The following is a 213,057-nucleotide window of genomic DNA, read 5'->3' as shown; positions in this document are numbered from 1 at the left end:
ACCTGCGATGGCGCATTGGTGGACCAGCCATTGGCGACACCTGGCGGTTTGTTCACGTTCAATCCTGCACCAACGGATGGTGCTACCATAGATCCTGTGACCGGAACGGTGACGGGTGGTACCTCTGGCAGTACCTACACTATAGAATATACGACCACGGGAGCCTGTCCTTCAACAGGAGTCCAGACCTTCACCTCATTGGCTATTGACGACCCGTCTTTTGCTATGGATGCTACCTGCGATGGCGGAACGGCAATAAACGTTGCGGAGCCCGGTGGGACCTTTGGCTTCAGCCCGTCACCGACGGACACTGCAATCATAGATCCGAATACGGGCGAGGTCAGCCTGGCCACACCGGGTGCGAGCTATACGGTTGTGTATACGACAAGTGGCATATGCCCGTCGAGCAGCACTGAGGTCCTTACGGTACTTATGCTTGACGACCCTTCGTTTACCCTTGGCCCGACTTGTGACGGCGCGGTTGCGACGGTCACGGGAGATACGGGAGGAACGTTTTCGTTCAGTCCGGACCCGGGTGACGGAGCGCTACTGGACACGTCAACGGGAGCGATAACCAACGGAACTTCTGGAAGCACCTATACATTGGAATATACCACGAGCGGAGATTGTCCGCAGTCATCGACGCAGACGGTAACGGTTACCGAGGAAGACGATGCGAGCTTTACGGTTGTACCGACCTGTGACGGTGGTACGGCGTTACCGGGAGCTACAACCACTGCAGGCGGGACATATACGTTCGATGTGCCTCCGACGGACGGCGCGTCGATCGACCCGATTACGGGAGAAGTAACCGGCGGTACGCCGAGTACGACCTATACGGTCACATATGGCACTATAGGCGTATGTGCAACATCTGAAACGGTTACCTTTACCTCATTGGCCATAGACGACGCTTCTTTCACGGTGGACCCGACCTGTGACGGGGGTACGGCAACGATAACCGGGGCAACGGGAGGTACTTTTGCATTTGACTTGCTACCTACGGACGGTGCGTCGATAGACCCGGCTACGGGAGAAGTAACCGGCGGTACGCCCGGAGAAACCTATAGCATAGAATACACGACAAGCGGCATTTGCCCGAGCAGCAGTATCGTAACGTTTACGGCCAACCCGTTGCCGACTGTAGTGACCCCAACGGCACTGGAGGTTTGCGATGACGGCACTCCGGACGGTCAGACGTCCATTGACCTTGGCCTCAAAGACGGGGAGATCACGGGCAACGATCCGGGCTACGCGGTGAGCTATCACTTTGACCTTGCGGATGCCCAGACGGGAGCCAACGCACTTCCGGTCCCTTACGACAACATATCCAACCCCCAGACGGTCCACGTCCGGGTTGAGGACACTTCTACGGGCTGTTACGACACGACGACCCTCGAGCTTGTGGTGGAGCAGGCGCCCGTAACCTTTGACCCTGAGCCTTTGCGCTACTGCGACCCCGACAACGACGGCTTCGGCTTCTTTACGCTTACGGATGCCGATGTCGAGATCACGGGAGGTGCACTGGGTCTAACGGTAACCTACCACGAGACACCTGAGAATGCTGAAAGCGGTTCGGATGCCATAGATACCTTGTTAGACTATGGCAATATCACGGCCGACATGCAGACGCTCTACGCGAGGGTTGAGAGCGCTACGATAGCAACGGACTGCTATACCATAGAGGAGCTCGAGCTAATAGTGGAGCCTACGCCACAGCTTTTAGAGCCCGAAGCCTTGGAGGAGTGCGACGATATTTCGGCGGATGGCCTTGCGCAGTTCGACCTGACGTCTGTTGAGGCAGAGGTACTGGTAGCTGGCCAGGACCCGATGGACTACGTATTCAGTTATTACGATGACGAAACGGATGCCAACGGCGCTGTCAATGCGATAGCGGTACCTACGGCCTATACGAACACTTTGGCTTTCAGCCAGACCATATGGGTACGCGTGGACGACCCCAATACGGTGGCGGGCTGTTACAAGCTCACGGAGCTGGAGCTCATGGTAAATCCGTTGCCGTTGCTTACCGCGCCATCGCCGTTGGAGCTTTGCGACGACAACGACCCGGGTGACGAGCAGGAGGCCTTCAACTTGGAGGGAGCCAGTGCGGAGATACTGAACGGCCAGGGCGGCATTACGCTGACCTACCACCAGACGCAGATGGATGCCGATAGTGGCAGTAGCCCTATAACAGGCCCTTATGCGAACATGTCGAATCCTCAGACGATCTTTGTTAGGGGCGAGAACGTATTTGGCTGTGTTGCGTTTACGACCGTTACGATCCGCGTGCTTCCTATCCCGACGCCTACGCCGAGCGATCAGATTCCGTCGATTGAGCTTTGCGACGAGACGGTGATCAACGACGGTCTTGAGGTCTTCGACCTTACGGAGAACGAGATATTGATATTGAACGGGGAGGCCGGCGTTACGCCGACCTACCATACGACGCTGGAGGATGCTGGCGCAGGCACCAATGCTATAGCGGACCCTGCCAACTATACGAATGAGGGTACGGGAGTCACGGAGACGATCTACGTGAGGGTAACGAACGACGTTACGGGCTGTTTCACGGTAGTGAACTTTGGCATAAGGGTAAATCCGTTGCCGGAAGTGGTAGTGGTGACCGACTTTATACTTTGCGAGCTCAATACCGACGGTTTTGGAGCGTTCGACCTTGAGAGCAAGGACGGAGAGGTGCTTGGCGGTCAGGACCCGTTGCAGTTTGCGGTGAGCTACCATACGAGCCTTGCGGATGCTGAGGCAAGTGCAAATGCGATTTTGAGCCCTTATACGAATACGAGCAACCCCCAGGAGATATTTGTTACGATAACCGATACGTCGACGGGTTGCACGATCTCTAGCCAGCGCTTCGATATCGAGGTACAGGAGTCTGCACAGGCGAACCCGGATATGGATGCGATCCTTTACGAGGAGTGCGACGACAACATGGAGGTAGACGGGAACCCGGCCAACGACAGTTTGCAGTTTGACCTTTCGACCCAGGACGCGCAGGTTCTGGACGGCCAGGACCCTACGGGCTATACGGTTACGTACTTTGCCACCGAGGCGGATGCGAACCTTAACGTCAGCCCGCTTCCTGTGCTCTACCAGAACATAGCGAACCCCCAGACGATCTATGCGAGAGTTGACAATACAAGTACGATCTGTTTTGCGGTGGCGCCACTGACTTTACAGGTTAACCCGTTGCCGGCCTTTGATCTTGACCCGAGCTATATCCTTTGCGTGAACACTAACGGTTCTGAGGCCTTTGACCCATTGGTTCTTGATACCGGCCTGTCTGCTTCGAACTACGGATTTGAGTGGAGCCTTAACGGTACGGTCATAGCGGGCGCTACTGGGCCTAGCCTAATGCCGCAACAGGGAGGCAGCTACAGCGTAACGGTCACGGACACGAGCACTTCTACGGTAACCAGTTGTAGTACTACAGACACTACGGATGTGGTGGAGAGCGAGCCTCCGGTACTGGTAGTCGATGTTGTAACACAAGCTTTTGCGGAAAACCACGTTATAGAGGCAACGGCCGGCGGTCCCGGCGATTACGAGTATAGCCTTGACGGTGGCCCTTGGCAGGACAGCGGCACGTTCGTGAACGTATCGCCTGGCGGGCACGAGGTGACGGCCAGGGACAAGAACGGTTGCGGTAGCGTTACCGAGCCTGTGTTTGTTATCGATTACCCGCTGTACTTTACGCCCAACGGCGACGGCAACCACGATACGTGGAACATCGTCGGGATTGGCAGTACGGCAAAAATTTATATATTTGACCGCTACGGCAAGCTTCTGAAGCAGATCAGCCCTACGGGATCCGGATGGGACGGGACCTACAACGGGAACAGCATGCCGAGTAGCGATTACTGGTTCACCGTAGAGTACGACGAGCCGATAACAAACCAAAGGAAGGAACTGAAAGCCCATTTTACATTAAAGAGGTAAGAACTTTATTTATTAAAATCATATTCCCTTTCAACTCTACATATCCTAACATTATACCAACTGTACCACTTCTCCTTTCCAAATTTTTGGGCAAATTGATGTTCTGAATTTAACTTCCAATTTTTAATATCCTCTAAACTCTCCCAATAACTTACTGTAATACCTACTTCGTTTCTTGCACTATCAATTCCAAGAAATCCCTTTTGTGATTTTGCTAAGGATTCTATTTTTTTGGCCATTTCATAATAACCTTCGATGCTGTCGTTGTGCGTAGAAGTAAATATTACAGCAAAATATGGTTTAAATTTGTTCATTGTTAACAACCCATTGGGATTCTAAATTCAATGACTTTTTCTATTATATTATCTTCAGAATCCGTAATTAATATCTTTAAAAATATTCTACTTGTAGAAACAGAAATTGGATAATCTTTAATTGATTTAGCATCTTTTAAATGTTTAACCCAGTCTGAACCACAATAGTCCAAAATTTCTTGTTTTAACTCTTCCATAGAAACATTAATAAACTTTGTCCAGTCTTCTTCATTGTATTTCAAGGTCTTATATGTGCCTCGATTAATTTGTTCAATTGGTTCCCAGTTAGAATAATAATGTTTCCATTCGGTAAGATCGCAATGTGGTCCTTCATTGGTAATTGAAATACTGTTTTCAAATTGCTGAAAGATACTTACTCTTTTGTAATTTTTATTCTTAAGCAACAGAGTTTTACCTTCAGGAGAATCTCCAAGTTCTACATCTACTGACACCGTATCTGCGTCAAAAAAAGACTTCACTTTAAACTCATCCGTGCTTTTCAAGTCTTTTATTTTAATACTTAATCCTTTAAAATCTGCTTCAATGCTTTTAGTCAATTCTTTAGCTAAATAACCATCAAAGACATAACCATATTTAGTCCTAGTTTTAATTTTCACCCAATTTCCTGATACAGTTTTGCCGTTGTCTAGAATAACTAGTTTTTCACCTGTATTTTCGGAAATTTCAATGGATTCTCCGTACTTAAGTTGACCAATTTTTTCTGAGTTCACATCTGGTTTTTCTCTAATTGATAATCCATTGTCCGCAATAACATAAGCTTGCTCTTGTGCATTTAAAAGTGAAACATTAACAAGTAATACAAGTGCTAAAATTTGTTTAAAAAAGTTCATAATTTCTAATTTTTATGTTGAACATTATTAGCGGTTTTGTTCTGGATTTATTTAGTTTATGAAATTTGTTTATTTATCAATTGTAACCCATTGACCTTTATTTCTAACGAGATAATCATTATCATACATGGCTTCAGCTTGCGTCCCTGGTAAGTAGTAGCGACCGAGATAAGAGGCGTTTAACATTATACTAAATGTCATGGTGCCATATTTACCTTTTCGATCCATGTCAAAGTAAAAATTCACTCTATCATCTTTTATGTCTGTGTATCTTGCCTGGCTAACCGTTGTATTGCCAAAGTCTGTAAATCTTGTATTAACGATATCCCAACCAGAAGGAAATATTTGTGTTAATGCAACATCCTTTACTTTGCTACTTGTTTGATTTGTTATGCTAATTGTAGCAACAAAATCTTGACCTTGCTGAAGTTTTCTAACATCAATTTTATTTCCGTTTAAATCTTTATAAACCGTTGAAATTGAAAAACCACGTTGTTCAGCAATTTCTTCTCCAAGTTTTAATTTGCCAGAGTTAATAATCCTTGCATATATAACATTTTCCTTAGTGTTATTTATGCTAATACGGTTTTCGCCATCTACAATTGGTATATTTCGTTGTGCAACACCACTTTTGGCAGATATAGTTTCTGATTTACCATTGATTGTATAGGAAAGATTAAATTCTTTACCACCATTTTCCTTTATCATTTTACCCATGGCTAATAAACTATATGACGTTGTTTGGGTACTCATCCAATCTTTACTAGAAAGTGATTTTGCAATTTGTTTGGCTATATCATTTTTTTTAGAATTGTCTGTCAATAACATAGCTTCTAATGCCATTGCTCTATTTCTGTGTACAGAACCATAAGTGTAATAATTGTCTTTACTACTTTCAAAGTCTATGTTTGCTTCATTAGAAATACTTTCACTAGCTTCCTTTTGACCAGCCAATGCATATGCAGCAGCCAAACGCCATTTAGCATCATTAGATAGGTCTTCAAATTCTCTCAGTCGATTCATCGACGCCAAGTCTGGACTACCTGCTAATGCTAAGGTATATAGTCGGTATGCTTGAGCTAAATCATTATTATACCTGTAACTTGGCCTCCAATTTCTAGATGCTTGTTTTTGATAGGCGATCCAATTACTTTTAAAAGTTAAGGGCAAAATGAATCCTTTGTTCTCTGCCTCAATCATAAAATGACCAGCATAACTTGTGCCCCAATCATTAGCAGAATTTTCGCCAATCCAGTAGCTCATTCCACCACTTGGTTGTTGAAATTGACCTAATCTTTTTATACCGTTTTCTATATTATTTTGAACTAGTCTTCTCTTTTGGTCTGTTAAGTCAAATATATCTGTTAGGTATAATTGAGGAAAAACACTAGATGTGGTCTGTTCTACACAGCCATGAGGATACCTAATGAGATAATTAAGACGCTTAGTAAAATCCATTGGTGGTAGTGTAGAGAATTCTACTGTAGCTGAATTTGTTCCGGGAACACCAAAAGTTTCAAATTTAATTTCAGTTGTGCCAATACCTTTTAATTCTCTATCTACTAAACGGGATGTATATGGATTAGGGTTTACTACATCAATTTCTACTTTATAAGTTGATTTTTCACCATTACCCGAAGCAATAACTTCTATAGTATTAATCCCTTTGGCTTTAGTAACATCTAGCTCAAAATAGGTCATCTTTTCATCAGGCTTAGCGAAATTCAATGTTTGGGTTTTATTACCTATTATAGTTAAGCCATCACTTAATTTTAGCTGAAGGTTTACAGTTTTAACTTTACTTTCCATTGCAAAAACAGTAACTGGAAGGGTAACTTTTTCGCCAGGACTTAATTTACGAGGAAGGTTTGCCAATACCATTAATGGCTTTTTAACTTTCACAGATTTTTCTGCACTACCATAAGCTTCTGAATTATTATTACCGGCAATTACCATTGCACGTACAGAACCTACATAATTTGGCATTTTGAGTTTATGTATTTTGGTTTTTCCTGCATCCAATAAAAAAGGACCTAAATAAGTAACTACAGGCTTAAAACGATTTGCTTTTTTGTTTTTGCCTTTTGTAGCGCTACCATCACCTCCTATGGCAAACACTTGATCAATACTCCCAGAATATGCTCCAATAACATCATCAAAAATATCCCAAGTTTTAACCCCTAATGCCTCTCTAGAATAAAAACTATTCCAAGCATTAGGTGTTTTAAATCTAGTTAAATCAAGTAAGCCATCTTCTACCACAGCAATAGTATATGTCATGGCCTTGTTGTTTTTTTCAGAAACCTTTATCTCATAATTTTGTTCAGGTTTAATAACATTTGGCATGTTGATTTGAGGCTCTAATCTTGTTTCTGGATTTTCAACTATCATCGGGATTACGCCATATAGCCTAATAGGTAAGTCGTTAGAAGTAATAGCATGTGGTTGTAATAAAGAAATATTCACAAAAATATTAGGTGCCATTTCAGATGTTACCGGAATATCAATTGTGGTTTCACCTGGTTTTGTTTCTACCCATTGATGACTAATAACTTTTGTTCCATTTTCAATACTTATAAGTGCTCTACCCTCTGAACCAGAAGGAAAAGTAAGCTTTGCAATTTCACCAACATTGTAGTTCTTTTTGTCTGTTGAGAAGACCAACATTTTGGCAGCTTCTTTATCTGTTGAAGGAGAATTAGACCACCAGTTTTTATAAAAATATGCTGTTCTACCAGTTGCATGACCACTTGCAGGATCTAATATCCTTATAAGATATCTCCCTCTTTCATTTTCAGGGATTTTAAGTTTGAAACTGCCCTTACCTTTATCATCAGTACTAATTTTAAACTCTTGAACAGGTCTATGGTAACTACTTGAAACATAACTTGATAAATTATCATAAGAAGAATTCCACCACCATCTCCATTCTATTTTATAAACCTTAACTTCAAGATTGTTTCTAGATATTCCCATTCCGTCAGCACTTACTGTTGCAACGTCAAAGGTGTGGTTTTCATCAGTAAAATAGGAGCCGTAATAATTACCTTTTGGAGATTTTAAACCAACAAAAGTTTCATAAGGCGCATATGGAATAGTAAATGCATCAAGAGAAAAATCACCACCATTTTCAAATGCTCTAACCAAAAATTGTGCATTTAACATGCCGGGCGCATTATTGCCAAGATTCAATTCTGTATCAATAGAAGCATTTCCTTCACTATCCAAATTACCTTCAAAAATATTAGACTCTTCAGTATTGAAATTTCGTGTTGGGTCATTGAATATAAAATTATTGAATCCTTTAAAAGCTGTGTTGGCACTGGTGAACTTGCCTTTAATTTCAGCTTTTATATTTTTTGCTGGTGCGCCATGTAACCACGTTACATTCAACGTACCGTTTAATGGGTCTTCTTTTGATAAAATGTCATTCTCAAAGTCAACCTTTATTTTTAATCGATTAGGTTTAACAGTTTCAATTTTCAATACTTTGGAAAATGATGCGCCTCCAACTGAAATTTTTGCATTGTAGTTACCGGTTTTATAATCTGATGAGGTTGGCACCTTGAAATCGTAGAAATTATTGAGATTATCTTTTGACACTTTTCTGTAAACGAGTTTACCAACAGGGTCAGTTATCTCCAATTTTATAGGATGCCTTTGAGGTAATTTATTAGCCTTATCATTTAATATAAATGTTAGGAAAAGACTATCTCCTGGCCTCCAAACACCACGTTCTCCATATATGTATCCTTTTAAGCCACGCTGTAATTTATTTCCAGAGACATCAAATTTGCTTAGTGATAGTGAATTACCATCAAAAAGTTTGATATAACTTGTGCTATTTCCTTTTGTTATAACAGCAAATGAGGCACGTTTTTTTGCTTCTATTTTCGTAATACCTTCACTGTTAGTTTGACCCTCAACTAATTTTTGCTGTTGATAGTTATAAAGGGTAATATTTGCATTTAAAACAGGGTTCGTATTTAAAATATTGGTTACAGCAAAGAAGTAATTATTATCATTCCCTTGTTTGGCAATTACACCTAAGTCAGACCCAATAAGGTTTAAGGCAATAGAACGATTTTGATAATTAAAGTAAGAATCCGTACAAGGATTTTCCCTGTCTCGCCATCTATAATTAGAATTTCTGTAATTATAGTTTAGGTTATCCCAGTATTGCTCTTCAAGCAATTCCTCTTCTTCTGGTGTTAACTCTTGTGAGGTATAAACGTCCTCTTCATAATAGTCGTCATAGTAATCGTCCTCATCAATTTCTGTTGTTTCTGAACTTGAAGTACAATCGTATAAAGAATAACTGCGTTTAAAGCTGAGCTCAACTCTATAAATAGCACCAGGGTCTGTTTGAAAATAGTTTGCTAGATCAAGGCTATAAGCCTTCCATTTTCCTGTGTTCTGTGCTTCATCTTGAATAAGTGTGATTGTTTCTTTGGCAATTCTACGACCAACTTGTTTTATAGAGTTTTCATAGTTGCTATTCATATTATTTTCTTGAAGAAATTGCAGTACATTATCTTCAAAAATCTTTATAACCCTTACATCAATTTTACTTAGATTAACAGCTTCAAAATTTATTTTTAAATCTTTGGAGTTCGGTAAAATGGAACCATTACTAATAAGCCTTACTTGCGGTTTGAGTTCTTCAAAAGTTAATTGCCCTGAAAATGGATTCTTTAATTTAAAATCATCTGTATTTTTTATACCAGTAAATACATCAACTTGAATGTCGCCAACTAATTTTGTATTGGGATATACTTTTAAAACGTTACCATTTACAACATACTTCGGGTTTTGGACACCTTGAATGTTTACTAATCCAGCAAAATTTTGTTGTCGTTTTAAAGGATCAGAAAAGTTAATTGACAAATATTGTTCAGGATTTTGAACAACTTCGGTTTCAACTACCGTAAAATTGTTTTTACCCGGAATGAGAATAGTGTTTTCACCTTTGTTCTCAGCTTTAATTGCTTTACCATTCCATGAAACTGAAAGCTCACTGTCTTCAACGTTACGCTTAATGCTGTCAATCCTAAATTCAAAATATTTTGAGTACTCATCAATTTCATTCCAAATTAGTTTTAACTCATTTTTACTTTGAGAAACCTTTACCAAAGTTTTAGCATCATTTAATGAAATAACATCGGCAGACCTTAATTGACCTAGAATGTATTGCCATTCTTTACTATAAGATTGAAGGTTATTGGTAATTATATTGAAACTTGGTGTTATGGTTTTGAATTGAAAGGTATAGTCTTGAAACTCTTTTGGAATAGTATTATAAATCTTGGCAAGTTTTACCTTGACTGTATACTCTGTTGATTGTTCTAATGGTTCATCTGGTGTAAATATTATTGTATGATTATTTAAAGCTTGAAGTTTTCCTTGTACATAAGGTTGAAGTTCAATTAAATCAGGGTCTATATCTTCATTTGTTTTCCATCCAGCAACAGCTTCGGTTAGGCTTATTTTAACCGGTTCAATAACACTAACTAAACCTGATGTAGTATAACTTATGTAATCCCTAAACTTAAATATATTATCGGTTTCTACGGGCTTTTTTTTGCACGAAATTGCTAGAGTCAAGAGGACTGCAAAAGCGAAATACTTTTTGATCTGCATAGGGTTGATGGATTTAGAATGAAACTTCGACTTAAAAAGAAAGGTAGGTACTTTCTTGTTAATTAAGTACGCCTTGTTTTGAGCTTTTAGATTTTAAGCCGTTGTTAAATTGTTCTTAAAGTTAATTAACCCTTTACCTTAATCAAAGGAGATTTATTGAGTGAAATAATAATAATTGGCTATTCATTTTTATAAATACCAATAGAAAGTTCACCTTTATCATTCATTTGAGCTCGGTACATACCTGCAGTATTAAATTCTGCCACCATATTTCCGTTTTTGTCAAGAGCAACAATTCCTCCATCACCACCAAGATTTTTAACTTTATCTAATACAATTTTCGCCGCCTCTTGGAGACTAAGACCTTTATAATCCATTAATGCAGAAATATCATGTGCGACCTGTGCTCGAATAAAGTATTCTCCCCAACCAGTACTAGATACACCACAGGTTGCATTATTAGCGTAAGTTCCAGAACCTATAATTGGCGCATCTCCAATTCTACCATAGCGTTTGTTTGTCATTCCTCCAGTTGAAGTGCCTGCAGCAATATTTCCATTTTTGTCTAGTGCCACACATCCAACTGTACCAAATTTAGAATTCTTTATGTCCTCATCATAAAAATTAATAAACGCAGATTCCATATCTATATTTTCTTCTTTTTTGGCTTGCTTTTCTTTCACGCTATTAAGCCCATTAAATCGTCTTTCTGTATAGAAATATTCAGGTTCAACAATAGTTAATCCTTGTTCTTTGGCAAATATCTCTGCGCCTTTGCCAGAAAGCATCACATGATCTGATTTTTCCATCACAGCTCTTGCTAGGTTTATAGGATTCCTGACAGATGTAGTACCGGCAGATGCGCCTGCATTTAAGTTGCTACCATCCATAATAGAGGCATCCAATTCGTTGGTTTCGGCATTTGTAAAAACAGCGCCTTTACCTGCATTAAATAAAGGAGAGTCTTCCATAACATTAATTGTTTTTTCTACAGCATCTAAACTACTGCCTCCATTTTTAAGAATGTTGTGGCCAACTCGAATTGCCTTTTCTAGTATGGTCTTATATTCAGCTTCTCGTTCAGGTGTCATGTTCTTTTTCAAAATTGTGCCAGCACCTCCATGAATAATAATGGCAAATTCTGCCTTTTCACTTTTATTTACAAGTGAAAGATTACTAATATTTATTGATTCGTTGTTACAATTAAAAAAAGCAATTAGTGTAAGGAAATAAAGAATATATTTTTTCATGTTTTGAATTGTTTTTTCTAGTGCAATAAAGTTACATTTTTAAGTGGTTTGCTTCAAGTAAAACTGACAATTTATTAGTAACTTCGCGTTAAAATTTAATAATTCACAAAAACTAAGTCAATATGGAAGCAGTTGCTACCAATTTCGGAATAAATGATGCTTTAAAACAATTAGGGGTTAAAGCCATAAATGAAGGAACTTCAACAGGGTCGAACAATTTCTCAAATGGTTCATTAATCGAGTCCTATTCTCCAGTGGATGGTGCATTAATTGCTTCTGTAAAATCAACAACAAAAGAGGATTATGAGAAGGCCATGACTTCAGCCACAAAAGCTTTTAAATCTTGGCGATTAATGCCTGCACCACAGCGTGGTGAAATTGTACGACAGTTTGGTGACAAACTTAGAGAAAAAAAGAAGGCTTTAGGTAAGCTTGTATCTTATGAAATGGGTAAATCTTACCAAGAAGGATTAGGTGAAGTACAGGAGATGATTGACATCTGTGATTTTGCCGTTGGATTGTCTAGACAGTTGCACGGGCTTACAATGCATTCAGAAAGACCTGGTCATAGAATGTATGAGCAATATCATCCATTAGGTATTGTTGGGATAATTTCTGCGTTTAATTTCCCAGTAGCTGTATGGTCATGGAATACAGCACTAGCATGGATCTGTGGCGATGTTTGTATTTGGAAACCAAGTGAAAAAACACCAATTTGTGGTATAGCCTGCCAAAATATAATAGCTGAAGTTTTAAAGGACAATGATTTGCCTGAAGGTATCTCTTGTTTAATCAATGGAGACTATAAGGTAGGTGAAATGATGACTAAAGATATACGCGTACCTTTAGTTTCTGCAACGGGTTCAACTCGAATGGGTAAAATGGTTGCAAAGGAAGTTGCTGGTAGATTAGGGAAATCATTATTAGAATTAGGAGGGAATAATGCTATCATTGTAACTCCAGATGCAGATATTAAGATGACTGTTATTGGTGCTGTTTTTGGTGCTGTTGGTACTTGTGGTCAACGCTGTACAAGTACTCGGCGCTTAATTATTCATAAATCTATTTATGAACAGGTAAAGAATGCAGTTGTAGATGCATATAAACAATTACGAATTGGCAATCCTTTAGATGAAAATAATCATGTTGGACCTTTGATTGACACTGATGCGGTAGAGATGTATAAACACGCTTTAGAAAAGGTGGTTGACGAAGGTGGAAAAGTTGTTGTTGAAGGAGGCGTTTTATCGGGTGAAGGTTATGAATCTGGATGTTATGTAAAACCTGCAATTGCAGAAGCTCAAAATGATTTTGAAATTGTTCAACATGAAACATTTGCACCTGTTTTATATCTATTAAAATATACTGGTGATGTTGAAAACGCTATTGGTATTCAAAATGGTGTTGCTCAGGGATTATCATCGGCAATTATGACCAATAATTTGAGAGAGGCTGAGCGTTTTTTGTCACATTCTGGGTCTGACTGCGGTATAGCTAATGTAAATATTGGTACTTCTGGCGCTGAAATTGGCGGAGCTTTTGGAGGAGAAAAGGAAACTGGTGGTGGGCGAGAGTCTGGCTCTGACGCTTGGAAGATCTACATGAGAAGACAGACTAATACAATAAACTATACCACAGAGCTGCCGCTTGCTCAAGGTATTAAGTTTGATTTATAGTTTTTCCTACAAAAATTAAGTTACGAAGTCACATCCTTGGATGTGACTTTTTTATTGATAATTTCTCTTAAATATAAAGGCAACAGAGTGTTCTGTTAATTTTTGTATTTTAAACTATTGATATATTAATTGGTCATATTAATATGAAACAAAGACACGTACTTCATTTATATTGGCGAGCAGGTTTTGGTTTAAAACCTAAAGAACTGCTTGGACTGTCTGAGCTAAGTAAGAAAAATGTAGTTGATAATTTGTTTAAAGAATCACAATCCGTAGTCCCATTATCAAAAGACCTCTCATATTTAAAATCTTATCCACAAAGTGTATTGAAGAATAACAAGGAAAAGCGGAAGGAACTTTTAAATAAGAATAGAAAAGAAACAAGGATATTAAATACAATTTGGCTGAAGCGATTAGAAACAACACCTAGGGTATTAAGGGAGCGCATGACACTGTTTTGGGCCAATCATTTTGTATGTAAGGACTTAGCAACTAATCACATTGTAAAATATAATACCACATTAAGGACACATGCATTGGGCAATTTTGGGGATTTTGTAAAAGCAATTTCCAAGGAGGCATCAATGATTAAGTTTTTAAACTTAAATCAAAATAAAAAAGATAGTCCAAATGAAAATTTTGCAAGGGAACTTTTAGAGCTATTCACTCTTGGTGAAGGGAATTATACTGAAAAGGATATTAAAGAGTGTGCAAGAGCATTTACAGGATACCATTACAAATATGACGGGGGTTTCAGATATATAAGGGTAAGGCATGACAATGGGATAAAGAAATTTTTTGGAGAAGAAGGTAGATTTAATGGGGATGATATTATTGATATTATATTAACTCAAAAGCAATGTGCAAGACATATATGCGAAAAAATCTATGGTTACTTTGTTAATTCTGACATTAACCAGAATCATGTTAATAAAATGGTTGATGTTTTTTATGGCAACTATAATATCGAAAAACTTATGCGCTACGTTTTTATGTCAGATTGGTTTTATGATGATGTAAATATTGGGACAAAGATAAAGTCACCAATTGACCTCATTATTGGAATTCAGCGCACGGTTCCTGTATATTTTACTAAAACCAACGAACTCTTTAGACTGCAGAATTTATTAGATCAGTTTTTATTATTTCCGCCAAATGTTGCAGGATGGAAAGGTGGTAAGTATTGGATAACAACAAATAGTTTAATGTTGCGTATTAAATTACCTTCTATGATTTTAAAAAAAGAAAGTTATACCTACCAATATAGAGGCAATCTTAAAAACTTGAGAATAGTTTCTGTTAAGAATAAATATCAAGAAAAATTAACTGTATATGTTGATTGGAAGAGCTATAGAGAGAGTGTAAAAAAATTATCATTGAACACTCTTAAAGACACATTAATATTATGCGATATAAATCGAGGTACAGAACGCTATATTTCCAGTTTCGGTAAACGACCAAGCAAAAAGAACTTAGTGAAATTAATGTCACTGCCTGAGTATCAAATGTGCTAGGCATAAACGAGATTAAGATGAAGAGAAGAAAATTTATTAAAAACAGTGCGTTAGCAACGACCATGGCTTTTGTTCCTAGCTTTTTAAAAGCGTTTGAAGGTGCGTTTCCAAATAAGTTTGGTCATAAAAATTTGGTTATAATACATCTTATGGGCGGAAATGATGGTCTAAACACTATTGTTCCAATAAACAATGATATTTACTATAATGCTCGTCCAAAAATCGCAATAAAAAAAAGTGACACCATTAAATTAAATTATGAAATAGGCTTTCATAAGAGTTTAGCCCCTTTAAAAAGATTATATGACGACGGATATTTGAGTATTATTAACAATGTTGGATATCCAAACCCGAGCCGTTCTCATTTTACTTCAACTGATATTTGGCATACTGCAAGTGATCACGAAAATATATTAGAGACAGGTTGGATAGGTAGATATTTAGATAATTATGGAAGAAAGCCTCATAATGCTATTCAAATTGATGATAATTTAGCATTAGCCTTAAGAGGAGAAAGATTAAACGGTATTGCGACAAAGCAAGCCAAGCAACTTTATAGATCATTGCAAGAATCTAACTTCAATTCTATTTTATCTCATTATGATAATAGCCATTTAACAGAACATAATCTTGGATATCTGTATAAAACAATGATAGATGCAAAATCGTCTGCGAGATACTTATATGAAAAGACATTAGATTCAAAACTTTCTGAGAGTTATCCAAAAAAATCAAGTCTGGCTTCTCAGTTAAAAGTAGTTGGACAATTTATAAATTCTGGTATTGATACTAGTGTATATTACACCACATTAAACGGCTTTGATACACATGCTTTTCAGAACAATAAGCATGAGAATTTACTCAAGGTGTACGCAGAAGCTGTCGATGCTTTTGTTAAGGACTTAAAGCGGAACAACACTTTTAAAGATACTCTTATACTTACATTTTCTGAATTTGGAAGACGTGTAGAACAAAATTATAGTGATGGTACAGACCATGGCGCAGCAAACAATATTTTTGTAATTGGTGAAAATCTAAAACGTGCGGGTTTTTATAATCAATTAGCCAATTTAAAGGATTTGGATGATAATGGAGATTTAAAATATGAAATTGACTTTAGAGAAGTTTATGCTACAATTTTGAATAATTGGTTGGAGGTTGATGATAGAAGAATACTTAATAAAGTATTTAGCAAATTAAACTTTATATAGGTAAAAGAAAAAACCTTGCATCAAAAAGATTTTCATCCAATTATCACAAGGTTTATATAAATTGATTAATAGCAAGGCAAAGATGCACTTAAATTTTATGTTTCAATAAAAATTATGATGAATGGCCAAAAAAAATGTATAACGTGTAATTTTATTGTTCAGTCAATCGACAAGATGCGGAAAAGACAGTTAAAACTGAAACTTTCAACGATTAAATCAACTATACCTTACTTTTCTTAAAATTCTAATGGTCTCTTTATAGGATTTATAGAGTGTGTCACTATACTTTTTAATATATGGTTTTGCAAACTCCAACTTAGGTAATGCATCTTCAAAACCGTTTAAGTAGCAAATAAGATAACTTGCCGCTAAGTTTTCAAGATCTATAATCTCATGATTTCCCAAAACCAATCCCTTTTCTAGTTTTTCTAAAATTGTATTGTTGGTATTATATATATGATGAAGAACTTTCCTGTTGAATTGAGGTGGTTCAAAAATGAGATTGGCATTTATAGTGTAATTGGCATGGTTATCAAAACTAATAGTTGTTTCTTCTAGCTGATAATATTTAAACGAATTTTGAAGACCAAGTCTAACATATTCTACGATAGTGAATGAGTGGTTGTCAAAAGTTATTGAGACTTCATCAAGTGCTGAATAAAATAAACGTACTTGTTCATTAATCAATTCAATATCTACTCTAGAAAAAAACACTTCTTCTTTAACTTGTTTTTTATCGCCAGACCAACACAAAACAAAGTACTCTTTAAAAACCTTGTACTGCGGTTCAAAATCTTTTCTTTTGTTCAAAAAATCAAAAACACCATTTAAAGTTAATTCAATATTATTTTGGGCATGATTTTCAATAGCAGAAACAATCTTTGAGTTTACATCCTTTATTTCAATATCAAATACTTTAGGCATGCTCATGCTTCCATCTCTAAAAAATACGGAGCCACCATAATACTTCCAGATATTTTTTCTAAGCGATGTAATTTGGTCAATTGGCCTGATTGTAACTAACCCAACTACCTTATCATCTGGTAGATGTGGAAAAGGAATATTTTCGTATTGAACAATAGGTGGATTATCAAGATAAGCGTTAATTAAATTCTGAATTTTACTGTCATCAAAAAAATCAGTACCAATAATTTTATTGTCCTCATCTTTTACCCCAATTACAATGTAAGAGTTGTTTTTTGGATTGCTGTTGGAAAGTGCACAGATATGTTTTAAAAATTTTGCCTTACCCTCTTTATAACTAATATCAACCTTTCTTTTTTTGTCGTAAAAACTATTCTCATCGTTATGAGCGAGAAGGTTTTTTATTAAAAGGCGTTTATTAATCATAAGGGTTTATTGTATGCCAATTATTGAGTTTTTTTCAACGTTACAGAATTTGCCTGAGCTGTCGGGAAAACTAGTACATCAGCAAGATTTACATGAGCCGGCCTAGTAACAGCAAAATGAATTATTTCTGCAATATCATCTGCTTGTAAAGCTTTGTAACCTTTGTAAACGTTATCAGCTTGAGATCCGCCTTTAAATCTAACTTGTGAAAACTCTGTTTCAACCAAACCTGGATTAATGGCACTTACTTTAATTCCAAATGGATTAAGATCAATTCGCATACCTTCAGTTATTGCTAACACTGCGTGTTTACTGGCACAGTACACATTACCTTTAGGATAGACTTCTTTCCCAGCTGAGGATCCAATATTAATAATGTGGCCAGATTGGCGCTCAGTCATCCTAGGTATTATTGCTTTGCTTACATACAGTAATCCTTTAACATTTATATCCATCATGGCATCCCAATCGTCAAGATTCCCTGTTTGTATTGGATCAAGACCATGTGCATTTCCCGCATTATTTATTAAGATGTCAACGGTTTTAAAATCGTCAGGTAAAGAAGAAATAGCTTCAAGCGTTTTTTCTCTACTTCGTACATCGAAATTTAATGTGTGTACATCAGTTTCTCTTGAAAGCACCTTTTGAACACTATCAAGTCTGTGCTGACGTCTACCACAAAGTATTAAATTTATTCCATGCTTTGCGAAGACATGTGCTGTCGCACGTCCAATTCCACTGGTGGCGCCTGTAATTAATGCTGTCTTTTTCATATTTTTATGGAACTTTATGCCCTTGACAGGCAACTAATATTAAAAACCAATCTTCTAATTCTAAGTTTATTTTCGTTGCTTCCATTGCTTGTTTAAGTCTGTCCTTATTGGTTGTACCAACAACTGGAATAATCCCGGCAGGATGTTTTAAGGTCCATGCCAATAAAAGTTGGTCTTCAGTAGCGTTATATTTATCTAGTAATTGACCAAGTTGTTTATGTATGCGTCTGGTTTGTTCATTATCCTCTCTAAACACCAAACCTAGAGGCGACCAGGCCATAGGTAGAATTCCGCAAGTTTTCATATAATCTAATGTTCCGTCAAGCATTGCAGAATGCTCAGTTAATGAAAACTCTATTTGGTTAACATCAATATCCATTCTTAGGCCAACCATATCCATTTGAGATGCCGAAAAATTTGAAACACCAAAGTCTTTAATTTTCCCATCTTTTTTAAGAATGGTAATTGCTTCTGCAATTTCTTCAGCATCCATTAGTGGGCTTGGTCTATGCAGAAGTAACAAATCCAAATATTCTGTATTTAAATTTTTTAAGGATTCTTCAATAGACCAAATAATATAATCTTTACTGTAGTTGTAATGCTTAACCTTATTGTTGCGGTTTTCACATACGTATTGAATTCCACACTTAGAAATTAACTGAATATCTTCACGGATAATTCCTGAACTTTTTAGTGCATTACCGAAGTCGGTTTCTGTAGTATAGGCACCATAGATATCAGCATGGTCAAATGTTGTAATGCCTTGAGAAATGCAATGTTGCATTAGTGCTTCCATTTCTTTTTTGGACATTTTCTTGCCCCAATTTCCCCAGGTCATTGTACCTGCAATTATTTTAGAATATTTCAATGGATATAAGATGTGTTTGTGAAACAATTTAATGTTGCATAAAAATAACGAAAACTTTACAATCCTTAAATCTGTGTTAAGCCTTTGTTTTACTAATATTTTTAACCAAATGTTAACAGAATCTAACAAATTATTTTAACACTTTGCAACTTCGAAAAACTTATTGTTTAATAGTTTCGATTTTAAACCCTTAAAACATGGAAGAAACGAGTACAATTGATATAAAATCAATTAATGAGAAGATTGAAAAAGAGAGTGCATTTGTAGATCTATTAACCTTTGAAATGAATAAGGTAATTGTAGGTCAAAAACATATGATAGAACGTTTGTTAATTGGGCTACTTGGTCAAGGACATATTTTACTTGAAGGTGTACCTGGATTGGCAAAAACATTGGCAATTAACACTCTATCTAAGGCAATAGACGCAAGCTTTAGTAGAATTCAGTTTACCCCAGACTTGTTACCTGCCGATGTTATTGGAACATTAATTTATAACATTAAGGAAAACGATTTTTCAATTAAGAAAGGACCAATTTTCGCAAATTTTGTTCTAGCAGATGAGATTAATAGAGCACCTGCAAAAGTACAATCGGCCTTATTAGAAGCAATGCAAGAGAAGCAGGTTACCATTGGCGATGAAACTTTTATTTTGGAGAAACCGTTTTTAGTAATGGCAACTCAAAACCCAGTTGAGCAAGAAGGAACATATCCTTTACCAGAAGCACAAGTTGACCGTTTTATGCTTAAAACGGTAATTGACTATCCAAAATTGGATGAAGAACAATTAATTGTTAGAGCTAATTTAAAAGGCACTTATGACAAAGTAAATCCAGTGGTTTCGCCAAAACAAATTTTAAGTGCACAAGAAGCAGTAAGAGGGGTATATATGGATGAGAAGATTGAAAAGTATATACTTGATATAATTTTTGCGACACGTTATCCAGAAAAATATAACCTAGAAGATTTAAAACCTCTAATTTCTTTTGGAGCATCACCGCGTGGTAGTATTAATTTAGCAACCGCATCTAAATGTTACGCATTTATAAAGCGTAGAGGTTATGTAATTCCTGAAGATGTTCGTGCTGTAGTTCATGACGTCTTACGTCATAGAATTGGTATTACGTATGAAGCTGAGGCAGAAAATGTTACTTCAGAAGATATCATCAATAAAATTGTAAACGAAATCGAAGTACCATAAATGAGTTCACAGTATTCAGTAAAAATGCATTGATATTGCAAATTATGAACTGAATTAAACTTACTGAAAACTGAGTCTGTAAACTGTAAACTGAGAAATGGATACTAAAGAACTTCTTAAAAAAGTACGAAAAATAGAGATTAAGACACGTCGTTTGTCTGATCATATATTTGGAGGTGAATATCATTCAACCTTTAAGGGAAGAGGTATGACTTTCTCTGAAGTACGACAGTATCAATTTGGGGATGATGTTAGAAATATTGATTGGAATGTCACAGCACGATATAATGAGCCTTTTGTAAAAGTATTTGAAGAAGAGCGTGAGCTTACTATGATGCTTATGGCAGATGTTTCTGCCAGTAAATTTTTCGGAACTAAAAATCAATTCAAGGACGAAATCGTTACGGAAATAGCAGCTACTCTTGCATTTTCAGCCACTCAAAATAATGACAAGATTGGCCTCATCTTATTTTCGGATGATATAGAATTGTATATACCACCAAAAAAAGGAAGGTCACATGTCTTAAGAATTATTCGTGAGTTAATTGAGTTTCATCCAAAAAGTAAAAACACCAATATTAGTCAGGCATTTAAGTTTTTATCTAATGTGATGAAAAAGAAAGCAATCGTATTTGTTTTGTCTGATTTTATCGCGGACGAATACAAGCACAATCTCAAAATATCAGCAGGTAAACACGATATTACTGGTATAAGAATATACGATAAACATGAGGAGACAATTCCTAATATAGGTATGGTACAGATGGAGGACGAAGAAACCGGAGAATTTCTATTAGTTAATACAGCCTCTAAAAAAGTGAGATCAAATTACGAGAAGTTTTATTTAGAAAAAGTCAATTACTTTAAAGATAGTTTTACAAAATCTGGAGCAGGTACAATTGACTGTAGAGTAGATGAGAGTTATGTAAAGAAACTCTTGGGATATTTTAAAAGAAGAGGATAAGTAAGCAATGAAATACAAGGTTTACATATTGAATTTTTCTAATTACAAGGCAAGACAATTGGTTTTGTCTGGATTAATGATTCTTTTTACTTCGTTTTCATTCGGACAAGTTTCTTCTAAAGTTGATACAACCCAGATTAGAATTGGTGAACAGATTAATTACAAAATTAATGTAGAAGCAGATTCTTCTGCTTTAGTTGTTTTTCCAGAAGGGCAGACATTTTTACCATTGGAGGCTGTTGAAGCATCAAATATTGATACAATAAAAAACAATGCCAAGATTTTGTTATCCAGAATATATAAACTCACTCAGTTTGATTCTGGCGTATACACAATTCCACGTCAAAAAATAATTATAGGAGACAAACCATTCTTCACCGATTCACTGAAAGTAATGGTTAATCCTATTGAAGTTGACACCACCAAACAAGGTTTGTATGATATTAAACCTATAATTGAAGTAGATAAGACTGGAGGTAATTGGTGGAAATATTTGTTAATCACTTTACTCCTAATCGGACTTGTTGCCTTCTTATTATATTGGTTTATTTGGCGTAAAAAGCCATTAACTGAAGAGGAAGAAATAGCACTTTTGCCACCCTACGATCGTGCCAAAATTGCAATAAGAAAGTTGGACCAAAGCCAGTTTTTATTAAAGTCAGAAATCAAAAAATATTATTCTGAGTTAACCCTCATTATACGTAAATATTTAGATGAAAAAGTTTACGATCGTGCGATGGAAAGCACAACTGACGAGCTTATATTGAGGCTTCAATTATTAAAAGATGGTAATCAAATCCCTTTAAAGAAGGATACGATTAATAATCTTCAATCTATTCTTAAACGAGCAGATTTAGTAAAATTTGCGAAGTCTAAACCAGATACTGCATTAGCAGAAATGGATAGAGATATTATCGATAAGGAAATAGACAACGTTAAAGCAAGCTTACCAGAACCATCTGAGGAAGAAAAACTTTTAGACAAACAATACAAAGAAGCTCAGGAGCGTAAGAAGAAACGTAGAAAAGTTATACTTACTGTTGCCATATCCTTGTTTTTAATAATTGCAACGATTGTTGGTTTTGGAATTAAATATGGATTTGGATATGTAAAAGACACGATTATCGGACATGAAAGTAAAGAACTTTTAGAAGGTAATTGGGTAGAAAGTGCTTATGGTTTTCCACCGGTTTGGATTGAAACACCTAGAGTTTTAAAACGTGTTGATTCTCCATTACCCGAGGAAGCCAAGGAACAAATGAGTATGACCACATTTGTCTATGGAACGATGTTAGATATTTTCAGCGTCGCAATTAATACCACAACATTAAACGTTCCAAAGCAAAAACCTCAAACAAAAGAAACAGAAAACCCAACATTTGATTTATTTAAAGTATCGGAAGAAAGTATTAAAGGATTCGAATCAAAAGGGGCAAGAGATATTTTAGTTAAGCGAGATCAGTTTATAACTCCAAACGCCGCAGAAGGACTAAAAACGTTTGGGACATTTAACATTGTTATTCCTAACACTAACAATGTTGTTAATGCAGAATATGCACTTTTTAGTTTTTCAAATGAAAATGTCTTACAACAAATAATTATAACATGGCCTGATAATGATGATTATGCAGATGAAATGGTACAACGAATTATCGATTCTATTGAGCTAAAACCGGATGAACCTGAAGAAGAAGACAACTAATGTTTGAGAATATTGAATTTTTAAATAAAGAACTTTTCTGGATGCTGTTGCTAATCCCAATAGCACTAGTTTGGTATGTCTTTAAGCACAATAAACAGACGGCTGAATTAAAAATATCTAGTACAAGTGGATTTAAAACGGTATCATCTTTTTGGCCAAAATTTAAACATTTACTTTTTGTATTTCGTTTGATAGCACTTGGTTTATTAATTACTGCTTTAGCAAGACCTAGAACTGTTGATGTCTCAACGAGAACTAAAACTACAAGAGGTATTGATATTGTTATGGCAATAGATGTATCTGCAAGTATGTTGGCAAAAGATTTAAGACCTAATAGATTAGAAGCCTTAAAACAAGTAGCATCGGATTTTATTGATGGTAGACCAAATGATAGAATTGGTTTAGTCGAATATGCTGGAGAAGCATATACAAAAACACCTATTACAAGTGACAAGTCTATTGTTCAAAGATCATTGCGAGATATTAAGTATAATACCATTATTGAAGGTGGGACAGCGATCGGTATGGGTTTGGCAACTTCTGTTAACAGACTTAAGGACAGTAGAGCAAAAAGCAAAGTTATTATTTTATTGACAGATGGTGTCAACAACTCTGGTTTTATAGATCCCAAAATAGCAAGTGAATTAGCTGTTGAATATGGTATTAAGGTATACACTATTGGTTTAGGAACTAACGGGATGGCATTATCACCAATATCCATTAACCCTAATGGTTCTTTTAGGTATGGAAGACAACAAGTAGAAATTGATGAAGACTTGCTAAGGGAAATCGCGGATGTTACAGGTGGAAAATATTTTAGGGCAACTAATAATAAAAAACTGGCTGAAATTTATAATGAAATCAATAAGCTAGAAAAAACCGAAATAGAAGAAAAGAAGTATTATAATTACGAGGAAAAATATAGGCCTTTAGTACTTCTTGCCGGATTATTATTGTTATTAGAACTAATTCTTAGAAACACAATATTTAGAAGCTTTGTTTAGACTAGATGAGAAAATATGGTTTTGGACATTACTGGTAATTCCAGTGATCATTTTGTTGTTTGCAATGTTGCAGATCTGGAGACGATCAGCTCAAAAAAGATTTGCAGACAGCCACCTGCTTAAAAGGCTAAGTCCAAATCAATCTTTGTTCAAGGGAATTTTAAAACTATTGGTATTGAGCGGTGCATTTGGGTGTTTGTCATTAGCGTTGGTTAATCCTAAGATTGGTACAAAACTAGAGACAGTAAGAAGCCAAGGTGTTGATATTGTATTTGCAGTTGACGTTTCAAAAAGTATGCTAGCAGAAGATATTGCACCAAACCGTTTAGAGAAATCTAAACAATTAGTAACTCAGATTATTAATAGCTTGGCAAGTGATCGTGTTGGAATTATTGCTTACGCCGGTAAAGCCTTTCCCCAATTGCCAATCACAACGGATTATGCATCGGCAAAAATGTTTCTCCAAAACATGAATACAGATATGCTTTCCTCTCAAGGAACAGCAATTCATGAAGCAATTCAGTTAGCAAAAACGTATTACGATGATGAAGAACAAACCAATAGGATATTAATAATAATATCAGATGGTGAAGATCATGAAGGAGAGGCCGTATATATTGCTGAAGAAGCTAATGATGAAGGGATTAGAATTCTTACAATTGGTGTGGGTGATGCAAAAGGAGGTCCAATCCCAATTAAAAGAAATGGTGTAGTATTAAATTATAAAAAAGATCAAAATGGTGAAACGGTGATTACCAGATTAGATGAAACGACGCTAAGGGAAATTGCCGAAGAAACCAACGGTTTATATATTAATGGAAGTAATACTTCGGAAGTTGTAGATTCTATAAAGGATCTATTGGACAAAATGGATAAGAAGGAATTTGAATCAAAACAAATTGCAGATTTTAAAGATCAGTTTCAATGGTTCTTAGGTCTTAGTATCCTTTTGTTTTTTATTGACATATTCCTTTTAGAAAGGAAAACAGAATGGTTAAAGAAATTAAATCTTTTCAATGAAAATTTTTAATTATTCTTTAACGCACACAATTAAAAGGGTTTGCTAAATTTAAAGTAAGAATCAGTAAAAATGAAGTTTAGTTTAACAATTATAGTATCATTAATAACCTTTATGGGTTTTTGTCAGGAAAAGACAAAAGCGCAAATAGAGGCAGAAAAGAATGCTACTAATTTAGTTTACAAAGGAAACGAGTTGCTTGGTGAGGACAATTATGTTGAAGCAGAAATGGAGTATAGAAAAGCAATATCTGAATCGCCAAACAAGGCGGCTGGTGCATATAATTTGGCACATTCTTATTATAAAAAAGGAAGCTTTAATGAAGCATTATTTAGAAGCCAAGAAGCGGCTAATAATGCAAAGACAAAAGACGAAAAACATAGAGCATTTCATAATATTGGGAATATATTAATGCAAAATGGACAGTGCAAAGATGCTGTTGAAGCTTTTAAAAATGCACTACGTAATAATCCTACAGATGAAGAAACCAGATATAACTTCGCTTTAGCCAAGGAATGCGCAGAGCAGCAAAAAGATGGTGGCGGAGAAGATAATAAAGAGGATAAGGATAAGGAACAAGAAAAGGATAAAGAAGAGGAAGAAAAGAAGCAAGACGAGAATAAAGAAAATCAAGACAATAAGGACGAAGGCGATAAGGATAAAAAGGATGGTGATAAAGAAGAAGATGAAAACGGAAAACCGAAAGATGATAAGCAAGATGATGGAAAAGATGATAAGGACAAAAACCAAAAACCAAAACCAAAGCCTGGACAAATGTCACCTCAGCAGATAAAAAATATTTTAGAGGCGATGCAAAACCAAGAGCAAAAAGTACAACAAAAAATAAATGCAGAAAAGCAAAAAGGAGCAAAAGTAAAAACCGAAAAAGACTGGTAAAAGAAGCGAGTTTAAAGCTTTATGAAAGTTAAACATTACATATCCATATTATTTATTTGCCTTCTCACTGGATTAGTCTCAGCTCAAGTTAAGTTTGAGGCTAAGGTTAGTAAGAAGAAACTTGGTGTAAACGAACGTCTTAGGATTGATTTTGAAATGAATAAAGATGGAGACAATTTTGTCCCACCTAGTTTCAATGATTTTGATGTAGTTGGTGGGCCAAATACCTCAGTGAGTAATTCTTGGTTAAATGGGAAACGTTCTTATACCAAAACATATAGTTATTTTTTGGCACCTAAAAAGCGAGGTAAGTTTACTATAAAACAAGCTACAATTGAAATTGAAGGAGAAATCTATAAAACATTTCCCATAACAATTAATGTAACTGCTGCAGTTGATGCTCCTAATGGAAATTCAGGTGCTTCTGACATTGCTGCGCAAAACATTCACTTAGTAGCGGAAGTTTCAAAAACAGATCCTTACCTAAATGAAGCCATAACAGTAGTTTATAAATTATATGTTTCACCAGAAACAGGCGTTAGTAATTGGAGAGAAAAAGACAATCCAAGATATAATGATTTTTGGAGTCAGAATATTGAAATAAAAGGCTTAAATATTCAAAAAGGGCTATATAAGGGTGAGGATTATAGATTTGTCGTATTACGCAAAACAGTACTTTATCCTCAGAAAACAGGTAAATTAAAATTAGAACCACTTGTTTTAGATATAACAGTAGAAGTACCTACAGGGCGAGCTGATATTTTTGGTAGGCCAATAATGACAAAGGTGCCTAAGACAGTTACTGCGGGTAGTAGAACAGTTAATGTTAAACCTTTGCCAGAAGTAGGTAAGCCTGCTGATTTTAAAGGAGCAGTTGGGGATTTTAATTTTAAAGTAACCACAACTAAAAGTCAACTTAATGCGACTGAATCTTTGCAGGCTAAAATTGAGGTTTCAGGTAAAGGAAACTTAAAGTTATTTGAGTTACCAAAACTTTCTGTTCCAAGCTCATTAGAGGTATATGAGCCTGAGCATAAAGAGAGTGTACGAACCAGATTAAGTGGAATGCAAGGAACAATTTCAGACACCTATACTATCGTTCCGCAATATAAAGGCAAATATCCTATACCTACAATATCATTTTCCTATTTTGATTTACAAACGGAAAGCTATAAAAGGGTTAATTCTGATGAATTGGTTGTAGATGTATTAGAGGGACCTACTGCATCAATTAGTAATACTGAAAGTTCTGAAACTATGGTAACAAAACAACCTGTTAGTCCAAATTCAAATACGTTTGCCTTTATAAAAACAAAGCCTAATTGGGTTGGTAAAACACATACACCATTTTTTCAATCTACAGCCTTTTGGTCCTTGTTACTCACACCGTTTTTTGCCATACCAATTGTAATTTTTATTAGAAGGAATAAGGATAAACGTGATGCTGATATTCACGGTAATAGAATAAGAAAAGCAGATAAATTATCTAGAAAATATTTAGGTGAGTCTAAAAAAGCACTGAATAACAAAGAGGCCTTTTATGTGGCACTAGAGAAAGCACTGCATAATTACTTGAAAGCAAAATTGAATATTGAGACGAGTGATTTTAATAAAGAGAAAATAGAATCTCTTTTATCTCAGCGAAATATTGATTCAACCAATATTTCGGAATTTATTTCAATATTAGAAAATTGTGAGTTGGCCAGATATACACCTATCACTCAAGACACAATGCAAAGTGATTATAATAGATCCGCTAAAACAATATCAACTATAGACAAACAAATAAGATAGGATGAGAGCAATTGCACTATTAATATTTTGTTTTTCATTTTTTGGTTTCAGCCAAAAAAATCAGCTGTTTGAGAAGGCTAATGAACTTTATAATGATGGTAAATATGTTGAGTCTATAGAAAAGTATGAAAGCATACTAGAATCAGAAGTTCATTCTTCAGAGCTTTATTTTAATATTGCCAACGCAAATTATAAGCTCAATAACATTGCATCAAGTGTTTATTATTATGAGAAAGCCCTATTGCTTAGTCCAAATGATGAAGAAATAAAGAATAACTTGGCTTTTGCAAGGAATATGACTGTAGACGCAATTGATACGGTTCCAGATGTTGGTTTTGCCAAAATATTGAAGAATTTTGTTACCACATTAAGTGCAGACACTTGGGCCATAATTGCTGTAATAGGCGTATTTGTGTTTGTGTTACTATTCTTGCTATATCATTTTGCCCAAGCGACTTCAAGAAAACGATTGGCGTTTATTATAAGTGTTGCAAGTTTATTTGTGGCGTGTTTGTCGGTTGCCATGGCGTTTCAGAGAGTACAATTAGATAATAAGGACAATCCTGCTATAGTTTTTGCTCAAGAATCTAGGGTAAAAGCAGATCCAAATAAAATGAGTGAAGAAGTTTTTAGACTTCATGAAGGAACTAAAATCCAAGTCTTAGACACATATGAAGATTGGAAAAAAATTCAACTGTCTGATAACTCAATTGGTTGGATACCATCTGAGGATATAAAGTTATTAAGTAATTTTTAATTTTATTTAACAAATCAATATTTGTGAAGTATTATCTTTGTGAACTTATGATTTTCAAAAAACTAACAGCTCTATTTATCGTTGTTTTATTTCTTTCGATAATTAGTGCACCGACAATTATTACTTCAATAGATAATTCTGTTGACATTTCCATGTTTGATGGTCTCGGTGAAGAAGAGGAAAGTGAAAACTTTAAAATTCTTATCGAAACTATGTCTACTAATATGGAACAAACGGATTATTCTCTTTTAGAAAAAGACAGAATTGACTTTACACATGGTTTATATAGTAAACCCCTCATTAATATTATTTCACCACCTCCCGAAATAATCAATTAAATCTTAGTCTCAACTTTATTTATTTATCAATAATCTCATAACTGTTTTAAACAGAAAACAGTTATAAAACGTATTTTAATATGTTTAAAACTTTAAAAAATGACATACCGGCGAGTATTGTCGTATTCTTTGTCGCTTTACCTCTTTGTTTAGGTATTGCATTAGCTAGTGGCGCACCATTATTTTCTGGTTTAATTGCTGGTATTATAGGTGGAATTGTCGTAGCTAGTATTAGTGGATCTACTATAGGTGTCAGTGGACCAGCAGCGGGACTAGCTGCCATTGTTGCAACTGCCATTATTACATTAGGTGGTTTAGATAACGGTGGATTTGAAAAATTTTTAGTAGCTGTTGTGTTGGGCGGAATAATTCAAATCCTTTTAGGATTTGCTAAGGCAGGTATAATCGCATACTTTTTCCCTTCATCAGTAATTAAAGGAATGTTGACTGGTATAGGAATCATCATTATTTTAAAACAAATACCTTATTTTTTCGGAATGGGGAACAATCCAACTGGTAACTTTTCATTTCTAGATGTAAAGTGGGAAGGATTTAAACTAGTGTCCGATCTTTTAAACAGCCTTAATGCGCTGCTCAGTGGTAACATTAGTATGGGCGCAACAACTATTGGTGTGATAGGACTTGGGATTTTACTATTATGGGCTAATATACTTTCTAAAAAAGCTAAAATATTCCAATTAATTCAAGGACCATTAATTGCGGTCATCATAGGTATATTCTTCTACATTATAACAAAAGGTGATACTTTAGGTCTAATAGAGAGCCAATTGGTATCTGTTCCAGTCCCTGATAGTTTTGACAATTTTAAAGGCCAGTTTAGCTTTCCAAATTTTTCAGCTATTGGAGATAAAGATGTTTGGGTAATAGCATTTACAATAGCAATTGTTGCAAGTTTAGAAACCTTATTGTGTGTTGAAGCTACAGATAAATTAGACCCGAATAAAAATGTAACACCTACCAATAGAGAATTAATCGCCCAAGGAACAGGTAATATAATTTCAGGATTAATTGGTGGGCTTCCTATAACCCAGGTAATTGTGAGAAGTTCAGCAAATATTCAATCTGGTGGTCGTACAAAGGCAAGTGCTATCATTCATGGCTTCTTTCTCTTAATATCAGTTATTTTAATTCCAACATTATTGAATAAAATTCCATTATCGGTGCTTGCGGCTATTTTATTTGTGGTTGGATTTAAATTAGCAAAACCATCAACATTTAAAACAATGTTTAGTTTAGGGTGGAAGCAATGGCTACCATTTATGGCTACTGTTTTACCAATGGCCATTACAGGTGATTTATTATTGGGAGTTGGACTAGGGCTTGTATTTGGTATTTTTGTTATCTTACTTAAAAGCTTTCAAAACTCACACTTTTTGCATAAAGAAGGTGAAAACATAGCTGATGGAATTATTAAAATGACACTTGCCGAAGAGGTAACCTTCTTTAATAAAGCTGCAATTTTAAAAGAATTAGATAATCTTCCAGAAAACTCTATTTTAGAGTTAGATGTTAGTAAAACAAAATATCTTGATAATGACATTATTGAAATCCTGGAGGATTTTGCAGTCAAAGCAAAAGAAAGGTGTATTAATATAAAGGTATTTTCCGAGAGAGGAAAAATTGAAAATCCTGATAGTTTTATAGAATTTTTTAATCTAGCGAAAAAATAGTCAATTAAAATAAAGTTAACATTATATGAAAAATACAGCTATAACAAAAGATTTACAGAGTAAAATGACTCCCGAGTCTGTTTTACAAGATTTATTAGACGGTAATAACCGTTTTGTTGATGGAAGCCCAGAAGGAGCAGACAATGGAGCTTTGGTAAGCCAAACTATCAACGGACAATATCCTAAAGCAGTAGTATTATCTTGCATAGACTCTAGAGTACCAGTTGAAACAGTTTTTGATCAGGCTATTGGAGACATATTTGTAGCTAGAGTAGCTGGAAATTTTGAAAATTCAGATATTTTAGGAAGTTTAGAGTATTCTTGTAAAGTTGCTGGAAGTAAATTAGTACTGGTGTTAGGTCATGAATCTTGTGGTGCTGTAAAGGCAGCATGTGATGGAGTGGAACTTGGTAATATAACACACTTATTGAGTAATATTTTACCTGCAGTTCATCAGTCTGCTGAAGAAGTAGAAGGTGAGGCAAATTCTTCTAACAAAATATTTGTTGCAAAAACAGTAGAAAACAATGTAAAATTAACTATTGATCGCATTCGTATTAAGAGCCCAATACTAAAAGAAATGGAAGACAATGGTGAAATAGCTATTGTTGGAGGCGTGTACAGTTTACATACAGGAAAAGTAGAAATGTTTTAAATTACAGTTTATAAATAAGTTAAAAGCCATTCTTTTAAGAATGGCTTTTTTTATGCTTTATTTTCGGAAGTGTTTTCCTCTTCTATTTCACTTTTTATAATATTTGGAAAAATCATTGGTGCTAAAGATTTTACAGGTTCATAAAGAACACTTTCTTCCAAATCATCTTGTCCCATAAAAGAAAGAGTTTTATTCAGTTTATTAAATACTATTAATAGTACGCTTAAAATTAAACCAATTTTGAGCACACCAAAAATACCACCTAAAAGCTTATTTAAAATACCCAAAGCAGCAAAGTCAGCTAACTTTGTTAATGCTTTTCCAGCCAAACTAATTGCCAGAACAATAATTACAAAAGTTATGGCGAAAGCTACAATATTAATAGTTTTTTCACTCCAATTTAGTTTAGATTCTAGGATTTCAGTGGCAAATCCACTAAAGTGAATGGCTCCATATACACCTAAAACTAAAGCTAATAAAGAAGCTATTTCAACAAATAGACCTTTCATGGCACCACGAATGAGCCCAAATAGTAATAAGGCTCCTAAAACAATATCAATGATATTCATAATTATAGCTGTTTAAGCAAATATAAATTAACTTTACTAATTTTATAACGAGAGAGATGGTGGATAAATTATGGCACGAGACGAACAATTAAAGGAACGCTGGGATATATTGGTAGAAAAACTATCAAAACAATTTGCTGATGGTGATACTTTAGACTTAGATGCAATTATATATTTAATAGGTGTTCAAGAACTTGGTCAACTTCATCGTGTATATAAAAAAGACCACAAGCTAGACTTGATGCATATTGCAATTTGCAAACTTTTGACACCATATGGTTTTTATGAGTTTGATTTTGTTGACGATGATGGCTGGCCACACTATAAGGTTAAAGAACAATTACCTCATCTCAAAGCAGGTGAACAAAGTATACTTATGAAGGAGGCTATTGTGAACTATTTTGTTGAAACAGAGTATATCGACTAATAATTTTTAAATTTGCGGTCTGAAATTAAGACAGAATGATAGATAAGTTAAAAGAACTCATTGCAGAAGCTGAAGCATTTTCTGCTCAGTCAAAAGATGAAGTTGAAGCGTTTAGAATTAAATTCCTTGGTTCTAAAGGTCTTTTAAAACAATATTTTGCTGAGTTTAAAAACGTAGCAAACGAGCAAAAGAAGGAATTTGGCCAAACTATAAATCAGTTAAAGAAAACGGCTGAAGATAAGGTAAATGCTTTAAATGATGCTTTAGAACAACAAGATGAAGATAAAGGTATTTATGGTGATTTATCACGTCCTGGTGACCCTATAGCTTTAGGTGCTCGCCATCCAATTTCAATTGTTAAAAATCAGATTATAGATATATTCTCACGCATAGGATTCAATGTAAGTGAAGGTCCTGAAATTGAAGACGATTGGCATAATTTTACAGCGCTTAATTTACCTGAATATCATCCGGCCAGAGATATGCAGGATACGTTTTTTATTCAGACTGATCCGGATATTTTATTACGTACACATACAAGTTCTGTTCAGGTGCGATATATGGAAAATAACAAACCTCCAATTCGTACAATTTCTCCAGGAAGAGTTTACAGAAATGAAGCTATATCGGCGCGTTCGCACTGTTTTTTCCATCAGGTAGAAGGATTATACATTGATAAAGATGTTAGTTTTGCAGACTTAAAACAAACACTTCAATATTTCACAACCGAAATGTTTGGTAAGTCAAAAATTAGATTGCGTCCTTCATATTTCCCATTTACTGAACCGAGTGCTGAGGTTGATGTTTATTGGGGACTCGAAACAGAGACCGATTATAAAATGACCAAGGGAACAGGTTGGTTAGAAATAATGGGATGTGGTATGGTAGATCCAAATGTATTGGAAAACTGCGGTATAGACTCTAAGGAATATTCTGGTTTTGCATTTGGGATGGGAATAGACCGTATTGCTTTATTGCTTCATCAAATTAGTGATATTCGTCTGTTAAGCGAGAACGATATTCGTTTTCTCGAGCAGTTTAAATCAGCATTGTAATTTGTGAGAAAGGACATTGAAATCCCAGAAGTAAAAAACGTATTTGTTGCTGTTGTTAAAGAGGAGCATTTAGAGTATAAAACTAAGGATTGGAATGTCTATATCATTAATGATAGCGACGATGATTTAGATACAGTTCTCATAGTATCAAAAGGATACTCAGATAAAAATATTACTCCACCAATGCGTCACACTTTGAAGATGCTTCCATCAAGAAGTTACGCAAAGATTGAATATTTACAAGAAGCAGTTTTAGGATTGAATAATGAGTTTAAGGTAACGTTTTTTAAAGGAAATCAGATGTTTGATAAAACGTATTTGTTTAGGAAGAATACCATTAATCAAAATGCCTTGCAAACTATTCCATTAATGCATTTAAAAGGAGTTTTGATAAAGTAGATTCTCTTAATCTAGGTGGTCCGTTAGTTTCTTAAAGACTTTTTTAGGATTTTTGTTTTCGTACAAAATTGCATTAACCGCATTTATAATTGGTAAACGCGTTTTATTGGTGTTTTTGTCATTCAATAATTTTGCACTTTTTGTGGCGTAATAACCCTCTGACACCATATTCATTTCCATCATTGCAGATTTAACCGTATAACCTTTACCAATCATATTGCCAAACATTCTATTTCTAGAGAATGTAGAATACCCAGTCACCAATAAATCTCCTAAATATGCTGAATTATTGATATTCCGTTTCATTTTGTGCATTTTCTTTATAAAACGTTTCATTTCGCGTATTGAATTGCTCATTAAAACACTTTGAAAATTATCTCCATATCCCAATCCATGTGCAATCCCAGCTGCTATTGCATATATATTCTTTAACATTACAGCATATTCTACACCTATGATGTCATCGCTAATTTTTGTTTTGATATAATGGCTTGTTAAACTATTGGCAATGGTCTGAGCCTTGTTAGCATCTACACAAGATATTGTAAGGTAAGATAACCGTTCTAATGCTACCTCTTCCGCATGACATGGTCCCGCAATCACCGCAATATTTTCAAAAGGTATTTTATAGATATTATGGAAATGTTCACCAACTAATAAGCCCGATTCAGGGATTATACCTTTTACCGCAGAAACGATTGTTTTTTGACTTATGTCTACTTTTAATTTTTTGAGTTCAGAATCCATAAAAGCCGACGGGATAGCAAAAATTAAAATATCTGCCCACTCAGTAATTTCGTTAATGTCGTTACTTAGCTTCAATTGATCTGATTGAAACTCCACTGAACTTAAATAACTAGGATTATGTTGTTCTTTATTTAAGTGATCTTTTATATAGGCACTACGCATATACCAACTAACCTCATCTAAATTTTCACATAGCATTTTTACTATAGCGGTAGCCCAACTTCCTGCACCAAAAACAGCATATCTAGTTGTTTCACTCATATAATTATCATCTGTTAATTGCATCAAAAATAAGGAAAGTTTGGTGGATAGTCTAATGTTATTATTAGTGAGACTAAGTCAATAAATATTTATGATTTAAAGGATTTAAACATCAATTTTTCAAATTGTAAAATGAGTAATTTCAGTTTTTGGCACAGGTTTTGAATTTAACAATGTAATAAACTTAAAACAGTTGAATTATGAAGACATTGAAATTACTTTTAGGTTTTGCATTGAGTGCAACTTTATTTACTTCCTGTTATACAGACGAGGTAGTAATATTGGATAACAATCCAGGAGTATCATTAAATCAATTATTGAATTCTTATGAATTGTGGTATGTTGATATTAATCAAACTCAAGGTTATGGTGAAACCCCATTTTTACAAATTGCTTTTACACTTTCGTTTAGAAACGGAAATCTTTTTGCTAATAATAATCTTGTAGATTTTGGTATTCAAGGCAATGGCTTTGGAGTCCCTATCGGAAATTATGTGGCATATGATATGATATTAGATGTAGATCATATAATTGACGGATTTGATAGTTTTGATGTGTATCAAATCAATAACAATACAATTGAACTTTATAATCCATTTAACGATACGTCTTATTTTTTAAGAGGTTATCAGAGAAACAATTTTGACTATGATTTTATATTCTATGATAACATCCATTATTTTTTACAGGAGTATGAGGCATGGGAAAAGGTTTACACTAGCGATTATGGAGCTTTAAATGAGTTTGATAACGAGTACTATCTTCAGTTTTTGTCTGGTGGCAATGATTCTACATTTAGAAGCTCTCAAGATGTAAATATTTACGACCCAAATAATATTTACTGGGATTATATTGGAGTGTATGGCGTTGGAGATGTATCAGGAAATATGTATCTAAAAACTTTAACTCTAGATTATGATTTCTTCGACAATGAATTCTTTGAACTAAGCGTTATCAATGATGGGGCCATTGAGTTACTTCACCCAAGCTCAGGAACAATTTATGAGTTTGAAGGAAAAGGATACATACCTTATTACAGAAGTTCTGATACACAAGGTAGAGTAACAAAGGAGGTAGATAAGCCTAAAAAGAGAAAACAAAAAACATCTAAGGTAGATAACTCTAGAGAAAATACAAGAAGCTAAATTTTGGTTGGTTATTTAGTTTCAAAACGCTCAGATAAAACACTTGGTTTTACTGAGCGTTTTTTGCTGTGTTGTTATATTTTCATAATTTCGTTAATACCTTAATTAAAAAAATGGGCGATAAAATACCAACATTAAAATCCAGATTTAAAGGATTTATTCTTAAAATAGTAATTGGCGTTTTAGTGCTAACATGCTTAGCGATATGGACTTGCTCTTGGACCTATTCTAGCGGTATACGTGCTGGGCAATTAATAAAATTCAGTAAAAAAGGAATTTTTTTTAAAACTTATGAAGGTGAACTGAATTTAGGAGGCTTGAGAATGGGGGAATCTAACAATGGTTTACGAGGTAATTTATGGGAGTTTTCTGTTTTAGATACAGATGTATTAAATAAACTTGAAGACGCTGAAGGAAAAAGAGTAAAACTAAGTTATAAAGAACGTTTTAAAGCTATGCCTTGGCAGGGTGATACAAATTATTTTGTGACAGATGTGGAAATTATAAATTCTCAATAAGTACTTCTAGATCTTCAAATGCATAAGGCTTAGCCATTATAATTTTATCTTCACTTAGTAAAAAATACATTGGTGTAGCCGCTATCCCATAAGTCTTAACAATAGGGTTTTCCCATTTGCCTAAACCAATGGCATGTGTAAAATCTGGGTATTTTTCTATTTCCTTTGTCCAGTCAATAGAATCGTTTTCAAGACCAAAGGCAACCACTTCAATATTAGATTTGTTTGTTACAAGTTCTTTTACTTTTGGTAATTCCTTTAAACAATGACCACAGCCACTGCTCCAAAATACAAGCAGGTAATATTCGGAACCTTCAAGACTATGCAGATCTGATGTACTATCTTTTGATTTAATGTCAAAATTTGGTGCCTTTGTGCCAATTGAGGTGTTTTTATATGAAATTATTGATTCTGCTAAAACTATGTTACCTGTGGCATTTGCCAAATCCAATAAGTACATGTCTGTAATATAATTGGTCAATTCATGATTTTCTAAATTTACAAACCGTTGCCATAATATTTTAAGTAGCGTTGTTTTAATTTCTGAATTATCACTTCCAATAGCTTTGGCAACATCATCTACATGCGATTTAAATGTGTCATTACTTGGGTTTTGCTCCATGTTAAAGACATATGCTGTAATTCTGTCCACTAAAAATGAAGAACTTTGCAATAGGTAATTACTAAAATCTATTTGGTTTAGATAATGCTTTTTTAAATTATTGGAATAGGTACTTACATCCTGGTATTCCGATGGGATGTAAGGTCTGTTCGCAAGAATAAAAGAAGATACAAGTTTATCACGTGCTAAATCTTCATACCCTTTTTGTGTGTCTTTTAAAGTTTTAAAAATTGCATTAAATCCTTCCTCGTCTTTTACATTTTTTGTGTAATAATTACTAATGGTGATATTCACCATTTCCATACTTTTTAAATACGAATTCCAAAGTTTATTTTCTTCAGAATATTTAAATTCTACCCCTTTTTCATAACTAAAGTTGAAATCAACAGACTCCTTACCATCATAGATAAAATCAAAATTGTTTTCTTCTGGTGGAATAGCATATACAATTTTATATATTCCTGGAGTTACGGTTTCATTGAGTGGTATTTCAAAACGACCTAAGCTATCAAGTTTTCCACTATCTACATAATCAGCACCCTCTGGTGAAGCCTTGTATAAAAAAGCATATGTAAAATCTTTTGAAGGGGAAAATGTACCAGAAACACTTTGGGAATAACCCAAGAATGGTAGAACAATAAAAGCAAGGATTAATTTTTTCATGTTGTAAATATGTCTTCTGCGATAAGGTTTCAATAATTACGCCAATTATAATGTTTTCTAAATTTTTTTAGATCGAACACTTTCAATAAAAACCGTTGCAAGTATTAATGAGCCACCAACAAATGTATGTAATGTTGGTATTTCATTCAAGAAAAAGTAAGCTATAATAATTCCAAATACTGGTTGTGCACTCCCAATTATACTTGCTGTACTCGCTTTAAAGTATTTAAGACTATTTATAAAAAGAGTATGACCAATCGCAGTTGTTAATAATGCAAGAAGCAATACATATGGATATTGTGTTTTTATATTTGAACTCTCCAAAAAATAAAGACTAGGCATTAAAACAATAGCAAGAATTCCTACTTGATAAAACATTAACATGGTGCCATTGTAGTTTGTTGCATGTGTTTTTAAGATAAGAATCCTTATTGAGTAACAAACTGCCGAGAGAACTCCCAAGAGAACACCTTGAAGCTGATTACTTTTAAGGTCAAATTCTGGTGCAAGAATAAAGATGCCAATTAACACAATAATACCCAATAAAACATGCATTGGATCGAATTTTATTCTTGTAAAAATTGGTTCTAGTAAGGCTATAATCACAGGGAATGTAAATAATGACAGCATCCCAATTGCTACATTAGATAGTTTTAAAGCATAGAAATAGGTAATCCAATGTGCTCCCATAAATATGGAAGCTAAAAAAAAAGTCCATCGATCTCGACCACTATTAACCTTTAAACTAATCTTTTTGGCTAAACAGAATAGTAATAAAAACACACCTGCTAAGGCAGATCGCCACCAAATAATTATTGGAGTTGGTAATTCAATAAATTTTCCTAGGGCACCTGAGGTACTAATAAATATTGTTGCTACTGTTAGCCACAATAAGTGATTTATGTGGCTTTTATCACTCATTTACATTAGTTAATGTTTCTAAAGCTTGTTTTATGGACTTTACATTTTCAAAAGTGAAAAGTAAACGTAAACCATTTCTGGTTTTTTTCTCTTTCATTTTACACTTTCCGGCATTTAATTGAACAAACTGTAATACCTTGGAAAAAGCGTCGCTTTGATAGAATTGACTTTGCTGATCTTGTATAAAATAGCCTATAAGTCTACCTTGTTTCATTATCAGTTTTTCTATTCCCATCTTTACTGCCACCCACTTTAAACGAACGCTATTAAATAAATCGGATACCTGGACTGGTACTTCTCCAAATCTATCAACAATTTCAGACTCAAATTTTTGCAGTTCTTCTTCTGTCTTTATTTCATTGAGCTTGGTGTAAAGATTAAACCGTTCTGTAATGTTGTTAACGTAGTCATCTGGGAAAAGCAATTCAAAATCAGTATCTATAGTTATATCCTTAACGTATTGTTTTAGTTTACCATCATTTTTATATAAATCTGCAAACTCGGATTCTTTTAATTCCTCAATTGCTTCATTTAAAATCTTTTGATAGGTGTCAAATCCAATATCATTAATAAAACCACTTTGTTCACCTCCTAGCAAATCACCAGCACCTCTGATTTCAAGATCTTTCATGGCAATATTGAATCCACTACCCAGTTCTGTAAACTGCTCCAAAGCGGTAATACGTTTTCTTGCATCTGTTGTCATTGCAGAATATTCTGGTGTAATGAAATAACAAAAGGCTTTTTTATTGCTACGTCCAACACGACCTCTCATCTGATGAAGGTCACTCAACCCAAAATTATTGGCGTTATTGATAAATATTGTATTGGCATTTGGGACATCCAAACCACTTTCTACAATTGTTGTACTAACTAATACGTCAAATTCACCATTCATAAAGGCCAACATTAGTTCCTCTAATTTTTTACCATCTAATTGGCCATGGCCAATACCGATTTTTGCATCAGGGACTAATCGCTGAATCATACCAGCAACCTCTTTTATATTTTCAATTCTATTATGAATAAAAAAGACTTGACCGCCACGTTGTATTTCATAGCTGATAGCATCTCTAATTGTATCCTCATTAAACCTTATAACATGACTTTCTATAGGGTAACGATTTGGTGGAGGTGTTGTAATTACAGACAGATCTCTCGCTGCCATTAAACTAAATTGAAGTGTTCTAGGAATTGGTGTTGCGGTTAGGGTTAATACATCAACATTTTCCTTAATTGTCTTTAGTTTTTCTTTTACTGCGACACCAAATTTTTGTTCTTCATCAACAATAAGCAAACCTAAATCTTTGAATTTTACGGATTTATTTGCGAGTTGATGCGTTCCTATTATAATATCTATACTACCCTTTTCTAACCCTTCTAGGGTCTCTCTTTTTTGCTTTGCTGTTCTAAAGCGGTTAACATAATCTACTGTTACTGGGAAATCTTTTAATCGCTCAGTAAACGTTCTGTAATGTTGATACGCTAATATTGTCGTAGGAACTAACACAGCCACTTGTTTGCCATTATCTACTGCTTTAAAAGCAGCTCTAATAGCAACCTCAGTTTTACCAAACCCAACATCACCACAGACTAAACGGTCCATTGGTCTTTCACTTTCCATATCAGCTTTAATGTCTGCTGTAGAGGAGGTCTGATCTGGTGTGTCTTCATAAACAAAAGATGCTTCAAGTTCATGTTGCATATAACTGTCCTGTGCGTACTGAAACCCTTTTTTTAGTTTTCGTTTTGCGTATAGTTTAATTAGGTTAAATGCAATCTCTTTTACACGAGATTTAGTTTTTTGTTTAAGGTTTTTCCAAGCTTTACTACCTAATTTATAGATTTTAGGTGGCTTTCCGTCCTTACCGTTAAACTTGGTTATTTTATGTAGCGAGTGAATACTCAAATAAAGAATATCACGCTCACCGTAAACCAATTTTATGGCTTCTTGCTTTTTACCTTCAACCATAATTTTTTGCAAACCACCAAACTTACCAATACCATGATCAATATGCGTTACATAATCTCCAACCTCTAAATTGGTTAACTCTTTTAGGGTTATAGCCTGCTTTTTTGCATAACCGTTTTTTAAATGGAATTTGTGATAGCGATCAAAGATTTGATGATCAGTATATACCGCAATTTTTTGTTCCTCATCAATAAAACCCTGGTATAATGAAACCACAATGGTTTTATAATGAACCTGCTCTTCAACATCATCAAAAATGTCATGAAATCGTTTTGCTTGTTGCTCGCTAACACAAGCAATGTAGTTTACTATTCCATTGGAGTGATTTTCGTTTAAATCTTCAATTAATAGATTAAAATGTTTGTTAAAAGCGGGTTGAGGTTTGGTTTTAAAGTCTATTACTTTACCATCCATAATCGATGAAGACCCAAACTCCACTAAATTATATTCCAAGAATTGTCTCTTAAGCAATTCAGAATTGCAGAATAATTCGGAAGGAGAGGCGTGTTTTATTTCACTTGATAATTCCTTAAATGCATCTTCAGCTTTTATGTAGAAATCATCAATTCTAGAGAATAAAAGTGAGCTATTCTTTGAGAAAACTACTGTTTTAGAAGAAATATATTTTAGAAAGCTTTCACGCTTCTCTTCAATAAATTTATTAGCAACATTTGGGATTATACTGACCTTCTTAATACGTTCTGTGGAGAGTTGGGTTTCTACATCAAATGTTCTAATACTGTCAACTTCATCCCCAAAAAACTCAATCCGGTAGGGTTCATCATGAGAAAATGAGAAAACATCGACAATACCACCTCTTACGGAAAATTCTCCAGGTTCTGTCACAAAATCAACACGCTTAAACTTATATTCAAAAAGCACTTCGTTAACAAAATCTATACTCAATTCATTTCCAACGGAAATTTTAAGAGTGTTTTTCTCAAGCTCTTTTTTGGTTACTACTTTTTCAAAAAGTGCATCAGGATAAGTAACTATTACGGCAGGTTTTCTTCTAGAGTTAATACGGTTTAGAACCTCTGCTCTTAATAATACATTGGCGTTATTTGTTTCTTCAATTTGATAAGGTCTTCTGTAACTACCAGGATAAAACAGTACATCTTTATCATTAATAAGTTGTTCTAAATCGTTGAGGAAATATGCAGCTTCTTCTTTATCATCAAAAATCAATAAAAATGGTTTGTCAGTAGATTTAAAGGTTTCGGACAATACATATGAAAATGAAGATCCTACCAACCCTTTGAGGTGCGTATTAGCTTCAGTATGGGCAATAGCATTTCTGAGATTTTGCACTTGCAAAGTCTCTGCATATGTTTTGGAAATTAATGCTTTGCTCAAGTTCCTTTATTTGAAGGTGCAAATATAAAATTTTTGAGCTGTTCTGTAATGATAAATTCTAGGAATAGAATTATATTTGTAGGCACATTAACTAAAGACTATTAAACCTATTTTTATGTCCATTTCAGATTTATACGATAACGAATTTAGAAAGCGAAATAAAGACCATTTTGGAGCTATTGTAAGAGTTGCTATGAGTGATGGTGTAATCTCGGAGGAGGAAAAAGAATTTCTAAATCGATTAGCAGACAGATTAAATATCAGTGAGCATGATTACAAAAGAATAATGAAGGATTATGAATCTCACCCTGTAAATCCACCAGTATCCTATGACCACAGATTAGAACGTTTATTCGATCTTGCTAGAATGGTAGCGGCAGATAAAATACATCAAGAAGAAGAAAAGAAAATATTAAGAAAATTCTGTGTTGCACTTGGTTTTCATGCTATTAACGTAAAGTATATAACGGATAAAGCACTAGAATTAGTTAGCCAAGGTCATGATTTAGACGAATTTATTGATGGTATAAAAAATATGAATCAATAATAATCAATACACTTAATTAAAAAGCGAGCAATTAGCTCGTTTTTTTATGCGTTGCGCATAAATTCCTCAGCCTTTTCTACCATATTTTTACTTCCACAAATAAAAGGGACACGTTCGTGTAATTCTGTCGGTTCAATATCCATTATCCTAGTAAAACCATCGCTGGCTTTACCATTGGCTTGTTCTGCTAAAAAAGCCATTGGGTTACATTCATATAACAGACGTAACTTACCGTTCATGTTTTTTGAACTCTTAGGATACATGTAAATTCCCCCTTTAATCATATTCCTATGAAAGTCTGAAACTAGAGAACCAATATATCTGGAAGTATAAGGTCTGTCCTCTTCTTCTTTCTGACAATATTTTATAAAGTCTTTAATTCCTTTTGGGAAGTGTATATAGTTACCCTCATTTACCGAATAGATTTGACCATCTTCTGGGAATTGCATATTTGGGTGAGATAAATAAAACGAACCTATGGCTGGATTCAGGGTAAACCCATTAACACCATCTCCAGTGGTATATACTAACATTGTTGATGTTCCATAAATAACATACCCAGCTGCAACTTGTTGATTTCCTTTTTGAAGAAAATCTTCAATAGTCACAGGAGTACCAACTGGTGTTACACGCCTGTAAACAGAGAAAATGGTACCTACAGAAACGTTTACATCAATATTAGATGAACCATCTAGAGGGTCAATTAAAACAATATACTTGTTTTGATGGTTTTCATCTTGACTGTTTATAGCTACAAAATCATCCTCTTCTTCACTTGCAATACCACAAACAATGTTTCTTTTTGTCATAGTTTGGATAAACTTCTCATTAGCATATACATCTAATTTTTGCTGATTTTCCCCTTGTATATTGGTGTCACCAACTGCACCTAAAATATCAACAAGACCTGCTTTATTAACCTCGTGGTTAACCACTTTAGCCGCTAGTCTTATAGAATTTATTAATCTAGAGAGTTCTCCAGAGGTATATTTAAATGAGGACTGATTTTCAATAATAAACTCACCGAGAGTTTGATTAGTATGAGACATGAAGCATTAAATTGAATAATTGACACAAATATCGTATTATTTTACAAACTATAACGTTTTCGTAAATTAAATTAATTGTTATGTAACGTTAGTTTTGAATTATATTTGAGTTCTTTTAAGATAAGTATGTACCAACCAAGATTAGCAACAATAAAAGATATGCCAAGAGTTTTAGAACTCATCAATGAATTGGCAATTTTTGAGAAAGAACCTGATGCAGTTGAGGTTACTTTAAAAGATCTGAAGAATGATGGTTTTGGTGCACACCCAAAATTCACATGTTTTGTTGTAGAAATTAATAATGAAGTTGAAGGCATAGCCCTTGTATATCCAAGGTATTCAACATGGAAAGGTGAAGTTATTCATTTAGAAGACCTCATGGTAAGTGAGTCTTGTAGAGGATTAGGGCTTGGGACAATATTGTTAGATGAAGTAGTGAAATATGCAAAAAGCCTAAATGTAAAACGTGTGAGTTGGGAGGTTTTAGACTGGAACGAACCGGCAATTAAATTTTACGAAAGTAAAGGCGCAAAAATAATGCGAGACTGGGATGTTGTTCAATTAGATGAAGAAGCTATTGGTAATTATTTAAAGAATTTATAATGCAAGTTTATAAGTTTGGTGGTGCTTCTGTTAAGGACGCGGAAGGCGTAAGAAACGTTGCAAAAGTATTGAACACAACAGGCTATGAAAACACACTTGTTGTGGTTTCTGCGATGGGCAAAATTACCAATGCCTTAGAATTGGTTGTTAAAAATTATTTTGATAATAAAGCTGAATTACAGAGTACAATTCACGATGTGATTAAATACCACAATGAAATTATTCTAGAATTATTTGAGAATGACAGACATAATATTTTTAATGTAGTTAAATCATTGTTTGATGAGCTTACATTATTCTTTAAAAATAATAAATCACCAGACTACAATTTTGTTTATGATCAAACCATAGGATTTGGTGAACTTGTTTCTACTACAATAATTAGCTATTATTTGAATGAAATTGGGTTAAAAAATAAATGGATCGATGTCAGGGAATATATAAAAACAGATAATTACTACAGAAGAGCCAATGTTAATTGGGAAACGACTCAAGCAAATATTTCGTCGAAGTTTGATGCTAAAAAACTGAATATTACCCAAGGATTTTTAGGTAGTGATACTAATAATTTTACAACTACATTAGGCAGAGAAGGAAGTGATTATACTGCGGCTATTTTTGCATATTGTTTAAACGCAAATAGCGTTACTATTTGGAAAGATGTACCTGGCGTTTTAAATGCAGACCCAAGGTATTTTGAAAATACTCAATTATTGCATCAAATATCTTATAGAGAAGCTATTGAGCTCGCTTTTTATGGAGCCTCCGTAATTCATCCCAAAACATTACAGCCTTTGCAAAGAAAAGAAATTCCATTGTTTGTAAAATCATTTCTAAACCCTAAAAATGATGGAACAAAAGTTTCGAAGGGTAAAGTACTAGATCCAGAAATCCCTTGTTTTATTGTAAAGAAAAATCAAACACTTATTTCGTTATCATCTTTAGATTTCTCATATATAGTCGAGGAAAATATCAGTGATATATTCAATTTATTACACCTATATAAAATGAAAGTTGATGTCATACAAAATTCCGCCATAAGTTTTTCCGTTTGTGTAGATAATATTTATGATAATCTTGAAAAGCTGTTACAACACTTAAAGGCAAAATTTAAAGTAACGAGTTATGACAATGTTAGTCTTTATACAATAAGACATTATAACAATGATGCAATAACTGAATTAGAAAACGGCAAAACAGTTTTATTGAAACAATTAACACAGCAGACAGTTCAAATTGTCACTAAATAAATAGTTATTACATTTGTTTTATGGGTAAATCAACCGAAATTGGATTAGTGACTGCTAAGGAAGTAGCCAAGGCGATTAATGCCGATAAATATGGTTTTTTGGGTACTTTTTTCGGTTGGATTTTAATGAAGGTCCTGAAAATTTCTACACTCAATAGAATTTATAAGCGCAATAAGCACCTGAGTAAACTCGAGTTTCTTGACAGTATATTAGATGAATTTCAGATTAAATTTGAAATCCCTGAAGAAGATATGAAACGACTTCCAAAGGAAGGACCATTTATTACGATATCCAATCATCCCTTGGGTGGAATTGACGGTATTTTACTTTTAAAATTGATGCTGGAGCAACGCAGTGATTTTAAAATTATCGCAAACTTTCTGTTGCATAGAATAGAACCATTAAAGCCCTTTATTATGCCTGTCAATCCATTTGAGGATAGAAAGGACGTAAAAAGTAGTGTTTCAGGATTCAAAAATGCCATTCTTCACTTAAGGGAAGGTAGTCCACTTGGTGTTTTTCCAGCTGGTGAAGTTTCAACTTACAGAGATGGTAAGTTGGTAGTTGACAAACCATGGGAAGAAGCTGCCATGAAGCTTATCCAAAAAGCAGAAGTCCCTGTTGTACCCATATATTTTCATGCTAAAAACAGTAGATTGTTCTACAGGCTTTCAAAAATAAGTGACACATTAAGAACAGCGAAGTTACCTTCAGAATTACTTACTCAAAAACGCAGAGTGATTAAAGTTAGAGTGGGAAGGGCAATTTCTGTTAAAGATCAAAATGAACATGAAAGTTTAAGTGAATTTTCAGAGTTTTTAAGACGAAAGACCTACATGCTTTCAAAAACATTTGAAGACAAGCCAAAGATATTAGATAATATAAAGTCTACAGTTAAAGTGCCGAAGCCTCCTAAACGAATTGTAACACCTATAGATTCAGGAGTTATGATGGATGAATTAAACCTCTTAAGGGAGAAGGATTGCAGATTATTACAAAGTAAAGATTATGAGGTGTATTTAGCCTCCGCAGCAGACATACCTAATATTCTTCGCGAAATTGGGCGACTGAGAGAAATAACCTTTAGAGAAGTTGGTGAGGGGACAAACAATGCCATAGATTTAGACGCTTTTGATACGTATTACCATCATATGTTTTTATGGGATTGTAGTAAGCAATTACTTGTTGGTGCTTATAGAATGGGACTTGGTTCAAAGATATTCGAACGCTTTGGGATAAATGGATTTTATCTTCAGGATTTATTTCGATTTGAACCAGAACTCTATAAAATGATGAGCCAGTCCATAGAAATGGGACGAGCCTTTATCATAAAAGAATACCAACAAAGGCCAATGCCGTTATTTTTGCTGTGGAAGGGTATAGTGCACACAACCCTAAGATTTCCTGAGCATAAATACTTAATAGGAGGCGTCAGTATTAGTAATAAATTTTCGAATTTTTCTAAAAGTTTAATGATTGAATTTATGAAGTCTCATTATTACGACCCGTATGTAGCACAATATGTTCATCCAAAGAAAGAATTTAAGGTGAAACTTAAGGATGCAGACAAGGATTTTGTTTTTGATTCTACAGAAGCGGATTTAAATAAGTTTGATAAAATAATTGATGAGGTAGAGCCTGGAGCATTAAGGCTTCCTGTTCTATTAAAAAAGTACATTAAGCAAAACGCTAAACTAGTTGCATTTAATGTTGATCCATTATTTAATAATGCAGTAGACGGTCTTATGTATATTAAGATTGCAGATTTACCGGAAAGTACAGTGAGACCTGTTATGGAAGAGTTTCAGGCTGAGTTAGAACGTAAATTTATGAAAAGTGAAAAAGAGAATAGGACGCATTAAAAATTTTACCTACATACAAATTGTATAAAACTAAATAGGTCATCAATAATTATAAGGTCTTAAATAAATAATAAGTTAATATGTAGCTTTTTTAAACTCAAAAATTTATTATTTAAAGACTAAATCTACCGGTTCCCAAAGTTCAACTTTGTTACCGTCATTATCCAAAATCCAAGCAAACTTTCCATAATCATATGTCTCCATATCACCTACAATTGTCACACCTTCTTCTCTTAACACCCCTAAAAGCGCCTCTAAATCTTCAACTCTGTAATTAAACATATATGATTTTTCTGAGGGTTTAAAGTAACCTGTATCTGCTTTAAACGGACTCCATTGTGTGGAGCAATCTTTTCCCTCTTTATCTTTCCACCAAAAGGTACATCCATAGTCGTCAGTATTAAAACCTAAATGTTTTTTATACCATTCTTTAGATGCATTTGGATCTTTAGTTTTAAAGAATAATCCTCCGATTCCTGTTACTCTTTTTTTCATATCATTTTTTCTTTATTGCAGATTCATAAATATCAATCCATTCATCACATGTCATTTTCGTTGTTAATTCTCCTATCAATTCAAATGGGATTTCCTCTATCTTTTTAAATCTGATGCAACTTTTACCCATGTCTAATTTTCTAGAGGAATGCTTATGAAATTCATTAACAAACCAGTCGTGAAGTTCTTTCTTGGCATAAATACCACTGTGATATAAGTTAATGGAATTTTTTTGTGAGGCAAAACTCATGAAGGGTAATGGTATTTTTGGGTCACAATGATAACCCTCTGGATAAAGAGAATGAGGCACATAATAGCCTATCATTTTATAAATAATACCTTCTTCAAATCCTACAGGTAAGTTGTCATTTATTGTTTTCCGTAATTTTTTAAGCGTGTTCTGTCTATTTTCAGGAACTTGTGATATATAGTCTTCTGGTGAGTCTGCATTATATTGCATAATTAGATTGATTAAGTAATCTTCTAATTTAGCAAAATTTAGCTTTGATTTTATCTACAATGGTTTGTGCGAGTTTAAATTTGCTCTCAACTGTCCAGCCAGCAACGTGTGGCGTCAATAAAACTTTATCTGAACTTATAAGTTCTTGAAATACATCTGGTACATTATTTGATGAAAATAAATTTTCAAATGAGGCCTTTTCAAATTCTAATACATCCAAGCCTGCGCCTAATATTTTGCCTTTTTTTAAGGCCTCAACTAAATCTTTGGTAACAACACTTTTACCACGTGCAGTATTAATTAACCAAAAGGGCTTTTTAAAACTATTGATAAATTCTCTATCAACCATATTTAAGGATAGAGGAGTCTGTGGAGTATGTAAACTCAAAACATCAACTTTTTCCTTAAGTTCTTTTAAAGTTACTTGCTTACAATTTTCATCAGCAACTTCTTCTTTTATATCATAGCAAAGCACTTCAACATCAAATCCCTTAAGTTTTTTAGCAAAAGCTTTACCCATATTACCATAACCTATTAAACCAACTATCTTACCATCGAGTTCTAACCCGCGATTGTCTTCTCTAAGCCATTTGCCTCGTCTTACTTCATCATCTGCTTTATTTAGTTTGTTAAAAAGTGATAATAGCATACCTAGGGCGTGTTCGCCAACAGCATTTCTGTTTCCCTCTGGTGCTGAAATAAGACAAACACCTTTTTCTTTGGCATAATCACAGTCTATATTTTCTAATCCGGCTCCCACACGACCAATAAATTTTAAGTTTGAAGCAGCATCTAAAAATGATTTATCTATTGTAAATCGACTGCGGATAACAATACCATCATATTCTGAAATTATAGCTTCAACTTCTGTTTTTGAGGATGTGTAATCTTCTATGTTTTCAAAGCCTAAATCATTAAGCTGATTTATTAGAAGATTATGGTTACTATCTATATGAAGTATTTTCAAATCTTTGGATATTCAGATTGTGTACGTTCGTGTACTACGTTCCCTGTATGTGCTGTGTTTATTTTTTCAAATAAAAGTACATGAACTTCTTCATTGTTTTTAGTGCAAGGATTGTGTTCTACACCTTTAGGCACTACAATAAATTCACCTTCATTTATAACCTCTGTTCTATCTCTAAATTGCATATAAAGTGTGCCTTTAATTACTTGGAACAATTCATCTTCATTATCATGGCTATGCCAGACAAATTCACCCTTTAATTTGGCTAAGATAACCTGCATATCATCAACTACTGCTATTTGATGCGGATGCCATTTTTTACTGAATTTTGTGAACTTCTCTTTAATGTTTATCGCTTTCATGCATCAAAGATACAAAGAGCAGATAATTATATACCAAGAATTAATTTTGCGATCCAGAAATATAAAAGAATACCAAGGATATCATTACTTGTGGTAATAAACGGACCAGTTGCAATTGCAGGGTCTATACCTCTTTTGTCCAAAAATAAAGGCACAAAGGTTCCTATTAAACCTGCAATGATTATAACAGCTACAAGTGAAGCAGATATTGCAATTGCTTTATCAATTTCACCAATGTAAATCCAAACAAATAAAAATAAAAATGCGGCCAAAATAATACCATTTAACGTGGCCAACGACATTTCTTTTAAAAGTCTTCTGTTTATACTTCCTTTTATATCATCATTTGCAAGACCCTGTACTATAATTGCACTGGATTGTACACCAACATTTCCAGCCATTGCAGCAATTAGAGGTGTAAAGAAAAACAATATTGCATATTGGTTAAAGGCTTCTTGAAATCCCTCCATAATTACAAAGGCTCCTACACCACCAATAAGTCCTAGAAATAACCAAGGTAATCTTGCTCTAGTTAACTCAATAATGCTATCATCAGAATCTACATCTTGGGTAATACCAGCAGCCAGCTGGTAATCTTTTTCTGCTTCTTCCTTAAGAACATCAACAATATCATCAATTGTAATTCTACCTAAAAGTGTTTGTGAGTCATCAACAACTGGTATTGCCTCAAGATCATATTTGGCCATTACCTTTGCAACGTCCTCAACATCATCAATTACATTGATAAAGTCTACATTATCCTTTGCAATTTCAGAAATTTTCTGATTGTTTTTCGCAACAATTAAATCTTTTAGGGATAATCGCCCAATCAATTTTTCCTCCTTATTAACCACATAAATAGAGTGGACACGAGTTACCTCCTTAGCTTGCCCTCTAATCCGTCTTAAACAACCTGCAACAGTCCATGTTTCATAAACTTTTACAAGTTCTTTAGCCATTAAACTACCTGCAGTATCATCTTCGTATTTTAATAACTCGGTAATTTCTTCTCTATGTTCTTCATCTTCTATTTTAGAGATTACTTCTTCTTGGCGCTCTTCAGGAAGTTCTGCGATGATATCTGCGGCATCATCTGTGTCTAATTCCTCTAATTCTTCTGCAATTTCTTTTGCCGAAAGATTCTTTAGAACTTTTTCTCTTGTATCCTCATCTAACTCAGTAAGAATATCTGAAGTCGTTTCTGAGTCCAGAAGTTTAATTACATAAATGGAATCATCAAGATCTAATTCATCAAGAATTTCTGCAATATCAGCGTAGTGAAACTCATTGAGCAACTTAACAAGTTCCTTGTCGTTATTATTTTCAACAAGGATTTCAACGTTTTTAATAAGCTCATCAGTGAGCTGAAATTGTATGTTATCTTGAATTTCTTCCACTAGAATCTTCAATAAAAAACTAAAATTTCATGTTTTAGTTGTTATCATTTTCAATTAAGGTGGTTAGTTCAATAAATTCTGAAACACCTAATTGTTCTGGTCGTTGCCCAAAGATAGCATTTGCTTTTAAATTATCTGAAAGATTAAAAATTTTTAAACTATTACGCAATGTTTTTCTGCGCTGTTGAAAGCCTGTTTTAACAATTTGGAAAAATAATTTTTCGTTGCAAGGCAAGTGGTAGTCGTCTTTTCTTCTTAATAGTAAGACTCCAGAATCTACTTTTGGTGGTGGACTGAAAACAGTAGGAGGTACAGTGAATAAATATTCTGCATCGTAGAAAGCCTGTGTTAAAACTGAAAGTATACCATATACTTTAGAGCCTTCCTTAGAACAAATACGCTGAGCAACTTCCTTTTGAAACATACCTGAAAATTCAGGTATTTGATCACGCATTTCTAATGTTTTGAAGACAATCTGTGATGAAATATTGTACGGGAAGTTACCAATGATAGCAAAGGGTTTGTTTTTAAATATTTCGTTAAGATCATATTTTAAAAAGTCTCTCTCGTAGATTCTATCAGCTAGATTAAGATAATGATTCTTTAAATATTCAACAGATTCTTTATCAATTTCAATGACACGTGTTGTAATATCTTTTTTAAGTAAGTATTTTGTAAGAACTCCCATACCAGGACCAATCTCTAAAACATCTTTGTAACCTTTTAATGTAAGTGAATCAGCAATTTTTTTGGCAATATTTTCATCCCTTAAAAAATGCTGACCTAAATGTTTTTTTGCCTTAACTTGGTTTTGATTTGCCACAATTTTTAACTTAATTGAAGTTGACTGTATATTCGTCTATTATTTCTAATTCAGTTCTAAAGGCCAGCATTTTATCTGCAAACTTTTGAGATCCGTCTTTTCTTAATCTTTCTGCATCTTCTAGGTAGTATTTTTTTAATGCCTCCCTGTTGTGTGCTTTATATTGTATTGAATAAGTTTGCCCACCCATTTCTTCTTCAACCAGCACTTTTGTGAGTTTAGCTTCAGAGAACTTACCAGTTGCCAGAACTTGTGGAATATGTTCTTTAATCCACTCTAGCCATTCCAAATGCACGGAATCATCAATATTTACAGTGACGTTATAAATTATCATTGAAATTGTTTTCTAGTATAGTATTTGGCAAAAGTAAGTGATATAACCCTAATTTATAGGATCTCCTCTTAACATTCTAAATTTCTTCCTTGCGTCTATGAAGTAAATACTATCCTCGTGTTCGAAGATTATACGTTCGTAATTAGCTTTAGCATCTTCAGTTTTTGAAAGAAATGTGTTGTAAAGTTCTGCTAAATGGTACAAGGCATCATCTATTAAAATCTCTTCTCTAAAATCTTTAATAATTAAAAGATAATTGGCTTCGGCTTTATTAAAAAGCTTCTTTTTTTCATACAATTTTGCTTGTTGATATAAAGCTTGATCAATTATACTCTCTCCTTTATGTTCTGCTAGAATTTTATCTAAAATGGAGATTGCTTTGTCTGTTTTATTTTGAAATGTATACAGGTCTGACTTTGCATATAGTTTCAGAGCTGTTCTGGTGCTATCTTCATATTTGTTGTCAGAAATGAGAAGTTTAAGATCTAAAGCGTCGTTAGCAATTAATTGAGAAGTAGATGATTTGAGTATTTTGAGCTGTGATTCTGCCCAGTCAAAATCACCTTTATAATAACTTGTTTTAGCAACCTTAAATCTTGCCTCTTGAGAGATAATACTGTTTTTTAAATTGGCCTGAATTTGAGAATAAAATATCAGTGCTTCGTTAAACTTTTCTTGTAAAACGAGTACATCAGCAAGCAATAATTTTACAGTAGCTTTCTGATAGTCACTTATATTCAATTTCATACTTTTTCTGAGAAATTTTGTCGCGGCGTCAGTATCTTTTTGATAAAACGCCAGAAATTTACCATAAGCTAATTGAAGTGATAATGTTAACTCAGAAAGTCCAAATGTTTGAAATAATTCCTTGTACTTTTCCTCAATCCGATCTAGAGATTTTTTATCCTCATTTTTAGAATCTATCTGTAGAATGAACTGATGTGCGGTAAGAGCTGTACTTGGGTCTAAAGTAGTTTTTAATATGTAGTTAAAAATATCCTTTGCTGTGTCATTATCACTATCATTAAGTGCAGTGATAGCGAGTTCTAAAATACGATCTAAACTTTCAGGATTTCGTTTATATATAGCTTTTTCCTGTATAAAGGATTTAGCATAAGCTTTCTCTTGTACATATAGCCAACTTAGCATTTCATACCAATACGAACTAGGATTTTGTTGTAATTTTTTTAGGAGTTGACGTCTTAAAAAAACATTATTTTCATTGTCCTTATTTTCAGATATAAAATCACTAACAGACCGTTTTATGTTGTTAAGATAATTTGGTTTATAGTCTATATATTCAATATAGTTTTCAAACATCTTCTCAACGTCCCCTTGATCTCCATATATTCTGGCGAGTTGAATATTATAGTTTTTATCAGGAGTTAATTGCTTTGCCTTGTTGTAGATTTTTATTGCTTCGTCTAGGAGAGAGTGTTCTTCAAATTTTCTTGCAATACTATATATGTAATTCGGTTTTTCGTTTATGTAAGTAATTGCTTCTTTATAAAGTATGTGTGCTTTGTCCAGACTATCTCTGAGTTGATAATTATAACCTAGTTCTACAATAAGAGTTGGATTTCTTCTTTTAGCTAATTTTTGTACAAGGATGTCTTCCGCCATATCAAATTGCTCGAGTTGTTGGTGCGTATCTACAACTTTAAAAATATAATTATAACTATATGGTTTTTCTTTAAGTAGGTTTTGGTAAATGATTAAGGCTTTTTTAAACTCGCCTTTTTTATAATAGCTGTCTGCTAGAATTTCATTGTTTTGAGCATTTCCAAAATGAACTTCTATAAGTAACATTAATGTTAAAAGTACTTTGCGCATGCCAATCTTTTTGTAAATATAACAAACGGCTCAACCAGATATTGTAAATTTTATGATAAAAAAATGCCTAAACTTAACGTTTAGGCATTTTGACCAGCAAAATAAATGTGCTATTAATCATTATTCGTTATTAAATATGATTCAGTTACTTTGTCTTGGTTTCTTAGGTATTATTTTATTAATACTTTAAGTATTACAACAAAACTTTGCTTACCATAACAACTAAAGTCACGAGTAAAACCAGTCGTTTTATATTTTTCATTTCTAGGTCAGTTATTGATTTGGCCTAATCACATTACTAAAATAAATAAAAAAACGAAGAAATACACAAAAATTCGGTAAAAAACACATTTTTTTAACACAACATGTCTTTTAGAAAGTGTTTTTCGTGCTATGAAATAAGGTCAAAACCTGTGTAGGGTACTAGTATTTCTGGGATTTTTATACCATTTTTCGTCTGACAATTTTCTAAGATTCCAGCCAAAACTCTAGGTAGTGCTAATGAACTTCCATTTAACGTATGGCATAATTCGTTTTTACCTTCATTGTTCTTAAAGCGTAATTTTAGTCGATTAGCCTGGAAAGTTTCAAAATTTGAAACAGAAGAAATTTCTAACCAGCGATCTTGTGCAGTAGAGAAAACTTCAAAATCATAAGTAAGGGCTGAGGTAAATCCTAAATCACCACCACAAAGACGTAATATTCTATAAGGTAATTTTAATTCTTTCAAAATGCCCTTAACATGTTCTACCATTCCGTCTAGTGCATGGTAAGAATTATTAGGGTGCTCCACTCTAAGAATCTCTACTTTATCAAATTGATGCAACCGGTTAAGACCTCTAACATGTGCACCATAACTACCAGCTTCTCTCCTAAAGCAGGGGGTATAGCCAGTAACACTTATAGGTAGATCACTCTCAGTTAATATTGTATTTCTGAAGATATTTGTTGCAGGAACTTCGGCCGTAGGGATCAAATATAAATTGTCTGCAGCCACATGATACATTTGCCCCTCTTTGTCTGGTAATTGACCTGTGCCAAATCCTGAAGCTTCATTTACCAAATGTGGCACTTGGTATTCAGTATATCCAGCTTCAGTATTTTTATCTAAGAAATAAGTAATTAGTGCACGCTGTAATTTTGCACCTTTACCTTTATATACAGGGAAACCGGCACCAGTAATTTTATTACCAAGCTCAAAATCAATAATGTCGTATTTCTTTGCGAGTTCCCAGTGTGGTAACGCACCATCAAATAATGTGGGTATATCACCTTCTCTATATACTTCCTCATTATCTTCATCTGTATTACCAGAAGGAACAATAGTGTTAGGAATATTTGGTATAGTATAAAGTAAGTTGTTGAGAGCTTCAACTTTACCATTTAATTCTTGTTCAAGTTCTTTGGTATCTTCCTTTAATTGCGTTGTCTTCTCTTTTAAAACATTTGCTTTCTGTACTTCACCAGATTTAAATAAAATTCCTATTTCTTTTGATATGCTATTAGATTCTGATTTAGCATTATCTAATTTAGTCTGTAAAGCTCGTCGTTCTTCATCAAATAAAATGGCATTATTAACCATCTCTGAAGCATCAATATTTCGTTTTTGCAATCGATTTATTATGTCTTCTTTATGAGCTCTTAAAAATGCAACTTGTAACATATCTGTAACTTTGAAATTATGCCGTTGGGCAGGCTAAAAAATGAAAGACAAATGTAATAAGAATTTAACCAGATAAAAACAAAACCGACCCTATTTTGAGGGCATAATCCAATCATGATGTTTGAACTGACACCATTGTTCTTTCGCCAAATCTACATTTGGATCTATGAGAAGTTTTGAAGGTTGATTATTCACTCTAATATAGGCTCTTACGTATACTTCAACAGTTTTATCTTTTTTGGCAAAATCCTCCTTGAGAATTTGAGCAAACTGCCAGATAATATCAGGTTTTGTGCTAGCACCGTTAATCTGTTTTTTAGTCAAATAGTCTTCTAATTTAATTGGCCATATTTCTGTGGTTTCAGAATCAACAACTTTATAACTGGCTTTACCGCTTTTAGCACGCAACATCATTCGCCATGATAATCTATGACCTTCTTCTGTCCAAAGTACATCATCCTGAAAAAAATGATGTCTTAATGGCAATGCAAGATGGATTAAAAAATAGATTATAAAGACACTAATTATTACTTTACCGTATTTAGGCACAAGGACTTCATTTTCTTTATAAAGAGGTTTTTTCTTTAAAAACAGAGCTCTAATTGTTTCTGGGCTAAAAAAGAATAAACTAAAGGCTAAGGACATGTAAGGAAATATGCCAATTTGAAAAACAATTGAATTGAACAGATGAAAAAATATAGAAGCGAAAAAAGCAATTCGTCTTGTTGATTTAAATAATAATAATGGAATTATTAGACCATCAAACAAAATACCTCCATATGATATGAAATAGTGTATTGATTTTTGTTGAAGAAGTTCTCCAATAACCGGATAATTAGCTTTACCTCGCATGAGTAATTCAATTACAGACGTGTCTAGCCAATCAGGGTAAAGTTTTGCGATAGAAGCATAAGTGTACAATATAAAAAGTTGAATTACAAAAATCCACTTACACCAACTAGGCATAGAAATTTGTTTAATGGATGGTTTCAATTTAGCATCTATTGAAGCATAACGATGTGCTGGTAAAAAAACCATGAGAAAACTCAATATAAATAATAAATAATAGTGATTGTTGTAAGCTGATTTTTGCATTAAATATGTTGCCGTCCACATAATGGCAAACATTAGCATACTAAATCTATATTTATAACCAACCATTATTAACAGGCCAAAAAGACCCATTGTTATATAATAAGCATACATCCAATTACCAGGTAGTGGTTGTAGCCACTCGAAACCAATAAATGAAAATGTAAAATCGGGTTCAATTAAGGTACGTTTTACCCATCCTGTAAAAACAGCACCTACAGATTCTAGGAAACACAATAATCCAAATACAATGCGAAAAACTACAAGTCCAGAATTATCAATATGCTTAAATAAAAACTTACGCATTCATTTTTTCAATGTATTCTAGGGCACTTTTTCTGTCTTCTCTTAATTGAGATTTGAGGGCTTCAAGATTTTTAAATTTCTGTTCGTTTCGCAGTCGTTTTAAAAATTCGATTTTTAATTTATGATTATATAAATCCTCGTTATATTCAAAGAAATGAACTTCTATAGATCTTCCTTTATCATTAATTGTTGGGTTAGTGCCAATATTCATCATTCCAAACACAACCCTACTATTTAATTGACATTGTACTACATATACACCATCTTTTGGTATAAGTTTATACGATTCTTTAATTTGAATATTAGCGGTAGGGAAATCCAATTTGCGTCCTAAGCCTTTACCTTTTACAACTAGACCAGTTATAAAATAATTATAGCCTAAATAACTATTCGATAATGATACATTACCATCATTTAATGCATTTCTAATTTTAGTAGAACTGACAGTAACATCCTTAATGTCTTGGGCCGAAATTTCTTTAATTTCAAAATTGTATGTTTTCGCATATTTTTTTAGATCTTCAATATTGGCACTTCTGTTTTTCCCAAAATGATGATCATACCCTACAACTATATATTTTGTATTTAACTCATCAATTAAAATGTCTTTTACGTATTCTTCAGCAGACAGGTTGGCAAATTCATGGGTAAATTCCTTTACAATGACCTCTGCAATACCATAAGATTTTAAAATATCAATTCGCTCATCAATTGTATTTAGTAATTTAATAGAATTGTCGTTTTGAAGCACCATTCTAGGATGAGGAAACAACGTTAAAACTATAGGTGTAAAGCCTAATTTTTTAGCAAGCTTAACTACTTTGTTTATGATTTTTTGGTGCCCAATATGGACACCATCGAAAGTGCCAATTGTTGTTACTTTTGCTATTTCTTTAACCAATCTCTTTTTTTTATGTAGACTATATAATATTCAAGTGATATTTTTAAGGTTTATTTAAAAAAGTATATTTTCGTAGGAAATTAAATTTTTACACAAACACTTATGAAAACAAAGCTACATTTTGTTTTGTCATTATCCATGTTTTTAACGGTATTTTCAATATTTGCACAGCAAAATTATTGGCAACGAACTTTAAACGTAAATGACAATATAGACCAACTTAATGACAAGCATTATCAAACTTTTAAGCTTAATATCGAAGTATTAAAGGATGAACTCAATGATGCTCCAATGAGAGGTACAACTGCCTCTATTTCTTTTGCTAAAATATATCTTCCAAATTATAAAGGTGAACTTGAACAATTTGCTGTTGTTGAAGCACCAGTTTTATCCGCAGAATTATCAGAACTGTACCCAAATATAAAAACATACTTAGGTTATAGTATTGATAACCAAAATGTAAGGGCAAGATTTAGCCTTACTCCACAAGGGCTGCAGACCATGATATCTTCACCATATCACCCAGTTAGTTTTACCGTTCCTTCATCAAATTCTAACAACACAGAATATATCAATTATTCAAGAGATGCAAGAATAGAAAACATTAAAGATTTTAGCTGTTTTACTGAAGATGAGTTTATACCATTTCAAAATAATAATCTAATTAGCAGAGATGCAAATGATCAAATATTAAGGACATTTAGAATCGCTATTTCAACAACAGCAGAATATACTGACTTTTGGGATGATGGTAATGCTGGTAATGGGAACGCAGCAGAAGACGCCCTTGCTCAGGTAGTTTCTACTTTGAACAGATCAAACGAGGTATTTGAAGTGGATATGGCAGTAACATTTACGCTGGTCACAGGTACAGACATTATTTACACTGATCCTAACACAGATCCATATAGTGGGAATTTTAATGGAGAACTGCAGAATACCTTGACAAATGTTGTAGGTGAAGAAAATTATGATATTGGTCATTTATTCAATTATGGAGGAAACAATGGTAACGCTGGTTGTATAGGATGTGTTTGCGTAGATGGTGCAAAAGGATCAGGATTTTCTTCGCATTCATTTTTAGACAATGACGGCGGACCTTATATGTCTGATTACTTTGATATAGATTATGTACCTCATGAAATAGGGCATCAAATGGGTGCTAATCATACATTTTCATTTAGTAGTGAGGGTACTGGAGTAAATGCTGAGCCTGGCAGTGGAACTACAATTATGGGTTATGCAGGTATTACAGGGCCAAACGATGTTCAAGACCATTCAGATCCGTATTTTCATTATTATAGTATTGTACAAATCCTTGGAAATTTACAAACACGTACTTGTTGGGTAGGTACAGCGATTTCGAACAGCCCTCCTGTGGCAGAGGCTGGTGAAGATCACACAATTCCTGTGGGTACAGCATTTGTTCTGCGAGCAAGTGCAACAGATGCAGATTCAGGAGATGTTTTAACATATACATGGGAGCAAATAGATAACGGTGTAACAACGTCTGGAAATTTTGGGCCAAATCTAACTTCAGGAGCTGTATGGAGGTCCAGACCCCCTAGCGCATCTCCAGACCGTTATATGCCTATTATTGAGCGTGTACTCGAGAGTGAATTAACTGAGCAATTTCCTGTTGAAACATTAGATAATTCGTCATGGGAAACCGTTTCTAACGTCTCAAGAACCTTAAACTTTGCTTTAATTGTTAGAGATAGAAGTGACGCTAATGGGACTGGCCAATCACCACAGAGTGATTTTGATACAATGACAGTAAATGTAGACGATACAGCAGGGCCATTTGTTGTAACCTCTCAAACAACAAATGTAACATGGGATGCAGGTTCAAATCAAACAGTGACTTGGGATGTTGCGGGTACAGATGGTGGTGCAGTGAATACTCCAACAGTAAATATTTTATTATCTACAGACGGTGGGTTCACTTTTCCTTTTGAACTGGCTTTAAATGTTCCAAACGATGGTGAACAAGTAGTGACGGTTCCTGTAACAGGAGGTGACTCTTCTGCGTTACGTGTAAAAGTTGAAGGGAATAATAATATTTTTTACGCAGTTAATCCAATAAATTTTTCATTACAAGAATCAGAATTTGTATTAAATGTTGATGATGCAGATGTTGATGTATGTACACCAGATGATGTAATTTACACTTTTACTTATAATACGTTTTTAGGGTTTTCTGGTGTAACAGATTTTAGTGCTACAGGACTTCCATCAGGTGTCACAGCAACATTTGTTCCAGCAAGTGCTAGTAATGACGGAACTACAGTTACTGCTACTATATCTGGTACAAGTGGATTATCAATAGGCAATTACCCAATTCAATTAAATGGTATCTCAGGGGCTATAACAAAGTCTGCTGATGTTTCTTTTTCGGTTTATGATACCAACTTTAGTGCAGTAAATTTGTTAACTCCAGCAGATGGATCAGATGATACTGAAGCTAGTAATGCACTGTTTACGTGGGATATAGATCCAAATGCGACAGCATATGAAATCGATGTGGCTACGGATGCAGGTTTCTCAAATATTATTGCAAATCAAACAGTTTCTGAAACCTCATTAACTTTGGTTACACTTGATATTGAGACCTTGTATTTTTGGAGAGTTAGAAGCATAAATGACTGTGGTCAAGGAGAATATTCTACTTCCTCATTCACTACTGCAAATATCTTTTGTACTGATTATAATTCAAATGATACTCCAATTAACATTCCCGATAACAATCCCAACGGGGCATTATCAACGATAAATATCCCTACAACATCTTTAATTACAGATATTTCTGTAACTGTTAATATTACCCATACATGGAATTCTGATTTGATTCTATCACTTATATCACCAAACGGTACAGAAGTTATTTTATCAGACCGTAATGGAGGTAATGGTGATAATTATGTGGATACGATCTTTACTTCTGAAGCCTCTACTTCGATTACTGACGGGAATTCTCCTTTTACTGGTGAGTTTCTTCCTGAGGAAGATCTAAGTACATTAATAGGAACGTTTTCTGGTGGAGATTGGCAATTAAAGGTTTCTGACAATGCTGGCCAAGATACGGGAACCATAGATAATTGGACACTTGAAATATGCGGTAGCCCCCAACTTGATCTAGATAATGATGGTGTACCTAACGAATCAGATAATTGTCCCAATGTTGCAAATACTGATCAATCTGATATTGATAATGATGGATTGGGAGATGTATGTGACGATGATATTGATGGTGATGGTATTATCAATGCAAACGATAATTGTCCTGAAACACCAAATCCAGACCAATCAGATTTCAATAATAATGGAATAGGAGATGTATGTGATATTGAGTGTGATAGCCAAACCTCAGCAGACACACCTGTCCCAATAGCAGATAATGGTGATGATGCTACTTATACTGTAACAGTAGAAATTTTTGAAATCCTAATTATAAATGATGTTAATGTAAGTGTGAATATTCCACACACTTGGGTTAACGACTTGGATTTATTTTTAACTAGTCCTACAGGTGTTGAAGTTGAATTATCAACAGGGAATGGGGCACCATTTGCACAAGACTATATCAATACCACGTTTGATATGGACGCTACTATACCGATAACAGGCGGATCGGCACCATTTACAGGTTCCTTCTTACCTGAGGGAGATTTGAATGATTTTAATGGAGACTTTTCTCCTGGTATTTGGACTTTAACAGTTACGGATACCTTCGGGGCTCTAGATGGCGGTAGTATTGAGGAATTTACGCTAGAGGTTTGTGGAACTAGGGACCCAAATGATTTAGATGGAGATACAATTGCTAATGATGATGATAATTGTCCAGAGACACCAAATACGGATCAAGCAGATTTAGATGGTGACGGTATAGGTGATGTTTGTGATCCTGACATAGACGGAGATGGCGTTCTAAATACAGTTGATAATTGTGTGACGACTCCAAATCCAGATCAAGATGATAATGATATGGATGGATTAGGAGATATTTGTGATGAAGATGATGATAACGATGGTGTATTAGATCTTAACGATAACTGTCAATTTGATGCTAATCCAGATCAAAAAGATGTTAATGGTAATGGTGTAGGGGATGCATGTGACGGTTTAATTATAAATGATATTTTAACTCCAAATGGTGATGGTATCAATGATTCATGGTTTATAATTAATGCCAATAGATTTCCAAATGCCGTCATCAAGGTTTATAATCGTTGGGGTAGGGAAGTATTTAGTACAATAGGATATAATAACGACTGGAATGGAACTTATAGTGGTGATACGCTTCCAACAGGTTCCTATTATTATCAGGTAGATCAAAATGGTGATGGTACTGTGGTATTAACAGGATGGATTTATTTAACACTTTAAGCAGAGATAACTTGAATAAAATGAAAACAATGAATTTATATAAAAATATACTGACTATAGTAGTAGCATTTCTTTTATCGGTATCAATTTATGCTCAACAAGAACCTAACTATTCAATGTATAGATATACAATGAATATTATTAACCCGGCCTATGCAGGTGCAGATGGTACAACTAGCCTTACTTCTAATTTCAGAAGCCAGTGGATAAGTATTATAGGAGCACCAGAGACACAAAGCTTTTTTTATTCTAGACCGCTAGGAGAAAACATTGGAATTGGAGTATCTGTTGTGAGCGATCAAGTTTTTATAGAAAGTCAAACAGGCTTTAATATAGATTTTTCTTATAATCTAACAGTTTCTGAGACAACTGATTTATTTTTAGGACTTAAAGCAGGCGGTAGTACTTATAATATAGACCGCAACAATCTTACAAATATTGGTTTACCAGACGACCCTGCTTTAGGAAATATTGATAGTGGATTTAGACCAAATTTTGGTGCTGGGGCTTACTTAAAGCATGATAAGTATTTTATATCATTGTCCGTTCCAAGAATTTTATCTACAGAACGATTAGATGAGGCAGATGGCCGAGTTACGCAAGCTACTCAAGAAGCACATGTATATCTATCAGGGGGCTATAATTTTAGATTAAGTAACACTACAGAGTTTAGGCCTTCTACTATGATAAGGTATGTTGGCGGCTCACCGTTATCCTTGGACCTGACAGGCGCGTTTAGATTTTATAACAGATTTGAAGTAGGTCTTAATTACCGTACAGACAAGGCATTTGGGGGCTTAATGATGATAAATGTCGCAGATTGGATGGATATTGGTTATGCTTACGAAAGTTCTACCAGAGATGAAATTTCAAACAATAGCAATGGCACACATGAAGTTATGTTAAGATTTATTTTTAATCGAAAGGATTAAGTATTATTAAAAAATGGGCTGTCTTTTGACAGCCTATTTATTTTCCGTTAAACGCATTCATTGTATGATTTGTACCAGCTAATACAAAGGACTTTATTAGATCAGCTGATTTGTTTAAACGTTCATCAAGGTTAGACTCTTCTTCCTCATTCCATTCTCCCAACACATAATCAACTTGTCGGCCTTTGCTGAAACTATCACTTATTCCAAATCTAAATCTATTGTATTTAGTGGTCTGTAGTTTGTCTTGCAAATCTTTTAATCCATTATGTCCACCATCGCTTCCTTTGGTTTTTAACCTAAGAGTACCAAAAGGGAGGTTTAAATCATCAGTAACAACAAGTAAATTTTGCATGGGTATTTTTTCCTTTGTTAGCCAATATTTAACAGCCTTACCACTAAGGTTCATATAAGTACTTGGCTTTAAAAAGTAAATTGTACGGCCCTTAAGCTTAAAAGTGGTTATATCACCAAGCTTCACAGTTTCAAAAGATAAACTTTCTTTTTTTGCAAAAAAGTCCAATATTTTAAATCCAATATTGTGTCTTGTATTGGCATATTTATCACCAATGTTACCAAGACCAACGATTAAGTACTTTTTCATTGTTTCAACTTCATTTTTTTCAATAGCTTTACTAAAACCTAACCAAATTTTTATTTTCTCCCACATGTAGTTGTATTTATACAAAAATAAAAAAGCATTCTTATAAAGAATGCTTTTTAAATATCTAGTAAAGTAAAAACTACTCTTGAGCTTCAGTCGCAGGAGCTTCAGTTGCTGTTGCATCTGCGGTTGCTCCTTCTTCAGCAGTTCCTTCTTCTTCCTCTTCCTCATCAACAACGGCTAATCTACTACGTCTAACCTGACAAACAACTGTGTTGTCTGGGTGTAATAATTTATAATCGTCGTTTCTCAGTTCATGGATATATAATTTGCTTCCAATTTTTAATGGCGTTATGTCTATTTCGATAAAATCAGGTAATTTAGAAGGGATTGCCTTAATTCTTAATTTACGGTAAGGCCTTCTTAAGTTACCTCCATTTAAAACACCTTTAGAAGTACCAACTGTTTTCACAGGAATTTCCATAGTGATTTCTTTGTTTTCGAAGATCTGATAGAAGTCTACGTGTAGAATTCTGTCAGTTACTGGGTGAAATTGGATGTCTTGCATAACTGCATTAAACGATTCACCGCCATCTAGAGCAATCACAACAGTATGCGCATCTGGAGTATACACTAACTTTGAGAAAGCCAATTCAGGTGCAAAGAAATGCAATGGCTTGTCTCCTCCGTATAATACGCAAGGAACCTGACCAGCATTACGTAAGGCTTTTGTTGACTTTTTGCCTACGCTTTCTCTTTGAGATCCATTAATTGTAATTGATTTCATTTTTTGAAATTGTTTATTGTTATTAATAATTTCCCTTACAAAAAGGGCTGCAAATTTAATAATATATTGTTGAAATACTAGAGATTACCTCATTTTTTTGAGATAATTGAACTGTGTTTTGTAGGTAAATGAGATTTGGTATTCTTTAAATCTGCTTAGAGTACAAATTTATTACTAATAGATTGATTATTATGAACATTATTCATTACCTCTGCAAACAGATTAGCACAAGTTAATACCTTCAACTTTTTACTTTCATTTCTTAAAGGTATAGAATCGGTAACAATAAGTTCTTCAAGAGCTGAATTTTCTAGCCTTTCATAGGCACTACCAGATAAAATAGGATGTGTACAGATTGCTCTTACACTCAATGCACCTCGTTCCATCATAAGATCTGCCGCCTTGGTTAATGTACCTGCAGTGTCAACCATATCATCTACCAGTACTACATTTTTTCCTGTTACGTCACCTATTAATTCCATATGGGAAATAACGTTTGCCTTAGCACGTTGTTTATAACAAATTACTACATCACTTTGTAATGCTTTTGAATAGGTATAAGCTCGTTTTGAACCTCCCATATCAGGAGATGCGATGGTTAAATTATCTAAATTTAAACCTCTGAGATAAGGCAAGAATATAGTCGATGCAAATAAGTGATCCACTGGTTTTTCAAAAAACCCTTGTATCTGGTCTGCATGCAAATCCATGGTTATTATTCGAGTTGCCCCTGCAGCCTCTAACATTTTAGCAACCAATTTGGCTGCAATAGGTACTCTTGGTTTATCTTTTCTATCTTGTCTTGCCCAACCGAAATATGGCATAACAGCAGTAATATGTCTTGCTGATGCACGTTTCGCTGCATCAATCATCAGCAACATTTCCATTAAATTTTTAGGCCCTGGATGAGTAGAACCAATAATAAATATTCGAGTTCCCCTAATGGATTCCTCATAAGAAGGCTGAAATTCACCATCGCTATAAGTTGAGGTAATTACGTTACCTAATTTCACACCGTAGGCTTTTGCAATTTCTTCTGCAAGATATCTACTTTGTGAGCATGTGAAAATTTTGGCTTCAGTTGCGAATGGCATATCAAAAGAGTAATAAAAGGGTTAATTAATATGGGTTTTTTAGCAAAGCTCAAATTTAGGAAAATAATTTACTGGTTGGAGTATAAAACAAGGGGTTTTTTGTTGACTCCGAAGAAATATTTTCTATTTTTGCTGTCCTGTTTTGCTCAAGTGGCGGAATTGGTAGACGCGCTGGATTCAAAATCCAGTTCCTTTGGGAGTGTGGGTTCGATTCCCACCTTGAGTACATAATAAAACCGTAAATACTTCTTAAATTAAGTGTTACGGTTTTTTGTTTAATCTATTTGTACGGTTATTGTACGGTGGCCTATACTTAACTCCAGAAAACACCAAAAAATCTGAACCATAAATATTAAATAAGACCCCCTATCTAAATAATGTTACTTTTCTTTTAGTGTAAATCTTAGTAAGATGATTTATCAATTATTTATTTTAAAATTCTTTATTTTTAATGTATAAATGTGAAATTATGAGAAAACTGTTTTTACTAGTGTTATTATTAATTGTTGCTTGTCAACAACCAGCAAAAATTTCTGAAAAGGAAGTAATGGATTCATTTGAGACTTTTTTTGAGATTTTAGATAACGATTTAGATAGTTTTGAATCTGTAGTTACAGAAGACTTTTTTATCTATGAAAATAGTAGACGCTACTCTAAAGAAGAATTTATTGATTTTGTAAAAAGTTTTGATATTATTAGCAGTAAACGGAAATTTGAAGACGTAATAATTGATAGTGATTATAATTCGGCTCACATTTCTCTTAAACAGTTTGGAAAGTTTATTGTTAATACATCAGAGGGGAAAGTTATGCTCGAATTTGAGTGGCTTGAAAGTACTTATGCTGTTAAAACAGATGATAAACTTAAGTTTAAATTCTACTTTTCTGAAGCTATTAAAACTGAAACTACAAATCTAGATGTTAATTAAAAGATTCCATCTATAAGTTTACGAGCATCTTTAGTACTTTATGGAAATATACCGTTGCTTTATACTAGAAATTTTTAAAACGAGTTTTAAAATATTACTCATTACCTTATATTAAATCACTGAAATTCATAAAGGACTTGATGGGGTATAAGCACATATGATAGTAGGACGTAAGTGAGAACAGGTCCTTAGAAGATTCAATTGATCTCACTAATCAGCATTGTGTTGTAGGAATTTTAGCCTCACCAATCTCTAGAGCTAAAAGTTAGTTATATGTGCTTTACATATTTAAAGCTTATTAATTTCTTTTACTTTATTAAAAAATTGCTTGATTACAGCTCATTTTTTATACCTTAGAGCTTATAACTAAATTTATATTATGAAAAAATTATTAAAATTATCAGTTTTTTGTTTGTTGATAGTTTCATGCTCAACAGGAAACCATGCCGATTTCGAAAAAAACACAGCCACGGCAAAAAAATATTTTGAACTACACGAATCTGAAGACGCAGACGCTATGTTTGAGCTTTTACACAGTGATATAGAATGGCATATGCCGGTATATGGATCTGAAATGGCTAACGCAAATGATCTTAAAGAAGCTATAGTTAATTATCAAAAAGAATTTGATAATATGAAATTTACCGCAGATTATTGGTTGCCAGGAGTTGACCCTGAAACCGGAAAATTAGATGGTAGTACAAGAACCTACGGTACATGGACAGCAGATCATGTTGCGTCAGGTAAGTCCGTTAAACTAACAGCTTATCACGCATTTTCATTTGTAGATGGTAAAATTTCTGGTGGTGGTGATTGGTTTGATGTTGGTGGAATGATGAATTCTCTTCAGCTAGAACAAGAGGCAGACACTAGTGATATGGAAAATGAAGAATAGTCGTTAAAGGCGCACTAACATCTTAAGAAGAAAACACCTCAAGGAGGTGTTTTTTTGTCTTTTTACATAGTAAGATTAGATCTCTAAGTTTTTTATTATTTAATGGCTCCACTGTGTATGAATCTGCTGGTGTAAGTCTTGATGAAGCATCTAAAAGTTGATAATAAGGTTAAAGTCATCAAAATGAATGATGAGAAAGATAAATATTCACAGATCTATTAATTAAATTTTATTTAAGTTTCATATTATTAACTCATATTAGAATATCTGTTAGGCCTATGACAATGCTTCATAACGCTTATTTCTGTAATTTAATTATGTCTTGGATTAAAGAACACATCAGCAACAATCTTTGATTACTAATTGTTGTGTTCTATGTTAGAAAAATGCCATAATAATGAAGTTGAAAATCATGACTGTAAGCAACGTTACAAGTATATATTTTTTTATTGAAGTTTCTAATCATGCCATAATTTTGTAAAAAAAGAGCGCCAGCCTCTTACTCTGACACTCTTTTAACATTAACCAAAATTTCAATCAAAAATAAGATTGTCCTTGTTCAAAATATAGAACATAACTAATAATGACCATATTGTATTTCGTTAGATAGTCAAATTATGACTATGAATATTCATTAACTGTCGATGTATGGAATATTTGTATTAAAAAAGGTTACCTAGAACTTTCCAATATGACCAAGGTCATTTGATACCATATTTTATTGTTCTAAATTTCATAATTAATAAGGCTATTATTTTACCATGAAAAAAAAGTATAAAGCAATGAATACATAAAAGTTCCAAGTTATACTTGAGGTTTTTTAATTAAAAAACTGCTGATGCTACCGCTTTGATATTGTCACTTTTTCCCATAGTATAATAGTGTAATACTGGGATGCCAGCTCTTTTGAGCTCTTTTGATTGTTCTATGCACCATTCAATTCCGACTTGTCTCACTTCCTTGTTGTCTTTACATTTAACAATGTCTATAATAAGTGCTTCAGGTAAATCAACATGGAAACGATGCGGAATTAAATTTAATTGCTTTTTAGTTGAAATTGGTTTTAACCCAGGTATTATAGGAACCATTATGCCTTCTTTATGGCATTTTTGGACAAAATCAAAATACTTTTTGTTATCAAAAAACATTTGTGTTACAATATAAGAAGCTCCGTTTTTTATCTTCTTTTTTAAGAAATGAATATCACTATCTAAACTTGGTGCTTCCATATGCTTTTCAGGATACGCGCCAACACCAATGCAAAAGTTTGTTGAAGTAGTATTTTGAAGTTCGTGGTCTAAATACTTCCCAGAATTTAAATCTGAAATTTGAGAAACTAATTCACTTGCATAGGCATGACCTTCCTTTTCGGGTTTAAAGTAGGTTTCGCTTTTAACGGCATCGCCACGCAATGCCATGACATTATCGATATCTAAAAAATCTAAATCGACCAAAAAATTTTCCGTGTCCTCTTTTGTGAAACCACCACATAAAATATGAGGAATAGCATCTACACCATATTTATTTTGAATTGCGGCGCAAATACCGACTGTACCAGGACGTTTCTTAACGATTTGCTTTTTAAGTAATCCATTCTCAACTTCTTTATATAAATACTCCTCTCTATGATAAGTGACATCAATAAATGGTGGGTTAAACTCCATTAAAGGATTAATATTGTCAAAGATGGATTGTATATGTTGTCCTTTTAAAGGTGGTAATATTTCAAATGAAAATTGTGTTTTACCATTAGCGTTTTTTATATGTTCTGTTACTTTCATGTTAATTAGCAATGTTTGGGTTCAACCATTTTTTGGCTTCTTCTATTGTTATACCTCTACGCTTACTATAATCTTCAACTTGATCATGCATTATTTTTCCTAACCCAAAATATTTAGCTTCTGGATTAGCAAAGTAATAACCACTGACACTGGCAGCTGGCCACATCGCAAGACTATCTGTAAGTATAACACCAATGTTTTCTTCGATATTTAACAGTTTCCAAATAGTATTTTTTTCTAAATGATCTGGGCAGGCAGGATATCCTGGCGCCGGACGAATTCCCTTATAATTTTCTTTAATTAGTTCTTCGTTTGATAGGTTTTCATTCTCTGCGTAATTCCAATGATTGGTTCTTACTTCTTTATGTAAATATTCTGCAAAGGCTTCAGCTAAACGATCTGCCAATGCTTTAATCATTATAGAATTATAATCATCGTGTTCTGCTTCGAATTTAGTAGCCAGTTCGTCCGTGCCAAATCCTGTACTAACGCAAAAGCAACCTATATAATCTTTAACATTTGAGGCTTTAGGTGCAATAAAATCAGATAGTGCTATGTTAGGTTTTCCCTCTGATTTTTTTGATTGTTGACGTAGGGTTAAAAACGTATCTAAAACATTTCCCGATGCGTCTTTAATTTCTATATCGTCGTCATTAACTGAATTAGCCTCAAACAACCCAAATATGGCTTTTGCTTTTAAAAGTTTTTCATCAAAGATTCGCTTTAGTAATACTTGGGCATCAGCAAACAATTCAGTGGCTTGTTTACCTACGATTTTATCTTCTAAAATATCAGGAAATTTTCCATGTAAATCCCAACCTCTAAAAAATGGTGACCAATCGATAAAATCTTTAAGTTGTGTAATGTCGAAATCTTTAATGACCTGAATTCCCAAGGACTTTGGTTTTACGATTTCAGTAGTTGCCCAATTGACTTTAAACTTATTATTTCGAGCTTCTTCAGTTGATAAATAGGATTTCTTCTTTCCACGTTTTAAGAATTGTTCTCTAAACAAATCATACTCTTCACGAATTTGATTTTTATAGATTTTATTATCCTTTTGAAGCAGATTTCCTACTACAGTAACAGCTCGTGAAGCATCATTAATATGTACAACAGTATTACTATAATTTGGTGCAATTTTTACTGCTGAATGCGCTCTAGAGGTTGTTGCCCCACCTAAAATTAGAGGAATGTCTAATTGTTCTTTTTCCATAGCTTTAGAAACATATACCATCTCATCTAGCGAAGGGGTTATTAATCCACTTAAACCTATAATGTCAACATTCTTTTTTTTTGCTGTTTCTATTATCTTTTCTGGAGGTACCATAACCCCAAGATCAATTATTTCATAATTATTACAACTCAAAACCACACTTACTATATTTTTACCAATATCATGTACATCTCCTTTTACGGTTGCCATTAATATGCGACCAGCAAACTCTTGTTTTCCATCTTTTTCGGCTTCAATAAAAGGTTGTAAATAAGCCACTGCTTTTTTCATTACTCTTGCTGATTTTACTACTTGAGGTAAAAACATTTTACCGCTTCCAAAGAGGTCTCCTACTACATTCATTCCAATCATTAAATGTCCTTCAATAACTTCAATTGGTTTTTTAGATTGTAATCGGGCTTCTTCAACATCTTTAATGATAAATGTATCAATGCCTTTAACCAAAGCATGTGTAATCCTGTTCTGTAAGGGGTAACTTCTCCATTCTTGCACAGTGTTTTCCTGCTCCTTTTTTTGTCCCTTAACTGATTCAGCAAAATCTAATAGGCGTTCAGTGGCATCGTCACGTCTATCAAATAAAACATCTTCAACTCGCTCTAATAAGTCTTTGTCAATTTCGTCATAAACTTCGAGCATTGTTGGGTTAACGATACCTAGATTCATCCCATTTTTTATTCCATGAAATAAAAATGAAGAATGCATAGCTTCTCTAACTGCATTGTTTCCCCTAAACGAAAACGAAATATTACTTACGCCACCTGAAACATTAGCAAAAGGTAAGTTCTCTCTAATCCATTTAGTTGCTTTGAAGAAGTCGAGTGCATTTCTACGATGCTCCTCCATACCTGTTGCTACAGGAAAAATATTTGGATCGAAAATTATGTCTTGTGGAGGGAAATTTACTTCATTGACGAGAATATCATAAGAACGTTTACAAATCTCTATTCGTCTATTATAATTGTCTGCCTGGCCAGTTTCATCGAATGCCATAACAATGACTGCTGCTCCGTAACGTTTAATGAGTTTTGCTTGTCTTTTAAATTCGTCTTTTCCTTCCTTTAGACTTATTGAATTTACAACACATTTTCCTTGTACAACACGTAAACCTGCCTCAAGGATTTCCCACTTAGAGCTATCAATCATAATTGGGATTCGAGAAATATTAGGTTCTGATGCGATCAAATTTAAAAAAGTAGTCATGGCATAGACACCATCTAACATCCCTTCATCCATATTTACATCTAGAATTTGAGCTCCACCCTCTACTTGATGCCTTGCGACTTCTAAAGCTTCATTATACTTCTCTTCTTTAATTAATCGAAGAAATTTTCGAGACCCCGTAACATTGGTTCTTTCTCCGACGTTAATAAAGTTGCTTTCTGGAGTAACAACTAATGGTTCTAATCCAGATAAGGTTAAATATTTCTTACAGTCACTATCTACCATTATACTAATTTTTCAATTAATCTTGGTTTATAGTTATTGGCAACCTCTGCAATTGCTTTAATATGATCAGGACTCGTGCCACAGCATCCTCCAATGATATTAATAAGACTATCTTTAAGATAGTCTTCAATATAGCCTTGCATCTGTTTTGGTGATTCATCGTATTCTCCAAAGGCATTCGGTAAACCAGCGTTGGGATGAGCAGATGTATAAAACTCTGTTTCATTGGACAAGCGCTGTAAATATGGCTTTAATTGTTCGGCACCCAATGCGCAGTTGAAACCAACACTTAATAAAGGAACATGTGATATTGAAGTTAAAAATGCTTCTACGGTTTGACCTGATAAAGTTCTGCCTGAAGCATCAGTTATTGTTCCAGAAACCATAATTGGGATATTGATATTTTGTTCTTCTTTCACTTCTTCGATAGCAAACAAAGCAGCTTTGGCATTTAATGTATCGAAAATGGTTTCTACCAAAAGTAAATCTACACCTCCATCAATCAGAGCTTCCACTTGTTGCTTATAAGCAATTCGTAATTCGTTAAATGTAATTACTCTATATTCTGGTCGGTTAACATCTGGAGAAAGACTTGCTGTTTTGTTTGTTGGCCCAATACTACCTGCTACAAATCGCGGTTTTTCAGGATTTGCTTTGGTAAATTTATCAGCGACTTCTTTTGCAATTTTAGCAGATTCATAATTCAGTTCGTAGACTAGATCTTGCATATCATAGTCAGCCATCGCTATAGTTGTACCTGAAAAAGTATTAGTTTCTACGATATCTGCGCCAGCTTCAAAATACTTTGCATGTACTTCTGCAATAGCTTTGGGCTGCGTAAGTGAGAGTAAATCATTATTACCTTTTAGAGGAGTTGGGTAATCCTTAAATCGCTCTCCTCTGAAGTCTTCCTCAGAGAATTTATATTGCTGAAGCATCGTTCCCATTGCGCCATCAAGGACTAATATTCGCTTTTGGATTTCTGTTTGAATGTTATACATAATCTATATTATAGTTCTAATGCTTGACTTAAATCGTTTATAATATCTTCTGTGTGCTCTAATCCCACAGAAACTCGAACCAAGCCACCTGTTATGCCTGTTTGTAATCGGTTTTCTTCAGATAGTTTAACATGTGTTGTTGATGCAGGATGTGTTACTATACTTCTAGTATCACCTAAATTGGCTGATAGCGATAATAACTTTATTGAATTAAGAAATCGTCTTCCAGCATCCACGCCTCCTTTTACCTCAAAAGCAACGACATTACCTCCAAGTTTCATTTGTTGTTTGGCTAATTCAAATTGTGGATGTGATTTTAAAAAAGGATATTTTACAAAATTGACATTACTGTGGGATTCTAAAAATGTGGCTACTTTTAATGCGTTTTCACAGTGTTTTTCTACTCTCACTGGTAAAGTTTCTAAACTTTTGGACAGAATCCAAGCGTTAAATGGAGATAAAGCTGGACCAGTATTTCTTGCGAAGAGATAAATTTTTTGAATTAATTCTGCTGAGCCTACTGTTACTCCTCCTAAAACCCTGCCTTGACCGTCTATTAATTTTGTTGCTGAATGAATTACTAAATCAGCACCAAATTTTATTGGTTGCTGTAAATAAGGTGTTGCGAAACAATTATCGACAATAAAAAGGAGATTGTGCTTTCTCGCAATCTCAGCCAAACGTTTTAAATCCAAAATATCTATCGTTGGATTTGTTGGACTTTCAGCATATATCACTTTGGTATTTGGTTGAATTAGATGTTCAATTTTATCTACTTCATCTATTTTGAAATAAGTAGTTGAAATATTCCATTTTGGAAGAATATTATTGAAAATTGTTTGTGTTGAACCAAATATACTTTGTAATGAAATTATATGATCATCAGAATTTAATAGTGCTGCGAATGTTGAAAAAACTGCTGACATTCCAGAAGCAAATGCATAACCTTGCTCTGCACCTTCCATTTTACATATTTTTTCAACAAATTCTGAATTATTAGGGTTAGAGTATCTACTGTAAATATTTCGTTCTTTCTCATCAGCAAAAGATGCTCGCATATCTTCTGCATCTTCAAAAACATAACTAGATGTTAGATACAATGGATTAGAGTGTTCTAAAAATTGAGAACGATCTATTTGAGTCCGGATGGCTTCAGTTTCTAAATGCTTAGCGCTCATTTTTCAATCCTATAAATAATTAAATCAAGGTCAAATACCATTTAATAGTGTACTTAATCGAAAAATGTTATAAAGAATATGGTAATTACAGCTGAGTAATTAGGCTTGTGTTATCTATCCGGATTAGCAAAAAATGACTTGCGTTTCCAAGTAGAATTTAGCACCTTCTTAGTAAGTCTAAGGGTTGCTAAGGCTTCAATGGGTCTAATCCCTCCACCTTTCTTGATAACATTTCAGTAAGTTATTTGAACTTTGAAGAGCAATATTCGAAAACAATTAAGGAATTACCAAATTTTATTTACTTTATTTTATAAATGAAGTATTTTATTAATATTGTAACTTTAACCTATCCCAAACGAAATAATTATGTTAGAAAATTTTTGGTTTAATGTTCAGTATGGCATTAATCATGTACTTGACCCAAATGGCTACGACCATGTCCTTTTTTTAATGGTTTTAGCTGTTCCTTATGTTTTTAAAGATTGGAAACGCGTTTTAATTCTCGTTTCTATGTTTACTTTAGGCCATACCTTGTCCTTGGTTTTGGCAGCTTATGGTGTAGTGAGTGTAAACGGAAAGTTGGTTGAATTCTTAATACCAGTTACCATATTAATTACTGCTCTTTATAATGTCTTCACCGCTGGAAAAAAAGAAAAGTCTAGCAAATTAAGTTTGTTATTTTTTGCTACTTTATTTTTTGGTTTAATTCACGGACTGGGCTTTGCAAGGGAATTTAAAATGTTTGCAGGTCAGTCTGAAAACAAATTAAAGCTTTTAATAGAATTTGCCCTTGGTATTGAAATCGCGCAGATAATAATAGTTTTTGTTGTTTTATTTTTAGGTTTCCTGTTTCAGACTATTTTTAGGTTTTCAAAAAGAGACTGGGTTATGGTATTATCTGCTGTTGTGGTTGGTTTGGTAATTCCAATGATTGTTGGCAGTGATCTATTGAACTAGCACTCAAAGTTTGGTAAAACTTTAACTCCTAGCACATTGTTTTTAAAATAGTATACTTTTATCTTCGTTAATAACATTGTACGTTTGTGCAATAAAAATCATTAATGTCAAAAACAAAACAGAGACGATACGACAAAGCTTATTTGCGAATTGCAAAGGAATGGGGAAAGTTATCCCATTGTGAGCGAAAGCAGGTTGGTGCTATTATAGTTAAGGATAGAATGATTATCTCTGATGGGTATAATGGTACACCGACTGGTTTTGAAAATTATTGCGAAGATGATGAAGGATATACCAAGTGGTATGTTTTGCATGCAGAGGCCAACGCGATATTAAAAGTAGCGTCATCAACGCAGTCTTGTAAAGGTGCAACATTATATATAACACTTTCGCCTTGCAAAGAATGTAGCAAGCTTATTCATCAAGCTGGTATTGTTAGAGTGGTTTACCATGAGGGCTATAAAGATGATTCAGGTTTACGATTCTTAAAAAAAGCAGGTGTAGAATTAGAGTTTATAGGTGACTTAGAAGCATAATGTCAACAAAGAATAAATACATACCGTTAATAATTGGTGTTGCTATAGCAACAGGAGTTGTCATTGGAGGAAAATTAAACTTCACGGATACTTCAGACCGACTTTTTACTACCAATAGTAAAAAGGACAAGCTTAATCGATTGATAGATTACATTGACTATGAGTATGTTGATGATATTAATACCGATAGTATAGTTGATGTAACTGTCAATGGAATTTTAGATAATCTAGATCCACATTCCACGTATATACCTGAAAAAGATTTACAAAGAATTACTGAAAATATGAAGGGTGATTTTGTTGGGATAGGAATTAATTTTTATGCCTACAATGATACCATAGCCGTAGTAAAACCAACAGAAGGAGGTCCAAGTGAAAAAGCGGGTATACTTAGTGGAGACAGAATCTTAATGGCAGACGGCGATACAATATATGGGCGTACCATAACCAATGAAATAATTACAAATAAACTTAAAGGTGATAAGGATACAAATGTAAGATTAACAGTTTTTCGCAAGGGCGAAAAAGACTTGTTAGAGTTTGACATTCAAAGAAAGGATATACCAATTAAGAGCGTTGATGCATCTTATATGCTAACCGATGAGTTAGGTTATATCAAAATTAATCGTTTTGCTGAGTCAACCTATAAGGAATTTAAAAAAGGATTGGATGAGCTTCGAGACCAAGGTGCAACCAAGTTAGTTTTAGACCTAAGAGATAATCCTGGTGGGTTTTTGGGTATTGCAGAACAAATTGCTGATGAGTTTTTGGAAGATAAAAAACTCATAGTTTATACTCAAGATAAAAAAGGTAGGGAAGAAAGAACCTATGCTTCAAAACGTGGTGATTTTGAAAACAATGAAATTTATATTTTAATCAATGAGAATTCAGCTTCAGCCAGTGAAGTTATTGCTGGTGCTTTACAAGATAATGATAAAGGCATAATCGTTGGGCGACGTTCTTATGGAAAAGGACTCGTTCAGAGAGAAATGGCCCTTGGAGATGGTAGTGCAGTGAGATTAACAGTTTCTAGATATTATACACCAACCGGTCGTTCTATACAGCGCCCATATGAAAATGGTCAAAACCAAACCTATTTCAGGGATTATTTTAAAAGACTAAGAACTGGTGAGCTTGCAGATTCGGATAATATTAAAGTTGATGATTCATTAAAATTTACAACTCCAAAAGGTAAAGTTGTTTATGGAGGTGGAGGTATAATTCCTGATATTTTTGTCCCTGTTGATACTGCATTTGATAATGAAATGATCAATTATATGCGTCGTAGAGGTTTATTTGGATTTTTTGTTTTTGAAGAATTAGATAAGGATCGAAGTAAATATCAAGATTTAACTAAATATGATTTTATTAATAATTTTGAAGTAAGTGATGAAATGGCCTTACGCTTTAAGGACTATGTTAACTTTAAAGAAGATTCAAACGTTACTTTTGTTGCATATAGAGACGAAATAAAACGACTCATCAAAGCTACTTTGGCACGTCAATTATTTGATGATAACGCTTATGATGAAGTGATTAATAGATATGATAAAACAGTGCAGGAGGTAATTCTATTAAGTACTGAGTATCCTAGTTTTAGACAGTAATCTTATCGTGTACTTTGGTATGTTTCCCTCTATTCCAGAGTGTTAATATATCTGTTGCGACTTGTGCTCCACTGCCAGAAGCAATTGAAAACTGGCTACGCCAACCAGCCAATGTACCAGCTACATATAAGTTATCCTTGACTTTATGATCTGTATTATTAAGCCAAATCCTATCTTTCTCTGCATTCGCCCTCGGATGTGGCTCAATATAATCTTCAAGTCCTTTAATAGTAATTAAACTTGTGTATCCAACAGCAACCACTACAAGTTTTGAATTATATGAAGTTTTATTGGTGTTAATCTTAAAACCCTGATCAGTTTCTTCTATTAAAGACACCTTTTCATTGTCAATTTGTGTAACATGCGGGTAATTAAATTTTAATTGTGCCTTCCCTTGTTTTAATATGTCACTTCCAAGAGTACCTTGCTTTAATCCAAGCACATTATTAAATAAAGCATTTTGTAAATGAGAGGTTTTTTGATGAGCAATAATTCCAATTTTTTTGTCAATTGCAAATGGTTTATTTTTGGCAGATCCTAATACCAGCGCACATGACATCCCTGCAGCACCAGCTCCAACAATCAATACGTCATAACTCATTTTTGCTTTTTTTGAAGTGTTTCAATTTTTTTTGAGATACGTAGAATTTGAAGTAAAATAACAGCACATAAACCAGCAATTATAGTTAATATGGCAGTATAGCTATCACCTTCAAAAGGTGCCTCAAAATTAATTTGAGTTGCGTTGAAGATAATAAGCGCTAATGCGATAACAGTGAGTATTAAGGTAAATACCTTCATATATTATTCAATTAAGTTAAACAAATAAGACCTTAATGTTTGTTGCAAATAACTTTACAGCAATTGCAAGTAAAATTACACCAAAAACTTTTCTAATTATGTTAATTCCGTTAGTACCTATTAATCGTTCTATTTTTGCTGATGTTTTTAAAACTATGTATATAAATATAACATTGCATATTACAGCAATGATAATATTTTGAATTTCAAATTCAGCACGTAAGGAAAGCAAAGTTGTGAGACTACCGGGACCTGCAATAAGGGGAAAAGCTAATGGAAAAACTGAAGCGGTTAGCGCATTGTGTTCTTCATCTTTATAAAGCGTAATACCTAATACCATTTCAAGCGCAATAAAGAAGATTACAAGTGCTCCGGCTACTGCAAAAGAATTTACATCTACACCAATTACACTTAAAAGGCTTTTTCCTAAGAATAAAAATACAATCATTATTATACCTGCAATTAACGAAGCCTTCTCACTTTGTATGTGCCCAACCTTTTTGCGCAAGTCAATTATTATCGGGATATTTCCAATAATATCTATTACCGCAAATAATACCATAAATGCAGTGATTATTTCTTTAAAATTAAGTTGCATGTCTTAGTTTTTAAATTTCGCCGCAAAGGTGCGATTTAATTACAGATTTACAATATTAAATAATAGTAAAGTTTATTTATTTTTGCCCTATGTTTCAATTGGGAAAAGCAATAGTTTCTGAAGAGATAATTGAGAACGATTTTGTATGTAATCTTTCAGCGTGCAAAGGTGCATGTTGTATAGCAGGTGATGCAGGTGCTCCATTGGATAAAAATGAAGTTAAAATCCTTGAAGATATCTTCTCACAGGTCAAACCCTTTTTGAGAAAAGAAGGTATAGACGCCATTGAAAAACACGGAAAATCTATTGTTACAGAGTTTGGTGATTATGAAACACCTTTGATTGATGGCGAAGATTGTGCCTATGTAATCTTTGATGAGAATAAAACTGCTATGTGCGGTATAGAGGAAGCATATAATCAAGGTGCAATTGATTGGAAAAAACCAGTGTCTTGCCATCTATATCCCATAAGAACAAGAGAGTATTCAGAGTTTACCGCAGTGAATTATGACAGATGGGAAATCTGCGACGATGCTTGTTCATTGGGCAAGGAATTGCAGGTTCCTATTTACAGATTTGTTAAGGAGGCATTAATTAGAAAATTTGGTAGGGATTGGTATGAGAAATTGGAAAGAATTGCTTCTCAAAAAAAAGAAAAATGATTTTTGTTTAAGTTTTCACTCTAAACTTTATTCAATCTTTTTTTGTTATTCTAGAATCTTTAAGTGCCTTTAAACATATGCCCTAGCTTACTATTTAACAAGATAATACCTACAATATATAATTCAACAAAAATATTATATATAATTGATAATCAGTAACTTATACAAAAAAATTAAAAATTCCTTTGTTTATGGGTATTCTTAAAGTTTGTTAAAAACTTGTTGACAACGTTTATAATTTTGTCTTTTAATTTTAAAGACAATTCTCAATCTTTGTTTTGGGTTAAGTAGAAAATAGATTTTAATAGCGGTTTTTTGAGCCTAAAATCAAAAGATTTCTGTTTTTGAAAATTTCAAACCTTTTTGTCCCTTGTTAAGGGAAATATTAAACACGTTTTACGTCATTAGCTAATTGATAGGGATAATTGCACATTTATCCTGTAGATTTTTAGCCTCAAAAATTAAGAACAAACTATGGAAACCAAACAATTAGAAATCACAGAAATTATCAAAAGAGATTATGAAACAAGTCCATTTGTTTTAAATAAAATTTCTAATGCGGTAGAAAAAGCGATGATGTCTGTTGGGAATGGTACCAAGGAAGATGCTTATAATATCGCTGAAAATGTTCTTTCAGAATTATTGATTAGAAAAGGTGGTGATTATAATTATGTTCCAACTGTAGAAGAGGTACAAGATATTGTTGAGATCAAATTAATGGAAAACCATTTCTTAGATGTAGCAAAGGCATATATACTGTATAGAGATGAACAGGCAAGGAGTAGAAAAACAAATATTTTTGAAAAACGGGTTAATCTGAAGCCTTATGAGTATCCAGGACTTAATGAGTATGTAGATGCTATAAGACATTCTTACTGGATCCATTCAGAGTTCAACTTCACTAGTGATATTCAAGATTTTAAAACTAGGTTGACCATTGTCGAGCAAAACGCTATAAAGAATACAATGCTTGCTATATCACAAATTGAGGTAGCAGTAAAATCGTTCTGGGGAGATATTTACCACAAAATGCCAAAACCAGAGATAGGATCAGTTGGCGCTACATTTGCAGAAAGTGAAGTTCGCCATCACGATGCTTATTCTCATTTATTAGAAATACTTGGTCTAAATAACGAGTTTAAAAGATTAAAGAAAAATCCTGTGATAATGCGTCGTGTGCATTATTTAGAAACTGCTTTAAAAAATGCTAAGAGCGATGACAACAAAGAATACGCAGAATCAATTTTATTATTCTCACTTTTCATTGAGCATGTATCGTTGTTCTCGCAATTCTTAATCATAATGGCATTTAATAAGCACAAGAATATGCTTAAAGGAATTTCCAATGTAGTTGAGGCGACTTCAAAAGAAGAACAAATACACGGTGATTTTGGTATTGATGTAATTAGAATCATTAAAGATGAAAACCCAACATGGTTTGGTGAAGAATACAATACAATAGTTAAAGTAATGTGCGATGAGGCTTTTGAGTCTGAAAGCAAAATTATTGATTGGATATTTGAAGCAGGAGAATTAGACTTCCTTCCAAAGAATGTAATAAACGAATTTATAAAGAACAGATTCAATAATTCCCTTGAAAGTATAGGTATTGATAAAATATTCGATATCGATGAGAGCTTATTAGAACAAACCGAATGGTTTGACGATGAAATCATTGGTACTAAACATGGAGATTTCTTTGTGAAACGCTCTATCAACTATAGCAAAAGAACTAAAAGTATAACAAGCGACGACTTATTTTAAACCATGAACGACAAAACTAACTTAAAACTGGAGAACAACGTAGCAAACCCTCAAACTACAACCACCTCATCACATAAAGAATTAATTAAAGCGAGAAAAGAAGCCATTAAAGAGGCTAAATCTGAACCCGAAATAAAATGGTTAACAGAACATAGTCGTCAATTTTTGTCATCCGGTTATTTAACAGAAGGTACAACACCTGAGGAAAGAATCAGAGAAATAGCTGATAATGCAGAAAGAATTTTAAAAATCGATGGTTTTGCAGATAAGTTTTACGGCTATATGGCTGAAGGCTTTTACTCTTTAGCATCACCTGTTTGGTCTAATTTTGGTAAAAAACGCGGTTTACCAATCAGTTGTTTCGGTTCTCATATTTCTGATGACATGGGAGATATTCTCTACACGCAATCAGAAGTTGGTATGATGTCTAAGCTTGGAGGAGGTACTTCTGGTTACTTTGGTAAACTTCGTCATAGAGGTGCACCTGTAAAAAATAACGGTGAGTCTTCAGGAGCAGTTCATATTATGCAACTTTTTGAAAAAATGGTTGATGTCGTAAGCCAAGGCTCAGTAAGACGTGGTCGTTTTTCCCCATACCTACCGATTGAACATAATGATATACACGAATTTTTAGAAATCGGTACAGAAGGTAATCCTATACAAGAGTTAACACATGGTGTTACTGTTAGTAATCAATGGATGCAAGAAATGATCGATGGAGATTCTGACAAAAGAGCCATTTGGGCAAAAGTTTTACAAAGAAGAGGTGAAATAGGTTATCCGTACATTTTCTTCAGAGATAATGCTAACAATAATGCACCAGAGGTTTATCAGGAAAACAAGCATGAAATCTATGCTAGTAACTTGTGCTCTGAGATTATGCTACCTACAAACGATAGATGGTCTTTTGTTTGTGTATTGTCTTCTATTAACTTATTACATTACGATAAGTGGAAAAATACGGATGCTGTTGAAACCATGATCTATTTCTTAGATGCTGTTTTAGAAGAGTTTGTAACCAAGCTTGAAGTTTACAGAGATTCACCAGATCGTGATGATCAGCAGACATTCATGTTTATGGAGAAAGCCTATAATTTCGCTAGAGAGAATAGAGCATTAGGAATGGGTGCATTAGGATGGCACTCATTGTTACAATCAAAAATGTTACCATTTGATAGCCAGGAAGCATTTAACCTTAATAGTGAGATTTTTAAAACTATTAAAGAGAAGTCAGTTAAAGCTTCAGAAGAATTAGCGAAATTATTTGGTGAGCCAGAAGTATTAAAAGGTAAAGGGAGACGTAATGCTACTTTAAATGCTGTTGCGCCTACAACATCATCTGCATTTATTTTAGGACAGGTATCTCAAGGTATTGAGCCAATTTGGTCTAACTGTTATGTTAAGGATATTGCCAAAATAAAGACAACAATTAAAAACCCTTATTTAGTTGCGCTGTTAGAAGAAAAAGGAATGAACACTAGTGAGGTATGGAGAAGTATCAGAGATTACGATGGGTCTGTACAACACTTGGAAGGGTTAACAGATCTTGAAAAGGATGTTTTCAAAACCTATTCTGAAATAGACCAAATGACACTTATCTATCAGGCTGCAAACAGACAGAATCATATTGACCAAGGGCAATCATTAAATATAATGGTACACCCAGATATGCCGGTTAAGGATATAAATAAAATATATGTTACTGCTTGGCAATTAGGTGTAAAATCCTTGTATTATCAGCATAGTATGAATGCAGCGCAGAAGTTTAAGCAAAAGAAAGAATGTACTAGCTGTGAAGGGTAACAAAGAATTGATTAAACCTTAATAAAAAAAGCACCTTAGAAAAAGGTGCTTTTTTTATTTATCAACTACAGTATCAGTCCCTAAATACTTATCATCTTTATTATAATACCAAGCTCTGATTCTAGGCATTTTTATACCATTCACTATTGCCTCTTCAGTTAACAAAATATACTCACCAGAATCAGGTTTTTCCTTGCCATTTTCATCAGTTTTAAAGAATTGATAGATTTCCATAGCATAGGTGTTCGGATTAAAATAAAAATACCAAACATCACTGCCAACGTCTTCATCGTAAGTTACTTTAAGTACTAAATAGTCTTTACCCTTAAAGGTTTTTTTATCAACGGTATCTATTAGGTTAGTTCCTGGATCCTTTAATTTCATTGGTAATCCATATAAATAGGTGTAGTAGTTTTTATATAGTTGTGCTCTATCACAACTGAGGTTTTTCTCCTTTGCCTGTATGCTATCTAAGAGTTTACCGTTATACCACATTTCACAAATGCCTTTATTAATGGTATAAGTTGTTGTTACAGAATCACGCTTGGCAGTTACACTGAAATATTCTTTGGGTAGATTAATGGAAATCTTACTAGTACGTTCCGAACTATTTGGTGTTGTCATTACGACCGTGAATTCCCCTTCAAAAGTATTCCAATTATTATTTGGATCGTGGTATTTAATGGCATTATCTAATAATTGATTGGCCGTAATTTCTTGGGAATAAACCAGAGTAGTTAATAAAAATACTAAGGCGAAAACTAAATATTTCATGTTTAAATCATTGATTTTAATTTACAATATATGAAATAAAAAAAGCACCCAATGCCGAACTGTACGGGAGGGTGCTTCTGTTTAATTGCCTTTTCAGGTCAATAGATTAGTTTGCTTCCATTAAAGCAAAAAACTTGTCAATATTTGGCATTAAAATAATGCGTGTTCTTCTGTTTTTAGATCGATTTTCTCTAGAGTCGTTTGCAACTAAAGGCTGGTAACTACTACGACCAGAAGCAATAAGTTGTTCTGGTTTAACATTATATTTGTTCTGTAACCTTCTAACAACAGAGGTCGTAAATGATATGATTGATAAACTAATTGAAGTTGCCAAGGTGTTTTTTAAACTAGGGTGTTTTGCATTTGGTGGTCCTGCAGCACATATAGCAATGATGGAAGATGAGATCATTGAAAAACGAAAGTGGATGACACGAGATTATTTTTTAGACCTCATTGGCACCACTAACCTTATACCAGGTCCAAACTCAACTGAAATGACCATGCACTGTGGTTATGAAAGAGCTGGCAAGCTTGGATTATTTGTTGCAGGTATTGCGTTTATCTTTCCAGCTACCATAATTACTGCTTTACTTGCTTATTTGTATGTAAAATACGGACAACTTCCAGAAGTTGAGCCATTTATTTACGGCATAAAACCTGCAGTATTGGCAATTATAGCTGCCGCGATTTTAAAGCTAGGTAAAAAAGCCATAAAAAGTACTGAACTTATTGTTATTGGAATTTTAGTTTTAAGTGTAAGTCTTTTAGGTGTAAATGAAGTTTTAGTCCTTCTATCTGCTGGCATTTTAGGAATGCTATACTTTTATTTAAAATCGAAAACAAAACCTTCGGTAAATAGTATTTCTCCATTCTTTTTCGTTCTAGGGCTGAATACTACCATTGCGAAGGTCTCAACTTTAAAATTGTTTCTAATATTCTTAAAAGTAGGTGCTATACTATATGGAAGTGGTTATGTACTTTTTGCCTATTTAGATGCCGAATTGGTGACAAGAGGTTTACTCACTAGAGCAGAATTGATTGATGCTATCGCCATTGGACAATTTACTCCAGGACCTGTTCTTTCTACATCTACATTTATTGGATATCAATTATCTGGTTTTACAGGAGCACTGGTTGCTACTACTGGCATTTTTCTGCCTTCTTTTTTATTTGTTCTTATACTTAATCCTTTTATTCCAAGAATGCGTAAATCTAAGATTCTGCGTTATTTTTTAGATTCTGTGAATGTTGCTGCTGTTGCTGTAATGCTGGCAGTATTAATTGTAATGGGTCGCGAAACTTTAATTGAATGGCAAAGTATAGCCATCGCATTAATTGCTGTATTCTTAACCTTTAAGACTAAGGTGAGCACTATTTGGACAATTGTTATTGGTGCAATATTAGGTTTCTTACTATTATCCTTAACAAAATAAAAAAGCCATCACTAAAAAATGATGGCTTTGTACATATTTGGGTAATAGATTTATTCTTCTGCTTCAGGTTTTTCACTACCCTCTACAACTTCATCAACAACGTCAATTGTTGCTGGCTCTACTGAACTATCAAAAGAATTATGATACTCTTCCAATAAGTTCATTGTTGATTTAATTAAATCTTTTGTTTCTAATAAAACACTAAAATAGAGTGTTGTATTTTTTGGACTAGATTCTTCCGTTCTTGTACGCTTAACTTGTTCTTTAATTTTACTCTTTACAAGTTCATAAACTTCAGTCCTTTCATCTAAAATCGCTCCTATTTGTTCAAAAGATTCAGATTTAAAAGCTTTACGCGTGTCTTCAAATAGAATTTCTAGTTTATCATCTATTTCTTTTAGCTCTTTAATCTGACTGAACTTAAGTTTCTTATGATTATTATTAATATGCTTATGGCTCACTTTAGTAATATATTCCAATGACTGTGTCATATCTTGAAGATAGCCTAAGATATTAATATAAAAATCACTTGCACCTAAACTAGACTCATCTAAATTTTTAATAAAATAGAAAACATTATCACGTAAATCATCAACTTCATCTGATAGTTTTACGACCTGTTTTTTACTCTTTTTGAGCAAGTCTAAATCCTGTTTAGCAAGTCCAACGATAGCATTAGAGTAGATTCTATTTGTTCGTTTTACGACATTGGCCATGTTGTTAGCACTTTCAAGGATAACACCTTGTAGCGAACTACTCTCGGCTTTCTTTAAACTATCCTCAGCAATTGTTTTACTAGATTTTTTCTTATGAGATGTATAGTTTCTGTATAATAAAATTACTGTTAACAATAGTAAGATTGGAATTATAACTTTTGGATTCCAGTTTATTAAAAATACTACTGTACCTGCAGCTACAAATGCACCAATTGCAGTACCAAACCATCCTCCAATTACATTTAATACACCTGCAACTCTATAAACAGCACTTTCTCTTCCCCAAGCACGATCTGCAAGCGATGTACCCATTGCTACCATGAAAGTTACATAGGTAGTAGATAGTGGTAATTTCATTGAAGTAGCAATTGCGATTAATACACCTGCAACCATAAGATTAACCGATGCTCTAATCATATCAAATGCTGGTGCATCGATACTTTGGTCTTTTGTTAAGGTGAAGTTAGGTTTGTCAAAACTTTTACCAATTTTATTCTGGATAGAGGAAGATACAATAACACTAAAGTAGTTTGATAATTGTGTTGTTCCTTTTACTATTGATCTAGATAATCTATTAGGTTCAAATTTCTCATGAGTTTCACCCTGACGTGATAAACTAATTTCTGTTTCAGCAACAGTTTTAGCTTTTTTAGAAAACCATAAAGTTAGTACCATTATAGCACCTGCAATAAATAATAGTAATGGCTCTGCAGGGACTTTTTTGTCTAATACATCCATTGACATGGTAACATCCATACCTCCAGCAACCCATGCTTCATAAGAATGATATGCTGCCATAGGAACACCAATGAAGTTAACCAAATCGTTACCAGAAAATGCTAATGCCAATCCAAATGTACCTATTGCGATTACAACAAGTAATACCGTTTTTTTGGTTATACTTTCAAAGACATATGAGAAAATGGTCCAGAAAACAAAACTTCCTAGTATGATGTATATTTCATTACCTTCTAAAATTGATTTTAAATCACCATAATAAGGCGTTCCCTTAAGACCTTTTAAGAAGATAAAATATGTAATAGCAGTTAATGCCACACCACCAAAAATTGCGCCGAAATTCTTTACATTTTTCTCGTAATGAAATGTAAATATCAATCGAGACACCCATTGTACTAGAGCACCAACGGTAAAGGCTATTACTACTGATAACAATATACCAGAGATAATCTCTATGGCCTTAGAAGTGTTTATATAAGTCGCTAAATCTGAAAATGATTGAGAATCAGAATGACTAATTTTAATCAATGACATAACCACTGCCGCACCCAATAAGTTAAAAACAATCGATACAGTAGTTGATGTTGGTAAACCAAGAGTATTAAAGAAATCTAACAATAATATGTCAGTAATCATTACCGCCATAAATATGAGCATAATTTCACCAAACTCAAATTGGGCAGGTACAAAAATACCTTTACGTGCCACTTCCATCATACCGCTAGAAAAGACAGCTCCGATGAAAATACCTAAACTGGCAACTATCATTATAGTTCTTAAAGAAATGGCTTTTGAACCAATAGCTGAGTTTAAGAAATTAATAGCATCATTACTAACACCTACAATGATGTCTGCAACGGCTAAAACCGTGATGGCTATTAACATTAATAAATAAATATTGTCCATAATTTTTAGTTAAAATAAGTTTGCAAATATCATAAAACTTAAACAAAAGGATGTTACCTAATTGTTATTTTTAGAAATGGAAATCAAATCCTAATCTAAAGGTAATATTGTCTTCATTACCATCTAATGTAGTATAACTAAGATCTGACTGAACTTTTAATTTGTGCCCTACAATAAATTTGTTTAAACCAAGAGTATATTGTCTTTCAGGAGCTCTATTAGTTACAGATTCATAATCTGTACTAGTAAATCGTCCTGCAATTTCATAATTGCTCTTAAATAAATAACCGGCTTGTAAGTTTAAAGCATTACCAGTTACAACAATATCTCCTGTAGGTGTACCATCTACATCTGTTGCAATTTCATCATCTGCTGTACGCTTTGCGTACTCACCCATAAATGAAAAACCATTGTATTTAAACATAGCATCTGCAAAAATGGTAGTTTGGTCAGTTTCGTATAATGATCCGTCGCTACGTAACATATAATCACCAGCAAAACCTCTTTCTCTTACTGCATCTTCGTTAAAGTTATAGGTAAAACCAACCATTAATTTTGGCTTTTCTTCACGCTTTAGGTCAGATTGGCTATAATCTCCTTTAGACTTAAAAGTACCAAACGGTAAAAACTCTAATCTTGCTGTATATTGGAGTCCTCCTTCATTACCTTCTGTAACATTACGACCTTCACCTTGAGATAGAGAAAGTTTTTCACGCATTAAAAAATCTCCACCCAAATTAGTTTTATGCCGTAGTTGAATACCTAAATCACGGTCAATATTAAATCTGCTATTTAAAAGAGAACGATCAATTAATTGTAAATTTCCTGAAGAAACAACTCGCTCTACGTTACCAGGTAATTTTGTCTGACCAGCCCAAAGTTCCCAGTTACCAGAAAAATTCCATTTTAAAACAGCATCCAAAATATATCTTGGTGTATTTCTGTTAAATTGGTTAGCACCAGAAATATCTCTATTAGATAAACCTAATTCTATTTTGTATACAAGTTTTTTGCTGTAGGCATATCCATCAAATTTAAGACGTGCTCTTCGTACAATAAAATTGTGCTCTGGACTACCAAATTGGTCTCCTGTATAATCCCATGACGAAACAGATCGAACCTGAAAACGTGGTGCGAATTTAATACTGAAAGAACTGTCTTTGGCAGTAAAATTGATTAAACCTTTACCAAAACTAGTGTCGCTAATTTCTTGTGCTTGAGAAGAATTGAAAAATACAACAGTAATTAATGCAATGAAGCAAATTTTAAATTTCATAATAAATTGTAGTTTTTGTCTGCGGCAAATAACTAAAACAAATGTTAAGTAAATGTTTCCTTAGTATTAATTTTAAAAGATTATTTCAAAAAAAAGGCTGCCTTAATGGCAGCCTCTATTAGAACTCATAATTATTCAGTCGACAAAAACTAACAAATTTATGAAATACTAAAACGTGTTTTTCAACACAATGCAAATATGGTAAGCGTAATTAATTTAATTGTAACTAGAATATTATTTAATTATTAAGAATACATACTGATGTTTCATAAATAATTGTAAAACGCAGAAAATCAAATATATAAATCTCTAATGTTAACTAAATGTTATGAAAATGTTGCTTTAATGTAAATTAAAAGTTACATTTGAATTATAGAAAAACCTAAATCCCAAATAGAAATGAAGAAGATTGTAACATTACTATTAGTTTTTTGTGTTGGGTTTACATATGCTCAAGACAAGAAGAATCCGAAAGTGGAAAAGAAGGGTGACTTAACATTTGTAACGTATTACCATGAAAATGGTAAAATAGAACAGACAGGTCTTTTTAATGAAGAAGGCAAGTTGCATGGTGAGTGGACTAGTTATGATCTAGAAGGCAATAAAGTAACAGTTGGGACTTATGATATTGGGAGAAAGGTTGGTAAATGGTTTTTTTGGGAAGGTGATTCTTTAAAAGAAGTAGATTACATTGACTCTAAAATTGTAAGTGTAAACAAGTGGAATAACAAAACTAAAGTTGCCATAAGAAATAAATAACAGCAATAAACTTATAGAAAAAATGCTCTCCATTGGAGAGCATTTTTTATTTAAACTAACTGCTAATGCCCTTAGAATTTAAAAGTATAGCCTAAAGAAATTTCTGTACCAGGTTCTCTTAAAGTAAAAACTTGGTCTTGCGCTCTATAAGAGACATATTCACTGAGCCTTGTACTATTTAATATGTTATTAACCTTTAAATCAATAGAAGATCTTTTTTGTTCTCCAAAAGATTTGTTTAAAGTAAAGTTTAAACTATTAAATGGCTTGGTGTAAACATCTGGCACTTCTCTAATACCAACAACCTCTAATGTTTCGCCTTGCACATTGTAAAACAAACCAGTTCTAAAACCCTTTTCAGAGTCGTTGTAGTTAAGACCAACATTGATCAAATAAGGTGCCTGCCCTTGCAAATCTCTTTTTCTATCTATAGTTTCACCATCTCTAGCACCAGCTTGTCTACCATCAAATTCTGCTTGAGACATGGTTAACTCCGATTTAATTACAGATACGTTGGCGTTAAATTTAAGATTGTCTAAATCTTCAGAAATAAACCCTAAGCGTTGTCTAATTTCAAATTCGGCACCATATACAATGGCATCACCTAAATTACCGACTGTTAATTGTGTTGGCGCATTTAGGAAGAATACCTGCTCAATTGGGTCTGTAAAATCTTTATAAAATCCGCTAATAGCAAACATTTGTCCGTTGTCACCATAATTTTCATAACGTAAATCAAAATTATTTACATATGTCGGTGCGATATCAATGTTTCCAATAAACAACCTGTTAGTTATTGGATCAAATATCTGCGAAACCGAAGCTTCCTTAAATGATGGTCTTGCAGTAGTACGAGAATAGGACGTTCTTAAGTTAGAAGTGTCGTTAAGCGAATAAATTATGTTAGCAGATGGAAAGAAATCAAACTCATCTAATATTAAATCACGTTCAAAGAAAATGGTATTATTATCTCTTGTACCTGTGTAATACGATTTGAACATCTCAGTTCTTAATCCAACTACGGTTTTCAAGTTTTCATTTACATTAAACTCTGTTGAGAAATATGTAGCTCCGATATTCTGTTCACCTTCATAAGCATCAATAGGGTTAAATGTATCTATTGAAATTAAATATGTGCCAGTATCTGAAGTTGTATTCCAAATATTATCTGAGTCTAAAAGATTATCTACATCACCATTTGCAATAAACGATTGATCACCTTGTATATTAAACGTGTAATCATCAATGCTAAAATCTCTGAACTTATAAGTATAGGCACCACCAAATTTAATTTTTGCTGGTTTACCAAATAAATCAATAGTCTTATCAAAATCTGCTTTCCCTGCCCAGCTTTCTTCTATTAGGTTACGCCATAATTGTATTGGGAATGTAGAAGCTGATGGCGATAAAAATGAATCACCGTTATCACTTTGCTGCAATGGTGTAATTCTATGATCCTTATCCATTACCTTAGAAAAGGTAGGTGAAAACTTCCATTCAAAATTCATGGCATTTTCATCATCACTGAGGCGGTGTTTACCACTCAATAACAAGTTAGTTATTGACCGTTCAGTATATGTAATAGAATTTTTTGTTAATGGCTCTATACCACCACCAGTACCATCTTGTGAAATGGTTTGGTTAAAGAATCCTGCTGTTGATTCACCATTTTGTATATGTAAAAGGTTTACTCTAAACTTAGATTTATCGGTTTTATATGCAACACCAAGCATACCATTCAATATAACATTATTAATACCTTGAGAACCTTGAGAATCTAATGTACCAACAAGTTCATTTTCAGATCTGTCTTGGGGGTTTTTTATATAAGCACCATCCACTCTGTTTTTATAAAAGGTGGTATTGTTCTTGTATGAAAAGGAGGCCAGGTAGCCAAGCTTATTGTCACCCACATCATATTGATTACCAAGGGTGAAACCAAAGTCAAAATTCATGCCGCTAGTCTCTTGCTTAGCCCTTAACTCTTTCTCAAATCTATTAGTTAATGAGGTCAACAACAGTTTGTTTTCAGAAGTACTTGGTATTGGTTGATACCTATTTATTGGTAAGTTTCTCGTACCATCATCATACCCTAATATATCAGTATCACTTCCTGTAGAGCTTAAATAATTGTCATTAAAATGCATGTCTGGATTGTAGCCACTGCCTAAGGATATAGAATACTCAGGTCTTGATGGATAATCTTTAGTTACAATATTTACAATACCACCCGTAAAATCCGCTGGATATTCGGCTGAAGCTGATTTTAGAACGATAACATTATCTAATATACTGGTTGGAAACAAATCCATCTGAATGGTATTTCTGTCTGGATCTAATCCTGGAATATCAACACCGTTTAATATGGATTTTGTATAACGATCACCTAAACCGCGTACATAAACATATTTACCACCTTGTATCGATACGCCAGGTACACTTTTTACAGCTGCGGCTACATTGCCAGCACCTGTGCTTTGAATAGCTTGTGCTGATAATCCATCTAATACCACCACAGATTTTTTTTGCAGATTTAAAACGGCATTTTCAGTATTTCGTTTTGTTGATGTAGTAATGACAACGGTGTCAAGTGAATTGGTTTCTAAAACCACATCAAGTATTATCGAGCTCCCTGAAGTTATTACCACATCTGTAATTTCTTGAGTGTTGTAACCAACAAATGAAAAGACCAATGTGTAGGTACCTTCATCTAATTCAAGCTCATATTTACCATCAAAATCAGAAGTCGTACCAGTTGTAGTACCCTTTACTAAAATATTGGCAAATGCCATTGGCTCATTAAATTCGCCATCAATAACAGTCCCTGAAACTTTTCCTTGAGCAATCCCAGAATAGGAAATCAAGACAAAAAACAGAACCAAGGCAATTTTGAAATTTTTCATATATGTTTTTTATACTAACCCATCATTTACAGTGTAAATGATGGGTTAGTGTGTATTTTAATAGTAAAAATTAAAAACCTAAGCCACCCGCTTCGTTCGAGAAAGTCCAGCTTAAGTTAGAAGTTGTAGCACCTACAGTTTCAGAACCAGCTGTTACAGCTGTTGCAGTAGAACCAAATCCTGTCACCATTACATTTTCTGCCTTGTTTACAAAAATATCGGCTACATCTGTTACACCTTCTGGTAATACAATTTCCCATGTGCCAAATGTTAGTAGACCATCGTTGTAGTTTGTTGCAACACCATCATTGTCTAATTCTACATCAGAAGAATCTTTGAAACCAAATGCAAATATATTTTCAGTAAGTCCTTGCGCATTACTTCTATAGTCAGCGTATTCACCATTAGATGTAACTGTATTACCAATGATCGTAGCATTCCTTAATGTAAATGCCCCATTACCAGTTCCTTCAGGACCATCAATTTCAAAAGCGTGATCAGAAATATCTCCTAAAACCACTACAGCATTATCAACAGTACCAGAGTAAGCTTGGTCGATATCGATAGCATCATCACCTTGAGCCCATACTAATAAGTTAGACGCATCAACAGTACCGCCAAAGAATTCGATACCATCATCAACGTTGGCAACAACTTCGATGTTGTCAATTAAAGTACCAGCTCCAACTCCCCCTAAAGTTAATCCATTGATTTCATTTCCTTCACCGATTAAGGCACCACCATGGCGGATAGAAACGTAGCTTATTGCTCCTGAACTGTCATCAGGATCAGTTCCTCCATAAAGACCAAATGTATCATCCGCAGGAATACCTTCGATTTGTGCTTCTACTATATCACCAGAAAAAGAACATGGCGCATAACCTAAAACGATTAATCCACCCCAAAGTCCTCTATCATCTTGATCTAGGTTGGTACCTGCAGTTTGGCCACAAGTAATATTATCACTAGTCGATGTAAAAATGATCGGTTGATCTGCTGTTCCTTGTGCATTCAAAGTACCTCCTCGTGCAACGATTAAAGCTGATGCTAAAGAACCTGTACCAGCAGAACCTTTAATGATTGTACCTGGGTTAATGGTTAAGGTAACACCATCACCAACAACAACTTTTTGATTAAGTTGGTAAATATTGTCTGCAGTCCAAGTTGTGCTTGTAGCAATTAAGCCTGTTACAGGAACAACTGGGCAATCCTCACCTCCATCAGGATTATTATTATTTATTATTGTAGTTTCCTCTACAATGATTGGTGTGTCATCATCTTTAAAACAACCTGTAAAAACAAGTGTTGAAGCAACTAGAGCAGTTAAAATTAATTTTTTCATGAGTTAAATTTTAAATAACAGTTTTTGTTTAATAATTGTGATGCAAAGAAACGTCGATAATCACAGTCTAGAGTTAATCAAAAATTAAACGTTTGTAATAAAAAGGTTAGATGAGTGTTAGCTTAATATTAAGCCATTTCACATTCAGGAAACATTGACTTAACATTAAAAATCCCCAATACTTGTTTACTAATTGATTACGGATTTAAAAATCAATTTATCTATCTTGCATACTCTAATATTTTACTATGAATTGGGACCAACTACTTTCTCTAAAACGCTATGGAGATACTAATAAAAGACTAAGAAAAGAACAAAATGAAGCCCGTTTGGGTTTCGAGGTAGATTATGATAGAATAATCTTTTCTTCAGAGTTTAGGAGCTTACAGGATAAAACACAAGTTGTACCCTTATCTAAAACAGATTTTGTACACACGAGGCTAACTCATAGTCTTGAGGTGAGTGTAGTGGGTAGATCATTAGGTCGTAAGGTTGGTGAATTGTTGCTTAAGAAGCATCCGCATTTAGAAACTATTCACAGTTACAAGATGAATGATTTTGGCGCCATTGTTGCTGCTGCAGCATTAGCACATGATATTGGTAATCCGCCATTTGGCCATTCAGGTGAAAAAGCGATTGGAGCTTATTTTAGAGAGGGTGAAGGTGCTATGTTTAAATCGTATTTTACAGATAAGGAATACCAAGATCTATGTGATTTTGAAGGCAATGCAAATGGTTTTAAAATTTTAACCGAAAGTAGAACTGGTAGAGAAGGTGGTTTAAGATTAAGTTATGCTACTTTGGGTGCTTTTATGAAATATCCTAAGGAATCACTTCCAAAGAAACCCACATCTCATATAGCTGATAAAAAATATGGATTCTTCCAAAGTGAAAAAGATATGTTTAGTGATGTTGCAAATGAACTTGGTCTTATTAGCAGAAGTACAGAGCATATTAGTTTTAATAGGCATCCCTTAGCTTATTTGGTTGAGGCAGCAGATGATATTTGTTATACAATTATTGATTTTGAAGATGGCATCAATCTAGGCTTAATAGAAGAGGAGTACGCTTTAGAATACTTAATTAACCTTGTAAGAGAAACGATAAATACAGAAAAATATAATCAGTTAAAATCTAAAGAAGATAGAGTAAGTTATCTAAGAGCCCTAGCTATTGGAAATTTAATCGAAGAGGCCGCAGATGTATTTATGAAAAATGAAGATCTTATTCTTTCTGGAAAATTTGAATCAGCACTATTGGATGTTTGTAAATATAAAGCCCAGATTGAGGATATAATTTCAATTAGTATCAAGAATGTATACCAATCAAAAAATGTTATTGATAAAGAAATTGCAGGATATGAAATATTAAATCAGTTACTAATGACTTTTGGTAAACTAGCTATTAACAGCTTTAAAAATAAACTTTCAAATTATGACGAATTATTGCTAAATACATTACCAGAAACTATAAAATTAAGCGATAATTCTTTATACGATAATTTGATTTCAATATGTCTATTTATTTCCAAGCTTTCAGATACAAATGCCATGTTATTGTACAAAAAATTGAAAGGAAGTATTTCATAATAATGCATTTCATCGATTATATTTGTTTTTTAACCTTATATTGTCTTACTTTAGGACATTAATAGCTTCAAATAACCTATTTATGAGACATAATATACTTGGTGGCCTTGTCATCTTCATGGTTGTAGTGACATGCCTTATTATGATAGATGATATATCAAAACCAAAGAGAGAAGAAATTAAACATATTAACGCTGGTGCAGTGAAAGTTGAACAGCAACGTAACCTAGCGGTTATTGACAATTAATAATAAGCGTTCAATTTCATCTTTAATACTCTCTACATCTAAATTCTGCAATTTTCGCAATTGCGCAACGCTTCCATGCTCTATAAATTCATCTTTAATACCCATTAATTCAATGGGGTGCTTATAATTATTGGTGTTGGCAAAACTTAATATTGAGCTACCAAATCCACCTACTACAGTACCGTCTTCTACAGTTATTACTGCCTTATATGATCTAAAAATTCTATGAAGTAGTTCACTATCAAGAGGTTTAACAAATTGCATATCGTAATGTCCTAACTCCTCCGAATTTATAAGTAAAGTAATAGCTTCTTTTACATTTTTGGCCATAGTGCCAATAGAAAGTACGGCAATTGATTTTCCTTTTTTTAAACAAACACCTTTACCAATTTCAACGGATTTAAATGGTTTTTTCCAATCTTTAATATGGGCTCGACCTCTTGGATAACGAATAGCGATAGGAAAAGCAATACCTAATTGCACAGTGTACATAATATTGCGTAATGCAATAGGATCTTTAGGTGCGAAAATCACAAGATTAGGAATACAATTTAGATAGGCTAAATCAAACACACCATGATGTGTTGCTCCATCTTCTCCAACTAATCCTGCTCTGTCCAAACAAAAAATTACAGGAAGGTTTTGAAGTGCTACATCATGAATTATTTGATCATACGCGCGTTGCAAAAAAGTTGAATAGATATTGCAAAACGGAATTAACCCTTGAGTTGCCATTCCAGCTGCCAATGTTACTGCGTGCTGTTCTGCTATACCAACATCAAACGCTCTATCTGGTATTGCATCCATCATATATTTTAAGGAACTTCCAGTAGGCATTGCAGGAGTAATACCAATTATATTTTTGTTTGTTAATGCTAGCTCTAGTATTGTTTCTCCAAATACATCTTGATATTTGGGAGGTTTATTGTTATTAATGTTTTTTACAAGCTCTCCAGTTTCAGCATTAAATTTTCCAGGCGCATGATATTTAACCTGGTCTTGTTCAGCTTGTTTTAATCCCTTTCCTTTAGTAGTAATAATATGCAATAACTTTGGGCCATTCACAGATTTAAGACGTTCTAATTCTGAAATTAGTGAGGGTAAATCATGGCCATCAATTGGTCCAGAATAATCAAAGTTTAGGGCTTCAAATATATTGTCTTGTTTTTGTGAGCCCTTTTTTACGTTTGTAAGATATTGTTTTAGTGCTCCAACACTAGGGTCAATACCAATGGCATTATCGTTAAGAATTACTAGTAAATTTGTATTTGTAACACCTGCATGATTTAACCCTTCAAAGGCCATACCACTTGCAATTGAAGCATCACCAATAATAGCTATATGGTGTCTGTTTTCATTTTTTGATTGAGAAGCAATAGCCATTCCAAGAGCTGCGGAAATGGAAGTTGATGAATGACCTACACCAAAGGTGTCAAATTCACTCTCAGAACGATTAGGAAATCCACTTAGTCCTTTTAATTGTCTGTTAGTATGAAATTCATTTTTTCTACCAGTTAAAATTTTATGACCATATGCTTGGTGACCAACATCCCAAATCAATAAGTCATTTGGTGTGTTATAAACATAATGTAGAGCTATAGTTAACTCTACAACACCCAAACTTGCACCTAAATGACCTTCTTTTGTAGCTACTATATCAATAATAAATTGCCTTAATTCCTGGCTTAAGGCAGTTAAATCATCAATTTTCAAATTCCGTAAATCTGAAGGAGAATTAATTTGATTTAGTAGTCCATCACTCATTCAGCAAAAATACGAGAATTAGTTGGTCAATGAAAAATGAATAGTGCTCGCTTATTTTATATAGAGCCCAGTTATTTCTTTTTGTATTTATCATATTCACATCATCAGACACACTAGTTTTATAATTCCTCAATATTTTGTTATTTTCGTAAAAAAAATTGCGGAGGCTATAATTAGAAGTCTCATATAATCCCTAATTAACAAAAAGATGAAAAAAAACTACATTGTTTTTGCATGGCTTGTTACACTATTATTTTCAAGTAATTTGGTTACAGCACAGAACACCTTAGAAGAGTCACAATTCGGAACTTTAATTTTAGATTACCTAAAAGAGAACAAAGACCAATTCAACTTACAAAATGAGGATTTAGAAAATATTATTGTAAGAAATTCTTATACTGATGATGCTGGTGTAAGCTATATATACTTAAATCAAGCATATCAAGGAATAGAAATTTTTAATGCTATTTCAACTGTTGTAGTTAAGGACAATAAAGTGTTTTACTATGCTAATAGATTTACTGATGATATTGTAAATCGAGTAAATACAACTAATGCAACTTTGTCACCTGAGGAATCTATAAGTGCAATGGCAAATCATTTTCAATTATCTAATCCGGTAGACTTAACACAGCTTGAAAAAAGAGGTAACTCTTATCTTTTCTCAAATGCCGGTATCTCTCAACGAGATATCACTATAGAACTTGTTTATTCACAGCAAGATCGAGAATTAAAGTTAGCTTGGGATATTGTAGTTTATACCAACGATAGTTCGCATTGGTATAGCGTGAGATTGGATGCAACCAACAATGAGGTTTTAGATGTGAACGATTTTCTTTTAACCTGTACATTTGAGAAAGATCATACACATAATACTCCGAGTGAAGAACTTAATTTTTATAATGAAATGATTTCTCCTTCTTCGGTTTTGGTCGATGGTGCGAGTTATAATGTATTTGCACTGCCTGCTGAAAGTCCAAACCATGGCCCAAGACAATTAGTAATAAATCCAGCAGATCCTGTTGCTTCACCATTTGGATGGCACGATGCAGATGGCTTAGTTGGGGCGGAGCACACCACAACTCGAGGGAATAATGTTTTTGCACAAGAAGATAGAGATGGACAAGTATTTACAAATGGATTTATGCCAGACGGAACATCTACCTTAACCTTTGATTTTCCTTTAGATATGAACCAACCTGCAGAAGGTTATGAAGCTGCATCCGTTACGAATTTGTTTTACATGAACAATATGATGCATGATATATGGTATCATCACGGTTTTGATGAGAGTGCTGGTAATTTTCAATCAAACAACTATGGTAATCCTGGTCTTCAAAGAGATGAGGTTATTGCAGATGCACAAGATGGAAGTGGTATTAATAATGCAACATTTGGCACACCACCAGACGGACAAAACCCTACCATGACCATGTTTATGTGGGCTCCAGTTGGACCCTTAAATGATCCATTAGAAATTCAAAATGGTATCGCAACTGGTAACTATTCTGGTGTTGAAGCTGGTTTTGGTGGACCTTTATCAACTACTCCTATAACAACTCAATTAGCATTGGCAATTGATTTGTCACCAGATACATTAGATGCATGTGATGCATTGACTAATTCATCATTTTTAAATGGAAAAATAGCGGTAATTAGGAGAGGAGAATGCGAATTTGGTGTAAAAGTATTGGCGGCACAGAATGCAGGTGCTGTAGCAGTTATTATGGTAAATAATGTGGCTGGTGATGCTATTGTGATGGGACCAGGAGCACAAGGAGCATCTGTTACTATTCCATCTATTATGGTTACACAAGCAGATGGAGAGTTAATTATATCTTCACTAGAAAATAATAACCAAACCATCAATGCTACTTTAGTTAATAACGGACCATTTCAAATAGATGGTGACTTTGATAACGGTATCATAGCACATGAGTATGGTCATGGCATTTCTAATAGAACTACTGGAGGACCATCAACCACTAGTTGTTTGTTTAATGCGGAACAGATGGGTGAAGGTTGGTCTGATTGGTTTGGATTAATGGTTTCAATGTATGATACGGATACTGCTGCAGACGCAAGAGGTATAGGAACATTTGCTGTTAGCCAACCAACTACTGGTCCTGGGATTCGTCCAAGACGATATAGTCCAGATTTTACAATCAATGAGCTTACTTATGCCGCAACTAATAATACAGGTATAAGTCAACCACATGGTATAGGTTCTGTTTGGGCAACTGTATTATGGGATCTTACTTGGGCCTATATTGATAAATACGGTTTTGATTCAGACTTAATTAATGGTGATGGAGGAAACAATAAAGTTATGGATCTTGTAATAGAAGGCCTTAAGATGCAACCTTGTAGCCCTGGATTTGTTGATGGTAGGGATGCACTTTTAGCAGCTGATACATTACTAACTGGCGGATTAGATCAGTGTACCATTTGGGAAGTATTTGCTACAAGAGGATTAGGATTTAACGCAGCGCAAGGAGATTCGGATATAAGATTAGACCAAGTTGAAGATTTTTCAATGCCACCAAGTGATGATCCTTCTTTAGATAATTGTTCTGATTTATTAAGTATTAATGAGTTCTCAAAAGATAGATTTAGAGTTTATCCTAACCCGACGCAAAAAGAATTAACAATAAATACTAACAAAAGTATAGGGAATGTCTCAATTAGCTTAATTGACGTTAATGGAAGAGTGGTGTTGAATTTAGAAAAGGATTTATTAAGTACTGTTACTATAGACACCTCTAACCTCAAAACTGGTTTATATATTCTTAATATAAAAGGAGACTCAATCAATTACAATGAAAAGATAATTAAGAACTAATTATCTTTAGATAATGATTAATCCCTATAATGATACTTACTTTATGAAAAAAGCCCTTCAGGAAGCTGAAGAGGCTTTTGGTAAAGGTGAAGTTCCTGTAGGAGCAATAATTGTTGTTAAGGATAGAATAATTGCACGATCACATAATCTTACAGAATTATTAAATGATGTAACGGCACATGCAGAAATGCAAGCTATTACGTCAGCATCTAATTTTCTAGGAGGAAAATATCTAGTAGGTTGTACGCTTTACGTAACCTTAGAGCCCTGTCAAATGTGTGCTGGTGCATTATATTGGAGCCAAATTTCTAAAGTAGTTTATGCAGCGACTGATGAAAAAAGAGGATTTAAGGCGTTAGGCACGAAACTTCATCCTAAGACCAAAGTGATTGGTGGAATACTTGAAGAAGAGGCGTCAGACTTAATGAAGCGATTTTTTATTGAGAAGAGAAATTTGAACTAAAAAAACGCCCAACCATTGGTTGAGCGTTGAAACTGTAATAAAGTATGTCTTAAAGAATGCTTACGTTTGAAGCAACCATTCCTTTTCTTCCTTCTTCTTCTGTGTACTCTACATTATCGCCTTCACGAATTTCTAAACCATTAAGGTTTGATACGTGTACGAAAATGTCTTTTCCTGTTTCATCGTTTGTAATGAATCCAAATCCTTTTGAATCATTGAAAAATTTAACTGTTCCAGTCATTATAAAATAAATAAAAATTAAAGCACAAAGGTAGTGTATAAACTAATGTTTCTAGTTAAGAAATCGTTTTATTTTAATTTATTGAAAATTAATGAGTTATAAGTAGTATCAAAAAACAAATGTTAATTCAATGATTTTAAACACATTAGACTGATCCTAAAAGTTGAGAAGAGATATATTTAATACTTATTTATTTTTTGATTTTCTCTCATTTTATCAAGATTTTCTTTTGTTAACATGTAATCTTTCATGCTTTTACCCTTCCAACGATAATAAGAGAATAGGGGGAATACAATAAAGAAAATACCAACTACACCAAAACCAATTAACTTTTGTGAATAGTCTAACTCCAAAAGAAAGCCACAAATAATGCTGATTATTGAGGCAATGAGAGTGAGAAACGTAATTATTTTTATCAACTTCATGATGTGAAATTAATTAATTCACGTCGATAAGCAGTTAACAATTTCGATTTAGAAACAAAACCGTAATATTTATTATCCTTTATGACTGGCAGATTCCAGGCGCCAGAATTTTGAAACTTTTTCATTACAACTTCCATGGAGTCATTCTCAAAATGTATGTACTCAGGGGGCCTATGCATGAAGGTTTCAACTCTAGTCGAGCTGTACAAAGCTTGATCAAACATAACCGTTCTTATATCGTCCAATAATATTATACCCATAAAATTATTCTCTTCATCTGTGACAGGAAAGAGATTTCTATTAGATTTAGAAACACCATTTTTCAACATTTCACCTAGACTCATTTCCGGATGTAGTTGAATAAAATCTTTTTCAATCACCGACTCTAATTTCATTAAGGTTAATACGCTTTTATCCTTATCTTGGGTAAGTAGAGCGCCTTTTTCGATTAGTTCCTTAGTATAAATAGTATGATCGAGACCATTCTTGTTTATGGTAAAAGACATCGAAGCAGTAATCATAAGTGGTATAAACAATTCATATCCACCTGTAATCTCAGCAATTAAAAATATAGCTGTAAGAGGCGCATGAAGAACACCAGCAATTAGTCCGGCCATTCCAATCAGGGTAAAGTTGGCTTCAGAAACTGAAAAACCTAGTCCACAATTGTTTATCACTTTCGCTACAACATTTCCTAATGCACTTCCCATTACTAGTGTAGGGATTATAATTCCACCTGTTCCACCTGCAGCAAAAGTAGTTGTCATTGCAATAGCCTTGAATATTGTGATTCCGAAGAGTAATCCAATTACAATCCAAATGTTATCCATATTATCATTAAATGGATTACTACCCAATGCTTTAATATCGTTACCTAATAATAAATCATTTATAAATCCAAAACCTTCACCATATAAAGGAGGAATAAAATATAGCATTACGCCAATTGCTAATCCACCAATTATAAGTTTTCGTTTTGCCGATTTAAGTCTGTTGAATAAAGACGAAATCCCAAAGTACATTTTTGAAAAATATATAGAGGCAATACCCGTCCCTATACCCAATATAATATAGAATAAGGTGTCTTTAATTACAAATTTTTCAGTGACATTAAAGTCAAAAAGAACACTATCTCCGAGAAAAAAATAAGATGTTATTACCGATGAAACAGATGCAATTAACAATGGTAATAAGGAAGCAAATGTTAAGTCTAGACTAAATATTTCTATTGCAAAAATGATGGCTGCAATCGGTGATTTAAAAATTGATGCAATTGCTCCAGCTGAGGCACATCCTATAAGTAAGCTTCTTGTTTTTCTATCAATGTGGAGCAAACGGCTCAGATTAGAACTCATTGCTGATGCAGATGCTATTGCCGGACCAAGTAAACCTACTGAACCTCCGAAACCAACAGTAAGTGGAGCAGTTACTAATGGTAAATAGATATTCCTTTTATCAATAATTCCGTCCCTTTTTGACAATGAAAATAGAATAGATGGAATTGCATGTTCACTTGGTTTTTTCGAAACATACTTTACAAATAGATAAACCAACAATAATCCTATAATTGGTAAAATAAAGTAAATACTATTTTCAGAGAGAAAAATTCCCTTTTGAAAAATTACTTCTATTGCAAAAGTTATATTCTTAATAAAAACAGAAATGATGCCAGCGAGTAAGCCGATAACTAAACTCAATAAGAAAATGAAGTTCTTTTCGGTAATATGTTTGTATCTCCAAATGTGAACCCGTTTAAATATTGTTGACTTTAATGGCATTATTTAATCTAATAAAAAACCCTGCACTTAGCAGGATTTTTAGTTATGATTTTAAATTAAGTTTTAAATTAAGTTCTACTAGTTGATCTTCATCAATTGGAGCAGGAGCATCTATCATTACGTCTCTCCCTGAATTATTTTTTGGGAATGCAATGAAATCTCGGATGGTTTCTTGTCCGCTTAAAATTGCAACTAGTCGGTCAAGACCAAAAGCAATACCACCATGTGGCGGTGCACCATACTCAAAAGCGTCCATTAGGAAACCAAATTGAGCTCTAGCCTCTTCATCAGAGAATCCAAGATGCTTAAGCATTATAGCTTGGGTAGGTTTATCATGAATTCTAATAGAACCTCCTCCAATTTCATTTCCATTAAGTACCAAGTCATACGCATTTGCTTTTACTTCACCCGGTTTAGTATCTAACAATTCTAATTGACCTGGTTTTGGTGATGTAAATGGATGGTGCATTGCATGGTAACGTTCTGTCTCTTCATCCCATTCTAAAAGTGGGAAATCCATAACCCAAAGTGGTGCAAATTCATCTGCCTTACGTAATCCTAATCGTTCAGCTAATTCCATTCTTAGGGCACTTAGTTGTGCTCTAACTTTATTGGTTTCACCAGATAAAACACAAATTAAATCACCTTTCTTAGCACCAGTTTCTTCTGCCCATTTTGCTAAATCATCTTGGTCATAGAATTTGTCAACAGAAGATTTATATGTGCCATCTTCATTACAACGACAATATACCATGCCTAAAGCACCAACTTGTGGACGCTTTACCCAATCTATAAGTTTATCAATTTCTTTTCTTGTATAACTATTTCCGCCTGGTACTGCGATACCTACTACCAATTCTGCTGAATTGAAAACATTGAAATCTTTATGCTGTGCTACTTCATTTAGTTCACCAAACTCCATCCCGAATCTAATATCTGGTTTGTCATTTCCATAAAGACGCATGGCATCATCATAAAGCATTCTTGGGAATTTCTCGACCTCAACTCCATTGATTTCTTTTATGAGATGACGTGTTAACCCTTCAAAAGTATTTAGAATATCTTCTTGTTCTACAAATGCCATTTCACAGTCTATCTGTGTAAACTCTGGTTGTCTATCAGCCCGTAAATCTTCATCTCTAAAACACTTTACAATCTGAAAATATTTATCCATACCTCCAACCATAAGCAATTGCTTAAAGGTTTGTGGTGATTGTGGTAATGCATAAAATTGACCTTCATTCATGCGAGATGGTACAATAAAATCTCTAGCACCTTCTGGTGTAGATTTGATTAAATAGGGTGTTTCAACCTCAATAAATCCTTCACCAGACAGATAATTCCTGACAGCCTGTGACACCTCATGTCTAAAGATTAAACTCTCTTTAACAGGATTACGACGAATATCTAGATATCGGTATTTCATGCGTAAATCATCTCCACCATCAGTGTTGTCCTCAATTGTGAATGGAGGTACTAATGACGTGTTGAGAATATTTAATTCTGAGACTAAAACTTCAATATCTCCAGTAGGAATATTTGGGTTTTTTGAAGCACGTTCTATGACAGTACCTTTTGCTTGAACAACAAATTCACGACCCAGTTTATGAGCCTTTTCCATTATATCTTTTGAAGTACGTTCTTCATCAAAATAAAGCTGTGTAATACCATATCGATCTCTTAGATCAATATAAATCATAAACCCTTTGTCTCTTACACCTTGTACCCAACCAGCTAGAGTAACTTCTGTATTGCTATGTGTAGCTCTTAACTCGCCACATGAATGCGTTCTATACATAATGAAAATTTAGTCTTGCAAATTTAATCAACTTCAGAAGATAAATAAATAAAAGCCTCGACAATTGTAGAGGCTTTTGGCTTTTAATCAATGTACTTATTTACTCCAGTTGGGGAGTTTGTTCAGTATTTGTTTCTAATTCTAAAGTTGAGCTTCCAAATTTACTTCTAAGCCACATTTTAAATCTCATGGATAGATAGAATAAAACTGGCACTACGATTAATGTTAAGAATGTCGCTATGAATAGGCCATATATTACAGTCCACGCTAGTGGTCCCCAAAATATAACATTATCACCACCAAAGTATATATTGGCATCTAACTCACCCATTAAAGTGAAAAAGTTAATATTAAGCCCTATGGCAAGTGGGATAAGCCCTAAAATTGTTGTTATTGCAGTTAGAATTACGGGTCTCAACCTAGCTTTACCAGCTTTAATGATTTGCTTTAATAATTCATCATTAGGTAGATGTTCTGAGATATCTAAATCCAATTCATTCTTTTTTCGATCTATAAGTAATTGAGCATAATCTAGAAGTACAACACCATTATTTACCACAATACCAGCTAGTGAAATAATACCCATCATGGTCATTAAAATGACGAAGGATGCACCTGTAATAACTATTCCACCAAATACACCAATTAAACTCAAGGAAATAGCAATCATTATGATGGTAGGTTTAGATATGGAGTTGAACTGGAAAATTAGAATTAGAAAAATTAAGAAAAGACCAGCGAAAAATGCACTCATTAAGAATGTTTGCTCTTTATTTTGTTCTTCAATTTGTCCGGTAAAATCAATTTTTATATTCGTTGGTAATTCTTCAAAATTTTTCATTTCATTTTGAATTTGATTTACCACAGCGCCAGCATCTACATACCCGGGCGCTAGGGCTGAGTATACCGTTACTACACGTTTAGTATCCCTATGTTTTATTGCACTAAATCCCGAATTGTTATTTTGATTAGCAACTGACGAAACTGGAATTTCTTTAACCTGACCTGAGGCCATGTCTCTAAAAATTATTTTCTGATTAAAAAGTGCACTTTTGTTATACCTTAAATCTTCATTAAAACGAACATAGATATTATAATCTTCCCCATCCTCTTTATAAATACCAGCTTTTGCACCAAACAGAGAATTACGTAACAGCTGACCAACTTGACCGGAGCTCACACCAAGTTCACCTGCTTTTTCTCTATCAACAACAACTTGCATTGCCGGTTTATCTTTATTAACATCAATTTTAAGTTCATCGATAGCGTTGATACTTTTTGAGTTAATGAAATTTCGCATTCGTTCAGCGATAGCAATTAGTTCATCATAGTCATCACCTTCAATTTCAATATTTATTGGAGGCCCAATAGGAGGTCCATTAGCATCTTTTTCAACTGAAATTAAAACACCTGGATAAATTCCAGTAAGTGATTCTTGTACTTTCTGACGAAGGGCCTCACTATCCTTACCTTTTCGGAATTTGTATTCTCTCATTGAGGCAGTAATCTTTCCTTTGTGAGGCATTTCAGCAGAAGAACCACCATCTGTCATTGGATTTCCTGCCCCTTCACCAACTTGAGTAACGGCGCTTTCTACCATGAAATTACTACCGTCTTCAATAAATTCAGAATCATTTAAGATACCATATACCTTAGTTTCTATTTCACTAGTAATCTTATTCGTTTTTTCAATATCAGTACCTTCAGGATATTCTATATAGACAACAATTTGATTCGGTTTGTTGTCAGGGAAAAATTCAATTTTTGTTCTTTGCATCCCAACAGAAATTCCAAAACTTATAAATGCAATAAAGAATAATAAAACACTTCCTATCGCTATCATTTGAGGTTTCCATCCTTTTAGGGAACCAGTTAAAACATTTTCATAAGCATTTTCTAGTCGTGTTAATACTTTAGTCTGAAATGTATTGGCCGCACTTCTTAAAAATAATCTGTAAATCCAAAGTAGAATTGCAGTAACAATCATTAAGGTTCCTAAACCTCTATATGTACCACCAAATATTACTATCAGCGCACCGATACCTATAAGAATTGTAGAAATTTTCACAATTTGTTTTAGAGGCATTTCCTTATCTTCAGTAGTCATAAACTGAGAAACTAAAACGGCATTAAAGAAAATAGCTACTACCAAGGAAGACCCTAGTACAACACCTAGTGTTTTAGGGAAATATACCATGAATTGACCCATTAAACCTGGCCATAGACCTAATGGAATAAATGCGGCCACAGTTGTTGCTGTTGATATTATTATAGGGAATGCTATTTCGCTAATGCCCTTTTTTGCCGCCTCAAGTCGAGACAGGCCTTCTTCGTCCATTAGACGGTATACATTTTCTACTAAAACAATACCATTATCCACCAACATACCAAGACCCATAATGAGCCCAAATAAAATCATTGTGTTCATGGTAAACCCCAATGCACTTAGTATTGTTAGAGACATAAACATTGACATTGGAATTGCAAAACCAACGAACAAAGCATTCTTGAACCCTAAGAAGAACATCAAAACTGTAACTACTAGGATAATACCAAAGATGATATTGTTCACCAAGTCGTCAACTTGTCCTATTGTTTTTGAAGATTGATCATTTGTAGTTGTAATTCTAAGATCTAACGGGAAAACCTCTGCCTTAGCCTTTCTTACAATGTCTTCAATCTTCTCAGCGGCTGCGACCATATTCTGACCTGAACGCTTTTTTACATCTAGCATTACAACTGCTTCACCCTTGTTCGAAATAGGATTAAACTCTCTTGCGTAAGTTGTTTTATCCTTTGGTCTAAATGTAATAGTAGCTATGTCTTTAAGATATATTGGGTTGTTGTTTTCAGACTTAACCACAAAATTTTCAAGTTCTTTAGGAGAGTCAATTTCACCAATAATTCTAATGGTTCTGCGCTGTCCGCTTGTAATAAAATTACCTGCAGACATAGTCATATTTCCATTACTTATAGCACCAGTAACATCATTGAAACTTACCTTAGATGCCATCATTTTATACACATCTACAGCAACTTCAACTTCTTTTTCCTGTGCGCCTCTTATATCAACTTGCTTAATTTCTGGCAAGTCCTCAATCTCATCTTCTAAATATTCTCCAAACTCTTTTAATTGTTCTACGGGATAGTCTCCTGAAATATTTATGTTTAGAATTGGCATTTCTTCAGACATACTCAATTCAAAGACATTAGGTTCTACTTTAGCGCCATTAAAAGTGGGCCAATCTTCACCAGATGTTTCACTATCGATTTCATCCTTAACCTTTTGCTTGGCTTCCTCAACACTTAGATCTTCATCAAATTCTACAATTACCATTGAGTAATCTTCTTGGGAAGTAGAAGTGATTTCTACAACATTGCTTACATTCTTTAGTTTGTCTTCTAACGGATCAGTTATTAGTTTTTCTATATCCTCTGCTGTATTTCCTGGAAAAAGTGAACTTATATAAATTTTAGTCTCTCTAATTTCTGGGAAACTTTCTCTTGGCATTGAAAAATATGCCGAAGCTCCTAGAACTAAGATTAGTATAATAGCCACATACATTGTGGTCTTATTACTAATAGCCCAAGATGATAAGCCAAATTCCTTATCAACAACTTTTTTTATTTTCTTTTTGTTGGCCATTGATGTTAATTTTTAATCTTAACAGTTTGTTCGTTTTTTACACTTCTTGCTCCTTCTACAATGAGTTCGTCATTTTCGTTAAGCCCTGATAATACTTCAATTTTATCGCCTTGAGTTTTACCCGTTGTAATCACTACTTGATTGGCTACTGCTTTATCCTCTACCCTTTCTTTTAATACATATACATATTGTTCGGCAGAAGCATTTTCAGATATGATACTTTGAGGAATTAAAATAGCCTTATCACGAGTGTAATCATTAATTTTCAATCTTGCAGTAAGGTTCGGTTTTATAGTTCTGTTTTTATTAGGTACGGCTATTTCTACCTTAAAAGTCCTGTTTGCAGGATTGATAAAATTACCTGTTTGTCTTATCGAAGATTTTAAAGTTTTTCCTAAAACAGGAAACATAACTTCAACTTCTTTACCATCAACGATACTGGTGATATAACTTTCTGGGACATCAGTTTGGATGTACATGTCATCAAGATTAACAATTCTAATCAATTGTGTCTGACCTGCTGCCACTACATTGCCCTGATCTGTAATAACATCGTCTACAACTCCAGTAAAAGGTGCTCTTATATTAGATTTTGCTAATTGTTGTTTTAATTGATTAACAGATTCAACAGCACTTTCGAATGTAGATTTTGCTTGTAGATATTGTATTTCACTTCCAATTTTCTGATTCCATAATCTACTTTGTCTGTCAAATGTGGTTTTAGCCAAATCTGCTTGAATTTGAAGGGAAGCTATTTGTTGACTTAAGCCACCATCATCAATTTGAGCTAATAATTGCCCTTTAACAACTCTATCACCTTCTTTTACATAAACCTTTGTTAATATTCCTGGCATTTCTGGGGTAATCACAACATTTTTCTTTGTTTCTACACTACCTTGAAGTTCTAAATAGTGCTTAAATTCTTCAGCTTTTGTTGTAATCGTAGTGATTAATGGGATGTTTCTATCTGGGCTTAATTCCTTAATTTGCTCATCTAACTGCTTTATTTTTTGAGCAATAATTAGTTGCTCATTTACCAATTCATCCTTCTTTGTTTGAATGGTTTTAATGTCTTTTGTTGCCACTATATCTTCAATACTCTGTTCTTTGTCTTCGTTAGAACAGGCCAAGACTATTGAGCTGATTATTATAATGTTTAGTATTTTTTTCATGATGAATTTTTAGTATTTACTCGGTGTGTTTGTTATCGTTTCTAATTCTGCTTTAGCATTTATTACATCTAGCATAGTTTGAAGCAACTGTTGTTGCGCACTATAAAGTTGAGTTTGTGCCTGTCTTAATTCAAAACTTGATCCAATGCCCTCAAAGAACTTGGTCTCATTTTTTTGAGCGATACGTTCAGCTAAATCTAAGTTTCTCTTTTTATTAAAATAGTCTTCTGTTGCAAACTGATATTTGCTTTTTGCAGTTGCTATTTGAAGTTTAAGGAGTTGTTCAACCTCCGTAAGGTCATCTTTGGCTTTTTCTAAATTAATTTTTGCCCTTTGTGTAGCGGCACCTCGCATTCCTGAACTAAAAATGGGAATATCTAGATTTAAACCTAATAATGAAAATCCGAACCACTCAGTATTGTTGTCAAGAAAAACAAAGTCATCTGCAAATGTATTGTACCCTCCATTTATAAAACCACTTAACCTTGGCAATGCTTTACTTTGTTCAAGCTTTACAAGTAGCTCTTTAGATCTTTTATCATTGTCTGCAATTTGATAGTCAAGTGTAACAGTGACATCACTTTCTGCATTAATTGTTTCATTAGCTAAATTTTGGAAAGCCAATGATTCTAAGGTATCCGTAAGTTCTAAGGGAGCACTATATTCTATACCTAAAGTAATATTTAGCATTTGAAATGCAATTACTTCTAATCGCTTTAGATTGTCATAATCACTTTGAAGGTTAGAAAGTGTAATTTGAAGTTGTTCAACGCTTTCTAGTTCTTCAAGGCCATTTTCATAAATCTTAGTAGTCTCATCTAAATTATCTTGAATAACAGAGATGTTTTTTTCTATAATTTTAACACCTTCTATGGAAACAAGAACATTTCCATAGGCATTAATGACAGCTTCCCTAACTTCTAAATCTGTTTTGTCTTTTGCATTTTTGGAAATTTCTAAAAAAACCTTTGTAGACTGCAACCCTACAATATAAGACCCATCAAATATGAGTTGATTTAATGTGGCAGTTGCTGTAGCATTTTGTTTTGTGCCAAAGATTACTTCTGCAAATTCTCCTGGATTGCCACCAAAGAATTCAGCAGGTATTACTGAGACCTGTTGTTTTAAGAAGTTTTGATAATTAATACTTGCATCGAGTTGAGGTAATCCTGTAGCAATGGTTTCCCATTTCTGTTTTTTGGCAACTTCAATATCTCTGGCAGCATTTTTTGCAATTCTATTGTTTTCTAAAGCATAATCAATAGCTTCTTGCAAGCTTAGTCTTTCAGGATATGCCTGACTAAAACCTAAACTAAACAGCAATAGAAATATTAATATTGATAAATGTTTCATTCTAATTTTATGATTGATTTTTAGTAATAAACGTATTTAAAATTGTAAATCCTTTTTCTGTAACAATTGCTCTTAGATGGTACTCCAAGAAGTTTTCAATTAAATATTCCATCGAGAATTTGTGTCGAGGAAATATAGCTTCATCCTTAATACCTGTCATACCGTTAAAGTAGAGCCTTGCAATAAAGTCAATATCAATATTCGATCTAAACAATTTTGTTTCAATTCCTTTTGTAAGACTTTCGGAAACAGATTGGTGCATTTTTTCAAATTGTCTTGTTTTTAATGCATCATGAATATTTGGGTAATATTTCTTTAATTGAAATATTGGTGATGCTTGTTCATTTTTTAAATGTTGCATCACAAACATTTTTATATCGTACAGCTCTTCAATTGGGTTGTTTGCATCTGAACAAATACAATCTATCCCGTCGCAAATATTTTCAAATAATGTAAATGTTACTGCCTCTACCAGTTTGGTTTTATTGTTAAAATGCACATAAATTGTTTTTTTGGATATACCCAAAGCATTGGCTATATCGTCCATTGTTACACTTTTAAAACCCAGGGTCAAAAATAATTCTGAAGCCTTATGTATAATTTTTTCTCTCATAATTGAATTGGCAAATTTAGGTCAGGAAACTTTAAAAACAAAAAAAGTTTCCAAAGTTTTAATAATAATTTAACATCGTTAAAATTAGCTTAAAACATGATGAAAGTTTTATTTTTGTGTTATGCAAAAAATTGAAACTTACCAGAAATTATTCATTGATAATTTGAATAAATATGCTGTTGACAAAGAGCCGAACAACCTATATGAGCCAATAAACTATATTCTTAAACTAGGAGGAAAACGTCTTAGGCCAGTCCTAACTCTAATGACAGCAGAAGTATTTGGTTCTGAAGCTAATTTGGCATTAGATGCCGCATTATCTGTTGAGGTATTCCATAATTTTTCATTAATACATGATGATATTATGGACGATGCGCCTTTGAGAAGAGGAAAGCAAACGGTTCATGAAAAATGGGACTTAAATACTGGGATATTATCTGGTGACGCAATGTTGATTCTTGCATATCAACTATTTGAAAATTATGATTCAGAAAAGTTTCAATCTCTAGCAAAGTTATTCAGCAAAACAGCTCTTGAGGTTTGTGAAGGGCAACAGTATGACATCGATTTTGAAATGAGAAACGATGTAACTATTCCTGAGTACTTAAAAATGATTGAGTATAAAACAGCGGTTTTAGTTGGTGCTGCGATGAAAATGGGAGCTATTGTCGCGGGAGCATCACAAACAGATCAAGAAGGGATTTATGATTTTGGGAGATTCTTGGGTATAGCTTTTCAATTACAAGATGATTATTTAGATGCTTTTGGAAATCCGGAAACATTTGGGAAGCAGGTTGGTGGTGATATTCTTGAAAACAAGAAAACGTATTTATATCTAAAAACACTAGAATTAGGTTCTGAATTACAACAAAACTTATTAATAAAAACTATTAATAATGATGAGATATCAGATGACTTAAAAGTAAAATCCATTAAAGATTTATTCACTGATTCAGGCGCTTCTAGTGCTACCCAAGAAGCGGTTATAGAATTTACGGATAAGGCATTCAAAGTACTTGCAACTCTAAATATTTCTGAAGACAAAAAACAAGTGTTACAATTGTTTGGTGAACAACTAATGAATAGACGTGTTTAATGAGTCTGCCTAAAAAATTTAATGATTTAATTGAAGAGGCCGAATCATTAAAACTTTATAAGAAACTAATTGTTCAGCTTAATAAGGACTTACACTTGGCCAATATAGATTTAGAGTTTGATATAGATACTTTATCAACGAGTTTGAAGTTGGTATTGCAAGAAACGGTTTATCATCTCATACAAAACAAGTTTTCTGATTATTTAAATCTGCTATATCAAGTAGACGTTTCTGAGAATAAAATACGTCAACTAGATACTGAAGATGTCATAAATCTATCTGAAAATGTTACGTTTTTAATTCTTCAAAGAGAATGGCAGAAAGTATGGTATAGAGCTAAAAGTTAGAGAGTTCTAAAATATTCTAGAATTGCTCTAGCTTCGTCCCTAGTTACGTTTTGGCTTACCATTGGAGAACCGTTGTATTCTTCTAAAAGGTCTTTAGCCAATGGATCTTCTTTAACCATTTTTTCAGGGTTTAATATCATATTCATTACCCATTCTGGTGATCTGCGCTCTAATATTCCATTTGGAGCTGGGCCAATGAATTTTTTATCAACCATATGACAGGCTACACATAATTTCCCATAAATTTCTTCACCTGATTTGGCTAATTCTTCATCAACAACTAATGGCAAATCTACAGATCTTACGGACCCAACACCTTTGTTTTTTAAATCTACACGTTCTGACGCTGGCACTTTCTCGGCAACAGGTTTACCATAACTAACACCTTCAGTTTTTTTGTTTTCACCACAGCTAATAAGTGCTATAATTATAGCTAGTACTAAAATTTTTGGCAGATATTTCATATTAGGTTGAATTTAAAAAAGTGAATATAAATATTTTAAAAGTAAAATATGTTTAATTTATTTCAATGAAAATAAATAAACAATATTTTGAATAAATTCAAAAGTTAAAACCAAAATCTAACAAAGGGCATCCAAGCTTCAGGCTGTATGCTTTTGTCATCATCGTATAAGATATCATATCTAATACCAAAAGTCATTCTTCCACTTGTGTATCCAACACCTAAGAATAATGCAGGATACCAATAACTGTCATCTGCATTACCAACAAAATTTTGATCAAAATCTCTTTTAACATACAACTGTTCAAATTCTGTAGAAATCTGTACAGTTCTGGCAGGTGAAAATAGACCAATAACACTGCCACCAACTACAGTGGATTTGAATAAATCCTTTTGAGAACTATATTGAAAATTTAGACCAATACCTGTAGACACAAATGGGCTTAATCTATACAAGGCATTAGGAGCTAACGCACCACTAAAATAGCCATCGCCAAAATTAATTCCAATTCCGCCTCCAAACTGAACATTTTCCCAAAAACTACTTTTACTATCTAAAGTGTTTTGGGCAATGGATGAACTGTAGAAAAAACAAGTGACAAATAGACAAGAAATTAAAGATTTGGAATTATATGTAGTTAAAAAAAATAGCTTCATAATTTTATGATTTTCTCAGTGTGATAAATATAGTAAAACCATATTTATATTTGTTAAATGTTGTATTTTTGGAGAAATTTTTTGAAACGACAACGTTTGATAAAAAGTAATGGATAAATATTCCTTTCTCAACGCAGCACATACGGCATATTTTGCTGATATATACGACCAATACCTTAAAAATCCTGATTCTATTGAACCAAGCTGGCGAGCCTTTTTTCAGGGTTATGATTTTGGGACTGAAAATTATGGTATGGAGGGTGAAATAGTAGAAGGTGTTTCTACTCAAATTCCCGAACAATTACAAAAAGAGTTTCAAGTTGTAAAATTAATTGATGGTTACAGAAGCAGAGGACATTTATTTACCAAAACTAATCCTGTGCGAGCTAGACGTAAGTATGCACCGACCTTGGAAATAGAGAATTTTGGTCTTGAGCAAAAGGATTTGCAAACTGTTTTTTCAGCAGGTGAAGTTATTGGAATAGGGCCAAATACATTGCAAGTAATTATTGACCACCTAGAAAGTATTTATTGTGACTCAATAGGTGTAGAGTACATGTATATTAGAAAACCTGAAGAAATTGAATGGATCCAAAAAAAGCTGAACGTTAACGATAACCACGCCAATTTTACAGCAGAAGAAAAGAAATATATTCTTAAAAAATTGAATCAGGCTGTAGCTTTTGAATCTTTTCTTCATACAAAATATGTTGGTCAAAAACGTTTTTCACTAGAAGGGAACGAATCATTAATTCCAGCAGTTGATGCCATTATTGAAAAAGCTGCTGATGAAGGTGTTAAGGAGTTTGTAATGGGAATGGCACATCGTGGACGATTAAGTACATTGACTAATATTTTTGGTAAATCGGCAAAGGATATTTTTAGTGAATTTGACGGTAAGGACTATCAAGAGAAATTATTTGATGGAGATGTAAAATATCATTTGGGCTGGACCAGTAATAGAGAAACCTATAACAATAAAAAAATAAATATAAGTATTGCTCCCAATCCTTCACACTTAGAAACCGTTGGTGCAGTTGTGCAAGGAATTGCTCGAGCAAAACAAGATAAAGAAGAAATTGAGGATGCTTCACAGGTACTCCCTATAGTGGTGCATGGTGATGCAGCAATTGCTGGACAAGGCTTGGTTTATGAGGTAGTTCAAATGGCCAAATTAGATGGTTATAAAACCAATGGTACAATCCATATTGTTGTGAATAATCAAATAGGATTTACTACCAATTATCTAGACGGTCGTTCAAGTACTTATTGTACAGACGTTGGTAAAGTTACCTTATCTCCTGTGATACATGTTAATGCAGACGATGCGGAAGCTGTGGTACATGCTGCACTTTTTGCACTTCATTTTAGAATGCGATTCAAAAGAGACGTTTTTATTGATCTTCTCGGATACAGAAAATATGGTCATAACGAAGGTGATGAACCTAAATTTACACAACCACTTTTATATAAAGCGATTGCTAAACACAGAAATCCAAGAGATATCTATGCGCAACGATTGATAGATGAAGGTGTTATAGATGAGGGTTATGTTAAGTATATTGAATCCAAGTATAAAGAACAGCTTGAAGAAAAATTAGTAGACTCTCGTAAAGAGGATAAAACGGAGATAACTGCATTTATGCAGGAAGAATGGAAAGGATTCACTAGAGTTAGGGAAAATACCATGATAGAAACTATTGATACAGCAGTTCCAAAAACTGTATTAAGTGACATTACTAAAGTAATTTCTAACCTTCCGTCAGATAAAAAGTTTATAAGAAAAATTCAGAGGTTAGTTGAGTCACGTCAAACTATGTTTAATGAAGATCGTTTAGATTGGGCCATGGCAGAACATTTAGCCTATGGTTCGCTTTTAAATGAAGGATTTAACGTAAGAATTTCGGGACAGGATGTTGAGCGAGGTACCTTTTCACATAGACATGCAGTAGTTAAAGTAGAGGATAGTGAAGAAGAAATAATTCTATTAAAAAATGTTTCAAAGAATCAGGGTCAATTCAATATTTTCAATTCATTGTTGTCAGAATATGGTGTTGTTGGTTTTGATTATGGTTATGCCATGGCAAGTCCAAATACACTAACCATTTGGGAAGCACAATTTGGAGATTTTAGTAATGGTGCTCAAATAATGATTGACCAATACATATCCTCAGGTGAAGATAAATGGAAAACTCAAAACGGTTTGGTAATGTTACTACCACACGGTTATGAAGGCCAAGGTGCTGAGCACTCTTCTGGGCGTATGGAACGTTACCTACAATTATGTGCAAGGGACAATATGTTTGTGGCAGATTGTACAACACCTGCAAATATGTTTCATTTGTTGAGAAGACAGATGAAGGCTAACTACAGAAAGCCGTTAATCGTATTTACACCGAAGAGTTTATTACGTCATCCAAAAGCTGTATCAACAGTCGAAGAATTTACAAATGGTAGTTTTCAAATGTTGATTGATGATGATTCGGTAAAGGAAAATGATGTAAAGTCGGTAGTATTTGTTACCGGTAAATTCTATTACGACTTGCTAGAGGAAAGGGATAGTCTGAAAAGAACAGATGTTGCTTTAGTACGGGTGGAGCAATTATTTCCTTTGCCAGTAGAAGCCATGACAATGGTGATAAAAAAATACAAGAATGCAGATGATATGGTTTGGGCACAAGAAGAACCTAGAAATATGGGTGCTTATTCGCATATTTTGATGCATTTTGATGAGGCAAGACAATTTAGAGTAGCAAGCAGGAGAGTCTACAGTGCGCCTGCCGCAGGTAGTTCTGTACGCTCTAAACTGAGACACCAAGAAGTAATAAATTTTGTTTTTGATAAATCTAAAAACAATCAGTAAAGAAAATTAAATACAACTCAAATTAAAGCTTTAATAAAACAAGTCCATGATTTTAGAAATGAAAGTGCCTTCACCAGGCGAATCAATAACTGAAGTAGAAATAGCAGAGTGGTTAGTAGAAGATGGTGATTATGTTGAGAAAGATCAAGCCATTGCAGAGGTAGATAGTGATAAAGCTACATTAGAACTTCCAGCAGAGGTCAGTGGTACAATTTCACTTAAGGCTGAAGAAGGGGATGCAGTAGCAGTTGGTCAGGTTGTTTGTTTAATCGATACGAGTGCTACTAAACCAGAAGGCCAATCTTCCGATACTAAAGTTGAGAAAAAAGTAGAGTCTATACCTATAAATGAAGAGTTAAAATCTACTGAGGCTAAAACTTATGCTACTGGTACACCAAGTCCTGCAGCCAAAAAGATACTTGACGAAAAAGGAATTGAGGCAACTTCAGTAAAAGGAACTGGAAGAGATGGACGTATTACTAAAGATGATGCTGTTAAGGCCGTACCTTCTATGGGTTCTGCTAATGGTGGTGATAGAGTAAGTTCTCGAAGCAAAATGTCAATGTTAAGACGTAAGGTTGCTGAGCGATTGGTCGAAGCTAAAAATACAACAGCCATGTTAACTACTTTCAATGAGGTTGACATGTCCCCAATTTTTGAACTTAGAAAAGAATACAAAGAAGATTTTAAAGCTAAGCATGGCGTTAGTCTAGGCTTTATGAGTTTCTTTACTTTGGCAGTTGTTAGAGCATTGAAAATGTATCCTGCGGTAAATTCAATGATTGATGGCAAGGAAATGATTACCTATGATTTTTGCGATATAAGTATTGCCGTTTCAGGACCAAAAGGATTAATGGTGCCGGTAATTAGAAATGCTGAAGAGTTGACTTTTAAAGGTGTTGAGTCAGAAGTTAAAAGATTGGCAATAAGAGCTAGAGATGGTCAAATAACGGTAGATGAGATGACAGGAGGTACATTTACTATATCAAATGGAGGTGTATTTGGTAGTATGTTGTCTACTCCAATTATTAACCCACCACAAAGTGGTATTTTGGGGATGCACAATATTGTAGAACGACCGGTTGCGGTTAATGGAAAAGTTGAAATTAGACCAATAATGTTTGTGGCTTTATCTTATGATCATAGGATAATTGACGGCAAGGAATCGGTTGGTTTCTTGGTAGCTGTTAAAGAGGCTTTAGAGAACCCTATAGAACTATTAATGGGCAATAATCCTAAGAACGCACTCGAAATGTAGTTTAGATTTAAAATTATTTACAAAGAAAAAAGCGCAACTATAAAGTATGCGCTTTTTTTGTTCTTGTAATTACTAACTTAAAAGAACAACTAACTAAAATTAACTAAAAAAATTAATTGCCACATTGGCTGATACCACAAAGATGGAATATATGATTAATAGTGCAATAATGATCTTGTCCTTTTTTGTAGTATTCTCATTAAAAGTATTCATGATAAAAATATGTTTTAAAGAAAACTCTGAATTAGTAAAAACCAGAGCTTTTCAGAATTTAATCTGAGGCTTACGATTAATAGCAATGTAAAGGTGTAAAATAATGTAATACAACACAATACGTAACCTTACGTATATTTAGTTGTATCATAAAAAAGAGCCTTGAACAAAATGTTCAAGGCTCAAATAATCCCCTAAGAACTAATTAATAGCTCGTTATTAACCCTTTATTAATAACACTGTAAAGATTGTAAATAAATTAATACAAAACTATACGTAACCTTACGTATTTTTAAGATAAATGATTTTGGTTTTCCTTAGCCCAAATTAGAAGACTATTAGGCGATCTATCAATGTTTAATTTCCTTATAATGTGACTTTTATGTTTCTCCACAGTTCTAGGAGAGCAGTGTAATTCCTCCGCAATTTCCTTTGCAGTTTTATTTTTTGCAATAATCTTTAAGATTTTTAACTCAGTATTTGTTAAATTATCTAAGAGAGAAGAAGTATTGTCAATTTCAATATAGGATATTAATTCTGGGCTGAAGTAGGGCTTATCTTTAACAACTGAGGATATACAATTTTCAATTTCTTCTAAGGCAAACTCTTTTAGAACATAACCATAAACACCAAGCTTCTTTGCCTTAAGATAAATACTCTCCTCTTTTTCAAGAGTAATAAGTACAATTTTAGTTTTAATTTTAGCTTCTTTACACTTTTCAGCAATTTCTAGACCTGTTAAAAAGGGCATCTTAATATCTAAAATTGCAATATCTGGAGAATGTGCTTTTATTAAAGACAATGCAATTTTTCCATTTTTGGCAGTGGCCAATAGGTTGTAATTCTTTTCGGTTAAAAAGTCTTTAAGACCTTTTAATACCAAAGGATGATCGTCAGCAATAATGATGGTTGGTTTCATTGCTCTATTTTAGAATACCTGAAATGTGAAGATACTAAGATTCTTTCATTCAAGAAATTTCTTTCATTTTTAAATAAAGATATTTTTTTTCGTAATCAATAATTGCTTTCCCTTTTTTTAAAACATCTGCACCAATAATACCATCCACAGGCTCAGCATTGTGATTTATGAGTCCTTTGTTTACATGAGACAAATTAAACAGGATTAAAGCAACCCTATTTTTTTCCCACTTTCCAATTTTTAGGTTGTTGGATTTAGAAATTTGCGTTACCATATCAGATGCTCCAGCACCAACAGCTTTAATTTCAGAATCTTTGACCTTTAAATTAAAACGATCTATAGCTTCAAAACCAACGCAACTACTTGAGGCACCAGTGTCTAAAATAAAACGTCCTTTAATACCATTTATTGAAGCCTTAATTTCAAAATGGTTTGTTTTGGTGAATTTTAATTTAATTTTTAAATACCCTTTAGCTAAAAGAAAGTCGCGTAACGTTTCCATTTTTTGAATTTGTGTAAATATAATATACTAAACAATTACTTTTGCAACATGATAATAACAGACACGCATACCCATTTGTATAGTGAATCATTTGATAAGGACAGGTCTGAAATGATTAAACGTGCAATTAATAAAAATATTGAGCGATTTTTTATTCCGGCTATAGATTCTACTTACACCAAATCTATGCTACAATTAGAGAAAGATTTTCCAAATCATATATTTCTTATGATGGGATTGCATCCAACACATGTTAAGGAGAATTTTAAAGAAGAGCTTGCACATGTTGAAGAGATGTTATCAAAACGAAAGTTTTATGCTGTCGGTGAAATTGGAATTGATTTATACTGGGATAAATCTACTTTAGATATTCAGATTGAAGCTTTTAGGCATCAAATTAATTTAGCAAAGAAATATAAACTACCTATTGTAATCCATTGCCGTGAGTCATTTGATGAAATATTTAATGTTTTAGAGCAAGAAAAATCAGATGATTTGTTTGGTATTTTTCATTGTTTTACTGGTACAATTGAGCAAGCACATAAAGCCATTTCTTACAATATGAAATTGGGTATAGGTGGTGTAGTAACCTTTAAGAATGGGAAAATAGATCAGTTCATAAATCAGATTGATTTAAAACATATTGTTTTAGAAACGGATGCACCCTATTTAGCACCAAAACCATATAGAGGTAAACGTAATGAAAGTTCATATATAATTAAGGTTTTAGAAAAAATGTCCGAACTTTATAAAATGAGTATCCAAGATATTGCATCCATAACTACTGAGAATTCTAAAACCGTTTTTGGAGTATAATTATGAAAAAGCAAAACATTCTTCTTATTTACACTGGAGGTACAATTGGTATGGTAAAGGATTCTCTCACTGGTACTTTAAAGGCATTTGATTTTGATAGTTTGCTGATAAAAATCCCAGAATTAAGATTGCTAGATTGTAATATTGAAAGTGTTTCATTTGATAATCCCATAGACTCATCTAATATGAGTCCTTTGTATTGGGAAGCAATTGCCAACATAATTGAAACCAATTACACAAGTTTTGATGGTTTTGTGGTTTTGCATGGAAGTGATACCATGAGCTACTCCGCATCGATTTTAAGTTTTATGCTTGAGAATCTAGAAAAGCCAGTTATTTTTAGTGGGTCACAATTACCAATTGGCGATTTGCGCACAGACGCAAAAGAAAATCTAATCACCTCTATACAACTTGCGTCACTTCACGATGAAGGTATGCCAATAATAAGAGAAGTATGTTTATATTTTGAATATAAACTCTACAGAGGAAACAGAACCACTAAAATAAACGCCGAACATTTTGAAGCTTTCGATTCACCAAATTATCCAACATTGGCAGAGTCAGGTGTACATTTAAAGATTAATCATGAGTTCTTGAGAAAGAAAGAATTTAAAGATGATCTTATAGTTAGAACAGAGTTAGATACAAATATTGGAGTATTAAAATTATTTCCAGGGATATCAGAGCCATTTGTTGAAACTGTGTTGAGCGCTAAAAATTTAAGAGGATTAATAATTGAAACCTATGGATCTGGTAATGCTACAACAGAAAAGTGGTTTATTAATCAACTTAAAAATGCTATCAAGAGAGGATTATACATTATTAATGTAACGCAGTGTTCAGGTGGTAGCGTAATAATGGGGCAATACGAAACAAGCTCACAACTAAAATCTATTGGTGTAATATCAGGAAAGGATATTACAACTGAAGCTGCGGTTGCCAAATTAATGTATCTCTTAGGATATAATATTAAAGCAGAAGAATTCCAATATTATTTTGAGAAACCACTGAGAGGTGAACTGACTTAAAATTAACGCCTCAAATTTTAGTGTTTAAAGTTTTTTTCGTTATTTGGCGTTCTGTAATTTTGATTTAAAATTTACAGAGAGGTGGCCGAGTGGTCGAAGGCGCACGCCTGGAAAGTGTGTATACCTCAAAAGGGTATCGAGGGTTCGAATCCCTTCCTCTCTGCTTATGTTTTAAGCCTTGATTACATTATTTTTTTTATCTTTAACACTTTAACTAATTTAATTAAGATTAAGAACAATGAAAAGATTATTTTCTATCCTCGCCATAACATGTTTAATGGCAATCGGAACTGTTAATTTAAATGCAACAACATATGCATCAACAACAGCAACTGTAACAACAATGACTCAAGATGATGCAGATGCGTCCGGTGAAGATTTGAGTTTCCATCAAGAATTAAAAAAGCGTTTTATTGAAGGTGGTCCTGGATTTATGGGTATTGTACTATTATGTTTAATTCTTGGATTAGCAATTGCTATTGAGAGAATTATCTTTTTAAACCTTTCAACAACAAACACAAAGAAATTAACTCAAAACGTAGAAGATGCCTTAGCATCAGGAGGTGTTGAAGCTGCTAAAGAAGTTTGTAGAAATACAAAAGGACCCGTTGCATCTATTTTCTACCAAGGATTAGATAGAGCTGATGAGGATATCGACGCTGCTGAAAAAGCTGTTGTAGCGTATGGTGGAGTTCAGATGGGTCAGTTAGAAAAGAATGTATCTTGGATTTCTTTATTTATAGCATTAGCACCAATGCTTGGTTTCATGGGTACGGTAATTGGTATGATTCAGGCCTTTGATAAAATTGAAGCTGCAGGTGACATGCAACCATCATTGGTAGCAGGTGGTATTAAAGTAGCACTTTTAACAACAGTATTTGGTCTTATTGTTGCGATTATACTTCAAATTTTCTATAACTACATCATTGCAAAAATTGATAGTATTGTTAATGACATGGAGGATGCATCTATCACACTGATGGATTTATTAGTAAGACACAAAAAATAAAAGACCACTTTAATTATGAATTTACATAAAATATTAAAAATAGTAGCTGGCTTACTTGGCGTTGCTGGTATTATTTTCTTAGCGAGAATAATATCTAAGGGTGACGACGAGATAAAAGCAGCGGCACTGAATGGAGATACTGCAATAGTAGATCCTATGGCATTTGTGGCTTACATAATTCTAGGACTTGTGTTGGCTTTTGTTATAATTTTTGTTATCAAAAATTTATTCACTAACACATCTGGTCTTAAAAATACTTTAATTGGTTTTGGAGCTTTTGCCGCAGTATTATTTATATCATATGTGATGTCTGGTGGTGATCCAATGCAATATAAATTGCAAGATGGTTTTGCTACAGAAAGTCAATCGCAAATGGTTGGTGCAGGCCTTACAGCATTTTATATATTAATTGTTGTTGCTGCACTAACAATGATTTTCTCAGGAGTTAAAAAAGTAATTAGCAAATAATAGAATATGGCAAAAAGAGCAGCACCCGAAGTAAACGCAGGATCAATGGCTGACATTGCCTTCTTATTACTTATCTTTTTCTTAGTAACAACAACAATTGAAAAGGACAAAGGTCTATTAAGAAGTTTGCCACCAATTGATGACTCTGAAGTAGAGCCACCAATTATAAAGCAGAAGAACTTATTTACGGTTCTTATTAACCGTAGAAATCAACTTCTTGTTGAGGATGAGCAAATGGAGCTTAAAGATCTTAGACAAGCAACAATAGAGTTTTTGGATAATGGTGGTGGTACAAATGCTGAAGGAGCAAGTTGTGACTATTGTCAGGGTAAAAGATCTCCAAGTTCATCAGATCACCCAGACAAGGCAATTATTTCAATGAAACATGATAGAGAAACTTCTTATGAGAAATACATTGATGTTCAGAATGAACTTGTTGCGGCTTATAATTTCTTAAGAGAAAGAGAGGCAACAAGGTTGTACAAAAGATATTATCCAAATGAGGATAAAGTGTATGCAGCAATGTTAGCAGAGAAGGAAAAAAATCAGTTTAAGAAGGATGAAGAACTTAATGAGCGCATAGAAACCATTAAGAAGCTTTACCCACTTAAGTTGTCTGAAGCAGAACCAGATAAAAACTAAAAGTAACGGATATGTCAAAGTTTAAAAAAGGAGGAAAAAGTGAATTGCCAGCAATTTCAACGGCATCCTTACCTGATATTGTATTTATGTTGCTTTTCTTTTTCATGGTAGCAACAGTAATGAGAGATAGTTCTTTAATGATTGAGAATAGGTTACCAGGTGCAGATCAAGTAGAAAAATTGAAAAAGGATAGAACTACTTTTATCTATGCAGGTAAGCCAAACAGTCAATATAAACAGTTTGGTGAAGAACCAAGAATTCAGTTTAATGATGCCTTTATCAGTGTAGAAGATGTACAAGCATCTGTATTACAGGCACAGGCAGACATGAATGAAGAACTTAAAAGTAAAATTGTAGTAGGGCTTAAAGTAGATAAAGACACACATGCTGGTCTTGTCTCAGATATTAAGCAAGAATTGCGTAAAGCAAATACATTGAAAGTTATGTATATAACTAACACAAAAGCAGAATAATAAAGATTCTTAATCTTAGTTAGAGAAACGTCCTGAGTAATCAGGACGTTTTTTTATGCGGCAATTAAAGTTTTTGTAGATTTAACCTTATGAAGTATTTTCTATTGCTATTTATTTTAGTTTTTAGTCAGATTGGGATTTCTCAAAGCAATGACAAAACCGATTTGTACAAGAATTATCGAGAAGATCAATTTTATGCTTCGGTAACGTATAATTTGCTTAATTCTAAACCAGACGGTTTAGCACAAAGTGGTTTTTCAACTGGATTTCATATAGGTTTTATAAGAGATATGCCGATTAATAAAGACAGAGATTTTGCAATAGGTTTAGGTATTGGTTTTTCTTTAAATTCTTACAATCAAAATTTGTCAATAATTGAAGAGAACAAGGTAATAATCTTCAGCATACTTAATGAAGACGAAATCAATGTTTCTAAGAATAAATTCTCTACGTACCTTGTTGAAGTACCTTTAGAAATAAGATGGAGGACTTCAACAGCTTCAGATTATAATTTTTGGCGAATTTACACTGGTTTTAAGCTTGGTTACATGCTACATAACTCTACAAAACTAAAATCTAGCGCTGGTGACGTTCAGCTTTCTAATATTGATTCGTTTAATAAATTTCAATATGGGTTAACATTAGGCGCTGGTTATGGAACATGGAATTTCCATGCTTATTATGGTCTGAATTCAATTTTCAATGATGACTCAAAATTGAATAGCGAAACCATAGATATGAATGTTATAAGGCTTGGTTTGATATTTTATATTTTATAACCAGAAATTAAATAATATTAATTGAGGTAATAGACCCGCAAAAGCACCTGCAATTAACTCTTCATTTGTATGTGCATTTAAATGAAGTCTCGATGTTGCAATTGCGCCTAAAATTATCATCATTAAAGCAATTGTTCCGTTAATGTTGATTTTAAAATGGATTCCAATTCCTACGGCAAACATAAAGAACCCGGTGGCTGCAATCATATGAATACTTGCCTTAATACTATATAGTGCCAAGAAAAGACATAGTAGATTTGAAATTAAGATTCCTAGAAAGAAGTAAAATAATTCCTCTATTTCATTTGGCGTCATAACGCGTAATAGAATTAACGTAATAATTATTGAGTTGATTAATAAAGGCAAAACCCTTTCCTTCGTTGTCTTAAGGTATATGGTGTCTACTTTATTAATAGTTTTAAGTAAGAAAAAAAGGAGAATCGGAAGTGTAATTGTTAGTATAATAACTGAGAATATTTTCGCCTTCATTACAGGCTCGGGTATAAACCTAGGTGTTTTAGAAAAGTAAAATATAACACCCAATAATGGCATTATTAGTGGATGGAAAATAAATGAGATGCTTTTTAAAATAGAATCTCTCATTTTTAAATCTTTTTTCTAAGTCTTGCTACAGGAATATCTAATTGCTCTCTGTATTTCGCAACTGTACGTCTAGCAATAGGATATCCTTTATCTTTCAATATTTTGGATAGTGCTTCGTCTGTAAGTGGTTTCTTTTTGTTTTCTTCTTCAATTACAGTCTCTAATATCTTTTTGATTTCTCTCGTTGAAACTTCTTCACCTTGGTCGTTAGTCATGGACTCAGAGAAAAATTCCTTAATTAATTTAGTTCCATATGGAGTATCAACATACTTACTATTTGCGACTCTTGATATGGTTGATACATCCATATCAATTTCATCTGCAATATCTTTCAATATCATTGGGCGAAGTTTTCTTTCGTCACCAGTTAAGAAATATTCTTTCTGATAATTCATAATAGCACTCATTGTGACAAAAAGAGTTTGTTGCCTTTGTCTGACAGCTTCAATAAACCACTTGGCAGCATCTAGTTTTTGCTTAATGAACATTACTGCATCCTTTTGTGCTTTTGATTTTTCCTTTGAATCTTTATAACCTTTTAACATGTTATTGTATTCTCTAGATACGTGGAGTTCTGGTGCATTTCGTCCATTTAATTTCAATTCTAATTCACCTTCAACTATTTGAATTGTAAAGTCTGGGACTATATGCTCAATTATCTTATTGTTTCCTGCATATGAACCTCCTGGTTTAGGATTTAATCGCTCAACTTCCTCAATTGCATCTTTTAATTGCTCCTCATTAATGCTAAATTTTTGCATTAATTTCTTGTAATGTTTTTTAATGAATTGTTCAAATGCTTTATCTATAATTTTTGAAGCTAACTCAACATCTGAATTTTGTTCTTTTCTATGTAATTGAATGCTTAAACATTCCTGAAGATCTCTAGCGCCAACACCAGCAGGATCCAACTGTTGTACAATCTTCAGTACTTCTTCAACTTCCTCTTCGTTGGTATAAATATTTTGAGTAAATGCCAAATCATCCGTTATGTCTGAAAGTGATCGTCTTATATAGCCACTTTCATCAATACTACCAACTAAAAATTGTGCTATTTCTTCTTGTTGATCTGAAAGCCTGAATGTATTTAATTGATTAACTAAATGTTGTGTAAATGACGTGCCAGCGGCATAAGGTATGTTCTTTTCATCATCATCAACACTGTAATTATTTGCTTGTGTTCTGTAATCTGGAATTTCGTCATCACTTAAATATTCATCTACATTAATGTCATCTGTGTCAATTGAGTCATTGTCGTTAAATTCTTCGCCACTATTATCAAATTCATCAAAAGAATCTTCAGAATTGTCATTTTCTTTGCCAGTATCAAGTGCTGGATTTTCTTCAAGCTCTTGTTTTAAGCGTTGTTCAAAAGCTTGCGTAGGCAATTGAATCAGCTTCATCAATTGAATTTGCTGAGGTGATAGCTTTTGTGAAAGTTTAAATTGTAAATACTGTTTTAGGGCCATTTAATGATTTCTCTTATATTTTAAAATTAATAAAAAAACCTGTCAGGTGAGTAATTCTTAACAGGTTTCACTTTTCTTTAAAATTCTGCGTTTTGAGGTGTTCTTGGGTATGGTATTACATCTCTAATATTATTCATACCAGTGGCAAACATAACTAATCTTTCAAAGCCGAGTCCGAAACCAGAATGTACAGCAGTTCCATACTTACGTAAATCTAGATACCACCATAATTCTTCCTCAGGTATATCTAATGCTTTCATTTTTTCAACTAAAATATCTAATCTTTCTTCACGTTGAGAGCCTCCAACCATTTCACCAATACCTGGGAAAAGTATATCCATAGCTCTTACAGTTTTCCCATCTTCATTTAAACGCATATAAAAGGCCTTAATATTTGCTGGATAATCAAATAAAATTACTGGACATTTAAAGTGTTTTTCTACTAGGAATCGTTCATGCTCAGACTGCAAATCTGCTCCCCATTCATCAATGATATATTTGAATTTCTTTTTCTTATTAGGCTTAGAGTTCTTCAGAATTTCAATTGCTTCGGTATAGCTAACTCGCATAAAGTTATTGTCTACAACAAACCTCATTTTCTCAATTAAACTCATTTCGCTTCTTTCGGCTTGAGGTTTGGTTTTTTCTTCATCTAAAAGTCTTTTCTCTAGAAACGTTAAGTCTGCTAAATTATGTTCTAAAACATAGTTTAAAACAGATTTTAAGAAGTCTTCTGCCAAATCCATATTGCCAGCTAAATCCATAAAAGCAACTTCTGGTTCTATCATCCAAAACTCAGCCAAATGACGTGAAGTATTAGAGTTTTCTGCTCTGAAAGTTGGGCCAAATGTATAAACTTTACCCAAAGACATGGCATAGGTTTCTGCTTCTAATTGCCCAGAAACAGTGAGATTAGTTTCTTTTCCAAAGAAGTCTTCTGAATAATTTACTTCACCATTTTCATTAAGTGGTGGGTTCTTAGCATCTAAAGTGCTAACTCTAAACATTTCTCCTGCGCCTTCTGCATCACTTCCAGTTACAATTGGAGTATGCATATTGTAAAACCCGTTTTCAGTAAAGTATTTATGGATTGCAAATGATAATGACGAACGCAAACGCATTACAGCACTAAATGTGTTTGTACGTGTACGTAAATGCGCATTTTCTCTTAAAAACTCAAACGAGTGTTTCTTTGGTTGAATAGGGTATGTTTCAGGATCTGAGTCACCTAAAATCTCAAGTTTTTTTACTTGGATTTCAACTTTTTGTCCTTTTCCTTGACTCTCAACCAATTCACCAGATACATGAATTGCAGCACCAGTTGTAACACGCTTTAATGTTGCCTCATCGAAATTTTCGAAATCTACTACACACTGGATATTATTTAAAGTAGAACCATCGTTTAAAGCAATAAATCGATTTGCCCTAAACGTTCTAACCCATCCTTTTACGGTAAAATCTTGCAAGGTCACCTCTTGTGAAAGTAATTCTGCTACAGTTTTAGTCATCATTTCTATTTAAATTTTTAAATGCTAAGATATATTTTCTTCTTTATTTTCAATTTCATCCTCGTCATCATCTTCCTCTGGAATAATATTAATTGCTGGTTCCCTTAGTACCTCTTTGTTTGCAATATTTCGCTCCAGTGACAATAATAATGAAGGTAATAATAACAGATTTGATAGCATCGCAAATAATAAGGTTGCAGACACCAATGCACCTAAGGCCACAGTACCACCAAAACTAGAAATAGTAAATACAGAGAACCCAAAGAAAAGAACGATAGATGTATAGAACATACTTACACCAGTTTCTCTTAAGGCACCATAAACGGATTTTCTTATTTTCCAGTGATTAGCTTGCAATTCCTGTCTGTATTTTGCCAAGAAATGTATGGTATCATCAACAGAAATACCAAAAGCAATACTAAATACGAGAATTGTAGATGGTTTTATCGGTACACCTAGAAAGCCCATTAAACCTGCAGTTATAAGTAACGGTAATAGATTTGGGATTAAGGATACGATGATCATTCTAAATGAACGGAACATATAAGCCATAAATAATGAAATTAAGAATATGGCCAAGCTTAATGAAATAACAAGGTTCCTTACCAGATACTTTGTTCCCTTTTGAAAAACTAATGCCTTTCCTGTTAGTGTCACATCATAGCGCTCCTTTGGAAATACTTTGTCTATTTTATTTTGAAGATTCTCTTGAATGCGCTCCATTTTATCAGTGCCGATATCTTTCATGAAAGTAGTAACACGTGCATATTGGCCTGTACTATCCACAAAGTTTTTCAATAAATCTACCTCCGAATTAGAGTTTTTCGCATAGGATAATATAAAACTATTCTCTTGGCTTGTAGGTAATTGATAGTACTTAGGATTGCCGTTATAATAAGCTTGCTTACTATATTTCACTAAGCTTACAACTGAAATTGGCTTGGATAGCTCTGGAGTTTCAAAAATCAACTCTTCAACCTCATTAATGCGCTTTAAGGTACCTAATTTCATTACACCTTTTTTGCGCTTGGTGTCAACCATTATCTCAAGTGGCATTATACCGTTAAACTCGTTCTCAAAGAACCTAATATCTTTAAAGAATTGTTTATTCTTAGGCATATCTTCAATAAGACTTCCGGAAATGGTGATTTTGTTAATCCCAATCATACTAACAATAATTAGCATTAAACCTGTAACGTAAATTGTGATTTTTTTGTGTTTGACCATACGCTCCATCCAATCAACAAAACCACCAATCCAGCGTTTATTTAAATGCTCCAAATGTCTTGCTTTAGGATATGGTAAAAACGTATATATACTTGGTATAATTAATAAGCACAAAATGAAAATTGCTAGAATACTTAATGAGGCTACAATACCAAACTCTTTCAATAATTTACTTTGGGTAAGTATGAATGTTGCAAAACCAGATGCCGTTGTAACATTGGTCATTAAAGTGGCATTACCAATTTTTGTTATGACGCGCTGAAGCGATTTTACCTTATTACCATGAGATTTTACTTCGTGCTGGTATTTATTAATTAGAAAAATACAATTAGGTATGCCTATTACGATGATTAAAGGAGGTATTAATGCTGTTAGGACAGTGATCTCGTATTTTAATAGGCCAAGTATGCCAAAGGTCCACATTACTCCAATACAGACCACTATTAAAGAAATAAAAGTAGCTCTAAACGATCTAAAAAACAGAAAGAAAATCAAGGAGGTTACTAGTAAAGCTGCACTGATAAAAAGCCCAATCTCATCAACAATATTTTGTGAGTTTAAAGTTCTTATATACGGCATTCCTGAAACCCTAACATCTAAACCTGTTTTTTGTTCGAAGGAATCAACTATGGTTTCTAAGTATTCAATTATGAAATCCTTTCTAACCGAAGTATTTACAATATCTTTTTTAAGATATATGGCAGTTCTTATAGTTTTTGAATCTGCATTGAATAAAAAATTATCATAGAATGGATACTTCTTAAAAAGCTCTTTCTGCAAATCATTTAGTTGGTCAATACTGCTAATAGAATCTTGTATAAAAGGTTCTAATTCAAACTGTTCTTTTTTAGTATTTTTTACAAGTTTTTGTAAGTCATTTATAGAAAGAACTGTTTCAACTTCATCAAATTCTTTAAATGAATCTGCAAGTTTATTCCATGCATTAAATTGTTCTACTGTAAAAAGGCTTGAATCTTTTACGCCAAGAACAATAAGGTTACCCTCTTCACCAAAGATCTCTAAAAAATTATTATATACTAAATTAACCTCATGTTCATCTGGGAGTAAATTCGCTTCAGTGTAAGTAAAGCGCATATGTTTCCACTGTAAACTAAAAAAAACAGTAGCGAGAACAATGACTATTAAAATGAAGATTTTGTTACGAAGAATTAATCTTGCAACAGTCTCCCAAAATCCTGTAGTAAATAGTTTAAACATGCACTTAAGTTCTTAAAGAGTTTATTCTTTAAGATGTTGATTTTTGAAATTCTTTTTTAATTGAATTAAATTAACAACAAAATTCATTTCAAAATGAGCCGCAAAGGTAGAAAAAAGCTAAGGATTTCCCCTTTAATTAACAGGAATATAATAAATGTTAAAGGGAAATATTAAAGGTAAACTTAAAGGCAATATTATCTTCAAAATTAGGAAGGTGATAACCACCATATCGATAAGCAAAGCTCAATCCAAACCCAAAGAACAATTTATTAATTTCAAATCCAGATTCCGAGTATAACTTTTCTAAAGTACTAAATTCAATTCCTTGATGTCTATCAATACTACTCATTGTGCCAACAGCATGTCTAGAAATTAATACTAATTGAGGTTTAAACCATTCAGTAATTTTAAACGGTTTTAAGAAATGTTTGAATTGTAACGTACTGAACTTGTCACTGAAGAACTCATTAAAATACATGGTTTCAAAACTATTCAATCCTGCGACCGAAAAACGCTGTAAAATTGTTTCTTTTCTAATGTTGTTTGGGTAAGAATGGTATAGATGAGTTAGTGGAGTTTCACCTCCAGCAATACCTGCTACCAAACCAAGAGTTGTTAATGACTCATTTTTATGTTGAAGATGATAAATAGTTCTGAAATCTAATTTTGAAAAATTAAAATCACTTCCAAAAATGGATTTAAATCCTTGCGTATATTGTACTGTAAATTTAGGATACCCATTCTTTTCTTCAACTATATAATCTTTTTCGTATCTGTAAATACTAAATGGGCTCCATTGCACGCTAATCCTGGCAGTACTAACATCGAAAGTATTGAAGCTTTCATTACCTAAGACAAAATTATAATTATAAGTTGGGTTAATTTTGCTAGTTGCTAACTGTGTTTCAGACAGTAGGTTGTTGGATATCTTATGCTCAACCGAGATGGATTTTGTTATATGCCTATGAAATAGGTCAATGTTAAGAAGTCTAGGTTCAAAAAAAGTAAAAAAGCGTTTGTCTGTTAAAAATGAAGAACTACCTGTTTCTTGAAGGTCATCGGTGTATGACAAGTTAATCCAAGTATTAGTATTCTCCATTATTCTAAATCCTCCACCAATACTAAATTTGTATCGTTCGTCTTTAAATCCATATACTGCATAACCATTCAGACGATATTTTTTAGAAAATTTATTATTGGTTATTCCGCCAAGACCTGTCCTAAATCCTTCATATTGGTTATATTTAATTAGGTATCTTAAATCTAGATTAAAATATTTAAAAGGGAGATAACCATTACCTAGCTTTCTAATAAATTCGATTTTTTTTATGGAATCTTGTTTGATTTGGGCTGAATCCTTTTCTAATTCATTTGGTTTTTGAGCAAAACATTTTGTTGCAACAATTAAAAAAATAACAACAAAGAAATGCTTGTACATAAAGATGTATTGTGGTTAAAAAAAACATCCCGTTTTGTTGGGATGTTTTTAATGTTTTTCAAGAATTCTAAACCGTCATAATTTCGTTTTCTTTGACATCTAGAATATTATCTACCTTTTTAACGTAAGTATCTGTTAATTCTTGTATATCAATCTCAGCATTTCCTTGAAGGTCTTCAGATGCATCTGTTTTTTTGATATCATGCATTGCATCTTTTCTGGCATTCCTAACACCAATTTTTGCATCTTCTGCCTCTGATTTTGCTTGCTTAGCCAATTCTTTTCTGCGCTCTTCAGTTAATGGTGGAACGTTTATGATTATTGTTTCGCCATTATTCATTGGATTAAAACCTAAATTGGCAACCATAATACCGCGTTCAATTTCTTGAAGCATACTCTTTTCCCATGGTTGTACAGAGATAGTTCTACCGTCTGGTTTATTTACATTTGCCACTTGGTTAAGTGGGGTTTGTGCACCATAGTAATCCACCATTACGCTACCTAACATAGACGGTGTTGCTTTCCCAGCTCTGATATTAACCAACTGTTTTTCTAAATGCTTAATTGCGGCATCCATTGCCTCTTTAGCTGAGTCTATAATAAATTCAATCTCTTCATTCATAGTATTATAATTTTAATTGAGCATTATCAAAATTTAAGCCAAATTTATAAATTTACTACTGTACCAATATTTTCACCAGAAACGACTTTTAATAGATTACCTTTTTTATTCATATCAAAAACGATAATTGGTAAGTTGTTTTCTTGACTTAACGTAAAGGCTGTTGTGTCCATGACCTTTAGTCCTTTGCTAAGTACGTCATCAAATGATATTTCATCAAATTTGATTGCACTTGTATCTTTTTCAGGATCTGCATCGTAAATTCCATCTACACGAGTTCCTTTTAAAATTACATCTGCTTCCATTTCTATGGCTCTTAGTACGGCAGCTGAATCCGTAGTAAAGTATGGGTTACCCGTACCACCACCAAAAATCACAACACGACCTTTTTCTAAATGACGTAAAGCCTTGCGTCTAATAAAAGGTTCTGCAACTTCGTTTATTTTTATTGCAGTTTGCAATCTTGTTGGGATATCAGCATCTTCTAATGCACTTTGTAAAGCTAAACCGTTAATAACAGTAGCAAGCATACCCATATGGTCGCCTTGCACACGATCCATACCATTACTCGCACCAGCAACACCTCTAAAAATGTTACCGCCACCAATAACTATGGCTACTTGAACACCTTTATCTGTTATAGTTTTTATGTCTTTGGCATATTCGGCTAAACGCTCAGGGTCTATACCATACTGACGAGTGCCCATTAAAGCTTCACCAGAAAGTTTTAGTAAAATTCTTTTGTATTTCATTATGAATTTTGAAAGTTGAACAAAGCTACACAATTCTTAGCTTCTTTAAAAGCGAAAAAAAGGCCAAAAAAAACCCTCAAATATTATTTGAGGGTTTTGATTTTTTATATAAAAAAGATTATCCTAAGGCAACACGTTTAAATGAAGTTACCTCAACATCACCAATTGTCTTAACATAATTAGCAACACTAACTTTACTATCTTTAATAAAAGCTTGATTAACTAAAGTGTTGTCTTTAAAGAAACGCTTTAATTTACCCTTAGCGATATTATCTAACATAGCTTCTGGCTTACCTTCTTGACGAAGTTGATCTTTTGCTATTTCAATTTCTTTTTCAATTACAGATGCATCAACACCCTCTTCATTTAATGCAATAGGATTCATTGCAGCAGTTTGCATAGCAACATCTTTAGCAACTACATCTGCGCCATCAACATTAGCTGATAAACCGACTAAAGTAGCGATCTTGTTTCCTGCATGTATGTAAGAACCAACAAATGGAGCTTCAATTTTCTCAAATGCATTAATGCCTAATTTTTCACCAATCACACCTGTTTGCTCAATTAATTTTTCAGCTACAGTCATTCCACCAAAATCAGCGTCTAAAAACTCATCTTTAGAATTGAAGTTTAATGCTAAATCAGCTAACTCATGAGCAAGTGCCACAAAGTTGTCGTTTTTACCAACAAAGTCAGTTTCACAACCTAATACTATTGAAACACCAACAGTATTATCTCCATTTACTTTTGCAATAGCAGCACCTTCAGTAGATTCTCTATCTGCACGTTTTGCTGCTACTTTTTGTCCTTTTTTACGTAATATTTCAATGGCTTTGTCAAAATCTCCATTAGCTTCTACTAATGCTTTCTTACAATCCATCATACCTGCACCAGTAGCCTTTCTCAATTTGTTTACTTCTGCTGCCGTGATTTTTACAGTATTTTCCATAATTATTAAATTTAAAAAGTCGATTAATTTATTTCTAAAAGAAAAGAACTAAACGACTTTTTTCATGTATTCTAAAAATCTATTTATTCTTCTTCTTTACTTGCTTCTACAGTTTCAGCTTTTGCCTCAACTGGAGCTGGTTTAGCATCTTGCTTTTGTGCCTTATCTTCTTTTTCTGCACGTTCAGCTTTTCTCTCGTTTAATCCGTCTTCAATAGCTGAAGCTACAATAGAAAGTACTTTGTTAATCGATTTTGAAGCATCATCATTTGCAGGGATTAGATAATCTACTTGACGAGGGTCAGAGTTTGTATCTACCATTGCAAAGATTGGAATATTTAATTTCTGAGCTTCTTTTATCGCAATATGCTCTCGCTTAATATCCACTACAAATAATGCGCCTGGTAAACGAGTCATATCAGAAATTGAACCTAGATTCTTTTCTAATTTAGCACGTTGACGGTCAACTTGTAAACGCTCTTTTTTAGATAAAGAATTGAAAGTTCCGTCTTTTTTCATTCTATCGATAGAAGCCATTTTCTTAACAGCTTTTCTGATAGTCACAAAATTTGTTAGCATTCCACCTGGCCAACGCTCGGTAATATAAGGTTGGTTTACAGCACCTGCCTTTTCAGCAACGATGTCTTTCGCTTGTTTTTTAGTTGCAACAAACAAAATTTTCTTTCCTGACACCGCAATTTTACGTAATGCTGCACAAGTTTCTTCAATTTTAGCTGCTGTTTTGTAAAGGTTAATAATATGGATACCGTTACGCTCCATATAAATGTAAGGAGCCATGTTTGGGTCCCACTTACGTGTAAGGTGTCCGAAGTGTACACCTGCTTCTAAGAGTTCTTTTACTTCTACTTTTTCCATTTTTGTAATAGTTTACGTTCTGTTGAATTAGCAATGATTAAGTGGTTGCTTTTGCTTGCCTTAACCATTTAGATGCTAAACTAAATCCCAATGTTTCCATTGTGGACAACAATAACTGGTTTAAATTTTGCCGCACTATACGGCGATTTCAATAAAATAAAGTAATTCAGAATCTGACTTGTCAGATTCTGAATTAAATGTTGTTGGATATTAACGTTTCGAGAACTGGAATTTCTTACGCGCTTTCTTCTGACCGAATTTCTTACGCTCTACCATTCTTGGATCTCTAGTTAATAGACCTTCTGGCTTTAATATTGCTCTGTTTTCAGCATCAAGTTCGCACATTGCACGAGATAATGCTAAACGTATAGCTTCCGCCTGGCCGGTGATACCACCTCCGTATACGTTAACAGTAATATCAAAGTTGCCATCATTGTTAGTCATGACTAAAGGTTGGTTTACTTTATACTGCAAAGGTGCAGTTGTAAAATAATCCGCCATGTCTTTTTTGTTCACCGTAATGTTACCTTTTCCTTTGGCAACATATACACGGGCAACAGCCGTCTTTCTACGGCCAATTTTGTGAATTACTTCCATTAGTTAAATTCTTTTAAATTAATTGCTTTTGGCTTTTGAGCTTCATGATCGTGCTCTGTACCAGCAACAACTGATAGGTTACGGAATAATTGCGCTCCTAATTTGTTTTTAGGCAACATTCCTTTTACTGACTTTTCTACCAATCTGGTTGGGTCTTTTTCAAACATCTCAGTAGCTGTCAGGCTTCTTTGACCACCTGGATAACCTGTGTGACGGATATAACTTTTCTCCGTCCATTTATTACCAGTTAAGTTGATTTTCTCTGCGTTTATAACAATTACGTTATCACCGCAATCAACGTGTGGCGTAAAATTAGGTTTGTGCTTACCTCTTAAAAGTATTGCTACTTTTGAAGCTAAGCGACCTAAAGTTTGTCCTTCAGCATCAACCAAGACCCACTCCTTATTAACGGTAGCTTTGTTAGCGGAAACTGTTTTGTAGCTTAATGTATCCACACTAATTTGATTTATAACTGTGCTTTTTGCACAATTGATTATACATTTCTCTCTAAAAAAGAGTTTGCAAATTTACGATAAACTATTGGATTACCAAACCTCCTAGCAGGTTTTTTTTAATTGAAAATTAGGCCTTTATATTTGTTATAATTCCCAATCGGAAGGGTTAATCAATTCTATAAGTTAATGATTAGTGTTAAGATAAAATATGAGATTCGTTAGCATTTAGTTGCTCTAGATAACCTGTCATTAATTGACTTTCCTAATCCATAATTTGGGAGTTTCTCTGCAATTATGATGTCTAACTCTTGCTCATCTAACTGATGCAAGGCATCATATAATTTTGAAGCGGCCTCGTATAGGTTACTCCCTTCAGACAGAACAACCTTAAATTGAATATTATCATCATTAAGAATATCATTAAAGATTAATAATCCAATGCGTTTATCTGAGTGAAATTTAATGCTTTTGGTTAAATCGTCTGTAAGGATAGTTTTGGTCTTAGGTGCATAATGGCGTTCTAACATACCTGGTGCTTTAGGACTAATTTCTTCCTTGTTTTTTATTGAAATTTTACCTATCACACGTTCTATCTCTTCAATAGGAGTAGATCCAAGTCTATAAATGATGGGTTCATCTTTTTCAAAACCTATAATTGTAGATTCTATACCTCTTTTACAAGGACCTCCATCTAATACCATTTTAATGTCATGTTTAAAATAGTTTTCAACATGCTCAGGTTTTGTAGGACTAATATTGCTAAAAGGGTTGGCACTCGGTGCAGCTAATGGAAACTCCAATTGATTAAGAAGTTGAAGCGTTATAGGGTGGTTTGGTACACGCACAGCAACTGTCGGTTTTCCTGAAGTTATTAAATCTGGGATAATTTCTTTTTTTGGTAAAACCAATGTTATTGGTCCTGGCCAGAAAGCATCTGCTAATAATTGTGCCTTGATTGGAATATAACTAACAATATTAGAAAGTCTATTTTTTGATGCAATATGTACAATTAAAGGGTTAAAGCTTGGACGTTTTTTGGTTTTGAAAATTGACTTAACCGCATTCTCTGAAAAGATATTTCCTGCAAGACCATAAACAGTTTCTGTTGGTATTGCCACCAACTCATCATTATTTAATAGTTCAATAGCTTTAGATATGTCCTTAGAAATAATGCTCATTCGTATTATTTGATTACAATATTATTTTAGTTAAGAAAATTAATGGGCCTCAAGCCAATTATCTCCAATATCTAGTTCTACATCAAGTGGAACTTCAAGTTTGTATGCACTTTCCATTTCAGATTTAATCAGAGCTTTCATTTCTTCTAGTTCTGGTTTGTAGATATCAAACACCAATTCATCATGCACTTGAAGTAACATTTTACTTTTAAAATTCCCTGCTTGTAATTTCTCATGAATTCTAATCATGGCAATCTTAATAATATCGGCAGCACTACCCTGAATAGGTGCGTTAACAGCATTTCGTTCTGCAGCACCTCTTACGACTGCATTACGAGAATTAATATCTTTTAAATAACGACGTCTTCCTAGTACAGTTTGTACATAACCATTATCTCTGGCAAAATCAACTTGGTCTTGGATATAATCTCTAAGTTTTGGATAGGTCGCATAGTAAGTATCAATCAATTCCTTGGACTCACTTCTAGTTAGATTAGTTTGGTTACTTAGTCCAAAGGCTGAAACGCCATAAATAATACCAAAGTTTACTGTTTTGGCATTACTACGTTGTTCTCTAGTAACTTCTGTTAAAGGCACATTGAATACTTTTGAGGCTGTAGATGCGTGAATATCTTCGCCATTTTTAAAGGCTTCAATCATAGTTTCTTCTTCACTTAAGGCTGCAATTATTCTTAATTCTATTTGAGAGTAATCGGCAGCTAACAAAGTGTAGTGTTCATTTCTAGGTATAAATGCTTTTCTCACTTGACGACCACGCTCAGTTCGTATTGGTATATTTTGAAGATTTGGATTGTTGCTGCTTAAGCGACCAGTTGCGGCAACAGTTTGCATATAATATGTATGTACGTGACCTGTATGTTCTTCAACTTGTTGAGGTAGGGCATCTATATAGGTGCTTTTGAGTTTTGAAAGCCCTCTATAATCTAGAATATGTTTTACTATTTCATGATCTTTAGCTAGATAACCCAATACATCCTCAGCAGTTGAATATTGACCTGTTTTAGTTTTTTTAGGCTTGTCAACCAATTTCATTTTTTCAAAGAGAATTACACCCAGTTGTTTAGGTGATGCAATATTGAATTCTTCACCAGCAGCATTATATATTTTCTTTTCAAGACTTGCTATATCATTATTTAATTCTTCAGCTAACGAGTTTAAAAAATCAATATCAAGATTTATACCTTCTAATTCCATATTAGCTAAAACTCTTAACAATGGAATCTCAATTTCGTCAAATAGTTTTTGGGTATTGGCCTCACCCAATTCTTTTTGAAAATGCTCTTTCAATTGCAATGTTATATCAGCATCTTCAACAGCATATTCAGTTTGTTTTTCTAGAGGAACATCTCGCATAGATAACTGGTTCTTCCCCTTTTTACCAATTAAATCTGTAATTGAAATAGGTGTATAGTTGAGATAGGTCTCAGCCAACACATCCATATTATGTCGCATATCTGGATTTATTAAATAATGCGCTAACATAGTATCAAACAATTTACCCTTTACTTCAATATTGTATTTGGCTAATACCTTTATATCATACTTTAAATTCTGGCCAATTTTTTCAATAGTTTCATTTTCAAAGAATGGCCTTAGTTCTTCAATTAATGAGTGAGCTTCATTCTTGTCTTCTGGGAATGGAACATAAAAACCTTTACTAGCTTCCCAAGAAAATGCTATGCCTACCAATTCAGCTGTTAAGGGATTTAGACCTGTGGTTTCCGTATCAAAGCATACAGAAGATTGATTCAATAAGTTTTTCACAAACAATTTCGTTGCCATGCCAGGACCCACACTTTGGTAAAAATGAGAAGTGGTTTCAGCAGTATTGCGTGTGAAATCATTCGTTTTAGTTTCATCAGTCGTACTTTCTCCTCCAAATAACGAAAACTGTCCAGCACCAGCAGATTTTTGCTCCTTTGGAGTAGACTTAAGTTCAGTAGTTTTACTAATATGTTGTTTTTGTGTATCTGTTGAGTATTCTGTACTAAAGGTCTTTAAGAAATTATCGGTAAGTCTTCTAAACTCAAGATTTTGGAATATTTCTTTGACCTTGTCAATATCTGGATGATCTAGCTCAAAATCCTTAGCATCGAATACTACAGGGACATCAAGCATTATTCTTGCTAGTTCTTTTGAGAGTTTCCCAAGGTCTGCATTGGCCTCCACCTTTTCCTTCATTTTGCCTTTTAACTTATCAGTATTGGCCAAGAGGCCTTCCATACTTCCGAACTGATTGATAAATTTTTTAGCAGTTTTTTCACCTACACCTGGTAAGCCTGGTATATTATCACTTGCATCACCCATCATACCAAGAAAATCGATGACCTGCTCTGGGGTTTCAACCTCGAATTTTTTTAGCACCTCTGGAATTCCCCAAGTCTCATATCCTCCACCAAAAACTGGTCGATACATAAAAATATTGTCTGTAACGAGCTGAGCAAAATCTTTATCTGGCGTTACCATAAATACCTTATATCCTTCCTTTTCTGCTTGTCTAGAGAGTGTTCCTATAACATCATCGGCTTCAAACCCTTCCTTTACCATAATTGGAATATGCATGGCTTTCAAAATTTCATGAATATGTGGCACAGCTGTTTTAATGCCCTCAGGAGTTTCATCACGATTTGCCTTATATGCTTCGTACATTTCAACGCGGTCGACACTGCCACCTTTATCAAAACAAACAGCTAGATGATCTGGGCGCTCTCTTTTAATTACATCTAATAGGGAATTCATAAAACCCATAATAGCAGAAGTATCTTCTCCTTTGGAATTTATTCTTGGGTTCTTTATAAAGGCGTAGTAACCTCTGAAAATAAGTGCATATGCATCTACTAAAAAAAGTCGTTTTTGATCTGACATCTACTTATATTTTGAAGTCTATAAAACTACAAAAAAGTTAAGGTTTAATTATAGATGTTCAAATAATAAAATTGGCAATTTGATGATGTTTTTAAACCTAGAATTTTGAAATATCATTTAAAATAAAAAAAGCCGAAACAATTTGTTTCAGCTTTTTATCTATCTATAATGAACTCTTAGCAAAGTTTAACTGTTTTAGTTTTAATCTGAAGGCTTTTTCTGTAAGCTTTGATACTTATGATTTCAACATTTTTCTTACGATTGATTTTTAAAAACTTAGCCTTCGCCTTAGCAGAAATAACAGTCTTTTTAGCAACTGCCTGTTCAACAGTTACATTTTCGACAAGTTCAGTCTCGTTATTAACAACATTAGCCTGCTGAGCGAAACTCGCTAAAGACATTGTTAAAAATAATGTTAATACTAAACCTTTTTTCATAAGTGGTTGAAGTTATTTTTACTATTAACTTCGATACAAATTAACGTCATATGATAGGCTTAACTTAAAATTTTGGATGAATCAAGACGATAATTAGATAACCGGTAAGCGATTGTAAAAAACATCGATGAAATACACAAAATCGGTCTGCAACCCATTAAAAACATTGGGTTTGGGGTTAATTAAAACGGATTTCTGGTTGAAATGCAAAAGATTTACAAAAACATCGATGAAATACACTAATTTAGCTTCAATCCCAATAAACATAAGGATAGAAAATGACGCAAATATCTGAAAACCCATACTTTAAGCTCTTTTCAAGGCAAAAGGAAAATCAATACAAGGTTGCACAAACTACTTATAATCAGAGAATTAACAAGTTAAATGCACTTCAACGAGCTATAGAATTCACTTATCGAGAACAAATTAATAATGTATTATTCAAAGATTTGGGGAAACCAAAGGTAGAATCTGAACTATCGGAAGTCTATCAAATTATTGGAGATATTAAATATATCAAGAAGAATTTGCATAAATGGATACGAAAGCAAAAGGTTAAAACACCGCTGTCCATGTTGGGTTCTAGTTCGTATTACATATATGAACCTAAGGGTGTTTGTCTAATAGTCTCTCCTTGGAATTTTCCCTTTAACCTAACCTTTGGACCTTTGATCTCTGCAATTGCAGCTGGTAATACTGCTATAATAAAACCTTCAGAGATGACACCAAACTCCTCTGCTTTAATGGCTACCATCATAAAAGATATATTTGATGAAGAAGAAGTTGCTTTAGTCGAAGGAGAGGTTGAAACATCTACAGAGCTTTTGAAGTTACCATTTAATCACATATACTTTACGGGTTCTCCCAATGTTGGTAAAATTGTGATGACAGCTGCCGCCAAACATCTTGCTTCGGTTACTTTGGAGTTAGGAGGAAAGTCTCCAACAATTATAGATAAATCTGTAAATATTAAACAAGCAGCTAAAAAGGTTATTTGGGGTAAGTTTTTAAATGCAGGACAAATTTGTGTCTCACCAGATTATGTGTTAATCGATGAAAGCGTAAAGGATGAGTTTATAAATTCTTGTATAAGGTGGATTGAGCATTTTTATTCTAAGGAGCCAAAAGCATCAAATTCTTATGCGAGAATTGTAACACCTGAGCATTTTAAGCGATTAGTCTCTCATTTAGAAAATGCCGAATCATTAAATGCAAAAATTATTACTGGTGGTCAACATAATGAAGACAGCAAGTTTATAGCTCCAACAATTATTACTGATCTAGATAAAAATGTTTCTTTGCTTAAGGAAGAAATATTTGGGCCTATTCTGCCCATAGTTTCATACAATACTCTTGATGATGCAATTGATTATATAAATTCCAAAGAGCGTCCACTAGCATTGTATGTATACAGTAAGAATAAATATTTTGTAAATAAGGTAATCAAAAATACTAGGGCAGGAGGAACATGCATAAATAATAATGTGATACATTATGCAAACCATAATTTGCCTTTTGGTGGAACAAATCACAGTGGTATTGGTAAGAGCCATGGTTTTTTTGGTTTTAAGGCTTTTAGTAATGAACGCGCAATTGTAAAACAACATTTCTTTGGTGCTACGGAATTTTTATTTCCACCATATACTAGTTTTAAGGAAAAACTTGCGAGGCTAACTATTAAGTGGTTTTAGCCTTTATTATAAAAATTTGATTGTATTTGTTCATTCATACCATCTTGAAACCTTGTCATGCTGAACCACTGATGGATTGAGTAACTTCCTGTCTCGCCTTTTTTGTTGACGGCAATATAGCCAACCTGAAAGTCTTTGTAATTGCTGTTGGGCTTATTAACAATTCTTCCTATTGCTTCTTCGCATGCCTCTTGAGGAGATTTTCCTTGGCGCATCAATTCCACAACTAAAAAACTCCCCACTGTTTTTACAACTTCTTCACCTAAACCCGTCGCAACACATCCTCCAACTTCATTATCTACAAAAAGACCAGACCCAATTATGGGTGAATCTCCCACACGTCCTGCCATTTTGTAAGCAAGACCACTCGTGGTACAAGCACCAGATATATCTCCATTCTTATCTAATGCTAACATGCCAATGGTATCATGATTTTCAATATTTATAATTGGCTTGTATTCACTTTTTACTTTCCATTCTTCCCAAACCTTTTTAGAGGCTTCAGTTAACAAATCTTCAGCTTCAAAGCCTTTAGAAATGGCAAATTGTTTAGCACCTTCTCCAGCAAGCATTACATGAGGTGTGTCTTCCATTACTTTTCGTGCTACTGAAACCGCATGTGTAATATTTTGAAGATAAACAACAGCGCCACAGTTTCCATTTTTATCCATGATACAAGCATCTAGAGTGACATGTCCATCTCTATCAGGTAATCCACCTTTACCAACTGATTGCCCTTTTTCATTCGCCTCTTCTATCATACAGCCTTGTTCAACGGCATCAAGTGCATTGCCTCCAGCTTCTAAAACTTCCATAGCTTTTGCTGTAGCATTTTCTACATGCCATGTGGCAATAACTAAGGGTAACTTAGCTTTTACATTAGTATTTAATGCCGTTTGTTTGTCCTTCGCGTTGTCTTCAGAACAATTAATCATAGTCGAGCCTATCGCTATACCTGCTCCTGTCAATGAAGCATTTTTTATAAATTTTCTGCGATTCATATTAATGTTTTTTTAGAATTTTTATAACCATACCATAATATATATACATAGCATAAAATGATGAACATCAAGGCTGTTTTAAATCCTACATTATCCACAAAATTTCCATATAGAGGAGGAATTATTGCACCCCCCACTATTGCTGTACATAAAAGACCTGAGCCTTTAGGTTTGAGCTCACCTATACCATCAATGGCAAGTGTAAATATAGTTGGAAACATAATTGAATTAAAAAGTCCGACGGCTAGAATACTCCACATGCTAACTATGCCAGTTGTACTTATTGAGACGATAATGAGAGCAATAGCCATTGTTGCAAAAATACCAAGCACTTTGCCTGGGTTCATAATTTTTGTTAGGTATGAACCAATAAATCTTCCTACCATGGCTCCAGACCAATAAAAAGTGACAAATACACCGACGATAGCTTTATTATCATTTTCCGTTAATCCAGAATTTAGAATGCCTTCAGCAATTGAAGTCATAAATCCATTTTGCTTAATAACTTCAACCAAATTCATATCTAAGAAGTAGTTAACAAGGTAACTGCCAATGGCAACCTCTGCGCCAACATAAAAGAATATACCTAATACACCAAGCATTAAATTTTTTTGTTTGAAAGCTTCTGCGTATGTACCGGTTGAGGTTTCACTAATTAGTTTTGGAAGTTTTGCAAAAAAGAAAATACCTGCTATAAATAATATAAATACGGCCAAACCAAGAAATGGATTTTGCACGGCTGAAGCTTCTGAAGCCAAATAAGTTTCTTTGGCTGAATATGATAAAGTTGCAATCTCTTCTTTAGTTTTTATGGTGTCACTTAAAATAAATAGAGCACCAATAGCAGGTGCTATTGCAGTACCTAAGGAGTTAAAAGCTTGAGATAAATTTAATCGACTTGATGCCCCTTCTTCAGAACCCAAAACAGCAACATAAGGATTAGCCGCAACTTGTAAAATTGTCATTCCACCTGCCAGAATAAAATAGGCTAGCATAAATATACCAAAGACACGATATGAGGCTGCGGGATAAAATAATAAACATCCCAATGCCATGGTGAATAGTCCTAGAATAATACCTCGTTTATAACCAATTTTCGAAAGTATATAACTTGCTGGGATTGACAGTAAGAAATATGCACCAAAAAATGCAAACTGTACCATGCCTGCTTGAAAATAAGTAAGTGTAAATAACTCTCTCAATCTCGGTATAAGAGAATCTACAAGCACTGTAATAAATCCCCATAAAAAGAATAATGTAGTTAATAGGATAAAAGATGATTGATAAGATTTAGTTTGATTCATGGTTAGTTTGTTTTTTACTTAATAGATATTTCATCAATGAAAATCCAGCTTTTACCGTCCATAGGATGACCAATGTGCCACTCTGGTAAACCGCCTAGTTTTTTGGCGATGATTTTTACAAATCTTGTTTCACCTAATTTTGAAAGGTGGACTGTTTCTATATCAATTGTCTCGTTTTTGACTTCTGCATTAAATTTCCAAGTCATCTGTTTTTGAAAATTATTTCCATCAACAGACGTAAAAATATCAACAGCCTTTGGTAAAAATATCCATGCCCCTTGATCTCTTAAAAAATTCACTTTTAAAGTATAAATTGGTTTTACTGAACCTAAATCTACAGTAGCAACGACATCAGTATTCCAATAGCCTTGCCAACTTCCTGTTCTATAGTTCTTGGTGCTTCTTATACCATCTATTAGGGCATCATTGCCACCTGCGGAGTATTGGTTGGTGTACTCACTTTCTAGTTTAATGCTCAAATTAGGATCAATTTTGTAAAAAGGAGTGGTTAACACAGGGCTTTTTAATGCACCCTTTTCAGAATACAATTTCACTTCAGTATCTTCGGAAATAGTGAATGGTGATTTGTAAAGTTTAAAGTCTTCATCATTTAAAGCATAGTATATTTTTGCAATCTCCTCAGACGTATTTAAGACCACTTCCGTAGACCCTCTAAATGTAATATCGCCTTTTTCAATATATGGAGAAGGCAGAATAATATGATCCTTAATTTCAGTTGTTGGACGTTGGCTATCTCTGCTTCCCCAAACGGATGGATTATCATTCATATGGAATTCTAAAGAGCCTCCCTTCATTATTTCATCATGCGTAAGGTAAGTTCTATCCAACTTTTTACCATTTAAATAAACGGACTCAATATAAATATTAGTTTCACTTAGATCGTAGCTTTTAATAGTGAACACATTGCCGTTTTCTAGATTAATTGAAGCTTTGTCAAATAAGGGCGTTCCAATGATATATTGATTATTTCCAGGAGTTACTGGGTAAAATCCCATAGAAGAAAATACATACCATGCACTCATTTGTCCACAGTCTTCGTTACCGGAGATGCCATCTGGAGTATTTGTGTACAGTTCGGTTAATATTTGATGAACTTTCTCCATGGTTTTATGAGGGCGACCTACAAAATTATAGAGATATGCCATATGATGACTTGGTTCGTTACCATGGGCATACTGACCAATTAGTCCTGTAATATCAGATTGATCTCGACCAGAAGTTTCAGTTTTAGCATTGAACAACTCATCTAACTGATTTTGGAGTTTGTCTTTTCCTCCTAGTAGATTCATAAAACCTGAAATATCCTGTGGAACATAAAAACTGTACTGCCATGAATTTGCTTCAGTATAATTAAAGTTAACCTCATAAGGATCAAATGGTGAAAACCAAGTATTTCTGAAACGACCTCTCATAAATTTACTTTCAGGGTCAAATACATTTTTGTAGTACTGCGCACGTTGAATGTATGTCTTGTAATCTTCGTCTTTACCCATTGCTTTTGCCATTTGTGCAATGGTCCAATCATCATAGGCATATTCTAAGGTTTTTGAGACCGATTCACTTTCTTCATCTACAGGAATAAAACCATATTTTTTATAAGCCTCTAACCCAAACTTATCTCTTGTCGCCGAATGTTTCATGGCTTCAAAAGCCTTTTCTGCGTCATAGTCTCTAATACCTTTGAGATAGGCGTCAGCAACCACCGGAACAGCATGATAACCAATCATACAATCGGTATAATTACTTGCCAAATCCCACATTGGTATTATACCACCTTCATCATATTTCGCTAAAAAAGTATTTATAAAGTCATTGGTTTTTTCTTGTTCTATTATGGTATACAGAGGATGAGCTGCCCTGTAGGTGTCCCAAAGGGAGAATACAGTATAGTAATCGAAGTCGGCATGATGAATATCTAAATCCATACCTCTATAACGGCCATCTACATCTTGATAGCGATTAGGCGCTATCATTGTGTGGTATAGCGCTGTATAGAAATTGGATTTTCTATCAAGGTTATCATTTTCAATCACAATTTTTGAAAGTTGAGACTCCCAGTAATCTTGTGCTTCTTTTTTAACGGTCTCAAAAGATTTATCGCCAATTTCTGCATACAAATTCTCGCGAGCTCCCTTTTCATCCACAGCTGAAATCCCGACTTTGGTGTAAATAGGCTCGTTATTGGGATTATCTAAAAGTAATACTGCTTTTTTACTTTTAAATTTATAATTCTTTGAAAGCGCAAGACCTTCACCATCGTCATAAACTATGTCCTTGATTGGATGTGAAAATTTAATATGATAAAATAACCGTTGGTCTTTTGCCCAAGCAGATGAATGCCTGTTACCGCTTATTTCAAAATCATTTAGCTTATTAATTTTGTAATCAAGCAATTTATCTCGATGTTGTAAATCTAGGACGATGTATTGGTTATCCTTTGAGGGATATTGATACTTATGGATGCCGCTACGTAATGATACGGTCAATTCAACATCGATATTTGTAGTGTCTAAATGTACCTTGTAATATCCTGGTTCTGCAGATTCATTATCGTGTGAAAAGTGTGCACGATAGCCATCATTACCATCAGCTCCATTATTAAATTGAATTTTATTTGTTGGCATTAAAAGTACGTCGCCATAATCGCTTATCCCTGTACCGCTCAGATGTGTATGGGAAAAGCCGTAGATATAACTATCCGAGTAATGATAGCCAGAACATCCATCCCAACCTTCTAAACGCGTATCAGGGCTTAACTGCATCATGCCAAAAGGCAATGTTGCACCAGGATATGTATGACCATGACCACCAGTACCAATAAAAGTATTTACATAGTTGATTAGAGGTTGATCTTTTTTTGCTACGGTAATTGTTGTTGAGGTATTACAGCTTATTAGTAAAGCAAAAACGATTAAAACAGAGGGTAGTTTAAAGGTCATCAAAAAGATTGCTAAATTTAATGCATCTAATATACTAAAATGCATTTCAAGACCTTTGTTCGTATTTTCATTTTATCCATTTTAATTATAAGTTGTAAGGATCAATATTTTGAAGAGGAAATTGTATCTATATTACCAAATCCGGATACAATAGAGACTTCTGAAGATTATTTCGTTTTAAATAGCGATACAGGAATTAATTCAAACAATCAATTTTCCATCAGTACAGATTTTTTAAAATCATATATAAAATCTGGTAGTGGGTTCAATTTGAAAAAAGGGGATGAGATTCGATTTTCTAAGAATGATACTTTAGAGGCAGAAGCTTACAACCTTCAAATTTCAAAAAACGAAATAAAGATTGAAGCAAGCACAGATCGAGGTGCTTTCTATGCTATTCAATCTTTTAGACAACTTTTACCAACAAGTTTTGAAGACGGAACTTTTAAGAATAGTGAAGTTAAAATTAAGGCCCTAACTATTAAGGATAAGCCTCAATTTCCATACAGAGGAATGCATTTAGATGTTGGAAGACATATGTTCTCTGTAGATTTTATAAAGAAATATATTGATGCTTTAGCAATGCTTAAAATGAATACCTTCCATTGGCATTTAACTGAAGATCAGGGTTGGCGAATTGAGATAAAAAAATATCCTGAATTACAAGAAGTTGCGGCATACAGAGATCAAACTTTAATCGGCCATTATAGTGATCAACCGCATCAATTTGATGGTGAAAAATATGGAGGATTTTATACCCAAGAAGAAGTAAAAGAAATTGTTGCCTATGCTCAAGAACGATTTGTGACTATTATTCCTGAAATAGAAATGCCAGGCCATAGTCAAGCAGCAATTGCTGCTTATCCAGAATTAGGATGTACAGGTGAACAAGTGGAGGTAGCTCAGAAATGGGGTGTTTTTGAAGAAATTTATTGTACAAAAGATGAAACCTTTGATTTTTTGGAAAATGTATTGGATGAGGTGTTAGAGTTATTTCCTAGTAGATATATTCACATTGGTGGTGATGAAGCTCCTAAAACCAGATGGAAATTATGTAATAAGTGTCAGATTAGAATTAAGAATCAGGGGCTTAAAGATGAGCACGAATTACAAAATTATTTTATCACCAGAGTGGAGGAGTATCTCAATTCAAAAGGAAGGCAAATTATTGGTTGGGATGAAATATTAGAAGGTGGTTTGGCACCAAATGCTACGGTAATGTCATGGCGAGGAACCAATGGTGCAATTGAAGCAGCAAAGGCTGGTCATAATGTTGTAATGACACCAACTTCACATTGTTATTTTGATTATTATCAATCTGAAAATGATGACGAACCACTATCTATTGGTGGGTTTTTACCGTTAGAAAAAGTATATAGTTTTAATCCCATTCCAGATGATTTAACAGTAGAGGAATCAAAATTTGTCCTTGGAGCACAAGGAAATATCTGGACAGAATATATGCCAACCGAAGATCAAGTTGAATATATGGTATTTCCACGGATACTTGCAATGAGCGAAGTACTTTGGTCTAATTCCAAGAGCAAAAATTATGAGAGTTTTGTGGCTAGAGTGGAATATTTTCAAGAAAGACTGGACTTCTTAGATATAAATTATGCCAATCACTTATATGAAATTGAAGGTAACATGATATCAGTAAAAGGCAAGTCTTTTTATGAGTTAAAAACACTGTCCAAAAAAAAGTCAATTAGATATACAATAGATGGTGCTGAACCTAGCTCTAATTCTACAATGTATTCAGAAAAAATTCCAATTTCAGAATCTACAGTTGTAAAAGCCCAAGTTTTTAATGACGATGAAGAATTAGGCGAAACATTTGTACAAAACATCAATCTTCATAAGGCTGTTGGTTCTAATATAAAAATAGATAAACAACCTCATAAGGCGTATTCAGGTAGTGGCTGGGAAGGACTAATTAATGGTATTTCAGGTAGTGATAATCGTTATGGCGATAAAGAATGGCTAGGATTTTGGGGAGAGGATATTGAGATAACCATTCATTTAATTGAAGAAAAAGAAATTAATACGATTAAGACACGGTTCCATAATGGAAATGGGCAATGGATCTATGCGCCGAAGAAAATAATGTTGGAATTCACCTTGGACGATGGTACAAAAGTTACAGACAAAGTAGCAATTAATAACCGCAAGGAAGTAGTCACCAATTTTGACTATAATTTTATCACGCCTGAAGACTTGAATATTAAAGTAAAAATAATTAAGCTTATAGTTCCAAATTATGGTACAATACCAGATGGTAAACAAGGAGCTGGAAACAAAGCATGGACTTTTATTGACGAAATAATAGTGAACTAAAATGCTACTAGAAATTTGTACTAATTCATATCAATCGGCAATAAACGCCCAAGATGCTGGCGCGCATCGTATTGAGTTATGTCAAGAGTTAGCAGTCGGTGGTATAACACCATCCTATGGTGTGATAAAACAAGTAATTACAGAATTAGACATAGCAACTCATGTTTTGATTCGCCCACGATCTGGAAATTTTGTGTATTCAGAAGCTGAATTCGAAATCATGAAACAGGATATAGAAATCTGTAAAAAATTAGGAGTAAATGGTATAGTGTCTGGGATTTTGAACGAGAATGGAACTATTGATGTAGTTAGGACCAATGATTTATTAGAATTGGCAAAACCAATGACATTTACATTTCACCGAGCTTTTGATGAGGTTGTGAATCCTTATGAGTCACTAGAACAATTAATTGATTTAGGCGTAGAACGCGTTTTATCCTCAGGGCAAAAAATGACCGCTACTGAAGGTATAGAACTTTTGAAAAAAACGAAAAATATATCAAATGGCAGAATAATTATTATGCCAGGAAGTGGAATCAATGCTACAAATGCAAAACAATTTAAAATGGAAGGATTTAAAGAAATTCATGCTTCTGCTTCCATAGGTCTTCCTATAAAAACATCTTTGTTTTCAAAAGAGCAAACCGTATCAGATGTAAAAAAAATTAAAGACATTTTAGATGCGTTATAGTCTCTTATTTTTAATAGTTATTGTATATAGTTGTGGTCCAAAACATGATGTTCCCATAACTATTGAGCTAAATAATAATTGGCAATTTAAACAAGTTAAGGACTCGGTTTGGTTGGGCGCTACAGTACCTGGTAATGTCTTTTCTGATTTGTTAGATAATGACCTCATTGAAGATCCTTTTATTGGTGATAATGAGAAGAATGTACAATGGGTTTCTGAAAAAGATTGGGAATATAAAACAACCTTTAGTTTAGATGAAGAATCACTTAAAAGAAAACATTTTACACTTAATTTTGAGGGTCTAGATACTTACGCAAGTGTCTATTTAAATGATAGCTTAATTCTAAAAGCTAACAACTCCTTTAGATTTTGGAATATCGATGTCAAATTGCTTTTAAAACTGCAAAATGAATTACGAATTCTATTTGAATCTACCTCTAAATACGAAAATATTGAGAAGGCTAAATTATCTTACGAGTTGCCTGCAGGTAATCGTATATTTACAAGAAAGGCTCAGTTTCAGTATGGTTGGGATTGGGGGCCAATTCTCAACACTTGTGGTATTTGGAAACCTATTAAACTAGTAAGTTGGAATGATTATAAAATTGATGAACTGTATTCAAAGAATGTTATAATAAATGATTCAGTAGCTGAATTTGATTTGTTTCTGAAATCAAAACAAAAACTAGAGAATAACTATGAAGTATTAATTTATTTAAATGACTCTGTTATTAGAGAGAAAAAAGTTAATAAGAAAGTCAATCGTTTAAAGGAAACTGTAATTATAAAAGACCCTAAACTATGGTGGCCACATAATTTAGGGGATCCTTATTTATACAAAGTCAAAGTTGTCGTTAAAGATGGTAATAAAGTATTAGATAGTTCTTCAACTAAATATGGTATTCGAGATATTAAATTAGTTGCGGAAAAAGATAGTATAGGTCAGTCTTTTTATTTTAAAGTAAACGGCCAACCGGTTTATGCCAAAGGTGCTAATTATATTCCACAACATAGTTTACAGAATAAGGTTACTAAAGCGAATTATGAGAAATTATTGAATGATGTTGTAACCTCAAATATGAATATGCTCCGTGTTTGGGGTGGAGGTATTTACGAAGATAATTTGTTTTATGAAAAATGCGACGAAAAAGGTATTCTGGTATGGCAAGATTTTATGTTCGCTTGTGCCATGTATCCAGGTGATGATGCCTTTTTGGAAAATGTAAAAATTGAAGCTGAACAACAAGTGAAGCGTTTACGAAATTATGCATCAATAGCACTGTGGTGTGGTAATAATGAAAATTCAGAAGCGTGGCATCGTTGGGGCTGGCAAGAAGGTCGAAGTGAAGTCGAAAAAGATGAAATATGGACCAATTATTTAAATGTCTTTGATTCAATTTTACCTAATTCTGTATCAAAATTTTCGGATATAGATTATTGGGAATCTTCCCCAAAATATGGGCGAGGCAACCCTAAATATAAAACAGAAGGAGACGCTCATGATTGGTGGATATGGCACGATGCATATCCATTTGAACATTTAGAAGATAATGTACCACGATTTATGAGTGAGTTTGGGTTTCAGTCATTTCCAAGTTTGGAGGCTATTCATTATATTAATCAAAGCGATTCTATTTCTATTGATTCATATGAATTTTTAAATCATCAAAAACACCCAAGAGGATTTCAACTTATAGAGGAATACATGAAGCGCGATTTTCCTGTACCGGAAAACCCTGAGGATTATGTCTATATGAGTCAGTTGTTACAAGCAAAAGGAATGTCCATGGGAGTAAAAGCGCAACGTAGGGCAAAACCTTACAATATGGGAACTTTGTATTGGCAACTAAATGACTGTTGGCCAGTAGTATCATGGAGCAGTATAGATTACTTTGGAAATTGGAAAGCGATGCAATACAAGATAGCACAAGCGTATGAAGATGTAATTATTTCATCTCATATTGAAAATGATACGCTGAATGTGTATTTGGTTAATGACAATTTAGATTCTATTGAAGATTTGTTATGGGTATCTGTAAAGGATTATAGTAATAACGTATTATGGAAAGATTCCAAACCAATAACTGTTAAAGGTAATTCAAATGATATAAAGTATCAACTCCCTTTATCACAAATTAATTTTCCCAAAGATGAGATTTATTTTGACGCTCGATTCGATACTTTTGGTGAGCACTTTTTCTTTGTAAAGCCAAAAGAATTAAAACTAAGACAGGATGATTTTAATTCCCAATTTGTAAAAATGGATAATGGCATTAAAGTTATTATTTCATCGGACACGTATCAAAAAGATGTCTTTTTGTCTACAAAATATAAGGGTTGGTTCCATGAGAACTTCTTCGACTTGTATCCTGGGCAATGTAAGTGGATATATTTTTTATCTGATGATTTAAGATTAAAAGAAATACAAACCATTGATGATCTTAAAATTAAAAGCTTTAACAATTTCATAAGACAAGAAAAAAAGTAGATGCTTAATTTTGAAAATTAAATTTTTACTATGATTCGTTGGATAATTTTTGTAGCTCTTATTGGGATAGCTGATTACTATGCTTTTCAATCATTAAAAACAGTTACAAAAAGTAATTGGTGGTATGCCATTTATTGGATTTTTACTGTGGTAGTAATCGGAAATTTTATTTTTCAGTTTTACGGTTTTAATCGAAGTAGCGGTTTTTCTCAATCTAATGCATTGGCTGTTGGTTTTTTAATTGCATTGGTGGTCCCAAAGCTTATTTTAATGACATTGATGTTTGCTGAAGATGTGTTTAGAGTACCACAAGGGATCTACAGTTATTTTATGCAAGATGACAGTGCTAGTGGAAACCAAATTAAGCACTTTCCTTCACGAAGAAGTTTCATTAGTCAGATTGGACTTGGATTGGCTGCTATACCATTTGCATCAATTTTATATGGTATGTATAAAGGGAAGTATAATTTCAAAGTTTTAAAATACACATTGTATTTTGAAGATTTACCACAGGCATTTGATGGTTATAGGTTAACCCAAATCAGTGATATACATTCAGGTAGTTTCGACAACATTAAAAAGGTAGAATATGCTATTGATTTAATCAATAAGCAAGAAAGTGACGTCATATTGTTTACTGGAGATATGGTAAATGATAAGGCAGAAGAAATGAAACCATATATAGACATCTTTAAAAATTTAAATGCAAAAGATGGACTATATTCTATTTTAGGAAATCACGATTATGGTGATTATGTGCGATGGGATTCTGGTGAAGAGAAAAAGCAAAATCTAGAGAATTTAAAAGTTATTCAAAAGGAAATTGGATTTGATTTATTGCTAAATGAAAATAGATTTATTGAAAAAGAAGGTGAGCGAATAGCACTTGTTGGTGTTGAAAATTGGGGCAAGGGCGGATTTAAAAAAGCAGGTGACCTTAAAAAAGCATCAAGTAATATAAGCAAAGAAGATTTTAAAATATTACTTACTCACGATCCTAGTCATTGGGAAGAACAAGTAATTAATGATGACTACCATTATCATTTAACCTTAAGTGGTCATACACATGGTATGCAGTTTGGAATTGAGATTCCAGGATGGTTTAAGTGGAGTCCTGTAAAATGGCGGTATAAATATTGGGCAGGTATTTATGAAGAACTAGGTCAATATATAAATGTAAATCGAGGGTTTGGATATTTGGCTTTTCCAGGACGTGTTGGGATATGGCCAGAAATAACTGTAATAGAGCTTAAAAAAGGTCAAAAAGAGGCATAATTGCAAACAATTGTTTATTTTTATTGTAGCTCGTAAAATACATACATAAAAATTCTTTAAGAATTTTATGTAGGTTTGTATAACTCGTTTGACTAAAATTATATCTTATGTCAAAATTTGGAGAATTAATAGATGTGGAAATTCCGGTTCTATTAGACTTCTACACTGAATGGAATGAAGAATCCATAGCCATGCATCCTATCCTAAGAGATGTGGCGGCTGCACTTGGTGATAAAGCTAAAGTGATAAAAATAGATGTAGATAAAAATAAAGAGCTAGCCGAGGCGTTACGTGTAAAAGGTCTACCCACACTTATTATTTATAAAAATGGTGAAATGAAATGGCGTCATAGTGGTGAACAAGACGCTAATTCACTTATTGAAATCATTCAGGAATATATTTAAGGAAGCGCCTTAAAAACAAATCCTTGGTCTGTGTAATGTTTTAATAGTTTGGGTAATACGGCTTTTAAATTTTTTGAAGCTTTAATACTGTCATGCATTACAATTATACTACCCTCTTTAGCCGAAGAGATGATATTGTTTAAACAGTCTTCTTCATTAACTGTTTTATCCCAATCATAAGATAAAACGTCCCACATAATTATTTTATAGCCTAGGGCTTGTAGTTTTTTACTTTGTTTTGATTTGAACTTGCCATAAGGTGGTCTGAATAATTTTTTACCGTCATTTAATTTCAGAGAATTCATTATTTGATTGGTCTGTTGTATATCATCAATGTAATTTTTTGTTTTGTGTTTCCAGCCTTTTAAGTGGTTATAAGTATGATTGCCAACGGCGTGACCATTTGCGATAATTTTTAAAAATAATTGAGGATTTTTTTCAATATTATTACCAATACAAAAAAAAGTCCCTTTTGCATTATATTGAGATAGCAAATCTAACAACCAATCTGTAATTATTGGTGTAGGTCCATCGTCAAAAGTGAGGTAAAGTTCCTTTTTATCAGTAGAAATATTCCAGACCAAATTGGGAAATAGTGATTTAACAAATCCCGGAGTTTTGGCTGGTATAATTTGCATAATTTATTCTTCTTCAGGAGTAATTGTTGTATCGCTATCCTCAAGCAAATCATTAATGTCTAAATCAGTCCTTGGTTCAGTATCTTGGAGTGCTGGTCCTAATAATGCGTCAAACAATCTCAAATAGCCATTGAATTTTTTTGTTTCCTCAAGCGCAAATTCTTGGTCATAGACAACTAAAACATCTACCATTGCTCTATACCGTTGAATGTCCGTATAAATCTCTTCGATGTATTTTTCTTGATTCTCTAATGACAAACCACTTAGGAAAATTAAATTCTCCTGAAATTTTCTGACAACATCATTAAATAAATTTCTACCCTTTTCATCATTTCCAATTTCGTAGTATGCACTCATGTAGGGCTCCAATAATGAGTAGAATCCAAATGTATCTACAGGCATTTTTTCCATTGCCAAATCGGCCATTTCTTCGGCCATTTCTAATTCACCATCATTAATTAATTGTTCTAATAATCTTGCGATATTACCTCTATACGTGATACCATTGCGTCTTGTTTCAATATCATGATAAATATCTTCACCACTTCCGCCCCATTTCCAATTCTTAACTTTTTCATACATTAATTCGGCATCTACCCGTCCCATATCATATGGGTTGGCTTTGTCTACAGGAGTGCGTATAGGTACAAGTTTATAGCACATGCCATCCAATTGCAAATAGTCTTTTAACCAAATATAATCCTCATCACCAAATGCACCTCCCGTAAAATAAATTGGTCGTTCCCAATTATTGTTTGCTATGATATCTAGCATTAACAATCGATTTTTATAAATATATCCACCACCAATTCTAGTATATAAATTGTCTACAATTTTGTCTGCATCTTTCGCTTTAACCACACCATTTTTTAGCACCTCTTCCTTATTAACCGTAATACGGATGTTTCTTGTTGGAAAGTAATTAGAATTAAGAAGATGTTTCGGGTATTGTCTGGGGTCTTCACCCATATTTTCAACCACAAACTTAAGTTTTGTATTTGGTTTTTCGCTAGATACAAACTCCATAAACCTTTTTATATCAAGAGTATCTTTAGCGATTCGCTCACTAATTTCTCTATAAATAATTACGTCTCTGGTTCCTGCTCGATACTGCTCATGTGTAAGTTGTGAAGGTATAGGATCACTTTCATATGCCTTTCGTTTCATTTGGTCAATGTACCAGTCTGTTTGGAATAAACTTGTATTAACTACCCTTACATCGGTACGAACACCTTCAATTTCTTGAAGATACCATAGTGGGAAGGAATCATTATCACCAATGGTGAATAGAATGGAATTAGGCGCGCAAGACTCTAAATACTTTCTAGCCATTGCATTGGCAGTATATTTCCCAGATCTGTCATGATCATCCCAATTTTTTGCCATAAGGATTCCAGGTACAATAATTAGGCAAACTAGAGTAATAGAAGGTGCAAGTAACTTAGTTTTAACATTCTCCTTTAATAAATCATACAATGCGTATACTCCAAACCCTATCCATATAGCAAATACATAAAATGAACCGACGACGGAGTAGTCACGTTCGCGAGGTTCAAAAGGTCTTACATTAGTATAAAATTGTATAGCTATTCCAGTTAGAAGAAAGAACACCAATAATACCCAAAATCTATTTTTATCTATATTAAGAAGGAAAAAGAAACCAATCAGTCCTAACAAAAATGGTAGAAAATAATATGTGTTTCTTGCTTTGTTTTCTAAAACATCAGTTGGTAAGTTATCCTGTGACATACCCAAATGGAATTCGTCGATGAATTTTATACCAGAAATCCAATTTCCGTTGAAGTCATCAAATTTACCTTGAATGTCGTTTTGCCTCCCTGTGAAATTCCACATAAAATATCTCCAGTACATGTATCCAAATTGATATTGAAACATATAAGCTAGGTTGTCAATAAAGGACGGTTTTTCTACAATTAGATAGCGTTGAGCGTAAGACCTTAAGAACTTATCATATCCTTCATAATCTATCTCTCCTTGGGCAACACGCATTCTAAAATCGCTAACAATTTGATCCACTCTTCGTTTTTCTTGTAGAGCATATTGACTTGATTGTTCTTCTGGTATACCAGCATTCATAGCCTCATTATATGCGCGTGTTTGAATTGTAGGGTCGACCTTAAAATCTATTAATCCCGTGAACATCATATAATTCTCTGCATGTTCTGCACTCCACATTCTAGGTAGAATGGAAGCGTGGTCATGATTGTAGTTTTGTTTACTTTTTTCCCAATCATTTATAATTATATATTTACCTTTTTTCTCATCTTTTTCATAATTTTTCTTATCGTCTACAAACGGTTCATCTTCATCTTGACCTGAGTAAATTTCAGTGAATTGAGGCCCATAAAAAAGATGGGTCTCTGGATATTGCTCAAGATTGTAATATGCTAGTAGTTCTCTAGCATCCGATGGATCATTCTCATTTATAATAACATTAGCGTTAGCTCTTATTGGGAGCATCATCCAAGATGAAAATCCGATGAATATAAACATTAAACAGAGTACTAATGTATTGGTATGAATCATACCTTTTTTCCGAGTAAAGTTTAGACCATAATAGAACAACCCAATTACTAAAAGCCCTGTAATAATTGTTCCGGAATTAAATGGCAATCCAATTGAGTTTACAAAGAAAACTTCGAGGTATCCAAAAAGCTTCAAGGTAGATGGTAAAAGGAGTTTAAATATAAAGAGTAGAATTGCGGCAGATATAATATTTGCCAGAATAAAGTTCTTAACAGTAATGGTCTTGTAATTTTTAAAATAATAGATAAGGCCAATGGCTGGAATAGTCAATAATCCCATAAAGTGAACACCGAAGGACAATCCAATTACAAAGGCAATTAAAATTAGCCAGCGATTACCTCTAGGCTTGTGCATATCTTGTTCCCAGCGCAAAGCCAAGTAAAACATTATAGCCATTATTAAGGTTGCCATTGCATATACTTCTGTTTCTACAGCATTAAACCAAAATGAATCTGTAAACGTAAAAGCTAAGCTTCCAACTAATCCACTACCTAAAATTGCCATACCCTTACTTTGGCTCGAGTCTTTTTTATAATTTACGAGTTTAACAAGAAGAATGCTTATGGTCCAAAACATAAAAAGTATTGTAAAGGCACTTGCCACTGCACTCATCATATTTAATAGCATTCCAATCTGAGAAGGTTCTAGGGCAAACGTTGAGAAGAATGCGCCCATCATCTGAAACAGAGGTGCTCCTGGTGGGTGTCCAACTTGTAACTTAGACGATGTTAATATATATTCACCTGCATCCCAAAAACTAACCGTAGGTTCTATAGTTAGTGCATAAACTACAAAGGCAATAGCAAATACAAGCCAACCTAATATTGTGTTCCACTTTTTAAAGCTAAAATCTCCCATGAAAAATCCGTCCTTTATGATGCTGGCGAATTTACTAATAATTACAATACAGCATAAGTTTTTAAGTTAACGTTAAGTAATTTAAATTATTTTTTTAGTTTTTTTTTGCCTAAGAAAATCTTTGTTATAAATTTGCATCCTCAATTTTGGGAGATTGGCCTATGGTGTAACTGGCAACACGTCTGGTTTTGGTCCAGAAGAGTCTAGGTTCGAGCCCTAGTAGGCCAACAAAAAATCCTAATCGTACAGATTAGGATTTTTTGTTTTATAGAATAGTTCCCTGAATTTTGAATGTTATAACAGGCCTTTTGGCATGATTTACTAAATCTTCACTTATACTGCCATTAAAGAAATGTGCAATGCCTTGTCTGCCATGTGTGCTTATACCAATTAAATCTGCATCAATTTCTTTTGAAAAATTTAATATTCCTTGTTCAATACTTATGTCGTTATATACATTTGTGGTGTAATTATTAAAGGTCTGTTCGGATATAAAGTTGTGAATTCTTTTGTTGGCTTCTGAGGTAGTCAAAAAATTACTTGCTGTGTTAACCAATAATAAATGAATTTTGGCATTTATAGACTCGGCAAATTTAACAGCCTGTTTGTAGGTTTCTTTATTGTCATTTTTAAAATCTGATGCGAATACAAAATCAGATATTTTAAAGGACTCATGTTCCTTTTTAATAACAAGAACAGGGACTTCAGACGTTCTCACCACTTTTTCAGCATTAGAACCAACAAACATCTCCTTGATGCCAGTGGCACCATGAGAACCCATTATAATTAAGTCAATGTCAAATTCCTTGCAGGCTTCCTTTATTTCATTGAATGTGATATCGGCCTTTACAGTTTCGTGTACTGTAATACCCTTTAAAAAATCACTTGCTATAAGATCGTCGAATTTTTTATGAGCTAATTTCATAAAAAATAAAACCTCCGGAACATCACTCAGGGCATTTATGGGATCTATTTGTTGCATGGGGATTTCCATCATGTGAAGTAAATAGATTTCAGCATCATGAGATTTGGCTAATATGGCAGCAACTTTTAATGCATTTTCGGCCTGTTCAGAAAAATCTGTTGGGACTAGTATTCTATTCATAGTTATTGATATTATGTTAGCCTAATAAATTTAAGAAAATAATTCCACTTGCATAACCTTTGAAAAATCTATAAATATTGTATATTTGCAGTGTTATTTAAGAAATGAATGAGTGAGAGGACGAAAAGTCCTCTCTTTTTATATCAAGAAATGTTTAAGGAAACTGTAAGAAATTTATTAGAGAATGCTCTAAATGAGCGAAATGATTTGTTTCTAATTGATTTTGAAATACTTCCAGACAACACGATAAGAGTAGTTTTAGATGGTGATAATGGAGTTCTTGTAGAAGACTGCATTTTTGTGAGTAGGGTAATTGAACACAACTTAGACAGAGAAGAGCAAGATTTTGCATTAGAGGTTACGTCTTCAGGTGCAAGTTCGCCATTAGTTTTGCCTAGGCAGTATAAAAGGCATGTCGGTAGAAATTTAGAAGTCAAAACAATCGGTGGTGTAAAAGTAGAGGGAGAATTGACAGAAGTTAGTGAAGAGAGTGTTTTATTAAAATGGAAAACAAGAGAACCAAAGCCTGTCGGTAAGGGTAAAATAACAGTAACAAAAGAAGCTAATATTTCTTTTGAGGATATAAAAGAAGCAAAAGTTAAAATAAAATTTTAATCAATTCAATTATGGAAAATGTAGCGTTGATAGAATCATTTTCGGAATTTAAGGATGATAAGTTAATTGATAGAGTTACGCTCATGGCGATTCTAGAAGATGTGTTGCGCAATGCTTTAAAGAAAAAGTATGGCGATGATGATAACTTTGATATAATTATCAATCCAGATAAAGGGGATTTGGAAATATGGAGAAATCGAATTGTTGTTGCAGATGGAGAAGTAGAAGAACCAAACCAAGAGATTGAACTATCTGAAGCTCAAAAAATTGAACCAGATTTTGAGGTTGGGGAAGATGTTGCTGAAGAAGTAAAACTGGTTGATTTGGGTAGACGTTCAATTTTAGCTTTGAGACAAAACCTTATAGCTAAAATACACGAACACGATAACACAAATATCTACAAGCAATTTAAGGAATTAGAAGGAGAGATTTACACTGCAGAAGTGCACCATATACGTCATAGGGCAATTATACTTTTAGATGATGAGGGTAATGAAATAATATTACCTAAGGATAGACAAATACCATCGGATTTCTTTAGAAAAGGTGAAAATGTTAGAGGTATTATTGAAAGTGTGGAATTAAAAGGAAGCAAACCTGCAATTATTATGTCAAGGACTTCTCCAGTGTTTTTAGAAAAATTATTCGAACAGGAAATACCAGAAGTTTTTGATGGTTTAATTACAGTTAAGAAGGTAGTTCGCATACCTGGTGAAAAAGCTAAAGTTGCAGTTGATTCATATGATGATAGAATTGATCCAGTTGGAGCTTGTGTTGGTATGAAAGGTTCTAGAATTCATGGTATTGTAAGAGAGTTAGGAAATGAGAATATTGATGTTATTAATTACACTAACAATATTCAATTGTTTGTTACGAGAGCTCTTAGTCCGGCAAGAGTAACTTCTTTGAAGTTAGATGAAGAAACCATGAGGGCAGAAGTTCTTCTTAAACCAGAGGAGGTTTCTAAGGCAATTGGTAGAGGCGGACATAATATTAGATTAGCTGGTCAACTTACGGGTTACGAGATCGATGTATTTAGAGAAGGTGCTGAAGAAGATGTTGAACTCTCTGAGTTTAGTGACGAAATTGATGGATGGATAATAGATGAATTTAGCAAGGCTGGTTTGGACACCGCAAAAAGCGTTTTAGAGCAAGATGTTGAAGATTTAGTGAAGCGGACTGATTTAGAAGAAGAAACAATTATAGAAGTTATCAAAATTCTGAAAGAAGAGTTTGAGGATTAATACCAATTCAACCCTAACATTTTTTAGTTGAATTGCTATAAAACAATTTTAAGTTATATTACAGGCAATTTATGGCTCAAATAAGAATAAATAAAGTATTAAGGGAATTAAATATCTCACTAGATCGTGCTGTTGATTTTTTAGAATCTAAAGGTATTGAGATAGAGAAAAGTCCTAATACAAAAATTTCACAAGAGGTTTATGATACGCTTTCAGATGAATTCCAGACGGATGCAACTAAGCGTGAGAAGGCCCAAGAAGTAAGTGAAGCAAAACTTAAGGAAAAGGAGAAACTTCGTGAAGAGCGTGAACGCGAGATTGAGGAGAAGCAAAAGCAAGATGAGACAGTAATAGAAACTGTTGTTAAGGCTAAAGTAGATTTAAGTGGTCCTAAAAAAGTTGGTAAAATAGATTTAGATAAACCAACTGAGAAAAAAGATGAAGAAAAACCTAAGGTTAAAGCAGAGCCTGTTGCTGAAAAACCTAAGACCAAGGCTAAGGCTGAACAATCTAAAGAAACTGATGAGGTTGTAGAGAAAAAACCTGTTAAGAAGGAGGATGCGGAAAAGTCATTAGAAGAACCGTTAGAAGAAAAATTAAAAACAAAATATAAGAAGCTATCAGGCCCGACTTCAACAGGTAAAAAAATAGATTTATCTCAATTTAATAAGCCTAAAAAGAAGAAAGAAGATAAGACACCTGAATCTAAGGAAAGTAGTAGTAAACGAAAAAGACGTAGAATAAGTAAAGGTGGCGCAGATAGTGGTAGGCCAAATTACGATAATAGAAAAGGACAAAAAGGAAGAGGTGCACCCAGGCCAAAACCTCTAAAGGAAGAGCCAAGTGAAGAGGAAGTTCAAAAACAAATCCGAGAAACACTAGAAAAACTTCAAGGAAAGTCTAATAAGGGTAAAGGAGCGAAATACCGCAGAGAAAAAAGAGATCAACATAGAGAGCAGTCTGAAAAAGAATTGCAAGCTGAAGCTGCTGAAAGTAAAATTCTTAAAGTAACAGAATTTGTAACTGTAAGTGAGGTTGCAACAATGATGGATGTTGGTGTAACTGAAGTAATATCTGCATGTATGTCACTTGGTATGATGGTAACGATGAATCAAAGACTTGATGCAGAAACATTATCAATTGTGGCGGAAGAGTTTGGTTATGAGGTTGAGTTTGTAACTGCAGATATTGAAGAAGCAATTGAGGAAGCTCAGGATAATCCAGAGGATTTAGAATCAAGAGCGCCAATTGTAACGGTTATGGGGCATGTTGATCATGGTAAGACTTCATTACTGGATTACATACGTGAAGAAAATGTGATTGCCGGTGAGTCGGGTGGTATTACGCAACATATCGGTGCTTATGGAGTAGAGCTGTCAAATGGTCAAAAAATCGCATTTCTGGATACTCCAGGTCACGAAGCTTTTACGGCCATGCGTGCACGTGGAGCTCAAGTAACGGATATAGCAATTATAGTTGTGGCAGCAGATGATGCGATAATGCCTCAAACAAAAGAGGCAATTTCACATGCGCAAGCAGCAGGTGTACCAATTGTTTTTGCAATCAATAAAATAGATAAGCCAGACGCTAATCCAGATAAGGTGAAGGAAGGTTTAGCAAACATGAATTTATTAGTAGAGGATTGGGGAGGAAAGATTCAATCTCATGATATTTCTGCAAAATTAGGTACAGGCGTAAAAGAATTACTTGAAAAAGTATTACTTGAAGCAGAACTTTTAGAATTAAAAGCAAATCCAAATAAGCCAGCTAACGGTACTGTTGTTGAAGCCTATTTAGATAAAGGTAGAGGTTATGTTTCTACAATTTTGGTTCAAGCAGGTACATTAAAAGTAGGGGATTATGTGTTAGCTGGTAAAAATAGCGGAAAGGTTAAGGCAATGCATGATGAACGTGGTAATCAAGTTACGGAAGCTGGTCCGTCTACTCCAGTATCTATATTGGGATTAGATGGTGCGCCACAAGCAGGTGATAAGTTTAATGTATTTGAAGATGAGCGTGAAGCTAAGCAAATAGCAACAAAACGTACTCAGTTACAAAGAGAACAATCTGTTAGAACGCAACGTCATATTACATTAGATGAGATAGGTAGACGTATTGCTTTAGGAGATTTCCAAGAGTTGAACATAATACTTAAGGGTGATGTTGATGGTTCTGTTGAAGCATTAACAGATTCTTTCCAAAAACTTTCAACTGAAGAAATTCAAGTAAATATTATACATAAAGGAGTAGGTGCAATTACTGAGAGCGATGTGCTTTTGGCTTCAGCATCTGATGCAGTTATTGTAGGATTTAATGTAAGACCAGTTGGTAACGCTAGAATGATTGCAGATAAGGAAGAAATTGATATCAGAACATATTCAATTATTTATGATGCTATCAATGATCTTAAAGATGCCATGGAAGGAATGTTGTCTCCAGAGCTCAAAGAAGAGATTACTGGTACAGCTGAAATTAGAGAAACATTTAAAATTTCTAAAATCGGAACTATTGCAGGTTGTATGGTAACTAATGGTAAAATCTTTAGAAATTCTGGAATCCGATTAATTAGAGACGGTGTTGTTGCACATACCGGTGAATTAACATCGCTAAAAAGATTTAAGGATGACGTTAAAGAAGTATCTAAGGGATACGATTGTGGTATGCAAGTTAAAGGTTATAATGATATCAAGGAAGGAGATGTAATTGAAGCATTCCAAGAAGTCGAGGTTAAAAAGAAACTCAAATAACATGCTTTAACAGAAATAAAAAGGCAATCAAATTGATTGCCTTTTTTATGCTTTTATTTTCCAGATTTGGGTTGAAATATTATGGCATTCATATATTTCTTTTTAATTCTCATTAAGGCTCTATCTGCTTCAAGTCTTGTTGTAAAATTACCAACCCATACTTTATAGTTGGGTGTATTCCAGTGTATTTCTGCAGGCCAATCTCCAAATGCATTTAAAAAATTAGATTTTTCTTTTTGAGCTCTATCAGGATCTACACTCTGAAAAACCTGAATTTTAAAGGTCTTGTTGGTTTTTATATCTTTTTTAAATTCTAGTAATTTTTCAATGTCTTTATCTTGGTCTATTATTACTTCACCTTGTTGCGCATTAGCTGCAAACGAAGCGAAAACTATAATGAAGAATGTGCTTATTGTATTGATTTTTAACTTCATAATTGTCTATTTAAGTGCAAAGGTATAACATTGAATGAATTTGATTTTAAAAACTTATTTAGAATAATTATAAATTATATATTAACACTTCTCTAAGATTTCTAAAATCGACTTTATATCTTACTTTTGCGGGAGTTTTTGCAAACATGATTTTTGTTCTATTTATAGAAAAAATCATACCAAAGTTTAGAAGATAATTCAACTTAAAATATGAAACACGTTATCTGCCGTAATTTAACCTCAAAGATTCTTAGTCTCGGTTTTATAATATTACTTACGGTTTCAACTTCACTAAGCGCCCAAGAAGGGGATGTAGCTCAAGGAAAATCTTTATTCAACGCCAATTGTGCCGCTTGTCATAAATTAAACAAACCAATGACAGGGCCTGCGTTAGCAAACGTTGAGCAGCGATTAATAGAGGAAGAAGGATTAGACAGAGAATGGATTAATAATTGGATTCGTAATAGTTCGGCTTTGATTAAATCTGGTGATACTTATGCGAACAAGATTTATAACGAGTGGAATCAAGTTGCGATGAATGCATTTCCACAATTAAGTGATCAAGATATCACGAATATTTTAGCCTACACGGCTGCTCCACCACCAGCCCCTGTTGTAGTTGATGCAGGTGCAGATGTTATAGTTCAAGAGCCAGGTATTTCAAACAATCTTATTTTAGGTGCGTTAGCTGTGTTATTTGCCCTATTGGCATTGGCCCTTATTTTAGTAAAACGAACGTTAAATCGTTTTGCTGAAGCAAAAGGAATAGAGACCGTTGTTGAAGAGAAGCGCACACCTATATGGAAAGCCTTCATCCAAAATCAATTCTTAGTTTTAGTAACTGCAATATTTTTTTTATTAGCAAGTGGATATTTTGTATATGGTTATTTGATGCAAGTAGGTATAAATCAAGGTTATGAACCAGTTCAGCCAATTCATTATTCACATAGGATACATGCTGGTGATAATGCTATTGATTGTAAATATTGTCATTCTTCTGCAAGAGTTAGTAAGCACTCTGGTATACCTGCTTTAAATATTTGTATGAACTGTCATAAGGCTATCGGTGAGGTTGCGGCAGAAACACAGCAAGAAGGTATTAAAGAATATGGTGTAGACTACAATGCTGAAATCCAAAAATTATATGAGGCAGTTGGATGGGATGGAACTGGATACACTGGTGAAACACAGCCAGTAAAATGGATTCGCATTCATAATTTACCAGATTTTGCATATTTCAATCATTCTCAGCACGTTTCGGTTGCAGGTATAGAGTGTCAAACATGTCATGGACCGGTAGAGGAAATGGAAATTATGTACCAGCATTCTCCATTAACTATGGGTTGGTGTATCAATTGTCATAGAGAAACAAATGTGAAGGTTAAGGATAATGGATATTATACTAAAATACACGAACAACTTTCTAAGAAATATGGTGTTGAGCAACTAACAGCTGCTCAAATGGGAGGTTTAGAATGTGGTAAGTGTCATTATTAATACAAAGAAATTAAGAAGTAATTCAGAATTATATGTCATCAAACAAGAAATACTGGAAAAGTGTTGAAGAGCTAAATGAAAACAGCTCTATTGTTGAGACGCTACAACAAAATGAATTTGTGGAAGAGATTCCAACGGATGAATTTTTAGGAGATAAAGAATCATTAGAATCTTCATCTACATCGCGTCGTGATTTCTTAAAATACGTTGGGTTTAGTACCGCTGCCGCATCTCTTGCTGCATGTGAGGGCCCTGTAATTAAATCAATACCTTATGTAGTTCAGCCAACGGAAATTATTCCCGGTGTTGCAAACTATTACGCTACAACAATAGCAAACGGTTATGATTTTGCAAGTATTTTGGTAAAAACACGAGAAGGTCGCCCAATTAAAATTGAGAATAATACAGATGTTGTCACTAATGGGACGGCAAATGCAAGAGTTAACGCTTCAATTTTAGGACTTTACGACAGTTTGAGAGTTAAGTCGCCAATGAAAAGTGATACCGAGATTTCTTGGAGTTCATTTATGTCTGAAACTTCTAAAAAGTTAAGTTCCCTTGCTGATGGCAAGGAGATTGTTTTGTTAACACAAACTATAGCAAGTCCTTCTACCCATAAACTGATAGGGGAGTTTACTGAGAAGTATGGTAATGTTCGTCATGTTGTTTATGATGCAGTTTCTGAGTCTGCTACTTTGGATGCATATCAGGCAAAATATGGTTCAAGAGGAATGGCCAATTATGATTTCTCTAAAGCTAAAACCATTGTTTCTGTTGGGGCCGATTTCTTGGGAGATTGGCAAGGTGGAGGATTTGATTCTGGCTATGCCAAAGGACGTATTCCAGATCATGGGAAAATGTCTCGTCATATTCAATTTGAATCAAATATGTCTCTTACAGGTGCCAACGCTGACGAAAGAGTACCATTAAAACCAAGTGAGCAAAGATTAGCACTTGCTAAACTATATAGCTATGTAACTGGCAATTCTTCAGGTGGAGCTAATTTACCTGGAGCTATTGATAGTGCAGTTAAGGCTGCTGCAAAAGAATTAAGTGCGGCAGGTAGTAATGGAGTTGTTGTAACTGGAATACAAGATGTTAATGCACAGACAGTAGTTTTAGAATTAAATGAATATTTAAACAGTAAAGCTTTTGATTCAAAAACAACGATAAAAACAAGACAGGGTAATAATAAAGCAGTAATGCAGTTAGTTGCTGATATGAAAGCGGGTAAAGTTGGAGCACTTATAACCTATGGTGTTAATCCAATGTATACATTACCAAATGCTTCAGACTTTGCGGAAGGATTAGCAAAAACAGATGTTTCAGTTGCGTTTTCTATGAAGCAAGACGAAACGTCTAGCAATTGCCAATATATTGCTGCAGCGCCTCATTTCTTAGAATCTTGGGGAGATGTAGAAACGAAATCTGGGCATTATTCAATGATGCAACCAACTATCCGTCCTTTATTTGATACAAAACAATTTCAGGAAGTACTATTAGCATGGAATGGAAATGCTTCTTCATACAGAGATTATATTAAAGAAGTTTGGACGGCTGATATTCTTGGAGGTGAGTCTTTTAATAATGCTGTTCAAAATGGATACTTTATTGCTGAATCTTCAAGCGAGAATAGTTCTCAAACTGTGGTTGATGAAACTATTGAAACACCAAGCACAAATGCTGCTGTGGCCTTAGCATCTTCTGCAAAAGGAGGTGATTTAGAATTATCACTCTACACAAAAGTAGGTATGGGTGATGGTCAACAGGCAAATAATCCATGGCTTCAAGAATTCCCTGATCCTATTACTAGAACAACTTGGGATAATTATTTAACAGTATCCAAGTCTGATGCTGATTCAATGGGCTTAGTAAATGAAAATGTTGCTAATGGAGGTCTAAATGGTAGTTATGCAGATATTACTGTGAATGGTGTGACAATATCCAATGTCCCAGTTATCGTTCAACCTGGTCAAGCTAAAGGGTCTGTAGGTTTATCTTTGGGATATGGTAGAACGGCAGGGTTGAAATCAGAAATGCAAACAGGAGTTAATGCATATCCTTTATACCAAAACTTTAGTACGGTTCAAAATGTTAGTATTAGTAAGGTATCTGGAATGCACGAGTTTGCATGTGTACAATTACATAATACTTTAATGGGTCGTGGTGACATTATTAAAGAAACAACATTAGAAGTATTTAATACCAAGGATAAAAAAGTTTGGAATAAAGTTCCTGAGGTATCTTTAAATCATATTGAAACTCCTGTAACTTCCCCAGAGGTAGATTTATGGGATGAGTTCGATCGTTCTATCGGTCATCATTTTAACCTTTCCATAGACTTGAATGCATGTACAGGATGCGGAGCATGTGTAATTGCTTGTCATGCTGAGAACAATGTACCAGTTGTAGGTAAGACAGAAATGAGACGCAGTAGAGATATGCACTGGTTAAGAATTGATAGGTATTATTCTTCTGAAGAATCATTTGAAGGCGATAATAAGAAGAAAGACAACATTTCTGGTTTAGGAAGCTCATTAAGCGAATTTGGTGAAATGGAAAGACCAGCGGATAACCCACAAGTAGCTTTTCAACCTGTAATGTGCCAACATTGTAATCACGCTCCTTGTGAAACAGTTTGTCCTGTTGCAGCCACTGCTCACGGGCGTCAAGGTCAAAACCACATGGCATATAACAGATGTGTTGGTACACGTTACTGTGCAAACAACTGTCCTTATAAAGTACGTCGATTCAATTGGTTCTTATACAATAAGAATGATGAGTTTGATTATTACATGAATGACGATTTAGGCCGTATGGTGTTGAATCCAGATGTTACGGTACGTTCAAGAGGTGTAATGGAGAAATGTTCATTCTGTATCCAAAAGACTCAGAAGACCATTTTAGATGCAAAGCGTGATGGGCGTGAAATTAAAGATGGAGAATTTCAAACAGCATGTTCTGCAGCTTGTGGAAATAGTGCTATGGTATTCGGTGACATAAATGATAAAGACAGCCAAATAGCCACTTTAAAAGAAGATAATAGAGCTTATCACTTACTTGAACATGTTGGTACTAAACCAAATGTGGTTTATCAAACGAAAGTAAGGAATACAGCTAAAGCATAAATAAATTAAAGAATCAATTATATAATTATGGCGTCTCATTACGAAGCACCTATTAGAAGACCTTTAGTAACTGGAGAAAAATCATATCACGATGTTACTGTTGATGTAGCTCGTCCAGTTGAAGGCAAAGCCAACAAAGCATGGTGGATAGTATTCAGCATCTCCTTGGTCGCGTTTCTTTGGGGAATAGGTTGTATTATTTATACCATCTCCACAGGTATTGGAGTTTGGGGTCTTAATAAGACTGTTAACTGGGCTTGGGATATTACTAACTTCGTTTGGTGGGTAGGTATTGGTCACGCAGGAACACTTATTTCTGCTGTACTTTTATTATTCCGTCAAAAATGGAGAATGGCAATTAACCGTTCTGCTGAAGCGATGACCATTTTCTCGGTAATCCAAGCTGGACTATTCCCAATTATTCATATGGGTCGTCCGTGGTTAGCGTACTGGGTATTGCCTATACCAAATCAATTTGGCTCCTTATGGGTGAATTTCAACTCTCCGTTATTATGGGATGTATTTGCAATTTCTACCTATTTGTCAGTTTCATTAGTGTTCTGGTGGACAGGACTACTACCTGATTTTGCAATGATAAGAGATAGAGCTGTTAGACCATTTCAGAAGAAGATTTATTCTTTATTAAGTTTTGGATGGTCAGGTAGAGCAAAAGATTGGCAACGTTTTGAAGAAGTATCATTGGTCCTTGCAGGTTTAGCAACACCATTAGTACTCTCTGTACATACAATCGTATCATTCGACTTCGCAACTTCGGTGATTCCTGGTTGGCATACAACTATATTCCCACCTTACTTCGTAGCAGGTGCAATATTCTCTGGGTTTGCAATGGTAAACACCTTACTTATTATAATGAGAAAAGTTTGTAACCTTGAAGATTATATCACAGTACAGCATATTGAATTAATGAACATTGTAATTATGATTACGGGTTCAATCGTTGGTGTAGCATATATTACTGAGTTATTTATTGCATGGTATTCTGGTGTTGAATATGAGCAATATGCATTCTTAAACAGAGCAACAGGACCATACTGGTGGGCATACTGGGCAATGATGACGTGTAACGTATTCTCTCCACAGTTCATGTGGTTTAAGAAATTAAGAACAAGTATTATGTTCTCATTCTTTATTTCTATTGTAGTGAATATTGGAATGTGGTTTGAAAGATTTGTAATTATCGTAACATCATTACATAGAGATTACTTGCCATCATCTTGGACAATGTTCTCTCCTACTTTTGTTGATATTGGAATTTTTATTGGAACAATAGGTTTCTTCTTTGTACTATTCTTATTATACTCCCGTACATTCCCAGTTATAGCTCAGGCAGAGGTGAAGACAATTTTAAAATCTTCCGGAGAGCGTTATAAGCGTTTAAGAGAAGGTGGTGAAAGTTTAGTTGGTACAGGAGCAGATGCAAGAACATCTAAAACAAATGGTATAGTTGTACCAACTGTGGCAGAAACTAAAGCAAATGATAGCGGTGATAATACAGAAAAGGTTAATAACCTAATAGGAACTATTGGATCCTTTGATGCATCAACCCAAACGGCTGATGATCTTAAGAAAATTAGTGGTGTTGGTCCTAAAATGGAACAAGTACTTAATAGTATTGGAATTTACAAATTCTTACAGGTAAGTAAGATGACAAAAACAGAATATGACTTGTTAGATTCAATAACAGGTTCTTTCCCTGGCAGGGCAGAACGTGATGATTGGGCAGGACAAGCTAAAAACTTATTAAATAACTAATATAGTCTATGGAAGCTTCAAAAGTAATTCATGCTATTTATACAGATGACGATGTGTTAATGTCAGCCGTTAAAAAGGTTAAGGCAGAGAATCATCACATTGAAGAAATATATACACCTTTTCCAGTTCATGGACTAGATAAGGCAATGGGATTAGCACCAACGCGTATCGCGATTACATCATTTATGTATGGTTGTGTTGGCTTAACGGTGGCAATTGTGATGATGAATTTCATAATGATAAAAGATTGGCCACAAGATATTGGTGGTAAACCAAGTTTTAGTTATTTAGAGAATATGCCAGCCTTTGTACCTATTATGTTTGAGCTTACCGTATTCTTTGCAGCTCACTTAATGGTAATAACATTTTATTTGAGAAGTAGAATGTGGCCATTTAAAAAAGCTGAAAACCCGGATCCAAGAACCACAGATGATCATTTCTTAATGGAGGTTACTGTTCATAATAACGAAAGTGAATTAACTTCATTATTAAAGGATACTGGAGCTGTAGAAATAAATATTGTTGATAAAGAAGAAGATGCACATTAATATGAAGATAGCCACAAAATATATAGTAGTTGCAATTTTGTTGGTTGGATTTACATCTTGCCAAAAAAATTCTAGGCCAAACTATCAATACATGCCAAATATGTATGAGCCAGTTGGTTATGAAGCATATCAAGAATCTGATGCATTTGCTAATGGCGTTGAAGCACAATTGCCTGCAGAAGGAACAATACCAAGAGGTGATTTTATGCCTTATGAAATCGAAGATACTAACGAAGGATATGAACAAGCTAAATCTAGTTTGACTAGTCCATTAGATTCTACACAGGTTGATTTTACAAGAGGTAAAGAATTATACGATGTGTATTGTGGAATTTGTCATGGTAATAAGGGTAACGGACAAGGTAAACTTGTTCAACGTGAAAAGATATTAGGTGTTCCTAGTTACGATGATGCTGGTAGAGCTATTACAACAGGTAGTATTTACCACGTTATTTATTATGGTAAAAACACAATGGGATCTTATGCCAACCAGTTGAATGAAGAAGAAAGATGGCAAGTTACGGCATATGTTGAGAAACTTAAGGCAGATTTAGAAAAATAAGATTTAGATAAAGATTATATAAATGGAATATAAAATTTCAAATCGATTAAAAATGAGTGCTATCGTCTTAATAGTCTTAGGATTATTAGGCGTTGGTTATGGCTTCATGGATTCTCACAAGGTGAATGAAGATAATATTTCTGAGTATCTTGCTAATCAAGCTCATCATGGAGATCATGGTGATGCAGACAACCATTCAGTTGCATCTCACGGTGAAGAATCTCATTCTGATGCTCACGGTGAATCTGTGTCACATGCAGAAGAAGGACATGGAGATGAAGCGCATGATGGTGGTCATGAAATGAGTCATGAAGAGCACGTACTTCATCAAATACATAATAGACCTTGGGCGGCACTTTATGTTGCAGCTTTCTTTTTCTTTATGATTGCATTAGGTGTTCTGGCGTTTTATGCGATTCAGTATGCTGCACAAGCGGGCTGGTCTCCCGTCTTATTTAGAGTTATGGAAGGTATTACAGCTTATGTTTTACCAGGAGCTCTAATAGTATTATTAATTGCAGTTGCATCAGGTACTATAGGACATTATAATTTATTTGTTTGGATGGATCCTGAAGTTGTAGAACATGATAAATTAATTCAAGGAAAATCAGGATATTTAAATCTAACATGGTTTGTAATTAGAGGTATTATTTTTATTTCAGGTTGGTCTTTATACAGACATTTTTCTAGAAAATTCTCATTGGCACAAGATAAAGCCGATGATAATAAGAATTTTAAAAAGAACTTCAGAATTTCAGCTGCATTCTTAGTATTCTATATCTATACAGAATCTATGATGTCATGGGATTGGATCATGAGTGTTGACCCACACTGGTTTAGTACTTTATTTGGATGGTACGTATTTGCAAGTATGTTTGTAAGTGGTATAACTGTCATTGCCATGATTTCAATTTACCTTAAGTCAAAAGGTTTATTAGAATTTGTTAATGATAGCCATATTCATGATTTAGCTAAGTTTATGTTTGGTATCAGTATATTCTGGACCTACTTATGGTTCTCTCAATTTATGCTTATTTGGTACTCAAACATTCCAGAAGAGGTGACCTATTTCGTTACACGTATTGAAGATTATAAGTTACCATTCTTCGGGATGTTAGCTATGAACTTTATCTTCCCATTATTATTATTAATGAATAGTGATTATAAGCGCATCAACTGGTTCGTTATAATGGCTGGAATTGTAATACTATGTGGGCACTATATTGATGTATTTAATATGATTATGCCTGCTACAGTGGGTGAAAGGTGGTTTATAGGAATTCCTGAATTAGGATCAATTTTATTATTTGCTGGTTTATTCCTATGGATTGTATTTACTGCGTTAGGGAAGGCACCGTTGCTGGCGAAAGGAAATCCATTTATTAAGGAAAGTGAACATTTCCATTATTAATTATTAAAAAAGAACAGAAAAGATAATGACTGCTTTATTAACAATATTAATTGTACTCTTTGTAGCCGTTGCTATATGGCAGATGGTAAAGATTTTTAATTTGGCTCAAGTTGGCGCTTCAAATTCACAGATTGCAGATGATAATGACAATAGAATTAATGGCTATTTAATGCTTGGATTTTTGGTTTTTATCTACGGGATTACAATAGTTAGTTTTATTTATTTGGGTGATCAACCTTTAATTTCAAATTCTGCTTCTGAGCATGGTCCTGGACTTGATAATCTTTTGATTATATCATTTGTAGTAATTTTTATTGTTCAGATTATAACTCAATTTTTGTTGCATTATTTTGCTTACAAATACAAAGGTGAAAAAGGAAAAAAAGCATTATTCTATGCTGATAACAATACATTAGAAGCTATTTGGACTGGTATTCCTGTGATTGTATTAGCAGGATTAATTATTTATGGTTTATTTACATGGAATGATATTATGACGGTAGATGAACAAAAGGATCCTATGATTGTAGAATTATATGCGCAACAATTTAACTGGAAGGCGCGTTATGGGGGAGATGACAATGTATTAGGTAAGGCAAATGTAAGATTGATTGACCTTGATAACGCTAATATTTTGGGAGTTGATGAATCTGATCCTAATGCCCAAGATGATGTTATTGTAACAGAATTGCATCTTCCTGTTGGAAAACCAATCTTATTTAAGATGCGTTCTCAAGATGTATTGCACTCAGCTTATATGCCACATTTTAGAGCTCAGATGAATTGTGTGCCTGGTATGGTAACACAGTTTGCATTTACACCAACAGTAACAACCGCTGAAATGCGTCAGAATCCAGATATTCAGAATAAAGTAAAAAATATTAATGAATTAAGAGTTGAAAGACAGGCTGAGATTGAAGAAGCAGGTCAAGATTTGCTTTACGAATTTGATTACCTTTTACTATGTAATAAAATTTGTGGCAAATCACATTATAACATGCAAATGAAAATTGTTGTGGAAACACAAGAAGAATTTGATGCTTGGATTAAAGAGCAAAAGACATTTGAAAATTCATTATTAAATTAAAAAAATAAAGAAAAAGAACAAAAGATTATGTCAGCAACAGGAGATACACACGTACAGGATGACCACGACGTACATCACCACAAAGAAACTTTTGTGACTAAATACATATTTAGTCAAGACCATAAAATGATTGCTAAACAGTACTTAATAACTGGTGTAATCATTATGGGTATCATTGGGATTTTAATGTCTTTAATGATCCGTATGCAAATAGCATGGCCGGAACAACCTAATGTTATTTTCGAATCTTTATTAGGTAAATGGGCACCCGGAGGTGTTATGGATGCAGATATTTACTTGGCATTAGTAACAATCCATGGTACAATTATGGTATTCTTTGTATTAACAGCTGGACTGAGTGGAACGTTTAGTAATCTTTTAATTCCATTACAGATTGGAGCAAGAGATATGGCATCAGGATTCCTAAATATGATTTCATATTGGTTATTCTTTTTGTCATGTGTTTTTATGATTGCCTCCTTTTTTGTTGAGGCTGGTCCTGCTGCTGCTGGTTGGACTATCTACCCTCCATTATCAGCCTTACCGTTAGCTCAAGGTGGTTCAGGTATGGGTATGACATTGTGGTTAGTCTCAATGGCTATTTTTATTGCATCTTCATTATTAGGATCATTAAATTATATAGTAACAGTAATAAACTTACGTACAAAGGGTATGTCAATGACTAGATTACCATTAACGATTTGGGCATTTTTTGTTACAGCAATAATAGGTGTTATTTCGTTCCCGGTATTACTTTCAGCTGCTTTGTTGTTAATAATGGATAGGAGCTTTGGTACATCATTCTTCTTGTCTGATATTTTTATTCAAGGTGAAGTATTACATTATCAGGGTGGTTCGCCAGTATTATTTGAACACTTATTTTGGTTCTTAGGTCACCCTGAGGTATATATTGTATTATTACCAGCCTTGGGTATAACCTCTGAAATAATAGCCACTAATTCTCGAAAACCTATATTTGGTTATCGTGCAATGGTAGCCTCAATCTTAGCGATTGCATTTTTATCTACAATTGTTTGGGGTCACCATATGTTTATTTCTGGTATGAATCCTTTCTTAGGTTCGGTATTTACATTTACTACATTACTTATTGCAATTCCATCGGCTGTAAAGGCATTTAATTATATAACGACGCTCTGGAAGGGTAATCTACAAATGAATCCTGCTATGCTATTTTCAATAGGATTAGTATCTACTTTTATCACTGGAGGTCTTACAGGAATTATTTTAGGAGATAGTGCTTTAGATATTAATGTACATGACACTTATTTTGTTGTAGCTCACTTCCATTTAGTAATGGGTATTTCAGCATTATATGGTGTGTTTGCGGGTATCTATCATTGGTTCCCAAAAATGTTTGGACGAATGATGAATAAAAACTTAGGATATTTACATTTTTGGGTTACAGCTGTCTGTGCCTACGGTGTATTTTTCCCAATGCATTTTATAGGTATGGCTGGTTTACCAAGACGTTATTATACCAATTCAAATTTTCCACTATTTGATGATACTACAAATGCACAGCTTGTAATAACAATGTTCGCTTTAGTTGGAGGTGTTGTACAAATAGTATTCTTATACAACTTCATCAGTAGTATTTTCTATGGCAAGAAAGCTGAACAAAATCCATGGAAATCTAATACCTTAGAATGGACTGCTCCAGTAAAGCATATGCATGGTAACTGGCCAGGAGAAATACCTCATGTATACCGTTGGTCTTACGATTATAGTAAACCCGGACATGATGATGATTTTGTGCCACAGAATGTACCAATGAAAGAAGGTGAAGAGGAACTTCATCATTAGAGTAATTCTCAATATAATATTGAAAAGCCTTTCTGAATCAGAAAGGCTTTTTCGTTATATTTGTTATGTATGAACGATAATTTAGATCCAACCAACGACAATTATAGCCCAGAAGAGTTAGACGTAGAAAAAAAGCTTCGTCCGTTAACCTTTAGTGACTTTACTGGTCAGGATCAGGTGCTTGAAAACTTATTGGTATTTGTGCAAGCAGCAAACCTTAGAGATGAAGCTCTAGACCATACCTTGTTTCATGGACCTCCTGGATTAGGAAAAACTACCCTAGCTCATATATTGGCTAATGAATTAGATGTTGGTATCAAAGTAACTTCTGGTCCAGTATTAGACAAACCTGGTGATCTTGCAGGTTTGTTAACTAACCTTGAGGACAGAGATGTTCTATTTATTGATGAGATACATCGATTAAGCCCAATTGTAGAGGAATATTTGTATTCGGCAATGGAGGATTATAAAATAGATATTATGATAGAGTCTGGTCCCAACGCCAGAACTGTTCAAATTAATCTAAATCCATTTACACTTGTAGGGGCAACAACCCGTTCAGGTTTACTTACGGCACCAATGCGTGCCCGATTTGGAATAAGCAGTAGACTTCAATATTATAAGACAGATCTTTTAACAACAATTGTCCAGCGTAGTGCATCAATTTTAAATGTTCCTATTTCCATGGAAGCCGCAATTGAAATCGCAGGTAGAAGTCGAGGAACACCTAGAATAGCTAATGCTTTGCTAAGACGAGTTAGAGATTTTGCTCAAATAAAGGGTAATGGTAATATTGATATTGAAATAGCTAAATTTTCATTAGAGGCTCTTAATGTAGATGCTCATGGATTGGATGAAATGGATAATAAAATTCTATCTACAATTATTGATAAATTTAAAGGTGGCCCAGTAGGTATTACAACATTAGCCACTGCGGTAAGTGAAAGTGCGGAAACGATTGAGGAAGTGTATGAGCCTTTTTTAATACAGCAGGGATTCATTATGAGAACTCCAAGAGGCAGGGAAGTTACTGAACAAGCCTATAAGCATTTAGGTAAAATAAAAGGGCCTCAACAAGGAGGGTTATTTTAATAAGACTTTCTTAATTGAATTTTATCAAGTTGATAAACAATATTACCAAACATACAGAACTGATTAAAACCGAAGCCAAGCGCCTCGGTTTTTTGTCTTGTGGAGTTTCTAAAGCAGAGTTTTTAGAAGACGAAGCTCCTCGACTTGAAGCCTGGTTACAAAAGAATATGCATGGTGAGATGAAATATATGGAAAATCATTTCGATAAGCGTTTAGATCCAACATTATTAGTTGAAGGATCAAAAAGTGTGGTGTCCTTATTGCTTAACTATTATCCTCCAGACATTCAGAATGAAGATTCATATAAGCTCTCCAAATATGCATTTGGTAACGATTACCATTTTGTCATTAAAGAAAAACTAAAAGAATTGTTGTTAATTATACAGCAAGAAATTGGTGAAGTTCATGGTCGTGCCTTTGTAGATTCTGCACCAGTACTGGACAAAGCTTGGGCGGCAAAATCAGGATTAGGTTGGATAGGTAAGAATTCTAATCTATTAACTCAGCAAGTAGGATCTTTCTACTTTATTGCAGAATTGATTATCGATTTGGAATTAGAGTATGATACTCCAGTAACGGATCATTGCGGCACATGTACAGCGTGTATTGATGCTTGTCCAACTGAAGCAATAACTGAACCCTATGTTGTTGATGGCAGCAAATGTATCTCCTACTTTACCATTGAGCTAAAAGAAAATATCCCATCAGAGTTTAAAGGAAAAGTTGATGATTGGATGTTTGGTTGTGATATATGCCAAGATATTTGTCCATGGAATCGATTTAGTAAATCACATAATGAACCCTTGTTTAATCCACATCCTGAACTTTTAGCAATGACAAAGAAAGATTGGGAAGAGATTACAGAAGATACTTTTAAAAAAATCTTTAAAAAGTCTGCTGTGAAACGTACAAAGTTCTCAGGATTAAAACGAAACATTCAATTCCTTAAAGATTAATTTTTGATTATATCATTGCGTATCTTTGATGCTTAATTCTTTTTGAAATATGAGCAAACAGAGTAAACGTATAGAGGCATTAGTTTACCATGCTAAGCCTACACCAGGAAAGATAAAAGTTATTCCCACTAAAAAATATGCATCACAGAGAGATTTATCACTAGCTTATTCACCAGGTGTTGCAGAACCGTGTTTGGAAATTGATAAAGATGTAGAGAATGTATATAAATACACTGCAAAGGGCAACTTGGTTGCGGTGATTTCAAATGGTACAGCAGTTTTAGGTTTAGGAAATATAGGACCTGAAGCATCTAAACCTGTGATGGAAGGAAAAGGGTTACTATTTAAAATCTTTGCTGATATAGATGTGTTTGATATTGAAGTTGATACTGAGAATGTTGACGAATTCATTGAAACTGTAAAGAATATCGCACCAACTTTTGGTGGCATTAATTTAGAAGACATTAAGGCTCCAGAAGCCTTTGAAATTGAGCGTAGACTCAAAGAAGAACTGGATATTCCGGTCATGCACGACGATCAGCATGGAACTGCAATTATCTCAGCAGCCGCTCTGTTGAATGCACTTGAATTAGCGGAAAAAAGAATTGAGGAGGTAAAAATAGTAGTAAGTGGTGCTGGTGCAGCAGCAATTTCTTGTACCAGATTATATCAGGCATTTGATGCTAAAAAGGAAAACATTGTAATGCTTGATAGTAAAGGTGTTATAAGGAATGACAGACCAAACCTAACTACTCAAAAAGCTGAGTTTGCCACAGATAGAAAAATTGACACGCTAGATGAGGCGATGGTAGATGCTGATGTATTTATTGGTTTATCAATGGCAGATATAGTATCACCTCAAATGTTAAAGACAATGGCCAAGAACCCTATTGTTTTTGCTATGGCTAATCCCGATCCAGAGATTAATTACAATTTAGCAATTGACACTAGAGATGATATTATTATGGCAACGGGAAGAAGTGATCATCCTAATCAAGTAAACAATGTGCTTGGTTTTCCATTTATTTTTAGAGGTGCATTAGATGTAAGGGCAACAAAGATAAATGAAGCAATGAAAAAAGCAGCTGTTTTGGCCCTATCAAGATTAGCAAAAGAACCTGTGCCAGAACAGGTAAATCTTGCATATAACGAAACTAGGTTGACTTTTGGACGAGATTATATAATCCCAAAACCATTTGACCCTAGGTTAATTGCAGAAGTACCTCCAGCAGTTGCAAAAGCAGCAATTGAGAGTGGTGTTGCTAAAGAGGAAATTGAAGATTGGGAAAAATATAAGAACTCTCTTCTTGAAAGATTAGGTTCAGATAATAAACTTGTTAGAATGTTATTGGGCAGAGCGAGAACTAATCCAAAGCGAATAGTTTTTGCTGAGGCGGATCAGTTAGACGTTCTTAAGGCTGCACAGATAGTACATGAAGAAGGCGTTGCACAACCTATATTATTGGGGAGAAGAGATACTATAATCAACCTAATGGAGGAAATAGATTTTGATGCAGATGTTCCAATCTTGGATCCAAAATCAGATGAAGAACTTGATCGTAAAAATCGTTATGCCAAGGCCTATTGGGAGAAAAGGCAAAGACAGGGCGTAACACTTTATGCGGCAGAGCAGAAAATGAGAGAAAGAAATTACTATGCCGCAATGATGGTAAATTCAGGTGATGCAGATGGTTTAGTTACTGGATATTCACGAAGTTACCCTAATGTTGTGAAACCAATGTTAGAATTAATTGGTATGGCAGATAGTGCCTCTAGGATAGCAACTACAAATGTAATGATGACACAAAGAGGACCAATGTTCTTGAGTGATACGTCAATAAATATTGAACCAAGTTCAAAAGACCTTGCGCGAATCGCCAGAATGACTTCGAACGTGGTAAAAATGTTTGGTATAGAACCCATAATGGCTATGGTTTCATACTCAAATTTTGGATCTTCTGAAAATCCAAGAGCAAAGAAAGTTAATAAAGCAGTTGATTTTTTACACAAGGCCTATCCAAATATGATTGTTGATGGTGCAGTTCAGACAGATTTTGCTCTTAATTCAGAAATGCTACAAGATATATTTCCGTTTTCTAAACTTGCTGGCAGAAAAGTTAATTCATTAATCTTTCCAAATTTAGATGCTGCAAATATTACATACAAACTTCTTAAAGAATTGAATAAGGTAGAATCCATCGGACCAATTATGATGGGAATGAAAAAACCTGTTCATATACTTCAATTAGGTGCTAGTGTAGATGAAATTGTTAACATGTCTGCTATTGCAGTTATTGATGCTCAAGAACGTGAGAAAAAACAATAAATTTAGGCATTTTATCAGAGCAACTCGCCCTTTGTAATGTAAATAATTTTAGTACATTTGGCTTATTAACCATTGAAATCTAATTCTTTTGTTTTATTCAACTAATTAGCACAATAGTTTGAGGTTAAAATTAAATAGTTTCTTTTGGGTTAATCTAGGTATTTAAAAGGATTTATGATTACACACTTAGAGGGAAGACTTGTTGAAAAAAATCCTACTGACGTTGTCATTGATTGCAATGGCGTAGGGTACTTTATAAATATATCACTCCACACTTTTTCCCAGATTCCAGATAGTGAAAATTTAAGACTATATACTTATCTTCAAGTTAGAGAGGATTCTCATTCACTTTACGGTTTTTCTTCAAAGGCAGAAAGAGAAATATTCAAGTTGCTCATATCTGTTAGTGGTATTGGAGCAAATACTGCAAGAACCATGTTATCTTCTTTAACTCCAGAACAGATTAAAGAAGGCATTGCAAGTGGACATGTTGCACTAATACAAAGTGTAAAAGGAATTGGTGCTAAAACTGCTCAGCGAGTTATTATTGATTTAAAAGATAAAGTGTTAAAAGTATATGGCATAGATGAACTTTCTCTTATACCAAACAATACTAATAAAGATGAAGCGTTATCAGCATTAGAAGTTTTAGGATTTAACAAAAAACAATCTGAGAAAGTGATTGATAAAATTTTGAAAACTGAACCAGATGCCCTTGTGGAGCAAATCATAAAAGAAGCTCTGAAAAACCTATAAAAAATTGAATAAAACTAACTATAATCAACATTTCAATTCAATTCGTTTTTTATACTTATTAGTGTTAATGCTATTTGGTGGGCTTGTTTACGCGCAAGAACCTGAGCAACAACAAGATTCTACAAAGACTACCTTTGCATTTGGTAAGTTGAATATGCCAAATCCCAACAGTATCGTTGCAAAGTACACGTACGACCCTATTTTAGACAGATATATTTACACTGAGAAGATTGGTAATTTCAATACCAATTATCCATTAATCCTTACACCAGAAGAATTTCAAAAATTGGTTCTTCAAGAAAAGCTGAAGGAATATTATAAGCAAATGGCAGATGCTGTTGCAGGTCAGAAAGATGGAACTGAAGAAGGCCAAAAGAATCTACTCCCTGAATTTTATGTTAACTCAGGTCTGTTTGAAACTATTTTTGGAGGTAATACAATCAATGTTGTACCGCAAGGTTCAGTTGAAGTTGATTTGGGTGTTTTATTTTCGAGACAGGATAATCCTGCTTTCTCTCCTAGGAATAGAACCAATTTTACATTCGATTTTGATCAGAGAATCAGTTTAAGCCTGCTCGGTAAAGTTGGTACGAGATTACAGGTTACTGCTAATTATGATACAGAGTCTACATTTGATTTTCAAAACCTTGTCAAATTAGAGTATACGCCTACAGAAGATGATATAATTAGAAAGATTGAAGTAGGTAATGTTAATATGCCTTTGAACAGCTCTTTAATAACCGGAGCACAAAGTTTATTTGGTGTTAAGACAGAATTACAGTTTGGTAAGACCACTGTAACTGCTGTTTTTTCCGAACAGCAATCTCAATCAAGATCAGTTGTAGCTCAGGGAGGTGGTACGGTTGAAGAGTTTGAATTCTTTGCACGAGACTATGATGAGAATAGGCACTTCTTTTTAGCGCATTACTTTAGTGACAATTATGACAAAGCATTATTGCAATATCCTTTTATTGATAATAAAGGGTTACAGATTACAAGAGTAGAAGTATGGGTTACTAATAGAAATAATCAAACTGATAACGTAAGAAATGTTGTTGCTTTTCAAGATTTAGGTGAGTCTCAGGTTGATAATATTGGTTTAAATCCAATACCTGGAGGTTTTATTAATAACCCTTCAGAATTACCAAGAAACGAGAACAATGATTTTGATCCAACAAATATTGGTGGTCCAGGATCATTGTTAAACGATAATGTTAGGGATATAACCGTTGTTGAAACTGGGATTAATATTCCGGTCAATGAAGGTTTTGATTTTGGGAAACTAGAAGCAGCTAGAAAATTACAAGAAGGGCAAGACTATGTTCTAAATACTGAATTAGGTTATATATCTTTGAATCAAAGACTTCTAAATGATGAGGTTTTAGCTGTAGCATTTCAGTATACAATTGGTGGCGAGGTATACCAAGTTGGTGAGTTTGCTAATGATGGTGTCGATGCAACTACCGTTGATACTGGTAGCCCTAATGAAGTGATTAACAATCAAAGTTTAATCTTAAAAATGCTTAAGAGTGCCGTAACAGTTGTTGATCTTCCTATTTGGGACTTAATGATGAAAAATATTTATGACACAGGTGCCTTTCAACTAAGTCAAGAAGATTTTAGATTAAACATATTTTATACTGAAGCATCACCAGTTAATTATATTAGACCAGTAGAGGTCAATGGTGTTGAAGTTCCTTTCCCCCCGTTTAATAATAATACACCATTTACTGGAGATGATACTGAAATAAGTGAAACTCCTTTAATACGCTTATTTCATTTAGACAGACTTAATTTTAATAATGACCCTCAGGAACGAGGAGATGGTTTCTTTGATTATGTGCCTGGATTAACAGTTCTTACACAAAATGGAAAAATAATTTTCACCAAATCAGAGCCTTTTGGTAGATATCTTTTCGATGTTCTTGATGACGATGACAATCCAAACAATAATGACACAGATTATGAGCAAGATGTTTATACAAATCCTAATCAGGAGAAATATGTATATGACTTGTTATATAAATCAACTAAAACTGAGGCGTTAGATGATGCCGAGAAGAATAAATTTCAGATTAAAGGTAGATTTAAAAGTAGTGGTGCAGGTGGAGGTATACCTATAGGTGCATTCAACGTACCTCGTGGATCAGTTAGGGTTACAGCAGGAGGGAGATTACTTGTAGAGGGAATCGATTATACAGTAAATTATCAATTAGGACGTGTTGAAATATTAGATGAGGCATTAAAAGCATCTAATACACCAATTAATGTAGACGTAGAAAACAATGCTGTATTTGGTCAACAAACAAGACGATTTACAGGTATAAATGTAGAGCATCAGTTTAATGAAAACTTTGTACTTGGAGCAACTTTGTTGAATTTGAATGAGCGTCCTATTACTCAGAAAGCTAACTATAATGCCGAGCCAATTAACAATACGATATTCGGTATGAATGGTAATTTCTCAACTGAAGTTCCATTCCTTACAAGGCTAGCAAATAAATTGCCGAACATTGATACAGATGTACCTTCTAATCTTTCAGTGAGAGGGGAATTTGCATATCTATTGCCGGGAGCTCCAAAAGGTGCCGATTTTAATGGAGAAGCTACTGCATATATTGATGATTTTGAAGGCACTCAAGGAGCTATTGATCTATTAAGTCCATTATCATGGTTTTTGGCGAGTAGACCAAAAGAACTGCCTGCTAACATTTCAGGAGATGATGATCCTGGAATTGAAAATGGCTTTGGTAGAGCATTATTGAATTGGTATACTATTGATCCAATTTTTTATAGTAGTCAGCGACCAGGAGGAATTACAGATGATGACGTCTCTAATTTATATACGAGACGTGTTTTTATTGAAGAAATTTTTCCTGAAGTAGATATTGTTCAAGGTCAAACATCTGTTATAAATACATTGGATTTATCTTATTATCCATCTGAACGAGGACCTTATAATTTTGATCCTTCAGCAACTAACGATGTTATTAATCCAAATGATAGTTGGGCTGGTATCACAAGACAAATTACATCTACTGACTTTGAACAAGCCAATGTAGAGTATATTGAGTTCTGGGTACAAGATCCATTTTTAGACAATCCATCAAGTCAAGGAGGTAAATTATATTTGAATCTTGGAAATATTTCTGAAGATGTTCTTAAGGATGGTAAAAAACAATATGAAAATGGTTTACCTGAAGATGGTGATGTTTCACTACTTAACCCAACAACTTTTGGTGGAGTTGTTCCGCAGAACCAATCATTAATATATACGTTTGCAACTACTGGTCAAGAACGTACAAACCAAGACGTTGGTTATGATGGTTATGATGATACAGAAGAGGCAATACAATTTGGGGCTCAATTTGGAGAAGATCCAGCTAAAGATAATTACACATATTATTTAAATACTGAAGGTAATATTTTTGAACGTTATAAAAAATATAACGGCCAAGAAGGAAATACACCAGACATCTTTACAGATACAAATAGAGGTTCAACTACCCAGCCTGATGTAGAAGATATCAATAGAGATAACACAATGAATACTATTGATAGTTATTTTGAGTACGAGGTTGATATTAACCCAACAGTTCTTAATACTAATAATCCTCAGATTAATGATTCAAAGGTTAGAACAGTTACATTACCAAACGGACAAGAGAGAACTGTAACGTGGTACCAATTTAGATTACCAATTAACGAACCAACTAATTCAATTGGTGGTATCAGAGATATTCGTTCTGTACGTTTTGCAAGATTATATTTAAGAGAGTTTACTGAAAATACTGTTTTACGTTTTGCAACTTTAGATTTGGTGAGAAGTGATTGGAGACGATACACTCTAGATCTTGATAATGATTCAACAAACAATAGTGCTGATGCAGAATTTAATGTTGCAATTGTTGGTGTACAAGAGAATGATGGTAACTATGTAATTCCTCCAGGAGTAAGACGTGAAGAGCTTAATAATAATAATAACATAATCAGGCAGAATGAGCAATCTTTAGTTTTACAGGCTTGTGAATTAGAACCAGAAGATTCTAAAGGTGTATTTAAAAACATTAATGTAGACATGCGTCAGTATAAAAAGTTACGGATGTTTTTACATGCAGAAGCACAAGAGGGTCAAACTTTACAGGAGGGTGAGTTAGTTGCTTTTATAAGAATGGGGAATGACTTTACTGATAATTTCTATCAAATTGAAGTTCCATTATTGCCAACAGAATTAGCCGAATCAGCATTGACTGATAAGGAAAGAATATGGCCTGAGGTTAATGAGATCAATATGCCATTATCTATTTTACAAGATATAAAGTCTAAAGGTATTTTTGATCAATCCTTAGCCAATGAAGACCCAATATTTTATGATGTGATAGATGGTGTTTTAAATGAAACTTCAGTAGACGAATTTGCACCTCTACCAATAGGACAACAACGCGTTGCAATCAAAGGTAATCCTAACTTTGGAGATATTCGTGTGTTAATGGTTGGGCTGAAAAATTCAGGCAATACAGGAATGAATGCTTGTGGAGAGGTTTGGTTTAATGAACTTAGAATGTCTGATCTAGAGAATGAAGGTGGATGGGCAGCAGTGGTAAGCATGGATTCTAATATTGCCGATTTTGCAGATATAAGTGCCACTGGCAGAAGAAGTACAGTTGGTTTTGGTGGTATCGAGCAAAATCCTAATGAACGAAGCAGAGAAGATGTAAAACAATACGATGTAGTTACTAATGTTCAATTAGGGCAATTGCTACCTAAGGAATGGGGTATACAGCTTCCATTTAATTATGCGCAAAGTGAAGAGATTATTACACCTCAGTTTGATGAATATTATAGAGATATAGAATTAGATACACAATTAAGTAATACCGCGGACAAAGATTCAATTCTTAAGGTAAACGAAAATTATACGAAACGAAAAAGTATAAACTTCATTGGTGTTAGAAAGCAGAAAATGGGTGATGGTAAGAGACATTTTTATGATGTTGAAAATTTAACTTTTAATTATTCATATAACAAAGTAGAGCATCGTGATTTTGAAATAGAGAATTCATTAGATCAAAATATCAGAGCAGGTGTAAATTATAGCTATGCTTTTGAGCCTGCGAAGATTGAACCGTTTAAAAAGAATGACTCATTATTCACTGGTAAATATTGGAAAATTTTAAAGGATTTTAATGTCAATTTGTTACCGAGTAGCATATCGGTTAATACTGATATAAACAGGCAATTCAGTAAACAAAAGTTCAGAGAAGTAGAACTTGGTGGAGACAATATTGGTATTGAAGAATTATTCAGACGCAATTATACTTTTGATTTTCAGTATGCCATAAATTATAATTTAACTGATGCGTTGAGCTTAAACTTTACGGCAGCAAACACGAATATTGTTCGAAATTATTTTATTGATGACAGAATTAATGGGAGGCAGGATCCTGAGCTTAATGTTTGGGATGGATTCTTTGATTTTGGAGATCCAAACATACAAACGCAACAATTACAAGTTAATTACGAAATCCCACTTTATAAAATACCTGTTTTAAGTTTCTTGCGAGCAACATATGCTTATAGTGGCGCATTTCAATGGCAAAAAGGTTCTGATCTTAATGAGGGACTGGTATTAGATGGGCAGACTTATAACTTGGGTCATTCTATTCAAAATTCTAATACGCATAACCTTAATACTACCCTCAATATGGAAACCTTTTATAAAACAATTGGTTTAGTAAGAAAGGGTAACCAACGTGGTGGTAGAAGAAATACGGCTGTTAAAAGACGTACTGCTCCAACTCCAAATGCAACGCGAGACAATAATTCTACAAACACGGCCAAAAATGGTAATACTGGTCAAAAAGCCTATAACACCGTTATTGATATAGTAACAATGGTAAAACGAATTCAATTTGGATATTCTGAAAATAATGGTACGTATTTACCAGGATATTTACCTACACCTGGTTTTATAGGTACTTTAAGACCAACATGGGATTATACATTCGGTAGCCAAAGAGATATTAGAGGAATTGTTGCAGAGAGTGGTTGGTTAACAATATTCCCAGAATTTAATCAACAGTATACGGAGGTTACCAACAAGACCTTAGATTATTCTATGAATCTAGAACCAATGAGAGATCTAAAAATAGATTTAATTGGTAATAGAACATATGCAGAGAATATTAATGAAACTTTTAGAGCCTTGGATCTTAATGGTGATGGTTTAAGTGATCAGTATGAGGACTTAATAACCAATTCCTTCGGAAATTTTAATATATCTACCGCACTTATTAAAACTGCTTTTAGCATAAGTGACGAATTTGAATCTAAAACCTTTGATGATTTTAGAGCAAATAGATTAGTTATTGCAAATAGATTAGCAAGGGAGTTTTATGGTACAAATACTTTCGCAACAGATGCGGAAGGTTATCCTCTAGGTTTTGGTAAAAACAGTCAAAGGGTACTTCTACCTGCGTTTTTATCTGCATATCAAGGTTCAGATCCAGAAAGCATAAGTACTAGTGCGTTTAGAGATGTGCCAATACCAAATTGGACGCTAAAGTATACTGGATTGATGAAAATCCCATGGTTTAAAAAAACATTCAGAAGATTCTCAGTTCAGCATGGTTATAGATCTAGATATACCATAAACCAATTTAGAACCAATTTAGATTTAGACACAGATGAGTTTAATAAAGGTCAGCCTTACGACCAACAGCCAGATAGTGTTTTAGATCAATCAGGAAATTTTAAGAATGGGACTCTGTATAGTAATATTAACCTTGAAGAACAATTTAGTCCACTTATAAGATTAGAGTTTGAAATGAAAAATTCTATAAAGGTTCTAGCTGAGATTAAGAAGGACAGGTTACTGTCACTTAGTTTTGATAATAATTTATTAACTGAGATACAAGGTGAAGAGTATACGCTCGGTTTAGGATATAGAATTAAGGATTTGAGAATTAGATCTAAACTGGCTGGAGCCAAGCAAATTATTAAGAGTGATCTAAATATGCGAGCTGATATATCCGTACGAGATAACAAGACAATTATCAGATATTTAGATTTAGAAAACAATCAGGTAACTGCAGGTCAAACCATTTGGGGTGCCAAGTTTACCGCAGATTATGCATTCAGTAAAAACTTAACAGGTATTTTCTATTTTGATTATACGTTCTCTGATTTTGCTATATCAACATCCTTCCCACAGACTTCTTTAAGATCAGGTATTACCTTACGTTATAATTTTGGTAATTAATTTTGAATTGAAGCAATTAAAAAATTATTTTTGTTTCACTAATTTATTACAACATTAAAGATGAACATACCATCAGAATTAAAATACACCAAAGATCACGAGTGGATTAAAATAGAAGGTGATGTAGCAACAGTAGGAATTACAGATTTTGCACAAGGAGAATTGGGAGATATAGTTTACGTTGAGGTAGACACCCTTGATGAGACTTTAGATGCCGAGGAGGTTTTTGGTACTGTAGAGGCTGTAAAGACAGTTTCTGATTTGTTCTTACCGCTTTCTGGTGAAATAATTGAATTCAATGAAGGATTAGAAGATGAACCTGAAAAAGTGAACTCAGATCCTTATGGAGATGGTTGGATGATTAAACTTAAAATCAGTGACGAATCTCAAATAGAAAGCTTATTATCTGCAGATGCTTATAAGGAACTAATTAGTGCTTAAAAATCTACTTCTAGTAGCATCTATTTTTTATACAATCACATTGATTGTATTAAGCCTTATAAATATTCCAGATTTACCCGATTTAGGCTCTTCTTTTGATGATAAGATATTACATTTTGTCGCATATTTCGTCTTAGCTATTTTTTGGATTACGTATGTTAAACTGCTAAATGAGAGAAATATATATAGAATCGTATTAATTGCTACCATTATCCTCGGAGCAGTTTTGGAAGGATTACAATTTGTTTTAAATCCTAACAGGTCGTTTGATTTATTAGACATGTTATCAAATGCATTAGGAGCTTTCATTGGCACACTAATTGCAATAAGATTCACGATGTTAAAGTTAAAATAAATGAAAGCCTTGTTTTTTTTACTTTTTATTAATTAAATTAGCGATGTTATAAAACCCAGTATTATGGAACCTAAAAAGAATCCCAAATCTGATGTAAGCCGTAATAGCTCAATTTATTTTGCAGTTGGTCTTGCCCTAATGCTAGCAATCACTTACATGTCTATTAATTATAAGACGTATGATAAAAGTGATATAGCGTTAGATTCATTAAATCTTGATGATGAATTAGAAGAGGAAGTGCCAATTACAGAACAAATTGTTACGCCTCCACCCCCACCTCCACCCCCACCAGCGGCACCAGAAGTGATTGAGGTTGTTGAAGATGAAGAAGAAGTAGAGGAAACTGTAATTGAATCTACAGAAACTGAAATGGAAGCTGAGATAGTTGAAGTTGAGGAAATTGAGGTAGAAGAAGTAGAAGAAGATATTGAGGTTCCATTTTCTGTAATTGAAAATGTACCTGTTTTCCCTGGATGTGAAAAGAAAAAGGGAAATGTAGCTAAAAAGAAGTGCATGTCAGAGAAGGTTGCAAAGTTTGTAAACAAAAAATTTAATACTGAGTTAGCCAGCGATCTAGGATTACCTGCTGGTAGAAAACGAATCTTTGTTTCATTTAAAATTGATAAGGCTGGTAATATTGTTGGTGTAGGAGCTCGTGGTCCTCACCCAGGTTTAGAAAGAGAAGCTAAGCGTGTAATTAGTTTACTTCCAAAAATGAAGCCAGGTAAACAAAGAGGGAAAGCAGTAATTGTGCCTTATTCTTTACCAATTGTATTCCAAGTACAAGACTAGAAATTAAATACAAATTCATAAAAAAATCCCGTTCAAAATCAATTGGACGGGATTTTCTTTTTGGTATGCTTATTGTGACTTTTTCAAAATATTAACATTTTAAATAAATATATTATGAAAAACTCCAAAAGAGGTTTCAGTAATGCTGGTCAGAGCATTGCTGAATCAAAGAAGCCACGTAAGCATGATGCAAATTTACAAAAAAACACAACCCTTTATTTTCAAATAGGTTTGATACTTTGCTTGCTAGGTACTTATGCGCTTTTTGAAATGCAATTTCAAAATAAGACGTTTGCCCTTTCAAAAGAAAAACCAGAAGATCAGATTGTTTCATTAGATTATGTTAAACCTTTTGAAGTTGAAGTTATCGAGCCACAAAGGTCAAAATCGCTTCCTAGTAAAATATTAAAAGATGTATATAAGGTTGTTGAAGACGATACTCCAAAAATTGAAAATATTGTAAATACTCCGGATACCAAGCAATCAACTCCAATACTATCATCGATTTCAGAAATTCCTGAGATTGAAAATGATATAGAAAAAGGAGAACTCTTGGTAGAATGGGTTAATATTGAAAAAGTACCTGTTTATCCAGGTTGTGAAAAATACGATTCAAATGATAAGAGAAAAAAATGTATGTCTGCTAAAATATCAAAACTTATAAATAGAACATTTAATCTAGATGTAGGTTCTGAGTATGGTATATCAGGTAGACAAAGAATATATACTCAATTTACAATTGATAAAGAAGGTAATATTAAAGATATTAGAGTTAGAGGGTCTCATAATGTATTAGAAAAAGAAGCTAAAAGAGTTATCAAAAAAATTCCTAAAATGGAGCCAGGAAAGCAACGTAATGTTCCTGTGGGTGTAAGGTATACACTTCCAATTGTATATGATGCAAGAGATTAATTAAATATAATTTTCATAAGAAACCGTTATTTAAACAATAACGGTTTTTTGTTTTAGGTGATACTAAAAAATAAGTATCTTTCGTACAATTAACTAATCTTAATTTATGAAGCGTTTTTTGCTTTTTGTTTCAATCTTTCTTTCAATGTTTTGTAATGGTCAGAACATTTCAACTTATGAAAAACCTCCTGTATTTAAAGAATGTGATTCAATTGCTGTAAATCAATTAAAATCATGCTTCAACTATACATTGAATAAATTCATTTTTGAGAATTATAAGGTTCCTTCAATTTTAGATGAAGAATCTTTTAAAGGCGATGTGAAAGTATTATTTGAGGTTAACAAGGATGGTGACTTTAAAGTAATATATATAGATGCTATATATGACGAATTGAAACAAGAAGGACATCGTGTTTTTAAATCACTTCCAAAAATACAACCGGCTACATATAATGGAAAGCCAACCTTTATACAATATAGTATCGATATTGCAATACCATTAAAACAACCAGTTATGGGTGGTATTGATGAGGGTAATAATACGTTAAAAGCACAAGACAGTTTAAACGCTTCATTGTCTAATGAGTATGATAAGATAAATGCTGAAGTTAGAACCTATGAAAAACTTGAGTATGCAAGTCAATTAAATGTTCCATTTACACATGCTTATTACGCAAGATTTGATGATGAGATGAATGCCATAGGGACTAATAGTCATACGGCTGCTAAACCATTTCTTTATGCAGATGTTGCCAAATATTATGATATAAAGGCAGAAAAAGAAAGTTTAGTAAAGAAGACTGACTCTTGGCTTGGTAGAAAATTGTATAACGAACATTTGGTTCAAGTCCAAGGTAAGGATTATTGGTTCACGGTAGACCCTATATTAGATTTGCAGGTAGGTAAGGATACTGAAGCCAACTTTAGCTCTACTTGGAATAATACAAGGGGTATTTTTATTCAAGCAGGATTGGGAAAACGCTTCAATTTAACAACATCATTTTATGAGAGTCAAGGAAGGTTTGCAGATTACTTTAACCAATATGCGGAGAGTCTAAAAGCCTTTGGACCAGATCCAGCAATTATTCCGGGGCGAGGTATTGCAAAACGATTTAAGTCAGATTCTTATGATTATCCTGTGGCTGAAGCTTATTTATCATATACTCCGGTAGATTTTTTAAATATACAGTTTGGTCACGGCAAAAATTTTATTGGCGACGGATATAGGTCATTGTTTCAGAGTGATGTATCAAGTCCTTACCCATTTTTAAAATTGAATGTTAATTTTTGGAAAATTAAGTACACAAGTACTTGGATGTGGTTAAAGGATGTACGCCCAGAGGTTACAGTAGACGGTGCTTTTTTCACAAAATACATGGCTAACCATTTCTTAAGTTGGAATGTTTCCAAACGACTTAATATTGGACTGTTTGAATCTGTAATGTGGGCCGACACTAATAATAGAGGGTTTGACATTAATTATTTGAATCCTATTATATTTTTCAGGGCTATAGAATTTCAGACTGGGCAAGATGCAGGTAATGCAATTTTAGGTCTAAGTGGAAAATACAAATGGAATAACAAAGTAAATATATATGGTCAGTTTATTCTAGACGAATTTTCATTAAGTGATGTAAAAGCTGGTGAAAAAAGTTGGAAGAATAAGTTTGGTTTCCAACTGGGTGCTAAATACTTTAATGCCTTTAAAATTGATAATCTATTACTTCAATTAGAGTACAACCAAGTAAGACCTTATACCTACTCCCATAATTCTATTATTTTAAATTATGCTCATTTTAATCAGCCAATGGCGCACCTTTGGGGTTCTAATTTCAGAGAATTAGTGTTAATTGGTCGTTACAATTACAAAAGATGGTTTGCCGATGCCAAGTTCATAATTGGTCAACGTGGTTATGATTTTAATACAACTGATGACAGTTTTAATTATGGAGGTAATATTTATGCAGATGAGGATAATCGAGTCAGTGATACAGGTATAAAAATCGGGCAAGGTAACAAAACAAAGAGTTTTATGACTGAAATACAGGCTGGTTATCTCATTAACCCAGAGACCAATTTAAAATTATTTACCAATATTATTTACAGAGATTTTAACCCAGAAGCAATTAATGCATCAACTATGGATTCTAATACACTTTGGTTTAGTATAGGAATTCGTACAGATTTGTTTAATTGGTATAACGACTTCTAAGAATCGATTATATAAGGGGTTAATCTTATTCGTGCGCTATGTAAAGCCTGTAGCACAACCTGATTTATTATAGTCTTCTGTTATATACGAATCCGCTATAATATTTTCTTCGCTTGTCCCAAGATCAATAGTATTTTGAACTCTATCTATTAGTGATTCATGAATATTTAAAAACTTTTTAATTCTGTCAAATTAGATACTTGTCCGTGCTCAGGAATTATTTTTGCGTCTTCATTAATTAAAACCATGGCGCGTTTAACAGTCTTGAATTATCCATTAATGCTACTACCAGATTTTAAATCAATACATAGATAACTATCATTAAAATAGGTATCACTATTATGAAGAATATTACTTTGAGTAAAATATAAAATAGAATCACCGTCCATATGTGCATTAGAAATATGAAATACAGCTACATCCTCATCATTAGCAGTAATATTCAGCTTATCGTTAAAAGTCATTACAGGAATTGTTTACTTACTTTTATAGGTTCCGTCTTTTTGTATACGCTTTAATCGTTTTTTTACATTTTCGTGTGCGATCATGGTTGCACCAGCTTTTGCCATATTTTCATTTCCACCAGCATAGTCCAATGTTTCCGCCATCACCCTGAGGCACATATACTTTTTTAGTCAGTTATGCGGCCTATATTTCAACCCTTTTAAACCTTTGGGTGTTAACAATAAAGATAATTCTGAAGCAAACAGTAAAAAGAATAATTTTTTAGGTTGCATTATACTGGATTGAATTGATTTAGTCTAGTAAATGCAAGGATTCTTGCTTTTACCTGAAAAGTATTATTAAAACTGCAGACTAGCGTTGGTCATAATTAATTTTCAAGTTATCTTTGCACACGCTAAGAATTAAGCTAAAAAATTGTTGTGAGTAGCGCAAAATTTTCGGTATCAACGGTTTCTGTATTCACAGATTTTAAAGAAATCACTAAAATGGGATTATCCCTTAGCGTGGTTTTTTCTTCATTGGCAGGTTATCTTCTTGGCGCTGAAACAATTAATTTAATCACACTTTTGTTGTTGTCAATTGGAGGTTACTTTATGGTAGGTGCATCTAATGCTTATAATCAAATTATCGAAAGAGATTTAGATGCCTTAATGGATCGTACAAAAAATAGACCTATACCAGCTGGAAGAATGTCTGTGAATACTGCATTTATTATTGCTACAACTTTTACCATTTTAGGATTAATCACATTATATGTTATTAATCCAAAGACAGCAATGTGGGGTGCAATTTCTATTTTTTTATATACAAGTGTTTATACACCATTAAAAACCAAAACGGCTCTTTCCGTATTTGTCGGTGCGCTACCTGGAGCAATACCTTTTATGCTTGGTTGGGTTGCAGCAAGAAATACGTTTGGTATTGAACCTGGAACTTTGTTTGCAATTCAGTTTTTTTGGCAGTTCCCTCATTTTTGGTCAATTGGTTGGTTTTTACACGAAGATTATAAAAGAGGAGGATTTTTTATGCTACCTACCGGAAAACCAGATAAGGGCACGGCAGTACAAATTATTATGTACAGTATTTGGACCACGTTAGTTTCGATTCTACCTGTTTTTGGATTTACTGGTGATTTAAAACTTTCAATTGTTGGAGCAATTATAGTTTTACTTTTAGGTTTTGTAATGATCTTTTGTGCTTTTAGATTGTTTCAAGAAAGATCAATCAAAGCAGCCAAGCAATTGATGCTTTCAAGCGTATTTTATATTACTATGTTGCAAATAATATATGTTGCAGATAAATTTTTGAGTTAGATGGATTTAACAAAAGGAACACAGCAGGAGAAAAGAGAAAGATCTAAAAAAATGATGTTATGGTTTGGGATAGGTTCCCTTATCATGACATTTGCTGGACTAATAAGTGCATTTATTGTAAGTCGCAAACGTGAAGATTGGCTCAATGACTTTCAATTGCCAGATGCTTTTATAATAAGTGCAATTCTAATTTTAATAAGTAGTTTCACAATTATTTTTGCCAAACGAGCCTTAAAGCAAAACAATATGAAAATGGTTACAATAGGATTGTTGTTAACCTTTGGATTAGGAATTACTTTTATTTATAATCAATTTGTTGGCTTTGGACAAATTATTGAAGCCGGTTATAATTTTACAGGACCAACAAGTAATGTTACTATTTCATTCATTTACATAATAGCAATAGTACATATTGCGCACGTTGTTGCTGGTTTAATTGCATTGATTCTTGTTATTTATAATCATTTTAAACAGAAGTACAATTCCAACAATATGTTAGGTTTTGAACTCGCTGCAAATTTCTGGCATTTTGTAGATGTACTGTGGCTTGTTCTGTTTTTGTTTTTATATTTTTTTAGATACATAATTTGATTATTTTTGTCCAAATTTTAAAATTTAAATAATTTCTATGGATTCTACAGTAGTAAGTACTGGTACAGAAGGAAAAACTTGGGGAGGTGGAAATAAGCCTTTAGGAGCAAGTTATGGTAAGTTGATGATGTGGTTCTTTATTGTTTCCGATGCATTGACTTTCTCAGGTTTCTTGGCAGCCTATGGTTTTTCGAGATTCAAGTTTATAAAAGAATGGCCAATTGCTGATGAGGTGTTTACCCACGTTCCGTTTTTACATGGTCAAGAGCTACCTATGATTTATGTAGCTTTTATGACGTTTATTCTTATTATGTCCTCTGTTACAATGGTATTAGCTGTGGACGCAGGGCATCATATGAATAAGGCTAAAGTTACCTTATACATGTTTTTGACTATAATTGGTGGAGCTATTTTCGTTGGTTCACAAGCATGGGAATGGGCAACATTTATTTCTGGAGACTATGGTGCGGTACAAACAAAAGGTGGTAACATCTTGCAGTTTGGAGAATATGTGAGTGTAGATGGTAAAGAAAAGTTTAAACGTATTTCTATTGATGAGTTTGCTATAGTAGAAGAAAGTGTTAGAGCAGAGCACGAACGTAAAAATGGTTTATGGTTTGTTACGGAAGAATCCTTACCTCCATATACCGTTAGTGAAATTTATAATGGTTTAGAAGCAAATGAAAATATATTAGTTAGGAATCAAATAATTAATGAAGAAGGAGAAAAGTCAGTATTGTCTAGAGCAGAATCTCTAAAACAGATTAAGGAAAATGGACAATTGGTTGTAAAAGGAGCTAATCTTAAAGTAAATGAATATGGAACATCGCTGTTTGCTGATTTCTTTTTCTTTATAACTGGCTTCCACGGCTTCCATGTATTTTCAGGAGTAGTAATTAATATCATTATTTTCTTTAACGTGATATTGGGAACTTATGAGAGAAGAGGAAGTTATGAGATGGTAGAGAAAGTTGGTCTATATTGGCACTTTGTCGATTTAGTTTGGGTATTTGTATTTACATTCTTCTACTTAGTTTAAATTATTAAGATTAAAAAACGTCATGGCGCACGAGCATAAACTAGAAATATTTAGAGGGCTTTTAAAATTTAAGTCTAACACGCAAAAAATTTGGGGAGTATTAGTTTTTCTAACTATTGTTACAGCAGTAGAGGTTATTTTAGGTATCTACAAACCAGATTTCCTAATGCATACATGGATATCTGCGTTTGAAGGTGGTTTTTTTGCTACTTTAGGTAATATTATATTATCGCCTTTTATTTATATGAAGCCATTGAATTTAATATTTATTATTCTTACAATCGTTAAGGCTTACTATATTACGTGGGACTTTATGCACATGAGAGATGAAAAAGGAAGTTTAAGAAAAATGGTAGTATGGACTGCAGTTTTTCTTATTTGTTACTTAATTTTCATTTTACTGCAAGAAGGTGGTTATGTATTTGAAGTTTATAATACTGACGATGCACTTATAAAACGTGATTTTTAAGGAAAAACTAACGTTAAATGATATTAAAAAGGTGGTTTTATTGAACCACCTTTTTTATTTTTACAGTATGAAAAAAGAGAAGATTAAGCGCTATGCAGTATTAACCATTTTATTTTTTTTGCCAGTAGCCTTTTTACTGATGCTGTATCCTTCTACGCACAATTATGAACCTTTAGACATTGTCCATAATGATATTAGTGATATTTCTTTATCAGAAGTAATAAAACTTCAAGATCATATAACTGTTTTAGCTTTTTTTGGTAACAAACCAATTGAAAAGGCAACTGCAGCTTCTAACTTAAAAGAATTGATGTATGATAAGTTTAAGGGCTTTAAAAAGTTCCAAATTGTAGTTCTTGGATTAGAGGGGTCAGAAGATGAATATAGTAAGCTAAATAAGGAAATTGCTAAGTATGAAGACCTAAAGTTTTGGCATTATATTTATTTGTCTGAATCAGACATAAGAGAAATATACAGGAATCTCAAAACTACTGAAGAATTAGATGATAATTATTCTACTGACAAAGTTTTTATAATAGACAAAGATCGAAATCAAAGGGGCCGTTTGGATGATAGAAAAAAGAAAGAGATAGAAGCAAATAAACCCATTACCCAACTATATGCATATGATTGTATAGAAGTAGCTGAGATAAAAAATAAAATGAGTGAGGATATGCGCATTTTATTCACTGAATATCGTCAAAAGCGTAAAGGTGAGTTTCAAGATTCTGATTCAAGAAGAGCTAATGATTTAAAACAAATCGATGAGTAAAAAGAATAACTATTCATACGTCGGTATCGCATTTATAATTTTAGTTTTTGGGATTATTTTCGTTCCAAAAATTATCGATAGAATCAATAACAACGACATTACGAGAGAGGAGAGTCGCAGTAAGAACGTAACTAATGTTGATTTTAGTAAAATGTTAAAAAGTGACTTAGCATATTTAGAAATAAATGGTAATCCTAAGAAGGTGCCAGAATTTAGTTTCACCAATCAAGATGGTAAAATTATTTCCAACATTGACTATTTAGGTAAGGTGTATGTTGTGGAGTTTTTCTTTACGACTTGTCCGACAATATGCCCAATAATGAATAGAAATCTGGTAGAAATACAGAACGAATTTGACAACTTTGAGAATTTTGGTGTGGCTTCCTTCTCGATTACACCAGATATTGATACTCCAGAAGTTTTAAAGGCATATGCTGAGCGTTATGGAATAACAAATCTCAATTGGCATTTAATGACAGGAGACGAAGAAGCCATATATAAGTTGGCCAATGAAGGATTTAATCTTTATACCGCAAAAGATGATACTGTGGAAGGGGGATTTGAGCATTCTGGGAATTTTGCACTTATAGATAAAGAGGGTTTTATTAGATCAAGAAGAGATGATTTTGGAAACCCATTAATTTTTTATAACGGTTTAATACCTGAAGAACAAGGTGAAGATGAAGACGGTATCTCCCAAGAAGTTACAATACTAAAAGAAGATATAGCTAAACTATTAAAAGAATGAGTATGAACAATATGGATATTGAGAAAGAAAAAAAGTATAACAAATGGATTGTTGTACTGTCAATTGTAATTCCCGTAGCTGTGGCAGCGTTGTTTGGGATTAATTTAAGAGAACTAGGTTTTGATGTAGAACCATTAACTTTTTTGCCACCAATCTATGCTGCTATTAATGGCCTAACAGCAGTACTGTTAATAATTGCATTTATAGCGATAAAAAATAAAAACTTAGTATTACACAAAAACCTAATGACAACGGCGATATTTTGTTCGGTCCTTTTTTTAGTAATGTATGTTGCATATCATATGACAAGTGATTCAACAAAATTCACTGGTGAAGGTCTTATAAGATATGTCTACTTTTTTGTATTGGTGAGTCACATATCGTTATCTATTATCGTTATACCATTTGTGCTTGTCACGTATTTAAGGGCAATAACGAACAACATAGAGAAACACAAAAAAATTGCAAAGATCACCTTTCCTTTATGGCTTTATGTTGCAGTGACAGGTGTTATTGTTTATATAATGATATCTCCTTATTATTAATAAGAGATGAAACGTAATCTAGCATTTCTATTTTTTACATTTATTTGGTCTATCCAAACTTGGTCTCAATGTGCGATGTGCAGAGCAGTATTAGAAAGTGGAGATGATCAGGCAGCAGCAGAAGGTATAAATGACGGTATAATTTTTCTAATGGCAATACCTTATATTTTAGTTGCCTTATTTGGTTTTATTTTATATAAAAAATTCAATAAATCCTCAAAATCAAAAAATACTCCAGAGGTACTGTAACAAATATCCTAGTTAAGAGTCTTAATATAACGAAAACTAAGGGGGCATTAACAATTCGTTGGCATAAAAACCTAGTTGATTTTCATACTATTGCACAAGATTTAAGATTCAATTATGATTCAAATTAAAGATTTACATAAGTCTTACCACATGGGTAGCAACTCGTTACATGTACTCAAAGGAATTAATTTTAATGTTAAAGAAGGAGAATTAGTCTCAATAATGGGTTCTTCGGGTTCAGGTAAATCAACTTTGCTCAATATTTTGGGAATGTTAGATGAAGCAGATAAGGGTAGTTACATATTAGATGGTGTTCCTATTAAGAATCTTAACGAAAAAGTTTCAGCTCAGTACAGAAATAAATTCCTTGGGTTTATTTTCCAATCGTTTAATTTAATTAATTATAAATCAGCCTTAGATAATGTCGCTATGCCATTATACTACCAAGGATTAAAGCGAAAAGAACGTGTAGATAAAGCGATGCACTACCTTGAAAAAGTGGGACTCGCAGAATGGTCTCATCATTTACCAAGTGAGTTATCTGGTGGTCAAAAACAAAGAGTTGCAATAGCAAGGGCCTTAGCGAGCAACCCTAAGGTATTATTAGCAGATGAACCTACAGGAGCTTTAGATTCGGTAACCTCTCATGAGGTCATGGAATTAATACAAGGAATTAATGACGAAGGTAAAACTATTCTCGTCGTTACGCACGAGGATGATATTGCACATATGACGAAGCGCATTGTTAATTTAAAAGATGGTGTTATCATCGATGATAGTCCTGTTAAACAAATTAGAGCAAAAGCACATGTTTGATATAGAAAGGTGGCAAGAAATATTTGATACTTTAAAGAAGAATAAGTTAAGAACTATTCTAACGGGAATATCCGTGGCTTCAGGTATCTTTATTTTAGTCGTTCTTCTTGGTTTTAGTTCAGGAATTCAAAATGGTGTTACTGAACAATTTTCAGGTGATGCCACAAATAGAATAAGTATCAGAACACGCAGTACAACCAAAGGTTATAAAGGCCTTAATCCTAATCGTAGGATACAACTCAAAAATGAGGATTTTTATACAATATCCGATACATATGATGATTTTTTGGAGTATAAATCTGCAGGTTACTCTATTTGGGGTGGATTAATTAATTATAAAAATGAATCAGGGAATTATAGTGTCAGAGGGGTTTATCCAGATTTTCAATTCATTGAAAATGCTCAGATGCTTGAGGGTCGTTTTATCAATGTAGATGATATTGAAGAATCTCGAAAAGTCATTGTTGTTGGAAACAAAACAAAAAATGAGTTGTTCGAAGGAAAGAGTCCAATAGGAGAACTCGTTTCAGTTTTTGGTATAAATTTTAAAGTTATAGGGGTTTATACAGATGCAGGTGGTGAACAAGAAGAGGGTAATGTTTATATCCCAATTTCTTCTGCTCAAATAGCCTTTAATGGTGGTGATCGCATACGAGATATGACCTTTACGGTTGCCATGTCTGAAAACCTAGATAAAGCCCTAGAATTATCAAACGGTTTGGTGACAGGAATTGAAAGAGATATAAAACAAAAATATATCATAGCGCCTGATGACAGGGCCGCGGTCAGAGTAGATAATACTTTAGAAGAAGCAACGAAAATTTATTCTTTAATAGATGTTATTAAGGCTGTATTTTGGTTTGTTGGCATAGGAACAATTATAGCAGGTGTTGTTGGTGTGGGTAATATCATGATTATAATTGTAAAGGAGCGCACTAAAGAGATTGGTATTAGAAAAGCTTTAGGGGCAGAGCCATTTTCAATAATTGGTATGATATTACAAGAATCTATCTTTGTAACTATGTTTTCGGGCTTATTTGGCTTGATTACAGGTCTCGGTTTATTAGAAATTGTTGGTCCAACCATAGAAAATGACTATATAAAATATCCACAAGTAGATTTTAACACAGCTTTGTTTACGGTATTCTTACTTGTAGTTGCGGGTACACTGGCAGGATTTATTCCTGCGTATCGTGCTGCCAAAATAAAACCAATAGTAGCACTTAGAGACGAATAAGATGTTTAATAAAGACCGATGGGATGAAATATTAGAAGCTTTAACAGCTAATAAGTTTAGAACTTTTCTAACAGCGTTTGGTGTATTTTGGGGTATCACGATTTTAGTATTACTTCTAGCTTTGACCAACGGATTAAAAAATGGTGTTGAGGCTGGTTTTAGTGATTTTGCAACAAATTCTATGTTTACATGGGTACAACGTACTTCAATTCCGTATAAAGGATTACCCAAAGGAAGACGGTTTAATTATAAAATAGATGATGTAGATGCTATTAAAGCTGAGTTTCCTGAACTTAAATATGTATCACCAAGGAACTCTTTAGGTGGTTATCGTGGAGGCAACAACGTAACCCGTGGTACAAAGATTGGTGCATTTCAAATTTATGGGGATTATCCAGAATTTATTAATCAACTTCCAATGGATATTCTTCAAGGGCGTTTTATTAGTTATTCAGACATAAATTCAAATCGAAAGGTATGTGTTATTGGTATTGATGTTGTGCGATCTCTTTATGATAAAGGAGAAGATATAATGGGCTCGTATATTAAAATTAATGGTGTTAATTTTATGGTTGTAGGTACATTTAAGAATCCTAATAGCCAAGGAGATAAAGAAGAAGAAGCAAATACTATATATATTCCTTTCACAACTTTTAACCAAGCATTTAATTATGGAAATCGCGTGAGTTGGATGGCAATTACCGCTCACGATCACTTTAACATTACTAATTTAAAAGAGCGGATATTTAGTTTTTTGAAAATGAGACATAAAGTACATCCTAATGATGAGCGTACTTTTGGTCATAGAGATATTTCGGAGCAATTTGCCAAGGTAAGTGGATTATTCGCCATCTTAACTGTGGTTGGGTATTTTGTAGGGTCCCTAATTTTAATGTCAGGTATTATAGGGATTAGTAATATTATGCTTATCGTGGTAAAAGAGCGTACAAAAGAAATAGGAGTTCGTCGTGCTTTGGGTGCGACACCTTGGAATATAAAAGCACAAATACTTCAAGAAAGTCTTATTCTCACAATTTTATCTGGAATGGTGGGTGTAGCATTTGCTGGAGGAGTGATATGGATTATGAATTATTTACTAGATTCAAGTGGTCCAATTGAGAATTTTGCCAATCCAAGTGTAGGAATGCAAGTAGTATTTACAGCACTCACTATCTTGGTACTTTCAGGATTATTGGCAGGATTAATACCTGCAAATAATGCTACGAAAATGAAACCAGTAGACGCTTTAAGAATAGAATAGAAACTAATTAACTAAGAGAATTAATAAACTAATGAAACGAACAACAACAGTAATTATATTAATTGTTATAATCGTTGCTTTTTCAACGGCACTGATTTATCTATGGCAGAAAAATCAAGAAGACCCGATCACTTATTCCTCGGAGTCACCTTCACATCAAACTATAGTTGTAAAAACGATGGCAACGGGAAGTATTGTTCCAAAGGAGGAAGTTTTAATAAAACCAAACATATCTGGAGTAATTGAAAAAGTATTTATAGAAGCAGGAGACTATGTAAATCGAGGAGATTTAATAGCACAAATTAAGGTAATACCAAATGCCTCAACCTTAACAAGTGCAAAAAATAATATTGCATCTAACAGAAATGCGTTGCAAACTGCACAAATTAATCTTGAGACTCAGAAGGCAATTTACGATCGCCAGAAAGAACTATTTGACAAAGGGGTAATTGCGGCTAATGAATTCGATCAAGTAAATAATAGTTATTTACAAGCTAAACAAAGTGTTGAACAAGCAAGAATTAATGTGCAACAAGCACGTCAAAATTATGATATTATTAAAACAGGTACTACCTCTGGTCTGGGAAATATTGCGCAGACCCAAGTAAGAGCAACTGTTTCTGGGATGGTTCTAGATGTACCTGTAAAAGCAGGAAATCAAGTTATTGAAGCTAATAATTTTAATGAGGGCACATCTATTGCTTCATTAGCAGATGTAAAAAAGATGATTTTTGAAGGTAAAGTAGATGAAAGTGAAGTGGGTAAAATTAAAGAAGGGTTACCTCTAGAAATAACTGTTGGCGCTATTGAAAACGAAACATTTGATGCGGTTTTAGATTATATAGCACCAAAAGGAGTTGCTGAAAATGGTGCTATTCAATTTGCTATTAAAGGCACCTTAACGCAAATTGACTCTACATTTATCAGAGCTGGTCTTAGCGCAAATGCCTCTATTATTCTGGATAAAGCTGACAATGTATTAGCAATTAAAGAGGCTTTAGTACAATATGACAAGGAAACAAAAAATCCGTATGTAGAGATTGAAGTTGGGGACCAAGATTTTGAAAGAAAAGATGTAGAGTTAGGGATAAGTGATGGGATTTTTGTAGAAGTAAAAAGCGGGATCACTAAAAAGGATAAAATAAAGGTTTGGAACCAAATACAGGGTATATCAAAATTCTCTCAATAATAATTTAAACACTTTAGTGTAACACTTTAAGATTTATTTAGACAAATAGACATCATGAAAAAATCAATCATCATAGCAGTTTTACTATTTGGTTTAATTGCTCAAGCACAAAATAAAAAATGGACTCTTAGGGAGTGTGTAGAATACGCTCTAGATAATAATATTTCCGTTAAACAAAGCGAATTAGATGTTCAGCTTGCGGACATAGAAAAACTATCAGCAAAAGGTAATTTTGCTCCAGGCATCAATGCAGGTGGTGGAGTTTCTGAAAACACAGGTTTAAGTATTGATCCTGTAACTAATAATACACGGACAACCACTTTTTTATCTGCCTCTGGAAGTGTTAACATGAATTATACCCTTTTTGATGGTTTAAGAAACTTTAGACAGTTGCAAAGAGCAGATATATCAAAACTTGCAAGTCAGTATCGATTGGATAAAATGAAGGATGATATTTCCTTATTTGTTGCTAATGGTTATTTACAGGTAATTCTAAGTAAAGCAAATTTAGAGGTCTTAATTTCACAGAATCAGGTTACAAAGGAACAAATTGAAAGAACTGAAAAATTAGTTGAAGCTGGTTCTTTACCGCGTGGTGACTTACTCGAAATTAATGCAACAAATGCGAGTGAGCAACAAGCAATTATAAATGCGCAAAATAACGTACAAATTTCACTTATAAGTCTTGCTCAATTATTGTTAATTAAAGACTATGAAAACTTTGATATTGAAGAGGACGGCTATAACATTGTGGATGATGGTGTTGCCTCAAGAGATGTTTCGGAAATTATAGCATCAGCTAAAGAAAACAGATCAGAAATTAAAATTGCCGAGCAGAATGTAGCAATTGCAGAAATGGATCTAAAGATTTCAAAGGGAGCTAATTATCCAACTTTAAGCGCATTTTTCGGTTATAATACAAGATATGCAGATACACCTAATTTTACTCAAGAGGTAGATGCAAATAACCCAACAATTACTGCTCAAATTGGTACCGTGCAGGCAACAGGTCAATCGGTAGTGGCTGAGTTACCAAACACCAGTTTAGTAGAAGTACCTGCGGACCCTCTTTTTGATCAATTGTATCTTAATGATGGTGTAGGTTATGGATTACAATTAAATATTCCTATCTTAAATGGTTTTAATGTAAAAGGTAATGTGCAAAGAAGTAGAGTTAGTTTAGAACGTGCAAAGTTTCAATTAGAACAAGCCGAACTAGATCTTGAATCTACTGTGTACCAGGCATACGTAGATGCTAAAGGAGCCTTAAAATCATATGAGGCTGCACAGTTAGCGTTAGAGTCTCAAGAACTTGCATATTCTTACGCTAAGGAACGCTATGATGTTGGTTTAACCAATGCATTTGACTTTAGTCAATCTAAATTGAGATATGACAACACTAGTATAGAATTAAATAGAGCTAAATACGATTACATATTTAAATTAAAAGTTCTCGAATTATATTTTGGAATTCCAGCAACTGAATTAAAGTTTTGATTATGAGTAAAACAGTAAAAATTATTTTAGGATTTGTTGTTCTTATGCTTATTCTGCTAATTGCAGGGTCTAAGATGGGATGGTTTGGTAAAAAAGGAAACTTTAAGGAAGTTACAGTTAAGGAGGTTACATTAAAAGATATTATTGAAACAGTATCCGCAACAGGTAAAATTCAACCAGAAGTTGAAGTAAATATTTCATCAGAAGTATCAGGTGAGATACTAGAATTACCATTTAAAGAAGGTCAAGAAGTTAAAAAGGGTGATTTGTTAGTGCGAGTTAATCCAGATTTAATCCAATCGGCAGTAAATAGATCACAAGCTACTTATCAAAATGTAAGAGCAAATCTAGAGCAAGCTGAAGCTACTTTAAAACAGGCAAAAGCAGATTATGATAGAAACAAAGCATTATTCAATAAAGGTGTAATTTCAAAAGCAGATTGGGACAGGTCTATAGCAAGTTATGAAACTGCTGTTGCTGGTAAAAGTTCAGCCTATTATAGTGTTCAGAGTGCTGCTGCTTCTGTTAATGAGGCTAAAGATAATTTGAACAGAACAACAATTTTTGCTCCAATGAGTGGTACAATTTCACTGTTAAGTGTAGAAGAAGGAGAAAGAGTTGTAGGCACTCAGCAAATGGCTGGTACAGAGATTCTTAGAGTGGCTAATTTACAGAATATGGAAGTTGAGGTTGATGTGAATGAAAATGATATTGTTAAAGTAAATATTGGAGATTCAACGATTGTTGAAGTAGATGCTTATTTAAAGAAGGAGTTTAAAGGAATAGTTACAGAAATCGCAAATTCTGCAGCTGGTAATCTGGCTGCTGATCAAGTAACTAATTTTAAAGTAAAAGTTAGAATCTTAGAAGAATCATATCATGATCTTACGGAAGGTAAACCTGAAAGTTATTCGCCATTTAGACCTGGTATGACTGCAACAGTAGATATTATAACAAAGACGCGTAAAGATGCAATTGCAGTTCCAATTAGCTCAATTGTTATTAAAACAGATACAAGCTCAACTAAGAAGCGGTATTCAAAAAACAATATAGAAGGAGACGAAGTACAAGCTGAAGAACAAAAATTTGAATGCGTTTTTGTAAATGATAGTGGTAAGGCAAAATTAAGAGTTGTAGAAACTGGTATACAAGACGATACCTCCATAGAAATTATTTCGGGATTAGAAGAAAATGATAAGATTATAACAGGGCCATATAATGTGGTTTCAAAAACCTTAAAACCTGGCGATCTTATTGAAGAGAAGAATAAGAAATCAGAATCAACTGAGACCAGTTCAGAATAGCAGAAATATTATTTCTAATGGCATTATTGCTTAATATAGAAACAGCAACAACTAATTGTTCAGTCTCTCTGTCAAAAGATGGAGAGACTTTAGTTTTGAAAGAAGATAATAGTCTTAGCTATTCTCATGCTGAAACTTTACACATTTTTATTGATGAAGTCTTTAAAACGGCTAATATAGAACCATCTAATATTGATGCCGTTGCAGTTAGTAAGGGACCAGGTTCTTATACTGGATTACGTATTGGAGTATCTTCTGCAAAAGGCATTTGTTACGCCTTAAATAAACCATTGCTTTCCGTTGATACCTTAAAAAGTCTTGCTTGCCAAGCTAAAGTAGAAAAAGGATTTATTGTACCTATGCTAGATGCTCGTAGAATGGAAGTTTATTCCTCAGTTTATAGTTATGACCTAAAGAAAGTTAGAGAAATAGAAGCTCAAGTAATAGACGAAAATAGTTTTGGTAACTATTTAAAGCATGGGCCAGTTTATTTTATAGGAAATGGTGTCGAAAAAACAAAAGCTATAATTGAGCATCCAAATGCAGTTTTTATAGATAATAAATTACCATCTGCTAATGAGATGTCAGTTTTATCTGAAATAAAATATAAAATAAGTGACACCGAAGATGTCGCATATTTTGAACCTTATTATTTAAAGGATTTTGTTGCTATTAAAAAGTCCTAACCCCTATTTATGTATCTCAACTTGATGTGGATAAGGAATTTCAATTCCTGCTTTGTCTAATGCATCCTTTACATTTTCAGTTACTTCAAAATAGACCTCCCAGTAGTCTTCTGCATTACACCACGGTCTAACAACAAAGTTAATTGAACTATCTGCTAATTCAGAAACTGCTATTGTTGGTGCCGGGGTTTTTAATATTTTAGCGTTAGAAGAAAGAACTTCATTAAAAACACCTTTTGTTTTCTTAATATCAGAGTCATAACTTACTCCGAAAACAAGATCCACACGTCTTGTTCCCTCTGTAGTATAGTTGACAATATTTCCATTAGATAAGGCACCATTCGGTATAATGATTTCTTTATTGGATAGACCAGTAAGTTTTGTTGTGAAAACTTCAATTTCTTTAACTACTCCCATCTCTCCTTGAGCTTCTATTAAATCTCCGATTTTAATGGGTCTAAATATCATTATAAGAACACCTCCTGCAAAGTTTCCGAGCGAACCTTGTAAAGCCATACCAATGGCTAAACTAGCTGCCGCAAGAACAGCAGCAAATGATGTTGTTTCAACACCAACTGTGCCCAAAACTACAATGATTAGAATTATTTTGAAAGCCCAATTAATTAAGTTCAATAAAAATTTCTTTAAACTTTCATCGTAATTGGCTTTAATCATTGCTGTTGAAACACCTTTGATGAGCATTTTTATTATCCAACTACCTATTATCCATATTAGTATGGCAGCGATCAATCTGGGTCCAAACTCTACAATTAAGTTATAACCAGCATCAATCCATTGTTGTGTTTCCATATTTTTTGAATTAAAATTTTATAATTTAATAAGACTTTTATTTCTTAATAAAAACTACATATTTAGTTATTAATCGCATCCACAGTTATTTCACGGTCATTCAACATTTCTCTAAGCATATTTTCAATACCATTTTTTAATGTAAATGTAGAAGATGGGCAACCGCTACAGGCACCTTGTAATAAGACTTGTACCTTCTTTGAAGTTTCGTCATAAGACTTAAATTCAATATTACCGCCATCGCTCGCAACTGCAGGTTTAACATATTCCTCTAAAATATTTACAATGTTTTTAGACGTGTCATCTAAAGCTTCAAATTTTTGTTCTATCGCCTCCTCGGTTTTATTAAGTTGTTGTATAGCATTATCGTTCAAAATGGTTTTGCCATTTTCAACATAGCCTTTAATAAACTCTCTCAATTGCAAAGTAATTTCCTCCCATTCTATAATATCAAATTTTGTAATTGACACATAATTTTTATCAATAAAAACATTTTTCACAAAGGGAAATTGAAACAATTCAGTTGCAAAAGGAGATGGTTTTGCATCTTCTATTGATGAAAACTCATAAAGGTTAGCAACTAATACTTTGTTACATACAAATTTTAAAACATTCGGGTTAGGAGTACTTTCAGCATATACCGTGACCGCCGCTTTTGGTTTTATTGCCTCTTCTGTCACGACAATGCCGTCACTCGATAAATAATCTTCTAGTTGTTTTGCTACTTCATCTTGAACATCCTTCCAATCAACAATGTTAAAGCGCTCAATTGCCACAAAATTTGACGCGATATAAACCTTTTTTACAAAGGGTAGATAGAATAATTGTTGAGCTAATGGAGAGTCCTTGGCTTCATCAATATTGCTAAATTCAAAACTGTTGTGATTAGTCAAAAATCTATCAGCCTCAAACTTTAAAATTAAATCATTTGAAGTGGTATGTATTGATATATGTGTTTTAGGCATGTTTTTTTGTTTGCAAAAGTATGAAATAAACATATTAAACGTTAGTCCTAAACATTATGTTTTATAACTAATTTCATAAGTCAAATCATATATTTTGATTAAATTTCGTTTCTATTCAAAATATTTCACGGAACAAGAAATTTTGAAATTGGAATGATCTATTTATTTTGTCCTAAATTCAGTTAGATATGAATAGGATAAGGACTATTAGTTAATCAATGAGAAAATCAATTTTTGTATTTGCCCTTATAACTACATTTTGCGCTAAGGCCCAAGATCTAGTTATGCAAAATGGTACATTTAATAGATGTGCACCAGATAAGTTTTTTGATTCTGGTGGTGAATTTGCAAACTACGGCAATGACGAAAATTTAGTTACTATATTATGCCCTCAGAATGCTGGTGAATTTATTATTGTAGATTTTTTGTCTTTTACTACTCAGTTAGGTCTTAATCCTGACAGATTAAACGTGTATGATGGTGATTCTACTACTGCTAATTTATTAGGGACTTTTCAAGGACCAGAAGGTTCTTTTACTGTGAGTGCGACAGATACAAACACGTCAGGTTGTCTAACCTTTGAGTTTATTTCCGACGCTTCGGGTTCTATCGATGGTTGGGAAGCGAATATTTTATGTGCAACAGCATGTCAGGATATCGTTGCTTCAATTGATACAACAAATCCAGCACCAAATGGAACAGGCGTAATAAGCATTTTACCAGGAGAAACTGTGGACTTTTCTGGGAGTGCAGCTTTTTCGGTTGATGGGTCAAATGCCACTTATAGTTGGGATTTTGGTGATGGTTCTACTGCAACAGGTACTGATGTTTCTCATGTCTTTCCAATTGCAGGTACATATACTGTTACCTTTACAGCAACGGATGATAATCCTCAAGGTTGTGCAGGCACAGAAACTATCACAGTTTTTGTTCTTGGGCCAAATGTAGTGGTTGATCAAGATTTATTTACACCAGAAGAATTAATCACTGATGTTTTGGTTAATAGTCCGTGTGCAACGGTTTCAAATATTACATGGTCAACAGGTATTACTTTTAATCAATTTGAATCTAATGGGATTGGCTATTTTTTTAGTGATGGAATAAATTTCCCTTTTGAGGATGGAATTTTGCTAACTTCTGGAGATGCTTCTCGGGCTCGTGGCCCAAATAATAATAATTTAAGTGAAGGATCTGGCGCATGGCCAGGAGATGTTGAATTGAACAATACTGTTGGTATTACTTCTAATAATGCTACGTTTATTCAATTTGATTTTGTGCCCTTAGCTGATAACATTAGCTTTGAATTTTTAATGGCTTCGGAAGAATATAATGGAGGAAGTTTTGAGTGCAATTTCTCAGATGCCTTCGCATTTTTATTAACAGACTCTTTAGGCAATACCACAAATCTTGCTGTTTTACCAGGTACCAATACACCCATTTTAGTTACTAATATCCATCAAGCAAATACGTCATGTGGAGCAATTAATGAAGAATATTTTGGAGGCTATACACCTCAAAATGGGCCACCAATTTCTTTTGATGGTAGAACTACTGTTTTTACGGCACAATCTTCAGTGAACCCTGGCGAAACTTATACCATTAAGCTTGTTGTTGCTGATGCAACTGATACCCAATTGGATTCAGGTGTTTTTTTAAAAGCAGGAAGTTTTGATTTAGGTGGTGATTTAGGTGAAGATATTACAATAGCATCTGGTACAGCGCGATGTGGTGGCTCATCAGTAGAATTAGATACTGGTCTCACAAGTGCAATACACACTTGGTATTATGAGGGAACAGAAATATTGGGAGAAACAGGATCAATGATTTCTGTTACTCAGCCTGGCACATATTCAGTAGATATAGTGTTTTCTGGTGTATGCCAGGCATCAGATTCAATTTTGGTTGAATTTATTCCTAGTCCAACAGCAGGTCCTGCAATTGATTTATTTGAATGTAATTCATCTGGTACTTCAAATTTTGATTTAACTCAAAATGACAATAATATATTAGGAACATTAGATCCGACAGATTTTGTAGTAAGCTATCATCTTACAGATCAAAATGCAATTGATAATGTTAGTGCGTTACCAACTAATTATACTAATGTATCAAATCCACAAATAATTTGGGCAAGAGTTGCAGATAACTCTCAATCTTGTTTTGATGTTGTCTCATTTACTATTTCAACTTTTGGCCAACCTATAATCAACCCGGTATCAGATTTGGAGCGTTGCGACGACGGTTTGAACGATGGCATCGAGCTTTTCAATCTGGAGTCCCAGACG

Annotated in this window: 169 protein-coding genes, 3 tRNA genes, 1 pseudogene and 1 riboswitch; of the genes and pseudogenes, 96 read left to right on the top strand and 77 right to left on the bottom strand. The window is 33.9% G+C overall.

Annotation, left to right across the window (positions count from 1 at the left end):
• Window positions 1-198 precede the first annotated feature (198 nt).
• Window positions 199-3,957: a T9SS type B sorting domain-containing protein gene (locus tag DUZ96_RS03385; RefSeq protein WP_258774303.1), complete on the top strand. Its 3,759-nt coding sequence runs from the start codon at window positions 199-201 to the stop codon at window positions 3,955-3,957.
• Window positions 3,958-3,962: 5 nt separating this feature from the next.
• Here DUZ96_RS03385 and DUZ96_RS03380 read toward each other — a convergent pair whose 3' ends face one another.
• The 4 genes from DUZ96_RS03380 to DUZ96_RS03365 form a co-directional block, all read right to left on the bottom strand.
• Window positions 3,963-4,271 (bottom strand): antibiotic biosynthesis monooxygenase, encoded by a 309-nt coding sequence (locus tag DUZ96_RS03380; protein WP_114300546.1) that lies wholly within the window; start codon window positions 4,269-4,271, stop codon window positions 3,963-3,965.
• 2 nt (window positions 4,272-4,273) lie between these two features.
• Window positions 4,274-5,122 carry an SH3 domain-containing protein gene (locus DUZ96_RS03375; protein ID WP_114300545.1) on the bottom strand — a complete coding sequence of 283 codons (849 nt, stop codon included), beginning with the start codon at window positions 5,120-5,122 and terminating at the stop codon, window positions 4,274-4,276.
• Between the two features lie 69 nt (window positions 5,123-5,191).
• The gene (locus DUZ96_RS03370) at window positions 5,192-10,762 is read right to left on the bottom strand and encodes an alpha-2-macroglobulin (RefSeq protein WP_114300544.1); all 5,571 of its coding nucleotides are present in this window, start codon (window positions 10,760-10,762) and stop codon (window positions 5,192-5,194) included.
• 179 nt (window positions 10,763-10,941) lie between these two features.
• A complete protein-coding gene (locus DUZ96_RS03365) occupies window positions 10,942-12,012 on the bottom strand; it encodes an isoaspartyl peptidase/L-asparaginase family protein (RefSeq protein ID WP_114300543.1) in 1,071 nt (356 codons plus the stop codon).
• 122 nt (window positions 12,013-12,134) lie between these two features.
• Between DUZ96_RS03365 and DUZ96_RS03360 the strand changes: the two genes are divergently transcribed.
• The 3 genes from DUZ96_RS03360 to DUZ96_RS03350 all read left to right on the top strand — a co-directional run bounded on the left by DUZ96_RS03360 (window position 12,135) and on the right by DUZ96_RS03350 (window position 16,413).
• Entirely contained in the window at window positions 12,135-13,688 is a 1,554-nt protein-coding gene (locus DUZ96_RS03360) for an aldehyde dehydrogenase family protein (RefSeq protein ID WP_114300542.1), read from the top strand.
• Between the two features lie 143 nt (window positions 13,689-13,831).
• Window positions 13,832-15,202, top strand: coding sequence for a DUF1800 family protein (locus tag DUZ96_RS03355; RefSeq protein ID WP_114300541.1), 1,371 nt, complete (start codon window positions 13,832-13,834; stop codon window positions 15,200-15,202).
• A 17-nt stretch (window positions 15,203-15,219) separates the two neighbouring features.
• Window positions 15,220-16,413, top strand: coding sequence for a DUF1501 domain-containing protein (locus tag DUZ96_RS03350; RefSeq protein ID WP_114300540.1), 1,194 nt, complete (start codon window positions 15,220-15,222; stop codon window positions 16,411-16,413).
• A gap of 216 nt (window positions 16,414-16,629) precedes the next feature.
• Here DUZ96_RS03350 and DUZ96_RS03345 read toward each other — a convergent pair whose 3' ends face one another.
• From DUZ96_RS03345 to DUZ96_RS03335, 3 genes are read right to left on the bottom strand one after another with little or no spacing between them, the layout of a single operon-like run.
• Window positions 16,630-17,763, bottom strand: a complete 1,134-nt coding sequence (locus DUZ96_RS03345; RefSeq protein WP_114300539.1) for an ATP-binding protein — start codon at window positions 17,761-17,763, stop codon at window positions 16,630-16,632.
• Between the two features lie 20 nt (window positions 17,764-17,783).
• Window positions 17,784-18,536 carry an SDR family NAD(P)-dependent oxidoreductase gene (locus DUZ96_RS03340; RefSeq protein ID WP_114300538.1) on the bottom strand — a complete coding sequence of 251 codons (753 nt, stop codon included), beginning with the start codon at window positions 18,534-18,536 and terminating at the stop codon, window positions 17,784-17,786.
• Between the two features lie 4 nt (window positions 18,537-18,540).
• Complete coding sequence (locus tag DUZ96_RS03335; RefSeq protein ID WP_114300555.1) at window positions 18,541-19,404, bottom strand: aldo/keto reductase family oxidoreductase; 864 nt, start codon at window positions 19,402-19,404, stop codon at window positions 18,541-18,543.
• 197 nt (window positions 19,405-19,601) lie between these two features.
• Between DUZ96_RS03335 and DUZ96_RS03330 the strand changes: the two genes are divergently transcribed.
• From DUZ96_RS03330 to DUZ96_RS03280, 11 genes are all read left to right on the top strand, one after another.
• Window positions 19,602-20,603 carry a MoxR family ATPase gene (locus tag DUZ96_RS03330; protein WP_114300537.1) on the top strand — a complete coding sequence of 334 codons (1,002 nt, stop codon included), beginning with the start codon at window positions 19,602-19,604 and terminating at the stop codon, window positions 20,601-20,603.
• Between the two features lie 97 nt (window positions 20,604-20,700).
• Complete coding sequence (locus tag DUZ96_RS03325; protein ID WP_114300536.1) at window positions 20,701-21,567, top strand: DUF58 domain-containing protein; 867 nt, start codon at window positions 20,701-20,703, stop codon at window positions 21,565-21,567.
• A 7-nt stretch (window positions 21,568-21,574) separates the two neighbouring features.
• Entirely contained in the window at window positions 21,575-23,269 is a 1,695-nt protein-coding gene (locus tag DUZ96_RS03320) for a BatD family protein (protein ID WP_114300535.1), read from the top strand.
• Window positions 23,269-24,273 carry a VWA domain-containing protein gene (locus tag DUZ96_RS03315; protein ID WP_114300534.1) on the top strand — a complete coding sequence of 335 codons (1,005 nt, stop codon included), beginning with the start codon at window positions 23,269-23,271 and terminating at the stop codon, window positions 24,271-24,273. The genes DUZ96_RS03320 and DUZ96_RS03315 overlap by 1 nt, the downstream gene beginning before the upstream one ends.
• Entirely contained in the window at window positions 24,266-25,303 is a 1,038-nt protein-coding gene (locus DUZ96_RS03310; protein ID WP_114300533.1) for a VWA domain-containing protein, read from the top strand. Before DUZ96_RS03315 ends, DUZ96_RS03310 begins: the two co-directional genes overlap by 8 nt.
• Window positions 25,304-25,363: 60 nt before the next feature.
• Window positions 25,364-26,188: an aerotolerance regulator BatC gene (locus tag DUZ96_RS03305; RefSeq protein WP_114300532.1), complete on the top strand. Its 825-nt coding sequence runs from the start codon at window positions 25,364-25,366 to the stop codon at window positions 26,186-26,188.
• A gap of 21 nt (window positions 26,189-26,209) precedes the next feature.
• Window positions 26,210-27,982, top strand: a complete 1,773-nt coding sequence (locus DUZ96_RS03300) for a BatD family protein (protein WP_114300531.1) — start codon at window positions 26,210-26,212, stop codon at window positions 27,980-27,982.
• A 1-nt stretch (window position 27,983) separates the two neighbouring features.
• A complete protein-coding gene (locus DUZ96_RS03295) occupies window positions 27,984-28,739 on the top strand; it encodes a tetratricopeptide repeat protein (protein ID WP_114300530.1) in 756 nt (251 codons plus the stop codon).
• A 23-nt stretch (window positions 28,740-28,762) separates the two neighbouring features.
• A complete protein-coding gene (locus DUZ96_RS03290) occupies window positions 28,763-29,077 on the top strand; it encodes a hypothetical protein (RefSeq protein WP_258774302.1) in 315 nt (104 codons plus the stop codon).
• Window positions 29,078-29,157: 80 nt separating this feature from the next.
• Window positions 29,158-30,768, top strand: coding sequence for a SulP family inorganic anion transporter (locus DUZ96_RS03285; protein WP_114300528.1), 1,611 nt, complete (start codon window positions 29,158-29,160; stop codon window positions 30,766-30,768).
• A gap of 25 nt (window positions 30,769-30,793) precedes the next feature.
• Window positions 30,794-31,423 carry a carbonic anhydrase family protein gene (locus DUZ96_RS03280; protein WP_114300527.1) on the top strand — a complete coding sequence of 210 codons (630 nt, stop codon included), beginning with the start codon at window positions 30,794-30,796 and terminating at the stop codon, window positions 31,421-31,423.
• Window positions 31,424-31,473: 50 nt separating this feature from the next.
• On the opposite strand, the gene DUZ96_RS03275 is transcribed toward DUZ96_RS03280, so the two are convergent.
• Window positions 31,474-31,992: a CvpA family protein gene (locus tag DUZ96_RS03275; protein WP_114300526.1), complete on the bottom strand. Its 519-nt coding sequence runs from the start codon at window positions 31,990-31,992 to the stop codon at window positions 31,474-31,476.
• Window positions 31,993-32,062: 70 nt separating this feature from the next.
• On the opposite strand from DUZ96_RS03275, the gene DUZ96_RS03270 reads away from it, so the two are divergent.
• The 3 genes from DUZ96_RS03270 to DUZ96_RS03260 are packed head-to-tail and all read left to right on the top strand — an operon-like array spanning window position 32,063 to window position 33,873.
• The gene (locus DUZ96_RS03270; protein WP_114300525.1) at window positions 32,063-32,419 is read left to right on the top strand and encodes a hypothetical protein; all 357 of its coding nucleotides are present in this window, start codon (window positions 32,063-32,065) and stop codon (window positions 32,417-32,419) included.
• A gap of 35 nt (window positions 32,420-32,454) precedes the next feature.
• Entirely contained in the window at window positions 32,455-33,474 is a 1,020-nt protein-coding gene (gene pheS / locus DUZ96_RS03265) for a phenylalanine--tRNA ligase subunit alpha (protein WP_114300524.1), read from the top strand.
• Window positions 33,475-33,477: 3 nt separating this feature from the next.
• Window positions 33,478-33,873: a hypothetical protein gene (locus DUZ96_RS03260; RefSeq protein ID WP_114300523.1), complete on the top strand. Its 396-nt coding sequence runs from the start codon at window positions 33,478-33,480 to the stop codon at window positions 33,871-33,873.
• A 6-nt stretch (window positions 33,874-33,879) separates the two neighbouring features.
• Here DUZ96_RS03260 and DUZ96_RS03255 read toward each other — a convergent pair whose 3' ends face one another.
• Window positions 33,880-34,881, bottom strand: a complete 1,002-nt coding sequence (locus tag DUZ96_RS03255; protein WP_114300554.1) for an NAD(P)H-dependent glycerol-3-phosphate dehydrogenase — start codon at window positions 34,879-34,881, stop codon at window positions 33,880-33,882.
• Window positions 34,882-35,081: 200 nt separating this feature from the next.
• On the opposite strand from DUZ96_RS03255, the gene DUZ96_RS03250 reads away from it, so the two are divergent.
• Both DUZ96_RS03250 and DUZ96_RS03245 read left to right on the top strand, forming a co-directional pair.
• Entirely contained in the window at window positions 35,082-36,026 is a 945-nt protein-coding gene (locus tag DUZ96_RS03250) for a nicotinic acid mononucleotide adenyltransferase (protein WP_114300522.1), read from the top strand.
• 113 nt (window positions 36,027-36,139) lie between these two features.
• The gene (locus DUZ96_RS03245) at window positions 36,140-36,544 is read left to right on the top strand and encodes a 6-phosphogluconate dehydrogenase (protein WP_114300553.1); all 405 of its coding nucleotides are present in this window, start codon (window positions 36,140-36,142) and stop codon (window positions 36,542-36,544) included.
• Here DUZ96_RS03245 and DUZ96_RS03240 read toward each other — a convergent pair.
• From DUZ96_RS03240 to mfd, 3 genes are read right to left on the bottom strand one after another with little or no spacing between them, the layout of a single operon-like run.
• Window positions 36,528-37,829: a thioredoxin-like domain-containing protein gene (locus tag DUZ96_RS03240; RefSeq protein WP_114300521.1), complete on the bottom strand. Its 1,302-nt coding sequence runs from the start codon at window positions 37,827-37,829 to the stop codon at window positions 36,528-36,530. The genes DUZ96_RS03245 and DUZ96_RS03240 overlap by 17 nt on opposite strands.
• 57 nt (window positions 37,830-37,886) lie before the next feature.
• A complete protein-coding gene (locus DUZ96_RS03235) occupies window positions 37,887-38,750 on the bottom strand; it encodes a DMT family transporter (RefSeq protein ID WP_114300485.1) in 864 nt (287 codons plus the stop codon).
• Complete coding sequence (gene mfd, locus DUZ96_RS03230; RefSeq protein WP_114300484.1) at window positions 38,743-42,078, bottom strand: transcription-repair coupling factor; 3,336 nt, start codon at window positions 42,076-42,078, stop codon at window positions 38,743-38,745. Before mfd ends, DUZ96_RS03235 begins: the two co-directional genes overlap by 8 nt.
• Window positions 42,079-42,193: 115 nt before the next feature.
• Between mfd and DUZ96_RS03225 the strand changes: the two genes are divergently transcribed.
• Window positions 42,194-42,625: a TerB family tellurite resistance protein gene (locus tag DUZ96_RS03225; RefSeq protein WP_114300482.1), complete on the top strand. Its 432-nt coding sequence runs from the start codon at window positions 42,194-42,196 to the stop codon at window positions 42,623-42,625.
• Window positions 42,626-42,669: 44 nt separating this feature from the next.
• Here the strand turns inward: DUZ96_RS03225 and fbp are convergent, their stop codons facing one another.
• Window positions 42,670-43,674 carry a class 1 fructose-bisphosphatase gene (gene fbp, locus DUZ96_RS03220; RefSeq protein ID WP_114300480.1) on the bottom strand — a complete coding sequence of 335 codons (1,005 nt, stop codon included), beginning with the start codon at window positions 43,672-43,674 and terminating at the stop codon, window positions 42,670-42,672.
• A 159-nt stretch (window positions 43,675-43,833) separates the two neighbouring features.
• On the opposite strand from fbp, the gene DUZ96_RS03215 reads away from it, so the two are divergent.
• The 3 genes from DUZ96_RS03215 to DUZ96_RS03205 are packed head-to-tail and all read left to right on the top strand — an operon-like array spanning window position 43,834 to window position 47,389.
• Window positions 43,834-44,277, top strand: a complete 444-nt coding sequence (locus tag DUZ96_RS03215; RefSeq protein ID WP_258774301.1) for a GNAT family N-acetyltransferase — start codon at window positions 43,834-43,836, stop codon at window positions 44,275-44,277.
• Complete coding sequence (locus DUZ96_RS03210) at window positions 44,277-45,527, top strand: aspartate kinase (RefSeq protein ID WP_114300476.1); 1,251 nt, start codon at window positions 44,277-44,279, stop codon at window positions 45,525-45,527. The genes DUZ96_RS03215 and DUZ96_RS03210 overlap by 1 nt, the downstream gene beginning before the upstream one ends.
• A gap of 20 nt (window positions 45,528-45,547) precedes the next feature.
• Entirely contained in the window at window positions 45,548-47,389 is a 1,842-nt protein-coding gene (locus DUZ96_RS03205) for a lysophospholipid acyltransferase family protein (RefSeq protein WP_114300474.1), read from the top strand.
• Window positions 47,390-47,497: 108 nt separating this feature from the next.
• On the opposite strand, the gene DUZ96_RS03200 is transcribed toward DUZ96_RS03205, so the two are convergent.
• From DUZ96_RS03200 to DUZ96_RS03150, 11 genes are all read right to left on the bottom strand, one after another.
• Window positions 47,498-47,884: a VOC family protein gene (locus tag DUZ96_RS03200; protein ID WP_114300472.1), complete on the bottom strand. Its 387-nt coding sequence runs from the start codon at window positions 47,882-47,884 to the stop codon at window positions 47,498-47,500.
• A gap of 1 nt (window position 47,885) precedes the next feature.
• Complete coding sequence (locus tag DUZ96_RS03195) at window positions 47,886-48,344, bottom strand: DUF1801 domain-containing protein (protein WP_114300470.1); 459 nt, start codon at window positions 48,342-48,344, stop codon at window positions 47,886-47,888.
• Window positions 48,345-48,372: 28 nt separating this feature from the next.
• A complete protein-coding gene (locus DUZ96_RS03190) occupies window positions 48,373-49,311 on the bottom strand; it encodes a 2-hydroxyacid dehydrogenase (protein ID WP_114300469.1) in 939 nt (312 codons plus the stop codon).
• The gene (locus tag DUZ96_RS03185; protein ID WP_114300467.1) at window positions 49,308-49,673 is read right to left on the bottom strand and encodes a cupin domain-containing protein; all 366 of its coding nucleotides are present in this window, start codon (window positions 49,671-49,673) and stop codon (window positions 49,308-49,310) included. Before DUZ96_RS03185 ends, DUZ96_RS03190 begins: the two co-directional genes overlap by 4 nt.
• 26 nt (window positions 49,674-49,699) lie before the next feature.
• Window positions 49,700-51,082, bottom strand: coding sequence for a magnesium transporter (gene mgtE, locus DUZ96_RS03180; RefSeq protein ID WP_409010759.1), 1,383 nt, complete (start codon window positions 51,080-51,082; stop codon window positions 49,700-49,702).
• A 22-nt stretch (window positions 51,083-51,104) separates the two neighbouring features.
• Complete coding sequence (rsmA, locus tag DUZ96_RS03175; protein ID WP_114300465.1) at window positions 51,105-51,893, bottom strand: 16S rRNA (adenine(1518)-N(6)/adenine(1519)-N(6))-dimethyltransferase RsmA; 789 nt, start codon at window positions 51,891-51,893, stop codon at window positions 51,105-51,107.
• Between the two features lie 10 nt (window positions 51,894-51,903).
• Window positions 51,904-52,227 carry a DUF4286 family protein gene (locus DUZ96_RS03170; RefSeq protein ID WP_114300463.1) on the bottom strand — a complete coding sequence of 108 codons (324 nt, stop codon included), beginning with the start codon at window positions 52,225-52,227 and terminating at the stop codon, window positions 51,904-51,906.
• A gap of 48 nt (window positions 52,228-52,275) precedes the next feature.
• Complete coding sequence (locus DUZ96_RS03165; protein ID WP_114300461.1) at window positions 52,276-54,060, bottom strand: tetratricopeptide repeat protein; 1,785 nt, start codon at window positions 54,058-54,060, stop codon at window positions 52,276-52,278.
• A 391-nt stretch (window positions 54,061-54,451) separates the two neighbouring features.
• Complete coding sequence (serS, locus tag DUZ96_RS03160; RefSeq protein ID WP_114300460.1) at window positions 54,452-55,723, bottom strand: serine--tRNA ligase; 1,272 nt, start codon at window positions 55,721-55,723, stop codon at window positions 54,452-54,454.
• 90 nt (window positions 55,724-55,813) lie between these two features.
• A complete protein-coding gene (locus tag DUZ96_RS03155; RefSeq protein WP_114300458.1) occupies window positions 55,814-57,121 on the bottom strand; it encodes an HTTM domain-containing protein in 1,308 nt (435 codons plus the stop codon).
• Window positions 57,114-58,022, bottom strand: a complete 909-nt coding sequence (locus DUZ96_RS03150) for a bifunctional riboflavin kinase/FAD synthetase (protein ID WP_114300456.1) — start codon at window positions 58,020-58,022, stop codon at window positions 57,114-57,116. Before DUZ96_RS03150 ends, DUZ96_RS03155 begins: the two co-directional genes overlap by 8 nt.
• A gap of 102 nt (window positions 58,023-58,124) precedes the next feature.
• On the opposite strand from DUZ96_RS03150, the gene DUZ96_RS13045 reads away from it, so the two are divergent.
• Together DUZ96_RS13045 and DUZ96_RS03140 are read left to right on the top strand one after the other, a co-directional pair.
• Window positions 58,125-62,408, top strand: a complete 4,284-nt coding sequence (locus DUZ96_RS13045; RefSeq protein WP_114300454.1) for a thrombospondin type 3 repeat-containing protein — start codon at window positions 58,125-58,127, stop codon at window positions 62,406-62,408.
• 29 nt (window positions 62,409-62,437) lie between these two features.
• Window positions 62,438-63,340 carry a type IX secretion system membrane protein PorP/SprF gene (locus DUZ96_RS03140; protein ID WP_181855217.1) on the top strand — a complete coding sequence of 301 codons (903 nt, stop codon included), beginning with the start codon at window positions 62,438-62,440 and terminating at the stop codon, window positions 63,338-63,340.
• 37 nt (window positions 63,341-63,377) lie between these two features.
• On the opposite strand, the gene pth is transcribed toward DUZ96_RS03140, so the two are convergent.
• From pth to DUZ96_RS03125, 3 genes are all read right to left on the bottom strand, one after another.
• Window positions 63,378-63,944 carry an aminoacyl-tRNA hydrolase gene (pth, locus tag DUZ96_RS03135; RefSeq protein ID WP_409010761.1) on the bottom strand — a complete coding sequence of 189 codons (567 nt, stop codon included), beginning with the start codon at window positions 63,942-63,944 and terminating at the stop codon, window positions 63,378-63,380.
• Between the two features lie 139 nt (window positions 63,945-64,083).
• Window positions 64,084-64,731 (bottom strand): 50S ribosomal protein L25/general stress protein Ctc, encoded by a 648-nt coding sequence (locus DUZ96_RS03130; protein ID WP_114300448.1) that lies wholly within the window; start codon window positions 64,729-64,731, stop codon window positions 64,084-64,086.
• Window positions 64,732-64,886: 155 nt separating this feature from the next.
• Window positions 64,887-65,825: a ribose-phosphate pyrophosphokinase gene (locus DUZ96_RS03125; RefSeq protein ID WP_114300446.1), complete on the bottom strand. Its 939-nt coding sequence runs from the start codon at window positions 65,823-65,825 to the stop codon at window positions 64,887-64,889.
• A 144-nt stretch (window positions 65,826-65,969) separates the two neighbouring features.
• Here DUZ96_RS03125 and DUZ96_RS03120 point away from each other — a divergent pair.
• From DUZ96_RS03120 to DUZ96_RS03110, 3 genes are all read left to right on the top strand, one after another.
• Window positions 65,970-66,051, top strand: a tRNA-Leu gene (locus DUZ96_RS03120).
• A gap of 243 nt (window positions 66,052-66,294) precedes the next feature.
• Entirely contained in the window at window positions 66,295-66,753 is a 459-nt protein-coding gene (locus DUZ96_RS03115) for a hypothetical protein (RefSeq protein WP_114300444.1), read from the top strand.
• A 379-nt stretch (window positions 66,754-67,132) separates the two neighbouring features.
• Window positions 67,133-67,648, top strand: coding sequence for a nuclear transport factor 2 family protein (locus tag DUZ96_RS03110; protein ID WP_114300442.1), 516 nt, complete (start codon window positions 67,133-67,135; stop codon window positions 67,646-67,648).
• Window positions 67,649-68,472: 824 nt separating this feature from the next.
• On the opposite strand, the gene metF is transcribed toward DUZ96_RS03110, so the two are convergent.
• From metF to DUZ96_RS03090, 4 genes are read right to left on the bottom strand one after another with little or no spacing between them, the layout of a single operon-like run.
• Entirely contained in the window at window positions 68,473-69,429 is a 957-nt protein-coding gene (metF, locus tag DUZ96_RS03105) for a methylenetetrahydrofolate reductase [NAD(P)H] (protein WP_114300440.1), read from the bottom strand.
• 1 nt (window position 69,430) lies between these two features.
• Entirely contained in the window at window positions 69,431-72,112 is a 2,682-nt protein-coding gene (gene metH, locus DUZ96_RS03100) for a methionine synthase (RefSeq protein ID WP_114300438.1), read from the bottom strand.
• The gene (locus DUZ96_RS03095; RefSeq protein ID WP_114300436.1) at window positions 72,112-73,113 is read right to left on the bottom strand and encodes a homocysteine S-methyltransferase family protein; all 1,002 of its coding nucleotides are present in this window, start codon (window positions 73,111-73,113) and stop codon (window positions 72,112-72,114) included. The genes metH and DUZ96_RS03095 overlap by 1 nt, the downstream gene beginning before the upstream one ends.
• Window positions 73,114-73,121: 8 nt before the next feature.
• Window positions 73,122-74,291 carry a PLP-dependent aspartate aminotransferase family protein gene (locus DUZ96_RS03090; protein WP_114300434.1) on the bottom strand — a complete coding sequence of 390 codons (1,170 nt, stop codon included), beginning with the start codon at window positions 74,289-74,291 and terminating at the stop codon, window positions 73,122-73,124.
• A 107-nt stretch (window positions 74,292-74,398) separates the two neighbouring features.
• Window positions 74,399-74,523: riboswitch (SAM riboswitch) on the bottom strand.
• Between the two features lie 134 nt (window positions 74,524-74,657).
• Here DUZ96_RS03090 and DUZ96_RS03085 point away from each other — a divergent pair.
• The 3 genes from DUZ96_RS03085 to DUZ96_RS03075 all read left to right on the top strand — a co-directional run bounded on the left by DUZ96_RS03085 (window position 74,658) and on the right by DUZ96_RS03075 (window position 77,391).
• Entirely contained in the window at window positions 74,658-75,248 is a 591-nt protein-coding gene (locus tag DUZ96_RS03085; protein WP_114300432.1) for a HupE/UreJ family protein, read from the top strand.
• Between the two features lie 104 nt (window positions 75,249-75,352).
• Window positions 75,353-75,784: a dCMP deaminase family protein gene (locus tag DUZ96_RS03080; RefSeq protein ID WP_114300430.1), complete on the top strand. Its 432-nt coding sequence runs from the start codon at window positions 75,353-75,355 to the stop codon at window positions 75,782-75,784.
• Window positions 75,784-77,391 (top strand): S41 family peptidase, encoded by a 1,608-nt coding sequence (locus tag DUZ96_RS03075; protein WP_114300428.1) that lies wholly within the window; start codon window positions 75,784-75,786, stop codon window positions 77,389-77,391. The genes DUZ96_RS03080 and DUZ96_RS03075 overlap by 1 nt, the downstream gene beginning before the upstream one ends.
• Here DUZ96_RS03075 and DUZ96_RS03070 read toward each other — a convergent pair.
• Genes DUZ96_RS03070 through DUZ96_RS03060 form a run of 3 tightly spaced genes read right to left on the bottom strand, consistent with a single transcriptional unit; the run spans window position 77,381 to window position 78,790 of the window.
• On the bottom strand, window positions 77,381-77,992 hold the full coding sequence (locus tag DUZ96_RS03070; RefSeq protein ID WP_114300426.1) for an FAD-dependent oxidoreductase: 612 nt from the start codon (window positions 77,990-77,992) through the stop codon (window positions 77,381-77,383). The two genes, DUZ96_RS03075 and DUZ96_RS03070, sit on opposite strands and share 11 nt — an antisense overlap.
• Window positions 77,989-78,192: a hypothetical protein gene (locus DUZ96_RS03065; RefSeq protein WP_114300425.1), complete on the bottom strand. Its 204-nt coding sequence runs from the start codon at window positions 78,190-78,192 to the stop codon at window positions 77,989-77,991. Before DUZ96_RS03065 ends, DUZ96_RS03070 begins: the two co-directional genes overlap by 4 nt.
• Before the next feature lie 16 nt (window positions 78,193-78,208).
• Window positions 78,209-78,790, bottom strand: a complete 582-nt coding sequence (locus DUZ96_RS03060; RefSeq protein ID WP_114300423.1) for a MarC family protein — start codon at window positions 78,788-78,790, stop codon at window positions 78,209-78,211.
• Between the two features lie 89 nt (window positions 78,791-78,879).
• Between DUZ96_RS03060 and DUZ96_RS03055 the strand changes: the two genes are divergently transcribed.
• The 3 genes from DUZ96_RS03055 to DUZ96_RS03045 all read left to right on the top strand — a co-directional run bounded on the left by DUZ96_RS03055 (window position 78,880) and on the right by DUZ96_RS03045 (window position 83,019).
• Window positions 78,880-79,452 carry a DUF3109 family protein gene (locus DUZ96_RS03055; protein WP_114300421.1) on the top strand — a complete coding sequence of 191 codons (573 nt, stop codon included), beginning with the start codon at window positions 78,880-78,882 and terminating at the stop codon, window positions 79,450-79,452.
• A 474-nt stretch (window positions 79,453-79,926) separates the two neighbouring features.
• Window positions 79,927-81,216 (top strand): ribonucleotide-diphosphate reductase subunit beta, encoded by a 1,290-nt coding sequence (locus tag DUZ96_RS03050; protein WP_114300419.1) that lies wholly within the window; start codon window positions 79,927-79,929, stop codon window positions 81,214-81,216.
• A gap of 3 nt (window positions 81,217-81,219) precedes the next feature.
• A complete protein-coding gene (locus DUZ96_RS03045) occupies window positions 81,220-83,019 on the top strand; it encodes a ribonucleoside-diphosphate reductase subunit alpha (protein WP_114300417.1) in 1,800 nt (599 codons plus the stop codon).
• A 54-nt stretch (window positions 83,020-83,073) separates the two neighbouring features.
• Here DUZ96_RS03045 and DUZ96_RS03040 read toward each other — a convergent pair whose 3' ends face one another.
• Both DUZ96_RS03040 and DUZ96_RS03035 read right to left on the bottom strand, forming a co-directional pair.
• The gene (locus DUZ96_RS03040; protein ID WP_114300415.1) at window positions 83,074-83,793 is read right to left on the bottom strand and encodes a DUF6503 family protein; all 720 of its coding nucleotides are present in this window, start codon (window positions 83,791-83,793) and stop codon (window positions 83,074-83,076) included.
• Window positions 83,794-83,899: 106 nt separating this feature from the next.
• Window positions 83,900-84,088: pseudogene (locus DUZ96_RS03035) on the bottom strand (cell envelope biogenesis protein OmpA); the annotation flags it as partial.
• Window positions 84,089-84,098: 10 nt separating this feature from the next.
• On the opposite strand from DUZ96_RS03035, the gene chrA reads away from it, so the two are divergent.
• Window positions 84,099-85,226 (top strand): chromate efflux transporter, encoded by a 1,128-nt coding sequence (gene chrA / locus DUZ96_RS03030; RefSeq protein WP_114300413.1) that lies wholly within the window; start codon window positions 84,099-84,101, stop codon window positions 85,224-85,226.
• Window positions 85,227-85,276: 50 nt separating this feature from the next.
• Here chrA and DUZ96_RS03025 read toward each other — a convergent pair whose 3' ends face one another.
• Window positions 85,277-87,586, bottom strand: coding sequence for an inorganic phosphate transporter (locus DUZ96_RS03025; protein ID WP_114300412.1), 2,310 nt, complete (start codon window positions 87,584-87,586; stop codon window positions 85,277-85,279).
• Between the two features lie 70 nt (window positions 87,587-87,656).
• On the bottom strand, window positions 87,657-88,862 hold the full coding sequence (locus tag DUZ96_RS03020) for a porin (protein WP_114300410.1): 1,206 nt from the start codon (window positions 88,860-88,862) through the stop codon (window positions 87,657-87,659).
• 399 nt (window positions 88,863-89,261) lie between these two features.
• Here DUZ96_RS03020 and DUZ96_RS03015 point away from each other — a divergent pair, with 399 nt between their 5' ends.
• Window positions 89,262-89,621, top strand: a complete 360-nt coding sequence (locus tag DUZ96_RS03015) for a nicotinic acid mononucleotide adenyltransferase (protein ID WP_114300408.1) — start codon at window positions 89,262-89,264, stop codon at window positions 89,619-89,621.
• 71 nt (window positions 89,622-89,692) lie between these two features.
• On the opposite strand, the gene DUZ96_RS03010 is transcribed toward DUZ96_RS03015, so the two are convergent.
• Window positions 89,693-92,524 (bottom strand): TonB-dependent receptor, encoded by a 2,832-nt coding sequence (locus tag DUZ96_RS03010; RefSeq protein WP_114300406.1) that lies wholly within the window; start codon window positions 92,522-92,524, stop codon window positions 89,693-89,695.
• 70 nt (window positions 92,525-92,594) lie between these two features.
• On the bottom strand, window positions 92,595-93,866 hold the full coding sequence (locus DUZ96_RS03005; protein WP_114300405.1) for a hypothetical protein: 1,272 nt from the start codon (window positions 93,864-93,866) through the stop codon (window positions 92,595-92,597).
• A gap of 248 nt (window positions 93,867-94,114) precedes the next feature.
• On the opposite strand from DUZ96_RS03005, the gene DUZ96_RS03000 reads away from it, so the two are divergent.
• The gene (locus DUZ96_RS03000) at window positions 94,115-95,455 is read left to right on the top strand and encodes a deoxyguanosinetriphosphate triphosphohydrolase (RefSeq protein WP_114300403.1); all 1,341 of its coding nucleotides are present in this window, start codon (window positions 94,115-94,117) and stop codon (window positions 95,453-95,455) included.
• A 226-nt stretch (window positions 95,456-95,681) separates the two neighbouring features.
• Here DUZ96_RS03000 and DUZ96_RS02995 read toward each other — a convergent pair whose 3' ends face one another.
• On the bottom strand, window positions 95,682-97,466 hold the full coding sequence (locus tag DUZ96_RS02995; protein ID WP_114300402.1) for a 1-deoxy-D-xylulose-5-phosphate synthase: 1,785 nt from the start codon (window positions 97,464-97,466) through the stop codon (window positions 95,682-95,684).
• Between the two features lie 208 nt (window positions 97,467-97,674).
• On the opposite strand from DUZ96_RS02995, the gene DUZ96_RS02990 reads away from it, so the two are divergent.
• Together DUZ96_RS02990 and DUZ96_RS02985 are read left to right on the top strand one after the other, a co-directional pair.
• Window positions 97,675-100,308, top strand: coding sequence for a T9SS-dependent M36 family metallopeptidase (locus tag DUZ96_RS02990; protein ID WP_114300400.1), 2,634 nt, complete (start codon window positions 97,675-97,677; stop codon window positions 100,306-100,308).
• Window positions 100,309-100,321: 13 nt separating this feature from the next.
• The gene (locus DUZ96_RS02985; protein WP_114300399.1) at window positions 100,322-100,771 is read left to right on the top strand and encodes a nucleoside deaminase; all 450 of its coding nucleotides are present in this window, start codon (window positions 100,322-100,324) and stop codon (window positions 100,769-100,771) included.
• A 49-nt stretch (window positions 100,772-100,820) separates the two neighbouring features.
• Here the strand turns inward: DUZ96_RS02985 and DUZ96_RS02980 are convergent, their stop codons facing one another.
• From DUZ96_RS02980 to DUZ96_RS02945, 7 genes are all read right to left on the bottom strand, one after another.
• Window positions 100,821-101,012 carry a cold-shock protein gene (locus DUZ96_RS02980; RefSeq protein WP_114300397.1) on the bottom strand — a complete coding sequence of 64 codons (192 nt, stop codon included), beginning with the start codon at window positions 101,010-101,012 and terminating at the stop codon, window positions 100,821-100,823.
• A gap of 421 nt (window positions 101,013-101,433) precedes the next feature.
• Window positions 101,434-103,215 carry a chloride channel protein gene (locus tag DUZ96_RS02970; protein WP_114300393.1) on the bottom strand — a complete coding sequence of 594 codons (1,782 nt, stop codon included), beginning with the start codon at window positions 103,213-103,215 and terminating at the stop codon, window positions 101,434-101,436.
• Window positions 103,216-103,258: 43 nt separating this feature from the next.
• A complete protein-coding gene (aspS, locus tag DUZ96_RS02965; RefSeq protein ID WP_114300391.1) occupies window positions 103,259-105,013 on the bottom strand; it encodes an aspartate--tRNA ligase in 1,755 nt (584 codons plus the stop codon).
• A gap of 100 nt (window positions 105,014-105,113) precedes the next feature.
• Window positions 105,114-108,659, bottom strand: a complete 3,546-nt coding sequence (locus tag DUZ96_RS02960; RefSeq protein ID WP_114300389.1) for an efflux RND transporter permease subunit — start codon at window positions 108,657-108,659, stop codon at window positions 105,114-105,116.
• A 5-nt stretch (window positions 108,660-108,664) separates the two neighbouring features.
• Complete coding sequence (locus DUZ96_RS02955) at window positions 108,665-109,831, bottom strand: efflux RND transporter periplasmic adaptor subunit (protein ID WP_114300387.1); 1,167 nt, start codon at window positions 109,829-109,831, stop codon at window positions 108,665-108,667.
• Window positions 109,832-109,840: 9 nt separating this feature from the next.
• Window positions 109,841-111,184 (bottom strand): TolC family protein, encoded by a 1,344-nt coding sequence (locus DUZ96_RS02950; RefSeq protein WP_114300386.1) that lies wholly within the window; start codon window positions 111,182-111,184, stop codon window positions 109,841-109,843.
• A gap of 7 nt (window positions 111,185-111,191) precedes the next feature.
• The gene (locus tag DUZ96_RS02945; protein WP_114300384.1) at window positions 111,192-111,797 is read right to left on the bottom strand and encodes a TetR/AcrR family transcriptional regulator; all 606 of its coding nucleotides are present in this window, start codon (window positions 111,795-111,797) and stop codon (window positions 111,192-111,194) included.
• A 121-nt stretch (window positions 111,798-111,918) separates the two neighbouring features.
• Between DUZ96_RS02945 and DUZ96_RS02940 the strand changes: the two genes are divergently transcribed.
• Together DUZ96_RS02940 and DUZ96_RS02935 are read left to right on the top strand one after the other, a co-directional pair.
• Window positions 111,919-112,893, top strand: coding sequence for a polyprenyl synthetase family protein (locus tag DUZ96_RS02940; RefSeq protein ID WP_114300382.1), 975 nt, complete (start codon window positions 111,919-111,921; stop codon window positions 112,891-112,893).
• The gene (locus DUZ96_RS02935; RefSeq protein ID WP_114300380.1) at window positions 112,893-113,240 is read left to right on the top strand and encodes a hypothetical protein; all 348 of its coding nucleotides are present in this window, start codon (window positions 112,893-112,895) and stop codon (window positions 113,238-113,240) included. The genes DUZ96_RS02940 and DUZ96_RS02935 overlap by 1 nt, the downstream gene beginning before the upstream one ends.
• On the opposite strand, the gene DUZ96_RS02930 is transcribed toward DUZ96_RS02935, so the two are convergent.
• Together DUZ96_RS02930 and DUZ96_RS02925 are read right to left on the bottom strand one after the other, a co-directional pair.
• Window positions 113,237-113,704: a cytochrome c gene (locus DUZ96_RS02930; RefSeq protein ID WP_114300378.1), complete on the bottom strand. Its 468-nt coding sequence runs from the start codon at window positions 113,702-113,704 to the stop codon at window positions 113,237-113,239. The two genes, DUZ96_RS02935 and DUZ96_RS02930, sit on opposite strands and share 4 nt — an antisense overlap.
• 104 nt (window positions 113,705-113,808) lie before the next feature.
• Entirely contained in the window at window positions 113,809-114,360 is a 552-nt protein-coding gene (locus tag DUZ96_RS02925) for an alpha-ketoglutarate decarboxylase (RefSeq protein ID WP_258774299.1), read from the bottom strand.
• Between the two features lie 109 nt (window positions 114,361-114,469).
• Here DUZ96_RS02925 and DUZ96_RS02920 point away from each other — a divergent pair, with 109 nt between their 5' ends.
• Both DUZ96_RS02920 and odhB read left to right on the top strand, forming a co-directional pair.
• Complete coding sequence (locus DUZ96_RS02920; protein ID WP_114300376.1) at window positions 114,470-117,223, top strand: 2-oxoglutarate dehydrogenase E1 component; 2,754 nt, start codon at window positions 114,470-114,472, stop codon at window positions 117,221-117,223.
• Between the two features lie 46 nt (window positions 117,224-117,269).
• The gene (gene odhB, locus DUZ96_RS02915; protein ID WP_114300374.1) at window positions 117,270-118,481 is read left to right on the top strand and encodes a 2-oxoglutarate dehydrogenase complex dihydrolipoyllysine-residue succinyltransferase; all 1,212 of its coding nucleotides are present in this window, start codon (window positions 117,270-117,272) and stop codon (window positions 118,479-118,481) included.
• 505 nt (window positions 118,482-118,986) lie between these two features.
• Here the strand turns inward: odhB and DUZ96_RS02910 are convergent.
• Window positions 118,987-119,613, bottom strand: coding sequence for a response regulator transcription factor (locus tag DUZ96_RS02910; RefSeq protein WP_114300372.1), 627 nt, complete (start codon window positions 119,611-119,613; stop codon window positions 118,987-118,989).
• 49 nt (window positions 119,614-119,662) lie between these two features.
• The gene (locus tag DUZ96_RS02905) at window positions 119,663-120,115 is read right to left on the bottom strand and encodes a TIGR02281 family clan AA aspartic protease (protein ID WP_114300370.1); all 453 of its coding nucleotides are present in this window, start codon (window positions 120,113-120,115) and stop codon (window positions 119,663-119,665) included.
• A 48-nt stretch (window positions 120,116-120,163) separates the two neighbouring features.
• Between DUZ96_RS02905 and DUZ96_RS02900 the strand changes: the two genes are divergently transcribed.
• The 8 genes from DUZ96_RS02900 (at window position 120,164) to DUZ96_RS02865 (ending at window position 125,330) form a co-directional block, all read left to right on the top strand.
• Window positions 120,164-120,931, top strand: coding sequence for a TatD family hydrolase (locus DUZ96_RS02900; RefSeq protein ID WP_114300368.1), 768 nt, complete (start codon window positions 120,164-120,166; stop codon window positions 120,929-120,931).
• On the top strand, window positions 120,931-121,959 hold the full coding sequence (locus DUZ96_RS02895) for an asparaginase (RefSeq protein WP_409010760.1): 1,029 nt from the start codon (window positions 120,931-120,933) through the stop codon (window positions 121,957-121,959). Before DUZ96_RS02900 ends, DUZ96_RS02895 begins: the two co-directional genes overlap by 1 nt.
• Before the next feature lie 75 nt (window positions 121,960-122,034).
• A tRNA-Ser gene (locus DUZ96_RS02890) sits at window positions 122,035-122,122 on the top strand.
• Between the two features lie 75 nt (window positions 122,123-122,197).
• Complete coding sequence (locus tag DUZ96_RS02885; protein WP_114300364.1) at window positions 122,198-122,968, top strand: MotA/TolQ/ExbB proton channel family protein; 771 nt, start codon at window positions 122,198-122,200, stop codon at window positions 122,966-122,968.
• A 15-nt stretch (window positions 122,969-122,983) separates the two neighbouring features.
• Window positions 122,984-123,436 (top strand): hypothetical protein, encoded by a 453-nt coding sequence (locus DUZ96_RS02880; protein WP_114300362.1) that lies wholly within the window; start codon window positions 122,984-122,986, stop codon window positions 123,434-123,436.
• Window positions 123,437-123,442: 6 nt separating this feature from the next.
• Window positions 123,443-124,078 carry a biopolymer transporter ExbD gene (locus tag DUZ96_RS02875; RefSeq protein WP_114300360.1) on the top strand — a complete coding sequence of 212 codons (636 nt, stop codon included), beginning with the start codon at window positions 123,443-123,445 and terminating at the stop codon, window positions 124,076-124,078.
• Window positions 124,079-124,089: 11 nt separating this feature from the next.
• Window positions 124,090-124,551, top strand: coding sequence for a biopolymer transporter ExbD (locus DUZ96_RS02870; protein WP_114300358.1), 462 nt, complete (start codon window positions 124,090-124,092; stop codon window positions 124,549-124,551).
• An 89-nt stretch (window positions 124,552-124,640) separates the two neighbouring features.
• The gene (locus DUZ96_RS02865; RefSeq protein WP_114300356.1) at window positions 124,641-125,330 is read left to right on the top strand and encodes a porin family protein; all 690 of its coding nucleotides are present in this window, start codon (window positions 124,641-124,643) and stop codon (window positions 125,328-125,330) included.
• On the opposite strand, the gene DUZ96_RS02860 is transcribed toward DUZ96_RS02865, so the two are convergent.
• From DUZ96_RS02860 to DUZ96_RS02795, 14 genes are all read right to left on the bottom strand, one after another.
• The gene (locus DUZ96_RS02860; protein ID WP_114300354.1) at window positions 125,325-125,933 is read right to left on the bottom strand and encodes a hypothetical protein; all 609 of its coding nucleotides are present in this window, start codon (window positions 125,931-125,933) and stop codon (window positions 125,325-125,327) included. The two genes, DUZ96_RS02865 and DUZ96_RS02860, sit on opposite strands and share 6 nt — an antisense overlap.
• 2 nt (window positions 125,934-125,935) lie before the next feature.
• Window positions 125,936-127,402: an RNA polymerase factor sigma-54 gene (gene rpoN / locus DUZ96_RS02855; RefSeq protein ID WP_114300352.1), complete on the bottom strand. Its 1,467-nt coding sequence runs from the start codon at window positions 127,400-127,402 to the stop codon at window positions 125,936-125,938.
• Between the two features lie 77 nt (window positions 127,403-127,479).
• On the bottom strand, window positions 127,480-128,913 hold the full coding sequence (gene asnS / locus DUZ96_RS02850; RefSeq protein ID WP_114300350.1) for an asparagine--tRNA ligase: 1,434 nt from the start codon (window positions 128,911-128,913) through the stop codon (window positions 127,480-127,482).
• A 21-nt stretch (window positions 128,914-128,934) separates the two neighbouring features.
• Window positions 128,935-131,355, bottom strand: coding sequence for an RND family transporter (locus tag DUZ96_RS02845; protein ID WP_114300348.1), 2,421 nt, complete (start codon window positions 131,353-131,355; stop codon window positions 128,935-128,937).
• Between the two features lie 157 nt (window positions 131,356-131,512).
• Window positions 131,513-132,793 carry a DUF5686 family protein gene (locus tag DUZ96_RS02840; RefSeq protein WP_114300346.1) on the bottom strand — a complete coding sequence of 427 codons (1,281 nt, stop codon included), beginning with the start codon at window positions 132,791-132,793 and terminating at the stop codon, window positions 131,513-131,515.
• A 67-nt stretch (window positions 132,794-132,860) separates the two neighbouring features.
• Window positions 132,861-133,415 (bottom strand): ribosome recycling factor, encoded by a 555-nt coding sequence (gene frr, locus DUZ96_RS02835; RefSeq protein WP_114300344.1) that lies wholly within the window; start codon window positions 133,413-133,415, stop codon window positions 132,861-132,863.
• A gap of 44 nt (window positions 133,416-133,459) precedes the next feature.
• Window positions 133,460-134,167, bottom strand: a complete 708-nt coding sequence (gene pyrH, locus DUZ96_RS02830; protein ID WP_114300342.1) for a UMP kinase — start codon at window positions 134,165-134,167, stop codon at window positions 133,460-133,462.
• A 118-nt stretch (window positions 134,168-134,285) separates the two neighbouring features.
• Complete coding sequence (tsf, locus tag DUZ96_RS02825; protein WP_114300340.1) at window positions 134,286-135,116, bottom strand: translation elongation factor Ts; 831 nt, start codon at window positions 135,114-135,116, stop codon at window positions 134,286-134,288.
• Window positions 135,117-135,199: 83 nt separating this feature from the next.
• Window positions 135,200-135,991: a 30S ribosomal protein S2 gene (rpsB, locus tag DUZ96_RS02820; protein ID WP_114300338.1), complete on the bottom strand. Its 792-nt coding sequence runs from the start codon at window positions 135,989-135,991 to the stop codon at window positions 135,200-135,202.
• A 210-nt stretch (window positions 135,992-136,201) separates the two neighbouring features.
• Window positions 136,202-136,588 carry a 30S ribosomal protein S9 gene (rpsI, locus tag DUZ96_RS02815; protein WP_114300336.1) on the bottom strand — a complete coding sequence of 129 codons (387 nt, stop codon included), beginning with the start codon at window positions 136,586-136,588 and terminating at the stop codon, window positions 136,202-136,204.
• Window positions 136,588-137,043 (bottom strand): 50S ribosomal protein L13, encoded by a 456-nt coding sequence (gene rplM, locus DUZ96_RS02810; RefSeq protein WP_114300334.1) that lies wholly within the window; start codon window positions 137,041-137,043, stop codon window positions 136,588-136,590. Before rplM ends, rpsI begins: the two co-directional genes overlap by 1 nt.
• A 218-nt stretch (window positions 137,044-137,261) precedes the next feature.
• On the bottom strand, window positions 137,262-138,221 hold the full coding sequence (locus tag DUZ96_RS02805) for an L-threonylcarbamoyladenylate synthase (protein WP_114300332.1): 960 nt from the start codon (window positions 138,219-138,221) through the stop codon (window positions 137,262-137,264).
• Between the two features lie 39 nt (window positions 138,222-138,260).
• Entirely contained in the window at window positions 138,261-141,107 is a 2,847-nt protein-coding gene (gene polA / locus DUZ96_RS02800) for a DNA polymerase I (RefSeq protein ID WP_114300330.1), read from the bottom strand.
• Between the two features lie 176 nt (window positions 141,108-141,283).
• Window positions 141,284-141,544, bottom strand: coding sequence for a hypothetical protein (locus DUZ96_RS02795; RefSeq protein ID WP_147267046.1), 261 nt, complete (start codon window positions 141,542-141,544; stop codon window positions 141,284-141,286).
• Between the two features lie 278 nt (window positions 141,545-141,822).
• Between DUZ96_RS02795 and DUZ96_RS02790 the strand changes: the two genes are divergently transcribed.
• Window positions 141,823-143,235: an aldehyde dehydrogenase family protein gene (locus DUZ96_RS02790; RefSeq protein WP_114300326.1), complete on the top strand. Its 1,413-nt coding sequence runs from the start codon at window positions 141,823-141,825 to the stop codon at window positions 143,233-143,235.
• On the opposite strand, the gene DUZ96_RS02785 is transcribed toward DUZ96_RS02790, so the two are convergent.
• The 3 genes from DUZ96_RS02785 to DUZ96_RS02775 are packed head-to-tail and all read right to left on the bottom strand — an operon-like array spanning window position 143,232 to window position 148,545.
• Entirely contained in the window at window positions 143,232-144,236 is a 1,005-nt protein-coding gene (locus tag DUZ96_RS02785; protein WP_114300324.1) for an isoaspartyl peptidase/L-asparaginase family protein, read from the bottom strand. The genes DUZ96_RS02790 and DUZ96_RS02785 overlap by 4 nt on opposite strands.
• Entirely contained in the window at window positions 144,233-145,540 is a 1,308-nt protein-coding gene (locus DUZ96_RS02780) for a sugar MFS transporter (RefSeq protein WP_114300322.1), read from the bottom strand. The genes DUZ96_RS02785 and DUZ96_RS02780 overlap by 4 nt, the downstream gene beginning before the upstream one ends.
• A gap of 14 nt (window positions 145,541-145,554) precedes the next feature.
• Window positions 145,555-148,545: a GH92 family glycosyl hydrolase gene (locus DUZ96_RS02775; protein WP_258774298.1), complete on the bottom strand. Its 2,991-nt coding sequence runs from the start codon at window positions 148,543-148,545 to the stop codon at window positions 145,555-145,557.
• Between DUZ96_RS02775 and DUZ96_RS02770 the strand changes: the two genes are divergently transcribed.
• The 5 genes from DUZ96_RS02770 (at window position 148,540) to DUZ96_RS02750 (ending at window position 155,695) form a co-directional block, all read left to right on the top strand.
• A complete protein-coding gene (locus DUZ96_RS02770; protein WP_114300318.1) occupies window positions 148,540-150,837 on the top strand; it encodes a beta-N-acetylhexosaminidase in 2,298 nt (765 codons plus the stop codon). The two genes, DUZ96_RS02775 and DUZ96_RS02770, sit on opposite strands and share 6 nt — an antisense overlap.
• Before the next feature lies 1 nt (window position 150,838).
• Window positions 150,839-151,528, top strand: coding sequence for a copper homeostasis protein CutC (locus DUZ96_RS02765; protein ID WP_114300316.1), 690 nt, complete (start codon window positions 150,839-150,841; stop codon window positions 151,526-151,528).
• Window positions 151,518-154,016 (top strand): glycosyl hydrolase 2 galactose-binding domain-containing protein, encoded by a 2,499-nt coding sequence (locus tag DUZ96_RS02760; RefSeq protein WP_114300314.1) that lies wholly within the window; start codon window positions 151,518-151,520, stop codon window positions 154,014-154,016. The genes DUZ96_RS02765 and DUZ96_RS02760 overlap by 11 nt, the downstream gene beginning before the upstream one ends.
• 30 nt (window positions 154,017-154,046) lie before the next feature.
• Entirely contained in the window at window positions 154,047-155,291 is a 1,245-nt protein-coding gene (locus DUZ96_RS02755; RefSeq protein ID WP_114300312.1) for a metallophosphoesterase, read from the top strand.
• 107 nt (window positions 155,292-155,398) lie between these two features.
• Window positions 155,399-155,695 (top strand): co-chaperone YbbN, encoded by a 297-nt coding sequence (locus DUZ96_RS02750; RefSeq protein WP_114300311.1) that lies wholly within the window; start codon window positions 155,399-155,401, stop codon window positions 155,693-155,695.
• Here the strand turns inward: DUZ96_RS02750 and DUZ96_RS02745 are convergent.
• Together DUZ96_RS02745 and DUZ96_RS02740 are read right to left on the bottom strand one after the other, a co-directional pair.
• Window positions 155,692-156,333: a polysaccharide deacetylase family protein gene (locus tag DUZ96_RS02745; protein ID WP_114300309.1), complete on the bottom strand. Its 642-nt coding sequence runs from the start codon at window positions 156,331-156,333 to the stop codon at window positions 155,692-155,694. The two genes, DUZ96_RS02750 and DUZ96_RS02745, sit on opposite strands and share 4 nt — an antisense overlap.
• A 3-nt stretch (window positions 156,334-156,336) precedes the next feature.
• Window positions 156,337-159,738, bottom strand: coding sequence for a DUF2723 domain-containing protein (locus DUZ96_RS02740; protein ID WP_114300307.1), 3,402 nt, complete (start codon window positions 159,736-159,738; stop codon window positions 156,337-156,339).
• Between the two features lie 155 nt (window positions 159,739-159,893).
• On the opposite strand from DUZ96_RS02740, the gene DUZ96_RS02735 reads away from it, so the two are divergent.
• Window positions 159,894-159,966: transfer RNA gene (locus DUZ96_RS02735), tRNA-Gln, on the top strand.
• 37 nt (window positions 159,967-160,003) lie between these two features.
• Here the strand turns inward: DUZ96_RS02735 and DUZ96_RS02730 are convergent.
• Window positions 160,004-160,843: a universal stress protein gene (locus DUZ96_RS02730; RefSeq protein ID WP_114300305.1), complete on the bottom strand. Its 840-nt coding sequence runs from the start codon at window positions 160,841-160,843 to the stop codon at window positions 160,004-160,006.
• Window positions 160,844-160,993: 150 nt separating this feature from the next.
• Here DUZ96_RS02730 and rimP point away from each other — a divergent pair, with 150 nt between their 5' ends.
• The 3 genes from rimP (at window position 160,994) to infB (ending at window position 165,449) form a co-directional block, all read left to right on the top strand.
• Complete coding sequence (gene rimP, locus DUZ96_RS02725) at window positions 160,994-161,458, top strand: ribosome assembly cofactor RimP (RefSeq protein WP_114300550.1); 465 nt, start codon at window positions 160,994-160,996, stop codon at window positions 161,456-161,458.
• An 11-nt stretch (window positions 161,459-161,469) separates the two neighbouring features.
• Window positions 161,470-162,702, top strand: a complete 1,233-nt coding sequence (gene nusA, locus DUZ96_RS02720) for a transcription termination factor NusA (protein WP_114300303.1) — start codon at window positions 161,470-161,472, stop codon at window positions 162,700-162,702.
• Window positions 162,703-162,773: 71 nt separating this feature from the next.
• Window positions 162,774-165,449 carry a translation initiation factor IF-2 gene (gene infB / locus DUZ96_RS02715; RefSeq protein ID WP_114300301.1) on the top strand — a complete coding sequence of 892 codons (2,676 nt, stop codon included), beginning with the start codon at window positions 162,774-162,776 and terminating at the stop codon, window positions 165,447-165,449.
• A gap of 53 nt (window positions 165,450-165,502) precedes the next feature.
• Here infB and DUZ96_RS02710 read toward each other — a convergent pair whose 3' ends face one another.
• Entirely contained in the window at window positions 165,503-165,883 is a 381-nt protein-coding gene (locus DUZ96_RS02710; RefSeq protein ID WP_114300300.1) for an SPOR domain-containing protein, read from the bottom strand.
• Between the two features lie 210 nt (window positions 165,884-166,093).
• Between DUZ96_RS02710 and DUZ96_RS02705 the strand changes: the two genes are divergently transcribed.
• The 18 genes from DUZ96_RS02705 (at window position 166,094) to DUZ96_RS02620 (ending at window position 194,816) form a co-directional block, all read left to right on the top strand.
• Window positions 166,094-167,380, top strand: coding sequence for a c-type cytochrome (locus tag DUZ96_RS02705; protein ID WP_114300298.1), 1,287 nt, complete (start codon window positions 166,094-166,096; stop codon window positions 167,378-167,380).
• A gap of 32 nt (window positions 167,381-167,412) precedes the next feature.
• Window positions 167,413-170,508, top strand: coding sequence for a TAT-variant-translocated molybdopterin oxidoreductase (locus DUZ96_RS02700; RefSeq protein ID WP_114300296.1), 3,096 nt, complete (start codon window positions 167,413-167,415; stop codon window positions 170,506-170,508).
• Between the two features lie 27 nt (window positions 170,509-170,535).
• Window positions 170,536-172,281, top strand: coding sequence for an NrfD/PsrC family molybdoenzyme membrane anchor subunit (nrfD, locus tag DUZ96_RS02695; protein WP_114300294.1), 1,746 nt, complete (start codon window positions 170,536-170,538; stop codon window positions 172,279-172,281).
• 8 nt (window positions 172,282-172,289) lie between these two features.
• Window positions 172,290-172,829: a DUF3341 domain-containing protein gene (locus tag DUZ96_RS02690; RefSeq protein WP_114300292.1), complete on the top strand. Its 540-nt coding sequence runs from the start codon at window positions 172,290-172,292 to the stop codon at window positions 172,827-172,829.
• A gap of 1 nt (window position 172,830) precedes the next feature.
• Window positions 172,831-173,391, top strand: coding sequence for a cytochrome c (locus DUZ96_RS02685; protein WP_258774297.1), 561 nt, complete (start codon window positions 172,831-172,833; stop codon window positions 173,389-173,391).
• A 22-nt stretch (window positions 173,392-173,413) separates the two neighbouring features.
• Window positions 173,414-174,802: a quinol:cytochrome C oxidoreductase gene (locus DUZ96_RS02680; RefSeq protein WP_114300288.1), complete on the top strand. Its 1,389-nt coding sequence runs from the start codon at window positions 173,414-173,416 to the stop codon at window positions 174,800-174,802.
• Between the two features lie 25 nt (window positions 174,803-174,827).
• Window positions 174,828-175,889: a cytochrome c oxidase subunit II gene (locus tag DUZ96_RS02675; protein WP_114300286.1), complete on the top strand. Its 1,062-nt coding sequence runs from the start codon at window positions 174,828-174,830 to the stop codon at window positions 175,887-175,889.
• A gap of 27 nt (window positions 175,890-175,916) precedes the next feature.
• Window positions 175,917-177,713, top strand: a complete 1,797-nt coding sequence (locus DUZ96_RS02670) for a cbb3-type cytochrome c oxidase subunit I (RefSeq protein ID WP_114300284.1) — start codon at window positions 175,917-175,919, stop codon at window positions 177,711-177,713.
• Between the two features lie 69 nt (window positions 177,714-177,782).
• A complete protein-coding gene (gene ruvB, locus DUZ96_RS02665; RefSeq protein WP_114300282.1) occupies window positions 177,783-178,805 on the top strand; it encodes a Holliday junction branch migration DNA helicase RuvB in 1,023 nt (340 codons plus the stop codon).
• Between the two features lie 29 nt (window positions 178,806-178,834).
• Window positions 178,835-179,761, top strand: coding sequence for a tRNA epoxyqueuosine(34) reductase QueG (gene queG, locus DUZ96_RS02660; protein ID WP_409010758.1), 927 nt, complete (start codon window positions 178,835-178,837; stop codon window positions 179,759-179,761).
• Between the two features lie 49 nt (window positions 179,762-179,810).
• Window positions 179,811-182,087 (top strand): NADP-dependent malic enzyme, encoded by a 2,277-nt coding sequence (locus tag DUZ96_RS02655; protein WP_114300280.1) that lies wholly within the window; start codon window positions 179,811-179,813, stop codon window positions 182,085-182,087.
• A gap of 174 nt (window positions 182,088-182,261) precedes the next feature.
• Window positions 182,262-182,843, top strand: coding sequence for a Holliday junction branch migration protein RuvA (gene ruvA / locus DUZ96_RS02650; RefSeq protein ID WP_114300278.1), 582 nt, complete (start codon window positions 182,262-182,264; stop codon window positions 182,841-182,843).
• Window positions 182,844-182,847: 4 nt separating this feature from the next.
• Window positions 182,848-190,104: a cell surface protein SprA gene (gene sprA / locus DUZ96_RS02645; protein WP_409010757.1), complete on the top strand. Its 7,257-nt coding sequence runs from the start codon at window positions 182,848-182,850 to the stop codon at window positions 190,102-190,104.
• 60 nt (window positions 190,105-190,164) lie between these two features.
• Window positions 190,165-190,545 (top strand): glycine cleavage system protein GcvH, encoded by a 381-nt coding sequence (gcvH, locus tag DUZ96_RS02640; RefSeq protein ID WP_114300275.1) that lies wholly within the window; start codon window positions 190,165-190,167, stop codon window positions 190,543-190,545.
• Entirely contained in the window at window positions 190,538-190,900 is a 363-nt protein-coding gene (locus DUZ96_RS02635; RefSeq protein WP_114300273.1) for a VanZ family protein, read from the top strand. The genes gcvH and DUZ96_RS02635 overlap by 8 nt, the downstream gene beginning before the upstream one ends.
• A gap of 63 nt (window positions 190,901-190,963) precedes the next feature.
• A complete protein-coding gene (locus DUZ96_RS02630; protein WP_114300271.1) occupies window positions 190,964-191,692 on the top strand; it encodes an energy transducer TonB in 729 nt (242 codons plus the stop codon).
• Window positions 191,693-191,806: 114 nt separating this feature from the next.
• The gene (locus DUZ96_RS02625) at window positions 191,807-192,604 is read left to right on the top strand and encodes an energy transducer TonB (protein ID WP_114300269.1); all 798 of its coding nucleotides are present in this window, start codon (window positions 191,807-191,809) and stop codon (window positions 192,602-192,604) included.
• Between the two features lie 106 nt (window positions 192,605-192,710).
• Entirely contained in the window at window positions 192,711-194,816 is a 2,106-nt protein-coding gene (locus DUZ96_RS02620) for a gliding motility protein RemB (protein ID WP_114300267.1), read from the top strand.
• Window positions 194,817-195,085: 269 nt separating this feature from the next.
• On the opposite strand, the gene DUZ96_RS02615 is transcribed toward DUZ96_RS02620, so the two are convergent.
• Both DUZ96_RS02615 and DUZ96_RS13030 read right to left on the bottom strand, forming a co-directional pair.
• Window positions 195,086-195,280 carry a hypothetical protein gene (locus DUZ96_RS02615; protein WP_114300265.1) on the bottom strand — a complete coding sequence of 65 codons (195 nt, stop codon included), beginning with the start codon at window positions 195,278-195,280 and terminating at the stop codon, window positions 195,086-195,088.
• Between the two features lie 12 nt (window positions 195,281-195,292).
• Window positions 195,293-195,424 (bottom strand): hypothetical protein, encoded by a 132-nt coding sequence (locus tag DUZ96_RS13030; protein ID WP_258774296.1) that lies wholly within the window; start codon window positions 195,422-195,424, stop codon window positions 195,293-195,295.
• A gap of 276 nt (window positions 195,425-195,700) precedes the next feature.
• Here DUZ96_RS13030 and cyoE point away from each other — a divergent pair, with 276 nt between their 5' ends.
• The 15 genes from cyoE (at window position 195,701) to tsaB (ending at window position 208,997) form a co-directional block, all read left to right on the top strand.
• Entirely contained in the window at window positions 195,701-196,594 is an 894-nt protein-coding gene (gene cyoE, locus DUZ96_RS02610; protein ID WP_114300263.1) for a heme o synthase, read from the top strand.
• The gene (locus DUZ96_RS02605) at window positions 196,595-197,185 is read left to right on the top strand and encodes a cytochrome c oxidase subunit 3 (RefSeq protein WP_114300261.1); all 591 of its coding nucleotides are present in this window, start codon (window positions 196,595-196,597) and stop codon (window positions 197,183-197,185) included.
• A gap of 37 nt (window positions 197,186-197,222) precedes the next feature.
• On the top strand, window positions 197,223-198,224 hold the full coding sequence (locus tag DUZ96_RS02600; protein WP_114300259.1) for a cytochrome c oxidase subunit 3: 1,002 nt from the start codon (window positions 197,223-197,225) through the stop codon (window positions 198,222-198,224).
• Between the two features lie 22 nt (window positions 198,225-198,246).
• A complete protein-coding gene (locus tag DUZ96_RS02595) occupies window positions 198,247-198,693 on the top strand; it encodes a cytochrome C oxidase subunit IV family protein (protein WP_114300257.1) in 447 nt (148 codons plus the stop codon).
• A gap of 67 nt (window positions 198,694-198,760) precedes the next feature.
• Window positions 198,761-199,465, top strand: coding sequence for a hypothetical protein (locus DUZ96_RS02590; protein WP_114300548.1), 705 nt, complete (start codon window positions 198,761-198,763; stop codon window positions 199,463-199,465).
• Entirely contained in the window at window positions 199,458-200,213 is a 756-nt protein-coding gene (locus DUZ96_RS02585; RefSeq protein WP_114300255.1) for an SCO family protein, read from the top strand. Before DUZ96_RS02590 ends, DUZ96_RS02585 begins: the two co-directional genes overlap by 8 nt.
• Before the next feature lie 2 nt (window positions 200,214-200,215).
• Window positions 200,216-200,758 (top strand): DUF420 domain-containing protein, encoded by a 543-nt coding sequence (locus DUZ96_RS02580; protein ID WP_114300547.1) that lies wholly within the window; start codon window positions 200,216-200,218, stop codon window positions 200,756-200,758.
• 6 nt (window positions 200,759-200,764) lie between these two features.
• On the top strand, window positions 200,765-201,007 hold the full coding sequence (locus tag DUZ96_RS02575; RefSeq protein WP_114300253.1) for a hypothetical protein: 243 nt from the start codon (window positions 200,765-200,767) through the stop codon (window positions 201,005-201,007).
• 114 nt (window positions 201,008-201,121) lie between these two features.
• On the top strand, window positions 201,122-201,823 hold the full coding sequence (locus DUZ96_RS02570) for an ABC transporter ATP-binding protein (protein ID WP_114300251.1): 702 nt from the start codon (window positions 201,122-201,124) through the stop codon (window positions 201,821-201,823).
• Window positions 201,816-203,060: an ABC transporter permease gene (locus DUZ96_RS02565; RefSeq protein WP_114300249.1), complete on the top strand. Its 1,245-nt coding sequence runs from the start codon at window positions 201,816-201,818 to the stop codon at window positions 203,058-203,060. Before DUZ96_RS02570 ends, DUZ96_RS02565 begins: the two co-directional genes overlap by 8 nt.
• 1 nt (window position 203,061) lies before the next feature.
• Window positions 203,062-204,321 carry an ABC transporter permease gene (locus tag DUZ96_RS02560; protein ID WP_114300247.1) on the top strand — a complete coding sequence of 420 codons (1,260 nt, stop codon included), beginning with the start codon at window positions 203,062-203,064 and terminating at the stop codon, window positions 204,319-204,321.
• A 31-nt stretch (window positions 204,322-204,352) separates the two neighbouring features.
• Window positions 204,353-205,510 (top strand): efflux RND transporter periplasmic adaptor subunit, encoded by a 1,158-nt coding sequence (locus DUZ96_RS02555; RefSeq protein ID WP_114300245.1) that lies wholly within the window; start codon window positions 204,353-204,355, stop codon window positions 205,508-205,510.
• A gap of 54 nt (window positions 205,511-205,564) precedes the next feature.
• Window positions 205,565-207,007: a TolC family protein gene (locus DUZ96_RS02550; RefSeq protein ID WP_114300243.1), complete on the top strand. Its 1,443-nt coding sequence runs from the start codon at window positions 205,565-205,567 to the stop codon at window positions 207,005-207,007.
• A gap of 2 nt (window positions 207,008-207,009) precedes the next feature.
• The gene (locus DUZ96_RS02545; RefSeq protein ID WP_114300241.1) at window positions 207,010-208,311 is read left to right on the top strand and encodes an efflux RND transporter periplasmic adaptor subunit; all 1,302 of its coding nucleotides are present in this window, start codon (window positions 207,010-207,012) and stop codon (window positions 208,309-208,311) included.
• 17 nt (window positions 208,312-208,328) lie between these two features.
• Window positions 208,329-208,997: a tRNA (adenosine(37)-N6)-threonylcarbamoyltransferase complex dimerization subunit type 1 TsaB gene (gene tsaB / locus DUZ96_RS02540; protein WP_114300239.1), complete on the top strand. Its 669-nt coding sequence runs from the start codon at window positions 208,329-208,331 to the stop codon at window positions 208,995-208,997.
• Between the two features lie 3 nt (window positions 208,998-209,000).
• On the opposite strand, the gene DUZ96_RS02535 is transcribed toward tsaB, so the two are convergent.
• Together DUZ96_RS02535 and DUZ96_RS02530 are read right to left on the bottom strand one after the other, a co-directional pair.
• Window positions 209,001-209,807 (bottom strand): mechanosensitive ion channel family protein, encoded by an 807-nt coding sequence (locus DUZ96_RS02535; RefSeq protein WP_114300237.1) that lies wholly within the window; start codon window positions 209,805-209,807, stop codon window positions 209,001-209,003.
• Window positions 209,808-209,869: 62 nt separating this feature from the next.
• Complete coding sequence (locus DUZ96_RS02530) at window positions 209,870-210,772, bottom strand: NifU family protein (protein WP_114300236.1); 903 nt, start codon at window positions 210,770-210,772, stop codon at window positions 209,870-209,872.
• 218 nt (window positions 210,773-210,990) lie between these two features.
• Here DUZ96_RS02530 and DUZ96_RS02525 point away from each other — a divergent pair.
• Window positions 210,991-213,057, top strand: a 2,067-nt coding sequence (locus tag DUZ96_RS02525) for a choice-of-anchor L domain-containing protein (RefSeq protein WP_258774295.1), incomplete at its 3' end; no start/stop codon positions are given.

Origin of the sequence: Winogradskyella sp. KYW1333 (assembly GCF_003335675.1) — a bacterium.
In the GTDB taxonomy this organism is placed as follows: Bacteria; Bacteroidota; Bacteroidia; order Flavobacteriales; family Flavobacteriaceae; genus Winogradskyella.
Note: the sequence above shows the minus strand (reverse complement) of the source record. Positions and strands in the feature narration are given on the sequence as shown.

Bases quoted from the DNA above. Each gene is read 5' to 3' on its own strand.
- DUZ96_RS03380 (WP_114300546.1), bottom strand. From the start codon at position 4,271: ATGAACAAATTTAAACCATATTTTGCTGTAATATTTACTTCTACGCAC.
- DUZ96_RS03375 (WP_114300545.1), bottom strand. From the start codon at position 5,122: ATGAACTTTTTTAAACAAATTTTAGCACTTGTATTACTTGTTAATGTT.
- DUZ96_RS03370 (WP_114300544.1), bottom strand. From the start codon at position 10,762: ATGCAGATCAAAAAGTATTTCGCTTTTGCAGTCCTCTTGACTCTAGCA.
- DUZ96_RS03365 (WP_114300543.1), bottom strand. From the start codon at position 12,012: ATGAAAAAATATATTCTTTATTTCCTTACACTAATTGCTTTTTTTAAT.
- DUZ96_RS03360 (WP_114300542.1), top strand. From the start codon at position 12,135: ATGGAAGCAGTTGCTACCAATTTCGGAATAAATGATGCTTTAAAACAA.
- DUZ96_RS03355 (WP_114300541.1), top strand. From the start codon at position 13,832: ATGAAACAAAGACACGTACTTCATTTATATTGGCGAGCAGGTTTTGGT.
- DUZ96_RS03350 (WP_114300540.1), top strand. From the start codon at position 15,220: ATGAAGAGAAGAAAATTTATTAAAAACAGTGCGTTAGCAACGACCATG.
- DUZ96_RS03345 (WP_114300539.1), bottom strand. From the start codon at position 17,763: ATGATTAATAAACGCCTTTTAATAAAAAACCTTCTCGCTCATAACGAT.
- DUZ96_RS03340 (WP_114300538.1), bottom strand. From the start codon at position 18,536: ATGAAAAAGACAGCATTAATTACAGGCGCCACCAGTGGAATTGGACGT.
- DUZ96_RS03330 (WP_114300537.1), top strand. From the start codon at position 19,602: ATGGAAGAAACGAGTACAATTGATATAAAATCAATTAATGAGAAGATT.
- DUZ96_RS03325 (WP_114300536.1), top strand. From the start codon at position 20,701: ATGGATACTAAAGAACTTCTTAAAAAAGTACGAAAAATAGAGATTAAG.
- DUZ96_RS03320 (WP_114300535.1), top strand. From the start codon at position 21,575: ATGAAATACAAGGTTTACATATTGAATTTTTCTAATTACAAGGCAAGA.
- DUZ96_RS03315 (WP_114300534.1), top strand. From the start codon at position 23,269: ATGTTTGAGAATATTGAATTTTTAAATAAAGAACTTTTCTGGATGCTG.
- DUZ96_RS03305 (WP_114300532.1), top strand. From the start codon at position 25,364: ATGAAGTTTAGTTTAACAATTATAGTATCATTAATAACCTTTATGGGT.
- DUZ96_RS03300 (WP_114300531.1), top strand. From the start codon at position 26,210: ATGAAAGTTAAACATTACATATCCATATTATTTATTTGCCTTCTCACT.
- DUZ96_RS03295 (WP_114300530.1), top strand. From the start codon at position 27,984: ATGAGAGCAATTGCACTATTAATATTTTGTTTTTCATTTTTTGGTTTC.
- DUZ96_RS03285 (WP_114300528.1), top strand. From the start codon at position 29,158: ATGTTTAAAACTTTAAAAAATGACATACCGGCGAGTATTGTCGTATTC.
- DUZ96_RS03280 (WP_114300527.1), top strand. From the start codon at position 30,794: ATGAAAAATACAGCTATAACAAAAGATTTACAGAGTAAAATGACTCCC.
- DUZ96_RS03275 (WP_114300526.1), bottom strand. From the start codon at position 31,992: ATGAATATCATTGATATTGTTTTAGGAGCCTTATTACTATTTGGGCTC.
- DUZ96_RS03270 (WP_114300525.1), top strand. From the start codon at position 32,063: ATGGCACGAGACGAACAATTAAAGGAACGCTGGGATATATTGGTAGAA.
- pheS (WP_114300524.1), top strand. From the start codon at position 32,455: ATGATAGATAAGTTAAAAGAACTCATTGCAGAAGCTGAAGCATTTTCT.
- DUZ96_RS03255 (WP_114300554.1), bottom strand. From the start codon at position 34,881: ATGAGTGAAACAACTAGATATGCTGTTTTTGGTGCAGGAAGTTGGGCT.
- DUZ96_RS03250 (WP_114300522.1), top strand. From the start codon at position 35,082: ATGAAGACATTGAAATTACTTTTAGGTTTTGCATTGAGTGCAACTTTA.
- DUZ96_RS03245 (WP_114300553.1), top strand. From the start codon at position 36,140: ATGGGCGATAAAATACCAACATTAAAATCCAGATTTAAAGGATTTATT.
- DUZ96_RS03240 (WP_114300521.1), bottom strand. From the start codon at position 37,829: ATGAAAAAATTAATCCTTGCTTTTATTGTTCTACCATTCTTGGGTTAT.
- DUZ96_RS03235 (WP_114300485.1), bottom strand. From the start codon at position 38,750: ATGAGTGATAAAAGCCACATAAATCACTTATTGTGGCTAACAGTAGCA.
- DUZ96_RS03225 (WP_114300482.1), top strand. From the start codon at position 42,194: ATGTCCATTTCAGATTTATACGATAACGAATTTAGAAAGCGAAATAAA.
- fbp (WP_114300480.1), bottom strand. From the start codon at position 43,674: ATGTCTCATACTAATCAAACTCTCGGTGAGTTTATTATTGAAAATCAG.
- DUZ96_RS03215 (WP_258774301.1), top strand. From the start codon at position 43,834: ATGCCAAGAGTTTTAGAACTCATCAATGAATTGGCAATTTTTGAGAAA.
- DUZ96_RS03210 (WP_114300476.1), top strand. From the start codon at position 44,277: ATGCAAGTTTATAAGTTTGGTGGTGCTTCTGTTAAGGACGCGGAAGGC.
- DUZ96_RS03205 (WP_114300474.1), top strand. From the start codon at position 45,548: ATGGGTAAATCAACCGAAATTGGATTAGTGACTGCTAAGGAAGTAGCC.
- DUZ96_RS03200 (WP_114300472.1), bottom strand. From the start codon at position 47,884: ATGAAAAAAAGAGTAACAGGAATCGGAGGATTATTCTTTAAAACTAAA.
- DUZ96_RS03195 (WP_114300470.1), bottom strand. From the start codon at position 48,344: ATGCAATATAATGCAGACTCACCAGAAGACTATATATCACAAGTTCCT.
- DUZ96_RS03185 (WP_114300467.1), bottom strand. From the start codon at position 49,673: ATGAAAGCGATAAACATTAAAGAGAAGTTCACAAAATTCAGTAAAAAA.
- DUZ96_RS03170 (WP_114300463.1), bottom strand. From the start codon at position 52,227: ATGATAATTTATAACGTCACTGTAAATATTGATGATTCCGTGCATTTG.
- DUZ96_RS03165 (WP_114300461.1), bottom strand. From the start codon at position 54,060: ATGCGCAAAGTACTTTTAACATTAATGTTACTTATAGAAGTTCATTTT.
- serS (WP_114300460.1), bottom strand. From the start codon at position 55,723: ATGTTACAAGTTGCATTTTTAAGAGCTCATAAAGAAGACATAATAAAT.
- DUZ96_RS03155 (WP_114300458.1), bottom strand. From the start codon at position 57,121: ATGCGTAAGTTTTTATTTAAGCATATTGATAATTCTGGACTTGTAGTT.
- DUZ96_RS13045 (WP_114300454.1), top strand. From the start codon at position 58,125: ATGAAAACAAAGCTACATTTTGTTTTGTCATTATCCATGTTTTTAACG.
- DUZ96_RS03140 (WP_181855217.1), top strand. From the start codon at position 62,438: ATGAATTTATATAAAAATATACTGACTATAGTAGTAGCATTTCTTTTA.
- pth (WP_409010761.1), bottom strand. From the start codon at position 63,944: ATGAAAAAGTACTTAATCGTTGGTCTTGGTAACATTGGTGATAAATAT.
- DUZ96_RS03130 (WP_114300448.1), bottom strand. From the start codon at position 64,731: ATGAAATCAATTACAATTAATGGATCTCAAAGAGAAAGCGTAGGCAAA.
- DUZ96_RS03125 (WP_114300446.1), bottom strand. From the start codon at position 65,825: ATGCCATTCGCAACTGAAGCCAAAATTTTCACATGCTCACAAAGTAGA.
- DUZ96_RS03115 (WP_114300444.1), top strand. From the start codon at position 66,295: ATGAGAAAACTGTTTTTACTAGTGTTATTATTAATTGTTGCTTGTCAA.
- DUZ96_RS03110 (WP_114300442.1), top strand. From the start codon at position 67,133: ATGAAAAAATTATTAAAATTATCAGTTTTTTGTTTGTTGATAGTTTCA.
- metF (WP_114300440.1), bottom strand. From the start codon at position 69,429: ATGAAAGTAACAGAACATATAAAAAACGCTAATGGTAAAACACAATTT.
- metH (WP_114300438.1), bottom strand. From the start codon at position 72,112: ATGGTAGATAGTGACTGTAAGAAATATTTAACCTTATCTGGATTAGAA.
- DUZ96_RS03095 (WP_114300436.1), bottom strand. From the start codon at position 73,113: ATGTATAACATTCAAACAGAAATCCAAAAGCGAATATTAGTCCTTGAT.
- DUZ96_RS03090 (WP_114300434.1), bottom strand. From the start codon at position 74,291: ATGAGCGCTAAGCATTTAGAAACTGAAGCCATCCGGACTCAAATAGAT.
- DUZ96_RS03085 (WP_114300432.1), top strand. From the start codon at position 74,658: ATGTTAGAAAATTTTTGGTTTAATGTTCAGTATGGCATTAATCATGTA.
- DUZ96_RS03080 (WP_114300430.1), top strand. From the start codon at position 75,353: ATGTCAAAAACAAAACAGAGACGATACGACAAAGCTTATTTGCGAATT.
- DUZ96_RS03075 (WP_114300428.1), top strand. From the start codon at position 75,784: ATGTCAACAAAGAATAAATACATACCGTTAATAATTGGTGTTGCTATA.
- DUZ96_RS03070 (WP_114300426.1), bottom strand. From the start codon at position 77,992: ATGAGTTATGACGTATTGATTGTTGGAGCTGGTGCTGCAGGGATGTCA.
- DUZ96_RS03065 (WP_114300425.1), bottom strand. From the start codon at position 78,192: ATGAAGGTATTTACCTTAATACTCACTGTTATCGCATTAGCGCTTATT.
- DUZ96_RS03060 (WP_114300423.1), bottom strand. From the start codon at position 78,790: ATGCAACTTAATTTTAAAGAAATAATCACTGCATTTATGGTATTATTT.
- DUZ96_RS03055 (WP_114300421.1), top strand. From the start codon at position 78,880: ATGTTTCAATTGGGAAAAGCAATAGTTTCTGAAGAGATAATTGAGAAC.
- DUZ96_RS03050 (WP_114300419.1), top strand. From the start codon at position 79,927: ATGGAAACCAAACAATTAGAAATCACAGAAATTATCAAAAGAGATTAT.
- DUZ96_RS03045 (WP_114300417.1), top strand. From the start codon at position 81,220: ATGAACGACAAAACTAACTTAAAACTGGAGAACAACGTAGCAAACCCT.
- DUZ96_RS03040 (WP_114300415.1), bottom strand. From the start codon at position 83,793: ATGAAATATTTAGTTTTCGCCTTAGTATTTTTATTAACTACTCTGGTT.
- chrA (WP_114300413.1), top strand. From the start codon at position 84,099: ATGATTGATAAACTAATTGAAGTTGCCAAGGTGTTTTTTAAACTAGGG.
- DUZ96_RS03025 (WP_114300412.1), bottom strand. From the start codon at position 87,586: ATGGACAATATTTATTTATTAATGTTAATAGCCATCACGGTTTTAGCC.
- DUZ96_RS03020 (WP_114300410.1), bottom strand. From the start codon at position 88,862: ATGAAATTTAAAATTTGCTTCATTGCATTAATTACTGTTGTATTTTTC.
- DUZ96_RS03015 (WP_114300408.1), top strand. From the start codon at position 89,262: ATGAAGAAGATTGTAACATTACTATTAGTTTTTTGTGTTGGGTTTACA.
- DUZ96_RS03010 (WP_114300406.1), bottom strand. From the start codon at position 92,524: ATGAAAAATTTCAAAATTGCCTTGGTTCTGTTTTTTGTCTTGATTTCC.
- DUZ96_RS03005 (WP_114300405.1), bottom strand. From the start codon at position 93,866: ATGAAAAAATTAATTTTAACTGCTCTAGTTGCTTCAACACTTGTTTTT.
- DUZ96_RS03000 (WP_114300403.1), top strand. From the start codon at position 94,115: ATGAATTGGGACCAACTACTTTCTCTAAAACGCTATGGAGATACTAAT.
- DUZ96_RS02995 (WP_114300402.1), bottom strand. From the start codon at position 97,466: ATGAGTGATGGACTACTAAATCAAATTAATTCTCCTTCAGATTTACGG.
- DUZ96_RS02990 (WP_114300400.1), top strand. From the start codon at position 97,675: ATGAAAAAAAACTACATTGTTTTTGCATGGCTTGTTACACTATTATTT.
- DUZ96_RS02985 (WP_114300399.1), top strand. From the start codon at position 100,322: ATGATTAATCCCTATAATGATACTTACTTTATGAAAAAAGCCCTTCAG.
- DUZ96_RS02980 (WP_114300397.1), bottom strand. From the start codon at position 101,012: ATGACTGGAACAGTTAAATTTTTCAATGATTCAAAAGGATTTGGATTC.
- DUZ96_RS02970 (WP_114300393.1), bottom strand. From the start codon at position 103,215: ATGCCATTAAAGTCAACAATATTTAAACGGGTTCACATTTGGAGATAC.
- aspS (WP_114300391.1), bottom strand. From the start codon at position 105,013: ATGTATAGAACGCATTCATGTGGCGAGTTAAGAGCTACACATAGCAAT.
- DUZ96_RS02960 (WP_114300389.1), bottom strand. From the start codon at position 108,659: ATGGCCAACAAAAAGAAAATAAAAAAAGTTGTTGATAAGGAATTTGGC.
- DUZ96_RS02955 (WP_114300387.1), bottom strand. From the start codon at position 109,831: ATGAAAAAAATACTAAACATTATAATAATCAGCTCAATAGTCTTGGCC.
- DUZ96_RS02950 (WP_114300386.1), bottom strand. From the start codon at position 111,184: ATGAAACATTTATCAATATTAATATTTCTATTGCTGTTTAGTTTAGGT.
- DUZ96_RS02945 (WP_114300384.1), bottom strand. From the start codon at position 111,797: ATGAGAGAAAAAATTATACATAAGGCTTCAGAATTATTTTTGACCCTG.
- DUZ96_RS02940 (WP_114300382.1), top strand. From the start codon at position 111,919: ATGCAAAAAATTGAAACTTACCAGAAATTATTCATTGATAATTTGAAT.
- DUZ96_RS02935 (WP_114300380.1), top strand. From the start codon at position 112,893: ATGAGTCTGCCTAAAAAATTTAATGATTTAATTGAAGAGGCCGAATCA.
- DUZ96_RS02930 (WP_114300378.1), bottom strand. From the start codon at position 113,704: ATGAAATATCTGCCAAAAATTTTAGTACTAGCTATAATTATAGCACTT.
- DUZ96_RS02925 (WP_258774299.1), bottom strand. From the start codon at position 114,360: ATGAAGCTATTTTTTTTAACTACATATAATTCCAAATCTTTAATTTCT.
- DUZ96_RS02920 (WP_114300376.1), top strand. From the start codon at position 114,470: ATGGATAAATATTCCTTTCTCAACGCAGCACATACGGCATATTTTGCT.
- odhB (WP_114300374.1), top strand. From the start codon at position 117,270: ATGATTTTAGAAATGAAAGTGCCTTCACCAGGCGAATCAATAACTGAA.
- DUZ96_RS02910 (WP_114300372.1), bottom strand. From the start codon at position 119,613: ATGAAACCAACCATCATTATTGCTGACGATCATCCTTTGGTATTAAAA.
- DUZ96_RS02905 (WP_114300370.1), bottom strand. From the start codon at position 120,115: ATGGAAACGTTACGCGACTTTCTTTTAGCTAAAGGGTATTTAAAAATT.
- DUZ96_RS02900 (WP_114300368.1), top strand. From the start codon at position 120,164: ATGATAATAACAGACACGCATACCCATTTGTATAGTGAATCATTTGAT.
- DUZ96_RS02885 (WP_114300364.1), top strand. From the start codon at position 122,198: ATGAAAAGATTATTTTCTATCCTCGCCATAACATGTTTAATGGCAATC.
- DUZ96_RS02880 (WP_114300362.1), top strand. From the start codon at position 122,984: ATGAATTTACATAAAATATTAAAAATAGTAGCTGGCTTACTTGGCGTT.
- DUZ96_RS02875 (WP_114300360.1), top strand. From the start codon at position 123,443: ATGGCAAAAAGAGCAGCACCCGAAGTAAACGCAGGATCAATGGCTGAC.
- DUZ96_RS02870 (WP_114300358.1), top strand. From the start codon at position 124,090: ATGTCAAAGTTTAAAAAAGGAGGAAAAAGTGAATTGCCAGCAATTTCA.
- DUZ96_RS02865 (WP_114300356.1), top strand. From the start codon at position 124,641: ATGAAGTATTTTCTATTGCTATTTATTTTAGTTTTTAGTCAGATTGGG.
- DUZ96_RS02860 (WP_114300354.1), bottom strand. From the start codon at position 125,933: ATGAGAGATTCTATTTTAAAAAGCATCTCATTTATTTTCCATCCACTA.
- rpoN (WP_114300352.1), bottom strand. From the start codon at position 127,402: ATGGCCCTAAAACAGTATTTACAATTTAAACTTTCACAAAAGCTATCA.
- asnS (WP_114300350.1), bottom strand. From the start codon at position 128,913: ATGATGACTAAAACTGTAGCAGAATTACTTTCACAAGAGGTGACCTTG.
- DUZ96_RS02845 (WP_114300348.1), bottom strand. From the start codon at position 131,355: ATGTTTAAACTATTTACTACAGGATTTTGGGAGACTGTTGCAAGATTA.
- DUZ96_RS02840 (WP_114300346.1), bottom strand. From the start codon at position 132,793: ATGTACAAGCATTTCTTTGTTGTTATTTTTTTAATTGTTGCAACAAAA.
- frr (WP_114300344.1), bottom strand. From the start codon at position 133,415: ATGAATGAAGAGATTGAATTTATTATAGACTCAGCTAAAGAGGCAATG.
- pyrH (WP_114300342.1), bottom strand. From the start codon at position 134,167: ATGAAATACAAAAGAATTTTACTAAAACTTTCTGGTGAAGCTTTAATG.
- tsf (WP_114300340.1), bottom strand. From the start codon at position 135,116: ATGGAAAATACTGTAAAAATCACGGCAGCAGAAGTAAACAAATTGAGA.
- rpsB (WP_114300338.1), bottom strand. From the start codon at position 135,991: ATGGAAAAAGTAGAAGTAAAAGAACTCTTAGAAGCAGGTGTACACTTC.
- rpsI (WP_114300336.1), bottom strand. From the start codon at position 136,588: ATGGAAGTAATTCACAAAATTGGCCGTAGAAAGACGGCTGTTGCCCGT.
- DUZ96_RS02805 (WP_114300332.1), bottom strand. From the start codon at position 138,221: ATGAGCATTATTTCTAAGGACATATCTAAAGCTATTGAACTATTAAAT.
- polA (WP_114300330.1), bottom strand. From the start codon at position 141,107: ATGTCAGATCAAAAACGACTTTTTTTAGTAGATGCATATGCACTTATT.
- DUZ96_RS02795 (WP_147267046.1), bottom strand. From the start codon at position 141,544: ATGAAAAAAGGTTTAGTATTAACATTATTTTTAACAATGTCTTTAGCG.
- DUZ96_RS02790 (WP_114300326.1), top strand. From the start codon at position 141,823: ATGACGCAAATATCTGAAAACCCATACTTTAAGCTCTTTTCAAGGCAA.
- DUZ96_RS02785 (WP_114300324.1), bottom strand. From the start codon at position 144,236: ATGAATCGCAGAAAATTTATAAAAAATGCTTCATTGACAGGAGCAGGT.
- DUZ96_RS02780 (WP_114300322.1), bottom strand. From the start codon at position 145,540: ATGAATCAAACTAAATCTTATCAATCATCTTTTATCCTATTAACTACA.
- DUZ96_RS02770 (WP_114300318.1), top strand. From the start codon at position 148,540: ATGCATTTCAAGACCTTTGTTCGTATTTTCATTTTATCCATTTTAATT.
- DUZ96_RS02775 (WP_258774298.1), bottom strand. From the start codon at position 148,545: ATGCATTTTAGTATATTAGATGCATTAAATTTAGCAATCTTTTTGATG.
- DUZ96_RS02765 (WP_114300316.1), top strand. From the start codon at position 150,839: ATGCTACTAGAAATTTGTACTAATTCATATCAATCGGCAATAAACGCC.
- DUZ96_RS02760 (WP_114300314.1), top strand. From the start codon at position 151,518: ATGCGTTATAGTCTCTTATTTTTAATAGTTATTGTATATAGTTGTGGT.
- DUZ96_RS02755 (WP_114300312.1), top strand. From the start codon at position 154,047: ATGATTCGTTGGATAATTTTTGTAGCTCTTATTGGGATAGCTGATTAC.
- DUZ96_RS02750 (WP_114300311.1), top strand. From the start codon at position 155,399: ATGTCAAAATTTGGAGAATTAATAGATGTGGAAATTCCGGTTCTATTA.
- DUZ96_RS02745 (WP_114300309.1), bottom strand. From the start codon at position 156,333: ATGCAAATTATACCAGCCAAAACTCCGGGATTTGTTAAATCACTATTT.
- DUZ96_RS02740 (WP_114300307.1), bottom strand. From the start codon at position 159,738: ATGGGAGATTTTAGCTTTAAAAAGTGGAACACAATATTAGGTTGGCTT.
- DUZ96_RS02730 (WP_114300305.1), bottom strand. From the start codon at position 160,843: ATGAATAGAATACTAGTCCCAACAGATTTTTCTGAACAGGCCGAAAAT.
- rimP (WP_114300550.1), top strand. From the start codon at position 160,994: ATGTTTAAGGAAACTGTAAGAAATTTATTAGAGAATGCTCTAAATGAG.
- nusA (WP_114300303.1), top strand. From the start codon at position 161,470: ATGGAAAATGTAGCGTTGATAGAATCATTTTCGGAATTTAAGGATGAT.
- infB (WP_114300301.1), top strand. From the start codon at position 162,774: ATGGCTCAAATAAGAATAAATAAAGTATTAAGGGAATTAAATATCTCA.
- DUZ96_RS02710 (WP_114300300.1), bottom strand. From the start codon at position 165,883: ATGAAGTTAAAAATCAATACAATAAGCACATTCTTCATTATAGTTTTC.
- DUZ96_RS02705 (WP_114300298.1), top strand. From the start codon at position 166,094: ATGAAACACGTTATCTGCCGTAATTTAACCTCAAAGATTCTTAGTCTC.
- DUZ96_RS02700 (WP_114300296.1), top strand. From the start codon at position 167,413: ATGTCATCAAACAAGAAATACTGGAAAAGTGTTGAAGAGCTAAATGAA.
- nrfD (WP_114300294.1), top strand. From the start codon at position 170,536: ATGGCGTCTCATTACGAAGCACCTATTAGAAGACCTTTAGTAACTGGA.
- DUZ96_RS02690 (WP_114300292.1), top strand. From the start codon at position 172,290: ATGGAAGCTTCAAAAGTAATTCATGCTATTTATACAGATGACGATGTG.
- DUZ96_RS02685 (WP_258774297.1), top strand. From the start codon at position 172,831: ATGAAGATAGCCACAAAATATATAGTAGTTGCAATTTTGTTGGTTGGA.
- DUZ96_RS02680 (WP_114300288.1), top strand. From the start codon at position 173,414: ATGGAATATAAAATTTCAAATCGATTAAAAATGAGTGCTATCGTCTTA.
- DUZ96_RS02675 (WP_114300286.1), top strand. From the start codon at position 174,828: ATGACTGCTTTATTAACAATATTAATTGTACTCTTTGTAGCCGTTGCT.
- DUZ96_RS02670 (WP_114300284.1), top strand. From the start codon at position 175,917: ATGTCAGCAACAGGAGATACACACGTACAGGATGACCACGACGTACAT.
- ruvB (WP_114300282.1), top strand. From the start codon at position 177,783: ATGAACGATAATTTAGATCCAACCAACGACAATTATAGCCCAGAAGAG.
- DUZ96_RS02655 (WP_114300280.1), top strand. From the start codon at position 179,811: ATGAGCAAACAGAGTAAACGTATAGAGGCATTAGTTTACCATGCTAAG.
- ruvA (WP_114300278.1), top strand. From the start codon at position 182,262: ATGATTACACACTTAGAGGGAAGACTTGTTGAAAAAAATCCTACTGAC.
- gcvH (WP_114300275.1), top strand. From the start codon at position 190,165: ATGAACATACCATCAGAATTAAAATACACCAAAGATCACGAGTGGATT.
- DUZ96_RS02630 (WP_114300271.1), top strand. From the start codon at position 190,964: ATGGAACCTAAAAAGAATCCCAAATCTGATGTAAGCCGTAATAGCTCA.
- DUZ96_RS02625 (WP_114300269.1), top strand. From the start codon at position 191,807: ATGAAAAACTCCAAAAGAGGTTTCAGTAATGCTGGTCAGAGCATTGCT.
- DUZ96_RS02620 (WP_114300267.1), top strand. From the start codon at position 192,711: ATGAAGCGTTTTTTGCTTTTTGTTTCAATCTTTCTTTCAATGTTTTGT.
- DUZ96_RS02615 (WP_114300265.1), bottom strand. From the start codon at position 195,280: ATGACTTTTAACGATAAGCTGAATATTACTGCTAATGATGAGGATGTA.
- DUZ96_RS13030 (WP_258774296.1), bottom strand. From the start codon at position 195,424: ATGGCGGAAACATTGGACTATGCTGGTGGAAATGAAAATATGGCAAAA.
- DUZ96_RS02605 (WP_114300261.1), top strand. From the start codon at position 196,595: ATGGATTTAACAAAAGGAACACAGCAGGAGAAAAGAGAAAGATCTAAA.
- DUZ96_RS02600 (WP_114300259.1), top strand. From the start codon at position 197,223: ATGGATTCTACAGTAGTAAGTACTGGTACAGAAGGAAAAACTTGGGGA.
- DUZ96_RS02595 (WP_114300257.1), top strand. From the start codon at position 198,247: ATGGCGCACGAGCATAAACTAGAAATATTTAGAGGGCTTTTAAAATTT.
- DUZ96_RS02590 (WP_114300548.1), top strand. From the start codon at position 198,761: ATGAAAAAAGAGAAGATTAAGCGCTATGCAGTATTAACCATTTTATTT.
- DUZ96_RS02585 (WP_114300255.1), top strand. From the start codon at position 199,458: ATGAGTAAAAAGAATAACTATTCATACGTCGGTATCGCATTTATAATT.
- DUZ96_RS02580 (WP_114300547.1), top strand. From the start codon at position 200,216: ATGAACAATATGGATATTGAGAAAGAAAAAAAGTATAACAAATGGATT.
- DUZ96_RS02575 (WP_114300253.1), top strand. From the start codon at position 200,765: ATGAAACGTAATCTAGCATTTCTATTTTTTACATTTATTTGGTCTATC.
- DUZ96_RS02570 (WP_114300251.1), top strand. From the start codon at position 201,122: ATGATTCAAATTAAAGATTTACATAAGTCTTACCACATGGGTAGCAAC.
- DUZ96_RS02565 (WP_114300249.1), top strand. From the start codon at position 201,816: ATGTTTGATATAGAAAGGTGGCAAGAAATATTTGATACTTTAAAGAAG.
- DUZ96_RS02560 (WP_114300247.1), top strand. From the start codon at position 203,062: ATGTTTAATAAAGACCGATGGGATGAAATATTAGAAGCTTTAACAGCT.
- DUZ96_RS02555 (WP_114300245.1), top strand. From the start codon at position 204,353: ATGAAACGAACAACAACAGTAATTATATTAATTGTTATAATCGTTGCT.
- DUZ96_RS02550 (WP_114300243.1), top strand. From the start codon at position 205,565: ATGAAAAAATCAATCATCATAGCAGTTTTACTATTTGGTTTAATTGCT.
- DUZ96_RS02545 (WP_114300241.1), top strand. From the start codon at position 207,010: ATGAGTAAAACAGTAAAAATTATTTTAGGATTTGTTGTTCTTATGCTT.
- tsaB (WP_114300239.1), top strand. From the start codon at position 208,329: ATGGCATTATTGCTTAATATAGAAACAGCAACAACTAATTGTTCAGTC.
- DUZ96_RS02535 (WP_114300237.1), bottom strand. From the start codon at position 209,807: ATGGAAACACAACAATGGATTGATGCTGGTTATAACTTAATTGTAGAG.
- DUZ96_RS02530 (WP_114300236.1), bottom strand. From the start codon at position 210,772: ATGCCTAAAACACATATATCAATACATACCACTTCAAATGATTTAATT.